General features: G+C 45.1%; 197 protein-coding genes and 9 tRNA genes (2 of these 206 only partly in view). 110 read left to right on the forward strand and 96 right to left on the reverse strand.

Annotated features, from left to right (window positions below; all coding sequences use genetic code 11):
• Nucleotides 1–631, forward strand: partial view of an ATP-dependent helicase gene (locus ONT18_RS02285; RefSeq protein ID WP_264903848.1) — the 3' portion only. The gene continues 1,880 nt to the left of window position 1, outside the view; only the last 631 of its 2,511 coding nucleotides appear in the window; its start codon lies off the left edge, out of view; its stop codon occupies nt 629–631.
• Between the two features lie 183 nt (nt 632–814).
• Nucleotides 815–1,624: a hypothetical protein gene (locus tag ONT18_RS02290; protein WP_264903849.1), complete on the forward strand. Its 810-nt coding sequence runs from the start codon at nt 815–817 to the stop codon at nt 1,622–1,624.
• 567 nt (nt 1,625–2,191) lie between these two features.
• On the opposite strand, the gene ONT18_RS02295 is transcribed toward ONT18_RS02290, so the two are convergent.
• The 3 genes from ONT18_RS02295 to ONT18_RS02305 are packed head-to-tail and all read right to left on the reverse strand — an operon-like array spanning nt 2,192 to nt 4,694.
• Nucleotides 2,192–2,338, reverse strand: a complete 147-nt coding sequence (locus ONT18_RS02295) for a hypothetical protein (protein WP_022120923.1) — start codon at nt 2,336–2,338, stop codon at nt 2,192–2,194.
• A gap of 35 nt (nt 2,339–2,373) precedes the next feature.
• The gene (locus tag ONT18_RS02300) at nt 2,374–3,846 is read right to left on the reverse strand and encodes a DUF4270 domain-containing protein (protein ID WP_264903850.1); all 1,473 of its coding nucleotides are present in this window, start codon (nt 3,844–3,846) and stop codon (nt 2,374–2,376) included.
• A 35-nt stretch (nt 3,847–3,881) separates the two neighbouring features.
• Nucleotides 3,882–4,694 carry a glycogen/starch synthase gene (locus ONT18_RS02305; RefSeq protein ID WP_200757530.1) on the reverse strand — a complete coding sequence of 271 codons (813 nt, stop codon included), beginning with the start codon at nt 4,692–4,694 and terminating at the stop codon, nt 3,882–3,884.
• A 174-nt stretch (nt 4,695–4,868) separates the two neighbouring features.
• On the opposite strand from ONT18_RS02305, the gene panC reads away from it, so the two are divergent.
• Nucleotides 4,869–5,720 (forward strand): pantoate--beta-alanine ligase, encoded by an 852-nt coding sequence (panC, locus tag ONT18_RS02310; protein ID WP_264906771.1) that lies wholly within the window; start codon nt 4,869–4,871, stop codon nt 5,718–5,720.
• Nucleotides 5,721–5,781: 61 nt separating this feature from the next.
• The gene (panD, locus tag ONT18_RS02315; RefSeq protein ID WP_117692769.1) at nt 5,782–6,126 is read left to right on the forward strand and encodes an aspartate 1-decarboxylase; all 345 of its coding nucleotides are present in this window, start codon (nt 5,782–5,784) and stop codon (nt 6,124–6,126) included.
• Between the two features lie 64 nt (nt 6,127–6,190).
• Here panD and ONT18_RS02320 read toward each other — a convergent pair whose 3' ends face one another.
• The 5 genes from ONT18_RS02320 to cysD all read right to left on the reverse strand — a co-directional run bounded on the left by ONT18_RS02320 (nt 6,191) and on the right by cysD (nt 11,212).
• Nucleotides 6,191–7,030: a PstA family ABC transporter permease gene (locus tag ONT18_RS02320; protein ID WP_264903851.1), complete on the reverse strand. Its 840-nt coding sequence runs from the start codon at nt 7,028–7,030 to the stop codon at nt 6,191–6,193.
• A gap of 26 nt (nt 7,031–7,056) precedes the next feature.
• A complete protein-coding gene (pstC, locus tag ONT18_RS02325) occupies nt 7,057–7,938 on the reverse strand; it encodes a phosphate ABC transporter permease subunit PstC (protein ID WP_119230060.1) in 882 nt (293 codons plus the stop codon).
• A 146-nt stretch (nt 7,939–8,084) separates the two neighbouring features.
• Nucleotides 8,085–8,810, reverse strand: a complete 726-nt coding sequence (locus ONT18_RS02330) for a phosphoadenylyl-sulfate reductase (RefSeq protein ID WP_264903852.1) — start codon at nt 8,808–8,810, stop codon at nt 8,085–8,087.
• Between the two features lie 69 nt (nt 8,811–8,879).
• Nucleotides 8,880–10,145 (reverse strand): sulfate adenylyltransferase subunit 1, encoded by a 1,266-nt coding sequence (locus ONT18_RS02335; RefSeq protein WP_264903853.1) that lies wholly within the window; start codon nt 10,143–10,145, stop codon nt 8,880–8,882.
• Between the two features lie 158 nt (nt 10,146–10,303).
• Nucleotides 10,304–11,212: a sulfate adenylyltransferase subunit CysD gene (cysD, locus tag ONT18_RS02340; RefSeq protein WP_371318253.1), complete on the reverse strand. Its 909-nt coding sequence runs from the start codon at nt 11,210–11,212 to the stop codon at nt 10,304–10,306.
• A 303-nt stretch (nt 11,213–11,515) separates the two neighbouring features.
• On the opposite strand from cysD, the gene ONT18_RS02345 reads away from it, so the two are divergent.
• Entirely contained in the window at nt 11,516–13,039 is a 1,524-nt protein-coding gene (locus ONT18_RS02345; RefSeq protein ID WP_264903854.1) for an RNA-binding domain-containing protein, read from the forward strand.
• Between the two features lie 113 nt (nt 13,040–13,152).
• On the opposite strand, the gene ONT18_RS02350 is transcribed toward ONT18_RS02345, so the two are convergent.
• Both ONT18_RS02350 and ONT18_RS02355 read right to left on the reverse strand, forming a co-directional pair.
• A complete protein-coding gene (locus ONT18_RS02350) occupies nt 13,153–16,608 on the reverse strand; it encodes an AAA family ATPase (RefSeq protein WP_264903855.1) in 3,456 nt (1,151 codons plus the stop codon).
• Nucleotides 16,605–17,912 (reverse strand): exonuclease SbcCD subunit D, encoded by a 1,308-nt coding sequence (locus ONT18_RS02355; RefSeq protein WP_264903856.1) that lies wholly within the window; start codon nt 17,910–17,912, stop codon nt 16,605–16,607. Before ONT18_RS02355 ends, ONT18_RS02350 begins: the two co-directional genes overlap by 4 nt.
• Before the next feature lie 460 nt (nt 17,913–18,372).
• Here ONT18_RS02355 and ONT18_RS02360 point away from each other — a divergent pair, with 460 nt between their 5' ends.
• The 5 genes from ONT18_RS02360 (at nt 18,373) to ONT18_RS02380 (ending at nt 24,758) form a co-directional block, all read left to right on the forward strand.
• Entirely contained in the window at nt 18,373–19,011 is a 639-nt protein-coding gene (locus ONT18_RS02360) for an HU family DNA-binding protein (protein WP_264903857.1), read from the forward strand.
• A 112-nt stretch (nt 19,012–19,123) separates the two neighbouring features.
• Entirely contained in the window at nt 19,124–19,336 is a 213-nt protein-coding gene (locus ONT18_RS02365) for a hypothetical protein (protein ID WP_217314058.1), read from the forward strand.
• Nucleotides 19,337–19,338: 2 nt separating this feature from the next.
• On the forward strand, nt 19,339–19,617 hold the full coding sequence (locus ONT18_RS02370) for a type II toxin-antitoxin system YafQ family toxin (RefSeq protein ID WP_217314059.1): 279 nt from the start codon (nt 19,339–19,341) through the stop codon (nt 19,615–19,617).
• Between the two features lie 1,050 nt (nt 19,618–20,667).
• Nucleotides 20,668–24,582 (forward strand): BspA family leucine-rich repeat surface protein, encoded by a 3,915-nt coding sequence (locus ONT18_RS02375; RefSeq protein WP_264903858.1) that lies wholly within the window; start codon nt 20,668–20,670, stop codon nt 24,580–24,582.
• A 14-nt stretch (nt 24,583–24,596) separates the two neighbouring features.
• A complete protein-coding gene (locus ONT18_RS02380; RefSeq protein ID WP_264903859.1) occupies nt 24,597–24,758 on the forward strand; it encodes a hypothetical protein in 162 nt (53 codons plus the stop codon).
• Between the two features lie 76 nt (nt 24,759–24,834).
• Here ONT18_RS02380 and ONT18_RS02385 read toward each other — a convergent pair whose 3' ends face one another.
• The 12 genes from ONT18_RS02385 to ONT18_RS02440 form a co-directional block, all read right to left on the reverse strand.
• Nucleotides 24,835–25,164 (reverse strand): type II toxin-antitoxin system RelE/ParE family toxin, encoded by a 330-nt coding sequence (locus tag ONT18_RS02385; protein ID WP_119236508.1) that lies wholly within the window; start codon nt 25,162–25,164, stop codon nt 24,835–24,837.
• Complete coding sequence (locus tag ONT18_RS02390) at nt 25,152–25,439, reverse strand: hypothetical protein (protein ID WP_153079509.1); 288 nt, start codon at nt 25,437–25,439, stop codon at nt 25,152–25,154. The genes ONT18_RS02385 and ONT18_RS02390 overlap by 13 nt, the downstream gene beginning before the upstream one ends.
• A 197-nt stretch (nt 25,440–25,636) precedes the next feature.
• Nucleotides 25,637–26,911, reverse strand: a complete 1,275-nt coding sequence (gene hemL / locus ONT18_RS02395) for a glutamate-1-semialdehyde 2,1-aminomutase (RefSeq protein WP_153113603.1) — start codon at nt 26,909–26,911, stop codon at nt 25,637–25,639.
• Nucleotides 26,912–27,029: 118 nt separating this feature from the next.
• Nucleotides 27,030–28,025, reverse strand: a complete 996-nt coding sequence (gene hemB, locus ONT18_RS02400) for a porphobilinogen synthase (RefSeq protein WP_264903860.1) — start codon at nt 28,023–28,025, stop codon at nt 27,030–27,032.
• 18 nt (nt 28,026–28,043) lie between these two features.
• A complete protein-coding gene (gene cobA / locus ONT18_RS02405) occupies nt 28,044–30,179 on the reverse strand; it encodes a uroporphyrinogen-III C-methyltransferase (protein WP_264903861.1) in 2,136 nt (711 codons plus the stop codon).
• Between the two features lie 37 nt (nt 30,180–30,216).
• Entirely contained in the window at nt 30,217–31,203 is a 987-nt protein-coding gene (hemA, locus tag ONT18_RS02410; RefSeq protein WP_264903862.1) for a glutamyl-tRNA reductase, read from the reverse strand.
• Nucleotides 31,181–31,636: a precorrin-2 dehydrogenase/sirohydrochlorin ferrochelatase family protein gene (locus tag ONT18_RS02415; protein WP_264903863.1), complete on the reverse strand. Its 456-nt coding sequence runs from the start codon at nt 31,634–31,636 to the stop codon at nt 31,181–31,183. Before ONT18_RS02415 ends, hemA begins: the two co-directional genes overlap by 23 nt.
• Before the next feature lie 18 nt (nt 31,637–31,654).
• Complete coding sequence (locus ONT18_RS02420; RefSeq protein WP_264903864.1) at nt 31,655–34,129, reverse strand: sulfurtransferase TusA family protein; 2,475 nt, start codon at nt 34,127–34,129, stop codon at nt 31,655–31,657.
• A 14-nt stretch (nt 34,130–34,143) separates the two neighbouring features.
• Nucleotides 34,144–34,542, reverse strand: a complete 399-nt coding sequence (locus tag ONT18_RS02425) for a M67 family metallopeptidase (protein WP_264903865.1) — start codon at nt 34,540–34,542, stop codon at nt 34,144–34,146.
• Nucleotides 34,543–34,584: 42 nt separating this feature from the next.
• Complete coding sequence (locus ONT18_RS02430) at nt 34,585–35,394, reverse strand: HesA/MoeB/ThiF family protein (RefSeq protein ID WP_234563743.1); 810 nt, start codon at nt 35,392–35,394, stop codon at nt 34,585–34,587.
• Between the two features lie 142 nt (nt 35,395–35,536).
• Nucleotides 35,537–35,749, reverse strand: coding sequence for a sulfur carrier protein ThiS (gene thiS, locus ONT18_RS02435; RefSeq protein WP_153113610.1), 213 nt, complete (start codon nt 35,747–35,749; stop codon nt 35,537–35,539).
• Between the two features lie 54 nt (nt 35,750–35,803).
• Nucleotides 35,804–36,586: a phosphate ABC transporter ATP-binding protein gene (locus ONT18_RS02440; RefSeq protein ID WP_264903866.1), complete on the reverse strand. Its 783-nt coding sequence runs from the start codon at nt 36,584–36,586 to the stop codon at nt 35,804–35,806.
• 245 nt (nt 36,587–36,831) lie between these two features.
• On the opposite strand from ONT18_RS02440, the gene ONT18_RS02445 reads away from it, so the two are divergent.
• Complete coding sequence (locus tag ONT18_RS02445; RefSeq protein WP_264903867.1) at nt 36,832–37,722, forward strand: PstS family phosphate ABC transporter substrate-binding protein; 891 nt, start codon at nt 36,832–36,834, stop codon at nt 37,720–37,722.
• Nucleotides 37,723–37,822: 100 nt separating this feature from the next.
• Here the strand turns inward: ONT18_RS02445 and ONT18_RS02450 are convergent, their stop codons facing one another.
• From ONT18_RS02450 to pheS, 6 genes are all read right to left on the reverse strand, one after another.
• The gene (locus ONT18_RS02450) at nt 37,823–38,248 is read right to left on the reverse strand and encodes a biotin/lipoyl-containing protein (RefSeq protein ID WP_022120280.1); all 426 of its coding nucleotides are present in this window, start codon (nt 38,246–38,248) and stop codon (nt 37,823–37,825) included.
• Nucleotides 38,249–38,258: 10 nt separating this feature from the next.
• Nucleotides 38,259–38,408 (reverse strand): hypothetical protein, encoded by a 150-nt coding sequence (locus ONT18_RS02455; protein WP_176425588.1) that lies wholly within the window; start codon nt 38,406–38,408, stop codon nt 38,259–38,261.
• Nucleotides 38,409–38,527: 119 nt separating this feature from the next.
• Nucleotides 38,528–40,093, reverse strand: a complete 1,566-nt coding sequence (locus ONT18_RS02460; protein WP_117726979.1) for an acyl-CoA carboxylase subunit beta — start codon at nt 40,091–40,093, stop codon at nt 38,528–38,530.
• Nucleotides 40,094–40,270: 177 nt separating this feature from the next.
• Nucleotides 40,271–42,682 carry a TonB-dependent receptor gene (locus tag ONT18_RS02465; RefSeq protein ID WP_118140723.1) on the reverse strand — a complete coding sequence of 804 codons (2,412 nt, stop codon included), beginning with the start codon at nt 42,680–42,682 and terminating at the stop codon, nt 40,271–40,273.
• Between the two features lie 812 nt (nt 42,683–43,494).
• The gene (locus tag ONT18_RS02470; RefSeq protein WP_040552794.1) at nt 43,495–44,046 is read right to left on the reverse strand and encodes a DUF3332 domain-containing protein; all 552 of its coding nucleotides are present in this window, start codon (nt 44,044–44,046) and stop codon (nt 43,495–43,497) included.
• 32 nt (nt 44,047–44,078) lie between these two features.
• Nucleotides 44,079–45,119 (reverse strand): phenylalanine--tRNA ligase subunit alpha, encoded by a 1,041-nt coding sequence (pheS, locus tag ONT18_RS02475; RefSeq protein WP_118079092.1) that lies wholly within the window; start codon nt 45,117–45,119, stop codon nt 44,079–44,081.
• Nucleotides 45,120–45,233: 114 nt separating this feature from the next.
• Here pheS and ONT18_RS02480 point away from each other — a divergent pair, with 114 nt between their 5' ends.
• Genes ONT18_RS02480 through ONT18_RS02490 form a run of 3 tightly spaced genes read left to right on the forward strand, consistent with a single transcriptional unit; the run spans nt 45,234 to nt 47,996 of the window.
• Nucleotides 45,234–46,091 carry a DUF4348 domain-containing protein gene (locus ONT18_RS02480; protein ID WP_264903868.1) on the forward strand — a complete coding sequence of 286 codons (858 nt, stop codon included), beginning with the start codon at nt 45,234–45,236 and terminating at the stop codon, nt 46,089–46,091.
• 32 nt (nt 46,092–46,123) lie between these two features.
• On the forward strand, nt 46,124–47,179 hold the full coding sequence (gene murB / locus ONT18_RS02485) for a UDP-N-acetylmuramate dehydrogenase (protein WP_264903869.1): 1,056 nt from the start codon (nt 46,124–46,126) through the stop codon (nt 47,177–47,179).
• Between the two features lie 37 nt (nt 47,180–47,216).
• Nucleotides 47,217–47,996 (forward strand): MBL fold metallo-hydrolase, encoded by a 780-nt coding sequence (locus tag ONT18_RS02490; RefSeq protein WP_118065425.1) that lies wholly within the window; start codon nt 47,217–47,219, stop codon nt 47,994–47,996.
• Nucleotides 47,997–48,252: 256 nt separating this feature from the next.
• Here ONT18_RS02490 and ONT18_RS02495 read toward each other — a convergent pair whose 3' ends face one another.
• The 3 genes from ONT18_RS02495 to ONT18_RS02505 are packed head-to-tail and all read right to left on the reverse strand — an operon-like array spanning nt 48,253 to nt 49,113.
• Nucleotides 48,253–48,516: a hypothetical protein gene (locus ONT18_RS02495; RefSeq protein ID WP_022121618.1), complete on the reverse strand. Its 264-nt coding sequence runs from the start codon at nt 48,514–48,516 to the stop codon at nt 48,253–48,255.
• Between the two features lie 15 nt (nt 48,517–48,531).
• Nucleotides 48,532–48,885, reverse strand: a complete 354-nt coding sequence (locus ONT18_RS02500; RefSeq protein ID WP_119229521.1) for a phage holin family protein — start codon at nt 48,883–48,885, stop codon at nt 48,532–48,534.
• Between the two features lie 15 nt (nt 48,886–48,900).
• The gene (locus tag ONT18_RS02505; protein ID WP_006846877.1) at nt 48,901–49,113 is read right to left on the reverse strand and encodes a YtxH domain-containing protein; all 213 of its coding nucleotides are present in this window, start codon (nt 49,111–49,113) and stop codon (nt 48,901–48,903) included.
• A 263-nt stretch (nt 49,114–49,376) separates the two neighbouring features.
• On the opposite strand from ONT18_RS02505, the gene ONT18_RS02510 reads away from it, so the two are divergent.
• From ONT18_RS02510 to ONT18_RS02525, 4 genes are all read left to right on the forward strand, one after another.
• Complete coding sequence (locus tag ONT18_RS02510; protein WP_153113618.1) at nt 49,377–49,862, forward strand: SPOR domain-containing protein; 486 nt, start codon at nt 49,377–49,379, stop codon at nt 49,860–49,862.
• A gap of 36 nt (nt 49,863–49,898) precedes the next feature.
• Nucleotides 49,899–50,312: a Holliday junction resolvase RuvX gene (gene ruvX, locus ONT18_RS02515; RefSeq protein WP_006846875.1), complete on the forward strand. Its 414-nt coding sequence runs from the start codon at nt 49,899–49,901 to the stop codon at nt 50,310–50,312.
• Entirely contained in the window at nt 50,312–50,869 is a 558-nt protein-coding gene (gene def, locus ONT18_RS02520; RefSeq protein ID WP_022121616.1) for a peptide deformylase, read from the forward strand. The genes ruvX and def overlap by 1 nt, the downstream gene beginning before the upstream one ends.
• Before the next feature lie 104 nt (nt 50,870–50,973).
• Nucleotides 50,974–52,938, forward strand: a complete 1,965-nt coding sequence (locus ONT18_RS02525; protein ID WP_264903870.1) for a tetratricopeptide repeat protein — start codon at nt 50,974–50,976, stop codon at nt 52,936–52,938.
• Nucleotides 52,939–52,997: 59 nt separating this feature from the next.
• On the opposite strand, the gene ONT18_RS02530 is transcribed toward ONT18_RS02525, so the two are convergent.
• Both ONT18_RS02530 and ONT18_RS02535 read right to left on the reverse strand, forming a co-directional pair.
• Entirely contained in the window at nt 52,998–55,217 is a 2,220-nt protein-coding gene (locus ONT18_RS02530) for a RelA/SpoT family protein (RefSeq protein WP_153093366.1), read from the reverse strand.
• A 151-nt stretch (nt 55,218–55,368) separates the two neighbouring features.
• Nucleotides 55,369–55,596 (reverse strand): hypothetical protein, encoded by a 228-nt coding sequence (locus tag ONT18_RS02535; RefSeq protein WP_147379999.1) that lies wholly within the window; start codon nt 55,594–55,596, stop codon nt 55,369–55,371.
• Nucleotides 55,597–55,771: 175 nt separating this feature from the next.
• On the opposite strand from ONT18_RS02535, the gene ONT18_RS02540 reads away from it, so the two are divergent.
• The gene (locus tag ONT18_RS02540) at nt 55,772–57,349 is read left to right on the forward strand and encodes a DUF4301 family protein (RefSeq protein WP_264903871.1); all 1,578 of its coding nucleotides are present in this window, start codon (nt 55,772–55,774) and stop codon (nt 57,347–57,349) included.
• A gap of 673 nt (nt 57,350–58,022) precedes the next feature.
• On the opposite strand, the gene ONT18_RS02545 is transcribed toward ONT18_RS02540, so the two are convergent.
• Nucleotides 58,023–59,054, reverse strand: coding sequence for an asparaginase (locus ONT18_RS02545; protein ID WP_233338557.1), 1,032 nt, complete (start codon nt 59,052–59,054; stop codon nt 58,023–58,025).
• A gap of 285 nt (nt 59,055–59,339) precedes the next feature.
• Here ONT18_RS02545 and thrS point away from each other — a divergent pair, with 285 nt between their 5' ends.
• From thrS to rplT, 5 genes are all read left to right on the forward strand, one after another.
• On the forward strand, nt 59,340–61,292 hold the full coding sequence (gene thrS / locus ONT18_RS02550; RefSeq protein ID WP_264903872.1) for a threonine--tRNA ligase: 1,953 nt from the start codon (nt 59,340–59,342) through the stop codon (nt 61,290–61,292).
• Nucleotides 61,293–61,511: 219 nt separating this feature from the next.
• Nucleotides 61,512–61,901, forward strand: a complete 390-nt coding sequence (locus tag ONT18_RS02555) for a GxxExxY protein (RefSeq protein WP_117586280.1) — start codon at nt 61,512–61,514, stop codon at nt 61,899–61,901.
• Between the two features lie 332 nt (nt 61,902–62,233).
• Entirely contained in the window at nt 62,234–62,920 is a 687-nt protein-coding gene (gene infC, locus ONT18_RS02560) for a translation initiation factor IF-3 (RefSeq protein ID WP_117692814.1), read from the forward strand.
• A 77-nt stretch (nt 62,921–62,997) separates the two neighbouring features.
• Complete coding sequence (gene rpmI, locus ONT18_RS02565; protein WP_006846865.1) at nt 62,998–63,195, forward strand: 50S ribosomal protein L35; 198 nt, start codon at nt 62,998–63,000, stop codon at nt 63,193–63,195.
• A gap of 39 nt (nt 63,196–63,234) precedes the next feature.
• Nucleotides 63,235–63,579: a 50S ribosomal protein L20 gene (gene rplT, locus ONT18_RS02570; protein ID WP_006846863.1), complete on the forward strand. Its 345-nt coding sequence runs from the start codon at nt 63,235–63,237 to the stop codon at nt 63,577–63,579.
• A 655-nt stretch (nt 63,580–64,234) separates the two neighbouring features.
• On the opposite strand, the gene ONT18_RS02575 is transcribed toward rplT, so the two are convergent.
• The 4 genes from ONT18_RS02575 to rpsA all read right to left on the reverse strand — a co-directional run bounded on the left by ONT18_RS02575 (nt 64,235) and on the right by rpsA (nt 69,255).
• Nucleotides 64,235–64,990, reverse strand: coding sequence for a hypothetical protein (locus ONT18_RS02575; RefSeq protein ID WP_264903873.1), 756 nt, complete (start codon nt 64,988–64,990; stop codon nt 64,235–64,237).
• Between the two features lie 85 nt (nt 64,991–65,075).
• Nucleotides 65,076–65,912 (reverse strand): porin family protein, encoded by an 837-nt coding sequence (locus ONT18_RS02580; protein ID WP_264903875.1) that lies wholly within the window; start codon nt 65,910–65,912, stop codon nt 65,076–65,078.
• 20 nt (nt 65,913–65,932) lie between these two features.
• Nucleotides 65,933–67,108: a PCMD domain-containing protein gene (locus tag ONT18_RS02585; RefSeq protein WP_264903877.1), complete on the reverse strand. Its 1,176-nt coding sequence runs from the start codon at nt 67,106–67,108 to the stop codon at nt 65,933–65,935.
• A 362-nt stretch (nt 67,109–67,470) separates the two neighbouring features.
• A complete protein-coding gene (gene rpsA, locus ONT18_RS02590) occupies nt 67,471–69,255 on the reverse strand; it encodes a 30S ribosomal protein S1 (RefSeq protein ID WP_264903878.1) in 1,785 nt (594 codons plus the stop codon).
• Nucleotides 69,256–69,706: 451 nt separating this feature from the next.
• Between rpsA and ONT18_RS02595 the strand changes: the two genes are divergently transcribed.
• From ONT18_RS02595 to ONT18_RS02665, 15 genes are all read left to right on the forward strand, one after another.
• Entirely contained in the window at nt 69,707–71,155 is a 1,449-nt protein-coding gene (locus tag ONT18_RS02595) for an SLC13 family permease (RefSeq protein ID WP_218458401.1), read from the forward strand.
• A gap of 138 nt (nt 71,156–71,293) precedes the next feature.
• On the forward strand, nt 71,294–72,271 hold the full coding sequence (gene pfkA, locus ONT18_RS02600) for a 6-phosphofructokinase (RefSeq protein ID WP_117692823.1): 978 nt from the start codon (nt 71,294–71,296) through the stop codon (nt 72,269–72,271).
• A 208-nt stretch (nt 72,272–72,479) separates the two neighbouring features.
• Nucleotides 72,480–74,006 carry a F0F1 ATP synthase subunit beta gene (gene atpD / locus ONT18_RS02605; RefSeq protein ID WP_006846855.1) on the forward strand — a complete coding sequence of 509 codons (1,527 nt, stop codon included), beginning with the start codon at nt 72,480–72,482 and terminating at the stop codon, nt 74,004–74,006.
• Nucleotides 74,007–74,024: 18 nt separating this feature from the next.
• Entirely contained in the window at nt 74,025–74,264 is a 240-nt protein-coding gene (atpC, locus tag ONT18_RS02610; protein ID WP_022121941.1) for an ATP synthase F1 subunit epsilon, read from the forward strand.
• Between the two features lie 36 nt (nt 74,265–74,300).
• A complete protein-coding gene (locus ONT18_RS02615) occupies nt 74,301–74,744 on the forward strand; it encodes a hypothetical protein (protein ID WP_022121942.1) in 444 nt (147 codons plus the stop codon).
• Nucleotides 74,745–74,792: 48 nt separating this feature from the next.
• On the forward strand, nt 74,793–75,902 hold the full coding sequence (locus ONT18_RS02620; RefSeq protein ID WP_118079075.1) for a F0F1 ATP synthase subunit A: 1,110 nt from the start codon (nt 74,793–74,795) through the stop codon (nt 75,900–75,902).
• Nucleotides 75,903–75,982: 80 nt separating this feature from the next.
• Complete coding sequence (gene atpE / locus ONT18_RS02625; protein ID WP_006846851.1) at nt 75,983–76,222, forward strand: ATP synthase F0 subunit C; 240 nt, start codon at nt 75,983–75,985, stop codon at nt 76,220–76,222.
• A gap of 137 nt (nt 76,223–76,359) precedes the next feature.
• The gene (gene atpF, locus ONT18_RS02630) at nt 76,360–76,860 is read left to right on the forward strand and encodes a F0F1 ATP synthase subunit B (RefSeq protein ID WP_006846850.1); all 501 of its coding nucleotides are present in this window, start codon (nt 76,360–76,362) and stop codon (nt 76,858–76,860) included.
• A gap of 8 nt (nt 76,861–76,868) precedes the next feature.
• Nucleotides 76,869–77,405 (forward strand): F0F1 ATP synthase subunit delta, encoded by a 537-nt coding sequence (locus ONT18_RS02635; protein ID WP_022121944.1) that lies wholly within the window; start codon nt 76,869–76,871, stop codon nt 77,403–77,405.
• Between the two features lie 23 nt (nt 77,406–77,428).
• On the forward strand, nt 77,429–79,015 hold the full coding sequence (gene atpA, locus ONT18_RS02640) for a F0F1 ATP synthase subunit alpha (protein WP_022121945.1): 1,587 nt from the start codon (nt 77,429–77,431) through the stop codon (nt 79,013–79,015).
• Nucleotides 79,016–79,021: 6 nt separating this feature from the next.
• A complete protein-coding gene (locus tag ONT18_RS02645) occupies nt 79,022–79,996 on the forward strand; it encodes a F0F1 ATP synthase subunit gamma (protein ID WP_264903884.1) in 975 nt (324 codons plus the stop codon).
• Nucleotides 79,997–80,394: 398 nt separating this feature from the next.
• Nucleotides 80,395–81,054, forward strand: a complete 660-nt coding sequence (locus ONT18_RS02650) for a UpxY family transcription antiterminator (protein ID WP_264903886.1) — start codon at nt 80,395–80,397, stop codon at nt 81,052–81,054.
• Between the two features lie 6 nt (nt 81,055–81,060).
• A complete protein-coding gene (locus ONT18_RS02655) occupies nt 81,061–81,858 on the forward strand; it encodes a polysaccharide biosynthesis/export family protein (RefSeq protein WP_264903888.1) in 798 nt (265 codons plus the stop codon).
• A gap of 55 nt (nt 81,859–81,913) precedes the next feature.
• Nucleotides 81,914–84,406, forward strand: a complete 2,493-nt coding sequence (locus tag ONT18_RS02660) for a GumC family protein (RefSeq protein WP_264903890.1) — start codon at nt 81,914–81,916, stop codon at nt 84,404–84,406.
• A gap of 34 nt (nt 84,407–84,440) precedes the next feature.
• On the forward strand, nt 84,441–85,157 hold the full coding sequence (locus ONT18_RS02665; RefSeq protein WP_264903891.1) for a tyrosine-protein phosphatase: 717 nt from the start codon (nt 84,441–84,443) through the stop codon (nt 85,155–85,157).
• A 37-nt stretch (nt 85,158–85,194) separates the two neighbouring features.
• Here ONT18_RS02665 and ONT18_RS02670 read toward each other — a convergent pair whose 3' ends face one another.
• The 5 genes from ONT18_RS02670 to ONT18_RS02690 all read right to left on the reverse strand — a co-directional run bounded on the left by ONT18_RS02670 (nt 85,195) and on the right by ONT18_RS02690 (nt 89,200).
• A complete protein-coding gene (locus tag ONT18_RS02670; RefSeq protein ID WP_153073356.1) occupies nt 85,195–85,287 on the reverse strand; it encodes a smalltalk protein in 93 nt (30 codons plus the stop codon).
• Between the two features lie 49 nt (nt 85,288–85,336).
• On the reverse strand, nt 85,337–85,849 hold the full coding sequence (locus tag ONT18_RS02675; protein WP_117692836.1) for an N-acetylmuramoyl-L-alanine amidase: 513 nt from the start codon (nt 85,847–85,849) through the stop codon (nt 85,337–85,339).
• Nucleotides 85,850–85,899: 50 nt separating this feature from the next.
• Complete coding sequence (locus tag ONT18_RS02680; RefSeq protein WP_118416149.1) at nt 85,900–86,421, reverse strand: DNA-binding protein; 522 nt, start codon at nt 86,419–86,421, stop codon at nt 85,900–85,902.
• Between the two features lie 161 nt (nt 86,422–86,582).
• Nucleotides 86,583–86,792, reverse strand: coding sequence for a DUF4248 domain-containing protein (locus ONT18_RS02685; protein WP_117692838.1), 210 nt, complete (start codon nt 86,790–86,792; stop codon nt 86,583–86,585).
• 101 nt (nt 86,793–86,893) lie between these two features.
• Entirely contained in the window at nt 86,894–89,200 is a 2,307-nt protein-coding gene (locus tag ONT18_RS02690; protein WP_264903892.1) for a BT4734/BF3469 family protein, read from the reverse strand.
• Nucleotides 89,201–89,445: 245 nt separating this feature from the next.
• Here ONT18_RS02690 and ONT18_RS02695 point away from each other — a divergent pair, with 245 nt between their 5' ends.
• The 18 genes from ONT18_RS02695 to ONT18_RS02780 all read left to right on the forward strand — a co-directional run bounded on the left by ONT18_RS02695 (nt 89,446) and on the right by ONT18_RS02780 (nt 109,105).
• A complete protein-coding gene (locus ONT18_RS02695; protein WP_118079067.1) occupies nt 89,446–89,709 on the forward strand; it encodes a hypothetical protein in 264 nt (87 codons plus the stop codon).
• A gap of 403 nt (nt 89,710–90,112) precedes the next feature.
• Nucleotides 90,113–91,486, forward strand: coding sequence for a UDP binding domain-containing protein (locus ONT18_RS02700; protein WP_264903893.1), 1,374 nt, complete (start codon nt 90,113–90,115; stop codon nt 91,484–91,486).
• 2 nt (nt 91,487–91,488) lie between these two features.
• A complete protein-coding gene (locus ONT18_RS02705) occupies nt 91,489–92,556 on the forward strand; it encodes an NAD-dependent epimerase/dehydratase family protein (RefSeq protein WP_264903894.1) in 1,068 nt (355 codons plus the stop codon).
• Nucleotides 92,557–92,570: 14 nt separating this feature from the next.
• Nucleotides 92,571–92,987: a hypothetical protein gene (locus ONT18_RS02710; RefSeq protein ID WP_264903895.1), complete on the forward strand. Its 417-nt coding sequence runs from the start codon at nt 92,571–92,573 to the stop codon at nt 92,985–92,987.
• Nucleotides 92,987–93,130, forward strand: coding sequence for a hypothetical protein (locus ONT18_RS02715; RefSeq protein WP_264906774.1), 144 nt, complete (start codon nt 92,987–92,989; stop codon nt 93,128–93,130). Before ONT18_RS02710 ends, ONT18_RS02715 begins: the two co-directional genes overlap by 1 nt.
• An 11-nt stretch (nt 93,131–93,141) precedes the next feature.
• Entirely contained in the window at nt 93,142–94,347 is a 1,206-nt protein-coding gene (locus ONT18_RS02720) for an EpsG family protein (RefSeq protein ID WP_264903896.1), read from the forward strand.
• Nucleotides 94,347–95,231 carry a hypothetical protein gene (locus ONT18_RS02725; RefSeq protein ID WP_264903897.1) on the forward strand — a complete coding sequence of 295 codons (885 nt, stop codon included), beginning with the start codon at nt 94,347–94,349 and terminating at the stop codon, nt 95,229–95,231. The genes ONT18_RS02720 and ONT18_RS02725 overlap by 1 nt, the downstream gene beginning before the upstream one ends.
• Nucleotides 95,228–96,649 carry a lipopolysaccharide biosynthesis protein gene (locus tag ONT18_RS02730; protein WP_264903898.1) on the forward strand — a complete coding sequence of 474 codons (1,422 nt, stop codon included), beginning with the start codon at nt 95,228–95,230 and terminating at the stop codon, nt 96,647–96,649. The genes ONT18_RS02725 and ONT18_RS02730 overlap by 4 nt, the downstream gene beginning before the upstream one ends.
• Nucleotides 96,649–97,674 (forward strand): glycosyltransferase family 4 protein, encoded by a 1,026-nt coding sequence (locus ONT18_RS02735; RefSeq protein WP_264906776.1) that lies wholly within the window; start codon nt 96,649–96,651, stop codon nt 97,672–97,674. Before ONT18_RS02730 ends, ONT18_RS02735 begins: the two co-directional genes overlap by 1 nt.
• A 205-nt stretch (nt 97,675–97,879) precedes the next feature.
• Nucleotides 97,880–98,764 (forward strand): alpha-1,2-fucosyltransferase, encoded by an 885-nt coding sequence (locus tag ONT18_RS02740; protein WP_264903899.1) that lies wholly within the window; start codon nt 97,880–97,882, stop codon nt 98,762–98,764.
• An 11-nt stretch (nt 98,765–98,775) separates the two neighbouring features.
• Nucleotides 98,776–100,035 carry a hypothetical protein gene (locus tag ONT18_RS02745; protein ID WP_264903900.1) on the forward strand — a complete coding sequence of 420 codons (1,260 nt, stop codon included), beginning with the start codon at nt 98,776–98,778 and terminating at the stop codon, nt 100,033–100,035.
• Between the two features lie 12 nt (nt 100,036–100,047).
• Nucleotides 100,048–100,872 (forward strand): glycosyltransferase, encoded by an 825-nt coding sequence (locus tag ONT18_RS02750; protein WP_264903901.1) that lies wholly within the window; start codon nt 100,048–100,050, stop codon nt 100,870–100,872.
• A gap of 2 nt (nt 100,873–100,874) precedes the next feature.
• On the forward strand, nt 100,875–102,773 hold the full coding sequence (locus tag ONT18_RS02755) for a hypothetical protein (protein ID WP_264903902.1): 1,899 nt from the start codon (nt 100,875–100,877) through the stop codon (nt 102,771–102,773).
• An 80-nt stretch (nt 102,774–102,853) separates the two neighbouring features.
• Nucleotides 102,854–103,507: a sugar transferase gene (locus tag ONT18_RS02760; RefSeq protein ID WP_264903903.1), complete on the forward strand. Its 654-nt coding sequence runs from the start codon at nt 102,854–102,856 to the stop codon at nt 103,505–103,507.
• An 11-nt stretch (nt 103,508–103,518) separates the two neighbouring features.
• Nucleotides 103,519–104,799, forward strand: a complete 1,281-nt coding sequence (locus tag ONT18_RS02765; RefSeq protein WP_264903904.1) for a DegT/DnrJ/EryC1/StrS family aminotransferase — start codon at nt 103,519–103,521, stop codon at nt 104,797–104,799.
• 26 nt (nt 104,800–104,825) lie between these two features.
• Entirely contained in the window at nt 104,826–106,772 is a 1,947-nt protein-coding gene (locus ONT18_RS02770) for a polysaccharide biosynthesis protein (protein ID WP_264903905.1), read from the forward strand.
• 232 nt (nt 106,773–107,004) lie between these two features.
• The gene (locus ONT18_RS02775; RefSeq protein WP_264903906.1) at nt 107,005–108,336 is read left to right on the forward strand and encodes an ATP-binding protein; all 1,332 of its coding nucleotides are present in this window, start codon (nt 107,005–107,007) and stop codon (nt 108,334–108,336) included.
• Nucleotides 108,317–109,105 (forward strand): hypothetical protein, encoded by a 789-nt coding sequence (locus tag ONT18_RS02780; protein ID WP_264903907.1) that lies wholly within the window; start codon nt 108,317–108,319, stop codon nt 109,103–109,105. The genes ONT18_RS02775 and ONT18_RS02780 overlap by 20 nt, the downstream gene beginning before the upstream one ends.
• A gap of 224 nt (nt 109,106–109,329) precedes the next feature.
• Here the strand turns inward: ONT18_RS02780 and recQ are convergent, their stop codons facing one another.
• Nucleotides 109,330–111,192, reverse strand: coding sequence for a DNA helicase RecQ (gene recQ / locus ONT18_RS02785; protein ID WP_264903908.1), 1,863 nt, complete (start codon nt 111,190–111,192; stop codon nt 109,330–109,332).
• A gap of 207 nt (nt 111,193–111,399) precedes the next feature.
• Between recQ and ONT18_RS02790 the strand changes: the two genes are divergently transcribed.
• Both ONT18_RS02790 and ONT18_RS02795 read left to right on the forward strand, forming a co-directional pair.
• The gene (locus tag ONT18_RS02790; protein ID WP_264903909.1) at nt 111,400–113,406 is read left to right on the forward strand and encodes a dipeptidyl peptidase 3; all 2,007 of its coding nucleotides are present in this window, start codon (nt 111,400–111,402) and stop codon (nt 113,404–113,406) included.
• A gap of 103 nt (nt 113,407–113,509) precedes the next feature.
• A complete protein-coding gene (locus ONT18_RS02795) occupies nt 113,510–114,013 on the forward strand; it encodes an NUDIX hydrolase (protein ID WP_118081131.1) in 504 nt (167 codons plus the stop codon).
• Nucleotides 114,014–114,160: 147 nt separating this feature from the next.
• Here the strand turns inward: ONT18_RS02795 and ONT18_RS02800 are convergent, their stop codons facing one another.
• Both ONT18_RS02800 and ispE read right to left on the reverse strand, forming a co-directional pair.
• A complete protein-coding gene (locus tag ONT18_RS02800) occupies nt 114,161–114,775 on the reverse strand; it encodes a DNA alkylation repair protein (RefSeq protein WP_118191225.1) in 615 nt (204 codons plus the stop codon).
• A 27-nt stretch (nt 114,776–114,802) separates the two neighbouring features.
• The gene (gene ispE, locus ONT18_RS02805; protein ID WP_117692879.1) at nt 114,803–115,663 is read right to left on the reverse strand and encodes a 4-(cytidine 5'-diphospho)-2-C-methyl-D-erythritol kinase; all 861 of its coding nucleotides are present in this window, start codon (nt 115,661–115,663) and stop codon (nt 114,803–114,805) included.
• Nucleotides 115,664–115,840: 177 nt separating this feature from the next.
• On the opposite strand from ispE, the gene ONT18_RS02810 reads away from it, so the two are divergent.
• From ONT18_RS02810 to ONT18_RS02850, 9 genes are all read left to right on the forward strand, one after another.
• Nucleotides 115,841–116,980: a DUF2027 domain-containing protein gene (locus ONT18_RS02810; RefSeq protein ID WP_118416173.1), complete on the forward strand. Its 1,140-nt coding sequence runs from the start codon at nt 115,841–115,843 to the stop codon at nt 116,978–116,980.
• A 6-nt stretch (nt 116,981–116,986) separates the two neighbouring features.
• Nucleotides 116,987–118,981 (forward strand): NAD(+) synthase, encoded by a 1,995-nt coding sequence (locus ONT18_RS02815; protein ID WP_264903910.1) that lies wholly within the window; start codon nt 116,987–116,989, stop codon nt 118,979–118,981.
• A 186-nt stretch (nt 118,982–119,167) separates the two neighbouring features.
• The gene (gene ileS, locus ONT18_RS02820; protein ID WP_264903911.1) at nt 119,168–122,779 is read left to right on the forward strand and encodes an isoleucine--tRNA ligase; all 3,612 of its coding nucleotides are present in this window, start codon (nt 119,168–119,170) and stop codon (nt 122,777–122,779) included.
• A gap of 111 nt (nt 122,780–122,890) precedes the next feature.
• Nucleotides 122,891–123,274: a TraR/DksA family transcriptional regulator gene (locus tag ONT18_RS02825; RefSeq protein WP_022120972.1), complete on the forward strand. Its 384-nt coding sequence runs from the start codon at nt 122,891–122,893 to the stop codon at nt 123,272–123,274.
• Between the two features lie 3 nt (nt 123,275–123,277).
• Nucleotides 123,278–123,994, forward strand: a complete 717-nt coding sequence (locus ONT18_RS02830) for a lipoprotein signal peptidase (RefSeq protein WP_264903912.1) — start codon at nt 123,278–123,280, stop codon at nt 123,992–123,994.
• A gap of 2 nt (nt 123,995–123,996) precedes the next feature.
• Nucleotides 123,997–124,956, forward strand: coding sequence for a DUF4296 domain-containing protein (locus tag ONT18_RS02835; RefSeq protein WP_006846834.1), 960 nt, complete (start codon nt 123,997–123,999; stop codon nt 124,954–124,956).
• Nucleotides 124,957–124,972: 16 nt separating this feature from the next.
• Complete coding sequence (locus tag ONT18_RS02840) at nt 124,973–125,197, forward strand: hypothetical protein (RefSeq protein WP_117726948.1); 225 nt, start codon at nt 124,973–124,975, stop codon at nt 125,195–125,197.
• A 17-nt stretch (nt 125,198–125,214) separates the two neighbouring features.
• Nucleotides 125,215–126,066, forward strand: coding sequence for a carboxylating nicotinate-nucleotide diphosphorylase (nadC, locus tag ONT18_RS02845; RefSeq protein WP_006846832.1), 852 nt, complete (start codon nt 125,215–125,217; stop codon nt 126,064–126,066).
• Nucleotides 126,067–126,183: 117 nt separating this feature from the next.
• Nucleotides 126,184–127,818 carry a dipeptidase gene (locus ONT18_RS02850; protein ID WP_437183735.1) on the forward strand — a complete coding sequence of 545 codons (1,635 nt, stop codon included), beginning with the start codon at nt 126,184–126,186 and terminating at the stop codon, nt 127,816–127,818.
• A gap of 131 nt (nt 127,819–127,949) precedes the next feature.
• Here ONT18_RS02850 and ONT18_RS02855 read toward each other — a convergent pair whose 3' ends face one another.
• The 4 genes from ONT18_RS02855 to ONT18_RS02870 form a co-directional block, all read right to left on the reverse strand.
• Nucleotides 127,950–128,510 (reverse strand): NADH peroxidase, encoded by a 561-nt coding sequence (locus tag ONT18_RS02855; RefSeq protein WP_022120967.1) that lies wholly within the window; start codon nt 128,508–128,510, stop codon nt 127,950–127,952.
• A 45-nt stretch (nt 128,511–128,555) separates the two neighbouring features.
• On the reverse strand, nt 128,556–129,005 hold the full coding sequence (locus tag ONT18_RS02860) for a Fur family transcriptional regulator (protein ID WP_117693059.1): 450 nt from the start codon (nt 129,003–129,005) through the stop codon (nt 128,556–128,558).
• Nucleotides 129,006–129,277: 272 nt separating this feature from the next.
• Nucleotides 129,278–129,877: a LolA-like putative outer membrane lipoprotein chaperone gene (locus tag ONT18_RS02865; protein ID WP_117693060.1), complete on the reverse strand. Its 600-nt coding sequence runs from the start codon at nt 129,875–129,877 to the stop codon at nt 129,278–129,280.
• Nucleotides 129,878–130,055: 178 nt separating this feature from the next.
• Nucleotides 130,056–132,683: an FtsK/SpoIIIE family DNA translocase gene (locus tag ONT18_RS02870; protein WP_264903917.1), complete on the reverse strand. Its 2,628-nt coding sequence runs from the start codon at nt 132,681–132,683 to the stop codon at nt 130,056–130,058.
• Nucleotides 132,684–132,793: 110 nt separating this feature from the next.
• Between ONT18_RS02870 and ONT18_RS02875 the strand changes: the two genes are divergently transcribed.
• The 13 genes from ONT18_RS02875 (at nt 132,794) to ONT18_RS02935 (ending at nt 149,019) form a co-directional block, all read left to right on the forward strand.
• Nucleotides 132,794–133,414 carry a 3'-5' exonuclease gene (locus ONT18_RS02875; protein ID WP_264906778.1) on the forward strand — a complete coding sequence of 207 codons (621 nt, stop codon included), beginning with the start codon at nt 132,794–132,796 and terminating at the stop codon, nt 133,412–133,414.
• 54 nt (nt 133,415–133,468) lie between these two features.
• A complete protein-coding gene (locus ONT18_RS02880) occupies nt 133,469–134,650 on the forward strand; it encodes a class I SAM-dependent rRNA methyltransferase (RefSeq protein WP_022120962.1) in 1,182 nt (393 codons plus the stop codon).
• A 21-nt stretch (nt 134,651–134,671) separates the two neighbouring features.
• Nucleotides 134,672–135,583 carry an ABC transporter substrate-binding protein gene (locus ONT18_RS02885; protein ID WP_264903919.1) on the forward strand — a complete coding sequence of 304 codons (912 nt, stop codon included), beginning with the start codon at nt 134,672–134,674 and terminating at the stop codon, nt 135,581–135,583.
• Nucleotides 135,584–135,590: 7 nt separating this feature from the next.
• Nucleotides 135,591–138,077 carry a hypothetical protein gene (locus ONT18_RS02890; protein WP_264903921.1) on the forward strand — a complete coding sequence of 829 codons (2,487 nt, stop codon included), beginning with the start codon at nt 135,591–135,593 and terminating at the stop codon, nt 138,075–138,077.
• Complete coding sequence (gene dnaB / locus ONT18_RS02895) at nt 138,064–139,563, forward strand: replicative DNA helicase (RefSeq protein ID WP_117693067.1); 1,500 nt, start codon at nt 138,064–138,066, stop codon at nt 139,561–139,563. Before ONT18_RS02890 ends, dnaB begins: the two co-directional genes overlap by 14 nt.
• 456 nt (nt 139,564–140,019) lie before the next feature.
• A complete protein-coding gene (locus tag ONT18_RS02900; RefSeq protein WP_022120958.1) occupies nt 140,020–141,522 on the forward strand; it encodes a 2-isopropylmalate synthase in 1,503 nt (500 codons plus the stop codon).
• A 23-nt stretch (nt 141,523–141,545) separates the two neighbouring features.
• Nucleotides 141,546–142,940 (forward strand): 3-isopropylmalate dehydratase large subunit, encoded by a 1,395-nt coding sequence (leuC, locus tag ONT18_RS02905; RefSeq protein ID WP_264903924.1) that lies wholly within the window; start codon nt 141,546–141,548, stop codon nt 142,938–142,940.
• Between the two features lie 33 nt (nt 142,941–142,973).
• The gene (leuD, locus tag ONT18_RS02910) at nt 142,974–143,564 is read left to right on the forward strand and encodes a 3-isopropylmalate dehydratase small subunit (RefSeq protein WP_006846819.1); all 591 of its coding nucleotides are present in this window, start codon (nt 142,974–142,976) and stop codon (nt 143,562–143,564) included.
• A 2-nt stretch (nt 143,565–143,566) separates the two neighbouring features.
• Nucleotides 143,567–145,165, forward strand: a complete 1,599-nt coding sequence (locus tag ONT18_RS02915) for an alpha-isopropylmalate synthase regulatory domain-containing protein (protein ID WP_118080508.1) — start codon at nt 143,567–143,569, stop codon at nt 145,163–145,165.
• Between the two features lie 110 nt (nt 145,166–145,275).
• The gene (gene leuB / locus ONT18_RS02920; protein ID WP_006846817.1) at nt 145,276–146,337 is read left to right on the forward strand and encodes a 3-isopropylmalate dehydrogenase; all 1,062 of its coding nucleotides are present in this window, start codon (nt 145,276–145,278) and stop codon (nt 146,335–146,337) included.
• A gap of 398 nt (nt 146,338–146,735) precedes the next feature.
• Complete coding sequence (locus ONT18_RS02925) at nt 146,736–147,449, forward strand: tetratricopeptide repeat protein (RefSeq protein ID WP_264903927.1); 714 nt, start codon at nt 146,736–146,738, stop codon at nt 147,447–147,449.
• Nucleotides 147,450–147,497: 48 nt separating this feature from the next.
• A complete protein-coding gene (locus ONT18_RS02930; RefSeq protein ID WP_264903928.1) occupies nt 147,498–148,313 on the forward strand; it encodes a metallophosphoesterase family protein in 816 nt (271 codons plus the stop codon).
• Nucleotides 148,294–149,019 carry a hypothetical protein gene (locus ONT18_RS02935; RefSeq protein ID WP_153081508.1) on the forward strand — a complete coding sequence of 242 codons (726 nt, stop codon included), beginning with the start codon at nt 148,294–148,296 and terminating at the stop codon, nt 149,017–149,019. Before ONT18_RS02930 ends, ONT18_RS02935 begins: the two co-directional genes overlap by 20 nt.
• Here ONT18_RS02935 and ONT18_RS02940 read toward each other — a convergent pair.
• A complete protein-coding gene (locus tag ONT18_RS02940; RefSeq protein WP_264903930.1) occupies nt 149,016–150,179 on the reverse strand; it encodes a DegT/DnrJ/EryC1/StrS family aminotransferase in 1,164 nt (387 codons plus the stop codon). The two genes, ONT18_RS02935 and ONT18_RS02940, sit on opposite strands and share 4 nt — an antisense overlap.
• 1,235 nt (nt 150,180–151,414) lie before the next feature.
• On the opposite strand from ONT18_RS02940, the gene ONT18_RS02945 reads away from it, so the two are divergent.
• Complete coding sequence (locus ONT18_RS02945) at nt 151,415–152,539, forward strand: AAA family ATPase (protein ID WP_264903932.1); 1,125 nt, start codon at nt 151,415–151,417, stop codon at nt 152,537–152,539.
• Between the two features lie 90 nt (nt 152,540–152,629).
• On the opposite strand, the gene ONT18_RS02950 is transcribed toward ONT18_RS02945, so the two are convergent.
• Both ONT18_RS02950 and ONT18_RS02955 read right to left on the reverse strand, forming a co-directional pair.
• A complete protein-coding gene (locus ONT18_RS02950) occupies nt 152,630–153,316 on the reverse strand; it encodes a sugar transferase (protein ID WP_264903934.1) in 687 nt (228 codons plus the stop codon).
• A gap of 18 nt (nt 153,317–153,334) precedes the next feature.
• Nucleotides 153,335–154,144: a glycosyltransferase family 2 protein gene (locus ONT18_RS02955; protein ID WP_264903935.1), complete on the reverse strand. Its 810-nt coding sequence runs from the start codon at nt 154,142–154,144 to the stop codon at nt 153,335–153,337.
• A gap of 269 nt (nt 154,145–154,413) precedes the next feature.
• Here ONT18_RS02955 and darT point away from each other — a divergent pair, with 269 nt between their 5' ends.
• The 4 genes from darT to ONT18_RS02975 all read left to right on the forward strand — a co-directional run bounded on the left by darT (nt 154,414) and on the right by ONT18_RS02975 (nt 158,267).
• Nucleotides 154,414–155,055 (forward strand): type II toxin-antitoxin system toxin DNA ADP-ribosyl transferase DarT, encoded by a 642-nt coding sequence (darT, locus tag ONT18_RS02960; RefSeq protein ID WP_264903937.1) that lies wholly within the window; start codon nt 154,414–154,416, stop codon nt 155,053–155,055.
• Nucleotides 155,056–155,059: 4 nt separating this feature from the next.
• Nucleotides 155,060–156,139 (forward strand): type II toxin-antitoxin system antitoxin DNA ADP-ribosyl glycohydrolase DarG, encoded by a 1,080-nt coding sequence (gene darG, locus ONT18_RS02965; RefSeq protein ID WP_264903938.1) that lies wholly within the window; start codon nt 155,060–155,062, stop codon nt 156,137–156,139.
• 99 nt (nt 156,140–156,238) lie between these two features.
• Entirely contained in the window at nt 156,239–157,639 is a 1,401-nt protein-coding gene (locus tag ONT18_RS02970) for a hypothetical protein (protein ID WP_264903940.1), read from the forward strand.
• Between the two features lie 343 nt (nt 157,640–157,982).
• Nucleotides 157,983–158,267 carry a DUF4372 domain-containing protein gene (locus ONT18_RS02975; protein ID WP_264903942.1) on the forward strand — a complete coding sequence of 95 codons (285 nt, stop codon included), beginning with the start codon at nt 157,983–157,985 and terminating at the stop codon, nt 158,265–158,267.
• A 29-nt stretch (nt 158,268–158,296) separates the two neighbouring features.
• Here the strand turns inward: ONT18_RS02975 and ONT18_RS02980 are convergent, their stop codons facing one another.
• The 11 genes from ONT18_RS02980 to ONT18_RS03030 all read right to left on the reverse strand — a co-directional run bounded on the left by ONT18_RS02980 (nt 158,297) and on the right by ONT18_RS03030 (nt 171,641).
• A complete protein-coding gene (locus ONT18_RS02980) occupies nt 158,297–159,100 on the reverse strand; it encodes a glycosyltransferase family 2 protein (protein WP_264903944.1) in 804 nt (267 codons plus the stop codon).
• Between the two features lie 6 nt (nt 159,101–159,106).
• Entirely contained in the window at nt 159,107–159,745 is a 639-nt protein-coding gene (locus ONT18_RS02985; protein ID WP_264903945.1) for a hypothetical protein, read from the reverse strand.
• A 26-nt stretch (nt 159,746–159,771) separates the two neighbouring features.
• Nucleotides 159,772–160,920, reverse strand: coding sequence for a glycosyltransferase WbsX family protein (locus tag ONT18_RS02990; RefSeq protein WP_264903947.1), 1,149 nt, complete (start codon nt 160,918–160,920; stop codon nt 159,772–159,774).
• Nucleotides 160,917–162,074 carry a glycosyltransferase gene (locus ONT18_RS02995; RefSeq protein WP_264903948.1) on the reverse strand — a complete coding sequence of 386 codons (1,158 nt, stop codon included), beginning with the start codon at nt 162,072–162,074 and terminating at the stop codon, nt 160,917–160,919. The genes ONT18_RS02990 and ONT18_RS02995 overlap by 4 nt, the downstream gene beginning before the upstream one ends.
• Nucleotides 162,075–162,087: 13 nt before the next feature.
• Nucleotides 162,088–163,287 carry a hypothetical protein gene (locus tag ONT18_RS03000; protein WP_264903950.1) on the reverse strand — a complete coding sequence of 400 codons (1,200 nt, stop codon included), beginning with the start codon at nt 163,285–163,287 and terminating at the stop codon, nt 162,088–162,090.
• A gap of 2 nt (nt 163,288–163,289) precedes the next feature.
• Nucleotides 163,290–164,801 carry a lipopolysaccharide biosynthesis protein gene (locus tag ONT18_RS03005; protein ID WP_264903952.1) on the reverse strand — a complete coding sequence of 504 codons (1,512 nt, stop codon included), beginning with the start codon at nt 164,799–164,801 and terminating at the stop codon, nt 163,290–163,292.
• A gap of 11 nt (nt 164,802–164,812) precedes the next feature.
• A complete protein-coding gene (locus ONT18_RS03010; RefSeq protein ID WP_264903953.1) occupies nt 164,813–165,868 on the reverse strand; it encodes a chain-length determining protein in 1,056 nt (351 codons plus the stop codon).
• 21 nt (nt 165,869–165,889) lie between these two features.
• Nucleotides 165,890–168,493, reverse strand: coding sequence for an SLBB domain-containing protein (locus ONT18_RS03015; protein ID WP_264903955.1), 2,604 nt, complete (start codon nt 168,491–168,493; stop codon nt 165,890–165,892).
• Between the two features lie 129 nt (nt 168,494–168,622).
• Nucleotides 168,623–168,693: transfer RNA gene (locus ONT18_RS03020), tRNA-Gly, on the reverse strand.
• 32 nt (nt 168,694–168,725) lie between these two features.
• Nucleotides 168,726–168,798, reverse strand: a tRNA-Thr gene (locus tag ONT18_RS03025).
• Between the two features lie 164 nt (nt 168,799–168,962).
• Nucleotides 168,963–171,641, reverse strand: coding sequence for an ATP-dependent Clp protease ATP-binding subunit (locus tag ONT18_RS03030; RefSeq protein WP_264903957.1), 2,679 nt, complete (start codon nt 171,639–171,641; stop codon nt 168,963–168,965).
• A 284-nt stretch (nt 171,642–171,925) separates the two neighbouring features.
• On the opposite strand from ONT18_RS03030, the gene gyrA reads away from it, so the two are divergent.
• Together gyrA and ONT18_RS03040 are read left to right on the forward strand one after the other, a co-directional pair.
• Nucleotides 171,926–174,562 (forward strand): DNA gyrase subunit A, encoded by a 2,637-nt coding sequence (gene gyrA, locus ONT18_RS03035; protein ID WP_264903959.1) that lies wholly within the window; start codon nt 171,926–171,928, stop codon nt 174,560–174,562.
• Nucleotides 174,563–174,616: 54 nt separating this feature from the next.
• Nucleotides 174,617–175,825 (forward strand): hypothetical protein, encoded by a 1,209-nt coding sequence (locus tag ONT18_RS03040; RefSeq protein WP_217745922.1) that lies wholly within the window; start codon nt 174,617–174,619, stop codon nt 175,823–175,825.
• 489 nt (nt 175,826–176,314) lie between these two features.
• On the opposite strand, the gene rpiB is transcribed toward ONT18_RS03040, so the two are convergent.
• The 16 genes from rpiB to ONT18_RS03120 form a co-directional block, all read right to left on the reverse strand.
• The gene (gene rpiB, locus ONT18_RS03045; RefSeq protein ID WP_006846783.1) at nt 176,315–176,758 is read right to left on the reverse strand and encodes a ribose 5-phosphate isomerase B; all 444 of its coding nucleotides are present in this window, start codon (nt 176,756–176,758) and stop codon (nt 176,315–176,317) included.
• A gap of 156 nt (nt 176,759–176,914) precedes the next feature.
• Entirely contained in the window at nt 176,915–178,936 is a 2,022-nt protein-coding gene (locus ONT18_RS03050; RefSeq protein ID WP_118191356.1) for a transketolase family protein, read from the reverse strand.
• A gap of 106 nt (nt 178,937–179,042) precedes the next feature.
• Nucleotides 179,043–180,617 (reverse strand): alpha-N-arabinofuranosidase, encoded by a 1,575-nt coding sequence (locus tag ONT18_RS03055; protein WP_006846781.1) that lies wholly within the window; start codon nt 180,615–180,617, stop codon nt 179,043–179,045.
• A 79-nt stretch (nt 180,618–180,696) separates the two neighbouring features.
• A complete protein-coding gene (locus ONT18_RS03060) occupies nt 180,697–182,289 on the reverse strand; it encodes a xylulokinase (protein WP_117693120.1) in 1,593 nt (530 codons plus the stop codon).
• A gap of 20 nt (nt 182,290–182,309) precedes the next feature.
• Nucleotides 182,310–183,851 (reverse strand): L-arabinose isomerase, encoded by a 1,542-nt coding sequence (gene araA / locus ONT18_RS03065; protein WP_264903967.1) that lies wholly within the window; start codon nt 183,849–183,851, stop codon nt 182,310–182,312.
• A gap of 66 nt (nt 183,852–183,917) precedes the next feature.
• Nucleotides 183,918–184,616 (reverse strand): L-ribulose-5-phosphate 4-epimerase, encoded by a 699-nt coding sequence (locus tag ONT18_RS03070; RefSeq protein WP_006846778.1) that lies wholly within the window; start codon nt 184,614–184,616, stop codon nt 183,918–183,920.
• 27 nt (nt 184,617–184,643) lie between these two features.
• A complete protein-coding gene (locus ONT18_RS03075; RefSeq protein WP_153093023.1) occupies nt 184,644–185,324 on the reverse strand; it encodes an NUDIX hydrolase in 681 nt (226 codons plus the stop codon).
• Between the two features lie 204 nt (nt 185,325–185,528).
• Nucleotides 185,529–187,253: a sodium:solute symporter gene (locus tag ONT18_RS03080; protein WP_006846776.1), complete on the reverse strand. Its 1,725-nt coding sequence runs from the start codon at nt 187,251–187,253 to the stop codon at nt 185,529–185,531.
• 182 nt (nt 187,254–187,435) lie between these two features.
• Nucleotides 187,436–188,623 (reverse strand): aldose epimerase family protein, encoded by a 1,188-nt coding sequence (locus ONT18_RS03085; RefSeq protein WP_153118462.1) that lies wholly within the window; start codon nt 188,621–188,623, stop codon nt 187,436–187,438.
• Between the two features lie 212 nt (nt 188,624–188,835).
• Nucleotides 188,836–189,996, reverse strand: a complete 1,161-nt coding sequence (gene galK / locus ONT18_RS03090; protein WP_218434589.1) for a galactokinase — start codon at nt 189,994–189,996, stop codon at nt 188,836–188,838.
• A gap of 96 nt (nt 189,997–190,092) precedes the next feature.
• Nucleotides 190,093–191,418, reverse strand: a complete 1,326-nt coding sequence (locus ONT18_RS03095) for an MFS transporter (RefSeq protein ID WP_006846773.1) — start codon at nt 191,416–191,418, stop codon at nt 190,093–190,095.
• Between the two features lie 252 nt (nt 191,419–191,670).
• Nucleotides 191,671–192,756: an aldose epimerase family protein gene (locus tag ONT18_RS03100; RefSeq protein ID WP_006846772.1), complete on the reverse strand. Its 1,086-nt coding sequence runs from the start codon at nt 192,754–192,756 to the stop codon at nt 191,671–191,673.
• 111 nt (nt 192,757–192,867) lie between these two features.
• The gene (locus ONT18_RS03105) at nt 192,868–194,106 is read right to left on the reverse strand and encodes a bifunctional folylpolyglutamate synthase/dihydrofolate synthase (protein WP_264903972.1); all 1,239 of its coding nucleotides are present in this window, start codon (nt 194,104–194,106) and stop codon (nt 192,868–192,870) included.
• A gap of 100 nt (nt 194,107–194,206) precedes the next feature.
• A complete protein-coding gene (gene dnaJ / locus ONT18_RS03110; RefSeq protein WP_118065568.1) occupies nt 194,207–195,370 on the reverse strand; it encodes a molecular chaperone DnaJ in 1,164 nt (387 codons plus the stop codon).
• Nucleotides 195,371–195,454: 84 nt separating this feature from the next.
• Complete coding sequence (locus ONT18_RS03115) at nt 195,455–196,075, reverse strand: nucleotide exchange factor GrpE (RefSeq protein WP_119227425.1); 621 nt, start codon at nt 196,073–196,075, stop codon at nt 195,455–195,457.
• A gap of 140 nt (nt 196,076–196,215) precedes the next feature.
• A complete protein-coding gene (locus ONT18_RS03120; RefSeq protein ID WP_117726910.1) occupies nt 196,216–197,832 on the reverse strand; it encodes an ABC-F family ATP-binding cassette domain-containing protein in 1,617 nt (538 codons plus the stop codon).
• Between the two features lie 317 nt (nt 197,833–198,149).
• Here ONT18_RS03120 and ONT18_RS03125 point away from each other — a divergent pair, with 317 nt between their 5' ends.
• Together ONT18_RS03125 and ONT18_RS03130 are read left to right on the forward strand one after the other, a co-directional pair.
• Nucleotides 198,150–199,010, forward strand: a complete 861-nt coding sequence (locus tag ONT18_RS03125) for an RluA family pseudouridine synthase (RefSeq protein ID WP_264906782.1) — start codon at nt 198,150–198,152, stop codon at nt 199,008–199,010.
• A 49-nt stretch (nt 199,011–199,059) separates the two neighbouring features.
• Nucleotides 199,060–199,209, forward strand: a complete 150-nt coding sequence (locus ONT18_RS03130) for a hypothetical protein (protein ID WP_006846766.1) — start codon at nt 199,060–199,062, stop codon at nt 199,207–199,209.
• A 212-nt stretch (nt 199,210–199,421) separates the two neighbouring features.
• On the opposite strand, the gene ONT18_RS03135 is transcribed toward ONT18_RS03130, so the two are convergent.
• From ONT18_RS03135 to ONT18_RS03155, 5 genes are all read right to left on the reverse strand, one after another.
• Nucleotides 199,422–199,494, reverse strand: a tRNA-Lys gene (locus ONT18_RS03135).
• 10 nt (nt 199,495–199,504) lie between these two features.
• A tRNA-Arg gene (locus tag ONT18_RS03140) sits at nt 199,505–199,581 on the reverse strand.
• A gap of 36 nt (nt 199,582–199,617) precedes the next feature.
• Nucleotides 199,618–199,691 (reverse strand) — tRNA-Arg (locus ONT18_RS03145).
• Nucleotides 199,692–199,706: 15 nt separating this feature from the next.
• Nucleotides 199,707–199,779: transfer RNA gene (locus ONT18_RS03150), tRNA-Lys, on the reverse strand.
• A 93-nt stretch (nt 199,780–199,872) separates the two neighbouring features.
• Entirely contained in the window at nt 199,873–201,573 is a 1,701-nt protein-coding gene (locus tag ONT18_RS03155; protein ID WP_264903973.1) for a glycoside hydrolase family 10 protein, read from the reverse strand.
• 135 nt (nt 201,574–201,708) lie between these two features.
• Between ONT18_RS03155 and ONT18_RS03160 the strand changes: the two genes are divergently transcribed.
• The 11 genes from ONT18_RS03160 to ONT18_RS03210 all read left to right on the forward strand — a co-directional run bounded on the left by ONT18_RS03160 (nt 201,709) and on the right by ONT18_RS03210 (nt 210,471).
• Nucleotides 201,709–203,241, forward strand: a complete 1,533-nt coding sequence (locus ONT18_RS03160; protein WP_264903974.1) for a carbon starvation CstA family protein — start codon at nt 201,709–201,711, stop codon at nt 203,239–203,241.
• Nucleotides 203,242–203,279: 38 nt separating this feature from the next.
• A complete protein-coding gene (locus ONT18_RS03165; protein WP_119229839.1) occupies nt 203,280–203,771 on the forward strand; it encodes an outer membrane beta-barrel protein in 492 nt (163 codons plus the stop codon).
• A gap of 9 nt (nt 203,772–203,780) precedes the next feature.
• The gene (recR, locus tag ONT18_RS03170) at nt 203,781–204,392 is read left to right on the forward strand and encodes a recombination mediator RecR (protein WP_264903975.1); all 612 of its coding nucleotides are present in this window, start codon (nt 203,781–203,783) and stop codon (nt 204,390–204,392) included.
• A gap of 14 nt (nt 204,393–204,406) precedes the next feature.
• Nucleotides 204,407–204,841 carry a hypothetical protein gene (locus ONT18_RS03175; RefSeq protein WP_144155377.1) on the forward strand — a complete coding sequence of 145 codons (435 nt, stop codon included), beginning with the start codon at nt 204,407–204,409 and terminating at the stop codon, nt 204,839–204,841.
• A gap of 30 nt (nt 204,842–204,871) precedes the next feature.
• On the forward strand, nt 204,872–205,984 hold the full coding sequence (locus tag ONT18_RS03180) for a glycosyltransferase family 2 protein (protein ID WP_264903976.1): 1,113 nt from the start codon (nt 204,872–204,874) through the stop codon (nt 205,982–205,984).
• 58 nt (nt 205,985–206,042) lie between these two features.
• Nucleotides 206,043–206,552: a GNAT family N-acetyltransferase gene (locus tag ONT18_RS03185; protein WP_217745917.1), complete on the forward strand. Its 510-nt coding sequence runs from the start codon at nt 206,043–206,045 to the stop codon at nt 206,550–206,552.
• 99 nt (nt 206,553–206,651) lie between these two features.
• A tRNA-Asp gene (locus ONT18_RS03190) sits at nt 206,652–206,725 on the forward strand.
• Between the two features lie 35 nt (nt 206,726–206,760).
• Nucleotides 206,761–206,834: transfer RNA gene (locus tag ONT18_RS03195), tRNA-Asp, on the forward strand.
• A gap of 41 nt (nt 206,835–206,875) precedes the next feature.
• Nucleotides 206,876–206,949, forward strand: a tRNA-Asp gene (locus ONT18_RS03200).
• Nucleotides 206,950–207,007: 58 nt separating this feature from the next.
• Nucleotides 207,008–208,444: a sodium:solute symporter gene (locus ONT18_RS03205; RefSeq protein ID WP_117726904.1), complete on the forward strand. Its 1,437-nt coding sequence runs from the start codon at nt 207,008–207,010 to the stop codon at nt 208,442–208,444.
• A complete protein-coding gene (locus ONT18_RS03210) occupies nt 208,444–210,471 on the forward strand; it encodes a M13 family metallopeptidase (RefSeq protein ID WP_264903977.1) in 2,028 nt (675 codons plus the stop codon). The genes ONT18_RS03205 and ONT18_RS03210 overlap by 1 nt, the downstream gene beginning before the upstream one ends.
• A 231-nt stretch (nt 210,472–210,702) precedes the next feature.
• Here ONT18_RS03210 and ONT18_RS03215 read toward each other — a convergent pair whose 3' ends face one another.
• Together ONT18_RS03215 and truA are read right to left on the reverse strand one after the other, a co-directional pair.
• A complete protein-coding gene (locus ONT18_RS03215) occupies nt 210,703–211,620 on the reverse strand; it encodes a DMT family transporter (protein WP_117726902.1) in 918 nt (305 codons plus the stop codon).
• Between the two features lie 74 nt (nt 211,621–211,694).
• Nucleotides 211,695–212,438 carry a tRNA pseudouridine(38-40) synthase TruA gene (truA, locus tag ONT18_RS03220; protein WP_264903978.1) on the reverse strand — a complete coding sequence of 248 codons (744 nt, stop codon included), beginning with the start codon at nt 212,436–212,438 and terminating at the stop codon, nt 211,695–211,697.
• A gap of 223 nt (nt 212,439–212,661) precedes the next feature.
• Here truA and dapA point away from each other — a divergent pair, with 223 nt between their 5' ends.
• From dapA to ONT18_RS03240, 4 genes are all read left to right on the forward strand, one after another.
• A complete protein-coding gene (gene dapA, locus ONT18_RS03225; RefSeq protein ID WP_264903979.1) occupies nt 212,662–213,549 on the forward strand; it encodes a 4-hydroxy-tetrahydrodipicolinate synthase in 888 nt (295 codons plus the stop codon).
• Nucleotides 213,550–213,580: 31 nt separating this feature from the next.
• Complete coding sequence (locus tag ONT18_RS03230) at nt 213,581–214,468, forward strand: AraC family transcriptional regulator (protein ID WP_118254919.1); 888 nt, start codon at nt 213,581–213,583, stop codon at nt 214,466–214,468.
• Nucleotides 214,469–214,604: 136 nt separating this feature from the next.
• Nucleotides 214,605–216,008 carry a glucuronate isomerase gene (gene uxaC, locus ONT18_RS03235; RefSeq protein WP_119227416.1) on the forward strand — a complete coding sequence of 468 codons (1,404 nt, stop codon included), beginning with the start codon at nt 214,605–214,607 and terminating at the stop codon, nt 216,006–216,008.
• Nucleotides 216,009–216,114: 106 nt separating this feature from the next.
• The gene (locus tag ONT18_RS03240) at nt 216,115–217,431 is read left to right on the forward strand and encodes a YihY/virulence factor BrkB family protein (protein ID WP_264903980.1); all 1,317 of its coding nucleotides are present in this window, start codon (nt 216,115–216,117) and stop codon (nt 217,429–217,431) included.
• Nucleotides 217,432–217,494: 63 nt separating this feature from the next.
• Here ONT18_RS03240 and ONT18_RS03245 read toward each other — a convergent pair whose 3' ends face one another.
• Nucleotides 217,495–218,091 (reverse strand): phosphoribosyltransferase, encoded by a 597-nt coding sequence (locus tag ONT18_RS03245; protein ID WP_006846750.1) that lies wholly within the window; start codon nt 218,089–218,091, stop codon nt 217,495–217,497.
• A 181-nt stretch (nt 218,092–218,272) separates the two neighbouring features.
• Here ONT18_RS03245 and ONT18_RS03250 point away from each other — a divergent pair, with 181 nt between their 5' ends.
• The 3 genes from ONT18_RS03250 (at nt 218,273) to ONT18_RS03260 (ending at nt 220,128) form a co-directional block, all read left to right on the forward strand.
• Entirely contained in the window at nt 218,273–219,172 is a 900-nt protein-coding gene (locus ONT18_RS03250; protein ID WP_006846749.1) for a YitT family protein, read from the forward strand.
• A 243-nt stretch (nt 219,173–219,415) separates the two neighbouring features.
• Nucleotides 219,416–219,670, forward strand: a complete 255-nt coding sequence (locus ONT18_RS03255) for a hypothetical protein (RefSeq protein ID WP_117586890.1) — start codon at nt 219,416–219,418, stop codon at nt 219,668–219,670.
• Nucleotides 219,667–220,128, forward strand: coding sequence for a hypothetical protein (locus tag ONT18_RS03260; protein WP_117586891.1), 462 nt, complete (start codon nt 219,667–219,669; stop codon nt 220,126–220,128). Before ONT18_RS03255 ends, ONT18_RS03260 begins: the two co-directional genes overlap by 4 nt.
• Before the next feature lie 113 nt (nt 220,129–220,241).
• Here ONT18_RS03260 and ONT18_RS03265 read toward each other — a convergent pair whose 3' ends face one another.
• The 3 genes from ONT18_RS03265 to ONT18_RS03275 form a co-directional block, all read right to left on the reverse strand.
• Entirely contained in the window at nt 220,242–220,679 is a 438-nt protein-coding gene (locus ONT18_RS03265) for an N-acetylmuramoyl-L-alanine amidase (protein ID WP_153081464.1), read from the reverse strand.
• Between the two features lie 16 nt (nt 220,680–220,695).
• Nucleotides 220,696–220,785, reverse strand: coding sequence for a smalltalk protein (locus ONT18_RS03270; RefSeq protein ID WP_022120265.1), 90 nt, complete (start codon nt 220,783–220,785; stop codon nt 220,696–220,698).
• 286 nt (nt 220,786–221,071) lie between these two features.
• A complete protein-coding gene (locus ONT18_RS03275; protein WP_264903981.1) occupies nt 221,072–221,608 on the reverse strand; it encodes a DNA-binding protein in 537 nt (178 codons plus the stop codon).
• Between the two features lie 329 nt (nt 221,609–221,937).
• Between ONT18_RS03275 and ONT18_RS03280 the strand changes: the two genes are divergently transcribed.
• Entirely contained in the window at nt 221,938–223,539 is a 1,602-nt protein-coding gene (locus tag ONT18_RS03280) for an ATP-binding protein (protein ID WP_264903982.1), read from the forward strand.
• An 85-nt stretch (nt 223,540–223,624) separates the two neighbouring features.
• Here ONT18_RS03280 and ONT18_RS03285 read toward each other — a convergent pair whose 3' ends face one another.
• The 3 genes from ONT18_RS03285 to ONT18_RS03295 all read right to left on the reverse strand — a co-directional run bounded on the left by ONT18_RS03285 (nt 223,625) and on the right by ONT18_RS03295 (nt 226,719).
• On the reverse strand, nt 223,625–223,837 hold the full coding sequence (locus ONT18_RS03285) for a DUF4248 domain-containing protein (protein ID WP_006846744.1): 213 nt from the start codon (nt 223,835–223,837) through the stop codon (nt 223,625–223,627).
• Between the two features lie 144 nt (nt 223,838–223,981).
• Complete coding sequence (locus ONT18_RS03290) at nt 223,982–226,297, reverse strand: BT4734/BF3469 family protein (RefSeq protein WP_264903983.1); 2,316 nt, start codon at nt 226,295–226,297, stop codon at nt 223,982–223,984.
• A gap of 11 nt (nt 226,298–226,308) precedes the next feature.
• Nucleotides 226,309–226,719, reverse strand: a complete 411-nt coding sequence (locus tag ONT18_RS03295; RefSeq protein WP_264903984.1) for a hypothetical protein — start codon at nt 226,717–226,719, stop codon at nt 226,309–226,311.
• A 540-nt stretch (nt 226,720–227,259) separates the two neighbouring features.
• Between ONT18_RS03295 and ONT18_RS03300 the strand changes: the two genes are divergently transcribed.
• Complete coding sequence (locus ONT18_RS03300) at nt 227,260–228,138, forward strand: Rpn family recombination-promoting nuclease/putative transposase (protein ID WP_264903985.1); 879 nt, start codon at nt 227,260–227,262, stop codon at nt 228,136–228,138.
• A gap of 134 nt (nt 228,139–228,272) precedes the next feature.
• Here ONT18_RS03300 and ONT18_RS03305 read toward each other — a convergent pair whose 3' ends face one another.
• Together ONT18_RS03305 and ONT18_RS03310 are read right to left on the reverse strand one after the other, a co-directional pair.
• Complete coding sequence (locus tag ONT18_RS03305) at nt 228,273–229,976, reverse strand: fimbrillin family protein (protein ID WP_264903986.1); 1,704 nt, start codon at nt 229,974–229,976, stop codon at nt 228,273–228,275.
• A gap of 12 nt (nt 229,977–229,988) precedes the next feature.
• Nucleotides 229,989–230,686, reverse strand: partial view of a fimbrillin family protein gene (locus ONT18_RS03310; protein WP_264903987.1) — the 3' portion only. It continues 868 nt past the right edge of the window; only the last 698 of its 1,566 coding nucleotides appear in the window; the start codon falls outside the window, past its right edge — the gene reads right to left on this strand; it ends in the stop codon at nt 229,989–229,991.

A 230,686-nucleotide genomic window follows, 5' to 3' on the forward strand; every position in this document is an offset into this window, starting at 1 on the left:
CCGCTGGCGATATGGCAAGATGGAGTTTGATAATCCGAGTCGGTTTATCGATGAGATTGACGGCAAGTTGATTGATAGCCAGGATGAGGCTGGTGGAAGCTTGTTTGGCTCTATGTCTGACCAGCCGGAGTGGGCGAGAGCGCAACGTCCTCGCAGACCGTGGGAGGATGCTGAGCAGCCTAGATACAGTAGCAGGTATCAGAATTCCAAACCGGTAGCATCGCAGTTTGTGGCAGATCCTAAGCCTTCTCTCTTTGATGATGAACCAGAGACCTCACGTACTTCCGGACGCTCGTCTGTTTCCGGACGCTCATCTCTCTCTGAAGGTAATTTCAAGTCTGTTAGAGCGCTGAATGCAGCGAAGCGTTACATGGAGACGCATTCTTCTCATCCTGCTTCTCGCGGTACTGGATCTTCTGCAGCATCAGTTTCTTCTTCTACAGCTTCATCTGCTGGCAGTTCATCTTGTGGTTTGCAGGAGGGAATGAAGATAGACCATCAGCGTTTTGGACGGGGAACGGTATTGAAGATTGAAGGTACTGGTGAGAATACAAAGGCTACGGTTGAGTTCGTTCATTCTGGCACCAAACAGCTTCTGCTGAAATATGCCAAGTTTACGGTAGTAGATTAAGTTCAGTAGTCTGATTTTGCGTTTTTAATAATATATTAGGGCTCTTTAGTATGCTAAAGTACTAAAGAGTCTTAATTTCTTGTGTAATTATTTGTTCTTCTTGTAACTTTTGTTTATATTTGTAGCATATTTACGAACGATATGCAAAAAACGTTTAATATTTAACTTATAAACAGAACGATTATGAAGAAATTAATGATGATGGCAGTAATTCTGCTTGCTGGTGTAGGAAGTGTAATGGCACAGAGCGATTACAAGCGCGGTATCTTTAACCATGTAGGTCTTAATGTGGGTGCAGGTACCGAGGGTATTAGTGTTGGTGTGGCTGCTCCTGTTACTAACTTCCTTGAGGTAGAAGCAGGTGTGAACATCATGCCATCTTTCAAACTGTCTGGTGATTTGGATGTAGATGTCAATACCAGTTCTTTGCCTCAAGTACCTAATGTTCACTACCCAACCGGTGCAACCATTCATGCAGAAGGCTCATTCGACCGTACCACCTTTAATGTAAAGGCTAATCTCTATCCATTCGGTGGTGGCAGCAAGTTCTTTATCGCTGCTGGTTTGTCAATTGGTGGTGAGAAGATTGCCGAGGTTACTGGTTCTTGCGATGAACTTCGTGACTTCTCTAATAGATACTTGAAAGATAATCCAAACTTGGAGAGTCAGTTCCGTAAGGCTTTATCAGCTAACCTGGGTGGTTACAACTTGGAACTCGATGAGAACTATAATGTTCAGGGTGATATCCGTTGCAAGAATGTTCGTCCATACCTCGGTTTAGGTTTCGGCCGTCTGGTTCCTAAGAACCGTATCGGTTGCCGCTTTGAGTTGGGTTGCCAGTTCATGGGTAAGCTCAAGGTTTACCAGAATGGTAACGAGATAGATATCAATAAGGCATTGGAAGATGCTGGCGAGGATGATCTCTCTAAGTTCGTAAAAGACTTGAAGGTTTATCCTGTTTTGAAGTTCTCTCTTACAGGTAGAATCTTATAATATAGATAAAGAGTTATAAAAATAGATTGGGCAAGACCATCTCTGGTCTTGCCCTTTTTGTTTCTATATACTATAAATTGAAAAAGCGTCCCCGCAGTAGCCTCACGGTCACTACGGGGACTTATAATTACTAACATCTAACTTTAGCATTTTTGTTTAAACTTAAAAACAAATTCTTTATGAGAGTAATTTCTCCATTATCTATAAACATAAACCAAGTATCTCATATATTGCAAGTAACTTGTATCCTGCAAATATCTTGTATCCTTAAATGCAAGTTCTTAGAAAAGTTAAACCCATAGACCAGTATCTCTACTAATATCTTGATTATTTTTATTTTATTGCTTTTTGTCTGTTTAATATTTAATACTTTAAGTTCACAATGCAAAGATATAAAAAAAATGGGTAAACTCCAAATTAATTTTGCTTTATTTTGTATTAAATGGCTTTTATTGTACTTATGCGGCGGTTTTTAAGGATTAACCGGCAAAGTAAAGAGGGTGTATCATAAACAATCAAATGCTTTATGATACACCCTCTTTCTCAGGATTCTGAATATTGTCGTGTTTATAACGCTTCGTCTTCAGGACGTGGCATCTGTGTCTGGGGCTTCTGTTTCTTGCCTGACTTCATGAATAGTTTCTTCTTCTTGAGCCATGCAGCCTTGCGTATCTCGTATTCTTCGCGATGACGCTCCAAAAAATTATCTGCCATGTTTCGTTTCCTTTTTTACTTTGCGTTATGAATGCTTATTCTTCTTTAAACTTACTGTAAATCACCTTGATTCGGATCGGACCAGATGCCACCTTCTTACCAGTCTTCTTGTCTGTGGTATAATCCTTGTCAGGATCATCCGTACCCACGATGAGTCGGGTAGAAGCGAGTGACATATCGTGATTAATCTTGGAGATGACGGTAGTATAGCCCTGTGTGGTTGTGATGACGTTTACAGGAACCAGTACTACTTTATTCCAGTTTTCCCCCTTGCCCTTGTTCTTATACATGGCAGAAACCAGATTGGCGATATTCTGGAATGTATAGGCATTCTTGTAGGTGCCGGTACTGCTGTAGCTTGCCGTATAAGAAGTACGGTTGTCAGCCAACTTGCTCTTTTCGAAGAACGACTTCAAACTGTCTTTCTGAACCATCAGGATGGTGCTTGGTGTAGCAAAGTTGTATGGGTTGTCTTCGTTTTCATTGTTGAGTCGTGGGAAAGAGATGGTAGCTGTGTTGAGCGTATCCTTCTCATGACCTTTCATGATATCTCCGATAGGGAGGGTAACCTCGGTGAAGATACCTGCCGGTGACTTGAGATAAGTACATTTCTCCTGATCCTTACTTGCCAACTTCTTCAAGTTCTCGGTATCGTTCTCAATCTTGTTGAGCTGCAATACCTCTTCTGTACCATCGAAACGGTTGTATCCGATGCTTACAGCTGTACTGTCTTTATTGATGGTCTTGTGACGGGTCCAGTAGAAGATAAGCTCTGTATTCCAGATCTTAGCCATGTTACCCGTACCACCTACATTCTTGATGTAGAAGCCAGGGCAGACATTGTGCAGGAACTTGAAGTTGGTCTTGAAGTACTCAGGATGTTCAGCGTATGTTTGCATGATGTAAGAACCATAGTTCTTGTATGTCTTACCATCTTTTTTGTACTTCTTATTCAAGTAAATCTTGAAGTTCTTGACATCTGATGTATTGCTCAAGTTGTAATTACTGCTCCAATGCTGGTTGTTTTCGTTTACCCAGCCTTTCTCGAAGGCATCATAATCAGAGTAATACTCCTTATCTTCTGACATCGGCTTTGTCATCTCATAGGCTGTCACCTTCATTGGGGCAATGGTATCGCCGTAGCTGGCATTGTATGAAACCAGGAGGTAGCATGAGTCTGCTTCGATAGAACCGTTGTTTGCCTGCTTGATGTAATCGAGTGTATCTACAGAGAAAGTAGGCAATACGCTCAACTGGGTCATGTAGTCGCCCTTTACATAGTTGCCGGTTTCCGGGTCTTTCATCTTTCCGATGAGCCCCGTGTTGTTGCGGCTCAATACGGCACCTGCTACTATAGACTTTGTGGTAACATTGAACGCTGAGTCGGAAATGTTAATGTTGTCTATCTTATTAGTGATGCTACCACCGATTCCCTCGGTGGTATCATCACATGCAGCGAAAGTAAGCGCTGCTATTACTAATACTGTTAAGAGTCTTAAAATTTTCATTATCCTTGTATGTATGTGTCTCTGTTGTCGGAATTTTATTCTGCGTCAGGACAAACCTTGTTGATGAAGTCTGCGTATGGCTCCTGGATATCTTCTCCCGGATAAGTCAGTACAGGCTTGTTCTTCTCCTTCGCATAATCAAAGAGAATCTGGGTAGCTTCTTCTTCACCTTCTACCACACCGTCGCTATAGTCGATGGCGAGTTTGCCGAGCTCAATGAAGTCGAAGTCGTCCTGATAGCCGTCGAGCAGTTCAGACTTGGCATCGCGGAAGGCAACGCAACGTTTGAAGTTGGTACCCAGTTCACCCTTGAGTTCGTTGGTATAGAGAGCGGTAATCACCTTTGATTCTGCAAATGAAGGCTCTTCGCTGTAGGCTGTCTTTACATAGAATGGCACTACTGCGCTAGCCCAACCCTGGCAGACGATTACATCAGGCTGCCAGCGGAGCTTCTTTACGGTTTCCAATACGCCACGTGCAAAGAAGATAGCTCTTTCTCCGTTGTCGGCATATTCCTTTCCGTTTTCATCGGTGCCCATCTGGCGGCTCTTGAAATAGTCGTCATTATCGATGAAATAAATCTGCTGTCGTGTTGTTGGTATAGATGCAACCTTGATGATTAGCGGATGGTCTGTATCATCTATGATAAGGTTCATACCAGACAGGCGAATGACCTCGTGCAATTGTCCGCGACGCTCGTTGATGGTGCCCCACTTAGGCATGAAGGTGCGGATCTCAAAACCTGCTTCCTGCATCTTCTGAGGCAGTTCGCGTCCCATGATTGACATGTGAGACTCGGCTACGTATGGGTCGATCTCCTGATTGATAAATAATACTTTTTTTGCCATAAAATTTAAATTTTATTCTTACGAATTACGTGCAAAGGTACAAAAAAAACTTCAAATAGGGGCATTTTTTCTCCGAAATTCATTATTTTCGGCAATAATTCGCATATTTTTAGGTTTTTTCTTTCTCATTTGAGAAAAAAGTTGTTATTTTGCACCCGAAAACAGATTATGACGATGAAAGTATTCAATAAGATTGTTGACCTCCAGAACGAACTCTTCATGTGTCGTAAGGAGGGAAAGGAAATCGGCCTTGTGCCAACTATGGGTGCGCTGCATGAGGGTCACGCCTCTCTTGTTAAGCGCAGTGTGAAGGAAAATGGCGTGACTGTGGTTTCTGTGTTCCTGAATCCTACACAGTTTAATGATCAGGGTGACTTGGATCGCTATCCTCGTACCCTCGATGCTGACTGCAAGCTCTTGGAGGCTTGTGGTGCTGACTATGTGTTTGCACCATCGGTGAAGGAGATGTATCCTACACCAGATACACGCCACTTTGAGTTTCCACCTGTTTCTACCGTGATGGAGGGTGCCAAGCGCCCGGGTCATTTCAATGGTGTATGTCAGGTAGTGAGCCGTCTTTTCTATATCGTTCGACCAACCCGTGCTTATTTCGGTGAGAAGGATTGGCAGCAGATTGCTGTCATCAAGCAGCTCGTGAAGTACATCAACAGCAATGTGCAGATTGTGGAGTGTCCTATCATCCGTGATGAGGATGGTTTGGCTAAGAGCAGCCGTAATACTTTGCTGGCTCCTGATGAGCGTGCCATTGCGCCAAACATCTATAAGGCTCTGAAGGAGAGTGTGGAGTATGCCAAGACTCATACCGTACAGGAAACTCACGATAAGGTGGTTGCCGACATCAATGCTGTAGAGGGTCTGGAGGTAGAGTATTTCCAGATTGTGGATGGCGACAGCCTGCAGGATGTTTCTACATGGGAGGATAGTGCATACGTGGTAGGTTGCATCACCGTTTATTGCGGTAAGACTCCTATCCGTCTCATCGACCATATCAAGTATAAGGGATAAATTCCTCTATAGATATTCTTTATTAAGTTTAATCCGTAACAGATCAAGTAATAACAGAACAATGCAGATAGAAGTATTGAAGAGTAAGCTCCATTGTGTGACCGTAACTGAGGCTAACCTGAATTATATGGGTAGCATCACCATCGATGAGGACTTGATGGACGCTGCTAATCTGATAGCAGGCGAGAAGGTTCAGATTGTAGACAACAACAATGGTGAGCGCTTGGAGACCTATATTATCAAGGGTGAGCGTGGCAGCGGTTGTATCTGCCTGAACGGTGCTGCAGCCCGCAAGGTGCAGGTGGGCGATACCGTCATCATCATCGCTTATGCCCTGATGGACTTTGAGGAGGCTAAGACCTTCAAGCCAACCGTGGTTTTCCCTAAAGAGGGAAATAAGGTTTAAAAATCAAAGGAAATATAAAACAGAAGAGGGTGTGTCATAGACAAATGACACACCCTCTTCTGTTTTATATTTTATTCTTCGAGAAATGACTCATGATGTACCTGCCTCCGAAACTCAACACCAATACGATAATGGTGAGTACCACAGCGGCGGCGTAGGCTCTGTTCTGAACATCCTCCTGCGGGGCGCTCAACTGGAAGAACACGCTCAATGGGAGGGTGGCTGCCTGCTGGTTCAGTCCATGAGGAATATGATCGGAGAATCCTGCCGTAAACATCACTCCGGCACAATCGCCGATGGCTCTACCGATACTTAATAAGGTGGCGGTAGCGATGGCTGGGGCTATCTGTCTCAGTACCACGCCGATAGTTTCTATCCTCGTGGCTCCCAGACTGTAGGAGGAATCGAGTATCTCCTGTGGAATCGTCTTCGCCACTTCGTCCATCGAACGGATGAGTATCGGAACGATGAGCAGGGTGGTGACGAGAATACCTCCGCCCAGCGATGCCCTGATGCCCAGCCAAACCATCACCGTAAAGGCAAAGGAGCCATATACGATGCTCGGAATTCCGAAGAGGGTATCATAAGCCAGACGGGCGATGTATCCGAATTTTGAGTTGGGTTTGAGATATACATTCATATAGAACACTACGGGCAGCGAGATAAGCAGACCGAGCAAGGTAGAGCCGCCCACGATATAAAGGCTGCCCACAATGGCATTGAGGAATCCGCCCTTGCCGCCCAGATAGAAGCCACCGCTAGGCAACTGGCTCACCATCTCCCAGGAGAGCACAGGAAAGCCTCGCCTAAAGATGGTCCAGAGAACGCTCAGTACGAAGAAGCCTACAATGCCTATCGACCCGAGCATCAGTAATTTCACGATTCTTTCTTCCAAGTATTTCATAAGCCTTTTTTTACTCTTTTACCCTTTTACTCTTTTACCTTTAATAGCACGATTCTCGAGCCGAGATTCAATATCACTACCACGAAAAACAGCAGGAAGGCGGCAAACATCAGGGCGCTGTCATAAAGCGGAACCGAAAGCATTTCACCATAATTATTGGCGATGAGTGCCGGTATCGGGTAGCAGGCATCGAGCACGCTTCCCGGAACAATGGCGAGGTTTCCGCACACCATCAGTACAGCTATCGTTTCGCCCAGCGTTCGGCTCAGCGCCAAGACTACAGCGGCAATCATTCCCGGTCGTGCCTTTCTCAGCACAACATGCTTGATGGTTTGCCATTGTGTAGCGCCCAGCGAGAGCGAAGCTTCTCTCAAATCTGTTGATATGTTATCGAATATCTCCATAAACAGGCTCACCAGAAGCGGGATGATCATCACGCTCAATACGATGCCGCCCGCCAGAACCGTATATCCCGAAGAAAATTCCACGAAGAGGGGAGCTACGTGTTTCGAAACCCAAGGCACGATGAGTAGGCTCCCCCATACGCCATAGATGACGGAAGGCAATCCGGCTAGAATATCGAGCAGCGGATATACGTATTTCCGGATGCTGCGGTGGGCGTATTCCGTGAGATAGATGGCCATGAGCAGGGAGATGGGGAGAGCGATGAGAATGGCGAGTGCCGTACACCAGAAGGTGCCGGCGAGGAAAGGCAGGAATCCGAACTTGCCTTCCATCGGTCGCCAGTTGCTCTCCGTGAGGAGTTCCCACAGATTATACTGGCTCAATATCGGTTCCGACTTGATAAACAGTCCCACCGCCATGATGATTACCAGGAATATGGAGGCGATGGTCAAGAGAAACATCACCTGTCCTGCTATCTTATCCTTTGCTATTCTATAATCCATACTCGTATTTTATTATCCAAGCAGGCTAACGCCCAATCCCAACAGCAGGAATGCCGCTGCCTCCAAGATATTGATGATTAAATTCTTCATGCTCATTCCCTTCCTAAAACATTTGAATTCTTCACTCTTCGTTCTTCACTTAAAACCTAGCTTCTCTGATGCAATCCGCATTCGCGATGTTCCGGCGATTCCCACCACCATCTTCCGGCTCGGATATCCTCGCCTGGCTTGATGGCTCTTGTACAAGGTTGGCAACCGATGCTCGGATATCCCTTGTCCTGCAGCTTGTTATAAGGCACATGGTGCTTTTTTACATATTGCTCCACATCCTCTTCGCTCCAGTTGATGAGCGGGTTCACCTTAATCAGGTTATGAATGTCGTCCCATTCCACTACCTGCATATCCTTGCGGGTTACGCTCTGCTGCTTTCTCAATCCGCAGATCCATACATCCAGTCCCTGCATTGCCCGCTTCAGCGGTTCCAGTTTTCTTACCTGGCAGCAGCGGTGTCGGCTTTCTATCGAATTATAGAAGAGGTTGATGCCCTCTTCCTTCACCATCTGCTGCACCGCCTCATAGTTTGGGAAGAACACTTCCAGGTTGATGCCATACGTCATGTTGGTCTTGTCGATGAGCTGGTAGGTCTCCGGGAAGAGTCTGCCTGTATCGAGTGTGAAGATGCGGGCAGATTTATCCGTCTTCACGATGATGTCGGTAAGCGTCTGGTCCTCGATGCTGAGGGAAGAAGAAAGAGCGATGCGCCCTTTGAATGCCTGAAGGAAATAACCGACAATATCCTCGGCAGGCGCATCGCTGAATTTCTTATTGAGTTCCGGAACCAAATCCTTTATATTACTTTGAACTTTGATCATTGAACTTTGAACTTTATGATTACTCTATATTACTTTGAACATTCAACATTCAACATTTAACATTCAACATTATTTAATAAGTCCCGCTCCCACGGTCTCGTTTGTATCCGGGTCGATGAAGATGAGGCTGCCTGTTACCTTATTCTCCGTATATTTATCGAATACCAATGGGTTGGCGGTGTGGATGGTGATTTCGGCAATATCGTTCATCTTTAATTCCGATACACCCTCTTCCTTCTCCAGCGTGTTGATATTGCGGCGATAGTTGATGCTGCGAATCAAACCCTGGGTTTCGAAGGTGGCCTGACGAACTACGTATTTGTTTCTTACGGCAGCAGGGCGCTCGTTGAACCAGCAGACATCCAGCGTGATATCCTGTTCGATGCTAGGCTGCTTCTCATCTGCCTTTACGAGGGTGTCGCCACGCGAAATGTCGATGTCATCGTTCAGCGTCAGAGTAATGCTCATAGGGGCATAAGCCTCCTCCAAGTGCTCCTCTACGAAGTCGATGCTCTTCACGGTGCTCTCCGTGCCCGATGGCAATACTCTTATCTTATCGCCCGGACGGATGATGCCGCCACTCACTCTGCCCGCATAACCGCGGTAGTCAGGGAACTGGCTGCTGATAGGACGAATCACATACTGTACAGGGAAACGGAAGAAATCGCTCACCGTCTTATGACCTACCGGAACGGTCTCCAGATAGTTCAGCAGGGTAGGTCCCTCATACCAAGGAGTCTTCTCACTCTTGTTCACCACGTTGTCGCCATCCTTGGCGCTGATAGGGATAAACACCACGTTCTTGATATCCAATGCCTCCGACATTTTCTTGTAGTCGGCAACAATCTTGTCGTATACATCTTTACAGAAATCAACCAGATCCATCTTGTTGATAGCCACCAGGATATGTGGTATACCGAGCAGCGAAGAAATATAGCTGTGGCGCACGGTCTGCTCCAGTACGCCATGACGTGCATCAATCAGAATGATGCTCAGGTCGGCAGTACTTGCACCTGTTACCATGTTGCGGGTATACTGAATATGTCCCGGAGTATCAGCGATGATAAACTTGCGCTTCGGTGTAGCGAAATAGCGGTAAGCCACATCGATGGTGATGCCCTGTTCACGCTCAGCACGGAGACCATCCGTTAGCAAAGCCAGGTTCACTTCTTCATTACCGCGGCTCTTGCTAGCAGCCTCCACCGCCTCCAACTGGTCTTCGAAAATCGACTTGCTGTCATAAAGCAATCTTCCTATCAAAGTACTCTTTCCATCGTCCACGCTGCCCGCAGTAGAGAAGCGGAGCAGCTCCATATCTAAATAACCTCTATCCATGTTTCTTTTAATGTTAAGTGTTAAATGTTAAATGGGCTAGCGCCCTCACCTTCACCTTGATTTAAATGTTAAGTGTTAAATGTTAAGTGTTAAGTTGTTTGCTGTATATGACTGCTATGCTAATTCAACATTCAACATTTAACATTCAACATTGAAAATTAGAAGTATCCCGCCTTCTTGCGGTCTTCCATTGCCGTTTCGCTTCGCTTGTCATCGGCTCTTCCTCCACGTTCAGTAACGCGTGTAGAAGCAATCTCGTCGATGATATCCGCTACGGTTGTCGCCTTCGATTCCGTGAGTCCGGTGCAGGTAATGTCACCGATGGTGCGGCAGCGAACCAGCTTCTTTACCACTTCTTCTGTAGGCTTGCGCTTGATGCAAGGCAGGGCTGCGAGCCACTGTCCGTCGCGGTTGAATACCTCTCTTTCGTGGGTGAAGTAGAGCGAAGGCATCGGAATGTTCTCCAGGAAGATATACTGCCATACATCCATCTCCGTCCAGTTGGAGATAGGGAACACACGGAAGTGTTCGCCCATGTTCTTTCTGCCGTTGAAGATGTTCCAGAGTTCTGGGCGCTGGTTCTTCGGATTCCATTGTCCGAACTCGTCACGATGACTGAAGAAGCGTTCCTTGGCACGCGCCTTCTCCTCATCTCTTCGGGCACCACCGATGGCTGCATCGAATTTATATTCCTCCAGGGTATCGAGCAGGGTAGTGGTCTGCAGTTTGTTGCGGGAAGCATAATAACCCGTTTCTTCCTTCACTCGTCCCTTGTCGATGCTTTCCTGCACGCTGCCCACGATGAGTTCGGCTCCGAGTTTCTTCGCCAGTTCATCACGATACTGGATGGTTTCCTCAAAGTTATGTCCCGTGTCGATGTGCAACAGAGGGAATGGAATCTTCGCCGGATAGAAAGCCTTGTAGGCGAGATATGTTATCACGATAGAATCCTTGCCACCCGAAAAGAGAATGACTGGACGCTCGAACTGGGCAGCTACTTCGCGGAGCACGTAGATAGATTCTGCCTCCAGTTCCTTGAGATGTTTGATAGTCTTATTGTCCATAATCTATGTCTTTTTTTATTATTATTTTCTGGGTGCAAAGGTACTGCGATTTCCCCACTTGGGCAATACCACATGGGGAGTAAAAAGACTACCATACAGGGAGTAAAGAACATACCATACATTTGGTATAAGGCTGCCAAACGTATGGTATGTATGATGGATTAGAATATGTATCCTATATATAATAAGGTGTAATTGGTATAGACCAATTAAAATAGTATCTTCATTTTATTGCTAAATAATTATAAAGAAGTTGTTAGTATCAAATAAAAAGAGTATATTTGTACGATATAAAATTAATAAATCATGGCATTACCGATAAATATAGAAAGCCTTCTTAGTGGAAGTGCAGTAGAAAGCAACCAGCTTGAATACAAGGAAGGTTGGAATCCAGATACAATATATCGTAGCATCTGTGCCTTTGCCAATGATTTTGAAGACACTGGTGGTGGGTATATCATTGTTGGTGTAAAGGAAGAACGCGGTCATGCTGTTCGTCCTGTTTTAGGTGTTAATCCTAATTTGATAGAACAGATAGAGAAGGATATGGTTGGTTACAATAATCTTATCCGTCCATACTATCAACCTCGTCTTTTCATTGAAGAGGTTGATGGCAAGACTATTCTTGTAATCAAAGTGACGGCAGGAGAACGCCGTCCATATAAGGTGCCTGATCGTATTACTGCAAAGCAGAAGGACTTCAACTATTATATCCGCTATAATAGTAGTAGCATTGTGCCGAAAGATGAGTATGAACGTGAGCTGATAAATTTGGCTAATCGTACTCCTTTTGACGACCGTGGCAATGATCAGATAAGTCTTAGGGATATTTCGGCTACTTTGTTGAGAGACTTTCTTGTTGAAGTAGGTAGTGATTTGGCTGATCAAGATCTATCGGGTGAAAACTTGAAAATAGTTCTTGACCAAATGGACTTGTTGGAAACTACACCAGAAGGCTTCAAGGTCAAGAATGTTGCTGCGATGATGTTCTGTGAGCATCCTGAGAAATTCTTCAAAATGACCCAGGTTGAAATCGTGATATTCCCTAAGGGGAGATTACAAGATCCTGATAATATGATAGAGGTTGCACCGATAAGGGGTTGTGTGCCTAAGATGATTCGTGATACGATGAATTATCTCAAGACAAATATTATTCAGAAGACAATTCATAAGCCAGAGAATACAGAACGTTCCGTTGTTACATATAATTATCCTTATCAAGCTTTGGAAGAAGCTGTCGTAAACAGCCTTTATCATCGCAGTTATATTGAAAGAGAACCTGTTGAGATAACTATCGAACCAGATAAGATTAGTATTCTCAATTTTGGAGGACCTAATCACACAATATCTATGCAGGCTATAAAAGAAGCTCGTATGCTTCGTTCTCGTCGATACACAAACCGCCGATTGGGAGAGTTCTTAAAGGAATTGAATTTGACAGAGGGTAGAGCTACGGGGATTCCTACTATTCAGCAGAAGTTGCAGGAAAACGGTTCGCCTCGTGCAATAATTGAGACCGATGAGGAACGTACATATTTCTTAATAGATATACCATGTAATTTAGACTATATCGGTGTGCCTATTGGTAAAGAATGCAAGAAAGAATGCAAGAAAGAATGCAAGAAAGAACTGTCTGAATTACAGATGCTTATCATGGGTGCGTTGTCTGAGAATGCTAAGTTAACAATACCAGAATTAGCAAGAAAGATGGGCATATCTGCAAGAAAGATTTCTCAGGAACTAAAGTCTTTACAGGAAGTATTTCAGGTCTTGAAACGTGAAGGAGGTCGTAAGAATGGTTATTGGGTAGTATTGGATAATGACGTGTAAAACGTATTATAAAATACATATATTTCTGTACGATAGCAAGTGCTTTCTAAAGTAACTCGAATGGTTTGGAGTTATTCAGAGCATAACTTGCTATCGTCAGATATTTCGTTCTGTTACGGATAGATCTCGATATGGCTGCTGCCGGAGTTGCCATTCTTGATAATCCTTATCTGGGTGGTGATGCGCTCGCTCATCGTGTCGGTATGACTGATGACGCCCACCTTCTTGCCTTGCGAACTTTGCAGCATGGCGAGGGAGTCGATGACGGTGGCTAGGGTATCGGGGTCGAGGGTTCCGAAGCCTTCGTCGATGAACAGATTCTCGAAGGAGATGTTGCGGGAGGATAATGCCGACAGGCCCAAGGCGAGACCGAGACTCACGATGAAGGTTTCGCCACCTGATAGGGAGGTGGTGTCTCGGATATCGTCGGCACGGTCGTGGTCGATGACTCGGATGCCCAGCGAATGCTTTACCTGCTGCAGTTCGTAGCGGCTGTTGAACTTTCTGATTTCCTGGTTGGCGTGCGCTATCAGGAAACTGAGTGTGTAGCATTGGGCTATCTTGCGCAGCGTCTTTCCGTCTGCTCCGATGGCATCCGTAATGGCTGTCCAGTCATCCTTTTCCTGTGTTACGAGTTGCAGAGCCTCAGCCTTGTCACCCAACTGCTTCACGGCTTCCTGGTGGTTCTGCATCCTGGCGTTGGCAGCAATCAGTTCGTTGCGCTGGCTTCTCTCCTGATACTCCTGCTGAATGGTCAAGAGAGCATCACGGGTTTGGGCAGGCTGATGTTCCAAGTGCTGCTGATGCGCCTTTTCTGCGCTCTGGTAAAGGGCGGTAGTTGAAGCCACGGCTTTCTCCTTTTCGTCCTTTTCCCGTCGGATAGTGTTCCAGTCTTCGGCAGAGTGAAGCATCTCCCGGATGGTGTTTCGGTCGATAAGGCTTGGTTCGATACTTCTTTCCTCGATGCCTTCCTCTTCGGAGTCTTTTCCTTCGATGCTCTTTTCTTCAAGCTGCTTGTTATATTCCTCAATCCAAAGGTCGAGTTCCTTTTCCTTCGTTTGCAGATTCTCTTTCATCGTTTTGTTCTGAGACAGCATGGTTTGATGCGAACCTTTACTGTTGGCGAGTTCAGCCTTCAGTTTGTTGATGTTCTCGTTCTGAGTATCAGCTGCTTTCGTAGCCTCATCCTTTGCTGCTGTCAGTCTTTGTTCTGCCGCATCGGGCTCTTCTCCATTCAGAATCTGCTTGTATTTCTCCTGCCATTCCTCCATTTCCTTCTTGGTACTATTCCATGCCTGAAGGGCTTTCCCGTAAGCCTCCTCTTTGCTCTTTTTCTGCGAAGCAAGGTTGATGGTAAGTGCTTTTTGCTCAGCTAGTTTTGTGGCGCAGGTTGATGTGTTTTCTTGGGCTTTATTCTGTATAGTAGAAGCCTTGCTTTCATACGCAGCTTCATCCTTCACAGCCTTGTCCTTGAGTTGCGTCAGCCGTTCTATCTCTTTCTGAATCTTGTTAAAGAGGCTCAGTTTGCTGCTCGCATCTTTCGCCTTGTTTTCATAGATAGGCAAGAGCAATTTCAGTTCTGCCTCTGCCTTTGGAATCTTTGGATACTGGGCGATGAGCGCCTTCCATTCCTCTTCGTAAGTTGCGATTTCACCCGACAGCTTTTCCTGTTGTTTCTGGAGCGTCTGTACTTCGCCATCGTTCTGTTTTCTTTCGCCGGAAAGATCCTTCTCCTCTTTCTGCTGCAGTTTCAGTAGATCCTCCTTGGCTTTCAGAAGTTGAGAGAGTTCCGTGGTGGCTTCCACAAACTGTCTGTTGTCGGTATGATAAGGATGGGTCGTGCTGCCACAGAGCGGACAAGGCTTGCCTTCGGTCAGGTTGGCACGATGAATCTCCCATTTCTCACTCACCATGAGGGTATAGGCATTTCTCAGCGTCAGGGTCTCTTGGGTCAGCGCCTCGATGGTCAACTTGCTCAGCGCTTCATCTATCTCTGCGTTTCTCTTGTCCAAGACCAGGATGCGCTCCTCATTCTTCAGCTTTTCTGTTGTGGCAGCATCGAGATGAGCCACAACCTTGATGGCTTGCTGGACATCCTGCAGTTTCCTGTCGGCTACAGTCTTGCTGTTCTGCAGTTCCTCTATATTCTGTCCGGCAGTCTTATTTCTTTCCTTCTCCCAAGCCTGTTCTGCGGCTTGCGTCGCTTCGTGCAGAACCTGTTTCTGCTTGGCAATCTCTTCATTTGTCGTTTTGAGGGCAAGGTTTGCTTTCTCCGTTTCGGCTTCCCATTTTTGGATGTTTCGGGCGTTTTCCTCCACGTCTTTCTGGGCAGTTAGATTCTCTTTCTGCGCCAACTCCAATGCCTCTTTCTTTTCTTTCAGATTCGGCATCGCCGCTTCCATTTTTGTTTTCAGCGCTCTTGCTTCAGCGATGACCGGCAGCGCCTTTTCCAGCTGTTCCTGTGCCTTGCTTACTGCTTCCTTCAGACTGGCGAGAGTTTTCTCGCTTTCGCTGATGGCAGACTCTTGACTTTTGATGTTTGCTTCCGCTTTCAGAATGTTTTCTTCCTGCTCTTGGATGCTTTGCGTCTGTCGCTCTACTTCCTGCAGCAGGTTGACGGCAGGCTGTACTTCATCGTGCAACTGCAGACGGAGAATCTGGGCTTGCATCGCTTTAATGGCATCTGCTGCTTGCTCCATATCTGTCTGGCAGATAGCGATTTGTTTTATTTGCTTATCGTTTTCCTCAAACCATTGCAGGTCTTTCGAAATGGCTTGCAACTGGCTGTCGAGTTCCTTCTCAGCCTTTTCCAACCGGGCGATTTCCTCCTTCAGTTGGGCAAGTTCTTCATCGTTCAGCAGGTTCTGTTTTACGGCTTCCACCGATGCTGCCATCTGGTTGTAGGCATCCGTCGCCTGGTCTTTCGCCTTCTTGATTTCAGTAGCGATGTTCGTATAAGTTTCCTCGCATCCGATGAGTTTTTCCAGAAGTTCGTACCGCTCGTTTTCCTTTGCCGTCAGGAAGTTGGCAAACGAGCCTTGGGCGATGAGTACGGTACGGAGAAACTGGTCGTAGTCGAGTCCGATGATGTTCGGCAGCTCGTTCCAGTCGGCAGTTTCCTCTGTTACCTCTTCTCCGTTTCTCGTGATTTTATAAAGCGCAGTCTTGGCGTTTTCGTAGCGCACTCTCTGGAATCTGACGTGCCATTCTGCGCGGTAGATGCTGCCGTTGTTGGCAAGGAAGGTGAGTTTGCTGTAGCCTTCCTTCTTGCCACGTGTCAGGATGTTTCGGCTGTCGGTAGGAGCCAGACGGTTACTTTCGCTGGCATCGGCAGCTCCGAAAATCTCGATGTTCTGGTTCTTGTCTCCTTTCTTCCTGGGATAGCGAGGGGCGCGGTTGTAGAGGGCAAGGCAGATGGCGTCGAGTAGGGTAGACTTGCCACTTCCCGTCGGACCTACGATGCTGAAGATGGTGCTCTCGCCTAAGGCACCTTCTTCAAAGTTGATGACCTCGCCTCCCTGTTTGTCAAGCGAAGCGAGGTTGAGTATTTCGAGTTGTAGGAATTTCATAATGATGATGTCGTTAATAAATCGGATAACATTTTCTCCTGTCTTTCGTTCATCGGAGCGTTGTGCCTGATGGCGAAGGCTTCTTTCAGCGTGTCGAGCGGAGGACGGTTGATGATGTCTTCTATGCTGGTGATGTGCTGGGAACCCTGGATGGTGGAGAGGTCCAGTTGCGGGATGATGCGCTGGATTTTGCAGAGCACGGCATCCTTTTCGTTGACGAGCTTCTCCAGTTCCTTGATGTCATCGCTGGTCAGTTTCTCCTGTTTCACCTTCAGCATCACGTAGTCGAAGTGGTCGCTCAGTTCGCCGTCTGTTCTCTCCGAGAGTTCAGAATTGATGAGCTTCTGCCATTTCTTGAAGGTCAGTTCTTCCTCATCTTCGGGCAGGATGCGGAGGGCGTGCTGAGGCTTGTATTCCAGGAAATCTACTTTCCATTCCTTACTTTTGCCGGTTTCCTTTCCTTCATCCTCTTCTCCGTGTTCTATGGTGATGAGGTCGATGCCGTGGGTGTAGTCTTTCTCGGCGAACGACATCGGGAGGATACTTCCCGTGTATCTTGCCCAGTCGGTGTTCCAGATATGTTGCCGTTTGTGAATGTGTCCGCAAGTCATATAGTCGGGATGGTCGTTCCATCCTTCCAGGTCCACTTCCTCCTGTCCGCCGATGATGATTTTCTCGCTCGCATCCTTTTTGGCGATATCCGAACCCTTGGCGTACATGTGTGCCATCATGATGCACTTCCTGCCCGGGTGTTTCTTTCGAGCTTCAGCCGTCAGTTCTCTCAGAAAGTCGTTGACTCCCTGCGAGTAACTGGCGTTCTGCACCACATCGCTTCTTAGGAAAGGTACGGCGAGGATGATGACTTCTTCTCCTGCCTCGTTGGTTACGGGGATGATGAGGTCATCGAAGGAATAGATCCAATGTCCGCCGGTTTTATCATCGTCCCCGCTTTCTCCCTGCTTCCAGATTTTCCTTACGTTTCCTCTTATTTCCACGTGGTATCGGGTGAGTAGCGGACGGGGAGCCTCCAGTCGGCTGGCGGAATCGTGGTTGCCGGCGGTAATGATAACCTGCATGTTAGGGCACAGTTGGGTAGCATCGGCAAGAAACTCGTAATAAACGGTCTGTGCCGCTGCCGATGGATTTCCGTTATCAAAGATGTCTCCTGCGATGAGGAGAGCATCGGGCTTTTGTTCAGCGATTTGTTCCAGGAGCCATTTCAGGAAATGCTTGTGTTCCGGCAGACGGTCGTTGCCGTGAAACAGGTTGCCCAGATGCCAGTCGCTGGTTGCTAATATCTTCATACTCATAAGAATGTCTAATCTTAGTCTTTTTCTTTGTCTTTGGCTTACAAACCTTTAACCTTTGGTTTGCAATCCTTTGACCTTTGGCTTGCAATCTGACTACAAAGTTAACACAATTATTTGGGATACGCAAAGAAATAAGCTCAAAAAACGAAGAATTATGGCCGGAAAAGTAAAGATATTCAGGAAAAGTCTTGTTTTATATCTGATAAAGTTGTATCTTTGCAAGGTAGAAATCTTCGTTCATAAACATTGAATGTCCGTTCAGTGTCTTTGAACGGCGGTTCATAGACTTTGAATGTCGGTTCAGTGTCTATGAACGGAGATTTCTCCTAGGATTAAATACTTTTCTTCCTAGGTTTGTGGTCTTTTCTTCTTAAGTATAACAATAAATACTATAGGATGTAAAGGCTGTTGCAATTAGAAATACTAATAAACTAAAGTAGGAAAGGAAACTGATATGGCTAAGTACAAATTGCAGGAAATGGGGGATATGCGCTATGATGGCAAGCGCAGAGTTTATCCCAAGATGGTGACCAACCGTACACTATCCCGAAAAGAGTTCGTCAAGATGATGCAGAACTACCATCGCGGTATTTCGGAAAGTACCACGGAGGCTGTATTGACCGATGTGGTTGATATGCTGACAGACATGCTCTCCATGGGTTACAACGTGAATCTGGAAGGTTTCGGCACCTTCTCCCTCTCCCTCGCTTTCGAGGATGAGAAGCCTAGGGAAATTCTGAATCCAGATGATAAGATGACGTATCGCAAGGTGGGCGTGAAGGACATCAACTTCAAGGCGTCTCCTGAGTTTATCAAGGAGGTGAAGCGTGAAACCGACCGTGACCTGGAGCGTGATATGGGTGGTGTAAAGGTTATCCGCAAGCAGCTCTATTCCAAGGAAGAGCGCATCGCCCGAGCCCTGGAGGTGATAGAGAAGAACGGAGTCCTCACCCTAGGCGATTATGCCTCCATCAACAACCTGAGCCGTACTGCCGCCTCTATGGAACTGAAGGAGCTGACCTGTGATAAATCTTCGCCGATAGATTCACTAGGCCGTGGCAGCCATAAGGTTTGGGTAAAGAGAAAAGAATAAATAAAAATGAGTTTTTATACTATTTTATTGGGATTTGCAAGAAACTTTCCGATTTTCTTGCAAATCCCAATTCTTTTTATTACTTTTGCGGTGTTATTAAAATGATAGTGTTATGGATGCAACATTACAAACAATAAATTTGCAACTTCCTAGTTCCGATATGCAATTTTTGAAAGAATTGGCTAAAAGAATGGGATGGGTTGCTAGCAAAGTGAAGTCTAACTCTAAAATGTCAGAGTTAGATAAGGCAATTCTTGATGTAAAGGAGGGAAATGTCAAAAACTTCGATACTTTGGAGGATATGATGAACTATCTGGAGGCTTAGTTATGTATAAGTTACAGCTTTCTGGGAGGTTTAAAAAATCGTACAGGAAATGTATCAAACGAGGATACGACAAGTCCTTGTTCGAGGAAGTTGTGTCTATTTTGTTGAGAGGAGAACCATTGCCAGCAAAGTATAAGAATCATCCTTTGCATGGAAATTATGAAGGATGGAATGATTGTCATATTCTTCCTGATTGGGTTTTGGTATGGAAGTATGATAATGATGAGTTAATCCTATGTTTACTTGATACAGGAACCCATTCTGATTTGTTTAAGAAGTAAATCATCAACTATTTTATTGTGATTTGCAAGAAACTATTTCTCTTTTAAGTCATTTGCCGATTTTTCGAAATCAGCTTTGATATCATCTAATAGTGGATTTCTGTTTTAGCATAAATGTCAATGCCATCATATTGTTTTGCTCTTTCGAGCATCTCCTCTTTATGTTTTAGGAGTTGTTTAAACTTTCTGATGTTTTCCTCCTTTGTATTGTTCTTTGTTGCTTGCATAATAACCTTCTTTTTAATGTTATTGTTATTAATTTGGTGGCAAAGATAGGAAAAGTAAATGAGATATGCAAGAAAAAAGACCTAAAATTTTGTGAAGCCAATTCTTTTTCGTACTTTTGCAATCGTCTTGCTGTGAATGGCTGGCGATGAGTCGCTGGCTAGATAAAAATCCATGGCTTGGCCTATTTTAAATTGAAGACGTTTGCTTGACGTTTCTTCTGACCTTTCGAAACCTCGGAAATTTCATAAGCGTTCAGATGGAGACTGCGGTGGGCGTCTACCCACTGTGTATATACACATGGCATAGGTGTGCCCCTTCGACTGAGGGGGTACACCCTATGCTATCATATATATACCTGCTTGGCGTAGGCTTCTGTTGCTTCTTATCCTTGACGCTGTGGTCCATTCCGAGGTACCTGAAAGGCAAGGATGAGGCTAAGGGTAATAAGATTCCTACGCCATCATTTTATAATAGCAATCCTGTTTCTAACAATCTTCTCTGCTTAGGGAATCGGTGGAGCATATTTATAGGGCTAAGAGACACCGATATAGCAAAGAAAATAGATTTGGAAACTTTGCACCAGCAGATAAATGAACTTCAGATTGATAAAGATTTGAACAGGGGAAAGCTGCACCCTCTTTCGGAGAAATTCACTATATTTGCAACATGAAGGAAATATAGAAACTATACCAAGGATAGAGTTAGCCTTGATTATCATCGGGGGGTGCATCCATATTTATCTTCTTAATAAACCTCTTGTATTTTCTGGAGTGAACTTAACAATAAGCAGACAAATTTAAATAACAATTATAATATTAATTTATGAAAAAATTTACCAATCAATTCAATGGGTCGCATGCCGACCGTATTAACAATGGTGGAGGTAGGTTCCGAAGGATCGCTCTGTTCCCATTGATGTTGCTCACGTTGTTGCTTCTGCCTACCCGCATGATGGCGCAGACAGATTACGACAACACAGTTACCTTCACAGCCTTAGAGGGTAATCCTTTGGGCATATCTGATGCAGAAAGTTACCATAAACTCTTTGATGGCCAAAAGAAAGAAGGCAATTCCACCAAGTGGTGCTGCAATTTCTATAGCAGTGCCTATGTCATCTTCAAAGCCAGCAAGGCAGGAATTCCTGTGGGCTACACTATCACTACAGGCAACGACAACTCCAATTGGAATGGTCGTAACCCTAAGTCGTGGAAGCTCTATGGTAACAATGAAGGTCAAAATGGCAATTGGACGCTGATCCAGGAGGTGAACAACGATACGAAGCTTCAGGATGTGAACTGTACTTCTTACGACTTCACCTGCGAGAAGGGAAAAACATCTTATCAATATTTCAAATGGGAAATATCGGCTATTCAAAGCGGAGACGTGTTGCAAGTAGGCGAATTCGAACTCAAACTCCAAACTTGTACGCACACAAATACTGATGGTTCGTCTGCACTTGGCGATCCAATAGAAAACGTAGAAGCTACTTGCACCGAGCATGGCTATACCACATACAAATGCTCTATTTGCCACTCAACTGTAAAAGAATATAAGACTGATGAGCTAAAGAAGCATACACTCACTCACCATGAAGCTACAGATGCGATAAAGGAACACTGGCTGTGTAATGTATGCCACAAATACTTTAGCGATGTGGATGCCACTCAAGAGGTAAGTTATGCCAGCCTTTTATATAAGGGTTACGCCGTGTTTGACGGAAGCACAAGAACACTTACATTCAGATACGGCCCTTCCAAGCCTGAAGGAGCTTATGACTTGAATGAAGGCACTAATTCCCCTGCGTGGGAGAAACAACGAGCCAATATCGAAAAGGTAGTCTTTGATGCCTCGTTTGCTAATGCAAGACCAACGAGTTGTTATAAATGGTTCTGGGCTTTTAATAACTTGGCACAAATTGAAGGTATTGAATATCTTAATACCGAAAAAGTAACCAACATGGACTGGATGTTCTCTGGCTACTCTAATCTTCCCTCGCTCGACCTCTCTAACTTCGATACTCGGAACGTGACAAGTATGAGAGGTATGTTCAATGCCTGTAAAGGTATTGGCTCGCTCGACCTCTCTAACTTCAATACTCAGAACGTGACAGATATGTGCTGTATGTTCTGGACGTGCTCTGAGCTTACCTCACTCGACCTCACTAACTTCGATACTCAGAACGTAAAAGATATGAGTGCTATGTTCATAGATTGCTCTAATCTTACAACCATCTATGTTGGCGACAAATTTGTCACAACAAACGTAAGTAATGGATCTAATATGTTCGCTGGCTGCGAAAAACTCAAAAACTATGACAGAAGCAAGACAAACCACAACTATGCCAACTGCGGCACGGATGGTTACTTTACTCCTGGATGTGGGTATGCCGAGTTTGATAATGCCACTGAAACTCTTACATTCCGTTACAAGGGATTCAAGCCCGAAGGAGCTTATGATTTGAATGAAGGCACTAATTCCCCTACGTGGGCGAAACATGCAGCCAATATAAAGAAGGTAGTCTTTGCTGCCTCGTTTGCTAAAGCAAGACCTACGAGTTGCTATAATTGGTTTAGATATTGTGAAAAACTGACTCAAATTGAAGGTATTGAGCATCTTAATACCGAAGAGGTAACCGATATGAGCTGGATGTTCATGGGCTGCAAGGCTCTCGCCTCGCTCGATGTTACTCACTTCAATACCGCGAAGGTGACGGATATGGGAGTTATGTTCAATAGCTGCTCATCTCTTACCTCTCTCGACGTTTCTAACTTCAATACAGCGAAGGTAACAGATATGTACACAATGTTCCATTGTTGCTCATCTCTCAAAACGCTCGACCTTACAAACTTCAATACTGCGAATGTAACGGATTTGGGCTATATGTTCGAAGGTTGCTCATCTCTCAAAACGCTCGACCTTACAAACTTCAATACTGAGAAAGTAACGAGTATTATAGGAATGTTCCATGACTGCTCATCTCTCACTACTATCTATGTTAGTGACAAATTTATTACAACAAATGTAACAAGAGGAAATATCGTGTTCGATGGTTGCACCGCTCTCAAGGGTGCAATAGATTATGATGCCAACAAGACCGACTGCACCTACGCCAACTACACGAATGGCTACTTCACTCCAAAAGGCGGTTTTCAAGCCTATGCTGTATTTGATGCAGATAACAGCACACTTACATTCGGTTATGGCGCAAAGCCTGCGGGGGCTTATGATTTGAATGAAAAGCCATCATATCCAGGATGGGTTGCAATAAGAAACAATATCAAGAAGGTCGTATTCGATGCCTCGTTTGCAAAAGCACGTCCTACGAGTTGCTATTATTGGTTCAGTGGTTGTGATATGCTGACTCAAATTGAAGGTATTGAGCATCTTAATACCGAAGAGGTAACCGATATGAGCTGGATGTTCATGGATTGTCGCGGACTCACTTCTCTTGATGTTTCTCACTTTAATACCCAAAAAGTAACTAATTTGGAACACATGTTCAATAGATGTAGCGGACTCACTTCTCTTGATGTTTCAAGCTTCAATACCGAGAACGTAACAAATATGACATGCATATTTTTGGGTTGTAGCGGACTCACCTCTCTTGATGTTTCTCACTTCAATACCAAGAAAGTAACAGATATGTCATGTATGTTCTATGAATGTGGTAAACTCACCTCTCTTGATGTTTCTCATTTCAATACGGGTAATGTAACCGATATGAGCTTTATGTTCTTTAATTGCTCCGCCCTCACCTTACTCGACCTCACAAACTTCAATACAGCAAAGGTAGTGGATATGGGTGGTATGTTGATACTCTGCTCAGCCCTCACTACTATTTATGTCAGCGATAAATTTGTTACAACAAACGTAACAGAAAGAGGAAGCATGTTCTATGGCTGCACCTCGCTCAAAGGCGCAATAGCTTATGATGAAAACAAGTTTGACGACACTTACGCCAACTATGAGACTGGCTACTTCAGCAAGTTGGTAGGTAAGAATGGCGACGAAAAGATTGGAGCATCAGGAGAAACTCTTACAGCAGCGAGTCTTGCTCTTGACGATGAAAAGGACTTCGTGGCTTACGAACCATTCACAGCTACAACAGCTACTTACAACCGCGAAATGAAGGCTGGCACCGCATGGGCTACGCTCTGTCTGCCTTTCGAGGTGTCGCTTGCAGATAAGAACTTCCGTGCCTTCAAGCTTCTTTCGGCTAACGAGAGTACAAGCACCATTCAGCTCGAAGAGATTACGACAAGCATCACAGCAGGCACTCCTGTTATCATCAAGATGAACAACGGTGAGACCACTCTCAGCATCTCTGAAGCTAACAAGGAGATTGCGCAAAAGGTAGTATCTGCTGCTGATGGTAACTATCAGCTCCAGGGCATCTATACCCAAAAGGTGTTCGACAAGGTTGCTGACAACAATTGCTACATCGTGAAGGGCGACAAGCTGATGAACCCTACCAAGTTGTTGGAGAACACAAGCACAACACAGGTGGGCAGCAAGCCTTTCCGTGCTTACATGGTAGACAACACTTCATCATCTGCTGGAGCCAAGATGTTTAGCATCGCCATCGGTGACAGCACAACAGCCATCGACAGCCTCAACACCATTGCAGACGACAATGCCATATACTACGACCTGCAGGGCAATCGCCTCAACGCTCCTCAGAAGGGCATCAACATCGTAAAGCGTGGCAGCAAGACAATGAAAGTTATCATCAAATAAAAAAAATGAGAATTATGAAAAAGAAAGAATATATAAAGCCAGAACTGAATGTTTACCAAATGGAGACTACATCTATCCTCGCTGGCTCTGAAATAGTGAAAGCAAAGGAAGAGGATTATAGCGAAGGATCGGTTAGTGACTATCGCGATGCAAGTGGCAGCATTTGGGCTGATTAAAAAGCCTCACCCCCAATAATAATGATACCCCATGGCATGAGTGCCATGGGGTATTCTCCTTCATAAGCTCTTTCCTTTATAGTTTTCTTTTGAATTGTCTGATCAAATATCTAGGACTTCTTCTCATATCCCATAAGTCTACGAAAATGACGAGGTCGTTGGCTTCATCGTAGCGGTAGATAATCTTCCAATTCTCCTTGATAATCGCACTATGGTAAGGGCGGTGGAATCGCTTAAGCAATGGCTCTCTGGGTGAAGAAAGAGGATGTTTGCAAAGTCTGTTTATTATTGCTTGCAAGCTTTCGTCAAATCTTTGAACGCAAAGTCGACCAAAGTTTTGATAACTATAGTCGGTTGTTTCTTTATAAATTTGAAGAAAGCTATTGCGTAGTGTTACTTTAGCCATGTTCGTTCTTCGTTTAGTTTATTGAAAAACTCTTCTACACTATAGCTAATGCCTGTCCTTTCATACTCCGCCTCAATAGCTTCAATCCTAGCCACGGCTTCTTCTTCATTAGCCGGATGCCAGCCAACAGGAATCTTGTTCCAGTCAATATCTTCTTCTGCACATTCATCCTCGGGAAGTGCTATGGCGGCATTTCCGTGATAGGCTGGTGCAGGCTCTGCTGCGAAAGCTGCATCTTTCTGCTCTTCTGGCAATGTATATCTTTTCTCTTTCATAAGCTTGCGTATTTTATCTGCTGCAAATTTACGATTATTATCTGAATCATGCAAGAAAAATGGGAGAAATGTTTTATAAAGTATCTTATAATCAAGGTTTTTGTTCTTTGTTGGGCTTGGGGACGGTACTGAAAAAAAAGTCACAATACCTAGCTGATAGAGCTGGGTATTGTGACTTTGCTTTTTGTTATATGTGTTTATTCGATACTCTCTTCTATCGACTTCAATACGTAGTCGAGTATCTCATCGGTGTGGCAGAGGGAGATGAAGTTGCCCTCAAACTGCGATGGACTTACGTAGATGCCACGGTCCAGCATGTTGCGGAAATAGCGGGCGAAACGTTCCTGGTCGCTCTTCTTCGTGTCCTGGAAGTTGCGGACAGGCTGGTCGTTGAAGAACATCGTGAACATCGTGCCCACGTGGTTCACCTGGATGCCCTTGCCTTCTACTATCTTCTCAAGACGGGAGAGGAAGCGGTTGCTGCGCTCTTCCAGGAGTTCGTAAACACCCGGTTCGCCCAACTGCTTCAAGGTTTCATAACCGGCTGCCATTGCTACTGGGTTACCACTCAGGGTGCCTGCCTGATAAACTGGACCTTCTGGAGCCAGAACGCTCATGATGTCGGCTCTACCTCCGAAGGCTGCGGCAGGGAAGCCGCCACCAACTATCTTTCCAACGGTAGTCATATCCGGAGTGATGCCGAATCGCTTCTGGGCACCGCCATAAGAGAGACGGAAACCGGTGATGACTTCATCGAAGATCAGGATGGCGCCATGCTCCCGGGTTACCTTGCGGGTTGCCTCGATAAACTCACGGGTTGGAGGAACCACACCCATGTTGCAGGCTACCGGTTCGATGATGAGCGCAGCTACCTTGTCGCCATTCTCGGCGAAATACTTCTCCAAAGCCTCGGTATCATTGTAGGGCAGTACCACGGTGTATTGGGTGAAACCGGCTGGTACTCCGGCTGATGATGCATTGTTGAGCTTGGCTACGGCAGATCCGGCGCTTACCAGAAGATGGTCGGCATGACCATGATAGCAGCCCTCGAACTTAACGAGGATGTCGCGACCGGTGAAACCGCGAGCCACACGGATGGCTGACATGGTAGCCTCGGTTCCGCTGTTAACGAAGCGCAGGCGCTCCATCGATGGGAAGGATTCTCTTACTTTCTCGGCAAGGGTGGTTTCGGCAAGGGTAGGGATGCCGAAGCTGCTTCCGTGGAAGATGGCATCGGATGCTGCCTTGCTCACCTTGTCGTTGTTGTGACCTAGAATAAAGACGCCCCATGACATGCAGAAATCGATAAACTTGTTGTCATCGATATCGTAGATGTATGGACCCTTGGCGTCACGGACGAAGAGCGGGGTGGTTCCTACGCTCTTCAGAGCTCTTACTGGCGAATTTACTCCGCCAGGTATTATCTGTTTTGCCTGCTCGAAAGCGGCGGCTGAGTTCTTTCTTTCTTTCATGTTCTTGGTTCTTTTTAGGAGGGGGACCAGCGATGGAATCGCTGGGAACGGGGACGAGAGGGGGACTTGGTTCTCCTGCTTTCTTCCTTCTTCTTCCTTTTTCTTTTTCTCTTTCCTTTTATCCTATTTCGAGATGCCATTCTTCTGCTTTTTCAATAATCTCCTTGGCATAATAGGTGATGATGTACTGGGCACCGGCACGCTTGATGGCGATGAGGCTCTCGAATGCTACACGGCTCTCATCCAGATAACCGAGCTTGGCGGCTGCCTTCAGCATCGAATACTCGCCACTTACCTGATAGGCTACCATCGGGATGTTAGGGAACTTCTCTACGCCGCGGGCTATCATGTCGAGATATGGCATCGCTGGCTTCACCATCGTCCAGTCGGCTCCTTCTTCTATATCGGCTGCAATTTCATCAAGACCCTGGTCGTGGGTGCGGAAGTCCATCTGGTAGCTCTTTCTGTCTCCGAAACTTGGAGCTGAATCGGCAGCATCTCTGAAAGGACCATAGAAGGCTGAGGCGTATTTCGCAGAATATGCCAATACCTTGCATTGCTTGTCGAGACCACCTTCGCGAAGACGGTTCTTGATGGCTTCTACCTGTCCGTCCATCATGGCTGATGGAGCTACGAAGTCGGCACCAGCCTTGGCATGAACGTAGGCTTCCTCGGCGAGCAATGGGAGGGTGGAATCGTTATCTACATCGTGATGATGCAGGAGTCCGCAATGACCATGACTGGTGTATTCGCAGAGGCAGACGTCGGTGAAGACGATGATTTCCTTGCCAAACTCAGCCTTGATGGCTTTTACGGCACGGGCGATGAGGGCATCATCGGCATAGGCAGCGCTGCCTCGTTCATCCTTCTGCTCATCAGGAATCACTCCGAAGAGGAGCACCTTGTTGATGCCGAGGTTCTTGATTTCTTCGATGTCCTTCAGAAGGGTATCGATGCTGAAGCGATAGATGCCTGGCATGGTGGAAATCTCTTCCTTCTGGTATTCTCCCTCTACTACGAAGTAAGGGTAGATGAAGTCTGCGGCACTCAATGATACATCGGCATACTTGTCGCGAGTAGCCTGGTCTTTACGTAATTCTCTAAATCTTTTCATATCTATGTCTGTTTTATATTATTTATTCAATACTTCTTCCAGATGCGCCTGGGTGATAGGACCACGGGTGATGAACTCGGTGTTCTCAGGCAACTTGCCATACAGCTTGATGAAGTTGTCGATGGTAGAAGGCGATGTGAAGACAATGCGCTTGTAATGGTTGAGATTCACACGGCGCGGATTCTTCGGGAGTTCATTGTTGTAAACAACGGCGCTTAGCACGTTGAAACCTAATTTCTGCAAAGCCAAAGGAATATCTTCTGGTGATAGGGATGAATGAGGATAGAAAACTAATCTATTTTCATACCGATACACGAAGTCTGCTAACTCGTGATCATAATTATCTAAATCCATCTTTTCAAACAATTCATAAGAATGCTCGTATTGTGGTCTTGCAGCATCAAGTCTTTCTTTCTCTTTTTTGAACCATTCTATCACCCCATAGCGATTGTCTTGCTCTACCTGTATAACATCTTTGACGCCAGCCTTATGTAAAGCCTCTGTTGTAGTGTCACCAATGGAGATAAACACATGCTCTTCTTGCTCTTTGAGTATCAAATCGTAGTAATCAAGTGTTGCTTGAACGCCATATTGGCTTGTAAAGATATAATATAAAGCTTGACTTTCATCCCACTCACAATACTCGGTAAAACTTTTTCCATCGTAATGCTCACAATAATTATCTTCGAGGATTTTCGTAAAATAACTTGGGTGATAACTAATCTCTATCAGCGGCGTATAGGTGTAATCTGCCTTGCGCTTCTCTATGGCAGGAAGTGTACCTGTATAGAGGGTTGGCTTGATGTCTGATGCCTGATGATGCTTCAATCCTGCCACGTAGCCGATGAGGGCGATGAGAGGGGTTGGGAGATTCTGCATCTCGCCGTTTCTCAGATTCCAGAGGGTGGTCTCGAAGGTCTGTTCATCGGGGCGGCTCACGTTGTAGGTGAGGAGCACAGGGGTATTGAATGCCCAGCCTTCCTTGTCGATGAGCTGGGTAGCGATGGTCTGCAGCTGTTTGGCACCCATATAATATACCAGGGTTTCTGCATCGGGAGTTACGGGTTGCGGAGTATGACCGCTGACCAGGGCAACGCTTGATGAGAAGTCGCGATGGGTGAGACTGATTTTCTGGGATGCGGCAAGGGCTGAGGCTGTGGTGATGCCTGGGATGACATTCACTTTTATCAGATTACTCTCCAGGTATTCGATTTCCTCGCTGCCGTGAGCGAAGATCATCGGGTCGCCACCTTTCAGACGAACCACGTTCTTTCCCTCTCGTGCCGCATCGAGCAGAAGACGGTTGATGTCTGCCTGCTCCTTGTGATGATAGCCGGCACGCTTGCCCACGTAGATCTTCTCGGCTTTCTTATCTGCCAGATAGGAATCGTCGATGAGGTCATCGTAGAAGATGATGTCGGCGGCATCAATGGCTTTCGCTGCCTTGATGGTAAGGAGGTCCGGTTCGCCGGGACCAAAGCCGACGAGGGATACGGAACCTTGCTTATCGAGGATGCTCTTAGAAGCGAATGCCTGCTTCAAGTCTTGGCTTCCTTTCTTAGCTGTGACGGCAAGGAATCCTTGAAGAGGATGGGTTGGGAAAGGAAGCACTTCGGCGATTTCATCCTCCATGCCGAGTCGCTTCAGAGCACAGGTGGCAACGATGGCAGCATCGTATTTGCCATCTTTCACCTGCTGAACTCTTTCTTCAATACAACCACGTATTCCTTTGATTGTCAGGTCTGGACGTAATTCGTTTAAACCTTTCTTGCGGAGCGGACTGCTGGTTCCGATGATACTTCCGGCAGGGAGTTCTGCCAGTTTCTTGTGGTCTCTGCTTACGAGCGAATCGGTGGTGTCGAAAGCAGGGAAGAGGGCGATGACTTCGATATCCTCAGGCAGAGGATAGGGCAGGTCTTTCGCCGAATGGATGGCGATGTCGGCATCTCCCTGACGGATGGCATCGTCGAGTTCTCTCGTAAAGATATCAGCAGGAGCTTCACCATTCAGGAGTGAAATCTGCTGGTTCTTGTCGCCGTAAGATTCCAGGTATTTGATCTCGTAGGCGAGTTCCGGGAAGTTCTTGAAAACCTCCTCTACTTGCAGTCGGGAGAGACGACTGCCTCTTGCAATAACTCTAATCTTTTTATTCATCTTTTAAAAATGTCGGTTAAGTTTATGAATAAAATTATTATGAAATATATTTCTTTCTCCTTTCCAAAGCCTCCTGCATCTCCTGAATCTCTTCTTCGATGATGGCTTCTGCTTTCTCCACTTCGGCTCCTCTCACTTCGATGTTCTCACGCACTTTCTTCTCCACGTCTCTGATGTTGTAGAGCTGGACGTTGGGGAGTTCGCTGAGGCGGGAATCGATGTCGCGAGGGAAGGCGAGGTCGATGGCGAGCAGGCGTTTCTGCTCCGGGATGTCTTCCTTGCGGATGATGAGATGAGGGGCTGAGGTGGCGCTGATGAGGATATCCGTTTGTGCCAGGAACTCCTGCTTCTCATCCAGCGTATATACCTTGATACCGAGCGGATCGGCAAGGTAATGTGCCTTGATCTGACTGCGGTTGGCGAGGAACACCATCTTGGCTCCTTTGTTCTGGAGGAACTTCAGAATGTCGGCAGTCAGTTTGTTGACACCGATAATCGTGATTCTCGCGTTCCTTAAATCTACATTCCCGAAAGATTCAATAATCTCGAGGGCTGCAAGACTGTGGGATACGGCACCATGAGAAATCTCGGTTTCATTGCGAACCCGCTTGCCAACCTGCAATGCGCTTTGGAAAAGGCGATGGAGTTCGGCGGTCAACGGGCGCTGCGCCTTGGCGGTATAGTATGCTTCCTTTACCTGTCCCTGAACGGCTCTTTCGCCAACGATGGCTGATTCCAAGCCCGATACCACACGGAAGAGATGGCGGGCTACCTCATCGGGAACTTCGCCTTCGCCGTAGTATATCTCGCTGCGGTTGCACGTCTTCAGGAAGATATAAGGAACTTCCTCATCGGGCTGGTTGCTGATATAAACATGATGGGGAATTCTGTTTGTCTTGTTGATATGACTTCCTTGTATTTCCAAGAGTGTATCTTGTAGAAAATCATCGAAGACTCTTTCCTGCTCCTTGATGTCGGTTCCTTCAGCGAACTGGCTTTGGTCAATCGATTTGTAATGTATCATTTTCTATCAACTCTTTTATTCTGTTTCTTACTCGGATGCTTCGTTTCACATCCCTCGAATCGCTTCCCACGGCAATGGTGAGGTTGTCGTTGCGATAGATGGCGGGCGAGATGAAATCACACTGTGCCGGATCATCGCAGACACTGGTCAGGATATGCCGTTCGGCTGCGAGCTGTTTGATCTGATGGTTCAACTCATGGTCGCCCGTACAGACGAAGAGGAGTTGCACGCCATCCAGGTCGCTCGGCTCGAAAGCCTTCTCTTTTGTTTGGAAGGGTAGTGCCTTGAGCTCATCTGTAATCTCTGGTGCCACCACCATAGCTTGGTCGGTGAAACGGGCGAGAATCTGAGCCTTGTGGGTCGCTACCTTCCCTCCGCCAACGATAAGTATGTTGGCGGAGACGATTTTAATCGTTATTGGAAGATAGTCCATTTAGACATAGATTGAATTTTATTTCTTTTTGATGAGAACCTTCCAGTAGTTTTCTACTTTCTCGGTAGAGAGGATGGTGTGGCCCTCGTTCTTCACACTTCCCGGTACGTTCTCGATAGGAGCACCGTCGTCGAGGAGAATCTCCAGAATCTGTCCGCTCTGCATTGGGGTGAGAGCAATCTTCGTCTTCACGAAGTTCATCGGACACATCACGCCTCGGAAATCCTTCTTTACATCAGGAACAATGGTTTCTGTTTCTTCTGCAGCTGAGGCTTTCTCTGCTGGAGCTTTTTCTTCAGAAACCTGCTCTGCAGGAGCTTTTTCTTCGGCGTTTTTTTCTTCAGCAACCTGCTCTACTGGAGTCTTTTCTGCAGGAAGTTTGAACTGGAGCGAATCGTCCATGTTCTGATAGAGATCGTTGAGCAAATCAGCGAGTTCATCGATCAATGGCTTTTGCTCAATCAATGATTCGTTGTTTCTTGCCTTATCGGTCAATACCTTGAACTTCTGAGGGATGATGCCGGCAGCGATGAATTCTTTCTCAAATCCATTATATACATCTTCATCGGTACGAGGGTCTAGACCACGGGTAACGAGAAGCATTCGGTTCTCGGAGAAAACGATATCGTGGAGAAGTTTCTCTATCTTGCTTGTTGCTTGCTTGCCGTCGGATTGCAAATCTGCCGGAACGCCTTGCGGGATATTTCCCATCAATAGCTCCACTTCCTTCCGCTTCTCTCTGATGGTATCCTGGTCGATTTCGATGATATCGAAGAGTCCGGCTGAACACTCTGCCTTACCGTATTTGATGAGTGAGAACTTCTCGTCATCTCCGAAATCGAAGAAGGTATCAGGCTCTTCTGAATAAGGAGCCACCTCCTTGTATTTTGCAATCAGTTCCTTCACGATGTTCACGCCTCTCTTTGCCACATAGTCGTAATAATCGGCATAGTTGGCTTGTTCGGCTATCACATCACGGAGATAATCTTCAACAAATGCCGGAATCTTCTTGGCGGTGATATAACCCTGCTGCAGGTCAATCTCGTGCTTGCCCTTTACCGGAAGCCAGATGGTGTAGGCAGGATATGGGTCATCGCCCACTCGTCCTACACGTCCGCTGAATCCTAAATCTCCCCAGGTGGCTAGCGCACAGATGTTGGTACAGCCGTTCATGCGGAGTTCGAAGTCAGGAATGGCATCGAGGTTCAGATTGCTATTGAGAAGTTGCTTGGCGATACCGTCGATGGCGCCCTTTGGCAAACAGATGCCGAGGCGGCAGGTATCGGCTCCCGTACAGCAGGTGAGGTTGGTAACCACCACAGGATAATCTATCTGATAGACGCCCAGTTTCTTGAAGAAGGCGTAGATATTGGTGAGATATTCCTCTGGGATATTTCGTACCTGAATCTGCTCTTTCTTGGTAAAGCGGATTACATCGTTGCCATAGTTGCCCAGGTATTCGGCTACTTCTGCGAAGAAATCCGTGGAGTTGTTGCCGTGGCGCAATGGGATGTAGGCATACCAGAGGTTCTCTTTCAAACCCTCGGCATTGGTCTGCTTGTGGGCGTAACGGCGCTTCCAGGTTTCAAAATCGGTTGGAGCTTTAAGTGCAGGGAAGTTGGGCTTGTGATGTTCCAATGGCAAAGCCGGAGCCTCGAAATCTATTGAACCATCTTTCTTAAGTTCCTCAAACTCTTCGAGATACAATCGCTTGGCTTCTTCTGTGCCGTATTTGTAGAACACGTATCTCATGCGTGCCTTGTGGCGGTTTCTTCTGTTTCCGTATTTATGGAACCAGTTTTTCAGAGCCTTGGCTGCACGGTAGAGGTCCTTCTCTGGAAGGAAGTCGAATACCTCCCAACCGGTGTGGGCGTTGCTGGCGGCACTACCGGCGATGAGCACTCTGAATCCTCGCTGTCCGTCCTTGATGCGTGCCTGCAGACCCAGGTCGGCGATGTAGGAGTAGTTGGCCGTAGCCACACTGGTATCTATTGCCACCTTGTATTTTCTAGGCATCGTGAACGAATCTTTCTCGGCGATGAGTCGGGAGGTGAGTTCTTCCACGTATGGATAGACATCGAATTCCTCATCGGCAGTGAGTCCGCTCCGGTCATCCACCATCATGTTTCTTACGGTGTTTCCACCGCCACCTGCGCTGGAGATGCCCACCTTTTCCAGTTTTTTCAGAGCCGGAATGGCATCTTCGATATCAACATTGTGAATCTGAATCTCCTGTCGGGTGGTAACGTGGAGATGCGAAGTGGAGAGCTGGTGACCCACAAAGGCAATCTTGGCAAGCTGCTCTGGGGTGACCAGACCGCCGGCACAACGAAGACGCAACATATAGTGCTGGTTCTTGCGCTGCTCGTAGATGCCCATAGGTACACGGTTCGACTTCAACTGACCTGCCTGAATCTCGCCCGCCTTGAATTGGTCGATGAGTGACTGGGTATAGTCCAAGTCTCCATTTAATGTAGAAGGTATTCTGTACATGTTCTTGTATCGTTTTAGTTTTGTTCGAAGTGAACTTCCTTATCCACCACCTCTCCATTCAGAACCTTGAATGAATTGAGGTGAATCTTTCCGTCGAGCAATGAGAGGATGGCATAACGGATGTTGGGATCGTTAGCCAGCCGAAGGTCTTCCTGCGATGGGCGGGAAGGCGATGCTGGGTGACTGTGCCAGTTGGCGAGAATCTTCAAACCCTTGCTTCGGGCGTATTTCAGAGCCGCAAACTGGTCTTTCGGAGCAAAGGCAAAATGCTCCTCGCTATGGTCGATGTTCTCCATCCAGTAGCTTTCCGTCACCACATCATCCTTGCCTAACAGAAGTCCGCAGCTCTCGATGGGCGCATCCTTCTTAGCTTGCTCGATAATAACCTTGATTACGTCGTCGTTAATCTTCATAAGCTATAGCAAAAATAATCACTAATAAATAATCACTAAATCTTAGTGGTGTTTCAAATCGCAGGCTGCCTGCTCGTAATCGATGAGATGGTCGATGGTAGGGTGGTCGCCGCAGATTTCGCAGGATGCACGCTTCTTCACCTTGATGGTGCGGAAGTTCATCGTCTTGGCATCGAAGGTGAGCAATCGGTCGGTGAGCAAATCGCCTACACCGAGTAAGTACTTCAAAGCCTCTGCTGCCTGAATGGTTCCGAGCATACCGGCGATGGCTCCCAGAACGCCTGCCTGACTACAGGTAGGAACTGCGCCTGCTGGAGGTGGTTCCTTGAAGAAGCAACGGTAACATGCCGTGCCTGGCAAGTGGGTAAAGGTCTGTCCCTGGAATCTCAAGATGCCGCCATGCGAGAAGGCTTTGCCCAGACGTACGCAGGCATCATTGATAAGGAACTTTACCGGGAAGTTGTCTGTTCCGTCGATGACGAAATCCCATGGCTTGATGATTTCCTCGGCATTGTGAGAATCGAGGAAGTCGTGATAAGTGGTCACTTCCACATCCGGATTGATGGCAATCATCTTCTCCTTGGCGCTCTCCACCTTTGGAGTGCCCAGATCCTTGGTCTGATGAATCACCTGGCGCTGCAGGTTACTGAGGTCTACCACGTCAGCATCCACGATACCGATATGTCCCACACCTGCTGCAGCGAGGTAGAGGGCAACTGGAGAGCCCAAGCCACCGGCACCTACGATGAGCACCTTGGCATTGAGAAGTTTCTCCTGACCTTCGAGTCCTACATCCTGAAGGAGGATGTGGCGGCTGTATCTCTCTATCTGTTCTTCTGTTAAATCTATCATCTTGTTTCTGATTTCTTTTATGGATGAATACTGTAACTTATTAAATGCGTCAACGATACAAAAAACGTACATTAACGACCGACGTAATCTTATATATAAGAACTGCCTAATAAGCCTTTTATTGTACTACTTGTTTACTTTTTTAGCAGGCGCCTCCTCCCATGAAGTAGAGAAAATCTACACGGTCACCGTCCTTGAGCTGAATCTTCTCATAGTCTTCTTTCTCAGCAAAGTCCTCGTTCACCTGGATAGTTACCATCTCTGGCTGGAACACCTTGTTGATCTTAATGAGTTCTGCCAATGTCAAAGGAAGAGATACTTCCTGCTTTTCGTCGTTTACAATAATCTGTGCCATATTCTTTCAAATTTTATGTTGTTATTTTCTTTTTAGCTGAATGTGCCGTTTCACTTAACTGAAAGCGCCGTTGAGATATTCCTGTGTCAGCTCGTGCTTAGGATGATGGAATACTTCCTCAGCGCTTCCTTCTTCAATCACCTCACCCAGATACATGAAGATGACGTGGTCGGCGATACGGAGAGCCTGGCGAAGGGTGTGGGTTACCATCACGATGCTGTAATCCTTCTTCAGTTCGGTGAAGAGCTGCTCCACCTTCTTGCTGCTGATAGGGTCGAGGGCGGAAGTACTCTCATCTGCAAGCAGATAACTAGGCTCTACGGCAAGGCTGCGTGCCAGACAGAGGCGCTGCTGCTGACCGCCGCTCAACTTGGAAGCCGGACTCTTCAGTCTATCCTTCACTTCCTCCCAGAGACCTACTGCCTTGAGATAATGCTCTACGATGCTGTCCAGTTTCTTCTTGTTGCGGATACCATGGATGCGGCAACCGTAAGCCACATTGTCGTAGATGCTCATAGGGAGAGGGCATGGACGCTGAGGAACAAGACCGATGTTGCGGCGCACTTCAGAGAGTTTGCTGCTGCTTGCCTCGAGGATGTTATTGTCTCCGAGATTCACCTCTCCATTCATCTTCAAACCTTCCACGCGGTCGTTCAATCGGTTGAAGGTACGGAGAAGCGTAGACTTGCCGCAGCCTGAAGGACCGATGATGCAAGTAATCTTTCCCTTAGGAATACTTACATTTACATCTTTCAAGATTTGTGCACCATTAATATATACATTCAAGTTCTTGGTGTCGAGCTGTGCATGATTGTTGTGAACAAACTTTGTAGTCATATCTAAATCTCCTATATTTTAAGATTCATACTCCCTATATATAATAAGGTGTAATCCTCAGCGTTTATACTTCTTATTTTCGTTTGCAAAGGTACGACGATTTTGCTTATTGGGCAATACCTTATATGGGGTAATTTCATACCCTATATGTGGTATATGGGAATGGTACGATTGTGGTATTGCCCCATCTGCATAATCTTTATACCTTTGCAGCCAGTTAGTATTATATATAATAAGGTATAGATATGAGAAAGAAAATCATAGGAATGATAGTGATAGGAACCTCCTTACTGTTAGCGAGTTGCGGAAGTAGGGGAGAGGTGAGGCGTAGTGCTGACGGCAAGCAGGTGCTGAGTGGTTACATTACGTTGTCGGGTGCTTTCGCCCTTTATCCGCTGGCGATACAGTGGGCAGATGAGTTTCATCGCCTTCACCCCGATGTGGATATTGATATCTCGGCTGGTGGAGCAGGAAAGGGAATTACCGATGTTCTTGCCGACCAGGTAGATATTGCGATGGTGAGCCGAGAACTAAAGCCGCAGGAGAAGGAGAAAGGTGCCCTGGCGTATGCTGTGGCAAAGGATGCGGTAGTGGCAACCATCAACGCCAGCAATCCGGTATATCGGGAATTATTGAAGACGGGATTGAGCCAGAAGCAGGCACTGGCGATATGGGAGGGAAAGACCCGACTGAATGTCTACACCCGAAGCGATGCCTGTGGTGCTGCCGAGACCTGGGCTGCGTTTCTGGGAAAGAAGCAGGAAGACCTGAAGGGAACGGGCGTCTTCGGAGATCCGGGCGTTGCAGAGACCTTGCAGAAGGATGTGAACGGCATCGGATTCAACAACATCGGTTACGCCTACAACGACAAGACGCATAAGCCTACGAAGGGTATCGCCATCGTTCCGATAGATGTAAACGGGAATGGAAAACTGGATGCAGATGAGAAATTCTATGATACGCTGGATAAACTGATGGATGCCATCGCCATAGGAAAATATCCTGCACCGCCAGCCCGGAATCTCTATCTCGTAACTGCCGGTAAACCCAAGAACCCTGTGGTGGTTGAGTTCCTGAAATATGTAAGAACCAAAGGCCAGAGACTGAACGGTCCTGCGGGATTTGTACATATATAGAAAAAGGTCGCAAGCTATGATTGCTTGCGACCTTTGATATTCTTTATAAGAACCCGAATTATAATCCCGAATCTGGAAGTATAATTCTCTAATTCTTGATTTACTCGATAACTACGAGTGCATCCTCTTCGAGCACAGCCTGTCCAGGTTTTACGCAGATAGCAGTAACCTTACCATCCTTCTCAGCCTCGATGTTGTTCTGCATCTTCATAGCCTCGAGAACGACAACAGTATCACCTGCCTTTACCTCCTGACCAACAGCCACCTCGATGCTGGTGATAGTACCAGGGAGAGGAGCCTTTACAGCGTTGGCTGTATTTACGTTGGCAGCTGGAGTAGCCTCAGCATCATCAGATGCAGCAGCTGGCTGACCGAGCACAACCTTCTTCTTCTCTGGCTCAGCCTCCTGTTCCATCTCAACCTTGTAAGCTTCGCCATTCACGTTCACGCTTGCGATGTTACCCTCAACAGCGTCAATCTGAACCTTGTATTCTTTTCCGTCAATTGTATATTTAAACTCTTTCATTTCTATTACATTATGGTTTAGCTGTTAAACTCAAGAACTTGGCGTTCCACATCGTCTGACGTGGCTTGATAGTGATGATGCCAGGCTCCTTGTCGTGTACGTTATTGCCCTGATACTCATAGAGTGCCATGGCAATCGCAGCATAAATATTCTTATCCATTCGTTTTTACTTTAATTTTGAGTGTTGATTGTTGAGTGTTGAATTAGGCTTGCGCCCTTCTGTTATGTTGAGTCTGTATATAACTCAACATTCTACACTCAACATTCAACATTTCTATATTACATTGGCATACAGCCATGCTTCTTAGCTGGCAAGCTCTGACGCTTGGTAGCGAGCTGAGCCAAACCACGGCAGATGCGGAAACGGGTGTTACGTGGCTCGATGACATCATCGATGTAACCATACTGAGCTGCCTGATATGGATTAGCAAACTTGTCAGTATACTCCTGCTCCTTCTCAGCCAGGAATGCCTTTACATCCTCGCCAGCTTCCTTCTTAGCCTTAGCTTCCTTACCACAGAGAACGGCAACGGCACCGCTGGCACCCATTACAGCAATCTCTGAAGATGGCCAAGCGAAGTTCAAGTCAGCACGCAACTGCTTGCAACCCATCACGATGTGGCTACCACCATAGCTCTTACGCAATGTGATAGTAATCTTTGGCACGGTAGCCTCGCCGTAAGCGTAGAGCAGCTGTGCACCGTGGAGGATGACAGCGTTGTACTCCTGACCTGTACCTGGCAAGAATCCTGGTACGTCAACGAGAGATACGATAGGAATATTGAAGGCATCGCAGAAACGGACGAAGCGGGCTGCCTTGCGGCTAGCGTTTACATCGAGTACACCTGCGTAAGCTGCTGGCTGGTTGGCTACGATACCAACGCTCTGACCATTAAAGCGGGCGAAACCTGTAATGATGTTCTTTGCAAACTTAGGCTGAACCTCGAAGAACTCTCCGTTATCGGTTACAGCACCAATCACCTTATACATATCGTATGCCTGGTTAGGATCGTCTGGGATAATCTCGTTCAGAGTATCGTCCATGCGGTCGATAGGGTCTGTGCACTCTACGCGTGGAGCCTCTTCTGTATTGTTGCTAGGGATGTAAGAGAGCAGGCTCTTGATCATCTCGATAGCCTCTTCCTCAGTCTTAGCAGCGAAGTGGGTAACACCACTCTTGGTTGCGTGAACAGATGCACCACCGAGGTGCTCTGCATCGATGTCCTCACCGGTTACGGTCTTGACAACCTTAGGACCAGTCAGGAACATGTAAGAAGTCTGCTCCTTCATGATGATGAAGTCGGTCAAACCTGGAGAGTAAACGGCACCACCGGCGCAAGGGCCCATGATAGCAGAAATCTGTGGGATGACACCAGAAGCGAGGATGTTGCGCTCGAAAATCTCACCATAACCAGCGAGGGCGCAGATACCTTCCTGAATACGAGCACCACCTGAGTCGTTCATACAGATAACAGGTGCACCCATAGTCATAGCCATATCCATTACCTTGCAGATCTTCTGTGCCATAGTCTCAGAGAGTGAACCACCATTTACGGTGAAGTCCTGAGCATATACGTAAACCAGACGGCCGGCTATAGTAGCGCTACCAGCTACAACACCATCACCGAGGTACTGCTTCTTCTCCATGCCAAAGTTAGTGCAACGATGCAACTTGAACATATCATACTCCTCGAAACTGCCGGCATCTACCAACATTTCGATACGCTCACGAGCGGTATATTTGCCACGTGCATGCTGCTTCTCGATGGCCTTCTCGCCACCGCCAAGACGAGCCTGTTCGCGCTTAGCGATCAGCTCCTTAATCTTTTCTACTTGTTTGCTCATAATTGATTATTATGTATTATTTCTTTATTCTTTATAGAATGGTTTCCTGAATCCATGGAATGAGCGGACGAACCGTCATCGCATAATTCGGGCGCAAAGATACGAAAAAAAACGCAGATAGCGAACTATCTACGGTTAAATATTTAGAATAATGTGAAAAATCACTATTATTTGGTCCTAAAATTCCAAAAGAATGCGGGCATTGAGCTGTCTGCCGGTAAGATAATTAGGTACGGCGTATTGCTGGCTGGTTACATCTGTCACCCAGTAATAGCTGTTTACGTTGTCTATGCCGAAGAGGTTGAGACAATCTACCCCCAACATCACATTCTTCAGGAAGGTCTTCTTCTCCCGGCGGCTGTTGTCGAGCAGCTGATAGCTCATACCGATATCTGCACGGCGATAGGCGGTGGCACGGAAACTGTTGGTCTCCAGCTCTCTGTGGGGTGCTGCAAAAGGAAGACCATCGGCAAAGGCGAGTTTCAAAGACATGCGCCACTTTTTGCTGCCCGGGAAATAATCGGTGAAGAAGAGGTTTACCGCATAACGCTGGTCGGTAGGCAAAGGGATGCTCTTGCCACCCAGTTTCATCTTGGTATCCATGAGCGAAAGACTGAGCCAGGAATCGGTACCCGGAACAAATTCTCCGTAGAGCTTGAAGTCGAGTCCTGCCGCATGACCGCTGCATTCGTTCTGTCCGTAATAAACTACCTTCACGTTACTAACCGAATAAGGAACCAGATTACTCAAAGCCTTGTAATAGGCTTCGGCAGAGAATTTATAGCGTTGGTCTCCTAGCTTGAACCTATAGTCGTAGCCTGCGATGAAGTGGATGCTTCGCTGGCTCTTGATTTTCTCGTTCAGCGATGCGATGGTTATGCCGTTCACCGTAGATGTATCTCTCAATTCCTTGAAGAATGGAGCCTGATAATACAGACCTGCCGCAAAACGGAGAGTTGTATTCTCATGGTTGGCTGGTATGATGGCGAGCGACAGACGAGGACTCACGATGGTTTCTCTGTTGAAGTTCCAATGACTCATTCTGATACCATAGTTCAGAGTGTAATGTGTCTGTCCGTTCCCGGTACTGTCGGCTGTTCCTCCCGAAAAACGGTAGGTGTCTTGGATATAAGCTTCCATTCGGTTGGCATTCAGTTCGTTGCGAGCCTTCAGTGAATAAACCATATAGAGGTCTTTGCCATTGTGCGGAATACTGTATCCTGCAGAATCGCGCATCTCATATTCTACTGAATTCTCCTCGATATGTTCACGCTTCAGACTTACTGCGGCTTCCATCTGATGTTTCTTCACCTTGTGCTTGAGCATCAGTTTGGCACTCATCACGCGAGCCGTAAGATAGTTTCGGGCATGTTCGAAATAGGTACCTACACCCAGGTTTTCTGAGGTTTCGGTTTCGTCAAGCCAGTATTGCCCCTGAATGTCATATTTCTCCTGTTCCTTGGTATAGAAAGCACTGCCCAGAAGCGAGAGACTGGTGTTGGCTGTAAACTGTCGGGTAATGCCGAGTGTACCGAAGTAGGTGAGGAAACGGTCTTTCTCCTGACCGTCAAAATATACTCTGAAGCTCTTTACGTTTTCCATTGTTCCGAACTTCGTTTCTCGGTCTTCCGGTTCGAAGTTGTAGTGATTATCAGAGATGTAGCCTATGAAGTCAAGCTTCCAGCGTTTGTTGGGCTGGTAACTCAGATAGGTCTGATAGTCCAGATAGTTTGGCTTGTATTCGCCTTTGGTTTCCATCGAACCGAGCAGGTAAGAGGTAGTTTTGTAGCGCACGCTGTTGAGCCATGAAAGTTTCTGGGTTCCCAGACCGATGTATGCGTCAGCACCCAGCAGACTGGCAGCCAGACTGCCTTCAACCACCGGCTTCTTGCTTTTTGCTTTCAGGGTTTTGTAGGTGATGTCGAGAGCCGAACTCATCTTGTCTCCGTATTTGGCAGCATATCCTCCGGTTGAGAAACCGATTTTATCTACCATATAAGGGTTGATGACGGAGAGGCCTTCCTGCTGTCCGCTGCGAACCAGGAATGGGCGGAATACTTCTACGTTGTTGATGTATACTGAGTTCTCATCGAAGGCACCGCCACGTACATTATATTGCGAAGAGAGTTCGTTGTGGGTACTTACGCCAGCCTGTTGCTGAACCAGACTTTCCACCCCATTCCCGTTGGCAGATGGCGTCATCTTCATGTCCTTAGTCTTCAGTTCCTGTATCTGGTCCGACTGTATTTTTTCTCCCTTGATATTCACCTCATCGAGGGTGGTGGATGCTTCGCGAAGTACCACCTGCAGGGTTTGTTTTCCTCGCGGTCTTCTCAGTACTTTTGTTTTTGTCTTGAAGCCGATATATGAGAATTTGACTACCACGCTGTCTGCAGAATGCAGTTTGAGGCTATAGTCTCCCTTGAGCGAAGTAACGGCAGTCTTTCCCTGGCTAGCCACCGAAACGATGGCAAACTCCAGTGGCTGGTTGTTCTCGTCTACCACTTTGCCGTGAAGGGTAAACTCCTGCGCCATCATCTTAATGGTTGCGATGAGGCATATTGTGAGTATCAATAATCTATTTTTCATACTTTTATTAACGAGAAAAACTGAAAAATATTGTAGATGGTTGCAAGTTTTGATGAATGTCACTGGTTGTAATGCATTTGCGTCAGCCCGATTTGGCAGTCATGACGAGACCATATCTACATCAACCTTTATGATTGATGCTGCAAAGATACATTCTTTTCTGTTTTACAGCTATGCGATTTGTGACAATTGTGTGGATTCGGGAAATAAAGTTGGCGAAAATTATATTTTTATGCCTTATCTTGAAATTCGAAGAAATATTTCCGAAGAATAGAAAATTATCTCCGAAGGATAAAATAATATCTCCGATAAATAGGAAAATATCTCCGAAGGATAAAATGATATCTCCGAAAGAGAATTGTCTCCAGATTATATATCCCGGCACAGATTGCTGCAGATGATTTTCTGTTGCATGCAGAACAGGATTTTGGATGTGATTTTTGGGAGGTGAAGGTGAAGGGTGTATTTTTAATCTTTATATTATATTCTTTATTTTAGGGTTTTTCCGATTTTTGACCCTAGGGTCTTTTTTCCGGTTTTTACCCTAACCCTTCACGCGTATATATAAAAAAGAGTTTTCAAACCTTCACCCTTCACCTTTTTGGCGATTCTTTTGATGGTCAGAGAGTTACGGGTGAAGGGTGGTGAAGGCACTTTCTTGTTTTGTATTAAACACTTTTTTGCATTTGGACATTTTAAGGAGAGTTTGGTTGGGAACGGAGAACTATGAACTTGCTTAGGAAAAGAGAAAGGAGATTATAAAAAAGCCCGATAAAAGTCGACTTTTATCGGGCTGGAATTGTTATGATTATTTACTTGTTGAATGCATAGAACAAACCATCATTCATAGCCATGCGAACCTGGTATAAACCATTGGCATCTGCTGGGACGTTGATCTTCTCGCCACTTGGCAAGCAAGCCTGGATGCTGCCATCCTCATTGAAGCTGAAAAGCTCACGGATATCGCCATCCTTGCTGTATGACCAACTCTTGTGCTTCTTGTCGAACACAAAGTATGATTTCTCACCATCTGGGTCGGTAATCTCGTAGCCATTCTTCAATGTCTTGATGGCATACATGCGACCATCCTTACCCATTACGTCCTTAGTGGTTCCTACCTGACCAATCACCTTGTCGCCTGTCCAGAACTCAATAGAGTTGATAACGAGAAGGTCTGCAAATGAACATACTGCGTAAGCTGGAGAGATAAGCACGAAGATAATCTCGTTTACAAACTTGTTGTCTGTTGCTCTCTTGTTCCAGTCTAGTACGGAATTTGTCAGGCCAAATGAGCCGATGCAAGAACTGAATGTCAAGGCGCCCAACAGGACTGCGATGACAGGTTTAGTTAAATTTTTCTTCATAGTCATTAATTAATTTATATGTTGAGTATCTTTTACTTAGCAGACTCAAACTCGCGCAAGAAACGAGTATCGTTCTCAGAGAAGAGGCGAAGGTCGCTCACGCGATATTTCAAGTTGGTGATACGCTCAACACCCATACCGAAGGCATAACCCGTATAGACATTGCTGTCGATACCGCAAGCCTCAAGATCATGAGGGTCAACCATACCGCAACCTAAAATCTCAACCCATCCGGTATGCTTGCAGAAGTTGCAACCCTTACCGCCACAGATGTTGCAGGAGATATCCATCTCGGCACTAGGCTCTGTGAATGGGAAGTAGCTAGGACGGAGACGAATCTTGGTATCTGCACCAAACATCTCACGGGCAAATGTAAGGAGCACCTGCTTGAGGTCGGTGAAACTTACGTTCTTATCTACATAGAGACCTTCTACCTGATGGAAGAAACAGTGAGCGCGGGCGCTGATAGCCTCGTTACGGTAAACGCGGCCTGGGCAGAGCACACGGATAGGTGGCTCATGAGTTTCCATATAGTGAGCCTCGTCGCCAGAAGTATGGCTGCGGAGGAGCACATTCTTGGTAACGTCGTCGCTGTTGGTCTTCTCTATAAAGAAGGTGTCCTGCATATCGCGGGCCGGGTGGTCGGCAGCAAAGTTGAGCATCGTAAATACGTGCTTGTCGTCATCTACCTCAGGACCCTGGAAAAGGGTAAAGCCCATGCGAGCGAAAATGTCGATAATCTGATTCTTCACTACGGTGAGTGGATGGCGGGTACCGAGTGCTACAGGGTAGGCGGTACGGGTCAAGTCGATATCATCGCTTGATGCCTCGGCTTCTTCCATCTGCTCCTTCAGTCCGTTGATCTTTTCAAGGGCTGCGTTCTTCAGCTCGTTGATTTTTACACCAACCTCTTTCTTCTGGTCGGCTGGCACTGTGCGGAAGTCGGCCATAAGGGCATTAATCTCGCCCTTTTTGCTCAGATACTTGATTCGAAGCTGCTCTACTTCTTCTGCGTTTTGGGCAGTCAAAGTGCTCACTTCTTTCAAGAGTTCGTCTATTTTTTCTAATAACATATCTATATTTTTATCTTTTTTGACTGCAAAGATAACATTTTTTGCTTAAAAGATGAAATAATTCAAAAGAAAGTTGTACTTTTGCATGGAAAATTTGAGAAATTTAATAGGTTTATGAAAAAACTCTGTTTATTAACGGTGTTAATGGCGGTGCTTACCATCGTTTGTTTCACGTCTGTGGGATGCACAGACAAGAAGCCTGCGCCTGCCATTGATTCGGCTTCATCTGATACGGTGATTGCCGACACCCAAGCGATGGACTCTACAGAACAGCTGATAGAGGAGACTCCGATGCCAAAGGCGGCTGACGAGCTTTTTGATGATTTCGTGTTTAATTTTGCAGCTAACAGAAAGTTGCAGAAAAGTCGTATTGTCTTCCCGCTGCCGGTATATCACGGTAAGAAACTGACCAAGAAGATAGAAAAAAAACATTGGAAGATGGAACATTTCTTCATGCGCCAGGATTATTACACGCTGATCTTTGATAATCAGAAACAGATGAAACTGATGAAGGATACCACTATCGATCATGTAATAATAGAGAAGGTGTTCTATAGTAGAAAAACGGTTCAGCAGTTCGTGTTTAATCGCATCAATGGTCAGTGGATGATGACTAGCATCTGCTACAAGCCTATGTATCAGAATAATAATGGCAGTTTTCTGAAGTTTTACGGCCATTTTGCTACAGATACCGCTTTCCAGGCTCGCCACCTCCATAATCCGGTGAAGTTTACCGGTCCTGATCCTGATGATGATTTCAGTACGATGACAGGCGATATAGAACCGGAAACATGGCCTGCCTTTGCGCCTCAACTGCCTCACGGCATGATTTACAATATAATCTATGGTCAGAAATATACCGAGAGCAACCAGAAAATCTTCGTGATTCGTGGTATTGCCAATGGTATGGAAACCTCTCTTACTTTCAAAAAGATTGGAGGAAAATGGGAACTGATCAAGCTGAATATGTAGCTTTTTAGTTAGTAGTAATAGTTTTACCAGATATGAAAGATATTCGTAACTACAGCCTTTTGGCTCACAATACGTTTGGCATCGATGCCAAATGCAGCAGATTTCTAGAGTATGAATCGGTTGAGGAAGCCCGACAGATAGTGGGCTTGTTGACAGAGGCAGATCAGCCGCTGCTCATTCTGGGTGGCGGCAGCAATCTCTTGCTGACTGGTGATTATGCAGGTACTGTGCTCCATTCGGCTATTATGGGTATTGAGGTTCTTGACAACAAGACTTTGGCAGCTGCAGAGGGGGATGATGCTTTGTGCAATCCGGATTGGGTATTCCTTTCCTGTGGTAGTGGCGAGGTGTTTGATGATGTGGTAGCTTATGCCGTAGAGCATGGTTATCATGGAGCGGAGAATCTGAGTATTATTCCGGGTGAAGTAGGTGCCAGCGCGGTTCAGAATATCGGTGCCTATGGTGTGGAAGCTAAGGATATTATATATAAGGTGGAAGCGGTTGAGATAGCTACGGGCAGGGTAGTGGTGTTTGATAATGCTGACTGCGAGTATAGTTACCGTCAGAGTAAATTTAAGCATGAGTGGAAGGATAAGTATCTGGTGACGCATGTGATTTACCGTTTGCAGAAGACCTTCCGTCCGGATCTGGATTATGGTAATATCCGTTCTGCGCTCGAGGCTAAGCGTATTGCTGAGCCTACAGCCCAGCAGCTTCGCGATGTCATCATAGAAATTAGAGAGGCAAAATTGCCTGATCCTAAAGTGCTGGGTAATGCAGGCAGTTTCTTTATGAATCCTATTGTAGAGAAGGCTAAGTACGAAGAACTGGCTGCTCGTTATCCGGGTATGCCTCATTATACCATCGATGAATCTCATGAAAAGATTCCGGCTGGCTGGATGATTGATCAGTGTGGCTGGAAGGGAAAGAGTCTGGGACGGGCCGGTGTGCATGATAAGCAGGCACTGGTGCTAGTGAATCGTGGCGGTGCTACGGGCGAGGAAATCGTAAAACTCTGTGAGACCATCCAGGAGGATGTGAAGCAGAAGTTTGGTATAGAGATTCATCCGGAAGTGAATGTGAAGTGAAGAATTCGGTTGTTTTCGGAAAAATATTTGATAATTAATGAAGGTAACTTTATTAGGTACAGGCACATCGGGCGGTGTTCCTTCGTTGGGGTGTAACTGTGAAGTGTGCCGAAGTACGGATCCGCATGATAAAAGATTGCGCAGTGCGGCAATGATAGAAACGGAGAATACCCGTATTCTGATAGATGCCGGACCTGATATCCGACAACAGTTGTTACGTGTGCCTTTCAGAAAGATAGATGGCGTCCTGGTTACGCATATCCATTACGACCATGTTGGTGGTATTGATGATTTGCGCCCTTTCTGTATCTTTGGTGATATCAATATCTATGGCGATGAAATCGTTACTGCGGGGCTGCCTCATACGATGCCTTACTGCTTTCCGAAGAATGCAGAAAAACTCTATCCGGGAGCTCCTAAACTCAAATTGCATACCATTCATCCGCATGAGCATTATCAGATAGGTGACATTGAGTTTGTTCCTATCCGTGTGATGCACGATAAGATGCCTATTCTCGGCTATCGGTTTGGTAAGTTTGCCTATATTACTGATATGAAATCTATGGGTGATGAAGAATATGCTTATTTGGATGGTGTGGAAACACTCGTAATTAACGCACTCAGATTTGAGAAAACACATCACAGCCATCAGCTTGTATCTGATGCTATTGAGGTGTCGCGCAGGATAGGAGCAAAACATACTTATTTTATCCATGTGACTCATCAGATAGGTTTTCACGATGAGGCGAATAAAAGGCTGCCCGAAGGCTTTGAATTTGGCTTCGATGGAATGGAGATATATGTAGAAAATAGATGAACTTTTATTGAAAAAGGTTTAAAAACTGGTTGATAAAAGTTAATTAAATCAAAATAATAGGTCTTTTGCTAAGAAAAATTTGCGAGTATCATAGATTATTTCTATATTTGCATGTGTGTTTTTCATAGTATTAGATTTAAGGTTAACAAGGTATTGGGGTCGCAGCGGCGACCCTTTTTTGTTTTTATGCCCTTTTTGGTGACTAAAAAATACCTTTTTCCAAGGCATCTTTCCTTTCCCCAAAATGGTATATGATTCATCTCTTCCGAGGTTTGAATCTCCGGTAAAGTTTCCAAGCCAACAGTGCACCGTCGAATGCTCCTGCTCCCACCTGCAGCAAACTCTGCAGTCGCTTGCTAGGACTCGCATTGCGTGACAGGATTTCAGGTTTTGTGAAAAGCGAGTTCCATAAAGTCTGAATCTTGGCATCATCGGCATCAATTTCCTTGCGTATCGCCTCTTTTTTGAGTCGGATATCGTTTAAGGAATTATATTCTGTGATTTCTGAATGATTTGTCATGTTGCGAAAAGGAGGTTATTTTTCCATCAAGAGGCTTGCCAGAAATCTGACCAATGGTCTCTCGATCCACTTATGGCGGAAAATTACAAATAATATTAATATAAATAGGTATACTGCAGCAACAATGCAGAATCCGAAAGTCAGACTACCTATTAAGTCTGCCAATGCAAAAGCAGCGCCAAAGGATAGGTAAATGAGGGTAAGCGTAAGTAAGCCCAGGAGTACCACCGTCATGGTGATGACTGTAAGCAGGCGTACCACCTTATCCACAACATCGAGCTTCAGAAATTCGCTCTGAAGCCCGATGTAATGTTTAAGCACCTCAATGAGCTGCCCGATAGTTTCTACATTTTTATCGTTAGAGAACATCATGATAGGTGATGATTAAACCTCAGGAGCTGCGTCCTTGATATCGTCAACCAGATCATCAACGTCCTTACGGCTCAACTTGATGTCGTGCTTCTTGCAGAAATCGTCTACTGCACCTGCAATCTTACTACGTGTATCCTCACCCTTCTCAGGAGCGAAAATCAAACCGAGTGCTGTACCAGCGATAGCACCGCCGAGGAAAGCACCAATGTAACCTAATGTTTTCATATGCTATAAATTTTAAACGTTAAACGATTATCTTCTTGTCATTTTCATTTGACAATGCAAATATACTAAATTCTCTTTAAAAAACAAGCCTTTTAGCCTTAATTTTTCATTAAAAATGTTTTAATAGCCTTATTTAACAAACTTTAGGCGGCATATTCTTCGTTTTTCGGGCATTTTTTTGTATTTTCGCAGAGTAAAAAACGCATAACGCGAAATTTATATTGAATGAACAACAATAATAAACAATAAAACGAATAAGAATTATGAAGAAAATTACAGTATTAAGCATGGGAATGTGCGCAGTTTTGGCGCTCGCAAGTTGTGGTACATCTAAGGAAAGTGCATATAAGAAGGCATATGAGAAGGCTCAGCAGCAGGAACAGCAGGCTGCTCAGGCTCCTGTTGCTCAGGAACCAGTTGTAGCTCCTCTCGAGACTCAGGCTCCTTCTGATGAGCAGACAGAGGTTGATAATGCCACTGTTCGTTCTGAGGATGTTTCTCTCATCTCTGGTTCTGGCTTGTCAAGCTATAGCGTAGTAGTTGGTTCTTTCTCTCTCAAGGCTAACGCTGAGGGATTGGCTAGTACATTGAAGAGCGCTGGCTACGATGCTCAGATTGCCCTGAACAAAGAGCGTAACATGTATCGCGTGGTAGCTTCTACATTTGCTGATAAGGCTGCTGCTGTCAAGAGCCGCAATCAGCTTCGCGCTGGTAAGTATCCTGATGCTTGGTTACTCCTTAAGAAGTAATCTGATATTATATAAGGATAAGATATCCGTAGATTAATGCGAATTTTATCAATAGATTACGGTAAAAAACGTACCGGACTGGCTGTGACCGACCCATTGCAGATTATTGCCAATGGGTTGGCCACAGTTTCTACACATGAACTTTTCACTTATATCGAAACTTATATTCAGAAAGAACAGGTGGAGCGCATTGTTATCGGAAAACCGATGCAACCTAACGGGCAGCCAAGTGAAAACCTGGCAAGAGTAGAAAACTTCTACAACCGTTGGCGAAAGGCTCATCCTGAAATTCCAATTGAATATTATGACGAAAGATTTACATCAGTCCTGGCACATAGAGCCATGATTGATGGAGGTGTAAAGAAGAAAGTGAGAAAAGAAAATAAAGGATTGGTAGACGAGATAAGTGCTACCATCATATTACAGGATTATTTGCAATCAAGAAGATAATGATTTTACCGATTTATATTTATGGTCAGCCAGTGCTGAGAAAAGTGGCTGAAGATATTACACCTGATTATCCAGATCTCAAGGTGTTGATTAATAATATGTATGAAACCCTTGATTCCAGCAACGGCATCGGACTGGCTGCACCTCAGATTGGCTTGCCTATCCGCCTCGTTGTTATCGACCTGGATGTGCTCAGCGAGGATTTCCCTGAGTATAAAGGATTCCGTCATGCTTTCATCAATGCCCATATCCTAGAGCGTGATGAGGAAAATACCGACTCTTCTGAAGAGGGATGTCTTTCTATTCCTGGTATCAATGAGAAGGTGGTTCGTCCTACACGCATCCATGTAAAGTATATGGATGAGGATTTTAATGAACATGATGAGTGGATAGGGGGATATCTGGCTCGCGTGATGCAGCATGAATTCGACCATTTGGAGGGTACAATGTTTGTTGACCGTGTGTCTCCTCTTCGCAAGAACATGATAGCAGGAAAGCTCAAGAGTATCATCAAGGGCAATTTCCGTGCTGCCTATCGTACTAAGATACGTCGATAGTTCTTCCGAAAATATAGTAAGCTTCATGGTAATCGTGACGATTGGGCTTACTATATTTTTTTATTCTACATTCAATAGGTTTTATTTCAGAGAGTTACGAACAGATGAAGAAGATTCTCTTAGTTCTTTTTATGGTAATGGGCGCCATGTCGACTTCTGCCCAATATCGTGTAGACCGACTTGTTACGGCCGGTCGGAGTGCATTGTATTATGAGGATTTCGTCCTTTCAATCAAGTATTTTAATCTGGCTATAGGTGCCAAGCCTTATCTGTATGAGCCTTGGTATTACCGCAGTGTGGCAAAATTTAATCTGGATGACTTTACGGGTGCCGAAAGTGATGCCAGCGAGGCGTTGCATCTCAATCCCTATATCAATGATATTTATGACTTGAGAGCCATCTGTCGCATCAGACAAAACAGGTTTGATGATGCGATAGCTGACTATAATGAGGCTATCAGACTGGAACCGCGCAACCGAAATTACTGGTTCAACCGGGCTATCTGCCAGATGGAAAACAAAAGGTATGAGGCGGCGCAGCAGGAACTGGATACCATTGTGGGAAAATGGAAAGACTGGTCGAATGCTTATTCGCTCAAGGCTGAAGTGTATCTGCATCAGAAAGATACCGTGCAGGCTGAGAAATGGCTAGACAAGAGCCTGCAGCTCAATCCGTATGATGGGGATGCCTGGACTACGCGTGCCTATATGGCGCTGGCTAGAAAGGAATGGAAAACGGCTGATGAGGCGCTGACCAAGAGTCTGCATTTCAAACCTAACAATGTGAACAGTTACATTAACCGTGCTTTGGCGCGTATTAATCTGAATAATCTCAGGGGGGCGATGAGCGATTATGACAATGCCCTTGAGCTGGATCCGAACAATTTCCTGGCTCATTATAATAGAGGACTGATGCGTGTACAGTTGGGTGATGATAACCGTGCTATCACCGATTTTGACTTCATTATCAAGATGGAACCCCAGAACTTCATGGCTATCTTCAACCGAGCTCTATTGCATGACAAGACCGGTAATCTGAGAGCAGCCATCAGGGATTATACTAAGGTTATCAACCAGTTCCCTAACTTCTGGACCGGTTTGTCTAACCGTGCCAGCTGTTACCGACGCTTGGGCATGACAGCCAAGGCAGAGATGGATGAATTCCGTATCTTCAAGGCGCAGATGAACAAGCATATCGGAATCCAGCCGAGATGGAGCGCAAAGACCAAGAAGGAGATGCGTAAGCGCTCTGAGGTTGACCCGAATAAGTTTGCTTCGCTGGTAGTAGATGACGAACCGAAGTATGAACACAACTATAAGAGCGAGTATCGTGGTAAGGTTCAGAACCGTCAGGTAGAAACCGCCTTCCTGCCGATGTATCAGCTCTCTTATTTCCCAAACAATCAGAATGTAAATGGAGTTCAGGCTTATGACAAGGAGGTTGATGCGCTCAATCAGCATACCAAGGCAGACAAGGTTTATATCGTTTGCAGTAAGGAGCAGCTCGATGAGAATGGTTCTATGAAGATATTCTCGATGATTGATAAACTTTCGGCAGAGTTGAGTGTGGCGAGCGATAATGAAACCAGAAAACGTCTCCTGATGCGCAGGGCCATCGCTCATAGTGTACTTCGTGATTTTGAGGCTGCCATCAGTGATTTCACCTATTATATCTCGCTCGATGACAAGAACTCTTTGGCTTACTGGCAGCGTGCTGTCTGCCAGGCTGAGATGGATGAATTTAATAAGGCTGAGGGCAAGGGTGTTCTGAACATCCATTCTGCCGAGGCTGATTTCAGTGATGCCATCCGCCAGAACAGCAACAATGCTTACATCTATTATAATAGAGGTAATCTTCATGCAGGCAGAAACGAACTTTCAAAGGCAATAGATGATTATACCATTGCCTTGAGATTTGATAACCGCCTTGCAGAGGCTTATTATAATAGAGGTATAGCACGAGCCAAGAGTGGCAATAAGCAGACTGCCATCCAGGATCTTTCAAAGGCAGGAGAACTTGGTTTGTATGATGCTTATTCTGTGATCAAGCGCTTGAATAAGTCGAAATAAAAAAAAATCCCGCAGATTTTCTCTGCGGGATTTTTTTTATGTATTTCTGTATTCCGGTTTTATATTCTCGTTACCTGCTTAACGCCCTTCACGGCGCTCAGTTTCTTGATGAGTGCATCGGTCTTTCCGGCATCATCAATCATTACGGTAACATTGCCAGAGAAGAGACCATCCTTGGAAGAGATGTTGATGCCTCGCATGATGAGTTTGTCTTCTTTGGAAATGATGTTGGTGATGTTGCTCACGATACCGATATCGTCGTTTCCGATGATGCGGAGCGTGATGGCATACTTGGATGTTCCCTTGCCGCTCCATTTCGCCTTCACGATGCGGTAACCGAAACGGCGGCGCAGTTCCTTGGCGTTAGGACAATCCATGCGATGTACCTTGATACCCTTGCTGATGGTAACGAATCCGAAGATTGGGTCGCCGTAGATAGGGTGGCAGCAATGAGCCAGTTCGAAATCGATGCCCTTGAGGTGCTCATCGATAACCAGCACGTCATCGCTCTGCTTCATCAGTTCCTCGGTAGGATTCTCAAACTCGAAATTCTCTGCACTTTCTGCAGGCTTGTTGGTATTGGCGAGGTTCAGGTCGTGGTCGCGCTCCTCGATGTATCTCTCGATGATGCTGTTCACATCGATTTTCTCCTCGGCTACATCCTTATAGAAGTCTGAGTTCTCCTTATATCCCATTTTCTTGATGATGCGCGCCATGATGCTCTCATCAATATCCAGTTTTCTGTTCTTGAATCGGCGTTCCAGAAGTTCCTTGGCATAGAGGCCGTCCTTCTTCTGGGTTTCCTTCAGCGCTAGACGAATCTTGGCCTTAGCCTTGGATGTCTGCACGATGTTGAGCCATTCGCGGCGTGGCTTCTGGTTGCTCTGTGTGAGGATTTCTACCTGATCTCCCGAATGGAGTTCCTGTCGGAAGGTGACGGCTCTTCCGTTAATCTTTCCGCCCACACAGGTATTGCCGATGCGGGAGTGGATATAGTAGGCAAAGTCGAGTACCGTAGCTCCCTTCTGGAAGTTCAGCAGGTCGCCTTTTGGAGTGAACACGTATACTTCGTCTTCCTTCAGGTCGGTGGTAAACTGGTCCATCAGCTGCAGATCATCGTTGCTTTCCAGGGCAGCACGGATATTGGCAAGCCATTCGTCGATACCGCCTTCTCCCTGCTTGATGCCCTTGTAGCGCCAGTGGGCAGCGAGTCCGTGCTCTGCAATATCGTCCATGCGCTCGGTCCTGATCTGTACCTCTACCCATTTGTTTTCAGGACCCAGTACGGTGGTATGCAGACTTTCATAACCGTTGCTCTTAGGCACGCTGAGCCAGTCGCGCATACGCTTTGGGTTTGGCTGATACATGTCGGTGATGAGGGCAAAGGTCTGCCAGCACTGCATATACTCTTTCTCTCTTGGTGCATCGAGGATAATACGGATGGCAAAGAGATCGTATACACCCTCGAAGGCGCACTTCTGCTTCTTCATCTTCTGCCAGATGGAGTGGATACTCTTGGTGCGGCCTTTCATGTGATATTTCAGGCCGGCAGCATCGAGCTTCTCCTGGATTGGCTGGATGAAGCGGGCGATATAGGCATCGCGCGAAGCCTTGGTGGCGTTCAGCTTGTCCTTTATCATATAGTAGGCGTCGTGCTCGAGATACTTCAGACTGAGGTCTTCCAGTTCGCTCTTCAGCTTGTAGAGTCCCAGTTTGTGGGCGAGTGGGGCATAGAGGTAGCTTGCCTCTTCGCTTACTTCATGTTTTGCCTCTTCCTGTTTGGTATCGCGTATCTGTCTCATCACGTTCACGCGGTCGGCAATCATGATGAGGATGACGCGCATATCCTCAGAGAATGAGATAAGCAGATTTCTGAAGTTTTCGCTCTCTATGATAGGGTTGCGCTTATATAAATCGTGGATGCGAAGCAGACCACTGATAATGTGGGCTACGCTATCTCCGTATTTCTTCTGTATCTCTTCGATGGTCTGATAACCATCGATGACGCTGGTCTGCATCAGGATGGCGATGATGCCATCTCGTTTCAGACCTATCTCGTTTACTGCGATTTCTGCGGTTTGCAGGGCAGCGAGTATTGGATTCATTCCGAAGACATTGCGCTTAATCTGATGGTTGATGAAGGCATGCTGTATGTCTTCACGCAGATGCTGCTCGTCGCCTGGCTTGAATGTGTCGCCCACGGCGGTTCTCAGGCGCTCCAGTATCTGGAGTGTCTGTTCCTTTTCTTCGGATGTGAATTTAAAAGGTGTTTCGTTCATTGTCGTTCCCTCCTGCTGATGATATATTTATTGAGTCATTATAACTCGTCTATCCACTTCTGACCAGACTTAGTGTTAAGCCAGATGGCAAAGCTGGCACCTATCAAGGCTCCTAGCCCCATAAATATAGTATATAGTTCCATATTGTTTCTTATTTATCGTTATACTTCATAACTCTGTTTGCACTATACGCAAATACAAAAGCTGCTATTGCTCCAAGTACAAGGCAGAGTATATTATTTACCCCCATCTCGTCACCGGTAATCATTGGAGATAATCCGCCTATACCGGTTCCGCTGATGAACAAGTTAGATACCCCATAGAGGTAATGTGATAGCCCCGACCTTCTGTCGTGCTCTTTTGATAATTTACTAACCATGTCGCAATATTCCATTTTAAATTTGACAAACAATGGCGTTTCGGCGTTAAAAACCGCGTACTTCGTTAAATTTTCAATGCAAAGGTACAAAAAAAAGCGGAAATATTTCTGATTATCAGAAAAAACTAGTATCTTTGTAGCACATATAGTGTAAATTTAACATAAATATGGTATTATGAATCAGCAAGATCTAAACCAAATCGCTGCTCGCGGTATCTCCGAGCAGCAGATTGAACACCAGTTGGAACAAATCAAGAATGGCTTCCCATTCCTCAAGCTCGAGGGTGCGGCTGCCATCGGTAAGGGTATCATGGCTCCTACAGCTCAGGAAGTAGAGAACTACGAGAAGGCGTGGATCGACTACAAGGCTGAGGGTCACAAGATTGTGAAGTTCGTACCTGCTTCAGGTGCGGCAAGCCGCATGTTCAAGAACATGTTTGCATTCCTCGATGCTCCATACGATGTTCCTACTACTGACTTCGAAAAACAATTCTTCGAGAATATCAAGAAGTTTGCTTTCCGCAAGGCACTCTGCGACAAGTGCCATGTAAACAACGAGAAGGGTATCATGTGCCTTATCAAGAAGGGCGATTACAAGGCTGTTGTGGCTAATCTCCTCAAGCCAGAGGGATTGAACTACGGACAGTTGCCTAAGGGATTACTCCAGTTCCACGAGTATGAGGACGAGGTTCGCACCCCAATGGAGGAGCACCTGGTTGAGGCTGCGCTCTATGCTAGCAGCAACGGCGAGGCAAATGTTCACTTCACCGTTTCTCACGACCACCTGGAACTCTTCAAGCAGATGGTAGCCGAGAAGGTAGATAAGTATGCACAGCGCTACGGCATCAAGTATAACATCTCATTCTCAGAGCAGAAGCCTAGCACCGATACCATCGCTGCCAATCCAGACAATACTCCTTTCCGTAACGAGGATGGCTCTTTGCTGTTCCGTCCGGGCGGTCATGGTGCACTCATCGAGAACCTAAACGAGATTGATGCTGATGTGGTATTCATCAAGAATATAGACAATGTGGTTCCTGATCGCCTGAAGGCTGAGACTGTTACCTGGAAGCAGGTGATTGCAGGTGTATTGGTTACTCTGCAGAAGCAGGCTTTCGATTATCTGGAGGTTTTGGATTCTGGTCAGTACAACCATAAGAAGCTGGAGGAGATTATCCGCTTCGTTCAGCGCGACCTCTGCTGCCGCAAGGCTGATATCAAGGAGCTGGAGGATGCCGAACTGGTTATCTATCTGCGTAAGAAGTTGAACCGCCCTATGCGTGTCTGCGGTGTCGTTAAGAACGTAGGCGAGCCTGGTGGTGGTCCATTCCTTACCTATAATCAGGATGGCACTGTAAGCCTTCAGATTCTGGAGAGCTCTCAGATTGACAAGAATAACGAGGAGTATATGAAGATGTTTACCGAGGGAACACACTTCAACCCGGTAGACCTCGTCTGTGCTACCAAGGATTACCAGGGCAATGCCTTCGATCTTCCTAAGTTCGTTGATCCATCTACCGGTTTCATCTCCAGCAAGAGTAAGAATGGTAAGGATTTGAAGGCACTCGAGTTGCCAGGTCTCTGGAATGGTGCGATGAGTGACTGGAATACAGTATTCGTAGAGGTTCCTCTCGGTACATTCAACCCAGTGAAGACCGTGAATGATCTGCTCCGCGATCAGCATCAGGCTGTAGAGGGCGGCATCAAGCACGAGCATCATCACGGAGAGGGCGGTTGCTGTGGTAAGCACTAATTTCCGATTCCGTATATCTCGATGGTAAGATATAAACACAATAAAGGCTCAGTTCCCGATTTTATTCGAGGATTGAGCCTTTATCATTGAGCTAATAATGTGTCTGCTAAAAATTATAAGATGTTCTGAATCAAATAAAAATAGCCTCTTGTTTCAAGTCTGCTAAAGGAAAACTATCTGATACAAAGGATAGGAATCCTTAGCAGGAAGTTCTTAGTTGTACCAAATTTCTCCGCCTAATACTGTTGGATACTCTTCAGCTGTTGCTCTTTCTACAGGAGCCGTAATTTCTACGAACTCACCATACTCCTTTACCTTGTTAATGTTCATAATTTGTAGGGTTTGTTGATTTATTAATTTATATTACGGATTGGTATCTATTAAGGATACTGATCTTTTACTTTTTTTCTACGCTGCAAAGTTACACAAAAAAATGATATGCAACAAGTTTTTTGGCTAAAAATCTGTCGATATTTAACCTTCTTTAAAAGTTTTCTGCATATTTCCTGCAATACTATTCTGTTTTAGTAGAATATTTTTGTTTGTATTCGCTAAATACCTCATAATGAGCGGGTAAATGACAGTCTTCTAATTGTAGTTTAATCGTATACACTATCAGGAGACTGTCATTTACTTCATTGCTTCATTATATGGATGAAAATTTCACCTTATATTATAAAGAGATTTCGCCCGCCAGGGATTCGGTCAGTTTTTCTCTTACCTTTTTGTTATCTGCATATCTTCCCTGCAGATACATCATCTTGGTGACCATAGCCTCTACCGTAGAATCGTATCCGCTTATCACATGAGCAGCTTTCAACTGGAAGCCGGCTCCGTAGCGTTCCATCTCTACACTGCCCGTAAGACATTGGCTGATATTCACGATGTTTACTCCGCGATGGGCAGCCTGATCCAGAAGACGTATGATCCATGGCGTGTGAGGAGCATTGCCTGAACCGAAAGTACGCATCACGATGCCGCGGAGGTCTGGTGATTCCATCACGTGGCGCACAATGTTATCTTGGATACCCGGGAAGAGACTGAACACGATGACGTTCGGATCGAGCTTCAGGTGTGGAACCATTGGCTTTCTGTAATCCGGCGTAAGAATGTGATGGTCGTGATATTGAAAATTGATTCCTACATCGCAGAGGTGAGGGTAGTTGAATGATTCGAAAGCATGAAATCCCTCGGCATTGATCTTGATGGCACGGTTACCGCGAATCAGCTTGCCGTTGAAAAAGATGCATACCTCGGGCACCATAGGGCGTCCTTCAGCATTCTTGGCAGAAGCAATCTCGATGGCTGTCATCAGATTCTCCTTGCCGTCGGTTCGCAATTCACCGATAGGCAACTGGCTACCCGTCAATATTACAGGCTTGGTCAGATTCTCAAGCATGAAAGATAGGGCAGACGAAGTGTAAGCCATTGTATCGGTGCCATGAAGGATTACGAATCCGTCATAGTCGTTGTAGTTGTTGGATATCATGCTTACGATTTCTGCCCAGCGCATAGGATCCATGTCGCTGGAATCGATAGGTGGGTCGAATTTTCGCACATCGATTTCTGCCTGAATGAGCTTGAATTCGGGCATGGAAGAAACGAGGTGATTGAAATCAAGAGGTTCCAGTACACCTGTCATCGGGTCCTTTCCCATACCGATGGTACCACCGGTATAGATGATGAGAATCTTTGGTTTTGCCATTTTCTATGTTTCTTTACATTTTGTCACGTTATCGGATGCAAAGATAATGAAAATATTTGTTTCTCCAAAACATATTGGCTAAAAATGTATCTGGATTTTACAAAGTGTTACGAAATATTGGTAGAAAAGCAGATGAAAACTTCAATATGTCAGCATTTCCGGTCTTAAAAGCCCTTAATATAAAGAGGTATTAGCAAAGTTTAGCAAAATAAATGCATTTTTATTCGCTTGTTACAAAAAGAAATCGTACTTTTGCAGGCGATTTAATAAAAATACTAAGTTGTTATGGTAAAAATCACATTCCCAGACGGATCTGTTCGTGAGTATGAACAGGGCGTAACTGGCTTACAAATCGCCGAGAGCATCTCACCGGCTCTCGCTCGCAACGTTGTATCTTGCGGTGTTAATGGTGAGACAGTAGAGTTGAACCGTCCTATCAATGAGGATGCAAATGTAGAACTCTACAAGTTTGAGGATGAGCAGGGTAAGCACACATTCTGGCATACATCTGCCCACTTGTTGGCTGAGGCTCTTCAGGAGCTTTACCCAGGCATCCAGTTCGGTTTCGGTCCAGCCGTAGAGAGTGGTTTCTTCTACGACGTGATGCCAGCCGAGGGTCAGGTGATCTCAGAGAATGACTTCGCCAAGATTGAGGCTAAGATGATGGAACTTGCCAAGAAGAACGAACCTGTGGTTCGCAAGGAGGTGGCTAAGGCTGATGCTCTCGCTGAGTTCAAGGCTGACGGTCAGACTTACAAGTGCGAGCATATTGAGCAGGACTTGGAGGATGGTACCATCACCACATATACCCAGGGCAATTTCACCGATCTTTGCCGTGGTCCTCACTTGATGAACACTGGCCTTATCAAGGCTGTGAAGATTACAAGTGTGGCTGGTGCTTTCTGGCGCGGTGATGCCAAGCGCGAGCAGATGACCCGTATCTACGGTATCAGCTTCCCTAAGAAGAAGATGCTCGACGAGTACTTGGTAATTCTCGAAGAGGCTAAGAAGCGTGACCACCGTAAGATTGGTAAGGAGATGGAACTCTTCATGTTCTCAGAGCGTGTAGGTAAGGGTCTTCCTATCTGGTTGCCAAAGGGTACTCAGCTCCGCCTGCGTCTGCAGGAGTTGCTTCGTTCTCTCCTGAAGCCTTACAACTATCAGGAGGTTATCTGCCCAGGTATCGGTGGCAAGAGTCTTTATGTTACATCTGGTCACTATGCTCACTATGGCAAGGATGCATTCCAGCCTATCCAGACTCCTGAGGAGGATGAGGAGTATATGCTCAAGCCAATGAACTGTCCTCACCACTGCGAGGTCTACGCTCGTAAGCCTCGTTCTTACAAGGATCTTCCTTTGCGTATCGCAGAGTTCGGTACCGTATTCCGCTATGAGAAGAGCGGTGAGCTCCACGGTTTGACTCGTGTTCGTACCTTTACACAGGATGATGCTCACATCTTCGTTCGTTCAGATCAGGTGAAGTCTGAGTTCGAGAATGTAATCGACGTAATCTTGAAGGTATTCAAGATCTTCGGTTTCGAGAACTACGAGGCACAGATTTCTCTCCGCGATCCTAAGGATACAGAGAAGTATATCGGTTCTGATGAGATTTGGGAAGAGAGCGAGAATGCTATCCGCGAGGCTTGCAAGGAGAAGGGCCTTGAGACTCATGAGGAGGTTGGCGAGGCTGCCTTCTATGGTCCTAAGCTCGACTTCATGGTAAAGGATGCCATCGGTCGTCGCTGGCAGTTGGGTACCATCCAGGTGGATTACAACTTGCCTGAGCGTTTCAAGCTGGAATATACAGCTGAGGATAACTCTAAGAAGACTCCTGTGATGATTCACCGTGCACCATTCGGTTCACTGGAGCGATTCACAGCCGTTCTCATCGAGCATACAGCCGGTCACTTCCCATTGTGGTTGACTCCAGACCAGGTTGCAATTCTTCCTATCTCTGAGAAGTTCAACGATTATGCTCAGAAGGTACGTCAGTACTTTGACAAGCAGGGTGTACGTGCTCTCGTTGATGACCGTAACGAGAAGATTGGCCGCAAGATTCGCGACAACGAGTTGAAGCGTGTTCCTTACATGGTCATCGTAGGTGAGAAGGAGAGTGCCGAGGGCTTGGTATCTATGCGTAAGCAGGGTGGTGGCGAACAGGCTACCATGAGCATGGAAGAGTTCGCTCAGCGCATCAATGCCGAGGTTGCAGAGCAGCTGAAGGCAGCTGAGGAGTAATCCCGCAGATTGATATTTTCTAATCTCCCGCAGATTTCACAGATTTACACAGATTTTTTCTGTTGAGGGCTCTGTCCCACAGATTTTTTGTGTTGAGGGTTTATTCCCACAGATTTCACAGATTTACACAGATTTTTGTGTGTTCTGTTGAATATCTGTAACAACTGTGACGTCTGTGGGAGATTTTTTTGTTAAGGAGGATTTTAAAATCGTTTGGTTATGACAGAAAATGAGATATCTTATAAGATCATTGGAGCTATTTATAAGGTTTATAATGAATTGGGACCAGGTTTACTTGAGTCGGTTTATGAAGCAGCTCTGTGCTATCAGTTGCGCAAAGATGGACTTAGGGTAGAGAATCAGGTAAAGTTGGATGTCATGTATGATGGTAAGGTTTTGCCTGTAGATTTCCGTCTGGATATTCTTGTAGAAGATAAAGTCATAGTCGAACTGAAGTCTGTGGCAGAAATGAAAGATGTCTTTCATAAGCAATTGCTTACGTATTTGCGTGTGGCGAAGAAGCATCTTGGAATATTGGTCAATTTTTCCACCACAGATATACGAAAATCAATCTTCCGTAAAGTCAATGGATATACTCCCATGGATTGAAAGCTTTTCTTAGTCCCCACTGATTTATTGTTTTCTTAAGTCCCTCTGATTTATTGTTTTTTAAGTCCCACAGATTTCACAGATTTTTACAGATTTAGTTTCTTTATCATAAAGATCTGTGTTAATCTGTGAAATCTGTGGGACTAAAATATATCAATTTGCGGGATTAAATATATCAATCTGTGGGGTTAAAACCTTAAATCTATTAGAAAAACAAAGAATCTGCGGGCAAAAATGAAAATAACCCACTGAAAATTTGGTGGTTTCACAAAATAATCGTAACTTTGCAGCCGTTTAATCAAAAAGACAAAAAAGAATATATCGAATAGTTAATGAAAAATGACAAAATGAAAAATCAGTACCGCGTAAACGAACAGATTCGTGCACGCGACGTGAGAGTAGTGAGTGATGGTGGAGCAGAAGTGATGCCAGCACGTAAGGCGTTGGAGTTGGCTCGTCAGCAAGAGCTTGACTTAGTCGAGATATCTCCTAATGCGCAACCACCAGTTTGCCGTATAGTTGACTATTCTAAATTCCTTTACCAGCAGAAGAAGCATGCAAAGGAAATGAAGCAGAAGCAGGTAAAGGTGGAGACCAAGGAAATCCGTTTCGGACCTCAGACCGATGAGCACGACTATCAGTTCAAGCTCAAGCACGCTATGGAGTTCCTCAACGAGGGTAACAAGGTTCGTGCATACGTTTTCTTCCGTGGTCGCTCAATTCTCTTCAAGGAGCAGGGTGAGGTTCTTCTTCTCCGTTTCGCCAATGATTTGGAAGAGTACGGAAAGGTGGAGCAGATGCCAAAGCTCGAAGGTAAGAAGATGTTCCTCTACATGAGTCCTAAGAAGGCTGGTACTGCTAAGAAGAGCCAGCAGAAGATGGACCGTGAGAAGCGAGAGGCTGAAGCTAAGGCTGCTGCAGATGCAGAGCGCGCTGCTAATGCAGAGAAGAATGGCTTGCTAGCCAATGCTAAAGGCGGCGATGCCCTGAAGAAACTCGCAGAAGGAACAGAGGATTAAGAGAAAAAGATGCGTAACGCCCTGGTATATGCGTTGCCATCGCTATAATAAATAACAATTTAAAATTAAAAGTAAAAATGCCAAAAGTAAAGACTAATTCCGGCGCAAAGAAGAGATTCCGTTTCACCGGTACAGGTAAGATTAAGCGTCATCACGCTTTCCACAGTCACATCTTGACTAAGAAGACAAAGAAGCAGAAGAGAAATCTCCTTGGTGAGACTCTCGTAGACCGTTCAAACTTGAAGCAGGTTCGCGACTTGCTCTGCCTCCGTTAATTATTAACTTTTTAGTCGAACTTTTAAAGAAAAAAAATTATGCCAAGATCAGTAAATCACGTTGCATCAAAAGCAAAAAGAACAAGAATCTTGAAGCTCACTAAGGGTTACTATGGAGCTCGCAAGAATGTATGGACAGTAGCTAAGAACACTTGGGAGAAGGGTCTTACCTACGCTTATCGCGATCGTCGTAACAAGAAGCGCACATTCCGCGCATTGTGGATCCAGCGTATCAACGCTGCTGCTCGCCTCGATGGTATGAGCTACAGCCAGTTGATGGGTGCTCTTCACAAGGCTGGTATCGAGATTAACCGTAAGGTTCTCGCTGACCTCGCTGTAAACAACCCTGAGGCTTTCAAGGCTATCGTTGCAAAGGTGAAGTAAATCCGACGCTAGGCTCTTTTCTTCCGTGATTTTTTCTCGTAAGAAAGTGTTTAGCCTCTAGATTAAAGAAAACTGAAGATTGCATTGGTTGGAAGTATTTCCGCTGATGCAATCTTTTTTTGTGCCATAAAATCCAGACGTTCTCGCTTGTAAGAACGTCTAAAGCGCTACCTAATCAGACTTGAGTAGGCGAAGTAATATGGTTGAGCAAGCGAAATGAGATTGCTGGATAAGCGAAATAAGACTGCTGGGTAAGCAGAACGAGATTACTGAGTAAGCGAAGTGAGACGTTTAGTCAGGTTCAAAGATATAGAATATGAGGTGAAAGGAGATGGATTCTAAAGTATGAGAAGACTGCTTCTAGAAGATTCCCACTAGGCTCGGCAGACCTGCTGAGCCTAGTCAGCAGCTCTGCTGACTGCAGTCGGCAGCTCTGCCGAGCCTAGTGACAACTCCTTTTAGTTGTACGACATTTCACCTTTTAGTTGTACGACTATACCCCTTTTAGTTGTACAACTATATGCCTTTTGGTTGTACGACTATACATCCTTTATTTGTACAACAATAAGCCGATTAATAAAATAAGGGTGTGTCATGTTCCATTATCATGGACTTATGAAACACCCTCAGCTTGATGATTTATAGTTCTTTCTCTTTACTTGATCAACTCAAGACCTGCCTCAAACTTGGTAGTCTTATCCATAATGGCAGTAAGCTGATTGACAACATTCTTCAAAATCAGGAATTTTGCCTGATCTTCCTTGTCCATACCTGTAGTAGGAATCTTGTTAACCTGAGCATAAAGCATTGCGATGATAGGAGCTACGAAATCCTTGTCAACATAGAAATATACCTTGTTGGCTGCTGGATAAGATACGTGTACTGGAATACCGGTCTTAAACTGATCCAACATGCCGGCTACCATAGCCTTCTCCTGAGCATCGTCGATGTCTTCTGTAATCTTGGCAGTGTTCAGGAACAAGGTAATCATATTCTCGTTAACTACCTGGTATGTAGCGTAATCGTTAGCTACCTTCCAGTCCTTGTCATCAGCCTCTTCCTTATAGGTTGCAGAAATCTGACCCTTCTCATTGAAGGTTACATCCTGCAGAACGCTTCTGAGCTGGCTGTTAAGCAGCATTGGAGCCATTTTGATGGCATCCTTTACAGGATATGGTTCATCCATCAAGCCTGGGATAGTAATGGTTGCATCATTAGAACCTTCCCAGTTTAATACAACTGAACCTGTAGGATTGCCATTTGCATCAAAACCTGCTTCCTGTACCTTCCAGGTTCCTTCAATCTTCTCGTTGCGCACAAATTCCTTCTCATCATTGTCGTCATCGCTGCTACAAGCAGTGAAGAAGCCAAGGGTGCAAACCATGGCCATCAAATAAATAAACTTTTTCATTTTTCTTCTCTTTTTTGTGTATTAATAAATAATTATTGTATTGTTTCTATTTATATAATAATGTACGCGTACATTATATTATATATTACTTCAGCTGATACGTGATACCTACGCTGCCGTAGATAGGATACATCGTCTGCTCAATGGTCTCGAAATCTTTCTTGAAGATACCATTTAAGCCCCAACTCAGATCAGCACAGATGCCCCAACGGTTGTTCAAGCGCCAGTCAATTCCGAAATCTACGCCCACATGCCAGTTGCGCATGTCATCGCTGAAATCGTAATCACCACGCTCGCCTTCGTCATGACCCAATTTTACCTTCTGTCCAGTAGGATCGCCCTTAGGATGACCTTCCTCCTGGCGGCGCAAGTAACCATCGTATGCCCAACCTTCAAACTTCTTTGATGTCACATAGCTAACATACGGACCCAACTTGAAACGGAGGTTGTCGCAAATGTCGTATGTTGCCTGCAATGGTACTGTGATAAGACTCATGTCTACCTTCGTAACCACGTTGCCTGTAAATATACCTTTCAGCTCATCGCCTCCACGAACTATCCTCATATAATAGTTTTTTACGCCTGCATCAATCTTCATGCCCTTGTTTTCGAAGTGAAGTCCTCCAACGAATCCCCATTTGCCTGAAAGTGGGTGATAAGCATCGATACCCAGACTGAAGTTAGGTTGCAGGGTATAACTGTGTAGTGTACGGATGGTGGCTGGAAGACCGATAGGGGCTGTACCTCCCAAATTATATGCCACACGAGCCTGATACTGGTAGCCGTGAAGATATTTGTTCCACGAGGTGCGCTTGCTTTCTTCTACCTGCTTGTGCTCCTCAGTCTTCTGATTCTCATTTTCTCCTGCCCATGAGGCAGTGCCCCATGTCAGCAGGAGAGCTAATATTATTATCTTCTTCATTATATAGTATCCTCCTTAGCTTATTTGCAAATCAACTTGAAACTGTCTATCCAAAGGGTACTACCTTTGGCACCCAGGAAGTTAGCTCCATCTGAACTGGATGAACTGACAATAGTGAGACTGTAGCCACCATTCTTCAACTTGATTGGGTCTATGGCTTTCTTATACTCGAAATCCACGCTGAAGTGATGCCATTCCGGCGTGTTTCCAATGGCAACTTTTCCGTTGTCATCATGGGTTTCACCTACCAGAGCAAGTGCTACTATCTGTTTGCTGGTCTGTACATTATCTCCGTAGAGCAATACGGCATTTCCCTTTTCATCGATGTTCTCATAGAGTACAGCATATATGGTTCCGTAGTCATGGCGGTCAAGTTCTTTCATATTCTTGTCGGTGAATTTTTCGCCAGCCTGATACTTATACCATCCTTCTAACTTAGCAGGCTTGGCACTGAAGCTGAATGGATGACCGAACTTTGTTGCCTTCATTGCATCGCGCAGGGCATCGGTGGCATCAAACTGTCCGATGAAGAGGTTGCCGGCAGCGATAGGCTTGTGTACCATATAAGCGATCTTGCTTGTGCGCTGAGTAGTGAGCTTCACGCCCTTTCCCTTGTGCCCATCTTCTATCATCACGGTAGGATATTCTTCCGGTTTAGATGAACTGTTACTCATTTGGAATCCTGAGTTTCCGGTAGCCCAGATGTCGAGTTTATTGCCGTTCCAGTTCTCTTGCCAGTTGTAGTATCCCTTGCTGAGGTATGCGTTTTCAAATTCGAATTCAATCTCGTTTGGCATGGTGGTCTGTCCCTTCTTGATGCTTACCTGATAGGTGCGGCTCCATTGCTTGTCTTCAGAAGTAACTGTATATGTTACAGGTCCTTTTGAGAAATCCTGAAGGCTTCCACTTTCAGGTGAGATGGTCGCTCCAGGTGTGAGGCGGAATATTGGCGCCTGTTTGGTAAGGGCGGCAAATGGTCTCATTGTGAACTCGATGTTTGTCTGATCACTCTGCACATTGACCAATGTATCAGATGGATTAGTAAACAATAAGTTCAATAAATTCTTGTTGTCTGCATGTATGTATGCCTGCTCGATGTCGCATTCGGCATTGAGTGGTTCTTCCTTGAAGCAGGAGGAGAGGGTAGTGATGCAACTCATTGATAGAGCGGCTACTATAAATCTAGACTGTTTCATATCTTGAACTTTTATTCCTTTTGTAATCTGGAGAATCGCTTCTCTTTCTTTTCAGATAATTCTTGAGAGAATGATTTCTCTAGTTCATATAATTTATTGCTTTATCGGTTGCAAAGATAAGCAGAAAACCTGAAACTACCAAATGTTTTTGTGTTTTTCGACATGTTTTGCTAGAAAAATGCCATGAATTAGCGGTTTTAGAACATGAATTAATGGAGTAGAGTTACTGGAGTTGGTAGGTATCACTTGATAGTTTTTTTTTTAACACATAATAAAAAAGGGAACTGAAATCTCATTACTGAAATTTCAGTCCCCTGAATGTTATTTAGCTAATGAATAGCAAAAGCCTGATCTGTTTAAGATTAAGCCTTGCCCTCCATCTGAGCCTTCAACTTAGCGAGTGCATCGATATCACCGAGTGATGTGCTAGCAGCAACGTTGTTGATCATAGCTGTCTCGTTGTTGTTCTTGCGACCGCCGTTTGCACGCTTGTGAGTTGGCTTAGCAACTGGCTCGTTACCCTCCTCGAATGTACGAGAGTGAGAGAGGATGATGCGCTTTGTCTCCTTAACGAACTCGATAACCTTGAAGTCGAGAGTCTCGCCCTTCTTAGCCATTGTGCCGTCCTCCTTAGTGAGGTGCTTAGGAGTAGCGAAACCTTCACCACCCTCAGCGAGAGCTACAACAGCACCCTTGTCCATCAACTCAGTGATAGTACCCTGGTGAACAGAACCTGGAGTGTAGATTGCCTCATACTCATCCCATGGGTTCTTCTCCAACTGCTTGTGGCCGAGGCTCAAGCGACGGTTCTCCTTATCGATTTCGAGAACTACTACATCGATAGAAGCGCCTACAGAAGTGAACTCAGATGGGTGCTTAACCTTCTTAGTCCAAGAGAGGTCAGAGATGTGGATCAAACCATCAACACCTTCCTCGAGCTCTACGAAGATACCGAAGTTAGTGAAGTTGCGAACCTTAGCTGTGTGCTTGCTGCCAACAGGATACTTAGTCTCGATAGCCTCCCATGGATCTTCCTTGAGCTGCTTGATACCAAGGCTCATCTTGCGCTCAGCGCGGTCGAGAGTCAGGATAACTGCCTCTACCTCGTCACCTACCTTCATGAAGTCCTGAGCAGAACGCAAGTGCTGGCTCCAAGACATCTCAGATACGTGGATCAAGCCCTCTACACCTGGAGCAATCTCAACGAATGCACCGTAGTCAGCCATAACCACTACCTTACCCTTCACGTGATCACCTACCTTGAGGTTTGGATCAAGTGCATCCCATGGATGTGGAGTGAGCTGCTTCAAACCGAGAGCGATACGCTTCTTCTCCTCATCGAAGTCGAGGATAACAACGTTGATCTTCTGGTCGAGAGATACAACCTCGTGTGGATCGCTTACGCGGCCCCAAGAGAGGTCTGTGATGTGGATCAAACCGTCAACACCGCCGAGGTCAACGAATACACCGTAAGTAGTGATGTTCTTAACGGTACCCTCGAGGATCTGACCCTTCTCGAGCTTGCCGATGATCTCCTTACGCTGCTGCTCGAGCTCCTGCTCGATGAGAGCCTTGTGAGATACAACGACATTGCGGAACTCCTGGTTGATCTTTACAACCTTGAACTCCATTGTCTTGCCTACGAATACGTCGTAGTCGCGTATAGGGTGAACGTCGATCTGGCTTCCTGGCAAGAAAGCTTCGATACCGAAAACGTCAACGATCATACCGCCCTTAGTGCGGCACTTGATGTAACCCTGGATAACTTCCTCGTTCTCGAGAGCTGCATTAACACGCTCCCAAGACTTGCTGAGGCGAGCCTTCTTGTGAGAGAGTACCAACTGGCCCTTTACGTCCTCCTGGTTCTCTACATAAACCTCAACCTTGTCGCCTACCTTGAGGTCTGGGTTGTAACGGAATTCAGAAGCAGGGATAATACCATCGCTCTTGTAACCGATGTTTACGATAACCTCTTTCTTGTCTACAGAGATTACTGTACCCTCTACAACCTGGTGTTCTGTTACCTTGTTAAGAGTTTCGTCATAGGCCTTCTCGAGGTCTGTTTTGCTGACGTTTGCGCTTGTGCCATTCTCAAACTCATCCCAATTGAAGTCGTCCAATGGCTTTACGTTCTTTAAATCTGACATAAAAAATAATTAAAAAATTAAAATTAATAAAGTTTGACTTTATGTGAATTGTATAAATCGGGCGCAAAATTACTCATTTTCTTTGAGTTACAGGCATTTACTCTTGACTTTCTTCTTTTTGTTAGTAATATTTAACTAAAATCACTGTTTTTGGTGGGTTCCTTCGGGGAAATACATAATATATATATACGCATAACCTTTTAAATGTTCTAGTAACTTCCTCCTCGATATTTCTTCCTGTGATGTTCTTCTCTGTTATCCGAGTTTTCATCTGATTCTATGATGAAAATGAAGAGGGAAGAAAAATAATGGCGAAAGAAAAAACTGGACGAAATTTTCATTTGTATGAAAATGAGTTAAATTCATTAAAAAAAGACACCGAAATGTTGGCGATAACAAAATAATTGTTACCTTTGCGCCCAAAATGTAATGAATATAATAAAATAATAATATGACACTAGTCATCCTTGCCATACTGATATTGGCATATATTCTCATTGCAACCGAGAATATTACCAAGGTGAACCGTGCTGCCGTAGCCATCTTTGCTGGAACGGTAGGATGGGTTCTCTATATCTGTTTCGGTATGGACTTTGTGACCAGTGAACACTCTTCTGATTATTCACGCTATCTGAATCTCGGAATGTGGAACGAGATAGAATCCACCAGTACAACGGTGAAGTATTTTATTGCCCGTAACATCTTCCTTCCTTATGTGGGTAGAGCAGCAGAAATCGTACTCTTCCTGCTAGCCACTATGACGATAGTTGAAATTCTCAATAACAACGGATGCTTCGATTTCATACGCCAGTTGTTACGTACCCGAAGCGCCAAGAAAATGCTATGGATTCTCGCTGCCGTAACCTTTGTTATCTCGGCAAATCTCGATAATCTTACTACAACAGTGATGATGCTTACGATGATGCATGGGGTGATTCCAAACCGTCGTCAGCGCATGGTGTATGGAGGTGCCATTCTTCTTTCTGCCAACTGTGGCGGAGCTCTTACCGTTATCGGAAATCCGGAAGGACTGGTGATGTGGAATATGGGTGCTGTAACGGCTACTCATTATTTCCTGTCGCTTCTGCTGCCATGTCTTGCAGCCTGGCTCATTCCGTTGTTGATGATGCAGCGCATGCTGCCTGAAAGAGTAGAGACAGAATGGATTGCTATGCCATACCGCGGGGATGATACCCGTCTCAATGTATGGCAGCGCTTGCTGATGCTCTTTGTGGGCATCGGTGGATTGTGGTTTATCCCTACCTTCCATAATATTACGAAATTAAGTCCTTTCCTCGGTGCGCTCTGCGTATTGGGCGTACTTTGGATTGTGAACGAGATATTCAACCGTAAACTCATGAATATGGATGCGATGGCTGACCGTCGTACTCCTAGAGTGTTCCAATACGGAGTTGTCCAGATGATTCTCTTCGTGATGGGTATCATGCTTGCCATCGGAGTGGTGAAGGAGACCGGAGCTTTTGACGATTTTTCTACTCTTCTTAACTCTGTCGGTATGGATGATAAGCGTCCTGGCGTGCTGTTGCATGGCGTCTTGGCGGGTATCATCAGTACTGTACTTGACAACTTTGCTACAGCCATGAACTTTTTCTCCCTTCATGATCTGGCAAATGTGAATGATCCTTCATTCAGTATGCTTACTGATTATCATACCAATGGTATCTACTGGCAGATGATTGCATATTGCGTAATGGCTGGTGGTAACGTTCTTGGTATCGGTACAATCAGCGGTCTTGCCCTGATGAAGATGGAACGTATGCACATGGGATGGTATTTCCGCAATATTGGCTGGAAAGCTTTGATGGGTGGCGTCATCGGACTTGCTATCCTTTGGCTCTCCCATATCCTGGTGGCTGGTGCCGCAAACCTAATTATTTAAATCGATAAGCCCAAACAAAGCAAGGGGTATACCCTTGGATACCTACTGTATATGTAGGGGTAATGGATGAAAAACATCATCCTGAGAGGATAATAAACTAACATTAAAAAAATATATATAATATAATAAGGTATAGTTATGGCAAAGATTAAGACTATTGGAATTTTAACATCTGGAGGAGATGCTCCAGGTATGAATGCTGCTATCCGTGCGGTTACCCGTTCGGCTATCTACAACGGTTTCACTGTGAAAGGTATCTATCGTGGTTACGATGGTCTCATCAATGATGAAATTAAAACCTTTTCTACAGAGAATGTAAGCGGTATCATCGGCACAGGTGGTACGATGCTGAAGACAGCCCGTTCTAAGGAATTCATGACCGAGGAAGGTCGTCAGAAAGCATTTGAAACGATTCAGAAAGAGGAAATAGATGCGCTTGTCGTGATTGGCGGTAACGGTTCGCTGACCGGTGCGATGAATTTCGCACGTGAGTTTGATGTATGCTGCATCGGATTGCCAGGAACAATTGATAATGACCTTTATGGTACAGACAATACAATCGGTTATGATACTACGATGAATACCATCGTAGAATGTGTAGACCGCATCCGTGATACTGCGCAGAGCCACGAGCGTATCTTCTTTATCGAGGTGATGGGCCGTGATGCCGGTTTCCTGGCGCAGAATTCAGCTATCGCCAGTGGAGCTGAGGCAGCTATCATTCCAGAGGATTCTACCGATGTAGACCAGTTGGCTCAGTTCATGGAGCGTGGTATCCGTAAGTCTAAGAAGAGTTGTATCGTCATCGTGTCAGAGAGTCCTAAGTGCGGTGCTCTTTATTATGCCGACCGTGTGCGCAAGGAGTTCCCTGAGTTTGATGTACGTGTATCTATCCTGGGTCACTTGCAGCGTGGCGGCCGTCCATCAGCCCGTGACCGTATTCTTGCGAGCCGTACCGGTTGTGGTGCCATCGAGGCTATCATGCAGGGACAGCGCAATGTGATGATTGGTGTACGCAATAACGAGGTGGTATACGTTCCGCTTTCTGAAGCCATCCGCTCAGATAAGCCATTCGACCGTAAACTCATCAAGGTTTTGGACGAGTTGAGTATCTAATTTATAGAGATTGGAGTAAGAAGAAGGGAGTTTGGACTCCTGACTTCTTGCTTTTGCATAGGAAAATGGTTTAAAGGGAACTAAAAATGGTTTAATTAGGTATAAAAGCCGAATAAAACTTTTAATTAATTTGTGGTTTCCATAAATTGTTGTTACTTTTGCAGTCAAGAATAATATAAATATATATAACTTTTAAACTAATAAGCTTATGTCACAAATTAACGGACGTATCTCTCAGATTATCGGTCCTGTTATCGACGTTTACTTCGATACAAAGGGCGAGAATCCAGAGAAGGTGCTTCCTAAAATTTATGAAGCTCTGAAGGTAAAACGTCCAGACGGCCGCGAGCTTGTCATCGAGGTGCAGCAGCACATCGGTGAGGATACAGTTCGCTGTGTCGCTATGGATAATACTGACGGTTTGCAGCGCGGCTTGGAGGTTATCCCTACAGGTAACCCAATCCAGATGCCAGCCGGAGAGCAGATCAAGGGCCGTATGATGAATGTCATCGGACAGCCTATTGATGGTATGAATGAATTGGACATGAAGGGCGCTTATCCTATCCACCGTGAGGCTCCGAAGTTTGACGAACTTTCTACTCACAAGGAGATGCTTGCTACCGGTATTAAGGTGATTGACCTGCTTGAGCCTTACATGAAGGGTGGTAAGATTGGTCTTTTCGGTGGTGCCGGTGTAGGTAAGACAGTGCTTATCATGGAGTTGATCAACAACATTGCCAAGGGACACAACGGTTACTCTGTATTTGCCGGAGTAGGTGAGCGTACCCGTGAGGGTAACGACTTGATTCGAGACATGCTCGAGTCTGGTGTTATCAAGTATGGCGAGAAGTTCCGTAAAGCGATGGAAGAAGGTAAGTGGGATCTCTCACTTGTCGATCCTGAGGAACTTGCCAAGAGTCAGGCTACCCTGGTATATGGTCAGATGAATGAGCCACCTGGGGCACGTGCTTCTGTAGCTCTCTCTGGTTTGACCGTAGCTGAGGAGTTCCGTGATCACGGAGGTAAGAATGGTGAGGCAGCGGATATCATGTTCTTCATCGATAACATCTTCCGTTTCACCCAGGCTGGTTCTGAGGTATCTGCGCTGTTGGGTCGTATGCCATCAGCCGTAGGTTATCAGCCAACGCTGGCTTCTGAGATGGGTGCCATGCAGGAGCGAATCACTTCTACCAAGAATGGTTCCATCACCTCTGTACAGGCCGTTTATGTGCCTGCCGATGACTTGACCGACCCTGCTCCAGCTACCACATTTACTCACCTGGATGCTACCACTGAGCTTTCCCGTAAGATTGCATCTCTCGGTATCTATCCTGCCGTAGACCCGCTGGGTTCTACCTCTCGTATCCTCGACCCGCTGATTGTGGGCAAGGCACACTACGATTGTGCACAGCGAGTAAAGCAGTTGTTGCAGCGTTACAACGAGTTGCAGGATATCATCGCCATCCTCGGTATGGATGAGCTCTCTGATGAGGATAAGTTGACCGTGAACCGTGCACGCCGTGTACAGCGTTTCCTGAGCCAGCCATTCACCGTAGCAGAGCAGTTCACCGGTTTGAAGGGTGTGATGGTTCCTATCGAAGAGACTATCAAGGGCTTCAACGCCATCCTCGACGGTGAGGTAGATGACCTGCCTGAGCAGGCATTCCTCAACGTAGGTACTATCGAGGATGCCAAGGAGAAGGCTAAGCAGTTGCTCGCAGCAGCACAGGCGTAATCTTTAAATCCACGGCTTATGTTACAGCTAAAGATAGTATCTCCTGAGAAAGTAGTCTTCCAGGGTGAGGTAGAGAGCGTACTGGTTCCGGGAACCCTCGGCTCGTTCGAGATTCTCAAGGATCACGCGCCTATCATCTCTTCGCTCGAAGTGGGCAAGGTGGAATACACTACCAAGGAAGGCAAGCAGGTAATGAACATCAAGGGCGGATTCGTGGAATGTAAGAAAAACGAAGTAAGCCTTTGCGTAGAAGTTTAGATAAGTGATTAATTTTTAGTGATTAATTATTAGATAATGGAAAAAGACGAAAAGTTGCGCTTGCAGACTATCAGACAGGCGAGTATCAGGTATAAGCAGATTTCTTTGTGGCTTACAGCAGCAGTGGCTCTTGCCGTGCTCTTTGCCTGCAGATTATCTGCTCAATGCGATGATATGATAGCCCAGGTTGTTAACCCGCTGGTAGTGAGTGCGATATTCTCACTCGTTGCAAGTACTGCTTATGGTGAAGCATGGAAGGCTGTTGCAAAGTCATCGCCTGCTAATCTCGCCAAGTTCTACCTGGCAGCATTGGTGCTGAAGCTGATGGCAGGCACGCTGGTGTTCCTCATCTACGTGCTGGTATGCGACAAGCAGAACATTCTGGGCTTTACCGCCATCTTTGCCCTTTTCTATGTCGTACTTCTCGTGTTCGACTGCATCTACTTCGCTCGGGTAGAGAAAAAGAACCGTCTTTCATAAGCGGTTCTGAAACAAATAATTAATAAACAAAAGTAAGAATTAAAGAATATGAAACATCTCAAGCAATTCCTCTTGATGGCGATGCTGCTCTTCACGCTGGCACCTCTGCAGGTATCGGCTAAGGAGAACATCGATGTGAAAGAGATATTGTGGGGTCATATCAAGGATTCTTATGAATGGCATATCACCAAGGTGGGAGATCATCCCGTAGTGATTCATCTGCCAATCATCGTTAACACCACTTCGGGCTGGCACGTGTTCTGCAGCAGCGAATTCTCGGAAGAGAAAGATGCCAATGGAGACCGTCCAGGACCTTTCAACCTGGTGATTAAGAACGCTGATGCGCAGGCGAATCCCAACAAGATAGTAGAGAAGGTGGGAGGCCAGGAGGTTCGTCCGCTTGACATCTCCATCACGAAGACCGTTTGCGTGCTCTTCATCGATGCTATCATCCTGTTGCTCTGTGTCCTGATACCAGCCCGCTGGTGCAGGAAGCACAAGGTGGATGACCCTGCACCAAAGGGATTTGTGGGACTGATGCACATGTTCATCATGTCGGTATATACCGATGTAATTGAGGCCACCCTGGGTAAGGAGGCGCCAAAGTACGCACCATGGTTGCTTACTTGCTTCTTCTTTATCTTCGTGGCGAACATCATGGGTATCGTACCATTCCCTCCAGGTGGTGGTAACCTGACGGGTAATATCGCCTGCACCGTATTCTTCGGTGTAACGACATTCCTGATCACCAACTTCACCGGTACCAAGGAATACTGGAAGGATATCTTCTGGCCGGAGGTACCAACCTGGTTGAAGGTCCCTGTGCCACTGATGCCATTCATCGAGCTCTTCGGAATCTTTACGAAACCGCTGGCTCTGATTATCCGACTCTTCGCCAACATGATGGCGGGTCACGCCATCGCACTTTCGTTTGCGGCTATCATTTTCATTATGTTCAACATCAGTGAGAATGCTATCGCCAACTATGTGGCAGGTACGGGTATGACAATAGTAAGTGTTGCGATGAGCGCCTTTATGATGCTCCTCGAAGTATTGGTAAGCTACATTCAGGCATTGGTATTCACCATGCTGAGTGCAGTATTCATCTCGCTGGCTCATGTAAAGTCTCATGAGGCTGAGCCAGAGGTAGTGAAGTAGTTTATAGATTATAGATTACGGATCTAATTTCATTCAGATAATAAACAAAGAAAATATAAACAACTTAAATTATTAAGATTATGTTATCACTTTTATTAGCAGCAGAGATTGCAAAGTTGGGTGCCGCAGTAGGTGCAGGTTTGGCCGCTATTGGCGCAGGTATTGGTATCGGTCGCATTGGTGGCCAGGCTATGGACGCTATGGCTCGTCAGCCAGAGAAGATGGGCGACCTCCGTTCTTCTATGATTATCGCAGCTGCGTTGGTTGAGGGTGTTGCGTTCTTCGCTGTCATCATCGCCATCCTGGCAATCGTTATGTAATCATCTCATCTGTCACTATCATCTGTCCCGATAAATGGAAGTCTCAGGCATCAGCCTGATGTCTTTCCGGGGCATGATAGAGATGATTCTAGAGTTAGTTAAAATAAAACGTTTAAGTAAAACTTTAACCAGTATATATGGATTTATTAATTCCTGATAGCGGTTTGCTCTTCTGGATGACGCTGGTCTTCATCATCGTCTTCATCATTCTTTGGAAGGCTGGATTCCCAGCCATCATTAAGATGGTGAACGAGCGCAAGGCTTTCATTGATGATAGTCTGAAGAAGGCTCACGAAGCCAACGAGAAGCTTGCCAATATCCAAAAAGAAGGTGAATCCATCTTGCAGGAAGCTCGCGAGAAGCAGGCTGCCCTCCTCAAGGAGGCTGCCGAAACCCGCGATGCCATTGTAGAGAAAGCACAGGATAAAGCACGCGAAGAAGGCGCGCGTCTCCTCTCTGATGCCAAGAAGCAGATTGAGACCGAGAAGCAGAATGCCATTCGTGAAATCCGCGGCCAGGTAGCAGAACTCTCTGTTCAGATTGCAGAGAAGGTGCTCAAGGCTAAGCTCTCTGACGACAAGGCACAGATGGATATGATAAATCGACTGCTGGACGAGGTTTCTTCTGACAACAAATAGTAAAGCTTATGGATATAGGTGTAATATCGGTGCGTTATGCCCGTGCCCTCATCAAGGCTGCACTCGGCATGAAGCTCGAAGATCAGGTCTACCAGGAGATGCAGACGCTCTTTAAGAGCTACATCGACGTGCCTGAACTGAGATTTACGATAGACAACCCTATGCTTTCCAAAGACAAGAAAGAGGCACTTCTCATCACAGCCCTGGGCAAAGAGCCTACGGAACTGAGCAAGAAGTTTATCGCTCTCGTCTTGAAAGAGGATAGGGAGAGCACCCTGCAATTCATGGCTGCTTCGTATATCACTCTTTACAGGAAACAGAAGAACATCATCCGCGGTAAGCTGATCACCGCCACTGCCGTTGACGCCTCTACAGAGGACAAGATGCGCAAGATGGTGGAGCAGAGAACGAAAGGTACTGTGGAGTTCAAGACCGAGGTGAACCCTGAACTGATTGGCGGTTTCATCCTTGAGTATGATACTTACAGAATGGATGCGAGCGTAAAGACTAAGCTCAACAACATTCTGACACAGCTCAAAAAGTAAAATTAATTAAAGTAAATAACAAAATGTCAGATAAAATTAAACCAAGTGAGGTGTCTGAGGTTCTTCAGCAGCAGCTCCAGGAGGTTAATGGCTCTCAGCAGTTTGACGAGGTGGGTACCGTGCTTACCGTCAGCGATGGCGTGGCTCGTATCTATGGTCTGCGTAATGCCGAGGCTAATGAACTTCTTGAGTTTGAGAATGGAACCATGGCTATCGTCATGAACTTGGAGGAAGACAATGTAGGTTGTGTCCTCTTAGGTCCTACAGCTGGCATCAAGGAGGGACAGAGCGTGAAGCGTACACACCGTATTGCTTCTATCCGCGTAAACGACAACTTCCTCGGACGTGTCGTAAACCCTCTGGGTCAGGCTATTGATGGTCTGGGTGACATCGACCTCACCGATTCTTTCGAGATGCCTTTGGATCGTAAGGCACCTGGTGTAATCTATCGTCAGCCAGTAAAGGAACCTCTTCAGACTGGTTTGAAGGCGGTAGACTCTATGATTCCTATCGGTCGTGGACAGCGTGAGTTGATCATCGGTGACCGTCAGACCGGTAAGACTGCCATCGCAGTGGATACCATCATCAACCAGAAGAGTTTCTATGAGGCTGGCAAGCCAGTATATTGTATCTATGTAGCTATCGGTCAGAAAGCATCTACCGTTGCTGCATTGGTACAGAACCTCAAGGAGCATGGAGCCCTGCCATATACCATCATCGTAAGTGCTACCGCTGCCGATCCTGCAGCCATGCAATATTACGCACCATTTGCCGGTGCAGCTATCGGTGAGTACTTCCGCGACCGTGGTTACTCAGCTCTCGTCGTATACGATGACTTGAGTAAGCAGGCTGTGGCTTACCGTGAGGTATCTCTGATCCTCCGCCGTCCATCCGGACGTGAGGCTTACCCTGGTGATGTCTTCTATCTCCACTCTCGTCTGTTGGAGCGTGCCGCTCGTATCAACGACCAGCAGGAGGTAGCCGAGCAGATGAACGACCTTCCAGAGTGCATGAAGGGTCACGTTAAGGGTGGTGGTTCTTTGACAGCCCTCCCTATCATCGAAACACAGGCAGGTGACGTATCAGCATACATCCCAACCAACGTGATTTCCATCACCGACGGTCAGATCTTCCTTGAGACCGACCTCTTCAACCAGGGCTTCCGTCCAGCTATCAACGTAGGTATCTCCGTATCTCGTGTAGGTGGTTCTGCCCAGATCAAGAGTATGAAGAAGGTAGCTGGTACACTGAAGATTGATATGGCTCAGTATCGTGAGCTGGAGGCTTTCTCAAAGTTCTCTAGCGATATGGATGCCGTAACAGCGATGACTCTGGACCGTGGCCGTAAGAACGACCAGTTGCTGGTTCAGCCTCAGTACCGCCCAATGCCGGTAGGCGAGCAGGTAGCTATTCTCTACTGTGGTGTTCACGGATTGATGCACGACGTGCCAATGAATAAGGTTCGCGACTGTCAGGATCTGTTCCTCGATGCAATGCGCAGCCAGCACGCTGATGTGATTGAGACTTTGGGCGATGGTAAACTCACCGACGATGCCATTAAGGCAGTCGAGGAGACCATGGCTAATGTTGCAGGACAATATAAAGCGTAATAGCCTATGCCGTCATTAAAAGAGATTAAAACTCGCATAGCCAGCGTTAACAGTACCCGTAAGATTACGAGTGCGATGAAGATGGTGGCTTCCAGTAAGTTGCATCATGCTCAGGTAGCTATCCAAAATATGCTGCCTTATGGAAATATGCTGGAACATATCCTCAAGAGTTTCCTGGTAAGTACTCCGAATGTCGACCATCCGTTGCAGTTGGAGCACAAGGAAATCAAGCGTGTAGCTCTTGTGGTATACAGTTCTAACAGCAGCTTGTGTGGTGGATTCAATTCCAACGTTATCAAGATGATGATGCATGCGGTGGACGAGTATAAGGCTCAAGGCATTGACGACATCACGGTATATCCTATCGGACGAAAAGTGGCAGAGAAGGCACAGAAACTGGGTTTGAAGATTGGCGGTAACTTTAATGATCTTGCCGATCATCCTCATGCCAGCGCCTGTGCAGATATCGCCCATTCACTTGCCAAGCAGTATGCTGCTGGTGAGCTCGATAAGGTGGAGATGATTTATCATCACTTTAAGAGTGCCGGTTCACAGATTCTGACCCGCAAGACTTTCTTGCCTATTGACCTCAGCACTGAGTCGATAGGAGTGGACAACGATCGTGACCTTACCTCTAATGTGGCTACGGCAAAGGCTCAGGAATATCTGCGCCAAAAGCAGGCTGAAGCTGACGGACGCCAGAGTTCTGAGGCAAAACCTCTGAATGATGACTTCATTGTAGAGCCAGACTTGGAGACTGTTTTGGAAGTCTTGATTCCTAAGCAGCTTCGTCTGATGATTTATACAGCGTTGCTGGATAGCCAGGCGAGTGAGCATGCTGCCAGAATGGTGGCCATGCAGACCGCTACGGATAATGCCGATGAACTCTTGCGCGAACTCAACTTGCAGTACAACAAGAGTCGTCAACAGGCCATTACCAATGAATTGCTTGATATTGTGGGAGGTAGCGTAAACAACTAAGTTTCCTTCCATCTGTATAATGTTTAATCGGGGTAAATCACTTATTGAAAGAGATTTACCCCGATTTTATGTTTTGTATGCAAATAAAATAGTAAAATTAACACATATTAGGAAAACGGTTAAAAAAACTAATTTTAGCTAAAGTTGCGCTAACATTCTTTCGTTTTTTTTTTTTTTTTGTTAACTTTGCGGCGCGTTTGAGAACTAAACCAGGAAATATGAGGCTTAGTTACCCAAATGGGATTGCGGGTACAGCATCGCCTGGATCAGGGTTGCTCCGAACGACAGAAGCTTTACGAGAAGTATACTGTCTCAATCTCCTTGCTGCTTGTGACGACTCGTTTCGACATAAGGGGGAAGAGAAAATGTGTCTGTATAAGAATACTTAAAATGAAAGAATGGACAATTCAATAAAAGATATCAATCATTCTCTAAGCATACAAGCCGAGACTCTTGGCGAACCAGCCAAGACAGAGGCATCATGGTATGCCATGCGCGTGTTCATGAACAAAGAGGCGCTTTGCCGGGACTTGTTCAACCTGTTCAACAACGTGCTTAAGGATCCTGACCAGATGAAAAACACATTCCCCGAAGATATGATGGGCGATGTGATGGAATATTACGCCCCCTTCGTAAAAGAGAGACATGTAAACAGCCAAGGCAAGAAGATTGTGGTGGAGCGCCCACTCATACCCTCGCTTTTCTTCATGCGCAGCAACAAGCGACAGGCGCTATGCCTGGAGCGGGAACTGTGTGGCAAGGCAAGGCTATATCGCCAGCTGGTGGACTTCGACCCACAGCCCATCGCCATTCCCAACCGACAGATGCAGATGTTCATGATGGTATCGTCGGGCGATCAGGAGGGGCTGGAATATTTCGAGGATGGAGCCTTCAACTGGAAGAAAGGTGAACGAGTCAGGGTCATCGACGGCAGGTTCAAAGGTCTGGAGGGCGAAATCAAGCGCATCAATGGCGACCATCGGCTCATCGTTATGATAGAGGGAATCTGTGCCGTCGCCACCACCTATATACCAAGATGTTTTCTAGAAAAAATATAAAATCATATGAAATATTGTAATTCATTGCTTTCTGGAGCTTTTTGTACGGGACTTCTTGTCCTGTCAGCTTGTGGAACCCCACGACAAATAGCTTATTTCCAGGATTTTAACCAAAATCCTGACACGCTAATCAATCTGAAAAGTGCGGTGATTACCGCCAAGCCAACAGATAAACTCTACATCGGCGTGAAGAGCAAGGATCCACAGATCACACAGCTCTTCAACCTTACGGGAACCGCCACCAGCTACTCTACGTCGTCCATCGCCAAGGATGCCTATTATTATACGGTAGACAGCAAGGGCAACATCGACTTTCCTGTGCTGGGCACCCTGCATGTGGCAAGTCGTACCCGAGAGCAGATTGCCGAGGAAATCAAGAAAGTTCTCGTGGAGCGCAACTTGGTGAAGGATCCCGTGGTGACCGTCAGCCTGACAAATCTCCACTATTCGGTGATTGGTGAGGTGGCACGCCCTGGACAGTATGAAATCGAGGACGAGAAAGTGACTATTCTCGATGCCCTTAGCAAGGCGGGCGACCTGACCATCTATGGCACCCGCGAAGACGTGATGGTGTTGCGCCAGGAAAACGGCCACCAGAAGATATACAAGATCAATCTCTGCTCGGGAAACAGCGTGTTCAACAGTCCGGTATATTACCTGCAGCAGAACGACGTGGTTTACATCAGCCCCAACGAGACCAAGGCTCGCCAGAGCACGGTCAATGGCAACAATGTCAGGAGCACGGGCTTCTGGATTAGCCTTGCCTCACTTGCCACCAGCGTGGCAGTACTTATCAAGAAATAATGTAAGAGTAGAGTGAACACTCACCACTCAACATTCAACACTCAACATTCAAACAATGATTCAGAATAATCAAGCGACGATGCAGAATGCTTCGGGTCGTCGCCCCCAGCAGGCAGAAGACTTCATTCGTCTGCAAGACTTAATGTATCTGTGCCTTGTGCGCTGGCGATGGTTTGTTATCTCGCTCGTCGTCACCCTGGGCATAGCCACTTATTACCTCCTCTCCACGCCGGGTGTCTATCAGCGCACGGCATCCATCCTCATCAAGGAAGACGGCAAGAGCCAGAGCATCAACAGCGATGTGGCCAGTATGTTCTCCGACATGGGACTCTCGGGAGGCAAGTCGAACGTCAACAACGAGTTGATTGCCATTCAGTCGCCAGCCGTCTTGCTGGAGGCAGGCAAGCAGCTTAAACTCGACGTAAACTACAGTGAAGACGGTACCTTCCATCCTGTGGCTCTCTATGGCAGAACGCTGCCTGTAACCGTTCGTTTCTATAGCTTGAACGATATGCAGAGCGCTAATTTGGATGTAGAGGTAAAGCATGGCAACCTGTTTTCCATCGTACATGTGAGTGGCACCGACAAGGCTGGAAACGAAGTGGAATCGGACGAGGAGGTACAGGGCAAGCTGGGCCAGACCGTCCGCACGGCGATGGGCTATGTATGCGTAGACCAGGCACCGGGCTATTCAGCCTTCGTCAATGGACATGAGAGCAGGAAACTGCATGTGACCCGCACCAACCTCTATGCCATGACCGACCATATCAAGGCGTCGCTCTCGGCAAGCATCAGCGAGGAGAAGGCAACAGTCATCGACCTGACCTATAAGGACCAGCTCACCCAGCGCGCCGAGGACGTGCTGAACACTATCATCTCCGTATACCGCAAGAACTGGATAGAGGACAAGAACCAGATGACCGTCTCCACCTCCCATTTCATCACCGAGCGCCTGGGCGTCATCGAGCGAGAACTGGGCGACGTAGACAATGACATCTCCTCGTTCAAGAGCCGCAATCTGCTGCCCGACGTAGAGACCGCCGCACAGCAATACATGCAGAAGAGCGGCGACGTAGACAAGCAGATACTCGAGCTGAACTCACGCCTCTCCATGGCACGCTACCTGCGCGACTTCCTGACGGGCAAGGTGGGCAAGAACCAGCTCCTGCCAGCCAATATCGGCATCAACAGCCCGGGCATCGAGCAGCAGATTACCGAATACAACAAGCAGCAGCTGGAGCGCAACAACCTGGTGGCTAACTCCAGCGAGCAGAACCCATTGGTGGCTGACTATGACCAGAGCCTCGCCTCCATGCGCCATAGCATCGTAACCAGTATCGACAACTTCGTGGTGACACTCAACTCGCAGCTTGGCAACCTGCAGGCAAACGAGGCGCAGACCACCAGCCAGATAGCCAGCAACCCTAGCCAGGCAAAGTACCTGCAAACGGTGGGTCGCCAGCAGAAGGTGAAGGAGGCGCTCTACCTCTTCCTCTTGCAGAAGAGAGAGGAAAACGAGCTTTCCAAGGCTTTCACCGCCTACAACACGCGCATCATCACCCCTCCTACGGGCGACATCAAGCCCGTGCAGCCTGTGCGCCGCAACATCATCCTCGTGGCTTTCGTTCTCGGATTCCTGATACCTGTGGTAGTCATCTTTATCCGTGAGAACATGAACACGACGGTGAGGGGCAGAAACGACCTCAAGAACATCACCATACCATTCCTCGGTGAGATACCATACTGCATCAGTCGCAAGAACAGACCAACTCTTCTGCAGCGCATCCAGTTCTGGAAGAAGCCGAAGGAGACGCGACAGATTGTGGTGAAGGCAGGCAAGCGCGACATCGTGAACGAGGCGTTCCGCGTGCTGCGCACCAACATGGAGTTTATGATAGGCACCCATCCCGAGCAGAACGTCATCATCCTTACGTCTTTCAACCCAGGCTCGGGCAAGAGTCACCTGGCAGGCAACATCGCCATGTCGCTCGCCATCAAGAAGAAGAAGGTGCTCGTCATCGATGGTGACCTCCGCCATGGTTCCACATCCATGCTCGTGGGCAGCCCTGGCGAGGGACTCAGCGACTATCTCAACGGCAGGACCGATGACCTGGAGGGCATCATCTGCCATGGCGAGGAGTATGGACTGGTGAAGGATTTCGACGTGCTGCCTATCGGTACCATGCCGCCTAACCCTACGGAGCTCCTCTTCACCGACCGTCTGGAGAAGATGATCAGGCAGATGAGGGGTGAGTACGATTATGTGTTCATCGACTGTCCACCAGTGGAAATCGTGGCAGATACCCAGATTATAGAGAAACTTGCCGACCGCACCATCTTCGTGGTACGCTCGGGCTTGATGCAGCGCAGTATGCTGGGCGACATCGAGCAGTTCTACAAGGACAAGAAATTTAAGAATATGTCGCTCATTCTGAACGGAACCAAGGCTCAGGGCGGCCGCTACGGCCACTACTATCGCTATGGCTACCACTATGGCTATGGCTACGGCTACCACTACGGCTCCGACAAGAATGGGGGGCAAAAATAGGAAAGTAGAAAATTGGATAAAAGAATAGAAAAATATGAATATATTCCGTGAGGCGTTCCGTTGGATTTGCAATCCGACGGCAAGCAAGAAAGCATCATCAGAGAGACTCCCCGGCGGCATCGACTGGCACTGCCACATCCTGCCCGGCGTGGATGACGGATTTCAAGAGGTAAAGAAGTCGTTGGAAATGTTGTGCCTTTACGAAGGCGCAGGCATGAGGGATGTCTGGTTTACGCCTCATATTATGGAAGACGTACCCAACGAGACCACCCATTTGCGCCAAGTATTTGCCGACTTCCAGAAACAATATCAGCAGGACTTCGCCGAGCGAAACCCTGCTGACAGAAAAATGCTCCGGCTGCATCTCGCAGCCGAAAATATGCTAGATGCGCTCTTCGAAAAGCGCCTGAAGGCAAACGACCTGTTGCCGCTGGGCGAGGATGGCAAGCTTCTGTTGGTGGAGACGAGCATCTTCTCTGCCCCGATGAATTTTCATGCCCTCCTGGAGCGCATCAAGAACAAGGGCTACACGCCCGTGCTTGCCCATCCTGAGCGCTACCTCTATATGGAGAAGCGCGATTACGAGAAGCTCAAGTTGATGGGCATAAAGTTCCAGCGAAATGCGTTCTCGATAGATGGGCAGTATGGCAAGAAGGTGCAGAAACGATGCAAGTGGCTTATGAAGCACGATATGTACGACATGGTGGGCTCCGACATGCACCGCCTCGGCATCTTCTGGCAATACTGGTAGAATTAGAACTTAAGGTTAAGGTTTGATTACTGGGAATTTACTGGCAGCTCTGTACGCAGAATGCGCTAGCTACGGCGGTAAGTACGGTGATGATGAAATTGATCACCTTCTTGATGGTTTCTTTCTTCATAGTTCAAATTAAAATTAAAAATTCAACACTCAACATTCAACATTAAGCATTAAAGTGGAAATTTTTTCGCTGCATCGAAGCAAGGGCATGCCTTCGGGGTGGTGCCCGGCAAGTCACGATGACCCACTATCTTAGCCTGTGGGAACGTGATCTTGAGCTTGCGCAGCAGATTCCACATTGCGTCATACTGGGCCCGGGTAAGGGTGTCGGCAGGACGCCCCTCGTCATCCAGCCCGCCCTCGTAGCAGATGCCGATGGAGCAGCGGTTGTATGGGCGGGCATGTGAGCCCACCTCCAGCAGCTTTCTGAACTGCGTGATGCTTCCGTCCTTGTGGACATAGAAGTGGTAGCCCACGGTGCGGAATCCACGCTTCTTGTGGTCGCGCATCAGTTGCTTGTCGGTGTAGTTACGGTCGGCACGTGTTGCCGAGCAATGAATTACGAGAAAACGGACGCTCAGAGGTGAGTCCATCATCTCGCCGTTCTCTGTGTAGGCGAGCAGGAGATGCTCATTGAGCACCTCCTCGCCGCCAATCGTCATCGGAAATCGATCTTGTGTCATTTTCGGTCAATTGATTTTAAAAACTTGTTAAGGGGATTTTCAATCCCCGGTTACTCAAGTCCATCGCCTTCCGAACTGCTGCCTGGGTTAGTGGTAGAGCCAGAGTCGCTCTTGCCTGTATCTCCCGATGGTGTAGTTGTTTCGGTGTCGGTGGTGGTCGAAGACTTCTTTTTCTTAGCACCATACTTCTTCAAGTTGGCGTCGAGGTTGAGATTCACAGAGCGGAAGTCGCCCGTGGCGCGGGCTTTCATTCTTACTCCTTCGATGTTCTTAGATACGTTGAAGTCGTCGGCGTTCTCTGCACCCATCTTGTTCTTGATGCTGATGTAGAAGATGGCGAGGTTGTCGAGCTTTACATTCTTGCCCATGAGCAGGAGCTCCTTGATGTGGGTCACGGCATCGATGAGGATGCCCTTGATGGTCCCGGCTGAGAATGGAGAGTTGTGACCATGCATGTGGTCGGCGAGCTCATCGAGATCTACAGTTTCACTAATGTGGGGCTTGGCGTAGTACTTGCCATAAGCCTTCACGTTCTTCTTGTTGTTGTTCTTCTTTAAATCGTACTCAATCATAAGGCTAATAAATTGTTTTATGGTTCGTGTTTCGTGTATTAAAGCGCTGCGCAGTGCTTGTTTCTTGTTTACGGTTGCAAAGATACGACTTTCAGAAGAGGCTTCTGTACGATAGGGGTGAGATAGGGATACGATGGGGCATAAAACTGGAAAACTCAGTATTATGGCTCGCCCAGATACTCATAGATGAGCAGCGTCTGGCGCATGGTGAAGGTCTTCGCCAACCGTTCGTAGCCCTCTCTTCGCAAGGCTTCAAGCAGAGGCGGACAGTGGTTTACCATTCGCATCAGGTGGTTTAGTGCCACGTGTTTCGACTGCTCCGGAAAGTAGAGCTTGGCAAGCTCGAATTTTTTGTATATCTTGATTTTCATATAGATTTGACTTTTATGAATCGCGGTAATAATACTTAGCGTTTCTCTTGATGATACTTAGCGTTGCTGGCAATGCTGGTTAGCACTTGCCAGAATGCTGCTTATTGTTGGTCAGAACCATTCTGGCTATCCGTAGCTATGGTTCTGTACGGTTTCAGGTACGTTTCTGCGCATTCGTTTGGACTGCAGATCGCCTCGGTGTTGATTTCTCCCGGATTTTTCTCTATTACGAGCCATCCGTTGCCTTTGGCGCGGTGTACCTTCTTGAATCCCAGTCTCTGCATCACGGCGCTCAGATTCTGGTGACTCATGTTGCGGCTCAGGGCGGGACTTCCGCCTATGCGCTCCATGATTTCCGATGAATAGCGGAACTTTACATATTGAGGGGCGGTGTCTGATTTCGGCACCTTGTAGAAGCGCAGTATCTGGTCTTCCATGAAGTTGGAAACCATGAACATGCCGTTGTGCTCCCTCATCACGTCGATGTCGACGGTGGTGAGCCAGTATACCCAACCCTCTTCCTGGTTCTTCACCCGATTGGTTACCTCTTGTCCCAGAGCTACAGCCTGGGCATAGACGTGCTGGTAGTCGATGGGTGTCTCCCTAGGGCTCTCGATATTGTCTACGAACCATGGTGAGTAGCGGCGGTTCTCCTCGTCGGTGATGATCTGTATGCTGTTGCTGGTGCCACAGAGGGCACCACGGTGCAGCAGTTCCGAACGATACTTGTCGTAGGGGCGGCGGATGGAGAACACCAGCTTGGTGACGTTGCTCTTGAGGGCGCTCAGCCCCTTGCCGAAGGTAGACTCCAGCTCGTCGAGGCATATGAGTGCCTTGCTTGAGAAAGCCTCCATGAAGTCCTTGTCGGTATAGTTGGCGGTTGACTCGTTGATGAAGTACTGGCGCAGGCATGGTGGCAGGATATAATAGAAGAATGTGGTTTTGTTGATGCCACCCCTCCCGATGAATATCAGGATGGTCTGGCTCACCACTCTCGGCGATACCCATGCCACCACCATCGATACGAGCCATTTCTTGAAGAAGTATCTGAACTCTTCCTGCGAGTGGTGGTAGCCAGGGCAATAGTTGATGGTTACCCGATTGGCAAGCTCGTCGATGTAGTCGGTCTTTCCGTCCCATTTGGGCAGACTCCTGAGATATTCGTCAAAGGGATTCCAAGGCTCGCTGAAGTCGCTGTTGATGATGGCGTGCAGCTTGATGGCGGTCACTTCGAGTCCCATTTCGTCCATCTGGGTCCAGATGGTGTTCTCTATGTTGTCGTCGATGCGGGTCCACTTATGGTATTTGCCTTTGATTATATCGCGACTCAGCACCTCGTGAAATCCCGTCACCTCATTGTGGTGAAACTCGTATCTCATCGAGAGCCACTGCTTGATTACCTTGACTGTCGGCTTACCCGAGAAGCCCTCGCCTTTGCGGTAGAAGTGCCAGGTGCCTAGTTTCTCGGTGTGCTTGTAGCATGATTTCATCACGCTGTCAGCATCGGGATAGTCGGAGCTGAAGTTGCTTTTGGCGTAGGTCATTGCCTCTTCCTTGTCTATGCCATAGCGCACGCACACCTTGCCGAAGTGGAGCACATACTCGTTGTGGGCACCGCTCTCAAACTTGTAGCCCCACGTGTCGAGTAGGTTCAGTATGTGCTGCGCTGCCTCGTCCATAGAGGGTACCCCTTTGCCCAGTGCCACCATCTTCTGGCTGTTTCGCTTGCGCTTGCTGGCACGTTTGGCATATTTCGCCTCGTTGGCCTTCTTGGTGTAGAGCGCCTTCAGGTCGTGGGTGTCCAGGCCGAAAGGCTCTGCGTCCCAATGGAAGTAGGCGGTAGGGTCGTGGGCGAGTCCGCACATCCGGGTGATGTCTACGCATTGCTCGTCGGCAGGCACGCCTAGCAACTTACTGTAATAGCTCATCGCCTTGCGTATGATCACATCGAAAAGTTCCAGTGCGGTCACCTCGTCGTCATCTATGGGCAGGTATCTGGAGATGATGCGCAGGCCTCGTTGGCTCACGGTGATGAACCTCATCATGGTGTGAGGGTCGGCGTCCGCCTTCTGTACGACCTCCTTCATCTTTTCTGCAGGAATCTTGTCGATATCCACGGCGATCATCTGGGTGGTCTTCACCACGTTGCGCAGTTCCTTGCCCCGTCCGTCCATGAGCACGGAGGTAGTGATGCCTGGCATCATCACCTTGGTTTGATGAGCGAGCTCGCTGCTGATGCGCATGTTCTTGCGGTAGTCTTCGGTACGAGCCTGGGTCATGGCGTCGAGGGTGATAATTCGCTGCAGTTCATCAAGACTGATGAGTTGTCTGCTTTCGCTGGAGGCGATAGCATAGAAGAAAGATGGTAATACCATTTCTTGTCTTTGTTGTTGTTCTTTTGTTGTCATTTTTAAGCCAATGATTAGAAGTTGATGTAAAATTGAATCATACAGATTCCGCCGCAAAGCTAAGCATAAAATTTGGCATTGAAAACAAAAAGTTCCGATTTTGGAACATAACATAAAATTTTCAGTATGTTTTTCAAAAAAATCAAAAGTGAAGTCATGGGAATCAAGGATTCCTACGACTACAGACGGACATGATTTCTGTCCACAAGTGTTTTAATCTTTTAGTCCACAACGTGTTCTGGGCTATGCGTGAAGAACTGAAGGAAGACCGTTTTGAGGGTGGTCTTACTGAGGAGGAGAAGCATTGGGCTTCCACCAAGTCAGCCATCCGCAAGGAGTTCCGGCTGTCTGATGCGTACACCAAGAGTCTGGAGGCGATGGACCGTGATGTTTCCATCGACGACTACTGGGGCGCGATACGTTGGATGGAGTCGTTGGTTGGCGAGGCTCACAGGGACGAGCTGCTTCGTCTGATTGACGGGTTGCTGGAACCATTGTCGCCGAAATGAGCGATTTTTAGATTAGCAAACAAAGCGTGAAGTGTGAAGGGGGTATATGAACTTTAGCGTGAAAAGAGTGTTAAAAAGAAGGCATAACTATCTGATACCCTTTCTCTTTATCTTTTGCGCACGTTGTATATACAAAAGTTCTTATACACCCCCTTCACACCCACCCAAAAATACTTTGAGAGGGGAAAAGGCATTCCCTCCTCACTATGGCATCCTGATTTCTACGAGAGAAAAAGCTATCCTCCCCAAGATTCAGGATGCTTTATAACAAAAGATTATACAGCGAAAAGTAGCTTAGTAGTGTGGGCGCTACATAATCACCCACAACGCATCCTGTAGTTCTCATTCGGGAAGTAAGTCCCGAAAGAGGCTCAGGATGCTTATTATTCAAGAACTTAAAACAATGCGTAATTTTAATCAATTAAAAATTGCCGTAGCCGGAACCGGTTACGTAGGACTCAGTATTGCTACGCTTTTATCCCAACATCATGAGGTAACAGCAGTAGATGTAATTCCCGAGAAAGTAGATAAACTGAATCATCATATATCACCGATACAAGATGAGTATATCGAAAAATATCTGGCAGAGAAACCTCTGCATCTCACAGCAACCTTGGACGGCAAGTCAGCTTATAAAGATGCAGACTTCGTAGTCATTGCAGCACCAACGAACTACGACCCAGTGAAGAACTTCTTCGACACCACTCATGTAGAAGAAGTTATCGACTTGGTCCTGGAGGTGAATCCCGATGCAGTGATGGTAATCAAGAGTACCATCCCAGTAGGTTACACTCGAAGCCTATATCAGAAGTATGCTAAGAAGGGAGTGAAGCAATTCAATCTCCTTTTCTCCCCGGAGTTCCTCCGAGAGAGTAAGGCACTCTATGATAATCTTTATCCAAGCCGCATTATCGTTGGTTATCCAAAGATTATCGAGCGCCCTGAGTTCGCAGAAGAAAACGAGGCAATCAAGACTGTAACCAATGTCGAGATGATGAAGGAAGCTGCCAAGACCTTCTCTCAACTTCTTGTTGAAGGCGCTATCGCATCACAGTCCGTAGGCAATTCAACACTTAACACTCAACATTCAACATTAGAAAACAAGGGCATCCCTTGTTTGTTTATGGGCATGAAGGAAGCAGAAGCCGTCAAGCTCTTCGCCAATACCTATCTTGCCCTAAGAGTAAGTTACTTCAATGAGTTGGATACATACGCAGAGGTCAAGGGCTTGGATACCAAGGCAATCATTGATGGCATAGGTCTTGACCCACGTATTGGAACCCATTACAATAACCCAAGTTTCGGATATGGTGGTTATTGCCTACCAAAGGATACCAAGCAGCTTCTGGCAAACTATGCCGATGTTCCGGAGAACTTGATTGAGGCAATTGTTGAGAGTAATCGTACTCGCAAGGATTATATCGCAGATGCTGTGCTCAGAAAGGCTGGTTATTATAATGAGAATAGTAGCTATGATGCAAGCAAGGAGCACAATTGTGTGATAGGAGTTTATCGCCTGACGATGAAGAGTAACAGCGATAATTTCCGCCAGTCTGCCATCCAAGGCATTATGAAGCGTATCAAGGCAAAGGGTGCAGAGGTAATCGTCTTTGAGCCAACATTGGAAGATGGCAGCACCTTCTTCGGTAGTAAGGTGGTGAACGATATGGCAGCATTCAAGGCTCAGAGCCAAGCCATCATTGCCAACCGCTATGATGCTTGTTTGGATGATGTAAAAGATAAGGTATATACACGAGATATATTTAGAAGAGACTAGTTATGGTAGATTATAATATTAGTCTAGATGGTAAGACCATCTTGGTGACAGGTGCGGCAGGATTCATCGGAAGCAATCTTGTAAAGCGCCTTTTTAATGATGCTAAGAACATCAAGGTAATCGGTATCGATAGCATTACCGATTATTATGATGTGAACATCAAGTATGAGCGATTGAAGGAGATTGAAGCTTTAGATAAGGATTGGACATTCGTTCATGACTCCATTGCCAACAAGGAAGCTGTAGAGAAGATTTTCTCTGAAAATAAAATCTCTTTAGTAGTCAACTTAGCAGCTCAGGCAGGTGTGCGCTATAGCATCACCAATCCAGATGCTTATATCCAGAGCAATCTGATAGGATTCTATAACATTCTGGAGGCTTGCCGTCATCATGAGGTAGAGCATTTGGTTTATGCTTCTTCTTCATCTGTTTATGGTAGTAACAAAAAAGTTCCTTATTCTACTGATGATAAGGTGGATAATCCTGTAAGTCTGTATGCAGCTACCAAGAAGAGCAACGAGCTGATGGCTCATGCTTACTCTAAGCTTTATAATATCCCAAGCACTGGTTTGCGTTTCTTCACCGTTTATGGTCCTGCTGGTCGTCCAGATATGGCATACTTTGGTTTTACCAATAAACTGGTGAATGGTGAAACCATCAAGATTTTCAATTATGGAAACTGCAAGCGTGATTTCACTTATATAGATGATATTGTAGAGGGCATCGTAAGAGTGATGCAGCATGCGCCGGAGAAACAGAATGGTGAGGATGGTCTGCCTATCCCTCCATACAAGGTATATAATATAGGTAACAGTCACCCAGAGAATCTTTTAGATTTCGTTACGATTTTACAGAAAGAGTTGATTCGTGCTGGTGTGCTTCCTAAGGATTATGACTTCGAGGCGCATAAGGAACTTGTACCAATGCAGCCTGGTGATGTGCCTGTAACCTACGCTGATACTACACCATTGGATCAAGACTTTGGGTATAAGCCAGATACGTCGCTTAGAGAGGGACTTAGGGCGTTTGCACAGTGGTACAAGAGATATTATGTGAGAAAATTTAGTTAAAATAAATATATTCATTGAACACTAATTATGTGATTTTTATGATTGCTTCAAAACAAGATTTAAAAATATATTTAGATGCGGATAGAAGGGCAAACCATATTTCCGGTTTGTCTTTGTTTTTTAATAAGACATGGCGTTACTTAAAGTATATGAGAAAGATAGAATATCTTACCAATTGTAGACAAGGAAAATTGTCCAAAATATTACTCTTATGGTATCGTTACAAGTTTAGGAATCTTAGTGTTTTAACTGGAATCTCTATACCTCCTAACACCTTTGGCAAAGGTTTATATATTCCTCATTATGGTGCTATTGTAGTGAATGGTACCGTTCGTTTTGGAGATAATTGTGTCATTCAGAATGGTGTTAATGTCTCCGATAAGGTCTGGGGGGGCAACATTGTTACCTTGGAGCTGGCGCAAAAATCTTAATAGGAGTTCATCTTGGAAACCATACTATAGTTGGTGCTAATGCTGTAGTTACTAAGTCTTTTGATGAAGAGAATGTCGTATTGGCAGGTGTTCCTGCTCGAATTATTTCCCACAAAGGATTTAAGGATAGGAAAACCGTTTGATAAAGTAGCAAATGATTTATTTAATTCTTATATTATTGTTTCTATTTCCCGTATATGCTTGTGATTATAAATTGTGGAATTACGGGAACAGTTATGAGAGAGGGAATACATATAAAGGATATTACTTTTTTCTTTATATTGTGGTCGTGTTGTTCTTGGGACTGAGAAATTATGTTGGTGGCGATACAATCGGTTATATGGATATGTGGAAAAAGATTCCTTTTCTGGAAGGACTTTCTAAATTTGACTTTTTGCACGCCAAGTATGCTCCTATGTGGTATATAACCAACAGTTTTTGTAAAACCATCAATTCTAATTTCTATTCATTCCAAATATTTCATGCAATATTAGTTAATGGAGTTATATTCTACATAGTTAGCAAGTATTGTCAGTATCGTTTTACTGTAATATTCTTCTATGTAGTTGCGACAATGCTTTATTTCAACTGCGAGATTTTAAGAGAGTCACTCAGTCTGAGCTGTGGTTTACTGGCAATGAATCATTATAAAGAAAAAAAATGGGTACAATATTTTTCTTGGAGTTTACTTGCTCTGTCTTTTCACAAGTCTGGTATAGTGTTATTGGTAATTCCTTTTTTGTATAGGTATTCTGCATCAACTATTAATTATAAACAACTTCTAATTCTGTTGATTATTGGTTTTATTTTTAGTAGTTTTTTGCTTAAACATATTGTAGGAAGTTTCTTGCCATTTTTTTCAGATTCTTTTGAGGAATATTCTCAAATGAAAAGAGCAACGATTTTTGGTAGTGTTAGATCTTGTTTAATAGTTTTATTAGTAGCTTATTTAGTGAAACAGTATGAGACTGCTAATAACTGTATGTCTGCGACAGTTATTGTAGGAGCGAAGTTTTATTTGCTGACACAGATCTTAGGACTTTTTCTACCTATTTTTTCCACTCGTTTTGTAAATTACTTTCAGATATATTATTTAATATTATTGGGTGATTTTATCTGGAACCACTATGGAGCGAAGAAAATATTAATTTTTGCCTTATATGCTAATTTTATATTTGGTGTGGTAAAACATCAGGCTAGAGATGTTTCTGATTGGGTAAGTTCCACTTCTCATGGTTATTATTTTTATCAAATATATTACCCATATTACTCAATTTTTGATGATATTCCTTATGATGAGTTAAACCATAGAAAGAATATTTATTATCAAGAGCGTTTAAATCGATTAAAGCACGAATAATGAAACAGCATGTATTGTTAGTAGATTTTAGCTTTGCTAAATATACACAAATCAGTCAGGTGAGTTGCGTTTCGAGTTTCTTGTCTCCACCTATATGGAAGAGACTTCTTAGCTTGTTTACACATAAATTATATTTGGAAGATAATCCTAATTTGGAAAATGTGATCCAACAAATGGATGTTATCATTCTATTTGACACAAGAAAGAATTATGACGAGGTAGCGAGACGTATAGAAAGAGTTTGTAGTCCAACTGCAAGATTAATATTTTATTCTTGGAATCCACTCTGCGAGTCTAAAGCTCATTCTAGATTAAGTGAAAGGTGGATTAAAGCGACTTTTTCAAAAAAAGATGCTGCTTGCGCTGGATTCATTTATGTAGGTTCATTTTATTTCAAAAACGTATTAACAGAAGACGTATTAACAACTAAATGGGATGGGCTTTTCATAGGGCAAGATAAGGGGAGAAGAGAAATGCTTTATAAAGTTGCAAGTTTATATAGGAAGAACCGATTACAGTCGAGAATTATTTTAGTTAATAACCGTAAGGCTTTGTTTAGCAGAAGATATTCTTGGCATATTGATTATAATGTAGTATGCAAAAATGTTCAAGCAAGCAATTCTGTTATTGAGATTCTTCAGGAAGGACAAGAAGGAATTTCTTTGAGAGCTTTTGAATCTATGTTTTATGAGAAGAAATTAGTCACCAACAACCAACATATTGTCAATTACGATTTTTACAATTCTCATAATATATTTATTCTAGGTAAGGATGATGAATCTGGTTTTAAGGCTTTTATTCAATCTCCTTATGTAAAATTAAGTGACGCTATCGTTGAGAAGTATAAAATGGCAAGTTGGTTGAATAGAATGTTAAGTTTATGAATTCAAATAAAAAGAGTTTCCTTAAGACTTCTTCTTATGCCGTGTTTTCACAAGTTGTATCCTTGTGTTGTGGGCTAGTTACATCTTTATTGCTTCCAAAAATTTTAGGAATCGAACAATTTGGTTATTGGCAATATTTCTTCTTGTGTAGTAGTTATGTAGGGCTTCTTCATTTCGGCTTTAGCGATGGTATATATTTGGCTTTGGGCGGTAAGAAGTTTTCCGAAATCAACAGGAAACAGTATTATCCCCAATTGCTGTTGGTGTCGTTTCTTCAAATGGTCATAGCCTTATTGGTTGCTCTATATTCGTACCTGTTTCTGAAAGGCGCTTATCAGGTTGTTTTTTATTTCCTCGGTGTTTATATCATTATTGAGAATGTATATAAGTTGTTGTCGTTTGTCTTGATGGCAACCGATAAAATGCGTTATTATTCCAAGACTGTTGTAATAGACAAGGTGACCTTCTTGGGGCTTTTGTTTGTGTTTCTGGTTCTCTTTAACAAAGATTCATTTGTCAATGTTATTTTCTCTTATCTTTGTGCCCGTTTCATAGCCTTAGCATTTGTTTCCACTTGCTTTGGGAGATTCTTCGATTTCACAGTCACATCCAATTTGTTTGTCAGAAATAATCTACGTGCTACATGTGGAAATATGATAGTGGGAATATCGTTGACAATTTCCAATTTGTTGAGTACCTTCATCATAGGCTCTGGTCGTTTCTTTGTAGAGCATAATTGGGGTATTTCTGTTTTTGCCAAGATATCGTTTGCAGTATCTTTGTCTATGTTCGTTTTGACATTCATTTCACAGATAGGGTTAGTTTTGTTTCCGTACCTTTGTAGGATGGAAAAGGATAAACAAAGGCAGATGTTGGATATGCTAACTTTTGTTATAGGACTCTTTGCGATGGTTTGCTTTATCGGCTTCGTTCCTCTGTCATTGATAATAAAGACTTGGATACCAAAGTATGTGGACAGCCTGAGCTATTTGATGATTTTATGTCCTATAGCTCTTTTTGAGACGCGGATGGTATTGGTTTTCGGTACCTATTTCAAGACGTTCAGAAAGCAAATTGTATTGTTGAAAATCAATTTGGCTTCAGTGCTGTTTGCTGTATTCTTTTATTATCTGTCTTCGAATGTGGTGAATTGTATTAATATGCTTGTTATGGGTATGTTGGTTAGTATCATGTTGAGAAGTTATTTGTGTCAGTTTTATCTATATCGTTATTTGAACGTTAAATTGGATAGGTTTGTAATTTGCATGGAAATACTGACCTCTGTTTTTATGATTCTTGCTTATAATCTGTTTGCAAGTATGTTACTGTTTTCTTTGGTCTATGTCGTTTCTTTGACTATTCTGGCATTAGTTCGTAAAGAGAAAATCAAATATAGTTATTTATTAATCAAATCTTGATGGAAAAGTTGCTTTTTATTGCTTCCATTCAATATGGAGAACCTCCCACTGGTGGTGGGGCGCAAGCCAAAAATCAATTGTTGTTGGCACATCTTAAAAAGTATTATGACGTGAGGTTCTTTGATACTTGGAACAAGAGTTCTATTGTCTGTTTGTTGTCTGCTCTCGTTTATGTAATTCTTTATAAGTGTAAATGCGTGTTGTCTATCTCTGGGCGTGGTGCTTTGTGGTTAGGCAAGATCTTGAAAATCTTGCATGTTCATAGACAAGTCATTTACTTTGTTATAGGAGGAGACTTGGGAAAAAAAGTAGAGGGGCATTTGAATAATGTCTCTGTATTAAAATCATTTCATAAGATTTTAGTACAGGGACATTACATGAAGGTTCAGCTTAACAATGTGGGGCTGAGCAATGTAGAAGTCTTGCCTAACTTTAAGCCGATAGGAGAGTTGCCTGCGAAAAGAAATCGCCCAACTGGGGGCATTAAGTTCGTATTTTTAGGACGTTTGATAGAGGAGAAAGGTGTTGGCTTGCTCATAGATGCATCCAGAAAATTGTATGAAGAATATGGCAAGAAATTTTTAGTGACTTTTTACGGTTCGCAAACAAATACATATTCACAGGGATATTTTGACACCTTGGATTGTGATTACATGTCGTATGGTGGCTTTTTAAACTTGAAGTCGAAAGAGGGATTGAGACAACTTTCTGAATATGACGTGATGGTATTCCCTACATATTTTGAGGGCGAGGGATTTCCAGGTGTGTTGATTGATGCTTTCAAGGCTGGTCTTCCCGTGATAGCTTCAGATTTCCATGCAAATCCAGATGTTATTTCAAACTCTTCATTAGGTGTGCTCATAAAGCCAAAAGATGTCGATAGTTTGAAATCAACAATGCTTGAATTTATAGAAAACCCTTCAAGAATACCGATTATGTCTATGGCTGTTCAAAAGGAGGTATGCAAATATGACATAGACAAGGTGTTAAATAAGGAAAAATTGAACAGAATCTTTGAAAAATGATACAAAGCAAACGTTTACTTTGGGCCGATTCACTCAAGGGATGGGTCGTAAGTGGAGTGAGAATACTATTGCCTTCAGGTAGCGATGCTGTTATTGTTGGTCTTAGTTTTGTGTTATGCTTGTTTCTGACGTTCTGCATCGTAGAAGGTTTGAAGAAAAATAAAATCACAGCCAAGGTTCTTCTTGGCAAATTATAAGCAAAAAAATGAAAATTGTAAATATAATAGGGGGATTAGGTAACCAAATGTTCCAGTATGCATTTGCTTTAGGTCTAAAATCCAAATTTCCTCATGAGGCTATTAAAATTGATTTGTCTCATTTTAAAGGTTACCCATTACACAATGGATATGAATTAGAACGAGTTTTTGGCTTGAAACTCTTGGATGTTGCTTCATCTGTTGACTTAATGAAGGTATCATATTTTGTTCCAAATTATAAACTCTCACGGCTTGTGAGAAGAGTTTTCCCACATCGGAAGTCTGAGTACATCGAGCCAAGATTGTTTACTGATTGGAGTCACGATATAAATGCAATAAAGGGTAATTGCTATTTTGAGGGAAGCTGGCAAAATTTCAACTACTTCGAAGACATAGAGGTTGATATTCGTAATGCTTTTTCCTTTAAAGACAAGCTTCAAGGCGAAAATTTACAAATCGCTAATTTGGTGGAATCAACCAATAGTGTTTCTATACATATAAGAAGAGGAGATTATTTGTTGGAGGATGAATATGCTGGTATATGTGATGTGCCTTATTATAGCAATGCAATATCATATATAAAAAATAATGTTGCTAATCCTCATTTCTTTATATTTTCTAATGATATTGATTGGTGTAATGAGCATATTGTACCATTATGTGATACTGTAACGTTGGTCTCAGGAAATTCAGCTGAAAAGGCTTATGTTGACATGCAATTAATGTCAATGTGTAAACATAATATAATAGCTCATAGCTCTTTTAGTTGGTGGGCAGCGTGGCTAAATGGGCATGCTGGTAAAATTGTTATTGCTCCTTTTGAATGGATGCATCGACAAGGTTTGACGGATAAACCGCAAATGCCAGATTGGAAATTAATGAAGAATATATAGAATTAAACGGTATGAGTTTAGAGCAAAAAATTAATTATCAGTTGAACAAAGTTCCTGGTGTGAAGAAATACATCAAACGTGCATATCAGTTAGGATGTTATACTGTGAGTAAGAAGATAAAATCAGAGGGGAACATCGAAAAGGTTTCGCCAAATGACGATAAAGAGTACTTTTTTGGTTATTACGATAAGTCGCCATGGGATGCAAGTATGCGCTATTTGATTTGTATGAGGGCGATTAATACTTGGAGCGAACCTGACCCGAAAGGGACTGCAGATATATTGCTGATCGATACTGACGTCAATAATGGGGTGAGAAAAATCGCAACTACTCATACGTGGAATGTTCAGCAAGGTTGTATGGCGCAATGGCTTGGTCCAGATTTTAAATCTCGTATTTTGTATAATGATATGCGTAATGGTAAGTATTGCTCTGTAATCTTGGATATCGTTACAGGTGAAGAACGAATATTGCCTTTGCCATGTTATACGGTGTCATCGGATGGTAAAACTGCGTTATCCTTGGATTTTTCTCGTTTGCATAACTTGCGATTGGGATATGGATATGCTGCTCTTCCTGAAAAAACTAAAGGCATTGCTCTTCCAGATACTGCTGCTATTTGGAGGATGAACTTGGAAACTGGTGAAGTTGTTGATTTGCTAAAATATACAGATTTCTCTGGATTTCAACCACGCCATGAAATGCAAGAAAAAGGCTCTGTTCATAAAGTGAACCATTTGATGATTTCGCCTAATGGAAAACGCTTTATGGTATTGTATCGTTGGTTTTGTGGACAAAGAAAATATACTCGTTTGATTACTTGCAATATAGATGGAACAGATATGTATCTATTGAGTGATGATGATATGGTTAGCCATTGTTTCTGGAAAAATGACCAGGAGATAATTGCATTTGAACGTAAAAAGTCAGATGGCCCAGGCTATTATTTGATGAAGGACAAAACACAAGAATATACGCATTTATGGCCACAATTAAGTAATGATGGTCATCCTAGTTATTGTCCTACAGATAATAATCTAGTTATATTTGACACTTATCCAAGTAGATGTCGAGTCCAAGAATTAAAATTGGGCTATGATACAGATACGACAGGGGAAAGTGTGAAAACTATAGTAAAAGTTTTTTCTCCTTTTAAATATGACAATGATACTCGTTGTGATTTACATCCGCGTTGGAGACAAGACGGAAAGGCGATATGTTTTGATAGCGTATTTGAAGGACATCGAGGGTTATATGTGGTATCAATTTAATAAGCCGTTTGTATGAAAAAATGTGTGGCGGTTCTTCTGCCGATATATAAAAACGATAGTTTGGAATATTTTAAGCTCTCACTTAATAGTGTCTTTTCTCAAACTTTTCATAACTATAAGATTTTTGTAGGTGTTGATGGGGAGGTTCCTTATGCTACAAAAACTTATCTCCAAGAAATGGATAAGCGAGGCGATGTAGAGGTGTGTTGGTTCCCCAAAAATCGAGGGTTAGCTTGTGTCCTGAATGACTTGATAGCTATCGCTCATGTACAAGGCTTTGACTATTTAGCACGTATGGATGCTGATGATGTTATGTTGTCTAGTCGTTTGCAAAAACAAATGTCTTATATGGAGTCTCATAAAGATATTGATGTTGTGGGAGGTGCTATTGAAGAAATGGATAAACAATCTATTTCTCGTGGAAAAACGATAATTTATCCCTTAACTCATCAAGAATGTGTGAACTTCTTCGAGAAGCGTAATCCGCTGGCACATCCTGCGGTTTTGTTCAGATATAGTTTCTTTGAAAAGTTAAAAGGTGCATATCGTGCAGATCATCCAAAGAATCAAGATACGATGCTTTGGTTGGATGGACTGATGGCAGGGTGCAAAATGGCTAACGTCCCTGATGTAGTTTTGCAATTCCGAGTGACTAATGATTTGTTTCGTAAACGTCGCAATGGATGGAATCTTGCAATGAGACAACTTGCTGATAGGTTGGAAGTGAATCGAGGATTAAAATATGGGGTAATGTCATATCTTTATGCCTATGCTACTTTCTTAATGCAGATTTCTCCAGCATGGGTGAAAAAACTTTGTTATCGTTATTTAAGGTGATTATGGCAACGTTAAGACTCTACATATATTCTCGGAACGCAAGACTTAATCCTTTCTTTTCTGATAAGGATGAGCAGGAGTCATTTATTGATGACATCAGGAGAACTCTAACTCATGATTGCGAGATTGAACGCTTTGTCAATTCTTGTGGCGTGGTACTCCTCAATACTCAGAAGACAAGGGATGCACTGCATGTGTTGCAAAGCAAATATGATGCAAACCATCGTGAGATACGTAAGCTAACGATGTTCATCAGTGCTAATGGTCTGGCAGAAAATGAACGATTTTTTGTCTTCGATGCAGGCACGGCAAAATGGAGCGATAGGAGATTGGCTATAGATGAACTCAGAATCTCGTCGACTTCATACGTTGAGTTAGCTATGTATCACAATCAACATTATCATAATTACTTTGAAGTTGAACGTTTTTTTGATGTATATGGCTATGGCTTTGACGGAATAAAGGTCGCTGTGGGTGAGCCAGATAAGAGTAAGAGAAAGTGTAGATTTTGCGGTTGTACAGATCCTGGTAAATACAAGGATGTAGCTCATGCTATCCAAGACTCATTGGGTAATAAATTGCTCGTATGTTACGAAGAGTGCGATGCCTGCAATCATAAGTTGAATGCTGTAGAGGATCATTTCTTGCATCTGATGGATGTGAGAAGATGTATCTTCCATATAGCTCGAAAGAATTCGACAAAATCTCCTCATGTGATTGGAGATAACTTTGCGTTGCATCCTGATGAGAATGGGGATGCTGTGCTCTATCTGAAAAAAGAACCTATTGAAGCCCTCCATATAAATATCGACAAGCCTTTTGGGTATCGTTTGCATCATAAGGCTAACGTCACGAACGAGGGGATATATAAGGCTTTGGCTAAAATGGTGATAGATTTAATGCCATCAGACAGGCTATGCCATTTTACAAATACCATCAAGTGGTTGCGTTCAGAGGAAATCTGGTCTTCTGATGTCTTACCTAGCATTATTTTTGGCAGTTCAAAAGAAAAACTATTTTATAAACAACCTGCACTGGATGTTTGTTTCAACAAAGAAGAGGATGGACCTTATTGTACAGGTATCCTTTGGATTTATGATGTTGTCTATCTGTTTGTGATGCCATTCGTGGATGTTGATAGGGGAAAGTTTAAATGGGATGGAAGTCTTGTAGAACATTGGAAATTCCTCTTGGATAGATTCATGATACAGTCACTGAATTTGCAAGATGGATGGGACTGGCATCGGGCTGCTCCATGGATTGATATGACAATAGAGTTTCCCAATCCCCGAATCATACTGAAAGATGGAAATGACGATGTGTTCGTGGAAGCTCAAGTAAAGAAAGATGATGAAGAAGCGGTGTCTTTCCCTGCTTTTACTTCCGAAGGTATTATTGTCAACAGGGTGAAAGTAGATTTTTATTGCCAATATCATGGCGAAGCAATTCCAATAGAAGAACTTCACGATTTAACCTTTCATTTTGATATTCCAATATACGAGATAGAACCACGTACTAATCAAATTGTTGTAAAGACAAGCATTCAAGTGAATGACACGACTGACAAAGTAGCTTATTTCGCAGAGAGTTTCAAGGTAGTTTTCTCTTTGAAGTATTTTCGCCGTTTTGTCAGACTAGAGTATGCGAAGAAAGGTGAACTAAATAATTTAGCAATTGATATAGCTCTTAGAGATTATCTTTTTGAGCAAGCCTTGAAAGCTGCTGAAAATAAGGCAAAACCTAAAAGGGAAAACACATCTTTCGAGGTGTGCTCTTTGGTGAAATTGCTACAGTATAAAGAACGGTTGCTGTCCTTGGCTTATTGGAAAGTGAGGATAAAAAAGCGATTCTTTGTTTTTTCAGACTGCATTATTCATGGAGTGGACTATCTCCCACAATAGTTACAAGCAAGGAAATGCTCGGTGGTTTCGGATAAATGCCGGTTATGTCTTTGCCCTAGAAAATATTTAAAAAGGAAAATATGATTATGAAATGGATATTTGACCGACTGATGGCATTGGTTGGTCTGATGGTGCTATGGCCGGTTTTGCTGGTCGTGGCTATATTGATTCGTGTGAAAATGCCAGGTGGTCCTGCTTTCTTCTGTCAGAAGAGGGTGGGGAAGAATGGCAAGCTGTTCACCTGCCATAAGTTTCGCTCCATGACAGTGAAGCACAATGGCTCGTCGGTTTCGGTGGCAGGCGACAATCGCATCACGCCTTTGGGGGCTAAGTTGAGACACTATAAGTTGGATGAACTGCCCGAGTTATGGGATGTACTTGTTGGTAACATGAGTTTCGTGGGACCTCGCCCAGACGTGCCAGGCTACGCAGACCAGTTGAAGGGCGATGACAGGGTGGTGCTTAAACTCCGTCCTGGTATCACGGGACCCGCTACCTTGAAATACCGACTGGAGGACGAGATGATCTCAGATTATGTAGCCAAGAGGCAACTGGAGGGAGACCATCGTGCGGCGCAAGATATTGCCGTGGAGTATAACGACCAGGTGATTTACCCCGACAAGGTACGTATCAATAGGTATTATTATGAGCATTATTCTTTCTGCAAGGACATACAGATGATTTTTTGTACGGTGCTGGGAAAGAAAATGAAATATGCTGGAGAAACAATATAAAAGATATTACTATGGATAAGGAAAGAAAAACGATTTACTTGTGCCTCGCCCACATGAGCGAGGAGGGTATGGAACAGAAATACGTGAAGGAGGCTTTCGATACCAACTGGGTGGTGCCGCTGGGACCTAACGTGAACGGATTCGAGGACGACTTGAAAACTTTCGTTTCTAAGAACAGCGATGGCTCTGAGTTGTCTCGTGAGGTGGTGGCGCTGAGCGCTGGTACTGCTGCTGTTCACTTGGGTTTGCTGGCTTGCGGTGTAGGTCCTGGTGATGAGGTTTGCGTACAGAGTTTTACTTTCTGTGCTTCTTCTCATCCTATTACTTATCTTGGTGCTACGCCTATATTCATCGACTCGGAACCAAACACATGGAACATGGATCCTGATCTGCTGGAAAAAGCCATCATCGACCGCAAGGAGAAGACGGGTAAGTATCCGAAGGCTATCGTGCCAGTGGCTCTCTATGGCATGCCTTACGACTGCGACCGCATCATGGCGATAGCCGACAAGTATGGTATTCCTGTGGTGGAGGATGCCGCTGAGGGATTCGGATCACGCTACAAAGGACAGGTGCTGGGCACTTTCGGTAAGTTTGGCGTGCTGAGTTTCAACGGCAACAAGATGATTACCACCTCGGGAGGCGGTGCCTTGATATGCCGCAATGCGGAGGACAAGAACCAAATCATGTGGTATGCCACGCAGGCTCGCGACTCCTATCCTTACTACCAACATACCGCCATCGGCTACAACTACCGAATGAGCAACGTGTGCGCTGGCATAGGAAGGGGGCAGATGACGGTGCTCGAAGACCATATTGCTCACCACAAGCACGTGCAGCAACTCTACAAGGAACTGTTGAAAGGTGTGGAGGGCATCACGCTGCATGAGGCGCCTAATGCTGACTATGATTCTAACTTCTGGCTCTGCACCATCGTGCTGGATGATAAACTGAAAGTCAAGGGGCAGGAGAATGCTTACAAGGAGGTGGTGAAGACTGCCGTGGGTGGTGCCGCTGGCGTGATTCATGTGGTGGATTCGCCTACTACCGACTGCCAGCCTAACGAGAACGTGGAGGCGATGCGTGTGTTCATGCTTTCGAAGAAGATTGAGGCTCGCCCTGTGTGGAAACCGATGCACAAGCAGCCTGTATATCAGGATGCTCCTGCTTATGTGAATGGCGTGAGCGAGGCTATCTTCAAGATTGGTATGTGTTTGCCTGCCGGTCCTATGGTGAGCGATGATGATGTGCGCTATATTGTGGAGTGCATCAAGGAAGCTATTGAGTACTAAAACAACGAGACTTAGAGAAACTCTTTATGAAATTTATTTCAAAACTTAGAGAATGGTATTTTACTAAAAATGCCCTTCCTTACTGGTGTGTGCTTATCCTCGACTGTCTGATCCTTTTGTTTTCAGGTGTATTATGCTATTATTTGGATCATGGGGGCAGCGAACTGACAAATAACTTCTGGCCGCTGCTGGGTACGCTATGCGTCTATCTCATTGCCTATCTGATAGGCATCCGGCTGATGCACACTTACCAGGCTATCATCCGCTACTCTTCGTTTGTGGATTTGAGTCGTATCGCATCTGCCAATGCCATCGGCTTCGTTATCATTGCCATAGCCCGATATTACGTTCATGTGGATAGATGGTTGGAGCCAGTGCGTATACGTGAACTGTTCTTTACCTTCCTCATCGCTACTCTGATGATGACGGCTTTGCGTGTGGTTGTAAAAATGTTATACGACTCGATGCATACGGGCAAGGCGACACGTGTGTTTATCTATGGTACGCACAGTGGAGGCGTTGGGTTGGCGAAGATGATTCGCAGCACCAAACCTTCTCGATTTGTCCTGAAGGGATTCGTGAGTGATACCGTGAATGGAAAGGGCAAGTATATGATGGGCGTGGAGATATTCCGCAACGATGCGCATCTGGTGGATGAAATGAAGAAGGAGAATGCTGATGCTTTGCTGGTTTCTCCTTTGAAGAGTGAGGAACTGCGCAAGAATACGGAGATGATTAACAGCCTGGTAGATAACGACATCAAACTCTTCGTGTTGGCGGGTGCGCAGGAATGGGATGGCAAGACCAACTTCTCGCATTCGCAAATTAAGGAAGTGGACATCGAGGATCTTCTGCCTCGTGAGAAGATTGAGGTTGATATGAAGGCTGTGGGTAATCTGCTGTCTGGTAAGCGTATCCTGATAACGGGTGCAGCTGGTAGCATTGGTAGTGAGATGGTGAGACAGATTGCCATCTATCAGCCGAATGAACTCATCTTGGTGGATCAGGCTGAGACTCCATTGCATGACGTGCGTCTGATGATGGCGAAGAATTTTCCGCAAATCGAGGCGTTCACCTTGATGGCGAGCATACAGAACAAGCCTAGGATGGAGAAAATCTTCCGTGAACACAGGCCTGACTACGTATTCCACGCCGCAGCCTACAAGCATGTGCCGATGATGGAGGACAATCCGAGCGAGAGCATCCAAAACAATGTGGATGGCACGAGGGTGATAGCCGACTTGAGCGTGAAGTATGGCGTGAGGAAGTTTGTGATGATTTCCACCGATAAGGCGGTGAACCCTACCAACGTGATGGGCTGTTCGAAGCGTATCTGCGAAATCTATGTGCAGAGTCTGGACAAGGCTATCAAGGAGGGAAAGATTTATGCTGATGCTTGTCTGGATGACGCTGGTATGCCTGTGAAGGCTGTGACGCAGTTTGTTACTACTCGTTTTGGTAACGTGTTGGGTAGTAATGGTTCGGTGATTCCACTCTTCAAGGAGCAGATTAAAAACGGCGGTCCTGTGACGGTGACGCATCCCGACATCATCCGCTTCTTCATGTTGATACCTGAGGCTTGCAAACTGGTTTTGGAGGCTGGTACAATGGGAAATGGCGGTGAGATTTTCGTGTTCGACATGGGACAGCCTGTGAAGATTGTGGATTTGGCTAAGCGCATGATTAAGTTGAGCGGTGCTAAGAATATTGAAATCAAGTTTACCGGTCTTCGTGATGGTGAGAAACTGTACGAGGAGGTGCTCAACGACAAGGAAGTGACGCTCCCTACCTTCCACAAGAAAATCAAGATTGCGAAGGTGCGTGAGTATGACTATGCCGATGTATGCAAGGAACTGGACGAACTGTCATGCATAGCCCAGACCTTTGATGATATGAAAATCGTGGGTATGATGAAGCGAATCGTTCCTGAGTACAAGAGTCAGCATTCTAAATATCAGGCATTGGATAAATAACGGAATACCAAGCTTCGGAAAGATAAGCTGGTAGATAGGAATAAGAGATCCCGGCTCTGAGATTCAAAAAGGAATCTCTGGGTCGGGATTTTTGCGTTTGTGAAGGTGGTGGATGGGGGCGTGGCTGCATGGGGGAAAGTGTGATGGCTTTTCGTGTTAAAAACTATGAAATCTTAGGTGTTTTCATATAATAGTTGTACCTTTGCGAAAATAATTATAAATGATTGAATAAATGAGCAAGTATCGTTTTTCTATATGTAGCTATCATGCTATCAAGGAGGCTGATATCCTGATAGATGGTATCACCGTGTTGGCAGGGCCAAATGGATGTGGTAAGAGTACTATATCTAAATGGTTGTATTATATGATAGATATTGCTACGGACTTTGACTCCTATCTGGTTAAAGGATATAAAACAGAAATAAATTCATTGCTGCAAAATGTCAGTCGTGCCATCAGGGAAATGTGGGAACTACATAGAGGCATTAACAATGGACAGAATATTTTGCAATCTGTTGACGATTTAAAACTCGATGATAATTTCTCATTAGACTCAATAGGCGAATACTCTGGTAAGCTACATTTGTTTATAGGTGAATTTGCCTTACAACTGGATAAATTCTTGAATGCCGAGAATGTTCAAGAACAACGAAAAGACAGAGTTCTTAATTTCTTGAATCAGAATTTGGATGGTGAGGAAAAGGCTAGGAATGCTCAAACTTTTGCTGAGTTGATAAGCCTACAGGTAGATAAAATGCAGCAAGAGGTATTGTATAAAAGCGAGGATCGCTCCTTGACAGATGTCTTGTCTTTTCTTCATACATATCTATATGAAGATGAGATGGTTCCTTTTAAAATCTCCTTGCAAGAGGAAGGGGTCAACATTATATCTGATGGGAGATTAGGCTCTCTCTTTAATCTGGACAAAGCGATTTACATAGACACTCCAATGGCTTTCGGCTTGGATGACTTCCTAAAGAATGTGTTTTGGCAAAGATTAAGAAAATTAATGCTAGAGGAAAATGGTTGCCATAATAAGCAAAACATACGGTTGCTATATCGCATATCAGAAATTCTAAATGGAAAAATTAATGTTTCTGACAGTTTGTTGGGCAATAAAGAAATGTATTATGAGCGCAAGGATGGCAAGCTGTTGCTTCCTTTGGATAAAATCGCTACTGGTATGAAGTCGTTTGCCTATCTTTTCCAGTTGATAAAGAATGGTCATTTGGATGACAAGACGGTTCTTATGATAGATGAGCCGGAAGTTCATTTGCACCCTCAGTGGATTGTTGTCTTTGCTAGATTATTGATTCTTATCCGTAAGTCATTGGGAGTGAAAATAGTCTTGGCGAGTCATAATCCTGACTTTGTCGCTGCCATCAAGGCAATAGCCAAAAAGGAACAAATCTTGGATGAAACAAACTTCTATTTAGCTCAGAGTGTGGATGATGATGGGTTTCAATATGCTTTTAAGCCTCTCGGCAGTGACATCGAGCCTATCTTCAATTCGTTCAATATAGCATTGGAAAGGATTCAGCAATATGGCGATACAGATCTTTGATAATGGGTGTGTAGAGTCGCACCCCATTTATGAAAAAGCTGGGGCGCTACTAAGTGACGTTTGTAAAAGGGATTATAAAGATAATTTTTTTGACGAGCGAATAGAATGTTTGGACATGGATACCTATGAGACAATGATTTGTGGCGGGCAAAAGCAAGCTACAATGGATGCGGTAATAGGCATCGCTGATTACGAAAATAACCGTAAGACTACCGGTAAGTTGCTAATGGTTGAGTTGAGGTTGGGGTATAAATCGACTGATGGACTAGAGACTGCTAGCTTGAATCGTAAAGTATCGCATACTCTTGAACTGTTGAATCCTGCTGTTTGTCTAGTTTCTGACAAGGCAATATTTGTTTTTAATGAATTGCTGTATCAACAAGCGATTCGTTGGATGTTCTCTAAAAGGTATTCCAATGTCTCAAAAAAGGAGTGGGTGGTAATGAGTCCCAAGATGTTTTGCAAGGCCTATCTCGCTCCAGAAGATTTGCCTTATCAGTCAATCAACGATTTTGTAAAAGGCAAGGCTGACTTTGCAAAGATGTTGGAGAATAAATCTTGGCAACAGATTTATAAAAGTCTTCAATGGTGGGCAAAAGCTTATTATAAGTATTCTTACATCGCAGAAGAGGCAACTCTGATAGCTAGTCTCATCTCAGAAGTATGGGAGAAACTGAAGTCTCATAAGCAGGAAATGACAGATGATGATCTCTTAAGTTTTAGTATTTACGCAGAGGATTATCCAGTTTTTAATTTAGATGAAATTTAATTCTCTATATTTTAATATATGCTATTCCCGGCTCGGAGATTCAAAAAGGAATCTCTGGGCCGGGATTGTTTTTTTTGTTAAAATCGTAGAAATGCTTGGTTGTTTCGGGGATTTTGAAGTTCAACAAGAGTGCCGAGGAGGCTCTCGCCCAGATAGACGCAAAGCACTATGCCGACGCCTTCAAGATGAGTGGCAAGACAAGCTGAAAATGCAGAAAATTTCTGTTATAGTCCTGTATATTTCCTGATAGCCTTGATGAAGGTATCGCCATATTTATTGAGCTTGAATTCTCCGATACCACTGATCAGACTCATGGCATTCTTGGTGGTAGGTTTCATTCTTGCGAGTTCATGAAGGCTCTTGTCGCTGAGTACGATATATGGAGGATAACCCTGTTCGTCGGCAAGGTTCTTGCGTATCTTTCTGAGGTGTTCAAAGAGCCCTTTGTCTTCCACGCCTTTCGAGTCTTCCTGGAAGATGACACGTTCGGCATGCACCTCAGGAATGAGATTTCCCGGCTGGGCGATGGCGCCCTTCCTGTTGCGTACCGTTCTCTTTGGGCGGGTGGCTTTATCATCTTCTTCGATATAAGCCAGCGAAACATGATGTTCTCCCTTCAGTACCTTCCAGCCTAAATCGGTAACCTTCATGTAGTTGTGGTTGTTGTAGGCAATCTCGAAGAATCCCATCTGCAGCATCTGCAGCAGATAAGCATTCCAGTCCTTAGATGTTGTATCCCTGCCCACACCGAAGGTTTTCATCTCGTTGTATTTGTTTTTCACAACTGCAGAAGAATGCATGCCTCTCAGAATCTCGATGCAGGTACCTACTGCAATATGCTCACCCGAACGGACCACGGCACTCAGGGCTTTCTGGGCTCTGATGGTGCCGTCGAAGGTGCGTGGAGGATTCTTGCAAACATCACAGTTGCCGCAGTTGCAGGATGATGTCTCGCCAAAATAATTCAGCAGAATGCGTCGTCGGCATACTCTCGATTCGGCATATTCCTCCATGCGGCGCAGTTTCTCCATATTTACATCACGCTGTCCGCTTTCTTCACAGAAAGAACGGAGGGTGATGATGTCGGCCATCGAATAGAACAGTACGGTATCTGATGGTGCTCCATCTCTTCCGGCTCTACCTATTTCCTGATAGAAACTCTCGATGCTTTTAGGCATATTATAGTGGATTACCCAGCGCACATTACTCTTGTCGATGCCCATTCCGAAAGCGATGGTAGCACATACCACCTGAATCTGGTCCATCTTGAACCGCTCCTGTACTGATGCTCTGGTCTGGGCAGTCATTCCGGCGTGATAGGCTGCGGCATTGATACCCAGATCGATAAGTTCCTGAGCTACCATTTCGGTGTTCTTGCGGGAGAGACAGTAGATGATGCCTGCTTCTTCTGGATGATTACTGATGAAGCGGGTGATGTATTGGAGCTTTGCCTTTTTGGTGCTCTCCTGTCTTACGGTGAGGGAGAGGTTGGGGCGGTCGAAACTGCTTACGAACGTCTGCCCATTGAGATGAAGCTGGCGTATGATATCTTCGCGCGTTATCTTGTCGGCTGTGGCTGTGAGCGCCATCACCGGGACATTGCGGAAATTCTCGTGCAGCATACCGAGTTGCGAATACTCCGGACGGAAATCGTGTCCCCACTGGCTGATGCAGTGGGCCTCGTCAACGGCAAAGAGCGAAATCTTGATGTTGCTGAATAAATAAGGTATCTCGCTGATGAGTTTTTCGGGCGAAACATAAAGGAGTTTCAGTTCTCCCTTCTCGCATCGGCGTCGGATGATAAGTTCATCGGTCGTGTCGTTTCCGCTGTTCAGTGCCTCAGCCGGGATACCGTTTGCCTTGAGCGCCTCCACCTGGTCGTGCATCAGACTGATGAGCGGTGAAATGACCACAGCTGTACCTTCCATTGCTAATGCGGGAACCTGGTAGCACAGACTCTTTCCACCACCAGTCGGCATGAGAACCAGACAGTCGTGTCCCTGCATTACCTCTCTGATAATCGCTTCCTGGTTGGGGCGGAAGGAATCGTATCCAAAATAGCTTTTTAATATCTCGTTTATCTGCATGATTGCCGTTTTATGATTTCTGCCTTTACCGGCATGTTTTTGTCTTGATTTTCATGCAAAGGTAATGAATAATCTGCATAAATAAAAGTTTTCTCCAAGAAAAAGTGCATATTTCAAGTAAAAAACTTTGCAAAGAGCGAAAAACAGGAGGAAAAGTTTGGTATGTGGAAAAAATGTATTACTTTTGCATGGTAAATACAGATAAAAATGGCAAAATGTAATGTAAACACTCAAGAGCGATTTGCCGATATCCAGATGCTCCGTTATGAGCTGAAGGGTTTCGAAAACCTGTCGCTCACACAGAAAATTTATATTTATTGCTTGTCGAAGGCAACCCTCTTGGGACGTGATATCACCTTCGACCAGCAGGGCAAATACAACCTGCGCATCCGTAAAACCCTGGAGGCTGTATACCTTCATTACGAGGGTAATCGCGAAAGCGAAGATTTCAAGGCTTTCGAAGTTTACCTGAAGCGTGTCTGGTTTGCCAGCGGCATCCATCATCACTATGGATGTGAAAAGTTTGTGCCAGGATTTTCAGAGGAATCTTTCTATGAGATGGTTGGGGCTGTAGCCGATGAATACCTGCCTCTTTCCAAGGGACAGAGCAAGGAAGACCTGTTGGGCATTCTGGTGCCTATCATCTTCAATCCGGAAGTCATGCCTAAGCGCGTGAATCAGACGGATGGCGAGGATCTGGTGCAGACTTCAGCCTGCAATTTCTATGAGAATGTTTCTCAGGCAGAAGTAGAACGTTTCTATGCCAGGATGAAGGAAGAGGGCAACGAACAGGCACCTTCGTATGGACTGAACTCTAAACTGACCAAGCGTAATGGTGAACTGGTGGAGCTGAAATGGACAGAAGACGGCCTCTATGGTGCAGCTATCAAGGAGATTGTTTCCTGGTTGCTCCGTGCTCAGAAATATGCAGAAAATGAGGAACAGAAACATCTCATCGATCTCCTGGTGAAGTATTACCGTACAGGCGATCTCAAGGATTTCGACCGTTACAGCATTGCTTGGGTGCAGCAGCACGAGGGAATGATTGATTTCATCAACGGATTTATCGAAGTGTATGGCGATCCGCTCGGACTGAAAGGTACATGGGAAGGCATCGTAGAATATAAGGATCTTGAAGCTACGAAGCGCACCCAGACCATCAGTCAGAATGCCCAGTGGTTTGAGGATCATTCACCTGTAGACCCACGTTTCCGCAAGCCGGAGGTGAAGGGTGTTACGGCCAATGTCATCTGTGCTGCGATGTTGGGTGGCGAAGAGTATCCAGCTTCTGCCATCGGCATCAATCTTCCGAATGCCAACTGGATCCGTCAGGAATATGGTTCTAAGAGTGTGACTATCGGTAACCTGACCGAGGCATATAACAAGGCAGCTCAAGGCAATGGCTTCCGCGATGAATTCGTTATCGACGAGGATACCATCAGTCTGATGAATCAGTACGAGGATATTACAGATGATCTGCATACCGACCTGCATGAGTGTCTGGGACATGGTAGCGGACAGCTCTTGCCTGGTACCGACCCTGATGCACTGAAGGCGTATGGCAGTACGATAGAAGAGGCGAGAGCCGATCTTTTCGGACTCTATTATGTAGCCGACCATAAATTGGTAGAACTGGGTCTGACTCCGAATGATGAGGCATACAAGGCTCAGTATTACGGTTATCTGATGAACGGTCTGCTCACCCAGACTATCCGCATCAAGGAAGGCGACAAGATAGAGGAAGCCCACATGCGCAACCGTGCGCTGATAGCCTGGTGGGTGATGGAACATGTCGAGGGTGCTGTGGAACTGGTGAAGATGGATATGAACTATGCTTCTGCCGAGGATGCTTTGAAGGACAGTGAGGGCAATATCATTACGACGAAGACTTATGTGAAGATTAATGATTATGCCAAGCTCCGCCATCTCTTCGGTGAGTTGCTTGCTGAAATTCAGCGCATCAAGAGTGAGGGTGATTTCGAGGCTGCCCGCCTGTTGGTAGAGAAGTATGCCGTGAATATTGATCCGGAATTGCACCGCGAGATACTGGCAAGATACAAGAAACTGAATCTCGCTCCATACAAGGGATTCATCAATCCGAAGATGACGCTGGAGATGGATGAAGAAGGCGAAATTACAGACGTAGTATTGGATTACGAGGAGAGCTATGTCGACCAGATGTTGCGCTACTCTGATGAATACGGAACGCTTTAGAAAGTTAATAGTTAAGAGTTGATAGTTTATAGGGCATTCTTGCTATACGGCAACCATGCTATACGGCGAAGCCGCTATAAACTGTTAACTATAAACTTTTAAAATGATGATAGATAATAAGAACGAGGAATTTCCGATAGTAGATGAAATGGGCAACATCCTGGGCGCTGTTACCCGCGGTCATGCCCATGACGGAAGCAAGATATTGCATCCGGTTGTTCATCTGCATGTATTCAACAGCCGGGGTGATCTGTATCTGCAGCATCGTCCAGCCTGGAAGGATATCCAGCCGGATAAATGGGATACAGCCTGCGGCGGTCATGTTGATTTAGGCGAAAGTGTGAGTCAGGCATTGCATCGCGAGGTAAGGGAAGAATTGGGTATCACCGATTTTGAACCGGAATCTCTTGGGCATTATGTCTTTGAGAGTCAGCGGGAAAAGGAACTGGTTTATGTACATCGCTGTGTATATGATGGCGAGGTGAAACCGAGCCAGGAAGAATTGGCCGGTGGCAGATTCTGGACCAAGGATGAAATCAGCGAAAACATCGGCAAGGGTGTTTTCACTCCGAACTTCGAAAACGAATACCAGAAGTATTTCATGTAATGACGAAAATAGCCATAAAAATACGTCCCGACGTAGCGTTTGCTGCATCGGGACGTATTTTTTTGTATGTCGGGACGCAGCAAATGCTACGTCGGGACGTATTTTCAGCAGGGTTGTGGCCTGTTTCTGACCGCATCTGCAGAACCGTTAAATCTCGTAGATACCCTTGAGTGCGCCTCTTGCAATTTTCTCGAAATCTTCACCGAAGTCGCAGAAACGGAGAACCGCATTAGAGACAGCATGTTTTATTCCCATGTTGTCACCCTGCAATGCAGTGGCAGCCTGATCCAGGAATTCGTTGATGCCACGCTCGTTAGGCTCTTTCCCATTGGCAAAGAGACGGGCAAGGAGTTGGAAACCGGCAATCTCATAGAGCGGCTTGTCACTCGCGATCCACTGGTAGGCGATGACAGGCGCATAATCTACGTGCTGCAAAAGGTTGAAGGCAAGCATCTCTGCCATCTCCTGACTCTGTACCTGTTCCATCCATAAATCTGTGATTTCCGGAAGCATCTTATCGGCAGGCATGATGAGTGTAGCCAGAATCTTGCACTCCCGGATATCTTCCTTCCACAGTTCGATGGCGAGGTCATAGTCTTTACCATATTCCTCAGCCATCTTTTTCAGTTCATAGAATGGTACGCCCCAATTCAGTTTATATCCCAGTCCCTTATCGCGCATAGATTGCGATCCCGGACCATTCATCAGCAAGCGGAAGCTTCGCTTGATAGTCATCAGTTTCTGATGTGTTTCTTCGTTCATTATAATTTGAGTAAACTATTAACTAAATTAAAGTTTCATTATTTTACAGAACATTCCTTCGAACTGTTCCTCTATATTTGCAGGTTTATGCTTGAAGATACCGAAGATGGCACTTCCGCTACCACTCATCGCTGCATATACGGCACCCAGGTTGTACAGCTTCTGTTTGATTTCTGCCAGTTCCGGGTGCATCTTGAAGATAGGTGCCTCAAAATCGTTGACAAGTTCCTCTTTCCAAGTCTCGATAGGCTGGCGTACAATGTCGCGGCAACATTTGGCTGGTGCCTGTGGGGTGATGGCTGCATAAGCCTCTTTGGTGCTGACGGCAATGTCATCGCGCTTCACCACAACCAGATGATAGCCCCTCAGATTATCGCCAGGACCACTTACCGGCATCAGTTCTTCGCCGATGCCTTCTGCATAGCAAGCAGTATCGCCATCCTCGGGATCGGCTGAAATGAAGTAGGCACAGTCTGCGCCCAGCTTGGCAGCGTATCTTTCCATCTCCGGATTACCGATATTGAGACGGAAACGCTCGTCAAGCAAACGAATCATGAAGGCTGCATCGGCAGAACCGCCACCCAAACCAGCCTGCGAAGGAATACGCTTTACCAGATGAGCATGGATGCGTGGAATCCTGAAGTCGGCAGCCAGGAGATTATAAGCTTTTACAACGAGATTGTTCTGTTCATCGCAATCCACTGCGTTACCTGTAATCTTCAGATCACAAGGAACATCGCTAGGGAATTCATCGCCCATGAGCTTGATTTCAAGTGCATCGGTCAGCGGAATAGGGTAGAACACCGTTTCAAGATTGTGGTATCCATCTTTCCGCTTGCTAACTATATTTAAACCAAGATTGATCTTGGCGCAAGGAAATGTAATCATAACTTTTCAGTTTAAAGGGTTCGTTACTATTTCTTTTTCTTTGCAAAGATACGGAAAAATATCTAACATGGTGCATCTTTTGCAGGATTATTTTTATCTGTAGCATTAAAAATATTAAAATAAGCCCTGTTTTGCAATATCTTTTGTATCTTTGCAATTACAAATTATTAATAGATTATGAAAAAAGGAGATAAAGTCAGATTCTTGAGCGAAGTGGGTGGCGGAAAGGTTGCCGGCTTCCAAGGTAAAAATATTGTGCTCGTTGAGGATGAGGATGGTTTTGAGATTCCGATGCCTATCAACGAGGTGGTTGTGGTGGAGCAGGATGAATACTCCATGGGCAAGATGATTTCGGCTAAGATGGATGCGCAGCAGAAGGCTGAGGAGCATGCCAATACCGAACTGCATCAGGACAGCCGGAGTATCAAGGCCATCTTGAATGATCACGATGACGTGGATATGGATGTAGAGGAATATGATGCTGCCGACCGTGAGATAACCTTTGTGAAACCGGTTGAGGAACGTACGGGTGGCAACAAACTCAGTGCTTATCTCGCCTTTGTACCTATCAACATCAAGGACGTAACCAATACCCGTTTCGAGACCTATATGGTGAATGACAGCAACTACTATCTCCGCTATACCTATCTCGTGGCTGAGGGAAATGCATGGACTCTGAAAGCAGAGGGAGAAATAGAACCGAACACCAAACTCTTCATCGAGGAATTCGGTCGTGAGGCTCTAAACGAGATGGAGCATATCGCCATCCAGATGATAGCTTACAAGAAGGACAAGCCATTTCTCCTGAAGCCGGCAACAGATGTTCAGTTCCGTCTCGATCCCGTGAAATTCTACAAACTTCATCTTTTCGAGGAGAATGATTTCTTCGAGACTCCAGCCTATCTCTTTACGATTGTAGAGAACGATGAAATAGCCCGTCCGCTGGTTATCGATTCCAAGCGTCTGAAAGAGCAGATGTATAAGGATGAGAAGGTTGTTGCCAACACCAGCAAGAAGAAGAGCAAGAAGGATGATGGTACCCTTGTGATAGATCTTCATGCGGATGAAGTGCTTGAAACAACTGCTGGAATGAATTCTGCCGATATTCTTCATTATCAGATGGATATCTTCAAGAAGACCATGGAGGAATATAAGAAAAAGAAGGGACAGAAAATTATCTTTATTCATGGAAAGGGTGAAGGCGTGTTGCGCCAGACTCTCATTCATGAGTTGAACTATCGCTATAAGAGTTGCACCTATCAGGATGCTTCTTTCCAGGAGTATGGCTATGGTGCTACACAGGTAACAATAAAGTAATTTATTATGAAGTACGGATTTATTAAGGTAGCCAGTGCCATCCCTGCCGTAAAGGTGGGTGATGTCATTTTCAATACCCAGCAGATAGAGGAACAGATAGCGCTGGCTGAGGGAAAGGGTGTAGAGATCATTACATTTCCGGAACTCTCTGTTACGGGCTATTCCTGTCAGGATCTCTTCCGTCAGCAGATGCTTCTCGAATCATCTGAGCAGGCGGTGATGATGTTGCTCGATTTCACACGCAAACTCGATGTCATCTCTATCGTGGGGGCGCCGGTGATAGCGGGCGACTTGTTGCTCAATTGTGGTATCGTTATCCAGCATGGACAGATTCTCGGTATTGTACCGAAAACATATCTTCCAAACTACAGCGAGTTTTATGAGAAACGCTGGTTTGCCTCGGCTCAGGACCTGAGAGATTGCGAAGTCCGTTATGCCGGACATAAGGTGAAACTGACGCCTGATGTTCAGATTTTTCAAACTTTCGATGGCGTACAGTTTGGTGTGGAAATCTGCGAAGATGTATGGGCTCCGGCTCCTCCTAGCAACAAACTGGCGCTAGCAGGAGCAGACCTGATTTTCAATCTTTCTGCAAGCGACGAACTCATCGGAAAACATCATTATCTGAAGAGTCTGCTCAGCCAGCAGAGTGCCCGTACCATGACCGGATATATCTACAGTTCCTGCGGATTCGGTGAGAGTACGCAGGATGTGGTTTATGGTGGAAATGCCCTGATTTATGAGAATGGAGTTTTACTTTCACAGAGTGAACGTTTCTCTATTGAACCGCAGATGGTTATCTCACAGATAGATGTAGAGAAACTCCGCTCTGAGCGTCGTACGAATTCTACTTATGTAAATGCCCAGCGCAATATTAAGTATTCTGTTCTCGGCGGTCAGTTCAATATCCGTAATATTGAAGCCGAACCTACCGAAAATGAACGCGATTTTGTGTTGGAACGTGAGGTGAATCCGCATCCGTTTATTCCTACCAGCAGCGATATGAATGCCTCTTGCGAGGAAATTTTCAATATCCAACTCATGGGACTAGCCAAGCGTATCGTTCATACCCATGCCAAGACCGTAGTAATCGGTATTAGCGGTGGTTTGGATTCTACGCTGGCCTTACTCGTTTGTGTAAAAGCTTTTGATAAACTCAAAATGAACCGAAAGGGTATCGTAGGTGTCACTATGCCGGGATTCGGAACCACAGACAGAACCTACAATAATGCTATCTCGCTGATGCAGAGTCTTGGTATTACCATTAAGGAAATCAGCATCGCCAAGGCTGTAACCCAGCACTTTGAGGACATCGGTCAGGATGCCAGTGTGCATGATGTGACTTACGAGAATTCCCAGGCTCGTGAACGTACCCAGATCCTGATGGATTTAGCCAATAAGATGGGTGGTATGGTTATCGGTACCGGCGACCTTTCAGAGTTGGCATTAGGATGGGCTACCTATAATGGTGACCACATGAGTATGTATGGCGTGAATGCCAGCATTCCTAAGACCCTGATCCGCCATCTCGTAAATCATGTAGCAGAGAGTGGGGTAGACGAACAGAGCCGCATCACTCTTCGTGATATCATCGATACTCCTATCAGTCCAGAGTTGATTCCGGCAGATGAGAATGGAAATATCAAGCAGAAGACGGAAGATTTGGTGGGACCATACGAACTGCATGATTTCTTCCTCTACTATTTCCTGCGTTTCGGTTTCCGTCCTTCCAAGATTTACATGTTGGCAAAGAAGGCATTTATTGATTCCGAACTGGAGCGTGTAAAGATCAGTGATAATGATCCTGACAGCTATGATGAGGAGACTATCAAAAAGTGGCTGAAGACCTTCGTGCGCCGTTTCTTCAATCAGCAGTTCAAGCGCAGCTGTCTGCCTGACGGTCCGAAAGTAGGTAGCGTAAGCCTCAGTCCTCGTGGCGACTGGCGTATGCCTAGTGATGCAGCTTCAGCCATCTGGCTGCAAGAGGCTGAAAATTTATAATACATGGTAGCGAAGTTTTAATAAAACGGAAAATAAAAAGTTAGGAGTCGGGGCGCTGTTCCAACTCCTAACTTTTTCGTTTATAATAAAATAATTATATAAAAAGTCTTTCTATTTTTGGGTAAAACATATTTTTTTTGTAACTTTGCGCCCAAAAGTAAAAACATTATAAAAATATAAGATAATATGGCTAAGAAATTTGCCGAGCACAACGGTCTGAATTTGACTCAGACAAACAATGACGTACTAGCAGCGTGGGAGAAAAATGATATCTTCCACAAGTCTATCGACGAGCGTGAAGGCTGCCCTCAGTTTATCTTCTTCGAGGGACCTCCATCAGCTAATGGCCACCCGGGTATTCACCACGTGTTGGCACGTAGTATCAAGGATACATTCAACAGATACAAGACCATGAAGGGTTTCCAGGTTCACCGCAAGGCGGGATGGGATACCCACGGACTCCCTGTTGAACTCGGTGTCGAGAAGGAACTCGGCATCACCAAGAAGGATATCGACAACAAGGCTTCAGAGAAGTATATCTCTACAGAGGATTACAACCACAAGTGCCGCGAGAACGTGATGAAGTTCACCGCTGAGTGGCGCGAGTTGACCGAGAAGATGGGTTACTTCGTAGATCTCGATCATCCTTATATCACCTACGATAACAAGTATATCGAGACTCTCTGGTGGCTCCTCAAGCAGCTCTACAACAAGGGCCTGCTCTACAAGGGTTACACCATCCAGCCATACTCTCCAGGTGCAGGTACAGGTTTGAGCTCTCACGAGTTGAACCAGCCTGGATGCTACCGCGATGTAAAGGACCTCACCACCACAGCCCAGTTCCTCATCAAGGATCCTAAGGCTGAGTGGACCAAGTGGGGCAAGCCATACTTCATCGCATGGACCACTACACCTTGGACTCTGCCATCAAACGTGGCTCTCTGTGTGGGTCCTAAGATTGACTATGTAGCCATCGAGACCTACAACCTCTACAATGGCGAGCCTATGACACTCGTGATGGCTGAGGCGCTGGTAGGTTCATATCTGAAGGCAGACCAGGAGTGCAAGGAAGGCGATCTTCTGCCATTCGACAAGGAGAAGAAGCAGTGCCCTTGGCGCATTATCGACCACATGAAGGGTACCGACCTCGAAGGCATGCACTACGAGCAGCTCCTGCCATGGGTAAAGCCATGCGAGAAGGTTGATCTCTTCGCACCGGCTTTCGTAACAGAGTATGCTGCTGCTCATCCTGAGAAGGTGTTCGCTTCTGAGGATGGTCGCGATCAGTTCGTCGAGATGGAGAGTGAGGCTTTCCGCGTAATCCTCGGCGACTACGTTACTACCGATGATGGTACAGGTATCGTTCACATCGCTCCTACATTCGGTGCCGATGATGCCAAGGTGGCTAAGGATGCCAACATCCCTGCCCTCTACCTTATTAATAAGAAGGGTGAGACCCGCCCAATGGTTGACCTCCAGGGTAAGTTCTATCTCATCGAAGATCTCGATGCCAACTTCGTGAACGCTTGTGTCAACAAGGAGGCATACGTTCATCACGCAGGCGACTACGTGAAGAATGCCTACGACCCACAGTTTAATGTGGATGGCGTCTGGGACAAGAAGGCTTCTGAGAAGGCTGAAGACCTGAACATCGTACTCTGCTACGAGTTGAAGCAGGAGGGCAAGGCTTTCAAGAGCGAGAAGCACGTGCACAACTATCCTCACTGCTGGCGTACCGACAAGCCTATCCTCTATTATCCATTGGATAGCTGGTTTATCAAGGATACAGCCCGCAAGGAGCGCATGGTAGAACTCAACAAGACCATCAACTGGCAGCCTGAGAGCACCGGTACAGGCCGTTTCGGCAACTGGCTCGAGAACCTGAACGACTGGAACCTTTCACGTTCCCGCTTCTGGGGTACTCCATTGCCAATCTGGCGTGATGAGAACCGTGGCGAGAAGTGTATCGGCAGTCTTGAGGAACTCTATGCTGAAATCGAGAAGTCTGTGGCTGCCGGCATCATGCAGAGCAACCCATTGAAGGAGAATGGTTTCGTTCCTGGCGACTACAGTCAGGAGAACTATGATAAGATTGACCTCCACCGTCCATACGTTGACAAGATTGTATTGGTTAACGAGGAGGGCAAGCCAATGTATCGTGAGAGCGACCTCATCGACGTTTGGTTCGATTCAGGTTCAATGCCTTACGCCCAGCTCCACTACCCATTCGAGGGTGAGATGGCCCGTGGCACAGAGGCAGACCGCGATGCACTCATCCACAGCACCTATGAGGGATATGCTATTCCTCCTAAGTTCTATCCAGCCGACTTCATCAACGAGGGCGTGGATCAGACCCGTGGATGGTTCTTCACCCTGCACGCCATCGCTACCATGGTATTCGATAGCGTAGCCTTCAAGAACGTAATCTCTTCTGGTCTCGTTCTCGATGCCAAGGGCAACAAGATGAGTAAGCACGTGGGTAACGTGACTAACCCATTCGAGATGATTGACAAGTATGGTGCCGATCCTGTTCGTTTCTATATGATGACCAACAGCGAGCCTTGGGACAACCTCAAGTTCGACCCTAATGGTGTGGATGAGACCCGTCGCAAGTTCTTCGGTACCTTATATAATACCTACAGCTTCTTCGCCCTCTATGCTAATGTAGATGGTTTCGATGCTGAGGCTGCTCAGGTACCATTCGAGAAGCGCCCAGAGATTGACCGCTGGATTCTCTCTTCACTCAATACCCTCATCAAGGGCGTTGACAGAGAGTTGGCTGGCTATGATCCAACCCGCGCAGGCCGTCTCATCGATGCTTTCGTCAACGATGACCTCTCTAACTGGTACGTTCGTCTGAACCGTAAACGTTTCTGGGGTAAGGAGATGAGCGAGGATAAGCTGAGTGCTTACCAGACTCTCTATACCTGCCTGATGACAGTGGCTAAGCTGCTGGCACCATTCGCTCCATTCTATGCAGACGAGTTGTATCACGACTTGGGCGGCGAGTTGGAGAGCGTACATCTCGACAAGTTCCCTGTAGCAGATGAAGCTGCTATCGATGCCGACCTGGAGGAACGTATGGCCATCGCCCAGAAGATTACTTCTATGGTATTGGCATTGCGCCGCAAGGTGAACATCAAGGTGCGTCAGCCACTCCAGCAGATCATGATTCCTGCAGTAGATGATGTACAGAAGGCACACATCGAGGCAGTAGCCGGACTGTTGAAGAACGAGGTGAACGTGAAGGAGGTTAACTTCATTGAGGGTCAGGGCATTCTCGTAAAGAAGGTGAAGTGTAACTTTAGAGTGATGGGTAAGAAGTTCGGCAAGCTGATGAAGGGTGTTGCTGCCCAGATGTCAGCGCTCGAACAGGACCAGATTGCAGCCTTCGAGAAGGCAGGCAACATCACATTGAATATTGACGGACAGGAAGCCGTGGTAGAGGTAGCCGACGTGGAGATTATCTCTGAGGATATTCCAGGATGGCTCGTTTCTAACGAGGGCAATCTGACCGTAGCGCTTGAGGTAGAGTTGACCCCAGAATTGAAGAAGGAGGGTATGGCTCGTGAGTTGATCAACCGTATTCAGAACCTCCGCAAGGAGACAGGTTTGGAGATTACCGACCGCATCAACGTAACTGTGGCTCCTAATGAGGAGACTGACGCAGCCATCGAGGCATTCGCCGACTACATCAAGGGTCAGGTATTGGCAGACAGCATCGAAATCGGCGACAACGCAGGTGTTGAGACCGAGTTTGATGACTTTAAGTTGAACATTCTCGTAGAGAAGAATTAAATAGTTAGGAGTTAGGAGTTAGAAGTTAGGAGCATTTCCAAACTGCTTGCTTCTAACTTTCTAGCCCTTATTCCCTAAAAACATTAACAAATAACATAATAGATAACATCTATGGCTAACGAAAAACTACGTTATAGCGATCAGGAGCTCGAGGAGTTCCGCGCTATCATTGATGAGAAATTGAAGGTGGCAAAGCAGACTTATCATGATTGTATGGCTCAGCTGAACCACTCAGACAGTAATGATGTGGTAGATACATCACCAACCTACAAGGCTCTTGAGGAGGGTAGTGAAGCACAAAGCAAGGAAGAAATCATCCAGATGGCTCAGCGTCAGCAGAAGTTCATTAAGGGATTGGAAGCAGCTTTGGTTCGTATCCAGAACAAGACCTATGGTATTGACCGCGAAACAGGTGAGTTGATTCCTAAGGAGCGTTTGCGTGCTGTACCTCATGCCACTTTGAGTGTAGCTTCTAAGGAGGCTAGAAAGAAGTAATAAATGGAGAAAACAAGTAAAATTAAATACGGATGGCTCGTCACGGCAATGGTGGTTGTGCTTCTTGTTATCGATCAGATTATCAAGGTGTACATCAAGACCCATTTTTGCCTTGGCGAGTCTGTTCGTGTTACTGATTGGTTTTATATCGAATTTGTTGAGAACAACGGAATGGCTTGGGGTATGTCGTTTATCGGCAAGTTCTGGCTAAGTCTGTTGCGCCTGGTGGCCATCTGTGCGTTGAGCATTTATCTGCATCGCATCATTAAGCGTGGTACCTATCGCATGTTATACATCATTTTGGTGGCGTTGGTTCTGACGGGTGCAATCGGCAATATGATTGATTCCATCTTCTACGGACTTATCTTCACCGGTGCTTCACCTTATTATGTATCTTATCTTGTGCCTTTCGGCGAGGGGTATGCACCCGTGCTCATGGGCAAGGTGGTTGATATGTTCCGCTTTCCGTTCTTCACCTATACATGGCCTGAATGGTTCCCTTTCTGGGGTGGACAGCATGGTACATTCTTCGATCCTGTATTCAATTTTGCAGATTCCTGTGTATCAGTCGGCATCATTTCCCTCTTGCTTTTCTGTAGAAAAGAACTGGAAACTCTCGGAGGTGGTGATAAGAAGAAGAAGGTTAAAGATTCTTCTTTTATTGAAACTGCTGAAGAAAAGATAAAGTCTCAATCTCAAGAAAATAAGGAGGACAAGTAATCATGAAGAAAGCTTTTCTTTATCTCTGTTGGATAGTAACCTTTTGTGCAGCCTTCGCTTCTTGCAAGCCTTCGCTGCCAAGAGATGTGCTCTCTAAAGGAAAGATGACGGATATTCTCTTCGATTATCACATAGCTCTTGCTATGGCGCAGAGCGAAGACGGTGGTAGTGAGAAGAATAGTCTGGCTTATCGCGAGGCTGTACTGAAGAAACATGATGTCACCTCGGCAGACTTCGACAGTTCGATGGTTTATTATATGCGCCATACAGAATTGCTGCATGATGTGTATAAGGATTTGGCTGAAAGATTGGATAAAGAGGTGGTTGCATTGGGTGGAAACAGTGCAGGAAATAGTGATTTTGACAATCTTACTGCTGTTGGCGATACTGCCAATATCTGGAAGGATGCTACTTCGATGGTATTCTCGCCTGATGAGGGCTTCAACAGTCGCAGTTTTAAAATTGAAGCTGATACTGCTTTCCATAAGGGTGACCGGTTCCGTCTTGATTTCGAATCGCAGTTTATCTTCCAGGATGGTATGCGTGATGGTATCGCTTTGCTGGCTGTTCAGTTCAAGAACGATAGTGTGGCACAGACTGTAATTCATATTCAGAGTGCTCAGCACTATAGTGTAGAACTCGCTGATAATGATAGCCTTGGAGTCAAATGTATAAAGGGGTACTTTATGTTGAATGAGGGTGGCTTCAGTTCTGATGCCGGTTCTTTGACGACTCTTAAACTGATGTTTGTCAATAAGATTCGTCTCATCCGTATGCATCCTAAAAAGGTGGCACCGGTTTCTTCTTCTGCAGCATCTTCTGATTCGGCAAAAGTAGATACTGCTCGTAAGACCCGTATACCAGGTCCGAGTGTTCCAGCACGTCCGGATGGAGCTTTGGCGCCTCCGACCAGTGCACCGGTTCCTATGCCTGATAAACCTATTCAGATGACGAGTAATTAGTCTGGATGTTTAAGATATGGCTGAAATGAGAAGATGCGGAGCCCATCAGGTGATATTGCCGGATGGCTCGATATTGCAGCAGGCTGTGGTAGAAATACTAGAGGGCAGGGTGGTGAACTACTTCGAGTTTCGCGAGGAGTTGCCGATGACCGAATGGTTAGGCGGCGAAATCCGGGTGGAACGCGATGAGGAAGGCATCCTCCGTGCCCTGTGGAACGGAAAAGTAATCAATAAACATTAAACATAAACATTAATAATATGTTAAGCGTAGATCAATTAGAAGACAAGTTGATAGACTTGGCATTTGCTGAGGATATCGGTGATGGCGACCACACAACCTTGTGTTGTATCCCAGAAGACGCCATGGGTAAGAGCCACTTGCTTATCAAGGAAGATGGCGTGTTGGCAGGTGTTGAAATGGCAAAGAAGGTATTTGCCCGTTTCGATCCTACCATGAAGGTAGAAGTGTTGCTTCAGGATGGGACCCATGTTAAGAAGGGTGACATTGCAATGATTGTAGAGGGTAAGACCCGTTCTTTGCTCCAGACAGAGCGTTTGATGCTCAATATCATGCAGCGTATGAGTGGCATTGCTACCATGACTGCTAAGTATGTTAAGCGTCTTGAGGGTACAAAGACTCATATCCTTGATACCCGTAAGACAACTCCAGGTCTTCGCATGTTGGAGAAGCAGGCTGTGAAGATCGGTGGTGGTATGAACCATCGCATCGGTCTTTTTGATATGATTCTCTTGAAAGATAACCATATCGATTTCGCCGGTGGCATCGACAATGCTATCGACCGTTGCCATGCTTATCTCAAGGAGAAGGGTCTCGATCTGAAGATTGAAATCGAGGTTCGCAGCTTCGATGAGCTCGACCAGGTATTGAAGCATGGTGGTGTAAATCGTATCATGCTCGATAACTTCTCTGTGCCTGATACTAAGAAGGCAGTAGACATCATCGCAGGTAAGTATGAGACTGAGTCTTCTGGCGGTATCACTTACGATACCATCCGCGATTATGCAGAGCAGGGAGTTGATTTCATCTCAGTTGGTGCCTTGACACATAGTGTGAAGGGCTTGGATATGAGTTTCAAGGCTTGCGAATAAGTAAAGAATGAAGAGGGAAGAGTGAAGAATTCAAATGCTCTTCTCTTTTTGTATATATAAACTTTGTATATATAAATTAAGGTATATTTTATGAATAAGATTTTTGCTTCAGCCTTGATGGCTGTGGCTATGTTGGGCAGTGTCTCAGAGGCTGAGGCATGTACCAACTTTATAGTAGGAAAAAAAGCATCGGTTGATGGATCTGTGATGTGTTCATATAGTGCCGATGACTATGGTATGTTCCAAAATCTCTGTCATTTTCCTGCCGGTAAGCATGCTAAGGGCGAGATGCGTAAGATTTACGATTGGGATACCAATAAATATCATGGTGAGATTCCGGAGGCTGCCGAGACTTATAATGTGATTGGCAATATCAATGAATGGCAGGTCACCATCGGTGAAACTACTTATGGTGGACGTGAGGAAATGGCTGATTCTACGGGTATTATGGACTATGGTTCACTCATCTATGTAGCTCTGCAGCGTAGTAAGACTGCCCGTGAGGCTATCAAGGTGATGACAACCATTGCCAATACTTACGGCTATAATTCAGAAGGCGAAACCTTTACCATCTGTGATCCGAACGAAGCTTGGATTATGGAGATGATGGGCAAGGGACCAGGCTCTAAGGGCGTGGTTTGGGTAGCTCTCCGTATTCCTGATAATGCAGTTTGTGCACATGCTAACCAGAGTCGTATCGGCAAGTTCAATATGAAGGATAAGAAAAACGTGATGTATGCCAAGGATGTCGTTTCTTTTGCTCGCAGTAAGGGATGGTATCAGGGCAAGGATGCTGATTTCTCATGGAAAATGGCATATGCTAAGCCTGATTTCTCAGGACGTCGTTTCTGCGATGCTCGTGCTTGGGCTCTCTTGAATCATTTCTATGATATGAGTCCTTATCTTGATTGGGCTTTGGGCAAGGATCCTAATGCGAAGGATATGCCTCTCTGGGTGGTTCCAAACAAGAAGGTGAGTGTTGCTGATGTTGAGGCTTGCATGCGTGACCATTATGAGGGTACACCTCTTTCTGTTGCTGATGGCACTGATATCGGAGGTGGTATCTGGCAGATGCCTTACAGGCCAACTCCATTGATGTTTAAGGTGGATGGAAAGCAGTGCTTCAACGAACGTCCGGTCAGCACCCAGCAGACTGGTTTTGTTTTTGTTAGCCAGATGCGTTCATGGATGCCTAGAGAGATTGGCGGTGTTCTTTGGTTTGGTAATGATGATGCCAATATGGTAGCGTTCACACCAATCTACTGTTCTTCTACAGTTCGTCCTGAGTGTTATAATACACCGGGAGCAGATGCAGTGAATTTCAGTTTCAAGAATGCTTACTGGGTTTGCAATATGACCAGCAATATGGTTTATCCTCGTTACAGCCAGATGTTCCCAACCTTGAAGGAGGTTCGTGATAGTCTGGATAACAGCTATTTTGCTGCACAGCCAGGTGTTGAGGCTAAGGCTCAGGAACTGTATGCGCAGAATCCACAGGCTGCTGTCAAGTATCTCAATGATTATGGTATTGAGAAGGCACAGCAGATGTTGGCGCGTTGGCAACAGCTCTTCCAGTTTATGGTAGTGAAGTATAATGACATGATTATCAAGCCAACCCAAAAAGATGGCAGTTTCGAGAAGACTCCTTATGGGTTAGGTGCAACCCCAGTTCGTCCTGGGTATCCTGAGAAATATGCCAAGGAACTTATTAAGCAAACAGGAGACAAGTTCCTGGTTCCTGAAACAAAGTAACAATATTTATCATCCCATAAAGAAAGCCGATTCAAGTATATTACTATACAAGAATCGGCTTTCCTGTTTTCTAGACTAACAATACTAAATAATCGTATTATAATTTTTAAAGTTACGTCTTTTAAAATCTATTACTTGAAGTATCTCTTGTAGAGACCTGCAAAACCTGCACAGTGGCGGGCTTCATCCTTAGCCATTTCATGAACGGTATCGTGGATAGCATCTGAACCCTGCTCCTTAGCAAGCTTGGCAATGCGGAACTTATCCTCACAAGCACCCTTCTCTGCTGCAATACGAGCCTCGAGATTGCTCTTGGTATCACCCAAAACCTCACCGAGAAGTTCTGCAAAACGAGAAGCGTGATCAGCCTCCTCATAGGCATAACGTTTGTAAGCCTCTGCAATTTCAGGATAGCCTTCACGATCTGCCTGGCGTGCCATAGCAAGATACATACCTACCTCGCCACACTCACCATTGAAATGGTCCTTCAAACCCTTGATAACGTCTTCATTAACGCCATCCTTATATGCCTGACCGAGAACGTGAACGGTAGCAAATGTCATATCGTCATCTACTGCATCTTCCATCTCTTTGAACTTGCTGGCTGGAGCCTTGCAGATAGGGCACTTCTCTGGTGCTTCTGTACCTTCGTAAATGTAACCGCAAACGGTGCAAATAAACTTTTTCTTCATAATGTTTTTGTTTTAAATGTTGTTGTATAATTATTGTCTTTTGAATTAGTGAACAGTCTCTGTGAGAGGTGACTTTACGCCTTTTTTAGCGCATTCTGCACAGATTCCTCTGTAGTAGAGCTGTTCTTCCAATACGATGTTTCCTTCAATTTCCTTTCCTGGTTCCACTTTTGGAGCTGGTTCGCCGAAAAAGTCAATTACCTTGCCACAATTTCTGCAATAGAAATGAACGTGGCTTTTAATATTTCCATCATAACATACGCGATGTTCATCGATTGTGATCATCTGAGCCGCATTGTGCTCACTCAACATTCTGAGTGTGTTGTAAACGGTTGTCTTGCTCAATGTTGGGATACTCTCGGCTAATCCTTTGTACACATCCTCGATAGTTGGATGAGTGGGATGCTTGATGAGCCAATCCATAATGGCAATACGCTGGAGTGATGGTCGGATACCTTTCTCCACGAGTCTTTGATAGGCTTCTGTCTGCTTCATAATTACTTGTTTTTATAATTTGTTGATGCAAAGATAAGCAATTCTTTTGTATCTGCCAAATATTTTTGCAAAAATTCCAATGTATTTTTGAATATTTTACAATTGCATAGTTGTTTTAAGATTTGTTGTGCAAAAAGGGAGAGTCTATGATTCGCTTTTGGAAATTATTGATACTAAAACCCTTTTGGAAAAAGTAATTCCCCGTCACGCTACCGGAGTGTTGTGGCGGGGAATCTTATTTGAAAATAAACTTTATACGATATTTCAGGCGATTATCTCAGGTCGATGACTTCAGCTCCTGGACATTCCTTGCTGTTGAAATTGAATGTGCTGTTAGAAACGCTCTTGGCTCTGAAGTTACTTACCGTGATGGTACTCCAGGTATTGCCCTGTCGCATCTTGACAACTGATGGAACATGTGTCTTTTTGTTGATGGTGATATACATTTCGGCTACAGAACGTTTCTGGTTATTGGCTACGAGATGTACTACATAGTTACTGCCTGCTGTCTTGAGCGTTGACTTATAACCAGTCTTATATATATTAATAAATGTATAAGGGTTCATGGACATCTGCTGAGCCTGTGTAGGGTTGCTGACATTCACCTCGTTGGTTTTCTTTAGATAAGTCCACTGGGTCTTGCCGTTGAACCAGACGATGGCTTGCGGGGTACGGGCGTTAAACTTGTTGCCTTTGATGGCAATACTGCCGCTTGCTGACCCATACTTAGAACTGCTCATCTTGAAGTTGGCGCTAGCTCCACCTTTGTTGCCAATAACGGCAGCGGTCTTATCAAGTACCTGTTGCGCAGTCTGCGCCATGGCTCCGATGCTCATCATTGCAACGAAAGCCAATGCTAAAATCTTTTTCATTTTTATCTTTTCCTTTCTTTTAAAATTCTATGTTATATTATATCTTCTAAAATTTCATACTCTATCATAAAGCCGTAAAAACGTCTTTTCTCTCTTAGACGTTTTCACGGCTTCAAGGTTTAATAATTTAACCTTTTCCAATATTATCTTCTTTCATACCCTTAGTTCTTTACTAAAATTAAGAGTTTCGAAGTGCCATTAACAGATTATTAAGCTGGTTTTCATCCTGTATAAGTACCTCACGAGGCTTGCTGCCCTGTGCTGCACCTACGATGCCTGCAGCTTCCATCTGGTCCATCAGTCGTCCTGCACGGTTATAGCCGATACTGAACCGGCGCTGGATCATGCTGGTAGAACCCTGCTGCGAAAGAACAATCGCATGGGCTGCCTCTTCGAAGAACGGATCCAGTTCGCGGGCACTGATGCTGCCGCTTCCACCTGCGCTTCCTTCATCATTAGCTGGTTCTGGCAACTCCATAGGTTCGATAGGGCCAGGCTGTTCGCAGATATACTCGTTGATGCGCTCGATTTCAGGTGTATCAACAAAGGCGCACTGTACACGGACAGGTTCGTTGCCGCAGAGATAGAGCATATCACCACGACCAATCAGCTGGTTGGCTCCTGTACGGTCAAGAATGGTCTTTGAGTCGATGGCAGATGTAACCTTAAAGGCGATACGGCCAGGGAAGTTAGCCTTGATATTACCCGTGATGATGCTGGTTGTAGGACGCTGGGTGGCAATAATCATGTGGATACCCACGGCACGTGCCAGCTGGGCGATACGGGCAATAGGAAGTTCTACTTCCTTGCCGGCTGTCATGATCAGATCACCGAACTCATCTATAATCACCACGATGTATGGCATATACTCATGTCCATCTGTCAACTTCAACTTGTGGTTGATATACTTCTGGTTGTATTCTTTGATGTTACGGGCTCCTGCCTTTTTGAGCAAGTCGTAACGGCTATCCATCAGTACACACAGACTGTTAAGGGTTCTAACTACCTTGGTTACGTCGGTTATGATAGGTTCTTCCTCATCAGGAACCGCAGCCATAAACTTATTGGCAATACGGGAGTAGACGCTAAACTCCACCTTCTTAGGGTCGATGAGAACCAGTTTGAGTTCGTTTGGATGTTTCTTGTATAATAAAGAGGTGATGATGGCATTCAAACCTACAGATTTACCCTGTCCGGTAGCACCCGCAACAAGCAGGTGAGGAATCTTTGCCAAATCAACCATAAACACTTCGTTGGTAATGGTCTTACCCAAAGCGATAGGTAACTCCATCTTGGTTTCCTGGAATTTCTTTGAGTTTAAAGTACTTTCCATACTAACGATGTTCGCCTTTGCGTTAGGTACCTCAATACCGATGGTTCCCTTACCTGGGATAGGAGCGATGATACGGATGCCGAGAGCTGCCAGACTCAAGGCGATGTCATCTTCCAGATTCTTGATCTTAGAGATACGTACGCCTTCTGCAGGCTGGATTTCGTAGAGTGTGATGGTAGGACCAACCGTAGCACGGATGGTTTTGATCTGTACGCCAAAGTTGCCCAGCACCTCGATGATGCGGTTTTTGTTGGCGCGCTGCTCTTCCTCATCGATGGATACGCCGTCATCCTCATACTTCTTCAGAAGGTTGAGTACCGGATATTTATATCTGGTGAATGGCTCCTTCGGATTGATCGGAGTATTCAGTACTTCTGCATTGCTCAAGGTGTTGCCTGTAGCCTTCTCGTCGGCTGTGGCTACAGAGATGTCCATACCTATATGCTCAGAAGCTGCAGCAGCCTCGGCAGCTTGCTTTTCCAATGCTTCCTTTTCAGCCCGTTTTGTACGGAGTTCGCGCTGACGTGCAATGAGTGACATATTATCGTTCTGCGTGCCGTTGGCTATAGCGATGGTTTCATCTTTTTCTGTATCACCTTCTGTTCCTGTAGCTTCCTGTCCGTCTGCCTCTGGCTCAACAGGCGTAGAAGGTGTGTCTGGGTTTGCGAAAGTCTGGTCCGGATCCAGATTCAGGTCGATGACTTTGGCAGGTTCTTCTTCCTTATATTCTTCTTTCTCATCCTCTGTGTCAGGCCCATATGCTGCGCTGGCGTATACCTCGTCGATAGCTTCCGTATCTTTCCTGTTCTTTCCATGGTTAGTAATCTCAAATTTCACCTTATTTGATATATAACCGATAGGGTTGAGTGCTTTTCTGATTACCGTAATGGTTTCAGTGGTGAGATAGGTGAGGAATGCTACCGCCACGAAGAAAAGAATGGCAGTAAGTCCTGGAGGACCCATGATGTTCTCCAGATTCTGCACGACAAAGAGTCCGTGCTTTCCGCCCGGATTGAATGTGAGGCTTGGCATGATAGGTGCGATGAACTTGGCAAAGGTTACCGACATCCATAGCATGACCACAATCATGCAGAAGAACCATTTCCACAGGTTCAACTTGTAGGCATGCATCATCTGCAATCCCACCATAATGACAAAGAATGGGAGCATGAAGGCTGGAAATCCGAAATTGATGGCAATGAGCCAATAGGATACAATGGCTCCCCAGGATCCGCAGTAGTTCTGAAACTGTTTTTCCGTGTTGGTCCATTCGCCCGGCTTCAGATTTTCGAGCAAACTCTGGTCATTGGCTCCTGTGTTGAGAAAGGAGATCATAGCGATGATGATAACCACAGCAATGACTACCAAGGCTAATCCAATGAAAAAGTCGGTGATAGTATTGTTGAAAATATACTGTAAACCAATAGCTTCGCTAAAGGTTTTGGTCTTTTTTTCAGTTCTTTTTTTAGCCATTTTATATATTTTTGAATAATTTATCTGCAAAATTAGCGAAAATAATTGAGAAAACAATTCTTTTTCTCATCTTTTTTTTCTAATTTTGCAACTTGTAAAGAATAAAAAGCATAATGAAGATTATTTTCACTAGTTTCGACAAGGCGGCAATCACGAATTTGCCAAGAGCTTTGTTTCCTGGCAAAATCGTAGTCGTTGACAAGTCTGAAGATACAGAAGCGGCTGTTAATGACCTACTTAGCCATTATATACTGGGTGTGGATACAGAAACGCGCCCATCATTCAAGCGTGGTCAGGCTTACCATGTTTCGTTGTTGCAGGTGAGTACACATGATACTTGTTATCTCTTCCGCCTGCATCATACGGGCATGACTCCTGCCATCATTCGCTTGCTCGAAGATACCACCGTGCCAAAAGTAGGACTTTCCTGGCACGATGACTTGCTGCAGCTCCATAAGCGAGCTGCTTTTAAGGCTGGCTACTTTATCGAGTTGCAGGAAGTTGCAAAGAACTTTGGTATCGCAGACATGAGTCTGCAGAAACTGTATGCTAACCTGTTTCACCAGAAAATCAGCAAGGCGCAACGGTTGAGCAATTGGGAGGCTAGCGATTTGAAGGAATCGCAGGCTCTCTATGCAGCTACAGATGCCTGGTGCTGTATTAATCTGTATGAGGAATTCAAGCGTTTGTCTGCTACAGGCGATTACGAGCTCGATGAACTCAGGGTATGATATAAGGTGGTAAGGAATAGAAATTGATAATCGTAAGAAACTTCATATATAAATATGTATAAAAGCGTATATTTAAAGAAAGGTAAGGAAGAATCGCTCAAGCGTTTTCATCCATGGATCTTCTCGGGTGCTATCCAGGCAATGGATGAGGGCATAGAGGAGGGCGACATTGTGAGAGTGTTTACCCGTAGTGGTGAATTCATTGCTATAGGTCATTATCAGATCGGTTCTATCGCTGTACGTGTTCTTTCTTTTAGAGATATTGAGATTGATGAGGAGTACTGGTGTGCCAGATTGGATTCGGCATATAAAATGAGACTCGCTTTGGGTATTGCCGGTAATTCATCCAATACTACTTATCGCTTGGTTCATGGTGAGGGTGATAACTTGCCGGGACTTGTTATCGACTGCTATGGTCCTACTGCTGTCATGCAGGCTCACAGTGTGGGTATGCATGTTTGCCGCATGGAGATAGCCAAAGCCTTGAAGAAGGTGATGGGCGAAGCTCTAGAGAATATCTACTATAAGAGTGAGACAACCTTACCATATAAGGCTGACCTCAGACAGGAAAATGGCTTTATACTGGGAGGTGATGCTGACGATGTTGCTGTAGAGAATGGACTGAAATTCCATATCGACTGGTTGCGTGGTCAGAAAACGGGTTTCTTCGTAGATCAGCGTGAGAACCGTTCGCTGCTCGAGCATTATGCCAAGGGTAAGAGTGTGCTCAACATGTTCTGCTATACCGGCGGTTTTTCTGTTTATGCGATGAGAGGCGAGGCTAAGGCTGTTCACTCCGTAGACAGCAGTGCCAAGGCGATAGAATTGACCAATGAGAATATTGCGCTCAATTTCCCTGGAGATGCACGCCATGAGGCTATTTGCGAAGATGCCTTCAAGTATCTTGATGAACATGACCAGCAGTATGATCTGATTGTTCTTGATCCTCCTGCTTTTGCCAAGCACCGTGCGGCTTTGCGCAATGCGTTGAAGGGCTATACCCGCCTGAACGTAAAGGGCTTGCAGCGTATTAAGAAGGGCGGCATCCTTTTTACCTTCAGTTGCTCTCAGGTGGTTACGAAGGATCAGTTCCGCAATGCTGTGTTTACTGCTGCAGCGCAGGCTGGAAGAAAGGTTCGCATCTTGCACCAGTTGCACCAGCCTGCCGACCATCCTATCAATATTTATCATCCGGAAGGTGAATATTTGAAGGGATTGGTTCTCTATGTAGAATAACAAATGATTAAAGGATAGATAATGAATAAGTTCAAAACGTTTACAGCCTTGATGCTCTTGCTGGCTATAGGATTTGCAGGATGTGGCAAGTCGGAAGCAGAACGTCATCGTTTGAGCAAGAAGGAAAAGGCTAGATTGGATAGCCTAGACCGTGCTGCGCTGAAGATAGCGGTGATGCCAACAATGGACTGCCTGCCAATCTTTCTGGCATGTGATGACAGTATCTTCCAGCAGCAAGGTGTAGACGTACATTTGCGTAGATATACTGCACAAATGGATTGTGATACAGCTATCGAGCGCAAGCGCGTAGAGGGAGCCGTGACCGATCTGATTCGTGCACATCATATAGAGAAACGGGGTACTGCTTTGACGTACCCTATTTCTACCAATCTTTATTGGCAGTTTATCACCAATAAGCGTTCGCGTATATCCGAACTGAAACAACTGTCAGATAAGATGGTGGCAATGACCCGCTACTCTGCAACTGATTATCTGGCTACTTTAGCAATCGATAGCGGTAAGCCTAAATATGATGCTTATAAGGTTCAAATCAACGATTTGAACATCCGTCTGCGTATGTTGCTTAACAACGAGATGGATGCCATGTTGCTGCCAGAACCTCAAGCTACCAAAGCCCGACTTGAACAGCATGTAAAACTCTTTGACAGCAGAGATAAGAACTTGCAGTTGGGTGTTGTTGCTTTCCGCAAGAAAATACTTTCAGAACCGCGCCGTAAAGACCAAGTTGCCAAGTTTATCAAGGCGTATAATATTGCTGTTGATAGCATAAACAGTCGTGGGGTACAGCATTATGCAAGTATCATCACAAAATATACGGGTGCCGATGTTAAAACCATCAGTAATCTTCCAAAACTTAAATATGAACATGCTATGGAACCAAGACGTCGTGACCTGGCTGTAGCACAAAAATAAGCGGCTTATGAAAAGAGAAGATTTTAGCTGGACAAAGTTTTCGCATGAAAATGTCACTACTATATCCAGAATTGAGGCTATTCGCAAGATAATTGACCAGGAAGTGGGGCTCGAATCGTGTCAGCCTGGAATTGCTGAAATTGAAAAAAGATATGATGATTTGTATCATGATTATATAGACGGCAAACTTAAACACCGAGAACTTTATAATCTTGCTCAAACTTTAGATCTTGATACTGATATGTTCTTTGGTAAAGTGCGTCACGAATGGATTTTGGCTAATGAGTCTACATTTGTTGCACTTCGCAAAAGAGCTCAGAATCTGACAAGTTTTGATGAGGTACAGGAAACCTTTGAGAAATTTGCTACAGATGAAGCTATGCTAAATTTGAGGGTAGACTTGTCTGAAGAACAGATAGACGAGGAGAGACAAAAGATACAAGAGCAGCTTAATGCCTATCGCAATATGGTGTTTTCTTATATTTTGACAACTGATGAATGGAATGATGATTTTGTCAAGAATATACTTGATATCATCGCTTCCGATTTGGTAGATCCATACACCATCAATATGATAGTTTCGGCTGTTTCATTGTCATGCTCTGTATTCTTTGATGCCCCTAGACTTGCAGTCTTGATGCGCTTAATCAAGTCTGACGACAGTACTTGCAGTGTTCGCCAGCGAGCTTTGGTGGGTTTCGTTTTCTCTGCAATAACCAATTCGGGTGAAAAACAGAAATATTGGGATTCTGCTGCTGGCTTGATCATGGATGATGAATTTTTGGCAGCCTGTGTTGATCTCCAACGCCAGATGCGTCTATGTCTTACAAGTAAAAAGGATAGCAAGGAGATGATGCATTCCGTGGTGAAGACCATGTTCACTTCTTTTACTCAGGATTTGGCCGAAAAGATAGACCAAACGGGTGAATTGGGACTTAATTGCTTCTCAGCAGATGGGGAGAATCCTGATGATGCCCTTAAGGGAGCCTTCGACTATATGTTGAATTCAGAAGATATAGGAGTTGATGTCTATTATCATCAGTTTGCCAACCAGAAGAGCTTCGGTCATTTCCATTCACTCTATAATTGGTTTGTTCCTTTCTATGTCCGTAATTCTACGCTCAAGAATGTTCGGGCTACGATGAAACAGCATCGCAATTTCATCAACAATCTCTTGAGAGGCGCCTCTATGTGTGATACCGATCTGTATAGCATCATTCTTTCATTGAATAATACATCTAAGGAATTTATTGAATCATTGGATGTTACCCCGGAAAATATGGTGTCTGGTCCTGTTTTTTATGACGAAGAAGATGAGGTGGAAAAAGAGCAGAATACCGAAGAGCCAGTAGAGGATGAGACTGATTCTACAGAAGCAAAGGATTCTGAAAATGTCACACTGCTTGATTCGGTAATGGAACATGAAGAGAATCTCTCTGAAGAGGAAAAGAAGAAACGTGCAATCAGGGTTCGTCATCGCTATGTGCAGGACCTCTACCGATTTTATACTCTCTCTCCAATGAGGAAGGCATTTGATAATCCTTTCGAAGTGCAGAAGGAAATTCCTTTCTTTACTACGGGACTGTTTGCTAAACCGGAATATGACAAGTATCGCCTGTCGCTGGCCCGTTTCTCTGCTAAAAGAGGTGACTATGCCTTTGTTAGCAAGATTTTGCGTAATCTGGAAAAATATACCGACGAAGAGCATATGATGCTTGCATTGGCATACAAATCGGAGGAAAAATATGATGAAGCGCTTGAACATCTCTATGTGATTAAGAATACAAGCCCAACTTATAAGGCTGCCACGGAGTTGAAATTAGAAATAGAAGAAGAGATAAAAGACCCGGCGGCTTTAATAACATTGAATTGCTTGATAAAAGAAGAATCAGATGAGAGTAAGCAATTTAAGCTCAAGCTGAAAAAGACCGATCTCTTATTGAAACTCCATCATTATAAAGAGGCTTTGGAATGGGCTTTCCAGATGGATGAACAGTATCCTAAGGAAGAACAGGTTGAATGCAGACTGGCTTTCTCTTTGCTCTTTTCAGAATCGGAAGGCGATAAAAACATTGACCATGCAATGGCTTTAATAGAACCTTATCTGCAAAATAGTGATGATAATGAGATCAGGGAAATATTGAATTCTGACATGACAGATATGGATAAGGATGATAAGGAACGCATGTTCATGAAAATGTTATCTGCGATGGTGAGCAAAGTTTCCAAGCCACAAGACCACAGATGGGAGTCTATGAAATTTTTCTATTATGGACTCTGCGTTCTCGTGAAAAAGGGAGGAACTGCAGCTATCAGATTTTTGAATGAAGCATCTGGTCATGCAGCTTTTTCCCCTAAGGCAGATATAGATGCATTCGGCCTGCTCGATATGGGAAATTGGCTTGATGATCGTGGTATTGCGCCTATAGAATTGGAATTTATAACAAAAAAAGTTTTCGAGGAAAGGAAAAACAATAAAGATGGCGGAGAATAATAAAAATAAGAATAAGGTACAGATAGATCCAACCTACGCCCATTTGCAGCCGCAGGCTGTGAATGTGGAGCAGGCGGTATTGGGTGCCTTGATGATAGATTCTGATGCCTTTTCGGTGGTGTCGGAGTTGCTCAAGCCGGATACTTTTTATGACCCGCGTCATAAGAGAATATATCAGGCTATCCAGGTGATGAACATGGAGGAACGGCCTGTGGATATCATGACTCTTGCCGATCAGTTAGCCAAGACTGGCGAACTGGATAAGGTGGGAGGAGCACAATATCTCATGGATATTTCTGCAGGCATGGCTTCGGCTGCCCATGTAGAGTCGCATGCCCGTATCCTGGCGCAGAAATATATGCAGCGCCAGCTGATTCATTATGCCGGCGACATCGAGACGATGGCGTATGAAGAAGGTGTGGATGTGGATGAACTGATGCAGAAAGCTGAAGGTGAACTCTTCCAGCTTTCGCAGAACAATATGAAGCAGGATTATACACAGATTGATCCGGTTGTAAAGGAGGCTGTTGCCATCTTGCAGCGCGCTGCTCAGAACTCGGGTGGTCTTACCGGTATTCCTACGGGTTATCGTGGGTTGGATGATATAACATCAGGTTGGCAACCATCCGACCTTGTGATTATCGCCGGTCGTCCTGCCATGGGTAAGACTTCCTTTGCATTGAGTATTGCCAAGAATGTGGCGGTAGATTATGATGTGCCTATCGGATTCTTCTCTCTGGAAATGAATAACGTTCAGTTGGTGAACCGACTCATCTCGAATGTTTGCGAGATTTCGGGTAAAAAAATACTGAATGGACAATTGGAACAGCCAGAATGGGAACGGTTGGATAAAAAACTGAGAAAACTGACAGGTGCACCTATTTATATTGATGATACGCCTGGTCTTTCTGTTTTCGAACTCCGTACCAAGGCGCGCCGACTGGTAAGGGAAAAGGGTGTTAAACTGTTGATGATCGACTATCTCCAGCTGATGAATGCCAATGGTATGAAGTTTGGTAGCCGTCAGGAGGAGGTATCTACCATCTCCCGTTCGCTCAAAGGTATTGCCAAAGAGCTGAACATTCCTGTGCTTGCTCTTTCGCAGCTCTCCCGTAATGTAGAGAATCGTGAGGGGTTGGAAGGAAAGCGACCTCAGTTGAGTGACCTCCGTGAATCCGGTGCCATCGAGCAGGATGCCGATATGGTGCTTTTCGTTCACCGCCCGGAATATTATCACATCTATCAGGATGAAAAGGGTAATGACCTTCATGGTATGGCACAGATTATCATTGCCAAGCACCGTAAGGGCTCTGTTGGAGATGTTCTCCTGAACTTCCGTGGAGAATTTACCCGATTCCAGGATCCGCAGGATGCTGCAGCAGCACCTGTCGAGGAAGGTGGTGAGATTGTAGGCTCTAGGATGAATGGCGGAGGGCAGGATGGTAGTCCGCTACCACCGCCGCCTGCAGAGAATCTGCCTTTCTAAGGTTAGAGTTTGTCAATTTTTTCACTCAAAAACTGGCTTTTTCGCCAAATTCTTGCACAGGATTAACGTTTTTGGGTAAAAAATCCATAAGATTATAGGAATTTGTTATCATTTCTATTAAAAAAGTTATAAATTGTTTGCTAGTATCAAATAAAAGTGTTACCTTTGCATGCGAATTTAAGAATATAACATAATAAGATAGATATGAGAACAACATTGTTGAACATTACAAGCATTATTATTCGACTTCGACTGCAGTTTGTGGGCGGAAGTGATAAGGTGTGCGTATAGTTCATCGCTTAAGATATTAAAAGCCTTTCTACACTTCCGTCTATGGAGTGGGGGAAGGCTTTTTACTTTATCTGATGCTTCTGCACGGATTGCTATATAAACGTAGTGCGTTCTGAATGTGTAGCTCTTATATATAATAAGGTGTAAATTTAAAATTTTAAAGATATGAGTGACAGATTATACATTTTCGACACGACCCTCCGCGATGGCGAACAGGTTCCGGGATGTCAGTTGAACACAGTTGAGAAGATTCAGGTGGCAAAGCAACTGGAGCAGTTGGGCGTGGATGTAATTGAGGCTGGATTTCCTATATCAAGTCCGGGCGACTTCAATTCAGTGGTAGAAATCTCTAAGGCTGTAACCTGGCCTACTATTTGTGCACTTACCCGTGCCGTAGAAAAAGATATTGATTGTGCTGCTGAGGCTTTGCAGTATGCCAAGCATAAGAGAATCCATACCGGTATCGGTACCAGCGACAGTCATATCAAGTATAAGTTCAATTCTACCCGCGAGGAAATCATCGAACGTGCTGTAGCTGCTGTCAAGTATGCTAAAAAGTATGTTGAGGACGTTGAGTTCTATGCTGAGGATGCAGGCCGTACCGATAATGAGTATCTGGCTCGTGTCGTAGAGGCTGTTGTCAAGGCGGGTGCTACTGTAGTGAACATTCCTGATACTACAGGTTATTGTCTGCCTGATGAATATGGTGACAAAATCAAGTATCTCATGGAGCATGTTGATGGCATTGACAAGGCACGCCTTTCTACCCACTGTCATAACGACCTCGGTATGGCTACTGCCAATACCCTGCAGGGTGTTTTAAATGGTGCACGCCAGGTTGAGGTTACCATCAATGGTATCGGTGAGCGTGCAGGTAATACTTCGCTCGAAGAGATTGCCATGATTCTTAAGTGTCACAAGCATATCGATATTGATACCAACATCAATACCACCAAGATTATTCCTACCTCACGCATGGTGAGCAGCCTGATGAATATGCCTGTCCAGCCAAACAAGGCTATCGTGGGTCGCAATGCATTTGCTCATTCTTCCGGTATCCATCAGGATGGTGTCTTGAAGAATGTTCAGACTTACGAAATCATTGATCCTAAGGATGTGGGATTGGATGACAATGCTATCGTATTGACAGCCCGTTCTGGTCGTGCTGCATTGAAGTACCGTCTCCATGTCAATGGTGTAGAGATTAATGATGAGGAGAAGCTCGACAAGATTTACAAGAAGTTCCTCCAGCTGGCTGATAAGAAGAAGGAAGTTACCGATGAGGATGTTTTGATGCTTGCCGGTGCTGATTCTGCTGATAAGCATGGTGTTCAGCTCGACTGGTTGCAGGTTACTACAGGTAAGGGCGTGAAGAGCGTGGCAAGTATCGGTCTTGATATTGCAGGTCAGAAGTTTGAGGCTGCATCATCTGGTAACGGTCCGGTAGATGCTGCTATCAATGCTCTCAAGAAGGTCATCACCAAGGAGATGAACCTCAAGGAGTTCACTATCCAGGCTATCGACAAGGGCTCTGATGATGTGGGCAAGGTTCACATGCAGGTAGAATACGATGGTCATGTATATTATGGTTTCGGTGCAGATACCGACATCGTTACGGCTTCTGTTGAGGCTTACATTGATTGTATTAACAAGTTTAAGATTAGATAAACATATATATAACAAGAGATATTATGAATACATTATTCGACAAGATTTGGGACAAGCACGTTGTCCAGATTGTTCCGGACGGTCCTACACAGCTTTACATCGACCGTCTCTACTGTCACGAAGTAACATCACCTCAGGCATTCGCTGGTATGCGAGCACGCGGACTCAAGATGTTCCGTCCAGACCAGATTTTCTGTATGCCTGACCACAATACTCCAACCCACGATCAGGATAAACCAATTGAGGATCCTATCTCAAAGAAGCAGGTAGATACCTTGGCAAAGAATACCGCTGATTTCGGTGTTACTCACTTTGCCATGAACACAAAGGATAATGGTATCATCCACGTAGTAGGTCCTGAGAAGGGTCTTTCTCTTCCTGGTATGACCATCGTCTGCGGCGACTCTCATACTTCTACTCATGGTGCAATGGGTGCTGTAGCTTTCGGTATCGGTACTTCTGAGGTCGAGATGGTGATGGCTTCACAATGTATTCTCCAGAGCAAGCCAAAGTCTATGCGTATCAGCATCAACGGTAAGCTCAGCAAGGGCGTTACTGCCAAGGACGTTGCTCTCTATCTGATGAGCCAGCTCACTACTTCAGGTGCTACCGGTTACTTCGTTGAGTACAGTGGCGATGTAGTGAAGGATATGTCTATGGAAGGTCGTCTTACCCTCTGTAACCTCTCTATCGAGATGGGTGCCCGTGGTGGTTTCGTTGCTCCTGATGAGACAACATTCGAGTACATCAAGGGTCGTGAATATGCACCTAAGGGTGAAGAGTGGGACAAGGCTGTGGCTTACTGGAAGACCTTGAAGAGTGGCGATGATGCGGTCTTCGACAAAGAGTTGACTTTCGAGGCAAAGGATATCGAACCACGTATCACCTATGGTACCAACCCAGGTATGGGTATCGGCATTACCGAGAATATCCCAACTCTCGATGAGATTCCTGAGGAAGAGCAGGCTGGTTTCAAGAAGAGCCTCAACTACATGGGCTTCCAGTCAGGCGAGAAACTCGAGGGTCATCCTATCGATTATGTATTCTTGGGCGCATGTACCAATGGTCGTATTGAAGACTTCCGTGCTTTCGCTTCTCTTGTTAAAGGAAAGAAAAAGGCAGATGGCGTAACTGCTTGGCTTGTACCAGGTTCATGGCTGGTTGATAAACAAATACGTGAAGAGGGAATTGATAAGATTGTTGAGGCTGCCGGCTTCGAAATCCGTCAGCCTGGATGCTCTGCCTGCCTGGCAATGAACGATGATAAGATTCCTGCAGGCAAGTACTCTGTAAGTACATCCAACCGTAACTTCGAGGGTCGTCAGGGACCAGGTTCCCGCACCATCCTTGCCAGTCCATACGTAGCAGCTGCTGCCGCTATTACAGGTAAGATTACCGACCCAAGAGAGTTTATGTAATGTTAAGTGTTCAATGTTAAATGAAAAATTGAAATGAAACAGAAATTCAATGTAATTACATCAAGCTGCATTCCTCTTCCTTTGGAGAATGTAGATACAGACCAGATCATCCCAGCCCGTTTCCTCAAGGCCATCGATAAAGAGGGCATGGGCGACAACCTCTTCCGCGATTGGCGCTACAATGCCGACGGAACTCCAAAGCCAGACTTCGTGATGAACGACCCATCTTACAGTGGTGTCATCCTCGTAGCTGGCAAGAACTTCGGTTCAGGTTCTTCCCGTGAGCACGCTGCCTGGGCTATCGCAGGTGCAGGCTTCCGTGTAGTCATCAGCTCTTTCTTTGCTGATATCCACAAGAACAACGAGTTGAATAACCTCGTATTGCCAGTAGTAGTAAGCGAGGAATTCCTGAAGGAACTCTTCGAGAGCATCGACAAGGATCACAAGACAGAGGTGAAGGTAGATCTTCCTAACCAGACCGTGACCAATCTTGCTACTGGCAAGAGCGAGCACTTTGAAATCAACGGCTACAAGAAACACTGTTTGGAGAATGGTTTGGACGATGTAGACTTCCTCGTTCAGAACCGCGACAAGGTTGAGGCTTGGGAAGCTAAAAACAAGTAATTATGAACGTTAACGCAAAGAGAGATAATTCCCGCATCAAGGAGATTGAGATCATGGACTGCACGCTGCGCGACGGCGAGCAGACCAATGGTGTCAGTTTCCTTCCTCACGAGAAGTTGATGATAGCAAGAATGCTGTTGCACGATATCAATGTAGATCGCATTGAGGTGGCTTCAGCGCGTGTGTCAGAAGGTGAAAAGGATGCTGTCGCTCGAATTTGCCGTTATGCCAAGACTATAGGTAAACTGGATTCCGTTGAGGTATTGGGATTCGTGGATAACAACAAGAGTGTGGATTGGATTGCTGAATGCGGCGGTCATGTCATCAACCTCTTGGCTAAGGGTAGCTACAAGCATTGCACCCAGCAACTCAAGATGTCGCCTGAGGAGCATCTCGCTCATATCAAGCAGACCATCGACTATGCTTTGAGCAAGGGATTCACCGTGAATCTCTACTTGGAGGACTGGTCGAGCGGTATGCGTGACAGTCGTGACTATCTCTTCATGATGATGGATGAGTTGGTAAAACTGCCTATCAAGCGCTTCCTGCTTCCTGATACGTTGGGTATTCTGAACCCATTGCAGTGTGTAGAGTATATGCGCCAGATGGTGCGCCGTTATCCGAATTCTCACTTCGACTTCCATGCCCATAACGACTACGATCTGGCTGTGAGCAACTCGCTGGCTGCCGTATTGAGCGGCGCCAAGGGTCTCCACGTTACCGTGAATGGTCTGGGTGAGCGTTGTGGCAATGCACCATTGGCAAGTGTTCAGGTGATTCTGAAAGACATGTTCGAGGCAAAGACCAATATTAAGGAAGACCGTCTGAACGATATTTCCCGATTGGTTGAAGGATATAGTGGCATTGCCGTGGCTCCGAATACTCCGGTAGTAGGCGATAACGTCTTTACCCAGGTAGCTGGTGTGCATGCCGATGGTGACAACAAGGACAAGCTTTATTGCAACGACCTGGTACCTGAGCGTTTCGGCAGACATCGTGAGTATGCGTTGGGTAAGAACTCTGGTAAGGCGAATATCGTGCAGAACCTCAATGAACTGGGATTGGAACTGACGCCTGAGCAGACCAAGGCGGTGACCAAGCGAATCACCGAACTCGGCGACCGCAAGGAACTGGTAACCCAGGACGACCTGCCATACATCGTGAGTGATGTATTGAAGCATGGAGCTCCAGAGGATAAGGTGAAACTGGTAAGTTACATGGTATCAACCTCATACGGCTTGAAGCCTATAGCCAGTGTAAAGGTAGAAATAGAGGGTAAGGAGTATGAAGACCGTAGCTCCGGTGATGGTCAGTATGATGCTTTCGTGAAAGCCCTCCGCAACATCTACAAGGTGAAGCTCGGCAAAACCTTCCCTAAGCTCGACAATTATCAGGTAACCATCCCACCTGGTGGCCGTACCGATGCCCTCGTTCAGACCGTCATTACCTGGCGTGAAGGTGATCGTATCTGGCGTACCCGAGGCTTGGATGCTGACCAGACAGAAGCAGCTATCAAGGCAACGCTGAAGATGATTAATATGTACGAGGCAGATAAGAGCGACGAACAGGCTGTATCGCCTCGAAATCTGGATATGGAATAATATCTCCGAAGGTTACGAAAATATCTCCGAAGATTATGAAAATATCTCCGAAGATTACAGAATTATCTCCGAAGGTTATAAACAATAAAATAATTAAAAAATCAAATAAGATGAAATTAAACATTGCAGTTCTCGCCGGTGATGGTATCGGACCAGAGATTATGAAGCAGGGCGTAGCAGTTATGCAGGCCATTGCAGAGAAGTTCAACCACGAGTTTACTTATAACGAGGCTATCTGCGGCGCTCACGCTATCGACGAGGTAGGTGATCCATTCCCAGAGGAGACCTTCAAAACTTGTATGGATGCTGATGCTGTGCTCTTCGCAGCCGTTGGCGACCCACGTTTCGACAACAACCCTACAGCCAAGGTTCGTCCTGAGCAGGGCTTGCTCGCTATGCGTAAGAAGTTGGGCCTCTTCGCCAATGTTCGCCCAGTAGCCACATTCGATTGTCTGCTCCACAAGTCACCATTGAAGGATGAACTCCTGAAGGGTGCTGACTTCGTTGTTATCCGCGAGTTGACTGGCGGTATGTACTTCGGTGAGAAGTATCAGGATAACGATAAGGCATACGATACTGATATCTATACCCGTCCTGAGATTGAGCGCATCCTGAAGGTAGCTTTCGAGTTTGCCATGAAGCGTAACAAGCACTTGACAGTAGTAGATAAGGCAAACGTATTGGCATCTTCTCGTCTCTGGCGTCAGATTGCCAAGGAGATGGAGCCACAGTATCCTGAGGTAAATACCGATTATATGTTCATCGACAACGCTTCTATGCGCGTATTGACTGAGCCTACATTCTTCGATGTTATCGTTACAGAGAATACCTTCGGTGATATCCTGACCGATGAGACTTCTTGCATCACCGGTTCTATGGGCTTGCAGCCATCCAGCTCTCTCGGTGAGCACACACCATTGTTCGAGCCTGTTCATGGTTCATGGCCACAGGCTGCTGGCAAGAACCTGGCTAACCCTGTAGCTCAGATTCTTTCTGCAGCCATGTTGTTGGAGCACTTCGGCTTGAACGAGGAGGGTGCCTTGATCCGCAAGGCTGTAGATGCTTCTCTCGATGCCAATGTCCGCACACCTGAAATTCAGGTTGAGGGTGGTGCTCAGTATGGCACAACTGAGGTTGGCGCATGGATCGTTAACTGGATTAAGAATGCTTAATCTGTAAATGGATTTTTCGGCGCTTGATGATAAAAGAGGGTGTGTCATAAGTTTAAACAATGGCAGCCGAAGACGGGCTGAAAGCCCAAAAGCTCTTAGCCCAGGGCAGCGCCCTGGGTAATGTTGCACAAAACAGGGTCGCCCTGAAAGGGCAAAAGCTTTGAAATAGAAAGCTTTTGCCCTTTCAGGGCGACTTTGTTGTATCTATTCTAAAACCCAGGGCGCTGCCCTGGGCTAAGAGCTTCTGCCCTTTCAGGGCGTATGGGATGTGGCTTATGACACACCTTCTTTTCTTGTTGATTGTCCTGTCTTTCTGAAATTTAGTTCTTTTTGTAAACTCAAATAAGTTTTATAGTTTTTTATTTGGCAGTTTGCAAAAGTCTTCTTAACTTTGCACCATGAAAAGTTTTTATACATTATTATTGGCATCGATGGTTTCTTTGTCTGTATCTGCGCAGAACGTAGATGCCGACAAGGCACGTGCTGCTCAGAATAAAGCCTTGCGCGATTCACTCTCCAAGGCTACAGAAATGCTTGCATATCATCCCGACAGTATCGATCTGCGACTGAAAAAGGCTGCTTGGAATATCCAGTTGGAGCAATGGCAATATGCCAAGGATGATCTTGATAAGGTACTCTTTCTGAACAATACCAATATCGCCGGTTTATTCTATCGTGCCTTTGTCAATGAGAAGTTGCTCCGTTATAACTTTGCGCGTCTAGATTATCAGAATCTTCTGGTACTTGTTCCTGGCAACTTCCAGGCGCAACTCGGTCTGGCTTTGCTCAATGAGAAAGATAAGCATTATACCGAGGCTTACGATGGCATTAACAGTCTGATAGAGCAGTACCCTGACAGTGCGATGGCTTATGCTGCAAGAGGTGGCATGGAGAAGGAGAGGGGTATGCTTGAGCTGGCAGAGTTTGATTACGCCAAGGCGATGGAGTTGGATGCCGGTAATGAGGATTTTGCTTTCAATCATGTAGACATCCTGATTCTGCTTGGAAGAAAAGATGAAGCCTATCGTGATTTGAAGAAACTGCTCGATGCCGGTTGCCAGCCTGGCAGATTGCAAGGTTTCTATGCAAGGTTGAAAAAGAAGAAAAAGTAGTATTTAAGAGTTATAAAAAAAGAGTTTTTAAAGATAAATAAGACAAGAATGCATAAAATTATTCCCTATATCCTGGCTGTCTGTTGTCTCTGTATGGTGGCATCCTGCGATACTGTCTTCGATGTTCATCCGTATGATGTGCAAATCGATGGGGCAAGAAATCTGAATGTTACCAATATTCAGAAGATTGAGGCTGCAGTAAAGTCGAAAGATACAATCCGTTTTGCTATGATCAGCGATTCACACCAGTGGTTGGATGATTTGAAGAGTGAGGTTAATGATATCAATCGCCGCAGTGATTCCCTCGATTTCGTGATTCATTGTGGAGACCTTACCGACTTTGGTGCTACCCGTGAGTTTCAGTGGACCCGTGACCATCTTCAGAAGTTGAAGATACCTTTCGTGGCTCTGCTGGGTAATCATGACTGTTTGGGAACAGGTAACCAGTCTTATCAGAAAATCTTTGGTAATCCGGATTTCAGTTTCATCGCCGGTAAGGTAAAGTTTGTCTGCCTTAATACCAATGCCATAGAGTTTGACTATTCTCGCCCTGTACCTAATTTCGATTTCATGGAAGAGCAGGTTAAGGCAGATGCAGATGACTTTTCGCGTACCATTGTCTGCATGCATGCAGGACCTTATTCAGAACAGTTTAATAATAATGTGGCTAAGGTCTTTAATTTTTATACCCATCAGTTTCCCGGTTTGATGTGCTGTCTTTACGGTCATGGTCATCATACCGAGCAAAATGACATTTATGGCGATGGCATCATCTATTATCAGGTGGCTAATGCCGCTAAGCATCAATACTATATATTCACTATTACTCCAACAGATTATCGTTATGAAATTATTGAGTTTTAAGCATATATTCATTCTGGGAGCTTTGCTTGCTGCAGGTTCAGTACAGGTTCATGCTGCCGATGAGGTTACCGGGAAAAGTGAGGAGTTGGAACTGACGGATAGTATCGTTCATGATACGCTGGTGTTGGCGGATGGCAAACTGACCCGATATGACCGCCGCGTCATGCGCTACCGTAAGCATTGGAATTTGCTGATACCTACTAGTGGTATCATTCAGACCTGTGGTAATATGGGTATCATTTCGCTGGGTATCGGATGGGAATATGGTAAGCGCCGCCAGTGGGAAACGCAGCTCTTGTTTGGCTACATCCCGAAGTTCAGTTCTGACGATGAGAAGTTAACCATGACGCTCAAGGAGAATTTCATTCCTTGGCGTCGCAATATCGGTAAGGGTTGGTGGTTTGAACCGCTGGAGTGCAGCCTGTATTTCAATACGGTGTTCGGACATGATTTTTGGACAAAGCAGCCTACCAAGTATGAAAGCGGCTACTATCCATTCTCTACCAGAGTCCGTCCTAATATCGCCTTGGGTGAACGTTTCAAGTATGATATTCCGCACAATAAACGTAAGCGTATCAAGAGTATTACGTTCTTCTATGAGTTGGGTACAACGGATATCTACTTTATGCGTTTCTACCGTAACGGCAATGCCGGTTTCTGGGATGTCTTCGGTCTCTCTATCGGTGCCAAAGTGCAGTACCTTTAAACCAAGAACTGGTTGATGAGTTTGCTTACTCTGATGATATCTTCATCGTTGAGCGATGAGTTGCAAGGCAGACTCAGTTCTTCGTCAGCTATTCTCTTGGCTACCGGAAATTCCAGATGATTCATTTCCGGATAGCATGGCTGCAGATAGGGTGGGCGGAAGTAATGAATCTTTGTGCCGACCCCATTCTCAGCCAGAAATGCTTTCAGTTGGTCTCGTTTCGGGGTAAGGAAAGGGAAGACGTGGAAAACATTTTCATGAGCAGGAGAGATGAGTTTCGCAGCGATGCATCTGTCCTTGATGCTGTCATCCAGATGCTCCAGATATAGCTGTACCTGTCTGTATCTCGCTTTCTGTTCGTTCTCAGGATATTGCAGTTTCACATTCAGTACCGCAGCCTGAATCTCATCCATGCGCGAGTTGACGCCCTGGTATCTGAAGATGCCGTCTTCTATCTTTCCATATTCGTGTAGTGACATGATGGCTTCCGCCAATTCCCTGTTATTGGTAGTTACAGCTCCCGCATCTCCCAATGCTCCCAGATTCTTGCTAGGATAAAAACTGTGGGCGGCAGCATCCGAAAGATTTCCGGTATATCTTCTTTTCGATGGTTTTTCAGAAGAATCAGATAGAGTAGTGGAGCATCCGAATCCCTGCGCATTGTCTTCGAAAAGCAAGAGATGATGCTTCTTGCAGATTTCAGCAATCTTCGGAGTCCATGCCAGCTTGCCATAGAGATGAACAATCATGATGGCTTTGGTCTTCGGTGTAATTCGGGCTTCTATCAGTTGGTCATCTATCTGTAATGTACCGATGTTGGCATCCACCAATACAGGTGTCAGTCCTACGCTGCTGATGGCAAGTACGGTAGCGAAATAAGTGTTGGCAGGCACGATCACCTCATCACCTTTCTGCAACTTTCCGATAGCCAGTTCGCCCATCAGCATCAGTTTGAGCGCATCCGTCCCATTAGCGCAGCTGATGCAGTATTCTGTACCGATAAACTGTGCATACGATTTCTCAAACTTCTTTACGGCTTCGCCTTGCAGATACCATCCGCTGTTGACCACCTTGTTGATAGCATCCTTTATCTCCTTCTCGTAAGGCTCATTGATAGCCTTCAGGTCGAGATAAGGAATCTTCTTAACTTCTGTTTCCATTGTTTCTTCTGTGATGATTTATACAAGTGATAAGACTTGTTTCTATAAATAAAAACGGATGTTTTGCGGTATTTATTATATGGGGAGCTATAAAAAAGACAAGAGCAGCTATCTTCTCAGACAACTGCTCTACATTCAATAGGTATTAGTTTTCTTTAAGGTAAAAAGATTGTATTCAGGATAACGTTTGCAAAGGTACTAAAAAAAACTGAAATAAAAAAATAAAATGGCAACAAATTTACCATCAACTTAAAAAAAAGTTTTAAAAACCCTTTGCGGAGTCTTTTCTATTTGTACAAGGAACCAGATTTTTATATAAATAATGCCAAATTAAAAGCTGTGAAATGGAAAAACTGTCACGAAACCGTCTTTTTCCCTTTCACAGCGTTCGATGTCTAAAATATTTTGCCAAACAGGATGTTTATCATTGTTTTGATTCGATATGCGCTCTCTAAAAATGGTTACCATCAATATATAGTCAATATGCTATGTTGGGTATGATTCTTCCCAACAGTTAGATAAGGTGTCTTCCAACTCCAAATTCTTCTGCAACTTGCGAGAATCGGATATATTTTTTAGCCTTTATCGTTTAAAAGATTCTAAAAACCAATAATTATCGTTTACGAGTTCCCACTATGGGAACTCTCCTTTATTTTATTTTTTGTATCTTTGCACCATGTGACACAGATTAGAACCTTATTACCTACTTTAGAGGCGTCGCGACAAAAACAGTAATGTACGGATCTCTACTTCCGAAAGCCAACGGAGGCGGAGACAGGAGAGTTTATGCCCATAGCAAGAGAGCTATACAGCGCATTCTCTGCTCAGTGTTCACGGTGACAGGGTGACAGGGTGACACGAGTTTTTCAACATTTCGCCTCGCACGCGGGCAGGCAGGAAAAATCAGGCCGAAAGTTCCTGCCTGCCCGCGCGAGAGTAAATCTTCAGAAATCACTGTCACCAGTGTCACCCTGTCACCCAGAAGTCGGTTGCTTCCGAGACGGAAATCAAAGACTTACGATGCAAAAGTCAGTTACTTACGATGCAAAAGTCAGGGACTTACGCCTCGTAATCCACTGGCTTACGAAGTGAATAACAGCGATACCTGTAACCACGCTAACATGGTGGTATCATTTGAGTGCTCTAATCACTATATGGCTGCGGTAATTAAGAAAAGTTGAAAATGTTTGGCTGTTTCATATAAAAGGCGTATATTTGCAGAAAAAAGAGACAAGATGACGCAACAGAATATTAAATTGCCTTTAGGCATACAGGATTTTGAAGAGATGCGTAGAGATCATTATATCTATGCTGATAAGACCGATATGGTTTGGAAACTGGCTAATGGTACTAAATACAATTACCTGAGCCGTCCACGCCGTTTCGGTAAGTCTCTTTTGTGTTCTACACTTAAGTGTTATTTTGAGGGTAGAAAGGAACTCTTTGAAGGTCTCAAAATGATGGAAATTGAATCGGAGTGGGTAAAACGTCCTGTAATCTATTTCAGTATGAGTTTGGGTGGTTCTTCTGCTCAAACGCTTACAGAATATTTGAACAATGTATTGTCTTCATACGAGAAGATATATGGCAGGAATCCGGATGAGCAGTCTTTAGGTAATCGTTTAAATGGTATCATTCAGAGAGCATACGAACAGGCGGGAGTACAGATAGCCATTATAGTTGATGAGTATGATGCTCCTTTGCTGCATACTTATGAGACCGGTCATCATGATGCGTGTCGTGAGATATATCGTAACTTCTTTACAGGTTTAAAGGATTATGGTTACTGCATCAAGTGTGTCTTTATTACTGGCATTACCAAGTTTACCCAAATCAGTATGTTTGGTATGCTTAATACGTTAGTCAATATCAGTTTTCGTAATGAGTACGCTGCGATATGCGGTTTAACCAAAGATGAAGTTATTTGTAATTTCTCAGAACCGCTGTTAAGAATGGCAGATTGTTTTGCTGTCATGCCGAATGAACTTATGGATACAATGAGCTCTATCTATGGTGGCTATCATTTCTCACGTGGTCTTATTGGTGTTTGCAATCCTTTTAGTGTATGTAACGCATTGGCCAATCTGCGTCTAAATTCTTATTGGATAGCTTCAGGTTCCAACGAAATGTTGTTCAAGGTTTTGCGTAAATTCATCAACGAGATTCCTGAACTGGATAATTGTTTGATAGATTCTGACTATTTGGAAATGAGTGATGTCAATATGAATGATCCTAAGCTCTTTCTTTATCAGTCCGGTTACCTTACCATCAAGAAGGTGGTTGGTAGCAGCTATATGTTAGGCTATCCTAACCGAGAAGTGCGGAATGCGATGTTTGGTATGAACCTTTCCAACAGTTAAATAAGGATTTGGTAAAGAAGTAGGTACAATAAAGGGGTGAATACACTATATAAAAAGTATTCACCCCTTTATTGCATCAGCAGTTAATCATTAGAATATTTTGCCAAACATAATGTTCACCATTGTTTTGAACAGAATCTTGGCATCAAACCACCAGGATCTGTGCTCCAGGTAGAAGAGGTCAAGACTCAGTCTTCTCAGCATCTTCGGCATCGTATCCGTATATCCATTATATAAGGTAGCGTAAGAAGTCACTCCTGGACGAATTTGGTAAAGAAAACGATACCGAGGATCATGTACCATAATCTGGTCGATATAAAATTTGCGTTCTGGACGTGGACCAATAAACGCCATGTCGCCCTTGGCTACGTTCCACAATTGTGGCAGTTCATCTAGATGATGTCTTCTTAGAAAAGCTCCAATGCGGGTCATGCGAGTTTCTCGTTCATGTTGGAAGAGTTGAGGACCATCTTTTTCTGCATCCACTTTCATACTTCTGAATTTATATATGTAGAAAGGTTTGCCGAATCGGCCGATTCTCTCTTGTTTAAAGATAGCAGGTCCATTATCTTCTCTTTTTACGAGAAAATAGCACACAACAAATAGAGGTGAGAAAACTATTAAGCCAAAGATAGCTAATAGAAAGTCTCCCGCCCGTTTTACATTTCTTTCAAATTCTGTTATGCCATCAGCAATGAAACGTTCGTCAGCTACGTTATCATTTAATTCTATTTCGAATGGAATGTTCGTAGACTTATTTAGTTGCGCTCTATTCATTTGTTCTATTATGTTTTATTATAAAACGTTTAGAGTGCTCATATATTGTATAGAGTCTAGTTTTCTTTTTAGAATTTTGCAACTATAGCTTGGTAGGAACAGCAGAAAGAAGTATAGGTATGCTTTCAGTGTGCTGAATTTCAGTATGGTTTCGTATACAGCTACGTTGTAGTGAATGAGTTGTATTTTTTTCCTGGAAACTGAATTCTTTCTTACACAATAGTAGGCTAGAGGCTTTTTGGTATAAGCGTAGCATATTTTGCATTGTTGAAGAATCTGAATAAACATAGCCCAATCCTGTCTTTTGCGGATAGTAGGCATATAGTATTTCTTCCCCAAAGCTTTTGTATCATAGATAGCTGTGAGACATCCGATTTTATTGTCACGTTTTATCATTTTATACGTGATGCGGCGTGGCGGAATATTGATACCTATGGTCTCATAGTTAGAATTGCATATAAGATAAGTTGCACAGCAGAGAGCGCACTTCTTTTCTGACATGTAATTGATTTGGATTTCCAGTTTCTCAGGAATCCATCTGTCGTCGCAATCACAGAATGCGATGTATCTTCCTTTAGCTCTTTTGATACATGCGTTTCGGGCATATCCCGGTCCATGGTTTTCTGAGAGTAGTTCTATTTTTACTCTCTTGTCTGCTTGGGCAAATTCCTTCAGAATCTTAATGGTATCTTCATCAGTAGATGCATCGTCAGTTATAATAAGCTCCAAATTATCGTATGTTTGTCTCAGTATACATTGAATGCTGTCAGCAAGAAATTTGCCGGCATTATAAGTAGGCATGATGACTGATACTAAGTCTTCTTTCATTTTATATTTACCTATTATGTTCATATTCTAACTTTCTTAGATAACGTTCTTCTTTGCTTTTTATTGTGTTTTGCATGCCCGATATCTGTTCTGAATTTAAATGGTATAGAAATAAGTGCTTAATAGGAACGTATATAATAGTTGCTTTTCAATTTTATAGGATTTAAAACAATATCAAAAAATACTAATTTTTATTGAATAGACCAACTATATTTGTATGTTTCAAATAAAAATCGTATATTTGCATTAATTTAGAATCAAATTTGATCTTGGAAGATAAAGTAAGTTTTAAAAAGCATATTAGGTTTGCTTTTAGAATTGTCCATATAGACAACATACCTCATGTTGTGAAATATGGTTTGGTACATAATGATTCACCTTTTGCAAGTGATAGTTTTGTGCCAATAGGGGATATGTCTGTTATGGATGCCCGTTCAACGAAGCAACTGCCAGATGGTTCTTTTCTTTCAGAATATATTCCTTTTTATTTTGGTCCTAGATCCCCCATGTTGTATAATATTCAGAATGGTAATGGAATATTGACAAAGAAAGAACCAGATGAGATTGTCTATTGCGTAATACGGATAGAGGATGTAATTAATAGTGATTTGCATTGCGTTTTTACAGATGGACATGCATTGAATAATATGAGTAAATTCTATTCCAAGTCTGATTTGCAACGATTGGATAGTTTGGTCAAGATGGAAGATGTTTATGCAACCTATTGGTTCAATCAATCTCCATGGGACGATAGAAAACGAAAAAAAGAGGCAGAATTATTGTTTAAGGATGAAATTCCACCTCAATTTATTGTAGGATTCCTTGTCTATAACAAGAAAGCATTAGAAAAAATGATTTCTTTTGGGATTCCTAAAGAAAAGATTATTGTAAAACCGGAATATTATTATTAGAGATATGATTAGATTTGTAAAAGGCAATTTATTGGAAAGTACAGCTCAGGCACTTGTCAATACCGTAAATACGGTGGGAGTGATGGGTAAAGGTATAGCCTTGCAATTTAAAGAGGCTTACCCTAATAATTATATTCTCTACAGAAAGGCATGTAAAGATAAACTTGTTCGCGTTGGTTCAATGTTCATAACCCAAGAACAGAATGTATATGGAATTAATAAAATCATAGTAAACTTTCCAACAAAAACGACCTGGAGAAAGCCCTCTGAATATTCTTATATAGAGATGGGGCTCAAAGATTTGAAAGATAAGATTCTTGAATATCATATTGAGTCTATAGCTATTCCACCATTGGGTAGTCATAATGGTGGCTTGGATTGGAATATCGTAAAACAGATGATTATCAGTCAATTGTCTGATTTGGATTGTGAGATTATTCTTTATGAACCAAACGAAGCAATTATAGAGTTGATGAAATCTGAACGAGTAAAATTGACTCCGGCAAGAGCCATGTTGTTATATATGCTCTGTTCTTTGGTTTCTGAAGGTGAGTTTGCATCGGAATTTGCTGCAGAAAAGTTGGCATATTTCCTGCAAAAATTTGGAGCTGCGGATAGCTTGAAGTTACAATTTAGACAATATTATTATGGTCCTTATTCTGGCAAGGTAAGATTTGTTCTTCATTACCTGAACGGAAGTTATCTAAAAGGTGTAGGACAGATGGAACAAAAGCCATTTGATCCTATCTGGTTGTCACCTGATACATTCAGAGATGTTCAGAAATTCTTGGCAAACGAAGAGAATAAACCTTATGAGGATATTTGTAAGAAGACGACAAATTTCCTCTCTGGTTATTATTCCAACTACCTTCTGGAGTTATTGTCAACTGTTGATTATATCTTGCATAACAATGAAGATCTTAAGGAGTGGCTGATAATGAAACCTCAAGAAGTATATGAACTGGTGGTTCTGCATATTAATCAATGGAGTGAACGCAAAAAATATTTGTTCAATAATGAAGAGTATGTCCGTCTTGTGTTAAATCATCTGTATAAGACTGAAAAACAATATTTGATTGGATAAGAGTTTATCAAAAAGATAGATCTTTCCTATTCGAAGCTTTAATTACGTATTCATGTATAACAGTGTGATTTTATATAACTGTATAATGTTAAAATAATTATGGAAAAGAATATTAAGTTTATTTTTTTGCTGGGTTTCATTCTGGCATTAGGCGCATTCTTTATTTTGCCTAATAATGATGATTTCTATTGCTTACTTGCTCCTCACAAGTTTGAAGGCATTGATGTCTTTTTGCCAAATGGAGCATTTTGGCGACCATTTGATGCTGCATGGGGACTATTAATGGGAAAGTGTGTATCAGCATTTCCTTTTTTAAATCACTTATTTGTACTTTTGCTGTTTGCTTTCTGCGCATATGGATTAAATAAAATTCTAGATGATTGTCATGTAATTGGTTTTACTAAACATTTATCTATTGGTCTTTTCATGTTGTCGCCTGCATTAGTTGCTACAGTGTATTCTATAGATTCTATTAATCAGGTTTTATGCATGTCTTTTGGAATTGCTTCTGTATTGCTATATCCTAAATTTAAGTACTTTGCTTTTATAATGATGTTGTTGGCTCTTTTTAGTAAGGAGAGCGGCATTGCCTGGTTTGTAGTTACTCCATTCTTGTGCTTGATAATTGATAATATACGTAAGGGAGTAAAAAGTGAAAATTTAAGAAGTTACAAACAGCTAATCAAGCCTTATGTGATTTCTCTAATCATTATAGGTGTATATTTTATCCTTCGTATTGTGTTGCGTGTTCCTGGTACTGAGGTTTCTGGTAATTATGCTGCAGGATTAGGACTTAATTCTTTAGCAGGATTAGGATTATTGCTTGGTATATCTTTAACAACTATTGATAGCGTAGCTTTGTTTTTGGAGTACAACTGGGTAGTGGTAATAACAACAATTGTAATAAGTATTGTATTCCTTTGGGTTCTGGTAAAGAAAACTCAGAAATATAATTTAGTTAGATTGTTGCAATGTTTTTTGGTAACGTTAGCACTGACAGCTCCTCATTTGGTGATGGGACATCCTGGAGAGATGCATGCTTTTCCAACTCTATGGGGAATAGCGTTGTCTGTGGGTCTAGCTTTTAGAACTGCCGAATGGAATAAATGGGAAAAGAAGATAGTTCTCGTATTTTTTATATGCTGTATTTCTGTGTTTATACATAAAGGCTATTACATGTATAAAGCAGGACTTTTTGCAAAGCAGAGGGTAGAGTCTGTAGTAAAAAATACTAATGTAATACCTCATGTAGTATGTATTTTAGATTGTGATCTTCCTATTCCTGAGTACTCTGTTTTTCAGGCCTCAGGTGAGTTTTGTTGGTACAAGGGTTGGGCTTCACGAGTTTATTTTGATTTGGTAAATCCTGAAAAAACAGATTATTTTGTAATCCAGCCAAATGAATTGGAAAAATATTTATTGAGAGCTAAAACTGCTCAAAAATATGATGCGATATGGGTCGTAAAGGATAATAATGTTAGTGTCTATCCTTTGAAATGAAAAACGATGGTGAATTTACTTTGGTGACACGATAGTCCTGTCAAGAAGGATGTCGTCTTCTAGAAGTTGTGTTGTGTCATTTTATGCCACGTAACGTTTACCCTTTTAACAGGTAGCGCCAACCACGTGAAAAGCGATACCTGTAACCACGCTAACAAAGTGGTATCATTTGAGCGCTATGATCAATATATAAAAGAAACGATTCTTTATATCTTTTCACTAGTGTCCCGTTTAGTCTGGACGATTATTATATAAGTTATTAATATCCAATATTTTATGTTCTAGAAATTGTTTATTCGATTTGATTTTATACCTTTGCACTCATAATTAATTTATGCGTGTAATGAACAAAGGCAAGACTATATTTTCTCAGATTATGTCACTTATACCAAAACGAGATTTCAAAGCTTGTGTTGACCGTTATAAGGGTAACATTGATGGAGTTCAGACAGGATGTTATCCCAAAAGTTCTGATAAAGTAAAACTTGCAGAAGGACAATGGTCGTTTGACAGACCTTTCTATCTTATCCTTAACCAAAGTCTGGGTTACGGGAATTGGCATGCCCCTAATACAGATGATACTTATGAAACGTATTTTGATTGGGTTAGAGTATATCAGAAAGAGTAAGGGAACGCTTCATAGGCGTTCCCTTATATCTATTCAGTAAGTAGTTTCTTGAGTGTAGCTGCAATTCTTGTCAGATATAAAATACCATTATATGCCAACGGATGCGAGATGTATGTTTTTGTGTATAAGACGAGAAGACGCAGTTCCATTTTCTTTTTCTTTCTTCTCATTTTCGCATTTCTTGATGCCGAGGTATTTCTAACTCTTACATAATATATCGCATCTGATGCTGCTATGTTTACTGTTTTAATCTTGCAGGAGAGTTGAAACATGAAAAAAGAATCTTCTCCATGGGTGATGTTCTCCTTGAAGCGATGAGACCCAATGATGCTACGTGGAATCAACTTGCAGCATGAACTTGAAAGAAAGCTTCGATTCTTTACAATATGATGTCTTTCCTCAGGTTTGTATGACTTGTAAGCTGTAGACAGATAATGATATGTTTCAGCCTTGGAGGAATCATTAAATGCGATAACATTTGCTTCCGTTATCCCTTCTGGAGTGACATCCTTTAATAAGGCTTGCAGATAGCATGGGCTTATGAAGTCATCATCGTCAATGAAACTGACATATTTTCCTTGGGCCTTTTCTATTCCGATGTTTCTTGCCCGTGACACCCCATTAACGTTAGAGTATAATAATTCTATAGAGTATGAATAATCCTTTATTCTTTCTTTTATTAGAGAAAAATAAGGCTCTTTTGTGCCATTGAGAACTATCAGCACTTCATAACTGTCTTTATTTAGTGTCTGTTGTTCCAAACAATCAAGACACTCCCAAAGGTATTCTTTGGGAGTGTATGTTGGGATGATAACGCTGATATCTGGATTCATTGTATTTTATTTTGCGTATTCAATTTCTATTCCACCAATCTCTGCTGCTATTTGTGAGTAGGATGAAGCAACACTGCCTATGATTTTTCTTGTCTTGCTGAGACAAAACTGATCTACCATTGCAAATTTCATTCCTTCCAATGAATTGCGGTCTGTATCATCCATCAGGGTAATGATGCGGTTCGGATACTTTGATTCCAGACTTTCCTTTACTTCATCTATTCTGCGCTGGATATCATCTTGTGGAACGAACATCCCCTGGATGGTATATTTCGTACACATAGGATAACACGAGATGAGGAGGAGCGAGCGTGAATAGCTCATTTTCAATTTGCTGTATATCTCGCCATCGCGATAGATGCTGAAGTTGAACACGGTTTGCTCGAACATCGTTTTCAGCAGGGCCCATCTTACCAGGTAGTCCTTGTTACCATAAATGTTGTATAGCCATTGTATGTTCTCAACCAGTTTCACATCATCTTGTGGAATTGGGTTGAAAAGTTCGCAATAATCTGCTTTTAAGCCTAGGCGGTTGTTCCAGTAAATGACAGAAGGACAATGATATTTCTTTGCCACCGCCACTCCTGTGGCTATGGCACGTAATCGGTTGCAATGTCCTCCTGTTGCTATGATTTTAACTTCCATGTTTCGTTATCGATGTACTTATTCTTTTATTTCTTAATTGTATTTCTGATGGCATCCAGAAAACCATGACCATACTTGGTGTCTGGTTCCACATAGTTGCCTTCACCCCATTCGTTCCATGAGCGGAGAAAGAGAATCTTTCTCTGCTCTGGCTTGTTCTTGATGAGCTGCAATGCATCTTCTATATGATGCTTGAAGTTTTCTGGGGTAGCATTCACGTAAATACCTTCATGCTTGCCGGCTCTAGGGGTGCGGTCCCACTGTGGGAAAAGAGTAGGGAACACGTTGTCCCAATTGTCTTCTGGTGAAAAGAAATGCTTCATCACCTTAGGATAATCATACTTCAGTGCCGGCATGAAAGGGAATGCCTTCTGCATGGCTTTTCTTGCTATACGCCAATACTTTCCCTGATACATCATCTCGGCTCTACCTTTTCCCATCGGGTTGATGCCATCAAAACCTAATTCCAGGAATGAGTTGTAGATGTCGGCACTGCTTTCGAGGTTTGGCATCACACGTCTGATGGTGCCATCTTCGTTTCTCTTGACCGTTGTTGTAGAAGCACACATAGCAACGAAGAAGATGCCTTTCAGACCATTCTCCTTTGCCATTTTTCTCCAGAGTTCCATGAAGTGGCGCACATCCTTGAAGTGATATGGGTCGAAAATCAGGAACAGTGGCTTGCCATCTACCGTGATGTAACGATGATCTTTGAATGCCTTAAGCACATAGTTGAAATGGGCGATGTAATCCTCATCTCCAGGATACAGTTGCTCACAAATCATCTGGTTGCCACCTTTGTTCTTCCATGTATTTGTTTTCCAGTCATGATTTGCCCATGCAAGGCAGAATGGAAAATCTGGTTTGCCGGAATTGAGAACCTCATCGAATGGGCGCTGTAACAGGCGTTTGCCGTTACCCATCCAGTAATGCCAATAACAAAAGCCTTCAATTCCAGCTTCTTTTGCTAACTGAGCTTGTTGTATGCGAGTTTCTTCTAATCGTAAATCATAGAAACCCAAATCGGCTGGTATTCTTGGTTGATAGTGTCCATGGAATACAGGACGGGCTTTGGCTACATTAGTCCATTCTGTAAATCCTTTGCCCCACCATTTGTCGTTCTCTGGGATTGGGTGGAACTGTGGTAAATATAATGCAATTATTCTTGGCTTCATTTTAAAATTTCTTTTATGAGTTTATGTAAATCTTGTTCTTGCCGGGTTGTTATTTCTTTTGCTCTTTCTTGCAGTTCCTGATCTTTTATTGATGGATTGTCAAGAACGAGTTTCATTGCTCGATATAAATCGGCTGGATAGAAAGGCGAAAAGTAGATTCCCGCATTACCAAGTACTTCTGGAATACTAGTTACATTTGATGCTATGGCTGGAGTCCCGTTTACGATAGCTTCAATAGGTGGGTAGCCAAAGCCTTCGAAGAAAGATGGAAATAGCACAGCCAATGCATGTTTATAAGCATAATCCATATCAGCATCGGAGAGATAGTTGATATCTATATGTGAATTGTTGATGCTCTTTCCGTATTTCAGTGTTATTAATTTAACATCATATTCTTTACTTATTCTCTTGAATGCCTTCATGACAATACCTGGATTCTTGTATATTCTATTTGCCGCTATCATAAAGAAATATTTCTTTCCACTTTCAATCAGTTTTTTGAGAATTGGGTTTTCTATTTCACCTGTAAATTCAGCTTTCCTAAGAGGGGAGTAGCATACTTTTATTTCTTTCTTGATTTCAGGGAAATAATACTTTAATGCATTTGCCGAATAGTTTGAAACAGTATATGACATTGTATTCTCTGCAGCATACAATTTCATAATGTCATGATATCTGTTATGAGCTTGTTTGGCATATCTGCCAGAAGCAAGATTCGCCACTCTTTTGAATCTCCTCCATAGAGTTAATTTGTATGGGTCTGTGATAGCATAGTCTATTTTATTATCGCAACGCTCTATGTCGAATATATCGTGAATGAACATGATAACCTTCGTTTTAATTCCAGTAAGGTCAATACCTTCATAGAATTGTCCGAAGGCTATATAGAAACAATTAATGGAATTCTCAGAAATGAAATCCCTAAGTGTTTTTTTTGAAACATCATAGAGTTCTATACCATAAGACTTAGCATATTCGAATAAGTTGTATTGTTGCGCTATTCCTCGGTGTGAATCGTATATACCATAAATAAAGACGTCATCCGTTTTATGTTCAAACAGACAATCGTATACTGCCTTAGTGAAACTCAATGCGCCACCAACTCCATCAGGATGTTGGAATGGTAGCATATCTATCAATATTCTTTTTGCCATAATTTTATATCTCCTATTTTTTAGTGCTTTTACTCATTGCGACGATATATAATGGTATGAAACGTCCAAACCATATAACAAATGCGTCAACACCGAAAATTAATGTCATAACTAACAAAGCTCCTATAAAGCATCTATAATCATCGAATTTTGCAAATGATAATATGTAAAAAGCATATAATAATAATACACCAATAATTCCAAAATCATAGAAAAAAACTTTGTATCCAGAGTCACCAAAATTTGAGTAGTCGTAATCACGCCCTAAGATAATGTCTGATGTTTGTAGATAAGATTCATATTCAGCATCAAAACTTTTGGTTACTCTATTGTTTCCAGCCATTTCTCCATCATTTATTTCGAGGCGTAATATAATTAGATTGTGGAGCATATTGTCTCCATTTTTATATATAAATGAGCCTCCTACTATTGCGCTTAATAGAATGATGATAGAAAGACATTTTATGAAAATCTTTTTCCGCTCAATCCATAAGTTTAAAAATACTATTGCAGTGAGATATACATATCCGGCAAGTGAAAACGAAATGACAAGACCTATGAGTAGGGAAATGTTGTACCAGCGTTTCCATTTGCCTCGTTGTGTCATTAGTAGAAGTGCTGTTATAGACCCAAGATAAGTAGGCTCTAGAAATATGGATTGAAAACGGGGAATGATGGTAAAGAGTGTACGGTCATCAATCAGGAAAAGAAAGTAATTGGAGAATGAATAGAAACCATCATTGAAAACCATATTGACATTCGGTAATGGAAAGCCAATGATGTACAATAGAAAATACGGATATGATATTATCAAAAGACCTCCGAGCATTTTTGATAATATTGTGGAAATATATTTAAGTAGCTTTCTGTCATACTGAAAGATAAAAAGCATCATTAAAGCATTAAATATAGTACCAATATATGCATTGATGTTTAGAGAATTTACCATGTTTTGATAAAATCCTAATAGTGCAAATGCTATTGTTGGTAGCAAAAAATACGATTCTGTAAAAATTGGGTGACAGGATGTCTTTGACAAGAGATAACTGGCTGTTCCTAAAAGAAATGCAATAATTGGATAATATGAGTGCATTGGCACCATGAACCAAACATTCATAGAGCCAAAGAATGCTACGAAAATAGAAGAAACAAAAAGCATATTGGCTATCTGTCGTCTTTCGTATTTATATAATTTTCCAATATTAATCTCCATTGTTATTTTCTCTTTATAAGTTTAATGAAATAGTTTCTTTCCGACTTAGTAAAAGTGAAAAACCATATTGCAACACTGCTTGCCATCAATGATACCATTCCTGTGATAAGAAATCTGAATGGAAATTGCTGTATACTTGTCATCAAATGACATACGACACATTCTATGACGCATAGAGGTACAAGTGGTATAATCACTTTGGATATGTAGTTCCTAATATTCAGATTTGCTGAATGATGCATATATGGTAGTCGGAATAATGCTACCAGTAATTCTATTGCAATATAGCATGCCATAGCAACTTCTATAGAGCCTCCCAACTTGAGTGCTCCCCACATGATAGGAATAAGCAGTATTTTGGGCAATGTCGTGGCTATGGTATAGATCTTGATTTTGCCCATTGCTTGATTGGCAGCATGAAGTCCTAAAGTTGTCTGGTCACAGATGAAAGCTATCATGAGTGCTCGACAGAAAACCTCTGTATTTGGTGGTACAGTCTTTAGCCAAAAAGCCAATATGCTTGGCATCTCATACATTAGAGGTATCGATATGATTATCATTAGCGCTGAAGAAAATTTACTCTCTTTACCTGCTAAAGAAAGCATCTCATGTCGGTCACCTTGTCCTTCGGCCTTCATAATTTGTGGATTCATGGCATTAAGGATCGAGGTTGACACAAATCTGATGGCTCCGTTCACTTGTGAAGCTATGCCGAATGATGCATTCATGATGGTACCGAATACTTTGTTCAGGATAATGGCCGTACCTTGAGTCTGGGATAATCCCGCCAACATGCCGAAGGTTGTCCAACCTGCAAAACCTACTATCTGACCCATGCATTGATTGTCTATGATATTTCGTTTGAAGGTAATTCTGCTTTCCTCATATTTTATTTTGCAATAGCCGAAATACGCCATAAAGTTGAGCGATAAGATGACCAGCATCATTATGGAATAGAAAATCAGTTTGTCTACATCTAAGTTCATCAATACGATAGCCAGTGCCAATTTCAAGACACCATCTATAACTTCCACAACAGATATATAAACAATGTTTTCATGTGCAATAAGCAAAGCCTTGAATGGTGTAGAGCCAATGGTCATGACCAGCATCAGTATTGTAACATAATATACAGCCAATGCAGCGTTTACTCTGTCTGCTGCTATATTCAGAAAAGAACCTACCACATAATTTCCTATAGGAATGAGGATAGCGCAGAAAATTGCACAGATGATTATGTGTACTAATAAGCTATTGGCAAATACCTTTTTGACATATTCCTTGTCGCCAGCACCATAATAATAGGATATGTATCGTTGGGTTGTAACTACAAGCGAATTGGCAAGATACCCAAACATTCCTACTACACCTGCCACAACAGAATAGACTCCATAATCGCTGATATTCAATGCCTCAAGAATAAGACGGGTAGAATATAGCGAGAGGCAGATATTGATGATGGATTTTGTATATTGAGCTATCGTGTTAGTGATAATTCTTTTGTTTGCATCCATACTAGTCTTTCCTACGAATTGACTTTTCCTAATAAGTCATCTTTTATAATGTATAAACTTGATAGAATAATTCCTAATACTAGCATTCCCAGTACAAATAGCATACGCTTTGGCTTGGCTGCTTTTATTGGCACTGCAGCTCCTTTTACTACCGTAAAGGCTGGCGTGCGTTCTTGTACTTTTGCTTTGGCTGCCTGATATTGTGTTACCATTGCACTATAAGCATTATACTTTAGCTGCATATCGTTTTCCATATCATCTTGCTTTGATTGCAAACTAGCCAACTGCACATCAGTATTGGCATCAGCGTATGAACCATATCTTTGGCGAGCTTTTTCGTACTCATGCTTTGCTTCAGTCATGAGGGTCTTATAGTATTGTTCGTCTACACGAGCTTTGCGGGTTCGGTAGTTTGTGATATATACCTGAAGACGCTCTTTTACGGAATCTGCAATAGTCTTGCAAATCAGTGGGTCTTGAGCCTCTGTAGAAATGGTGATAACAGCAGTTTTCTTGTCAATATTGATTGTGATGTTCTTACGGATGGCTGATGCTACATCATCTTGTTTCTTTGAAAGCATGTAAGGATTGATCTTTTTAGAAACTCTTGTTGCTTTCTTCTCTTGAAAGAGTTTTTTGATGTAACCAAATCCCTTTGCCCAGAAAGTATACTCTTGATGTTTAGTCAGATAATCGTAATAACTGCATTTTACGTTTCCGTCTTTTGTTTTTACCTTGATATCAAATAATCCAACTACGAAACCATTGTCTTCCATCAAGTCAGGGTAGAGCATCGGGTTTATAGCGTCGGTTGTCTCCATATTTCCAAGGTCAATACCAAAAGAAGAGGCCAACGAACCTAGTGTACCACCAATATTTGAATTGTTGTTCACCTCAGGTGCTAAACTCAGACTTGATGTATATGTACGAGGTATACAAAGAATATATGCGCAAGAGAGAACAAATACTATAGGTAATACGATATAGTATAGTTTTCTCTTAGACCATATCTTCTTTATAATGATTCTGAGATCAATTACCTCAAGGTTATTATTATTTTTTTCCATTTTTGCTTTGTAATCAATTTCTTACTTACTCATATTAGCAATCGTAGCAATCATGGCGGCGATGCTGCTCATGCTGCTTCCCATACTCATCATTTCGGCGGTACTCATCTTCCGCTTCAACTTAGCTGGGATGACAATCTCGCTGCCTGGCTGCACTTTGGCACCATGAGAGAGCTTGGCTACCTTGCCATTCATATAGATGATGTATGCCTTGCTCTTTAATGCATCTGAGGCAAAACCACCTGCCTGATCGATATAGTAGCTTGCCTTCTTGCCCTTTTCGTAGGCTACCGTATTGGCAAACATTACGGCACCATTGATCTTTACCGTACCATTGTACTGAGGAATGACCAGACGGTCGCCCTCTCGTAAGATGATGTCGGCATCACTGCCTGGGTTCGCCAGTGCTTCTGGAAGGTCGATACCTACAGGATATTCGCTAGGTACATTGAACTTCTCTATGTTGGTACGCTCTACATCCTTAGAGGTCTGCGAGATGGCACTGGCATTGTTGCTGCTGGAGGCTAGCTGCAGAAGATTTTTCTGTATCTCTTCGCGCTGCATCTTCAATACTGCCTCCATGCGCTGCTTCTCTTGTTCGTTGGCTTTGCGGATGATGCGGGCGCCCTTGAGATATGCCTGGTCGGTAGCCCCACCTGCCTTCTTGAAGAGTTCGCTCAGGCGGGCGTTGCGACGGTCTAATGTATAGAGACCGGCAAACATCACTTCACCGGTAATCGATACGTTCTGCTGCTCTACATAAGCCGGACTCTGACGGATCATTACTTCATCAAATGGCATCAGCTTGAAACCTGGGGTGCCGTCGATAACGAAGCCGTCTTTGAGAGATAGGGTGTAGGTCTTGGCGATAACGCTATCTGGACGTAAAGCCTTGGCATCCATCACTCTACGGCTTACCATTACATTAACGGTTGAAGCCTTGTCGGTTAACCCGCCTGCCTGAAGAACGAAGTCTTCGAGGGTCTCATTGTCGGCATATTGATAGACGCCTGGATACTGCACTTCGCCACGGATGGTGAGGGTGCGCTCTACAATCTTTTCCTGTCGGGTAGGGATGAAGAGAACATCGTTTTCCTTCAATGGGATATCTGGAGTCTTGCCGTTCATAATGCCGGCAATGTCTACACTTACTACTTCGAGTGAGCGGTCTGACTTCATGCGGTGCATTACGGCACGGTTGGTGAAGGCTTCCTCTGTTAATCCTTCGGCATGCTCTACCAGGGTGCGTACGCTGTTGATCTGCTCGCCCAGGTTGTACATGCCCGGACGGAATACGGCTCCTTTCACCTCTACGGTGTTGGCGTAGCGTGGCAGGATGCTGTCTACGCTGATTGAGTCGCCGTCATCGATACGGAAACTGGAGAAGTCGAATTCTTCTATATTATATACGGCACGTTCTCTGCCGGTCTTGCGGTTCAGTCTTACTGATTTCTTGTAAGCATCGCCTGTAAAACCGCCGGAATACTTCAGAAGGGAATTGACACTCTCGTTCTTCTTCATTTCGTAAATCATCGGGCGCTTGACCTTTCCGGCGATGGTTACGAGACAATCGTATGGACCTACTACGATAACATCGTTGTCGGCAAGGCGGACATTACCCGTCAGTTTGCCGTTCAGAATATAGTCGTAGATATCAACAACCGTTACCAGTTTGTTGTGTCTGTATACCTTGATGTTTCGCAATGTACCCAGATCGTTGGTTCCGCCAGCCATGTAGAGTGCATGGAATACGGTAGCGAAGGCTGAGAGGGTATAGGTGCCCGGAATCTTAACCTCGCCCATTACGTTTACCATGATGGTCTTGGTCTGTCCTACGGTAAGCTTGATGCGGCTTGAACGGTATCTGCTGCCCACGGTATTGCGCAGGCGGGCATTAGCCTGAGCTACGGTCAAGCCTGAAACGCTGACCGGTCCATAACCCTCGATGGTTACTTCACCATCTGGCGAAACGGTGCTCTCGATGGTTTTCTGAGAGGCGCCATAGATATCTATGATGACGGCATCGCCAGGCCCCAGACGATAGTTCTGTGGGGTAGCGATGTTCATATTTGGCTCGAAACTGAGGTCTTTGTTATTGAAGATGTCACGGCCGAAAACCTTACTGCGCTTCTGGTTGAGCTCAGCCTGCAGCTGTTTTACCATGGTAGCTGTATCGGGTACCAGGGCATTCATCTCCTTGCTGAAATCATCATAATCTGGGTTGGTTTCATCATAAGATGAGTAGTAGCTGTCGTTCTGCTTGCTCTGGATGCGATAATTGCTATAGGTTGAAGCCTGCTTCTCTTTGTCCTTGTCCTGGTAATCTTCTCTTTGCTTACCATTGTTGGTCCGCATTCTCTTGTTGCCTGCATTTCCTGCAGCGGTTGTGCTGTAGAGCTCGTTCTGCTGCGACATCTTCTGATACTTATTGCGTACACGTCGAATCTGGGAGATGTCTACGCCCTTCTGCATCAGTTTGGTAACAATCTGCGAATTGGCTGTGCCACGCTCATGTTCTTTCACCACAAAGCTCATGACCTGATCATCGGTCATGTGAGAACTCTGTGCGAAAAGTGGTCCTGAAGACAGGACGAGCGCCAGTACAAGTATGATATGTTTCTTCATTATTGTTCTATTATCTTAGTTATATTTATGTAATAACTCGAAAAAAGTGATTTTGTTGCTATAGAAGGCTGAAAAGATGTTAATAAAAACAAGAAACCCAGGGTTCAACCCTGGGTTACTGATGTTCTGAGCGAGATACGGGAGTCGAACCCGCCTCACAGGCTTGGGAAGCCCGTGCACTACCGATGTGCTAATCTCGCGAAGGAAAATACTAACTCCTTTCACAAGAAAGAGCCACGAGCGGGACTCGAACCCGCGACCCACGCATTACGAATGCGTTGCTCTACCAACTGAGCCATCATGGCTTTTTGCCCGAAAGCAGATGCAAAGGTAATGAATATTTTTTGAAATAAGAAATTATTGCTTAAACTTTTCTCGTGGTTAACTCTTATTAACTAAAGTTCGTCGGTTGCTATACCGGGTTCATAATAAAAGAGGGACTATCGCCAGTGGATAGTCCCTCTTCAGATTATAGTTTCTTGAATGTCAATTCTTCTTTTTTCGAATTTTTGCCTACCGAGATGGTGTCGCCTGGCTTCATTGTGCCATCGAGTAACATCTCGCAAACGGAATCTTCGATGTAGGTCTGGATGGCGCGGCGGAGTGGGCGGGCACCAAACTGCACATCGTATCCCTTCTTGGCTACCATCTCCTTTGCCTTTTCGGTAATCTGGAAATGGAATCCCAAGTCTTCTATTCTCTTGACCAGTCCTTCCAGGTCGAGGTCGATGATGCGCTTGATGGCATTTAGATCCAGCTGGTCGAAGGTGATGATGTCATCAAGACGGTTCAGGAACTCTGGAGCAAACTGCTTGCTCAGACTCTTCTGGACGATGCTGCGGGCATACTCCTTGTCTTTCTCATCCATCGCAAATCCGCCTTTTATACCTGCAGAAGTAAAGCCGACGCCTCTGCCGAAATCTTTCAGCTGGCGGGTTCCTGCATTAGAGGTCATGATGATGATGGTGTTGCGGAAGTCGATAAGTCGGCCGTTGCCATCGGTAAGTCTGCCTTCGTCGAGTACCTGTAAGAGCAGGTTGAATACCTTGCTGTTGGCTTTCTCTATTTCGTCGAGCAATACGATGCTGTATGGTTTGCGGCGTACCTTTTCGGTCAGCTGTCCACCTTCGTTATAGCCTACGTATCCTGGAGGTGCACCTACCAGACGTGAAGCGTTGAAACTCTCGGAGAATTCGCTCATGTCTATTCTGATGAGTGAATCTTTCGAACCAAACATTTCCTCGGCAAGTTTCTGGGCAAGATAGGTCTTACCTACACCTGTAGGACCCAGGAACATGAATACGCCAATAGGATGGTTAGGGTCGCGCAAGCCTACACGGTTCCTCAGAATGGTCTTTACCATCTTGTTGATGGCATTATCCTGAGCAATCACCTTGTGCTTCAGGTTGTGTTCCAGATCTTTCAGACGTTTGCTTTCACCCTCTGCCATGCGTTGGGCCGGTACACCGGTCATCATGCTGATAACGTTGGCAATGTCTTCGGCTGTCACCTCAACATATTCGCCAATCTCTCCCTGCTGCCATTGCGCCTTCATGTCCTCAATCTCTTTCTCGATCTTGGTCTGGGCATCTCTGCATGAGGCTGCCATCTCGAAGTTCTGGTTTGCTACAGCCTGCTGCTTCTTGCTGATTATCTTTTTCAGTTCTTTTTCCAGCTTGATATATGGAGCAGGAACACTTGCATTATTAATATGTACGCGCGAGCCGGCTTCATCTATCACGTCGATAGCCTTGTCTGGGAAGTGGCGGTCGGTGATATAGCGCTCTGTCAGTTTGACACATGTCTCGAGAGCCTCGTCTGTATATCTCACACAGTGATGCTTCTCGTAATGTTCCTTGATGTTGTGCAGTATCAGCAGGGTCTCTTCGCGTGTAGTAGGTTCAACGATAACCTTCTGGAAACGGCGCTCCAAGGCACCGTCCTTCTCAATGCTCTTGCGATACTCATCGAGCGTGGTGGCACCGATACACTGGATGATACCTCTTGCCAGGGCTGGTTTCAGAATGTTGGCGGCATCCATGCTTCCTTCGCCGGAACCGGCGCCTATCATGGTGTGAATCTCATCTATGAAGATGATGATCTCCGGATGGTCCTCCAGTTCCTTGATGACATTCTTGATGCGCTCTTCAAACTGTCCGCGGAATTTGGTTCCTGCAACGATGGCTGTCAGATCAAGACTTACCAGACGCTTGTTGAAGAACATAGGTGATGTTTCCTGGTTGTTGATGAGCTGTGCCAGTCCTTCTACGATGGCACTCTTTCCTACGCCCGGTTCACCTATTAATACTGGGTTGTTCTTCTTTCTGCGACCCAGAATCTCGAGCACGCGCTGAATCTCCTTCTCTCTGCCCACGACAGGGTCCAGCTTTCCATCGGCTGCAGCCTTGGTCAGGTCGAAACTGAATTTGTCGATGGTAGGGGTGCTGCTCTTTTTGCGCGGAGTTCCATTTGAACGGGTAGACAGTCTCATCGGATTCTGGTCCTTTTCCATATCGAATGGCTCTTCGTCAGTTTCCATCATGTCGTTCTGCTCGTTGTAGTCATCTTCTGCTTCTATTCCACCAGCCATCTCCAGGTTCTCTGTTTCCTCCTGCCTGTCAGCATCAGGGGTTTCTGAATCTGGTGTTTGTGGTTCCATTTTGAATTCCTTCGGCTCTTCTGTCTTCTGCTCATCATCCTTGTCAGTAGGATAGAGCATTTCGATGGCACGGTCGTAGCTTAAGCCCAGTTGACTCAGCCAGTTGGCTACAGGGTTCTTGTCATTTCTCAAGATGGCAAGCAGCAGATGTCTTGGCTCTACAATCTTGGAGTGCTCGTAGTTGTTTGCCTCGCGGATAGAGTCTCTGATAATGCTGTCTGTTATCTGGCTGAATGGGATGTGGCTGTTCCCCTTCACGTTATCGGCAGGAGTTTCTTCCACACGCTTTTCCAGTTTGCTGTTAAGGACTCCGCTGAAAGCCATCGGACTGATGTCTGCGCCCTTCAGAAGCTTGTTGACATCGCTGTCGTTCTGGCTGATCAGACTCAGCATCAGATGCTCCACGCTGATTTCTCTTCCCAAGGTGCGTGCTGCTTCTTTGCTACTTCTGTTCAGTATGTCCTGTATATGTGAAAACGGATTTATCATATTTGCTTATATTTTTAAATATCTCAGTGCAAAAGTACACATTATTTTCAAAAATAGCAAATGATATGCCAACTTTTTTGCATTGTTAAAATACAAATAATGCTAAAATAATGCGATTTTTCGCCTCTAAAGCGTTTTAGTATCATTTTTTTTTGTATCTTTGTCGGGAATTTCAAAAGGGTAAAACGGCTTAGAACGCAAGGAAATGCCCTTAAACGCGATTTCCGGACGGAAAACAGGCGTTTTGAAAGTAACGAATAAACAATAATACATTAATATAAGAAATGGACGAAAATCAGACAATGGATCATGATAGAATCATGAAGATCAACATTGAGGAGGAGATGAAGTCGAGCTACATCGATTATTCGATGTCAGTTATCGTGGCTCGTGCCCTCCCTGATGTACGCGATGGTTTCAAGCCTGTGCACCGCCGTATTCTTTACGGTATGCTCGGCATTGGAAACACCAGTGACAAACCTTATAAGAAATGTGCGCGTGTTGTTGGTGAGGTGCTCGGTAAGTATCACCCTCACGGTGACTTTTCTGTTTACGGCGCTCTGGTGCGTATGGGACAGGAGTGGAACATGCGTTATACCTTGATTGACGGACAGGGTAACTTCGGTTCTGTTGATGGTGACTCTCCTGCTGCCATGCGTTATACAGAGTGCCGCCTCTCCAAGATGGGTGAGCATATCATGGATGACCTTGACAAGGAAACGGTTGATATGACCAACAACTTCGATGATACCCTGCAGGAACCTACCGTGATGCCTACCAAGATTCCTAATCTTCTGGTAAATGGTGGTAATGGTATTGCAGTAGGTATGGCTACCAATATACCTACCCACAACCTGGGTGAGGTAATTGACGGTTGCTGTGCATATATCGATAATCCTGACATCGACACCGATGGATTGATGCAGTATATCCCTGCTCCTGACTTCCCAACCGGTGCTACCATCTATGGTATACAGGGTGTGAAGGATGCATACGAAACGGGTCGAGGCAGAATCGTGGTTCGTGCTACTGCCGAGATTGAAAGTAGTGAAAACCATGATAAGATTGTTATCACCGAGATTCCTTATGGTGTTAACAAGGAGCAACTCGTGATGGCTATTGCTGACCTTGCCAAGGAAGGCAGGGTAGATGGCATCGCTAACGTAAACGATGAATCTGGCCGTCAGGGTATGCGTATCGTTGTTGATGTGAAGCGTGATGCCAATGCAAATGTTCTTCTGAACAAACTCTTTAAGCTGACAGCTCTTCAGAGTTCATTCTCAGTGAATTGCATCGCTCTTGTTAATGGCCGTCCACGTCTTTTGAGCTTGAAGGAGTGTGTGAAGTATTTCGTAGAGCATCGTCATGATGTTACAATCCGCCGCACCCAGTTCGAACTGAAGAAGGCTCAGGAGCGTGCTCATATTCTCGAGGGCTTGATCATTGCCTGCGACAACATCGACGAGGTGGTACATATAATCAGAGCCAGCAAGACTCCATCTGATGCTCAGCGCAACTTGGAGAAGCGTTTCGAACTCGATGAACTTCAGAGTAAGGCCATCGTGGATATGCGCCTCAGCCAGTTGACAGGCTTGCGTCTGGAGCAGTTGCACAATGAATTCAATGAGTTGATGAAGACTATCGACTACTTGAACCAGATTCTGAACGATCCTGAGCTCTGCAAGAAGGTAATGAAGGACGAACTCAACGAGGTGAAGGAGAAGTATGGTGACGCACGTCGTACCATGATTAAGCCAGATGACCATGAGTTCAACCCAGAAGACTTCTATCCAAACGACCCAGTGGTTATCACCGTGAGTCATCTCGGATATATCAAGCGCACCCCTTTGTCAGAGTTCCGTGAGCAGGCTCGTGGTGGAGTAGGTTCTAAGGGAGCCCGTACCCGTGATAAGGACTTCACCGAGTATATCTATCCTGCTACCATGCACCAGACCATGCTGTTCTTCACCAAGAAGGGCCGCTGCTACTGGTTGAAGTGTTACGAGATTCCTGAGGGTGACCGCAACTCCAAGGGTCGTGCTATCCAGAACCTCCTCAACATCGAGAGCGATGACCAGGTGAATGCATTCCTCCGCTTGAAGGGATTGAATGATGCAGAGTTCATCAACAACCATTACGTAGTATTCGCTACCAAGAATGGTACCGTGAAGAAGACCTGTCTGGAGGCATATTCCCGTCCACGTGCCAACGGTGTGATTGCTATCAACATTGTAGAGGGCGATGAGGTGGTAGATGTTCGTCTGACAAATGGTCATAACGAGCTGATTATTGCCAACCGCAATGGTCGTGCTGTCCGTTTCGACGAGAACGAGATCCGTACAATGGGCCGTACGTCTACCGGTGTTCGTGGTATGCGCCTCGATGAGGGTAATGATGCTGTAGTAGGTATGATTGTTGTCAACGATCCTGAGAAGGAAACCGTGATGGTAGTGAGCGAGCAGGGTTATGGTAAGCGTTCTGACGTACTCGATTACCGCGTTACCAAGCGTGGCGGTAAGGGTGTGAAGACACTGAATATTACCGACAAGACCGGTCGACTGGTAGCTATCAAGAACGTAACCGATGATAACGACCTCATGATTATCAACCAGAGTGGTATCGTAATTCGTCTTGCCGTAGCCGATTGCCGTGTCATGGGCCGTGCTACCCAGGGTGTCCGCCTCATCAATCTTACCAAGAAGAATGATGTCATTGCCAGCGTATGCAAGGTGATGAGTTCAGAGCTCGAGGCTTCTGTAGAAGAGGAGAGCCGTTCTGCCTGGGCTAAGAAGAGCGAGGAGATAGAGAATGATACCGTAGGTGCCAAGACTGCTGAAGAGGCTGCTGAGGCTGAGGCTCATCTCGCTGACGAAGCATCTGAAGCTGAGGATACCGATTCGGGCAACGTAGATTTCGAATAAAAGAAAAGACGCGTAAAAAATAAATAACAACAACTTTTAAACTCATTAAGAAAAATGAAAAAGTTTTTAGTAGCTGCAATGATGGTACTAGGTGCCACATCAGCATTCGCAGGCGACAGTGACGCTCTCAAGGCTGTCATGAAGGCTAAGTCTTATGCCGAGGCTGAGGCTTTGGTTAAGCAGAATTTGGGTCAGATGGCTAACGATGCAGAGAAGGCCAAGGCTTACAACAAGCTCGTTGATCTCGCTATGAAGCAGTTCAATGACCAGCAGAGCATCCAGCAGACCAATCAGATCATGAAGAAGAACGACCCGGTAGATGAGGCTGCTATGTCTGAGGGCGCTTACAATGCATTGATTAATGCTATTGAGTGCTACAAGTACGACCAGCTTCCTAATGCTAAGGGTAAGGTTGCTCCTAAGTTTAACAACAACGCTAGCCGTGTATGGGGTGCTCGTGTTCAGCTCGTTAATGCGGGTCAGACTGCAGCTCAGAACAGTAAGGCTGATGAGGTATTGAAGTATTGGGGTGCATTCCTTGATACAGACAATGAGCCTCTCTTCGCTTCTGTAGACCAGAAGCAGAAGGATGGCGAGAAGGAGTATATCGGTCAGGTTGCTCTCTTTGCAGCCCGTTATGCATACCAGGCTAAGGATGCTGCCCGTTGCGAGAAGTATTGCGACATCGCCATGAAGAGTGAGAAGGAGGCTAAGGATGCCCTCAACCTCAAGCTCTATGTAATGAAGGACGGCTTGAAGACTCACGAGGATTCTCTTGCCTATGTTAACAAGCTCAAGGATATCTTTGCAAAGGACGAGACCAATGAGGTTGTTCTCGATGGTTTGAACTCTATGTACTCTTCATTGAAGATGGAGAAGGAGCAGACTGAACTTTTGGACGCAGCTATTGCAAAGAACCCTAACAACTTTGTAGCTCTTGCCAACAAGGGTATGATGTATATCCAGAAGAACGATGCAGACAACGCTATCAAGTGTTTGAAGCAGGCTCTTGCTGCAAAGGAGGATAACGTAGTTGTTCTTACTTATCTGGGTGCTTGCTATAACAGCAAGGCTGGTAACTTGCAGGATCCTAACGGCCGCAAGGTTGTTTACCAGGAGGCTATCAAGGTTCTCGACAAGGCTAAGCAGCTCGATCCAGAGAAGGCTCAGGCTAACTGGGGTTACACCCGTTACCAGGCTTACTATGGCTACTATGGTCCTAACGCAGCAGAGACCAAGCAGGCTGAGGCTGAGAGCAAGTAAAGATTGAACTTCAAATAAGTATTTGATTCTCATAGGGGGATGTCACCTAGTGTGGCATCCCTTTTTTTTATTTCTTTGACATAGGGTTGTTCCGGTAAAATAACAAATAGGACTGTGTTTTTTGTGGCAAAATGATTGATAAAAACATCAACGAGTAATGTTGGTTTGCTATAGGCGCCCATCAGCTGGTCTGCGCATGCACAACAGGTGTTGTGCGAGCGCATATCAGCTGTTATGCAAGCGCACAACAGCTGTTGTGCGGCCTACGGAGCTAACTTCTCCGAAAACCTCTACTATCTTTTCCGCCAACTTCATCTGTCTTTTCCGACAACTTCTTCCGTATTCTGCGATTGTATCTTACGCTTGTGTGCATTTATTGAAGTTGTTCATGTGTCGTAAAAATCTTCTTGGTATGTCCGTATTCCATAAAAATAGGCTGAGCCATCATGCGATGACTCAGCCTTAATTCTTTTTAATCCTTTCAGAACTTTACTGCTGAACAGGAATCTTCTTGACGCGACGCTCGTGACGACCACCCTCGAATGTTGTGGCAAAGAACTCGTCGAGAATAGCCTCGGCGGTCTTGTTGTCTACGAAACGACCTGGAAGTACCAATACGTTGGCATCGTTGTGCTGACGAACCAAATGAGCAATCTCCTTGCACCATGCCAATCCGGCACGTACACCCTGATGCTTATTCAATGTCATGGCGATACCTTCGCCGCTGCCGCAAATGCCGATACCTGGATATACTTCGCCGCTCTCAATGCCTTTAGCAAGAGCATGACCGAAGTCAGGATAGTCTACACTCGCATCGCTGTATGTACCATAATCCTTTACAGGATAACCCTTCTTTTCCAAATATTCCAATACAAATTGCTTCAATGGAAAACCTGCGTGATCGCATGCAATACCAACTGTCTTTACTTCCATAATACTTAAGTTTTTAAGTGAAGAAACCGGTGTAAACCCTTATCCTTCACAAGGTTAATATTAAAAGAGTGAAAGGAGTCGGATGCCGGAAATGGAAATCTGCCATCCGGCAAAATCTCCAACTCCAGCTTCCAACTCCTGTTTAGTTTATGCTAATTAAGCCTCTGCCAAGAAAGCCTTTACCTGCTTGTAAACGTTCTCGCCTGTGTAACCGAGCTTCTCATCAAGTACCTTGTAAGGAGCTGAGAAACCGAAGCTCTCCATACCCCAAACCTTACCATTAGCGCCTACGAGACCCTGGAGTGTTACAGGAAGACCGGCAGTCATACCGAAGATCTTAGCGTTCTTTGGCAATACGCTCTCCTGATATTCCTTGCTCTGACCACGGAACAAGCCCTCTGATGGAGCACTTACCACGCGAACCTTGATGCCGTCGGCACGCAAAGCATCGCAACCAGCCTCCAATGTAGAAACCTCAGAACCGCTAGCTACCAAGATAACGTCTGGATTCTCGTCGCTGCCTGCTACGATGTAAGCACCCTTGGCTGCCTGCTCATAGTCTGTTCCCTCTGGCAATTTAGCAATGCCCTGGCGAGAGAAGATCAAAGCTGTAGGAGTCTCAACATTCTCCATAGCGAGTTTCCAGCAAACTGTAGTCTCGTCAGCATCAGCTGGACGGAATACGCGAACGCTGTCCTTACCTGCGTGGTTCTTCAACTTCTCCATCAAGCGAATCTGTGCCTCCTGCTCAACTGGCTCGTGAGTAGGTCCGTCCTCACCAACGCGGAATGCATCGTGAGTCCAGATGAACTTCACTGGAACCTGCATCAGGGCTGCGAGACGTACAGCTGGCTTCATATAATCAGAGAATACGAAGAATGTACCCATTGCAGCAACCACACCACCGTGGAGCATCATACCGATACACATATCAGCCATTGTCAACTCAGCAACACCTGCCTGGAAGAATGCACCTGAGAAGTCACCGCGAACGATGCTCTTGGTCTTCTTCAAGAAGCCATCAGTCTTATCAGAGTTAGAAAGGTCAGCAGAAGCACAGATCATGTTAGGAACCTGCTCTGCTAAAACACCGAGACAAGCAGCAGATGCTGCACGTGTAGCTGAACCAGCCTTCTGCTCAACCTTGCTCCAGTCTACCTTAGGAGCCTTGCCGCTGAACCACTCATCCATCTGGGCAGCCTTCTCTGGGTTAGCCTTGCGCCACTCAGCCTCTGCAGCCTTGCGCTCAGCTACGATCTTCTTCAACTCCTCAGCACGCTTAGCGTAGATTTCCTTTACATCGTCGAAGATAACGAATGCATTCTCAGGATCACCACCGAGGTGCTTGATGGTATTAACGTAAGCGTCGCCACCGAGAGGAGCACCGTGAGTATTGATGCAAGCCTCGTAGCTTGTGCCGTCTGCGCGGAGAGCACCCTTACCCATTACGGTCTTACCGATGATGAGGGTAGGGCGATCCTGCTCCTTCTGGGCAGCATCGAGCGCCTCACGAATCTGAGCTACGTCGTTACCGTTGATCTTGATGACATTCCAGCCCCAAGCCTTGTACTTCATCTCTGTATCCTCGTTCATTACAACGCCACACTCTGTAGAGAGCTGGATGTCGTTAGAATCGTAGAACATGATGAGGTTGTTCAGACCGAGGTTACCGGCGATACGACCAACACCCTGAGAAATCTCTTCCTCTACAGCACCATCAGAAATGTATGCGTAGATCTTGTGCTGCATCATGGTTGAACCCAGACGAGCCTCGAGGAACTTCTCTGCAACAGCTGCACCAGCTGCGAGGGCATGACCCTGACCGAGAGGACCAGATGAGTTCTCGATACCACGCTGAAGGTCGAGCTCTGGGTGACCAGGAGTTACAGAACCCCACTGGCGGAACTGCTTGAGGTCTTCCATAGAGAAGAAACCACGCAAAGCCAAACCAGCATAGAGCATTGGGCTCATGTGACCTGGGTCGAGGAAGAAGCGGTCGCGGCCAGTCCATGTTGGATCTGCTGGATCATAAACAAGGTACTCAGAGAAGAGCACGTTGATGAAGTCAGAACCACCCATAGCACCACCTGGGTGACCTGAGTTTGCCTTTTCTACCATTGAAGCAGCCAAGATACGGATGTTATCAGCTGCATGATTCATTACTTTAATGTCGTTCATAATTTTATATTTATTATTGTTGTTATTTCTGCTGAAATATTCTTGTTTTTCTAGCTCTGAAGGCTGCTCAAAAGAAGGATACTTCCTTTTTTCGCCTTCAAAGATACTATTTTATTTTCAAAACTACGATAGATTTTGCAGGAATTTTTACCTTAAGGGTGTTTTTCTTTACTTTTGCATCCTTAAAAACTGCAGGCTTCACTACATCCGGGTGTGCGAAGTCGTTGTAATCGCTCACCTTGTTGCAGGAAAGAATCTGTCCTGTTACAGTTTTTGGAGCAGCTGCACCATCCAGATTAAACTCTACCTGCTGAGCCTTGTCAAGACTGACATTGGCAAGAGCAACCACAATGGTTCCATCTGCCTTCTTGGCTGCTGAAGTAGATACCAATGGAATCTTTCTTCCATCTCTTGCGTGATCATCGCCGCGAACATCCATAGAGTCGCACTTTACATCCATTGGGAGATAGGTTGCCTCCTGGAAGTCCTTGTACATGTTGAATACATGATAGGTTGGAGTCAGAACCATGTGACCTGTTCCCTTTGTATCTGTCAGGATCATTGACTGGAGTACGTTGACAATCTGTGCGATATTGGTCATCTTCACACGCTCTGTATGGCGGTGGAATACATTCAGCGAAAGTGCAGCAACGAAGGCATCGCGCATACAATTCTGCTGATAGAGGTGCCCCTTGATAGTGCCAGGCTCCTCATCCCACCAGGTTCCCCATTCGTCAACGAGGAGGGCTACCTGCTTCTTTGGATCAGCCTTGTCCATGATAGCCTCGTGCTTCTTGATGACATCTTCTATGCCGAGCGCCTTGCCCATGGTCCAGTAGTAATCCTCATTATTGAACTTGGTGGCAGAACCCTTGCTGCCTGTCCAGCCTGTTACTGTATAATAATGTAGAGAGATGGCGTTGGCACGGTTGCCGATACGGTCCATCAATACCTTAGTCCAGTTATAATCGTAATCGCTCGCTCCAGATGCAATCTTATAGAGCTGGTTTCCGTCATAGTTGCGGCAATAAACAGAGTAGCGGCGGAAGAGATCTGAATAATACTCAGGACGCATGTTGCCACCGCAGCCCCAACTTTCGTTACCAACACCGAGGTATTTTACTTTCCAAGCCTTGTCGCGGCCGTTCTGTCGGCGGAGTTTTGCCATAGGAGTATCTCCATCGCTGGTCATATATTCCACCCACTTTGCCAATTCCTCAACAGTGCCGGAACCCACGTTGCCGCTGATGTAAGGCTCGCAACCCAACATCTCGCAGAGATTCAGAAACTCGTGTGTACCGAAAGAGTTGTCCTCAATGGTTCCACCCCAGTTGTTGTTCTGCATCTTTGGTCGCTTCTCACGTGGACCGATACCATCCATCCAGTGATACTCGTCAGCGAAGCATCCTCCAGGCCATCTTAATACAGGCACTTTCAGGTCCTTGAGGGCTTGGAGCACGTCGTTGCGGTAACCCTGAGTGTTAGGAATCTTAGAATCAGGACCTACCCAAAGACCACCATAGATGCAACTTCCGAGATGCTCGGCAAACTGGCCGTAAATCTCTTTATTGATTTTCTGTGTTCCCTGGTTGGCATGGATTGTTCCTGTTACATCCTGAGCTTGTGCGGAGAATGCAACTGCTGTTGAAAGCAATGTGGTAGCGAATAGTTTCTTCATCATTGTTCTTATTAATTGTTGTCGATTTTAAATATAATACGTTTGTGGAGGAGGAATCCCCACAAACGTATTTATCGTTTATTTACTTTTTGTTCTCAACTGCTGCCTTTTCGATAGCAAGACCAGCCTTGTAGGTTTCAATATATTTATCAAAACCGGCTACATCTTCGGCAGTAGGTGCAATCTCTACACCAGTATTGCCTGCAAATACCTTCTTGTCGAGATAATCTGCCAGGCTCAACTTCTCTTCGTTGTTAACGAGATAACCTGCGAGCAGGGCAATACCCCATGCACCACCTTCGCCTGCTGTCTCCATGACAGAGATAGGGGAGTTAATGGCTGCAGCGAGGATGCGCTGACCTACACCCTTGGTCTTGAACAAACCGCCATGACCTGTGATGCGATCTACCTGTACCTTCTCGTCCTTGAACAATACATCGTTACCAATCTTCAATACAGCTACTGAAGCATAGAGGTTGGCACGCATGAAGTTGGCAAGGTTGAAGTGGTCGTTGGCAGAACGTACGAACATAGGGCGACCTTCTGCAAGACCTGTTACAGGCTCACCAGAGATATAGTTGTAAGCAATCAATCCTCCGCAATCTGCATCGCCTTCAAGAGCGTGGTTGTAGAGCTTGCCGAATACCTCGTTCATATCTACAGGAACACCGAGCAACTCCTGATATTGCTTGAACAAACCTACCCATGCATTGAGGTCTGAAGTACAGTTGTTGCAGTGAACCATTGCTACAGGGCTGCCGTCTGGAGTAGTCACCATATCAATGACTTCGTAAGGTTGGCTCAAGGCTTTCTCCAATACAATCATAGAGAAAGAAGATGTACCTGCACTGACGTTACCTGTGCGCTGACGGACAGCGTTGGTAGCTACCATACCAGTACCTGCATCACCTTCTGGAGGACAGAGTGGGGTGCCTGCCTGGAGTGTGCCTGATGGGTCGAGCTTCTTTGCACCTTCCTCGGTCAATACGCCAGCATCTTCGCCTGCGTTCAGTACCTCAGGGAGAATGTCGAGAATCTTCCAGCCCAGGTTCTTAGGCTCGATGAGCTTATCGAACTTAGCTACCATCTCTGCATCGTAGTTGTTGGTGTTAGAGTCGATAGGGAGCATACCTGATGCATCGCCTACGCCCAAAACCTTCTTGCCTGTGAGCTGCCAGTGGATATAACCGGCGAGAGTGGTAAGGAAGTCAATCTTGTTGATGTGGTCCTCACCATTCAGGATAGCCTGATATACGTGAGAGATACTCCAACGCAATGGGATGTTGAAGTGGAAGAGCTCTGAAAGTTCAGCTGCAGCCTTGGCTGTATTGGTGTTACGCCATGTGCGGAAAGGAACGAGAATGTTCTCATCCTTACCGAAAGCCATGTAGCCGTGCATCATCGCAGAAATACCGATGGCAGCCAACTGCTTGATTTCGCAGTCGTACTCAGCCTTCACGTTCTTGCGGAGGTCGGCATAACAATCCTGCAAACCTTTCCAGATTGTGTCGATGCTGTAAGTCCAGAGACCATCAACCAACTGGTTTTCCCACTCAAAGCTACCCTGTGCGATAGGGTTGTTGTCGGTGTCGATCAAGACAGCCTTGATTCGGGTAGAGCCAAACTCGATACCGAGAATGGCCTTACCTGATTCTATAATAGTTTTTGCGCTCATTTCTTATAATACATTAAAAATTATCTCAATGCCTTGTTGAGCATGTAGTAAATCTCGTTGTTGCGGAGCTGCTGCTTGAAGCTGCTGATAGTTGTGTTCTTGTCGATGTTGACGAACTCAATACCCAGGATCTCGCAGAAGTCTTCCCAGTACTCAGCAGTGATATCGTAAGAGAATGCACTGTGGTGTGTACCACCAGCGAGGATCCAAGCACCTGCACCAATCTCGAAGGTTGGCTGTGGAACCCAGAGAGCTGAAGCTACAGGGAGCTTAGGCATTGCCTTTGGCTCGATGCACTCAACCTCACTTGCGATGAGACGGAAACGGTTGCCGAGGTCAACTACAGTTGCCTTAACACCCTTACCTGTCTTAGATGTGAATACGAGACGAGCTGTCTGCTGCTTGCGGATACCGATGCCGAGGAAGTGAACCTCGAGCTTTGGCTTGTCTGTTGCGATCAATGGGCATACCTCGAGCATGTGGCTCTGGAGGCTAGATGTGCGGTCGGCAGCGAAGTTGAGTGTGTAGTCCTCGAGGAATGAGCAACCCTTCTCCAAGCCCTGGTTCATTACCCAGAGTGTGCGGTAGAGGCAAGCTGTCTTCCAGTCACCCTCAGCACCGAAACCATAACCTTCTGCCATCAGGCGCTGTGAAGCCAAACCAGGAATCTGGTCGAAACCGCAGAAGTTTGGATCGTCGATGTCAGCATCGCCGAGGTCATCGAAGTTGGTTGTGAATGCTACTGCGTTCTCATCCTTCAATACGCGACGGAGAGCTATCTCAGCCTTAGCTGCGTTCTTCACCTTCTCCCAATAAACTTCCTCGCCAGACTCATCAATCTTGATGGTGTACTCCTTCTTGTACTCCTCAACGAGAGCATCAGCTTCTGCATCAGTTACCTTCTTGTAGTACTCCATGAGTGAAGATACTGGGTAGTAATCTACATGGTAACCCAAGCGCTGCTCGAACTCTACACGGTCGCCATCTGTTACGGCAACGTTGTTCATGTTCATACCGAACATCAAGCAGCGTACGTTGTGAGCATCAGCAACACCAGCAGCTACGCGAGCCCATGTTGCAATCTGCTTCTGAGCCTCTTCGCTCTTCCAGTAACCTACAACTACCTTTCTAGGGATGCGCATACGGGTGCAGATGTGACCGAACTCGATGTCGCCGTGAGCAGACTGGTTGAGGTTCATGAAATCCATATCGATAGAATTCCAAGGGAGTTCTGCATTATACTGAGTGTGGAAGTGGAGGAGAGGCTTCTCGAGAGCCTGCAAGCCCTTGATCCACATCTTAGCTGGAGAGAAGGTGTGCATCCATGTGATGATACCTACGCACTTCTCATCGTTGTTGGCAGCCTTCATGACAGCCTCTACTTCTGCAGAAGAGTTAGCTGTGCCCTTGTAAACTACCTTGATTGGGATGATGCCACTGTTGTTCAGACCATCTACCATGTCCTTAGAGTGACCATCAACTATCTTAACTGTTTCGCCTCCGTAAAGAAGCTGTGCACCAGTTACAAACCATACCTCTAAATTTTCAAATGCTTTAATCATGATTGTTTGTTGTATTAATTGTTATTGTTAATGTGATTCAATATCTTTATTTGAAACACCCTTTAATTAGTGCTTTTTCTGTCCGTAGTAAGCGTTAGGACCGTGCTTGCGGTTGAAGTGCTTCTCTACGAGCAATGGGTTCATGGTGGTGTTTGGATTCACAGAGAATGAGATGAAAGCCATCTTTGCTACCTGTTCAGCTACTACTGCGTGATAAACAGCCTGGTCAGCATCCTTGCCCCATGTAAAAGGACCATGGTTCTTAACCAATACGCCAGGAGTATGAACTGGGTTGATGTTATCTTTCTTGAAACGGTCAACGATGACAACACCTGTGTTGTGCTCATATTCTGCCATCATATCTTCTGTCATTGCATCAGTGCAAGGGATGCAATCGTGGAAGTAATCAGCATGAGTTGTACCAATATTAGGGATGTCCAAGCCAGCCTGTGCCCAAGCGGTAGCATAAGTAGAGTGAGTATGAACTACGCCACCCAACTCTGGGAATGCGCGGTAGAGAACCAGGTGGGTTGGTGTATCAGATGATGGATTCAGATCGCCTTCTACTACCTTACCTGTTTCCAAGTCTACCACTACCATATCGCTAGCCTTCATGGTGTCATAATCGACGCCTGATGGTTTGATAACAACCAGACCTTTCTCGCGGTCGATGCCACTCACATTACCCCATGTAAAGAGCACGAGGTTGTGCTTAACGAGATCAAGGTTTGCCTTGAACACTTTTTCTTTTAATTCTTCTAACATAATATCTTTTGTTTTAAGTTGTTTATTCTATTTCAAGTTGAACGATGGGTCTTCCTCGTATGCTTTCTTGTTGAAGCGGTAGAGGGCGGCGCCTCGTTTCGAGTTGACTTTATCGATGAGTTCTGTTTTCTCGATGAAGTCGATATCCTTCACGCGTTTGCGGAAGTTGCGCTTATCAATCTCTTCGCCTATTACTGCCTCGAATACGTGCTGAAGCTGTGTCAGCGTAAAGAGGTCTGGGAGGAGTTTGAAGCTTAATGGCTCATGATTGATGCGGCGGCGTATCTGTGCGATAGCGTTGCGGATCATGAGTTTGTGGTCTGAGTAAAGTTCTGGAAGTTCGTTCAGACTAACCCATTCCAATCCGTGTTCTACACGGAGGCTGTCATCATAGTCTTTCACATTGATGAGAGTGCAATAGGCGATAGAGATAACTCGCTCACCTGGGTCACGGTCGATACGGCCGAAAGCTCCTACTTGTCTTATATAGAGGTTTTTCATTCCAGTAAGTTCCAGGATGACTCTGTTGGCTGCATCTTCGAGATTTTCTGTTGAACCAACGAAACCACCATAGAGTGACCATTCGCCTCTTCCCGGGTCCATCTTGCGTTTGCCTATCAGTACCTGGAGGTTACTACCGTCGAAACCGAAAATGATACAATCGACGGATACAAATACTTTGGAGTATTCATTATAAAACTGGGTCATGGCCTTTCTGCTGTTTTGATGTAATGATTCAATGTATGTATTGTTGTGTTCTTTTGCTTGCTCTTCATAGAGCAGCTTCGAGAGGAAAATCAAGGAGTAAGAAGGAGAAGAAAGGATCGCGGATTTTTTCAACAGAAACAGTTTTATCTGTTCTTTGAGAAAATTCCAGACTCCTCACTTCTTACTCCTGACGTGAATAATATTTTACCAGAAGTATGCGTAGAATGCTGCGCAGAGGCCGATTACTACGAGGGTACCGATAATATCGAAGGCACTCCAACTCTCACGGATAGACTTCTTGAAGTCTGATGTGAAGGTGATTGCCTCTACCTGCTCCTTGCTTGGAGCTGGAGTGAAGCAGCTTACTACTACCATGAAGATGATGAGGAATACGAGCAACCAGCACTCGAATACGAGCCAGTTGGTCTGCCAGAACCATGCGGTGTAATCCCAGAATGCACCATCCATTGTAGCCTTACCTGTATCAGTGATGACGTTGGTAACGAGGCGGAGCATACCGATGAGGAAACCGGTAATCATGGTGTATTCACCTGCCTTTGGAGTAATCTTCTTGAAGAAGATACCCATTGCAAATACGGCTACCATGGCTGGAGCCAGGAGTGACTGGATACCCTGGAGATAGTTGTACAAAGTATCCATCTTCATCATGATTGGCAACCATGCGAAACCAAGAACTACAACTACAACGGTAGCGATACGGCCAACGAGTACGTAGTGAGCCTCAGACATGCCCTTCTTCAATGGCTTGTAGAAGTCCTCGGTGAAGAGGGTAGCACAGCTATTGAAGAATGCTGCCAATGAAGCAACGAGTGCGCAGATGAAACCGATGGTTACAATACCCTTGATACCTGCAGGAAGAACGGTCTTTACCATGATGGCGAAGGCTGCATCAGTCTCGTTCATCTGGATGGCACCCTTCTGAGCCAAGGCTGCTGCAATCATACCTGGAATGAGGAACATGAAGCAAGGGAGTACTTTGAAGAAACCGGCTGCGATAGTACCGCGGCGGGCACGCTTCATAACCTCTACGTTGCTCTCGCCAGGAACCTGACCGAGTACACGCTGAACGATGTGCTGGTCAGTACACCAGTACCAGAAACCGATGATGGTTGCACCGATGAATACTACGAAACCAGGATAATCCTGATACATAGAGTCACCTGCCTCCCAGTGGAACATGTGAGTTGTACCGTAGCCGTTGTTCAACTTGCCGCAGTAATCCATCATGTCGGCCCAACCGGCAGAGATGCTGCCACCGCCGAGGGTAGAGAGACCGAGGAAGAGTACGAGGAAAGAACCGATGACGAGGATAGGAGTCTGGATAGTTGACAATGTCATCACACCCTTCATACCACCGAATACGGTGAAGATGGTAGTGAGGATAATCAAGCCGATGGCACCAACCCAGAAGTTCAAGCCCCAAAGATATTCAAAGAAGATACCACCTGTAAGGGCTGTAACGCTCACCTTAGTAAGAATGTAAGCTACGAGGGTGATGATAGAGAGCCATGAACCTGTGCGCTGGGTATAGCGGAACTTCAGGAAGTCTGGCATGGTGATGATCTTACCCATCTTGTTGATGAGCAACTGGTAGAAAGGTACGAACAGCCAACCCAAGATGAGGATCATCCAGCCCTGCATCTCCCAGTGTGCCATACCGACACCACTCTTGGCACCTGTACCAGCCAAACCAACGAGGTGCTCAGAACCAATGTTGGCAGCAAAGATAGCCATACCGATTACATACCATGGCTCACCCTTACCGAAGAGGTAGGCAGAAGAGTCTTCACCTTTCTGAGCCTTTCTGTCTTTCATGATTGCGTGCCAGACAGCCCAAATTACGCCGATAACACCAATGGCGAGTATAGCCCAATCAAGCCATACGAATTCTGTTGAATTCCAATTCATAATTACTATAAGATTGTTTGTTTATTATTATTTGTTTACTCTTTTCTTTTATTGGATGCTTATTATGTTAGTTTCTTATCCAACACATTTCGTTTTTTGTCATTGCAAAAACTTCTTGTTGGATGTTAGCTGTTCCGGCGGACTTTATCCGCCGGTTCGCTAACTTTTAAACTAACTTACGCTTACTTTTTAACGCTGAATTTGTAAGCGAGGTGAGAATAGTATTTCTCTCCTGGCTTCAATGTGGCATCTGTCCAATCCTTTACACCCTGAGCAATCTTGGTTGGAGAATCAGGATATTTCTGGCTCTCGAAGCAAACGCTTACGTGTTTAGGATACTTGATGCCATGCTTGCAGGCAATACCTGTGCCTTGGAAGTTACCGGTGTAAACCTGAATTCCTGGCTCGTTGGTAAATACTTCAAGAAGGATACCGCTCTTTGGTGAGTAGAGGCTTGCGCAAACTGTTTTGTCATCGCCCTTACCATTCTTATATGTGTTCAAACACCAGTTGTGGTCGTAACCTGTGGCATTCTTAATCTGATCAAAGTTATAATCAACCTTCTTGCCGATTTCTGCAGGTTTACGGAAATCCATAGGGGTTCCCTCGACACTCTTGATTTCACCAGTTGGTATGTAAAGTGAATCTGCAGGAGTGAACTTATCTGCATTGATGTACATTACCTGATCGAAACCTTCCTTAGATGGATCGCCATTCAAGTTGAAGTAACTGTGGTTGGTCATATTGACAACGGTCTCTTTGTCTGTTGTAGCGCCAAACTCGATGTCGAGTGTGTTGTCACTCTTGACTGTATATTTAGCTGTTGCTGTTACGTTGCCAGGGAAACCATTCTCGCCATCCTTCGCATTGATAGTGAAGGTAACGGATGAGTCGTTCTTCTCTGTAATGTCGTAAACCTGATTCAACCATCCTGTAGCACCACCACCATGCAGGCAGTTGCCATTATCATTTGCCTTCAACTGGTATGTTGAACCAGCAAGTGAAAGTTTAGCATCCTTGATACGGTTGGCATAACGTCCTACAGAAGAACCATAATCTGAAGGAGAGTTAAGGGTGTCAGCATACTGATGGATATTATCGTAACCAAGAACCACATCTGTTGGCTTTCCGTCCTTGTTTGGAACGGAAATGGAAACGACACGTCCACCATAATTGGTGAGGCAAACTTCCATGCCGTTTGCATTCTTGAGAGTTACTAACTCAGTCTTCTTGCCCAATACTGTTGAATCGAAATCTGCTGGATTCAAACCAGATTGTGTGAGACTTGCATTGCTGCTTGATGAACAAGCTGAGAGGGTAGCGATAGCCGCAAAACCAACTCCCATAAATAGGGTCTTAAATGTACTCATTTTTAGGCTGTTTTTTATTGTCTATTCATTTTGGGTGTAAAATTACAATTTTATTTCGAATCTGCAAGCGTTTTCCTTAACTTTTTTTCTTCTAAAGTGTCTTTTTAACACTATTTGTATGAAAACGCCTGTTTTTGTCTTATTTGGGACAAAAAAAAACTGCAGTTAGCAAATACTAACTGCAGTTCTTTATATTATATATAATGTATATATTAGCAAACCTTGTGAGAACCCTCAGAGATGATTACAGGGTAAATCTCTGGAGCATGACCATATTTGGCTGTGAACTTAGCTGTAACGTCCTCAACGAACTTGTCGTAGATATCGTCCTTTACCAGGTTGATGGTGCAGCCACCGAAGCCACCGCCCATGATACGGCTACCAGTAACACCGTTCTCCTTAGCAACATCGTTTAAGAAGTCGAGTTCCTCGCAGCTTACCTCGTATTCCTTGCTCAAGCCGTAGTGAGTCTCGTACATCTTCTGACCTACTGTCTCGTAGTCGCCCTTCTCAAGAGCATCGCAGACAGCCAAAACGCGGTCCTTCTCGCCCAATACGAAGTGAGCGCGGCTGTAATCCTCTTCGCCTACCTCAGCGCGAACCTCTTCCAACTGTTCCCATGTGCAATCACGGAGAGTTTCGAACTTAGCTTCTGGGTGCTTTGCTGCAATGTGCTTAACAACATTTTCGCAAGAGTTGCGACGGTCGTTGTATGGAGAACCTGCCAGCTCGTGCTTTACCTTAGAGTTTACCAGGCAGAGTTTATAGCCTTTAGGCTCGAATGGGAAGTATTCAAATTCGCGGCTGTTGCAATCGAGGCGCATCAACTTACCTTCCTTGCCGAAAACAGAAGCAAACTGGTCCATGATACCGCAGTTAACACCTACATACTTGTGCTCAGTAGCCTGGCCTGCGAGAACGAGATCCCATTTAGAAACCTTGTTGTCACCAAAGAGGTCGTTCAAAGCAAAAGCAAAACAGCTTTCAAGAGCAGCAGATGAAGACATACCAGCACCGAGAGGCACATCACCATAGAATGCTGCATTGAAACCCTTTACGTCAACGCCCAATGCCTTCATCTCCTGGCAAACACCATAGATGTAACGTGCCCATGAAGCGCGAGGACCTTCAGGATCATTAACCTTGAATTCTACACGGTCCTTCAAGTCGATAGAGTAGAGCATGACGGTATCTGTTCCGTTAGGACGGATTTCTGCCATGATACCCTTATCTACTGCACCTGGGAAAACAAATCCACCATTATAATCGGTATGCTCACCAATCAAGTTAATACGACCTGGTGACATGTAGATGTTACCTGTTTTACCATCGAAATGCTTGATGAAGCGGCTTCTTACTTTTTCAATATCCATAATTAGTTAAGTTTTTGTTGTGTTGTTACTAAAGATTTGATTATATGATTTAGCCCTAAGACTATATATGCCTTAGGGCTAATTTATTTCGTGTTATTAATCAACAGGAATATCCTTGTTGATGTTCTTGCAACCAGCTACAGCATAGAAGAACATGTATGCCATACAGATGAGAGGCACAATGTAACTGGCCATATAGCCAGCGTTGTCTGCGATGAAGTTCTGTACCAATGGCATCAATCCGCCACCTACTACCATCATCATGAAGATACCTGAAGCCTGGGCTGTATACTTGCCAAGACCCTCAGTAGCAAGGTTGAAGATAGAAGACCACATGATAGAAGTGCAGAGACCGCAGAGTACCAGGAACATGGCAGCGATAGGCACTGTTACCATCTGGAATGATGTACCTGTAAATACAGGCATTTCTACTGTTGTTGACTTGCCGAGAAGTACGGCGAGGACGATAAAGATCATACCTGCACCATTGGCAATCATCATCATCATGCGGCTAGATACCTTGTCAGCAATAAAACTGGAGCAAAGACGACCAACCAGCATCAGAAGCCAGTATGTACCTGCAACGAAACCACCGATAGCTGCTGCATTTGCCAAGGCTGTACCATTGATGAAACCACCACCATTTGCTGTTGTATCAGAAATGTAGAAGTTCAATGTTCCAGGAATACCTACCTCAACACCTACATAAACGAAGATTGCGATAACGCCGAGGTTGAAGTGGCGGAAAGCCCATGGTGAATGCTCGAATACAGTCTTGTCTGTAGTCTTACCCATCTCTGGATCCTGGATAGGGATGAAGTTCAAGATAACGAATGCTGCTGCGAATACGGCAAGGGCAATGTAAAGCACGAGGTTCACATCTACCATTTTGGTGTTAGCAGTAACTGTACCGATAAGGGCACCTACGAGCATTGGAGTTAAAGTTCCGGATAAACTGTTCAATGTACCACCGATGAGGTTCAACTGGTTACCGCGGTTACCACCACCACCGATGAGGTTCAACATTGGGTTTACAACAGTATTCAAAATACAAACAGCAAAACCTGAGATGAACGCACCGAAGAGGTAAACGGCGAAGCCTGAGATGTCGGCACCGAACTTACCTGAAAGGAACTGGATGAGCACGCCTACGAATCCGGTAGCGATACCGGTGAGGGCTGTCTTCTTGTAACCGATCTTGGTGAGCAACTTACCTGCAGGGATACCCATGAAGAGGTAAGCCAAGAAGTTCATGGCGTTACCCAACATACCGATCATGTTAGCACTTCCGCTGTCAGCGAATACATTTTTCCAAATAACTCCGATAGGAGCAGCCAAATTCGTTACGAACGAAATCATGGCGTAGAGGAACATCATCGTGATAATGGCGATGATATTGCCATTTTTACTTTGGTTTTCCATTTTTTTTGATAGTTGATATTGTTATTTGTTATTATTATTTGCGAAAAGCTTGTTTATACTCTTTTTGAAGAGGTTATTGATTCTCTTTTATGGTAAAGAGGTTGCTACTCTTTTCTTCTAAGAGGTTGTTTCTTCTTTAAAGACGTTAAGACTTCTCTTTAAGATTGTTGTCGCGCTGGATGAGTTTTGTCATTCAAGCGCGAAAATGGAGCAAGTGCTGTTTAGAGTACCTGCTCCATGATTTATTCTGATTTATTTGTCAATTCCAAACTTATAGATTGTCTTCTGGGTGTATGTTTCACCCGGATTTAATCTGCAACTTGGGAAATAGGTGTGATTTGGTGTGTCTGGGAACTTCTGTGCCTCGAAGCAGACTGCACTGCGACGTGGGAATGTTGCACCAAACTGTCCTGAGATACCTGCAAGGAAATTACCTGTGTACATCTGCAAACCTGGTTCTGTGGTATAAACCTCCATGGTACGGCAGCTTACAGGGTCTTTTATACGGGCAGCAAAACTCAACTCACCTTCTTCTGTCTTGTTCAATACATAGTTGTGGTCATAGCCTTGACCATTCTTGATCTGCTCGTTGTCTGCATTGATGTCCTGACCAATTGGCTTTGGTGTACGGAAATCGAATGGTGTGCCCTCAACCTTCAAAATCTCACCTGTAGGGATAGAATACTTATCAATAGGGAGATAGTAGTTTGCGTTTACCTCACAGATGATATTGTCAACTGTTGGGGTAGGATTAGCAATACCCTGGATTGAGAAGAAAGCGTGATGTGTCAGGTTGCAGATGGTTGTCTTGTTGGTTGTAGCCTGATACTTGATAACGAACTCATTGTCGTCGGTCAATGTGTAAGCTACCCAAACTGTCAACTCACCTGTGAAGCCTTCTTCACCATAAGGGCTCGTGTATTTCAACACGACAGCGCTATCACTCATGCGGGTTGCATCCCAAACTTTGGTGTGGAAACCTGTAGGTCCACCATGCAGGTGGTTGGGACCATCGTTGCATGCCAAGTGATACTCCTTGCCGTGAAGTATGAACTTGCCTTCTTTAATACGGTTGCCATAACGACCGATGAGCACACTCAAGAATGGCTCTGGTGAGTTGATGACGTCCTGTATGTTGTCATGACCCTGGATGAGGTTGGCATAGTTGCCATCCTTGTCAGGCATCATGATGGCTACGACTGCTCCACCATAGTTAGTCACTGCAACTTCGTTGCCTTGCTTGTTTCTTAACACGAAGAGATCAGTCTTCTTGCCATTCACTGTGGTCTGAAAATCTTCTCTTTTCAAACCACACTTATTTGCTGGTTCTGTATTCATAATATCTCACTTTTTTTAGTTACCTTACTTTGGTTTAAGTAATGTACTGCAAAGTAACTAAAAAAAAATGAGTATTACAAATATTTTATGAACTTTTTGATTTAAAAAATCCTAAAATGATTCTGATAGCAAATCGGCAACGACGTAACTTGATCCGCCAATAAAGATAAAATCATCTTTTTTTGCGTTTGCTCTTGCTTTGTTAAATGCCTGTGCAATAGTTTGATAGCATGTTCCGTTTAAGCCGTGCTTTTGTGCGTATCCGTATAATTTGTCTACAGGAATCGCTCTTTTGGTTGATGGCTGTGTCCAATAGAAAATCGTGCTTTCTTTTGGCAACTTTTCTAATAGTCCCATTACATGCTCTACATCTTTGTCATCAACCATTCCGAAGACAATATGTTTCGTATCAGCTTTGACGGATGCAATCTGAGGTTCCAGATACTCCCATCCGGCAAGGTTATGTCCCGTATCACAGATGGTGAGAGGGTGCTCGTTGAGTTTTTCCCATCTGCCACGTAAGCCTGTCAGCTCGCATACATGTTCGAAGCCGTTCTTTATGCTTTCATCTTTGATTTCTATTCCTTCTTCCTTCAGGCATTCTACGGCTGTGGATATGGTGCAGTAGTTCTTTTTCTGATAGTTGCCTTTCAGTTCGAAGTTCATGTCTGCGTCAGTTGTATGTGCAAAATGGATAGGAGAATTCTGCTCATGGGCTTTCTTGATGAATACAGGTTGGGTCTCTTCGTTCCATTCGCCAATAACGACAGGAATCTGTGGCTTGATGATACCCGCCTTTTCGCCTGCAATCTCGCTGAGTGTATTCCCGAGGAATTGGGTGTGGTCAAAACTGATGTTCGTGATAACGGATAGGATAGGAGTGATGATGTTGGTACTATCCAGTCTTCCTCCCAATCCAACTTCGATGACGGCAAAGTCTACCTTTTGTTCTGCAAAATACTGAAATGCCATCATGGTGGTCAGTTCAAAGAACGAAGGATGTAGCGGTTCGAAGAATTTCCGGTTGTTTTCTACAAAGTCGATTACATACTCTTCGCTTACCATTTCACCATTTACGCGAATGCGTTCTCTGAAATCTACAAGATGTGGAGATGTGAACAGGCCGACCTTATAGCCCTGGCTCTGCAGGATTGCAGCAAGGGTATGGGATGATGAACCTTTTCCGTTGGTTCCTGCAATGTGGATACATTTATATTGGTTATGAGGATGTCCGAAGTGTTCATCCATTTTATACATCGTATCAAGCCCAGGTTTGTATGCCTTGGCTCCAATCTTTTCAAAAACCGGCGTGCTGGTGAAAAGATATTCAACAGTTTCTTGATAATTCATGTTATATGTTATACCTTATTATATATACAGATTATCCCCGAAAAGAGCGAACCGTTCTTTCGAAGATAGTTCGCCCTCTTCGGGGATTGCTCTTTACTGTTTATTTTTTAAAGAGATTCTTGAAACTTTCAAAGAGAGATTTCTTCTCTGCATTATCTGCTTTGAAATTATCGCATTCCTTGAATTTCACAACAAGATCCTTTTCTTCCTTGGTCAGAGAGGTAGGGATGAAAACGGTAATATTGACGATAATATCACCACGGCCATAACCATATCCCTTAATAGCCGGCATACCTTTGCCACGCAAACGAATCTGTTTGCCAGGTTGTGTGCCAGGTTCTATTTTGATCTTCGTCTTACCATCCAAGGTAGGGACTTCTACCTCGCCACCCAAAGTGGCAGTTGCAAAATCAAGGACTAGATTATGGTATAAGTCCTGACCAACACGCTCGAAATCATCGTTCTTTTCTACGCTTACCATTACCTGTAGGTTTCCGTAGAGACCATTGTGCTTGCCTTGGTTACCCTTTCCTTCAACGGTAACAACCATATCGTTGTCGACACCTGCAGGAATATTGATTTCTACGAGTTCCTCGCCCTTCACGATTCCGTCGCCACCGCATTCCTTACATTTGTTCTTGATGATAGTTCCCTCACCGCCACACTTTGTACATGCAGCCTGAGTTTGCATCATGCCGAACATGCTGCGCACCGTTTTTAAGACATAGCCGCTTCCATGACATTCCGGACATGTTTCTGGCTGGGCACCACCTTCGCAACCAGTTCCGTGACATGCAGAGCAAGTTACATCCTTGCGGATCTTGAAGCGCTTGGTAACACCTGTTGCTGCCTCTTGGAGAGTCAGTTTTACTCTTACGCGAAGGTCGCCACCCTGGTAAACCCGCTTCTGTGAGCCGCCACCGAATCCGCCGCCACCAAAGCCGCTGAAACCGCCGTGTCCGCCAAAGATATCTCCAAACATAGAGAAGATGTCGTTCATGTCCATGCTGGCACCACCGCCAAATCCGCCGAATCCACCTTGTGGACCGTCGAAACCAAACTGGTCATACTGCTGGCGCTTCTGGGCATCATGGAGAACTTCGTAAGCTTCGGCAGCTTCCTTGAATTTCTCTTCCGCCTCTTTGTTGCCAGGGTTGCGGTCTGGATGATACTTGATGGCTATCTTTCGATACGCCTTCTTTATTTCGTCTTCTGATGCCGACTTGTCTACGCCCAGCACCTCATAATAGTCTCTCTTAGCCATTTGCTTATTTCAAATATTGAATTTTCTTACAGAATTCTAATAGAATGTTCTGGATTTTGAAAAATAATTCTTGATATTTCTTTCTTACTGACCTACAGCTACCTTGGCATGGCGAATCACCTTGTCGTTCATCGTATAACCTGTCTGGACGCAGTCAATGATCTTTCCCTTCTTGTCATCGCCCATTCCCGGAACCATAGCAATAGCCTCGTGGAAATCTACATCGAAATCCTTGTCGTTGGTTTCAATCTTCTTTACGCCAAGACCTTCGAGTGTCTTTACGAACTTGTTGAAAATCATCTGAACACCTTCCTTGATAGCCTTAGGGTCTTCGCTCTTGTCAGCGATGGCACGCTCAAAGTCGTCGAGAACAGGCAGAATAGCAGCTACGGTCTTCTCGCCGCCATTCAAAATCAGTTCTGCTTTCTCTTTGAGGGTACGCTTGCGGTAATTCTCAAACTCAGCAGTCTTATAGAGCAACTGTTTCTTGAGTTCCTCTACCTCTTGCTGTGCTTTTGTTAAAGGATCAATCTCTTCTGCCTTCTTGTCAGCAGCGTCTGTATTGTTGTCACCTTCTTCTGCCTTGTTGTCAGTATTCTGATTTTCCTCAGTATTTTCATTTTGAGTTGTCTGCTCATTATTTTCATTCTGAACAGTCTCCTGAACGTTTCCGTCCTCTATATTGATTTCTTTTTCTTTTGACATAGTCTTAAATTTTTTAAACATGATAATTCTTGTTATTGGTTGCTTGACAAAAAGTGTGCCAACCCGATTCTCATCGAATTGGCACTATTAAATTATAAGATAATTTGTGGTTGCTGTTAAACAGCAGAATAACTTTCTGTTTAGAAGCCGTACATCTTAGCCTTCTGCTCCTTGATTGCTTCATCGTAGATATACTCATCATAAGACATGAGCTTGTCGATGGTGCCTGATGGAGTGAGCTCGATGATGCGGTTTGCCACGGTGTTGATGAATTCGTGGTCGTGGCTAGAGAAGAGGATATTGCCCTTGAAACCTACCAGGTTGTTGTTGAATGCCTGAATACTCTCCAGGTCCAAGTGGTTGGTTGGTGTATCAAGAATCAGGCAGTTGGCGTTCTGCAACTGCATGCGTGCAATCATACATCTCATCTTCTCACCTCCGGAGAGGACATTTACCTTCTTCAGTACTTCTTCGCCGCTGAAGAGCATTCTTCCGAGGTAGCCCTTCATGGCAACTTCGTTACCTGGACCATACTGGCTCAACCAGTCTACCAGGTTCTTGTCGCTCTGGAAGAATTCTGTATTATCGAGTGGGAGATAAGCTGTTGTGATAGTAACACCCCACTTGTAGTCACCTGCGTCAGCCTTTCGGTTGCCGTTGATGATTTCGAAGAGTGCGGTCATCGCCTTAGGGTTGTGAGAAAGGAATACTACCTTCTCGCCCTTTTCTATGTTGAAGTTTACTTTGTCGAAGAGCACTGTTCCGTCTTCGTCGCATGCTTTCAGTCCCTCTACCTCCAGAATCTGGTTACCTGGCTCACGGTCCATCTGGAAGATGATGCCTGGGTATTTACGGCTTGATGGACGGATTTCTTCAACGTTCAGTTTCTCCAGCATCTTCTTGCGGGATGTAGTCTGCTTACTCTTGGCAACGTTAGCTGAGAATCGGCGGATGAATTCTTCCAACTGCTTCTTCTTCTCTTCTGCCTTCATCTTCTGGTTCTGAGCCTGGCGGAGAGCCAACTGAGAACTCTCGTACCAGAAAGAGTAGTTACCTGCAAACATCGTAATCTTACCGAAGTCGATATCTACGGTCTGGGTACTTACAGCATCGAGGAAGTGACGGTCGTGAGATACTACGAGTACGGTCTGTTCAATGTTGCTGAGATAGTCTTCCAACCACTCAACTGTGTCGAGGTCGAGGTCGTTGGTAGGCTCATCGAGAAGGAGGTTGTCTGGGTTGCCGAAGAGTGCCTTTGCCAGCATTACGCGCACCTTCTCTGTGTTTGAAAGTTCACCTACGAGTTTGTCGTGGCGGTCTTCCTTTACGCCGAGGTTCTGCAGAAGTTGTGCGGCATTGCTTTCTGCCTCCCAACCATTCATTTCTGCAAACTTGAGCTCCAGCTCAGCAGCGAGGTTACCATCTTCTTCTGTCATTTCTGGCTTAGCATAGAGGCGCTCGCGCTCCTTCATGTTTTCCCATAATGGCTGATGACCCATCAGAACGGTATCCATCACGCGGAAATCGTCATATTTGAAGTGGTCCTGTTCCAAGACAGAAAGTCGCTCGCCTGGCCCCATTTCTACTGTACCCTTGTTTGGTTCAAGGTCGCCGCTGATAGCGCGGAGGAAAGTAGATTTTCCAGCGCCGTTAGCACCGATGATACCATAAATATTACCATGAGTGAACTTGAGGTTTACATCCTTGTAAAGCACTCTCTTTCCGAATTGGATCGCAAGATTTTGTACTGTAATCATTATTTGTTCCTAAATATCTTTTATTCTGATTATATCTTTAATTCAGCTGCAAAATTACAAAAAAATATTTGAAACACAATGATTTATTGGCAAAAGTTACTAATTTTTAGTTAAAAACATGGTGGCTTTTTGTTATTTTGCAGAAAAGTCTTACTTTTGTAGGCTGAAACGGAGAAAATGCAGCATTGATTCTGTGTTTTTCATGTTAAGAAAATGATATCGATAACAATATGAGACAACAAAATAGAAAAGGAAATTTTAATAAGCATACCAATAATGCTTATGGCTACGGAAACCCAAATGAATATGAGCATTACATGGTAGAAAAACCTGCTCCGTTGCTCGAATGGCTGATGGAGAATGTGAAGGGACCTAGCAAGACCAAGGTGAAGCAGACTCTGCAGGGTAGGGGAATCAAGGTAAATGGCAAAACCATTACCCAGTTTGATTATGCCCTGAAGCCGGGGATGAAGGTGAGTGTGAGCAAGACAAAGAAGAATCAGGAGGTATTTAAAAGCAGGTACCTTAAGATTGTTTATGAAGACAGATATCTGATTGTTGTCGAGAAAAACATTGGTATATTGAGTATGGCTGCCGGTCATTCTACTCTGAATGTGAAAACGGTGCTTGATGATTATTTTCATAAGACTCGCCAGAACTGCCAGGCGCATGTAGTACACCGACTTGACCGTGATACTTCGGGCTTGATGATTTATGCCAAGGATAAGCAGACGGAACTGGCTTTGGAGGATGATTGGCATCATAATGTGTACGACCGCAGATATGTGGCTCTGGTTTCCGGAGAGATGGAAGAAAATGAAGGTACTGTTGCTAACTGGCTGAAAGATAACAAGGCTTATATTACTTACAGTAGTGATACGGATAATGGCGGCAAGTATGCTGTTACCCATTTCCATACATTAGAGCGTACAACGGCTCATTCTCTGGTGGAGTTCAAACTCGAAACGGGCCGTAAGAATCAGATTCGTGTTCATACGGCCGATATGGGGCATCCGGTATGTGGTGACATCAAGTATGGTAATGGTGATGATCCATGCCAGCGCTTGTGCCTGCATGCCTATGTGCTGTGTTTCTATCATCCCGTAACGCATCAGCCTATGGAATTTGAAACTCCGATACCGGCTGAATTCCGCAGGGCATTAAAGAATGATCGTTAATAGGGTGATGAATACTGATTGGTAGTTATATACTATATAATAATGTGATATGAATGATTTTGGATATTATGCGCTGGTATTGGTAGTCCTTGTTGTAGGACTGTTTGTCTTAAAAAAGGTGGCTACCTGCATGATTAAAGCAATGGTAGCTGTTGTTATGGTAGCCGTGCTGGCAGTTCTTTACTGGCTCTTCTGTTGATAGTAGAGTTGTGTAATGATGGCGGGATAAGATTTTAGATATTTTTTGATTGGTAAATTGGTTGCGGTTGTCTGGGTGTAAACTTTGGATGGCTGCAACTTTTTTATAGTGATATTTAAAGAGATATAAAGTAAAATTTAAAGGTGATATGAAATGGTATGGAGAAATTTAAAAACAAAAAAGAGCATTTCTGTTAAGAAATGCTCTTTTTGTACACCCTTAGGGATTCGAACCCTAGACCCACTGATTAAGAGTCAGTTGCTCTACCAACTGAGCTAAGGGTGCAACTATTTGTTGGTGACTCCGCAAGGATTCAAACCTTGAACCTCTTGATCCGTAGTCAAGTGCTCTATTCAGTTGAGCTACGGAGCCAAAACCATTTGTTTCAGTGAAGCTTTGATAGGAGAGTGACTCCGCAAGGATTCAAACCTTGAACCTCTTGATCCGTAGTCAAGTGCTCTATTCAGTTGAGCTACGGAGCCAATTCTTATCTTTTGTACACCCTTAGGGATTCGAACCCTAGACCCACTGATTAAGAGTCAGTTGCTCTACCAACTGAGCTAAGGGTGCAACATTTAAAAGCCTCATTTCTGAATTGCGAGTGCAAAGGTACTACTATTTTTTGATTCCACCAAATTTTTTCGCAACTTTTTTCGAAAAAAATCAATTTTTCTTCATCTTGAAGGTTCCTAACGTATGTCTATACCCCTTCTTGTTGATGCTTACCACGCGGTAGATACCCTCTTTTAAGTTTCTAACATCTAGCGTATTATCTTTTGCATGGAGGTACAGAATATCGCATCCTTGCAGGGTTTCGACCATCAGAACGTCAAAAACGAGATTTTTTGTGGTTTCTGCTAGATATACCTTCTTTCCGTCACATTCGAGTAATTTCGCAGCTCCTGTGTTTTTGGCAAAAAGTGGATTCTCTTCCTCTTTTTCTTGGGTTGGCTGGCTTTCTATGCTATATCCGTCCATTGAAGTTACGGCAACAAACAGATGTTTTGCATCAGGATTTTCTATTTTGAACGAATTTCCTATGATTCGTGCGGCAACCAGGTTGCGTGCATCGGTGATGTCAACCGGATATTTTTTGCTCGCGTATACATTATTATATATATAAGGGGTTGCTATTTTGGTGCCATCCGTATAGTTTGAAGGATTGCTCCAGGAAACTGATACCTTGTTGTCGGTGGTGATTACCGTTAATTGTTGTGGCTGTTCCGGTTGGTTCTTGCTTGCCCAAGTCATCGGCGGAACCAATGAAGGGTATGGATTGAAACGTTGGGTAAAGTCGAGGATACCCTGTTTGTTGTCCAGGAGGAACTTGTTTCTGAAGAATGCATATCCCATTCCGAGGTTTCGGATGTGATACATTTCTGCCGTCACGTCATTGATGTTCCACTTTCCTTCTTTCGGATCGAGAAAGTAGATGCCCAGTCCTGGAACCACAATCTTGCCATGGCTCTGTTCCTGCCAGTCGATGGCAAACGGATAGAAGTGTTCGTTCTTGAAATACATCATAGGGAAGAGCTCGTCCATCAGACCGCTCTTGAGCCAGCCCTGTGCATCCTGGCAGACCTTCGTGTATGCATTCCAGCCAAAGCTCCGGTATCTGCTCAGATCATCATACTTTCCTACAGGTGAGCAGCTCATTTTTACCCAAGGTTTTTCAGCCTTCACTGCATCGTGAATCTTTCTTACGATGTTGGTGATATACCGGCGTCCCTGTTCCCGGCTCACTTTGATGTTCCAGGTTTCAGGGTAACGGATGTAGTCGAGGTGAATACCGTCTACATTATATTTATGTGTAATTTCCCTGCAGATGTTTGCCAGATAATCACCTGTCCGACTGTTTTCCGGATCCATGTATCCGTCGGCTCCAATCTTTTTGATGAGTTTCGGCATCTTCTGTCGGAGAGTTTTGCAGCCGAGTGCGTTCCATTTTCCTACAGGGATGGTTACCACCCAGGCATGCAGTTCCATACCGCGCTTATGGCATTCGTCGATGGCAAACTGTAGGGCATCATAGCCCGGACTTCTGCCCGGAAATCCTGACAGACATCCATCCCAAGGTTCGTATGCCGACGGATAAATCATGGTACCTCTTACGCGGGTCTGTATCAGTACGGTGTTGATTTTAGCCTGCTGTAACCGGTCCAGTATATCCGTCAGTTCCTTTTTCTGCTTTTCGGCAGAATAAGAAGACTGGGCATAAGAGTGTGGCCAGTCGATGCCTCCTATGGTTGTCAGCCATACAGCTCTTACTTCATGTTTCGGCACCTGGTTATTGAACACAATACTCTGGGCTTTAGCGGCCAAAACAGAGCATAAAACGATAAAAAATATCTTAAATCTCTTCATAATCTTACAATTTGGCAACAAAGATACCAATATTTTTTTTTATTTCAAATAAAAATATTACTTTTGCGGTTGAAATATTAAAATAAAGTGCATTTTGCACCGAAAAGAGAGAAAATTTAAAGCAATAAAAGAAAAATGGTCAGTTTCGTTATTAGTTTGGTCGCCCTTGTATTGGGTTACCTTCTTTATGGAAAGTTTGTGGCGCATGTGTTCGGTCCTGATGACCGCCCTACGCCTGCAGTGACCAAAGCCGATGGGGTCGACTTTATGGTACTGCCTAGTTGGAAGATCTTCATGATTCAGTTCCTCAACATTGCAGGAACGGGTCCTATCTTCGGTGCCATTATGGGTGCCTGGTACGGACCGGTGGCTTATCTGTGGATTATCTTCGGGTGTATCTTCGCAGGAGCCATGCATGATTACATGAGCGGTATGCTCAGTATCCGTAACGGTGGAGCTGGTTTGCCGGAATTGGTAGGTAAGTATTTGGGTGGACGCACCAAGAAAGTGATGTTGGTCTTTTCGGTACTTTTGCTGATGATGGTGGGAGCTGTGTTTGTATACAGTCCGGCTATCATTATGAGTGGCATTTGTAATACGGATGCATTCTGGGGCAGCCAGATGTTTTGGATTGTGGTGATTTTCGTTTATTACGTCATTGCTACATTACTGCCTATCGATAAGATTATCGGTAAGATTTATCCGCTCTTTGCCTTCTCGCTTCTCTTTATGGCGGGTGCTCTGATGATAGGTCTCTTTGTGAAGTGGCCTTCATTGCCTGAACTTTGGAGCAATTTGCAGAGTTGCAATCTCAATGAGAATCCGGCTTGGTTGGGAACGGAGTCTTTTGTACAGAAGAGTCCGATTTTCCCTTGCCTCTTTATCACGATAGCCTGTGGTGCCATCAGTGGTTTCCATGCTACGCAGAGTCCGCTCATGGCCCGATGCATGAAGAATGAGAAGATGGGTCGCCCTATTTTCTATGGAGCCATGATAACAGAAGGTGTTGTTGCCTTGATATGGGCTACGGTTTCCATGTATTTCTTCTACTATGGTGGATGGCGTGAATGCGTAAGTCCTGAGGCCGCTCAGCAGTTTATCGCTCAGTTTGATGGCGGCAAGTCGCTTATACAGAATTTCGATGCGCCTACCGTTGTGAAAATTGTATGTTCCAGCTGGTTGGGTGTGGCTGGTGGAATCCTGGCTCTGTTGGGTGTTGTCGCAGCGCCTATTACCAGTGGCGATACGGCTTTGAGAAGTGCCCGTCTGATTATCGCCGAGTTTATCGGTTTGGAGCAGCGCTCTATGCGCAAGCGTCTTTATATCTGCGTTCCGTTGTTTGCTCTTACGGTGGGCATTCTGGTTTGGCAGATGGAGAATCCTGATGGTTTCAATATCATCTGGCAGTATTTCGGCTGGGCTAACCAGACGCTTTCTGTGTTCACTCTCTGGACATTGACGGTTTATCTGGTACAGCAGAAGAAGCCTTTTGTGATGACGCTGGTTCCTGCCTTGTTTATGACCGTGATATGTTCAACCTTCCTGCTCATTTCGCCAACAGCTTTGGCTTTGGGTGAGAGCCTGGCTTATACGGGCAGTGTCATCATTCTGGTGATAGCCTTGGTATGGTTCCTGGGTTGGTATCGCAGTTATCAGAAGAAACAATAGATTTATATATAAGTATTAATCAATATACGTAAATTTATATGATACGAATGAAAAAATTAGCTATTGCAGCATTGGCACTTGTCGTTTCGACAGCTGCCCATGCTCAGTTTGAAAGTGGAAAACAGTATATAGGTGCGTCGATGACGGGCTTAAACTTGAGTTATAATGGCTCTCAGGACCTCAATCTCGGTATTCAGGCTAAGGCTGGATACTTCGTAGAAGACGATTGGATGCTGTTGGGGCAGGTAGAATATAATCATTCTGGTCTTGAAGGCGTGAAGGATTATTTCTCTGTCGGTGCCCAGGCTCGTTATTATATCGAGCAGAATGGTCTGTATCTGGGTGGCGGCGTAAAGTTGGCTCATTCCGGAGGTTATAATGATTTCATGCCAGGGGTAGAGGTAGGTTATGCTTTCTTCCTCGGCAAGTCGGTTACCCTCGAGCCAGCTATCTACTACGATCAGAGTTTCAAGAAGCATGTAGATTATTCTACTGTAGGTTTGAAACTGGGTATTGGTATTTATCTCTAAACTGCTAAGATGCAACAACAGTTTTCTTCGACTTTGTTGGAAAAGGCAGTGGCGGAGTTTTCTAAATTGCCAGGTATAGGGCGCAAAACAGCTTTGCGCCTTGTACTTTTTATGCTCAAGCGTAAGAGTGAGGATGTGGAACTCTTTGCTGATACCATTTCCAGGATGCGGCGTGAAGTGAAATACTGCAGGGTTTGTCATAATATCAGTGATACTGATGTCTGTCCGATCTGTTCTGATTCCCGGCGCGATGCTTCTACCATCTGTGTCGTCGAGAATGTGCAGGATGTACTGGCGATAGAAAACACGCAGCAGTTTCACGGACTCTATCATGTCTTGGGCGGCATCATTTCGCCGATGGATGGTATCGGTCCTTCGGATATAGAGATAGAATCGCTGGTTCAGCGTGTGGTTGAAGGTGGGGTGAAGGAGGTGATTTTTGCTCTCAGCAGTACGATGGAGGGTGATACTACCAACTTCTATATCTCCCGTAAACTTGCTGATTATCCTGTTAAACTCTCTGTTATCGCCCGTGGTATCTCGGTGGGTGATGAATTGGAGTATACAGATGAGGTGACTCTCGGAAGGAGTATTCTGAACAGAACTCCATTTGGACAATAACAAAAGACAACAAAATGAAAATCAAACAAGTACAACGAATATTGATGACCAATTTCCTCTTTGTCCTGTTGGTAGGATTCCTGCTGGTCTTGCTCTATGAGACAGAAATTCTGGAACCTACTAATCTGGCAGGGGATGTCACGTTGGTCTATGTGATTACCGTAGCGATGGAGTTTCTTACCATTGCCGTTATTCCTTTGGCGCTCAAACTCTTCAGTTTCAAGGCTATTCACCGTCAGTTGGTAACCCGTAAGGGAGATGCACTTCTTCCTCTGGGCACTGCCCGTTTGAATATGCTCTGCTTGCCAATGCTGATCAATACGTTTATGTATTATCAGACGATGGCGCCTGCTTTTGGATATATGGCTATCATCCTTTTTCTCTGTCTCTTCTTTGTTTATCCTTCTGTCGGAAGATGTGAGGACGAAACAACAGAGGCGGAAGGTTAAACTCTCAGTATCTAATATTTGCTATTCGATATGAAACTCAGTGTTGTCATAGTAAGCTATAATGTAAAGTACTATCTTGCCCAGTGTCTGCGTTCGGTAGAGAAAGCTATCGGCGTGTTGGAGTGTGGGCAGCAGGGTGATGCAAGTGGCGATACGGCAGAGATTATCGTGGTTGATAATCATTCTCAGGATGGGACGGTGGAATATCTCGAACAGTGTTTCCCGGCTTCCCGATATCCTAATCTCCATGTTGTAGCCTGTACGCATAATAACGGATTTGCCCGTGCCAACAATCTTGCTATCCGCAAGAGCGAGAGTGATCTGGTTCTTTTGCTGAATCCTGATACCATTATCGGCGAGCATGTTCTCAAGGATGCTGTCAGTTTTATGCGTTCTCATCCTGATGCCGGTGCACTGGGTGTAAGGATGTTGGGAGCCAATGGCAAACCAGCTCCTGAGAGTAGGAGAGGATTGCCTTCTCCGATGGTGGCTTTCTATAAGATGATGGGGTTGTGCAGCCGGTTTCCTCAGCATCGCAGTTTCGGTCATTATTACATGGGTTATCTTCCGTGGGATAAGCCGGCAAAGATAGAGGTTGTGAGCGGTGCTTTCTGTATGATTCGTCGTGAAGCCTTGCAGAAGGTGGGGTTGCTGGATGAGGATTTCTTCATGTATGGCGAGGATATTGATCTTTCTTACCGTATCTTGAAGGGAGGTTATCAGAACTATTATCTGCCTGTAGATATCCTTCATTACAAAGGTGAAAGTACTCAGAAGTCGAGCTTCCGCTATGTTCATGTGTTTTACGAGGCGATGCTTATCTTCTTCCGTAAACATTATTCGGGTATGTCGCATCTCTTGAGTATTCCTATCAAATTTGCCATCTATGCCCGTGCCTCTGTAGCCTTTACGCAGATGATGACTGCGAGAATCAGAAAAAGTCTGGGATTCTTTTCTCCTTCTCATGTCGACCTGTCAAACCAGGTGTTGTTTGATGCTGACGAGATGAGCTATGAAGAGATGCTGCATCAGCTTGCGCAGCGGTCTGACGAGAATATCAAACTGGCTACCTATACGAAGGACATCGGTAAGGTGATTACGGATAGGGAGGTGATGGATAAGGATGAATTTGGTTATTTATAAGGATAGATTTATTTCTATATTATAAGGTACGCGCGTACATTATTAATAAGTGTAGTTTATGAAAGAACCGAATATTCGATTACGTGCTTTAGAGTTGGAAGATCTTGATTTTCTCTACCAGATAGAGAATGATGATCGGCTTTGGGAACTGGGTGTTTCCAATGTTCCATATTCGCGCCGGGTGCTGCTCGACTATATCTCCAGTGCTTCGGCAGATATTTATGTAGACAATCAGGTGCGCCTGATAGTAGAGAATGAGCAGAATGAGCAGGTGGGCATCCTGGATCTTACAGATTTTGATCCCCGTCATCACCGTGCCGAACTCGGAATTGTCATCAAAAAGGAGTTTCAGGGGCAGGGTTACGCGAAGGCTTCTGTGTCACGCTTGTTGCAATATGCTCGGAATGTACTTCATCTTCAGCAGATTTATGCTATTGTAGGTATCAGAAACCAAAAAGCGGCTAAAATGCTGCAATCTGTTGGATTTGAGGGGAATAATGTCCTGAAACAATGGCTTTGTGGCCCAGTTGGATATGAGGATGCGATGTTTTTTCAATATTTTCTGTAAAAAAGTTGCATAAAAATTTGGTAGAACCAAAAAAAAGTAGTACCTTTGCACTCGCAAATGAAAAATGAGCGCTAAGCCATTCAATTTGATTTCATGATTGGTGCGTTAGTTCAGTTGGTTAGAATGCCTGCCTGTCACGCAGGAGGTCACGAGTTCGAGTCTCGTACGCACCGCTCAAAATCATCTTGCAGGTTTGCCAAAATAGTTTGGTGCGTTAGTTCAGTTGGTTAGAATGCCTGCCTGTCACGCAGGAGGTCACGAGTTCGAGTCTCGTACGCACCGCTAATTTCATTTGAACATTTCGACTCCTCCATAATAATAATGGTGCGTTAGTTCAGTTGGTTAGAATGCCTGCCTGTCACGCAGGAGGTCACGAGTTCGAGTCTCGTACGCACCGCAGAAACCTTCGAGAGTGATCTCGGAGGTTTTTTGTTTTTATATAATTCTAAGAGAATATGGCTATCGTTATCACAGTTCTGGCATACTTCTGTGTGCTGCTGCTCTTCAGTCATCTTACTGCCCGTAAAATGGCAAGTAATGAAACTTTCTATCGTGCCAACCGCCGTTCGCCTTGGTATATGGTTGCTTTCGGTATGGTGGGTGCTTCCATTTCGGGCATCACCTTTGTCAGTGTGCCTGGCATGGTGATGAGAACGGATATGACCTACCTTCAGATGTGCATCGGTTTCATCCTGGGTTATTTCCTGGTTGCCTTTCTTTTGCTTCCTATCTATTACCGCTATAATCTCACTACGATTTACGGTTATCTGCAGCAGCGGTTGGGGGAACGTTCGTATAAGACTGGAGCTTCGTTCTTCCTCTTGTCCAAGATGACGGGTGCGGCGGTCCGTTTCTTTGTCGTCTGTATCCTCTTGCAGCGTTTCGTGCTCGATGGGATTGGTGTTCCGTTCTGGGTCACGGTTCCTGTCATGGTACTGCTTATCTGGCTTTATACGCGCAAGGGTGGCATCAAGACGCTGGTGTGGACGGATACCTTTCAGACGCTCTGTATGTTTGCTGCGCTCATCCTCATTATCTGTCAGGTGATGTCGGCGTTGGGCATGACTCCTTCCGAAGCGATCACTGCGATTGCTCACGACAGTCATTCCCGTATTTTTGTCTTTGATGACTGGATGTCGAAACAGAATTTCTGGAAACAGTTCCTCAGCGGTGTCTTTGTAGTGATTGTGATGACTGGTCTTGATCAGGACATGATGCAGAAGAATCTTACCTGCAAGTCGCTCCGTGAGGCCCAGAAGGATGTTTGCAGCTATGGTTTTGCCTTTGTGCCTGCCAATCTGCTTTTCCTGAGTCTGGGTGTGTTGCTGGTGATGCTGGCTCAGAAACAGGGAGTGGCTTTGCCTGATGCTCCTGATGATCTGTTGCCGATGTTTGCGGCTTCGGGGGCGATGGGAAACCTGGTGGTGGTCTTGTTCACCATCGGTATCGTGGCGGCGAGCTTTTCGAGTGCCGATTCAGCTTTGACCGCTATTACTACGAGTCTCTGTGTGGATATATTGGGCAGGAAAGAGGATATGAAGCTCCGCAAGCGCATGCATCTGCTGGTAGCTTTCGTCTTCATGCTCTTCATCATTGCTTTCAAGGCGATTAATTCTACGAGCGTGATAGATGCCATCTACATCCTCTGCTCTTATACTTACGGTCCGCTGTTGGGTTTGTTTGCCTTCAGTCTGCTCACCAAGCGTCAGGTAAACGACCGCTGGTCGCCATGGGTCTGCATCGCCAGTCCGCTCATCTGCTTCGCCATCGATACCCTTACCTCGCAGTATGTGGGCTATAAGTTCGGCTATGAGCTTCTGATGCTGAATGGCGCCCTGACCTTTGCAGGTCTCGCCCTTATAAAAAAAGAAACAGTTAAATACAAACAATAATGAGAACAAAAGTATTATTCGCAGCATTGTTGCTCAGTGCAACAACTGCTTTTGCCCAGCAGGAGAAGTTGGGCTCCGGTATTGACAAGACCAACATGGACTTGACCATCAAGCCGGGTAATGATTTCTATCGCTATGCCGCAGGCAACTGGATGAAGAATCATCCACTCGATGCCGAGCATACCGACAATGGTGCTTTCACCGACCTCTTTGAGCAGAACCAGAAGCGCATCCAGGACATCATCCTTGAATATGCTTCCAAGCCACAGCAGAAGGGGTCACTCGGACAGAAGATCGGTTCGCTCTACAACCTCCGTATGGACAGCGTTCGCCTGAACAAGGAGGGATGGGCACCTATCAAGCCAACTCTCGACCGCATTGCAGCCATCAAGGACCGCAGAGAGTATCAGCTCGTTACCGCTCAGCTCGATTTCCGTGGCGAGGGTACCATGATGTATGGCATCGGTGTGGGCGCCGACCTTCGTGATGCCGCCAACAACCTCGTTGAGGTAGACCAGAGCGGTCTTGGTCTTGGTGTACGCGATTACTATGTAAACGATGACGAGCAGACCAAGAAGATTCGTGATGCATACAAGGCTTATATGAAGAAGCTCTTCCAGATGGTAGGCAACGACGAGGTTACCGCCCAGAAGAAGATGGAGGCTGTGATGGCTATCGAGACCCGCATCGCTAAGGCAAGCTATAGCCAGGTACAGCTCCGCGACATCGACAAGAACTATCACAAGATGACCTACAACCAGCTCGTGCTCGATTATCCTGGCATCGACTGGGGCAATGTGTTCCTGGCATCCGGTTTCCCTGCTTTCAAGGAAATTTGCGTGGGTCAGCCTGAACCAATCCACGAGGTTGAGAAGATTCTCGCAGAGACCTCTCTGGATGATCTGAAGACATACGCAGAGATCAAGGTGATTTCTGGTGCAACCAGCGTATTGAGCGATGATTTCCGTGCCGTATCCTTTGAGTTGAGCAAGGTAATGAGCGGTGTTCAGCAGGACCGTCCTCGCTGGAAGCGTGCCGTAAGTACCGTGAGCGGTGTGTTGGGCGAGGCTATCGGAAAGATTTACGTAGAGAAGTACTTCCCGGAGAGCAGCAAGAAGCGTATGCTCGAACTGGTTCACAATCTCCAGACTGCGCTTTCACAGCGCATCGACGAGGCTACATGGATGAGTGCTGCTACTAAGGCACAGGCTAAGGATAAGCTGGAGAACTTTATCATCAAGATTGGCTATCCTGACAAGTGGAAGGACTATAGCGGATTGCAGGTAGATGACAGCCTTTCTCTCTACGAGAATATGGCAAATATCTCTGAGTTCTTTACCAAGGATGAAATCGCCCGCAAGGTGAACAAGCCGGTAGATAAAACAGAGTGGGGAATGACTCCTCAGACTATCAATGCTTATTATAACCCAACTACCAACGAGATCTGCTTCCCTGCAGCTATTCTCCAGCCTCCATTCTTCGACCCAACAGCCGATGATGCGATGAACTATGGTGGTATCGGTGCTGTAATCGGTCATGAGATGAGTCATGGCTTTGACGATCAGGGCAGCCAGTTTGACAAGACCGGAAACCAGAACAACTGGTGGACTGCTGCTGACAAGAAGAACTTCGAGTCTCGCACCAAGATTCTGGTTGACCATTTCAACCAGATTGAGTTGGCTGGCAAGAAGGTAAACGGCCAGATGACCCTGGGTGAGAACATCGGTGACAATGGTGGTTTGAACATCGCTTTCCGTGCACTTCAGAATGTGATGAAGACAGAGAAGTTGGGTGTGAAGGATGAATTTACTCCAGAACAGCGCTTCTTCCTGGCATGGGCACGTGTATGGGCAGGCAATGCCCGTCCTGAATACCTGCAGTACTTGATGACCGTGGATGTTCACTCACCAAACGAGGCTCGTGTAAACGGTGCCCTCCCAATGGTGGATTCATGGTATAAGGCATTCGACATCAAGAAGGGCGACAAGCTCTTTGTTCCTAAGAACAAGCGTGCACATATCTGGTAAAAACATGTGGGGTAAGGCATCCCCACACGCCCTGAAAGGGCAAAAGCTCCTAGCCCAGGGCAGCGCCCTGGGTTAGATCCAGCAACAACAAAGTCGCCCTGAAAGGGCAAAAGCTTTCTATTTCAAAGCTTTTGCCCTTTCAGGGCGACTTTCTATATATATACCTTATACCCAGGGTGTTGCCCTGGGCTAGGAGCTTCTGCCCTTTCAGGGCGTGCTGGCATAGAATTTTTACTTCGTTCCGAAATAGAGGAAGAGCATTCCGAGTAATACCAGGAGCAGATCAATGAACTTCGCCTTGAGATTCTTCTCATGGAAGATGGCTGCACCGAAGAGGAAGCTGACGATAACCGAACCGCGGCGAATCATGCTCACGATACTGATCATGGCGCCAGGCAGACTCAGAGCGTAGAAATAAACGAAGTCGGCTGCCGAAAGGAAGATACTGATGAAGATGATACTCCAGTGCCAGTGGAATGGGGTAGAATTCTTCTTGGTAGGCCACCATATCATCAGCAGCATGGCTCCCATGAGGAAACACTGGTAGATGTTGTACCAGCTCTGCACAATCATTCTGTCTAATCCTACACCACCATTCTCTGGCGGAGCCATCAGATACTTGTCGTAGAGACCGCTTATTGCACCGAGAACGGCAGCCAGCACGATGAAGTAAATCCATTTGTTGTGCTTGAAGTCGATACCCTCTTTCTTGCCGCTGCGCGAAAGCATGGCGAAGGAGATGATGGCAAGGATGACACCAATCCACTGATACAGATTCAGTACCTCGCCATAAACCAGCAGGGCACCTACGAGTGTCATTACCGGTCGGGTGGCGTTGATAGGTCCCACGATGGTAAGCGGCAGGTGTTTCATGCCGAAATAACCGAAGATCCAGCTGCTCAATACGATGAAACTCTTGAGCACGATGTACTTGTGAACTTCCCATCCGCCTTCTGCTACATGAAACATCGTTCCATCCAGCGAATTTCCTGTATAGCTCATCACGATGAACGGCAGGAAGATGAGCGATGAGAAGAGCGTGTTCAGAAAGAGCACGGGAATCACTGCGTTACCTGAAAGCGCCTTCTTCTTGAAGGCATCATAAAATCCCAGCAGCGCTGCTGAGAGAAATGCTAATACTAACCACATTTTTATGAATGTTAAATGTTGAATGTTGAATGTTGAATGTTGAATGAGGCTCGCGCCCTTGTGTTTCTAATCATTTAATCTTTGAAATCATACCCCACGTCTTCCAGGAACAATGCGTTACCCGGCATGCTTTCGCCTGCATCGCTGCGGCTTCCGTTGTGCAGGATATCGAGAAACTGTTCCATCGTAATCTTTTCTCTGCCTACATCGATGAGTGTACCCACTACGGCTCTCACCATGTTTCTCAGGAAACGGTTGGCGGTAATCTCAAAATACCAGGTGGTAGGAGAGGTCTGTATCCATCGGGCGGCTGTCACGTGGCAGATGGTGGTCTTGTTGTCGCCACCAGCCTTGCAGAACGCCGCATAGTCTTCGTGATGCAGAAAATGCTGAGCCGCCTCGTTCATCTTCTCGAAATTCAGGGTATAGTTCATCTGCAGTGAATAATGGCGCTCAAACGGATCCTTCCGCGTATGTATATAATAATGGTATGTGCGCGAGATGGCAGAGAAACGGGCATGCATCTCTGGGGCTACCTCCCTTACTTCGTATACGGCGATGTCGCGGGGCAGGATGCGGTTCAGACGGTATACCAGCTGGTCGGGTTCCATCGGAATCCTGTCGGTATCGAAGTGGGCTGCCATGTGTCGGGCATGTACGCCGGTATCGGTCCTTCCTGCTCCCACCACCTCCATTTCCTTTCTCAGAAGTATGGAGAGGGCGCGCTGCAACTCCTGCTGCACCGAATTGGCATTGGGCTGAATCTGCCAGCCGTGGTAGTTGGTGCCGTCGTAACCGAAGAATATGAAATATCTCATGATGATTTTTGAACTTTTTTGTTTTTTGCTATGAACTTTGAGCTTTGATTTGTTCTACGTTCTTTGCTTAATTCGGGTGCAAAGTTACTAAAAAAACGTGAAATATGGTATAATAATACAGATTTTTTTCAAAAATGGTACAATCTTGAAAGAAAAGTTCAATTTTATTTTGCAAATTGACAATAATTGTGTACTTTTGCCAACGTTTTTGATATTATAGATTATGGCACAGAACATATTCAAGGGTTTAGGTGTTGCCCTTATTACTCCTTTCAACACCGATGGCTCGGTTGATTATCAGTCGCTCAAGCGATTGGTAGAGTTTCAAATTGACAATGGTGCAGACTTCCTTTGCATCCTTGCCACAACTGGTGAGGCTCCATGTCTTACACAGGAAGAGAAAGATAAAATCACAGAATTGGTGAAAGACGTGAACAAGGGTCGCATCAAGATATTGAAATATTGTGGCGGTAATAATACTGCTGCTGTCGTTGAAGAAATCAAGAACTCAGACTGGAGTGGCATTGATGGCATCCTCAGTATCTGTCCTTACTACAACAAACCTTCTCAGGAAGGTCTCTATCAGCACTTCAAGGCCATCGCCCAGGTTAGTCCGCTGCCTATCGTGCTCTACAATGTTCCTGGCAGAACCGGTATCAACATGAAGCCTGAAACAACCTGCCGTATCGCCCGCGACTTCCCTAATGTGGTAGCCGTGAAGGAGGCTAGTGGCAGCCTGGAGCAGGTAGATGAGATTATCAAGAACAAGCCTGATAATTTTGATGTTATCAGCGGTGATGATGCGCTTACCTTCTCAATGATTGCCAGTGGTGCTGCCGGCGTTATTTCTGTTATCGGCAATGCCCTGCCTAAGGCTTTCAGCCGTATGATCCGTCTCGAGTTCCGTGGCGAATATGAGCCAGCCCGTAAGATTCATCATTCTTTTACCGAGCTCTACAGTCTGCTCTTTGTTGACGGTAACCCTGCCGGTGTAAAGGCGCTCCTCAATGATATGGGCTTCATCGAGAACGAGCTCCGTCTGCCTCTGGTTCCTACCCGTATTGCAACCAAGCAGAAGATGAGCGACATTCTGAAGACTTTGAATATCTAAAATAGTGATTAGTTATTAATCATTTAGTACCATGGTAGATGATAGAAGAATCATACACGAGATAACACCGCTGATGGGTAAGGATGTGCTCTATATTGCAGACCGACACAAGAAGGAGTTTACTTATCCTATCCATAACCATTCGGTGTACGAGTTGAACTTTGTTGAGAATGCAAAGGGAGTAAGAAGAATCGTTGGAGATTCGCAGGAGGTGATAGGCGACTATGATCTTTGTCTCATCACATCGCCCGATCTGGAGCATGTATGGGAGCAGAACGAATGCCACAGCGATGACATCCGTGAGATTACCGTCCAGTTTGATTTCTCCATGAGTGATGAAACGCTCTTCGGAAGAAATCCCTACGCCAGCATTACCCGTATGATGCAGGAAGCGAAGAAGGGACTCTCATTCCCGTTGCAGGCAATCATGAAGGTATACGGAATGCTCGATACTTTAAGTTCCGTAAAAGACGGTTTCTATGCCGTACAGCAGTTCCTGACCATTCTCTACGAACTGTCACGCTGCGAAAATGCCCGCACCCTGGCTTCCAGCAGTTATGCCAAGGTAACGGTAGAAGACGATAGCCGGCGCATCCTGAAGGTGAAGAATTTCATCTCCAAGAACTATATGGATGAACTCCGTCTGCCGGAGCTTGCCTCGCTGGCAGGCATGAGCAGCAGTGCGTTCAGCCGTTTCTTCAAGCTTCATACCGGCAGAAATATCTCTGAGTATATCATCGACCTGCGGCTGGGTTATGCTGCCCGCATGCTGGTAGATACCGCCAAGAGTATCAGCGAGATAGGTTTTGATTGCGGATTCAACAATCTCAGCAACTTCAACCGCATCTTCAAGAAAAAGAAAGGATGCTCGCCAAGCGAGTTCCGTGAAAGCTATCATAAGACAAGAATCATTGTATAATACAGCCAACGTAATCGTTTAAGTGAAATTATCAAAAATATTTCGCTTAAACGATTCTTTTTTCCGATATTTGTTGTACCTTTGCGCTACAATTCATAGTGAATAAATAAACATTTAAAAACTACGATAACGAATTATGAAGCAATTTATGGATGAAAACTTCCTGCTCGACACTAAGACTGCACAGGATCTTTTCCACAATCATGCGGCTAAAATGCCAATTATCGATTATCACTGCCACCTCATCCCTGAGATGGTAGCCAATGATCACAAGTTTAAGAGTATTACAGAACTTTGGCTCGGCGGCGACCACTACAAGTGGCGTGCTATGCGTACCAATGGTGTAGATGAGCGCTTCTGCACAGGTACTGATACTAGCGACTGGGAGAAGTTCGAGAAGTGGGCTGAAACAGTGCCTTATACTTTCCGTAACCCTCTCTATCACTGGACTCACCTGGAGCTCAAGACTGCTTTCGGTATCAATAAGCAGCTCAGCCCTAAAACAGCCCGTGAAATCTACGATGAGTGTAACGAGAAGTTGCAGTTGCCTGAATTCAGTGCTCGTGGCTTGATGCGTCATTACAATGTAGAGTGCGTTTGTACTACAGACGACCCAATCGATGACCTGCGTTACCACAAGCAGACACGTGAGAGCGGTTTCGAAATCAAGATGATTCCTGCTTGGCGTCCTGACAAGGCTATGAACATCGAGAAGCCAGATTTCGCTGACTATATGAACAAGCTCGGTGAGGTAGCAGGTGTTAACCTCGTTACATTCCAGGATATGGTTGATGCTTTGCAGAAGCGTCACGACTTCTTTACTGAGAACGGCTGTAAGTTGAGCGACCACGGTATCGAGGAGTTCTACGATGAGCCATACACAGATTCTCAGATTGAGACTATCTTTGCCAAGGCTATGCGTGGCCAGCAGCTTTCTGCTCTCGAAATCCGTCAGTACAAGCATGCATTCCTCAAGGTTTGCGCTGAGATGGATCATGCTGCCGACTGGACACAGCAGTACCACTATGGTGCTATCCGCGACAACAATACACTGATGTACAACAAGCTTGGTGCTGATACCGGTTTCGATTCTATCGGTGAGTTCACTACAGCCAAGGCTATGAGCAGCTTCCTCAATGAGCTCAACATGGAGGGTAAGCTTACACGTACTATCCTCTATACATTGAACCCATGTGCCAATGAGGTAATCGCTACCATGCTCGGTAACTTCCAGGATGGTTCTTGCCCAGGTAAGATTCAGTTTGGTTCTGGCTGGTGGTTCAACGATCAGCTCGATGGTATGACCCGCCAGATGAACGCACTCTCTGTATTGGGTCTCCTGAGCCGTTTCGTAGGTATGTTGACTGACTCTCGTTCATTCCTCAGCTACCCACGTCACGAGTACTTCCGTCGTTTGCTCTGCAACCTCCTCGGCAATGATGTAGAGAAGGGCTTGCTTCCTAACGACATGGAGAGCCTCTCTCGTATGGTAGAGGATATCTCTTACAACAATGCTCGCAACTACTTCAAGTTCTATTAATCCATAGAACTGTAGCAATTTATACTAAGACAAATCCCTTCACGGCATCCCGGTGGTGTTGTGGAGGGATTTGATGTTTTTATCGTGAAACCAATACTTTAAACTTATGGGGGTAATAAACAGAATACTAGGTTTTTACGAAGATATCAGAGAGTTCAATTCTTCTAATATCAAAGACTTCCGGGGCAGACTCAAGTCTTGGATCAAGATGGGTATGCTTGCCGGTCGCATCTTCTATCTCAAGGATATGTGGGCCAGGGATGTGGCTGCCTTGACTTTTGCCTCCTTCATGGCTCTGATACCTTTCATGGCTATGATGTTTGTCATAGCCCGTGGTTTCGGCTATGCCTCTCTGCTCGAATCCTGGCTCTCTACCACCTTCGAGGCACAGCCTGTTGTGGCGCAGACCATCGTTAACTTCGTTCACAATTATATTGAGAATACACAGAGCAACTACATCATCGGTACGGGTATCGTGATGTTTCTCTATACCATCGTTTCGCTGATGCAGAAGATAGAGCTTACCTTCGATGACATCTGGCATACGGGCGAGCGTTCGTGGAAGCAGATTGTTACCGAATATCCTACCATTCTGTTTGGTCTGGGACTGCTGATTCTCTTTGCTTCGAGCATCAATGTATGGACGGTGAATATGGTGGATAATGTAGACAGGATAGCGGATATCGGGGATACCATTCCTTCGTTCATCCTCCATCTGGCAGCTTTCGTACCGATGTTCCTGTTCTTCGTGTTCTGCTATTATGTCATCCCGAATACCTATATCCGGGTTCGCAGTACCCTGGTTCCATCGTTCCTGGCGGGTGTCTGCATGACGGCACTTCAGTATGGATATATCTATCTGCAGGTTTTTCTGTCCAGCTACAATGTCATCTATGGTTCGCTGGCAGCCATTCCGCTCTTCCTGTTATGGCTTCAGATTTCGTGGGCTATCGTAGTGTTTGGCGCCTTGCTCTGCCATACCAACCAGAACATCCATTATTATGATGGTGATTTGCAGTACGATCACCTGAAACTGGTGCAGCGCATCAAGGTTTGTGGGGTGGTGATGCATCTGGTATGTCGTCGGTTCAATCAGGGCGAACAGGCGTATACTCCGAAAGAAATTCATGATTTAACGAAGGTGCCTCAACAGATTGTCAACCAGTCGGTTAAGGAACTGTTACGTGCCCGTTTGCTGGTAGAAATCCGGAATGGTAAGAAAAGCAGTTTTGAGGAATCGGTGGTTCTTCATCCGATAGAGAAGATAGAGCATCTTACCTATGGTGTGATGATAGAGCGCCTCTTCAGTTATGGCGAGGATATCTCAAGCCTGGCCGCATTGGAGTCGGATATGGCGATGTGGAAGGATATCGATATCGTGAATGCAGAGTTCATAGAAAAGGGAAAGCAAATCGCTTTCTGATGAAAAACGGTGTTTTTTAGGCACGTGTAATCCGTGCCTAAAAAACTATCAATTTATAGTTTCTTATTTCTGGTCATATCCGTCAGAAATCTTTTTTCCCAGTGCTAGCGCCAGTTCTACCTTGGCACCATATCCTTCCAGCTGGTCGGCAAACTTGGCTACCGAATTGCCGGATGCGATGATGTCATCAAAGAGAATGATCTTTTTGCCCTGGAAGAAAGCCTCGTCGATATGGAGTTCATCTACAGGATCGCCATCTTCATCTACATCATGCGTGTAGCTGAAGGCAGGGTAGGCGTTGGTCATGCCCGTAGCCTTGCATATCTCCTCGCTGAACTCCTTGAAACGGCGCTTGGTATGCGCCTCAAGAGCTGCAGGAATACAGACCAGGGTAAACTGTGCTGCCTCTTCGCCCAAAAGACTCTTCAGCTTGTCTGATACCATTTCGATAGCCTTCTTCAGGGCTTCCTGATGGTCCATCTCCGTAGTGAGCTCAGAGTTACCTTTAAAGTTGACGATAAGGTCGCGTTTTTCCCATTCCTCTGCTGTGAGCTCAAAAGTACCGAAGGCGCTGAATGCAGCGTAGTCGACAAGCCATTTGTAGTGCAGTCCGTTTTTCAGGACTGGCCACGAGTTGATTTCATTTTCGTAATTAGCCATAGACTAGAATTTTTTGATAATTAATAATGCATAGTTTCTGCAAAAATAGGAAATCTTTTCGAATTAAGGTGCCGGTTTCATAAAAAAGATTTGTTTTTTAAGTAATATTTCACGTAGCTGCCCTTTTTTTACTTATTTTTTAGTACCTTTGCACCGCATTTTAAGAAATACGTATATTTATATGACGAGAAAAACAAAACTTCATGAAATCCGCGACTACGTTATCATTGCCCTGGCGATGATAGAAGGTAGTATCGGTTTGAACATCTTCCTGCTTCCCAATCATATCACGATGGGTGGTGTAGGAGGTATCGCTTCTATCCTTTACTGGGGATTTGGCATCCCGGCATCTGTATCTTATCTGGCGCTCAATGTGTTCCTGCTTCTCATCGCATTCCGCATTCTGGGCTATAAGTTCTGTCTGAAGACCATCTATGGTGTTGGTATCTTTGCCTTAACTACCCGTCTGATAGAGACGCATACGGTAGGCATGACGCCGCTGCTTCACGACCAGCCGTTCATGGCAACGGTCATCGGTGCGTTCTTCATGGGCAGCAGTGCCGGTCTGGGTCTTTCCTGCAATGGTTCTACGGGTGGTTCTGATACCGTAGCGGCGATGATCAACAAGTATTGGAACATTTCCCTGGGTCATGCCATCATGATTTGCGACCTGTGTATCATCACCAGTTCTTATCTGGTATTGCGCGATTGGGAGATGGTGATTTACGGTTATGTCTGCCTCTTTGTGCAGTCGCTCTGTGTAGATCATGTGGTGAATGCGTTGCGCCGTTCGGTTCAGTTCTTCATCATCAGCGACAAATATCTGGAGCTCAGTGCAGCCATCAATACCGCTGCCGACCGAGGTTGTACGGTGATGGATGGTCATGGCTGTTACAGTGGCAAGGATGTCCACATGCTGTTTGTATTGGCGCGTCAGCGTGAGTCTCAGAAGATATTCCGTCTTATCGACGAGATAGATCCTACCGCCTTTGTCAGCCAGAGTGCCGTCATCGGTGTTTATGGCGAAGGTTTCGACCGTTTCAAGGTAGGCAAGAAGATAGGTTTGCCGAAGAAGAAATAGATAAACAGAAAAAGGGTGTGTCATAACTGCATGACACACCCTTTTTTAGTAATTTTCTATGAATAACACTTATTTTTCTTCTGTCGTTGCGCATATTTGAGAGATTTGTACGATTAGCAGAGATTCGGGAAAAATTCCGTTATATGAGGAAAAAAAGTAAAATAATGCATTTTTTTTCAAATTCATTTGGCACTTTCAATAAAAAAATGTAGTTTTGCAATTGCTAAATAGAAAAAGATTATTATGGCAACAATTACATTAAGACCAGATGTATATGACAAAGCGGCAATCTTTGCAAGAAAAGATAAACTTAATATTGAGGATTGGGTAAATAAAATCCTGCAAAAAATTGTTGTTGATATATCTGAAAAGGAAGATATGAAAGCTCCTGCTGAGTCAAAAATGTTCAGTTGGGAAGAAATGGGCGGCATGTTCGCTTCAGATAAAAGTGATAAAGAACTGCGTGATGAGTATCTGGAAGAAAAATATGGGATATGAAAATCTTTTGTGATACCAATATTATAACGGAATTTTTAGAAAAAAGACTTCTGTTTGATGCTGTGGCTAAAATTCTTACCTTGGCATCTACTAGTCATACTTTGTTCTTGTCTGAAGGAGGATTCTACACCATCACTTTTCTCGTGGATAAACAATTACGAAGAATGAGTATCTACAATCCTGAACGTTTAGTACAGGAAAGGAAAATTCTGCTCCGCATTCTTGACACTTTCCAAATTTCGTCTGCTTCAAGATTTGGACTGAAACAAGGAGTTGAGGATGAAAACTTTAGAGATTTAGAAGATAGTTATCAATATCAGGCGGCTATTAATTGTGGTGCTGACATTTTGTTGACTATCAATGTTAAAGACTTCGTTGGTGTCTCAGATAATAAACGAATTAAAATAATGACTCCCCAGTCTTTTGTTGATGAGTTTCTTTCTAATACGCCTAGCTGACTTACGAGTCTGCGTTTATGTTCTTAAAACAGAAAATGGGTGTGTCATAACTGCATGACACACCCTTTTTTAGTAATTTTCTGAGTTTAGACATCTATATCCTCTGGCTTCGTCTAGATGTGGAAATCTACCAACTTCAGCCATCGCTTGACATCAAACGACGGACAGTCTTTGTGAACGTTCGGCAAATCGCGGTGGCCCAGTATCTCTGCATCAGGATAGGAGAGGCAGAGGCTCTCCAGAAGCGAATACAGAGACTGATTCTGGGCTGGAGTGCGCGTATCGGCAGGCTTGCCGTTCTTGTCGAGACCTCCCTCATAACAGATGCCGATGCTGTGGGCATTGTAATGACGGGCATGGGCTCCTACCTCCGACTCCGGACGACCCGGATATACCACACCATCCTTCGTGATGTAATAATGATAGCCGATACTCTTGAAACCGCGGGCAAGATGGCAGGCCTCCAACTGCTCGAATGTGAAATCCTGAGTCACTCTCGTGGCAGAACAGTGGATCACGATGAGTGAAATGCTACGATGTTTCTGTGTCATGGCAACCTCCCTTCTTTTAGCAGTTCTGTACACAGAATGAGCTGGCTACAGCTGTTAATACCGTGATGAGGAAGTTGATGATGGTTTTCCAATTTACTTTTTTCATTTTGCTTTGTTTTTTAATGATTAATACTAAGTGGATAATGATAGTCACATGCTTGTTTTAGTGGTTGAAATTTAGTTTCAGTAAGCGTTTCTGGAAAAAGAAGGGCGGGGGAGTAACTGCCTGCCCGGATACCCGTAAAAGGCAGGTTCTTGGGTCATTATGATTTGCTGTTTATCCGTAATCGTCAGGATGAAAACCAGCCGCTTTGTGCCTTCGGAATATCCCTGTCGCCGGTCAGTTCACTCCTTCCTTCTTCTGTCGTTTCGCATATTTGAGAGACGGTTCACTACTCCAGGCCGTCTCCGTTGTCGCCTGTTCCGTCGGTACTGCCGCCTTGTGATGTACCGCCGCCCCCAGTGGTTCCGCTGCCCTGTGTGGTATCGCCAGTGGTGGTATCGCCTGCAGCGCTCTCGCTAGAGTTGAGGAGATCCATGGCGTTCTTGGCGTTGGCATCGAGAGAGAGCTGGGTGTTGCTGAGCTTGCCGGTAGCACGTGCTCTGAGGCGGTAGCCTTCTACAAACTTGGCGAGGCTCCACTCCTTGATGCTGGCGGCTCCCATCTTGTTGATGATGCCGATGGAGAAGATGGCAAGGTTGTCTATCTTCACTGCCTTGTTCTGGAGCACGAGCTCCTTCACACAGCTCACCATATCGGTGAGAAGGCCCTTGATGGCACCCTTCGAGAACGGGGTGTTGTGGCTCGCCATGTGTTCGGCGAGTTCATCGATACCGATGGTTTCTGTTACTACTGGTCGCGCATAATACTTGCCATACGCTTCCTTGATTGTCTTGTTCTTGTTCTTCGCTAACTTGATGAGAATCATACTTTTAAAAATTTAGTTTTAGTAAAAAGCAGTCTGTGTCTCCGCCGAGACCGTTGCTGCATCAACCTCTCTGATTGACGATACAAAGATACAACATTCCCGAACCCCCAACTATGCGATTTGTGCGATTTGCAGGGATTCGGGAAAAAAAGGTTGAAAAAAGTGGTATTTTTTTATGTTACTGAACTTTCAACGATGTAGAGCGGAGCGCAGGGATATATAGCATAAGAATTGCTTTTATTTGAAAATAAAGACATTTTATTCCGCATTATTTTGCAGATACCAACTTTTTTCGTAACTTTGCCAAAAATTCAATAAAAAGCAACAATATGAAATATCCTATAGGTATACAAAACTTTAGTGAAATTATAGATGGCGGTTATGTTTATCTCGACAAGACCAAGCTCCTCTATGATTTAGTGCATAATGGGAAAATATATTTTCTGAGTCGTCCAAGACGATTCGGAAAGTCGTTGTTGATTTCTACCCTGGAATGCTACTTCCAAGGAAAAAAAGAATTGTTTAAAGGACTTGCCATCGAACAGTTAGAAAAAGAATGGAAGCAATATCCTGTTTTTCATATTGATTTCAACGGCAAGGACTTCACACAGGCAGGCGAATTGGAAAAAACCTTGCAGACTTTTGTTGAAACCCAAGAACTGAATTATGGCAGAAACCCATTGGCCAACACCTTGGGAGACCGATTCATGGCTGTTTTGAAAGCTGCCCACGAAAGGACAGGACTTGGCGCCGTAGTCCTGATAGATGAATATGACAAACCTTTATTGGATGTTTTAGACTCAGGGTTAAAGACCTTCGATTCTGAAGGCAACGAACGTTTGTTGGAAGACCGACATCGTGAAATCATGAAAGGTTTCTACAGTGTCTTCAAGGCTGCTGACAGAGATTTGAAATTCGTGCTGTTGACAGGTGTTACCAAGTTCTCGCAAGTAAGCGTATTCAGTGGTTTCAACCAACCAGATGACATCAGCATGGACGACCGCTACGAGGCTCTTTGCGGCATCACGGAAGAGGAACTGTATTCTGTCTTTGATGAGCAAATCAAGGCAATGGCTGCAAGATATAAAGTGTCTGAGGATGAGATGAAATATCGGCTCAAGCGCAAATATGACGGTTACCATTTCAGCCCAAGCATGCTCGACATCTACAATCCTTTCAGTATCTTGAACTCACTGAGCAAGAAAATCCTGAGTGATTTCTGGTTCCGTACAGGTTCACCTACTTATCTGGTCCGCTTATTAGCTCACTTCGACGAAAACCTCAATGAACTGACAGGGAAATTTTATCCTACCAGCAGTTTTATAGATTACAAGGCGGATACAGAGGCTCCATTGCCAATGATTTACCAGAGTGGTTATCTCACCATTAAGGATTGGAACATGGATACCGATTCTTATCTCTTGGATTTTCCAAACGATGAAGTAAAAGCTGGTTTCGTAACCATGGTGGCTGCCAACTATCTGAAGCCCAAGGAATCGCCTGACGCTTGGGTCGTAGAAGTTGTTAATACGATGAAGATGGGAGATTGTGACAAATTGGAGAAACTACTTACTTCCTTCTTCGCCAGTATACCCTATAGCCAACGTCGTAAAGATGACGAGCGGGAAAAAGAGCGATACTTTCAATATACCTTCTATCTGGTGATTCGCATGATAAGCAGTTTTACCGTTCTAATAGAAAAGGAGCAAAGTGAAGGACGGGTTGATTGCATTATTGAGACCCCAATGTTTGTATATATCTTCGAATTTAAGCGTGATGGGTCAGCGACTGAAGCCTTGAAACAAATCGAGGAAAAAGGATATGCCCGTGAGTATGCTACAGACAACAGAACGATTTACCTGATAGGCTGCAATTTCTCGTCTAAGACGGGGACGATTGACGACTGGAAGTCTAAGGGCAAAAGCGTTTAAAAACCGGGTATTTTTTCCTATAATAAACTCACCCTGAAAGGGATATGCATAGTGTGTTGTATGCATTCCCTTCCAGGGTGTTTTTTTATGGTTCATCCAGAAATTCGATGATTTCTGCTACTTGTTGCCGGGTGTAGAAGTGGGAAAACTTGCCGGCGTAGCCCGAACAGAGGCTCTGCTTGAGCTCGGGGCACCGGTTGATCCATCTCACCAGCCGGTTGAGCGCTACCCTGGGGGTAGCGGTGGGAAAGTAGAGCATGGCGAGCTCTGCCTTCCCGTAACTTCTGTCTTCTATCATAATTTGTTCTTTTTAGTCTGTTTTTGTCTGTTGCTTCTTTCTTCTGCCTGTTAGAATAAAATCTCTCCGAATCATAAGAAAATCCCTCCGAAAGATACGGAAATATCTCCGAAAGATAAAAAAATATCTCCGAAGCAGAATTTCCTAGAATGGGAGATCTTCGGGCGGAATATCCTCGCTGCCATCCATCTTCTGGTTGTTCTCTATCTCGTCAGGACGCATTTCTATCACCTTCCAGCCGTTGCCCGTCTTGCGGTGAATCTTCTTGAATCCCAGCACCTCCATGTACTTCGAGATGTCCTTGTTCGACATCGACTGGCGGAAGGCGGGATTCGTACAGATGCGATCCATCACATCACTCGCCGTAACAAACTTGCAGAACTCGGACGGCGTATCGGCATCAGGAACACGATAGAACTTGTTGATGCGCTCGGCTATATAGTTGTTCACACGGAAATAAAGATTGTGGCGCTGTATCTCCTCATTCTCCTCCTTCGTAAACCAGTAAACCCAGTCGCAGGACTCACCCTTGCGGCGCTTCTCTATCACCTCCTGAGCCAGTGCCACAGCCTGGGAGTAGATGCCATCGTAATTGAAGGGGAAGTCGATGGGACTCTTGATCTTCTCGATGCGCCAGATGAGGAAACGGCGGTTCTCGTCATCATCGATGATATGAACCTCATTGCTCGTGGCACAGAACCCCGCATTGTTCTGCAGAATGCAGTCCCACTCGGCATAAGGGATTCGCATGCTGATGTTGCGCTTCGTGATGTTGCTCTTGAAGGAATCCAGGTTCTTGCCGCGCAGACAGCTGAACTCATCGAGACACACTATCGCCTTGCTGGCACACATCTGCAGGAAATCCTTGTTCTTGTAGTCGCCCGTAGAATCGTTGGCGAAATACTTGCGCAGATGGGGCGGCAGAAGATGGTCGAAAAACGTGGTCTTGAAGATGCCGCCCTTGCCTACGAAAACCATGATAGACTGGTTGGTGACATCGGGCCGAACCCAGCAAACCACCATGTTGACCAGCCATTTCCTGAAGGCATAGGCAAAATCCTCCTCCGTATGGCGGTACCCGCCGGTCTGCATCACGGTTACCCGATGGGCTAATTCTGCGATATAGTCAGTCTTTCGGTCCCATTTCGGCAGACTCTTCAGATATTCCTCCATGGGGTTGAATTCGGGACTGAAGTTACTTCTGATTACCGTATCCAGCTTTTTCTGGGTGGTGCAGATGTTATCCAGTTCCATCTTCACGAACAGGGAATTGCTCACCCGGGTATCTACTTCGGTCCAGTCGAGATAGAGCTTCTCTCCGGTGTTGATGGCGCGCACTTCATACTGGTTGCTCAGCGTGTTGTGGTGCATTTCATATCGGGCTCCCAGCCATCCCAGCAGTGCTCTCATGCTGGTATAGCGTTTCTGCTCATCCTCTCCCTGCTGTCTTATCTTCCAGGTTCCCAGCCGCTCGGTATGCTTGTAAATCTCTCGTGCCACCCGCTCGGTATCGGCATATTCGCCGCCAAACTTATCTGCCATGTGTTTCACAGCCTCCTCCTTTTCGGCTCCGAAACAGAGGCAGAATGTGGCGTATCTCACTACGTAGCTGTTGTGATGATGCTCCTCAAACCGCTCTTCCCAGCTCTCAGCCAGTTTGTCTACATACTGCAGAATCTCTTCGGTGGTGAGCGTTTTGGGTGGCGCCTCGTCTTCCTGTTTGCGAGGGCTTTTCTTTCTGGATTTTTCAGCCTCCGTCTGTCTTTTCCTGTTCTGTTCCTCCTGTTGCTTTGTGGCTTTTTCGAAGTTCTCCACCTCCTCCCGGGTGATGGGGAGAACTTCGGCATTCCAGTTGAAGTAAGCCTCGGGGTCGTAAGCCAGTCCGCAGCTTCTCACCATGTCCTGGCATTGCTTGTCGCTGCTGATACCCAGCAGTTTGTCGTACATGCTCATGGCTTTCCTGATGGCGAGCAGGTGGAGCTCGGTGGCAGTGAGATTGCATCCTTCAGGCCGCATATATCTGAGCAGGATGCGGAATCCCTTGCCCGAGACGGTGATGTAGAAGACCATGGTGAAGGGCTGTTTCAGGGCTTTTTTCTTAAGAGCCGCGATGTCTTCGGGGGGCACGTCATCATAATCGAGCATCAGCCAGTAGGTTTCCTTTCTGAAGTCGGTCAGCTTCTTGGCATTACCTTTGAGCTGCACGCTGGGTGTGATGCAGGGCAGCCGGTGCTTGATGTCCTCTGCCGTTCTCTTGTCCACCTTCATCATCGCCCTGTAGCCTTCGGTATTGGCTTTTACCGGTGCTGAATGCATGATGTTGTACTCCAGCACCGCTCTGTTAGGGAGCGGGTTGCTGGCAGAGGAAAACAGGTTAGTGAAAAATGAGGGCAAGGCCTCTTTCTCCTCCATGGCTTCCTGTTCACTGTTGATTGCTTCTGTTGTTTTCTTTTTTGCCATATTTTTAAAATTTAAAGGGTTGTCAGTTTGATGAATTTCTCATAAATTTTAGCGGATTTCCTGGAAACCTTGTTGTATGGAAGTTTTTCTCTGAGCAGTGCCCATTTTCTTTTTCTTTCTTCCCAATACTCTTCTCCTTTCTCTTCCTCCCACCTGTCTACTTTTTCCTTGTAGATTTTCAGTTTGGATTGGTATCCTTCCTGATGTCTGTTCATTTTGTCTTCCAGTCTCAGATAGCTTTTGATAGCCTCTTCCATGGCAAGGAGTTTTTCGGGAGTGAAGGTTCCCTTTTTGGTATCCATGCTGATGGTATTCCTGCCGCCCCTGTTATTTCTCACTTTGGGTTGGTTCATACCTAACTCTTTGGCGAAGCCGAGTTTTGTGTCAGCTTCTTCTGCCAGTTCTTTTAAAAAACTGCCCATGTCTAATGTTTCTTTGATCTTTTGATTCATGCTGCGAAATTACTACAAATTTGTGAATAGAGTGGGTGAGCGTCATAACGCTCACTTTTTACAAACTATAACCTAGGTTAAAGTTTTTAACGCAGCAAATCGGTGCCCCTTTCTGGGGGTATTTTGAAGATGAAGATGATGTTTGGTTTTGTATTGCCTGTCGGAAGAAAAAGTTGAAAAATGACGAGGTGAAGGGTGAAGGGTATATTTTAAACTCTATATTATATTCTTTATTTTATGGATTTTGCGATTTTTGACCCTAGGGTCTTTTTTTCGGTTTTTACCCTTACCCTTCACGCGTATATATATAAAAGAGTTTTCAACCCTTCACCCTTCACCTTTTTGTTTAATATTTTGTGGGTCAGATAGTTAAGGGTGAAGGGTGGTGAAGGGAGGTGAAGGGAGAAGTAAAAAGACTTTCCACTCCTCAATGAAAAAAACAGCCCTAAAAATTTGGAAGTTACAAATATTCAGCGTATCTTTGCAGAAGAAAATAAAAACATAAAGCGTATGAAACAGGTAGAAGAAAGATACATCAGCTTGCTGACCGACTTCGGTTTCAAGCGAATTTTTGGAACAGCAATGAACAAGGATTTGCTCATTTGCTTCCTCAACAGCTTGTTTAATGGCAGACAGGTTGTGAAGGACGTGTCGTATCTGAACCCGGAGCACGTGGGAGATGTATATACCGACCGAAGAGCCATCTTTGATGTATATTGCGAGGGCGAAAACGGCGAGAAGTTCATCGTAGAAATGCAGAATGCCTACCAGACGTATTTCAAGGATCGCGCCCTTTTCTACTCAACCTTTCCTATCCGTGAGCAGGCACCTAAGGGGAATGACTGGGATTTCAGACTCAATCATGTCTATACCGTAGCCCTGCTCAACTTCAGCATGAACGAGGACGCCTTCGACAAGGAGAAAATCCGCCATCATGTGCAGTTGTGCGACACAGCTACCCACAAAGTATTTTACGACAAGCTCGAATATATTTATGTAGAGATTTCCAAGTTCAACAAACCCCTGGAAGAACTGGATACGCTCTACGAGAAGTGGCTCTATGCACTGAAGAACCTCTATAAGCTTACCCAGCGCCCTAAAGAACTGTGCGACAAGGTTTTCGACCGCCTCTTCGAGGAAGCCGAAATAGCCAAGTTTACTCCGCAGGAAATGAGGGAGTACGAGACCAGCAAGATGGCATATCGCGACATCAAGAATTCCGTAGACACTGCCAAGCGTGAAGGTCTTGCGGAGGGTATTGAAATCGGTATGAATCAGAAAGCCCTGGAAATAGCTAAGAATATGCTGGCAATGGGACTTTCTGCCGAACAGGTTGCCAAGGCTACCCAGCTGCCTTTAGATATCATTAAGAATCTGAGCAATTCTTAAAAAACAGAAAGCGGAGATGTAGATTACGAATATCACCATATAACCAAGGGTCTATACGCCACCTTTTCATCGTGGCATATAGACCCTTGTCGTTTAATGTTCGTTGCGGGCGGAACTTTTCCGCCCGCAACAGCTTACTGCTTCCTCAAGGTAGGCAATGCTCCTTTAAGTTCGTAACGCCACTTTGAGCCTGCGTTCTGCAAGGCGGTGTTCATGGCATCGACGGCTTTCTGCCAAGTAACGACAGAGCCGTCCACCTTCGTGGCTTTGGTGCTTTTCGTATTGTAGCCGATACCTTGTTCATGATTGTTCTTCCAATAGCAGGCGGTCACGGTGGTATTATAGTTATCTCCCAAAAAGCCGCCGATATGTACATAGCCAGTGCTACTACCCGTACTGGTTACGTTGCCCGTGGCATAGCAGGCAAGGAGGCTGATTCCTGCGTTCATTCCCACCAGACTGCCGCCAGCGATATTCTTTTTGGGGTTTATTTCTATGATCACGTTGCCTGTGGCATAGCAAGCGGTCAGGGTGGCACTCGAATTCGTCTGACCTGTCACGCCGCCGACATCGACCGTTCCCTTCACTGTGGCAGAGGAGCTGCATCCGGTGATGGAACCGCCTATTTGAACACCCACCACACCGCCGACATACACCGTGCCGCTGATGCTGCCCGACACCGAGCAGTTTTCAATGGTGCCATAGCTAGATCCTACCACGCCGCCAATACTGCCGCCATATATTTGATTGCTTGTTATCTGTACGCCCTCCATCACCACGTTCTTCACCGTACCAGCTCTATTGAGATAGCCGAACAGACCCGCAAATTCGTCATTTGTCGTAAAGGTCAGCCCCGTAATGGTATGGCCGCCACCATCGAAGGTGCCTTTGTATGAGTTGTCGTAGTCTGTGCCTATCGGCGTCCAGGCTTTGCCGGTGAGGTCAATGTTTTTGTCGAGGGTAATGTTTATGTCGGTCTTACCTCCGTTCACTAATTCGGCTATATTCATCAGACCGTCGGCGTTATAGACCGTGTAGCTGCCGTCGTCCTCTATGATATAGCCTCTTGCCGTAGCGAGGGAGACGGTGTAGGTATATTCACCGCCCGCCTGCCAGTCGGTAGCATTCTTCATCTTATAAACGAAGGTCTTGCCGTTAGTGAAGGTGCAGGTAATGAAGGCCGTGCCAGCTGCCACACTTTGCGGGGCTACGATGGCGGTGTAGGTGTTGCTGCCCTTGTCATACGGGACGATTATATCCGGGTTGCCGCCTTCGGTGGAGAGACCCGTCAGCTGCACGGATGCCAGCCCCTCGGTGTTGTCCGTCAGAACGATGGTCACCAGCGCCGTGCGGTGGGTGAAGCGGAGCGTGGGGCTACCGTAGGTCACCGTCTGTCCGTCGGCTACGATGAGGTCGCTGGTCTCAAAGTCCTTCTGGGTACTTTGGTTGGCTTTTACTTTTACCGCAGGTGGGGTTGTCTCGCCAGCGGTGTAGGGCCACCACGCCGTAACGGTGATGTCGTTGTGGTTGGTCCAGTAGTACGGGTCGGTGGAGGTCAGCGTGGCGCTGGTGGGGTCGGCGGTGGAGGGCGTTACGTCGTATGCCTTCACCGTGCCGTCCATCAGAACTGCTACGCTCTGCACACCCTCCCAATTGCCGTCCACCGGGGCACGGGTGCCGGCGGTGGCTGTCGCAGCGGGGTTCAGCCCCGTGGCGGTGAAGACGATGGATCTGCCTTCCGCCCCTTCAGGCAGGAAGCCCGCTTCGTCCTGCGTGCAGGCGGCAAGGGCGAACAGCAGGGCGATGGCTGCGAATATATGGATGTTTGTTCGTTTCATGATGCGTGTTGTTTAGGGGTTGTTATTGTTTCTTTTCAGTACGGGCAGGCCGTCGGTGCCGAGTGCCCACTGGTAGTCGTTGCCGGTGAGGGCGGGGTTCATGCCGTCGACGGCTGTCTGCCATTTCACGGTCGCGCCGTCCACCTTCGTGGCAACTACCGTTCCTCCTTCATTACGGAGTACTCCTTGCCCGGTATTGCCTCCCCAATAGCAGGAAGTTATATTCTTGTAGTTGAAACGCACTAGAGTTCCACAGCCAGACTCATCTATCAATGTGCCGTCGAACCAGCAAGCGATGATATCGCCATAATTTGCATTGGTTATACCACCACTATGTACAGTAAGTTTTCCCGTCACAGAGCAGGCAATGATTTGGCCATGATTTCGGTCCACCATTCCAGCAGCTCCTCCACTACTGCCATCCAGATTCACATCTATGAGTTGTAGGTTCTTTATCACTCCACTTACATTTAAAAAATAAAAAAGTCCAAAACTCGCTGCTGAAAAGTTTAATCCCGTAATGCGGTGTCCCTGCCCATTAAAGACGCCGGAGTAGCCTGGCCATGTGTCTAAACGTGTCCATTTCTTACCCGTCAGGTCGATGTCGGCGGTGAGGGTGCAATTTATCGATTCATCTTCTTGTATGGCTTTGTTCCATGCCAGCAGGCCGTCGGCGTTATAGACCGTGTAGGTATTGGTGTTGCTGTCGT

The organism is Segatella copri (assembly GCF_026015295.1).
Classification (GTDB): Bacteria; Bacteroidota; Bacteroidia; order Bacteroidales; family Bacteroidaceae; genus Prevotella; species Prevotella copri_C.

What these genes read in the sequence shown, in the direction of transcription:
- ONT18_RS02755 (WP_264903902.1), top strand. Translation starts at nt 100,875, where the DNA reads ATGGCAACGTTAAGACTCTACATATATTCTCGGAACGCAAGACTTAAT.
- ONT18_RS02580 (WP_264903875.1), bottom strand. Translation starts at nt 65,912, where the DNA reads ATGAAGAAGATAATAATATTAGCTCTCCTGCTGACATGGGGCACTGCC.
- ONT18_RS03030 (WP_264903957.1), bottom strand. Translation starts at nt 171,641, where the DNA reads ATGATAAATCCGTTTTCACATATACAGGACATACTGAACAGAAGTAGC.
- ONT18_RS02730 (WP_264903898.1), top strand. Translation starts at nt 95,228, where the DNA reads ATGAATTCAAATAAAAAGAGTTTCCTTAAGACTTCTTCTTATGCCGTG.
- leuC (WP_264903924.1), top strand. Translation starts at nt 141,546, where the DNA reads ATGAATACATTATTCGACAAGATTTGGGACAAGCACGTTGTCCAGATT.
- leuB (WP_006846817.1), top strand. Translation starts at nt 145,276, where the DNA reads ATGAAATTAAACATTGCAGTTCTCGCCGGTGATGGTATCGGACCAGAG.
- ONT18_RS03040 (WP_217745922.1), top strand. Translation starts at nt 174,617, where the DNA reads ATGAAAAAGTTTTTAGTAGCTGCAATGATGGTACTAGGTGCCACATCA.
- ONT18_RS02665 (WP_264903891.1), top strand. Translation starts at nt 84,441, where the DNA reads ATGAATATATTCCGTGAGGCGTTCCGTTGGATTTGCAATCCGACGGCA.
- ONT18_RS03100 (WP_006846772.1), bottom strand. Translation starts at nt 192,756, where the DNA reads ATGAATACAGAACCAGCAAATAAGTGTGGTTTGAAAAGAGAAGATTTT.
- ONT18_RS02480 (WP_264903868.1), top strand. Translation starts at nt 45,234, where the DNA reads ATGAAAAAACTCTGTTTATTAACGGTGTTAATGGCGGTGCTTACCATC.
- rplT (WP_006846863.1), top strand. Translation starts at nt 63,235, where the DNA reads ATGCCAAGATCAGTAAATCACGTTGCATCAAAAGCAAAAAGAACAAGA.
- ONT18_RS03270 (WP_022120265.1), bottom strand. Translation starts at nt 220,785, where the DNA reads ATGAAAAAAGTAAATTGGAAAACCATCATCAACTTCCTCATCACGGTA.
- ONT18_RS02655 (WP_264903888.1), top strand. Translation starts at nt 81,061, where the DNA reads ATGAAATATTGTAATTCATTGCTTTCTGGAGCTTTTTGTACGGGACTT.
- thrS (WP_264903872.1), top strand. Translation starts at nt 59,340, where the DNA reads ATGGTAAAAATCACATTCCCAGACGGATCTGTTCGTGAGTATGAACAG.
- ONT18_RS02890 (WP_264903921.1), top strand. Translation starts at nt 135,591, where the DNA reads ATGAAAAGAGAAGATTTTAGCTGGACAAAGTTTTCGCATGAAAATGTC.
- ONT18_RS02585 (WP_264903877.1), bottom strand. Translation starts at nt 67,108, where the DNA reads ATGAAACAGTCTAGATTTATAGTAGCCGCTCTATCAATGAGTTGCATC.
- ONT18_RS02545 (WP_233338557.1), bottom strand. Translation starts at nt 59,054, where the DNA reads ATGGCAAAACCAAAGATTCTCATCATCTATACCGGTGGTACCATCGGT.
- ONT18_RS03005 (WP_264903952.1), bottom strand. Translation starts at nt 164,801, where the DNA reads ATGGATGCAAACAAAAGAATTATCACTAACACGATAGCTCAATATACA.
- ONT18_RS02320 (WP_264903851.1), bottom strand. Translation starts at nt 7,030, where the DNA reads ATGAAATACTTGGAAGAAAGAATCGTGAAATTACTGATGCTCGGGTCG.
- rpiB (WP_006846783.1), bottom strand. Translation starts at nt 176,758, where the DNA reads ATGGAAGTAAAGACAGTTGGTATTGCATGCGATCACGCAGGTTTTCCA.
- ONT18_RS02430 (WP_234563743.1), bottom strand. Translation starts at nt 35,394, where the DNA reads ATGATAGATTTAACAGAAGAACAGATAGAGAGATACAGCCGCCACATC.
- ONT18_RS02345 (WP_264903854.1), top strand. Translation starts at nt 11,516, where the DNA reads ATGGCATTACCGATAAATATAGAAAGCCTTCTTAGTGGAAGTGCAGTA.
- ONT18_RS03210 (WP_264903977.1), top strand. Translation starts at nt 208,444, where the DNA reads ATGAGAACAAAAGTATTATTCGCAGCATTGTTGCTCAGTGCAACAACT.
- hemA (WP_264903862.1), bottom strand. Translation starts at nt 31,203, where the DNA reads ATGATACATTACAAATCGATTGACCAAAGCCAGTTCGCTGAAGGAACC.
- ONT18_RS02760 (WP_264903903.1), top strand. Translation starts at nt 102,854, where the DNA reads ATGATTATGAAATGGATATTTGACCGACTGATGGCATTGGTTGGTCTG.
- ONT18_RS02620 (WP_118079075.1), top strand. Translation starts at nt 74,793, where the DNA reads ATGAAACATCTCAAGCAATTCCTCTTGATGGCGATGCTGCTCTTCACG.
- ONT18_RS02750 (WP_264903901.1), top strand. Translation starts at nt 100,048, where the DNA reads ATGAAAAAATGTGTGGCGGTTCTTCTGCCGATATATAAAAACGATAGT.
- ispE (WP_117692879.1), bottom strand. Translation starts at nt 115,663, where the DNA reads ATGATTACATTTCCTTGCGCCAAGATCAATCTTGGTTTAAATATAGTT.
- ONT18_RS02645 (WP_264903884.1), top strand. Translation starts at nt 79,022, where the DNA reads ATGCCGTCATTAAAAGAGATTAAAACTCGCATAGCCAGCGTTAACAGT.
- ONT18_RS02685 (WP_117692838.1), bottom strand. Translation starts at nt 86,792, where the DNA reads ATGAAAATCAAGATATACAAAAAATTCGAGCTTGCCAAGCTCTACTTT.
- ONT18_RS03125 (WP_264906782.1), top strand. Translation starts at nt 198,150, where the DNA reads ATGGTAGAAAAACCTGCTCCGTTGCTCGAATGGCTGATGGAGAATGTG.
- pfkA (WP_117692823.1), top strand. Translation starts at nt 71,294, where the DNA reads ATGGCAAAGATTAAGACTATTGGAATTTTAACATCTGGAGGAGATGCT.
- ONT18_RS02305 (WP_200757530.1), bottom strand. Translation starts at nt 4,694, where the DNA reads ATGGCAAAAAAAGTATTATTTATCAATCAGGAGATCGACCCATACGTA.
- ONT18_RS03240 (WP_264903980.1), top strand. Translation starts at nt 216,115, where the DNA reads ATGGGGGTAATAAACAGAATACTAGGTTTTTACGAAGATATCAGAGAG.
- recR (WP_264903975.1), top strand. Translation starts at nt 203,781, where the DNA reads ATGCAACAACAGTTTTCTTCGACTTTGTTGGAAAAGGCAGTGGCGGAG.
- ONT18_RS02835 (WP_006846834.1), top strand. Translation starts at nt 123,997, where the DNA reads ATGAAGAAAGCTTTTCTTTATCTCTGTTGGATAGTAACCTTTTGTGCA.
- ONT18_RS02955 (WP_264903935.1), bottom strand. Translation starts at nt 154,144, where the DNA reads ATGAAAGAAGACTTAGTATCAGTCATCATGCCTACTTATAATGCCGGC.
- ONT18_RS02290 (WP_264903849.1), top strand. Translation starts at nt 815, where the DNA reads ATGAAGAAATTAATGATGATGGCAGTAATTCTGCTTGCTGGTGTAGGA.
- hemB (WP_264903860.1), bottom strand. Translation starts at nt 28,025, where the DNA reads ATGAAAAGATTTAGAGAATTACGTAAAGACCAGGCTACTCGCGACAAG.
- ONT18_RS02915 (WP_118080508.1), top strand. Translation starts at nt 143,567, where the DNA reads ATGAACGTTAACGCAAAGAGAGATAATTCCCGCATCAAGGAGATTGAG.
- ONT18_RS02780 (WP_264903907.1), top strand. Translation starts at nt 108,317, where the DNA reads ATGGCGATACAGATCTTTGATAATGGGTGTGTAGAGTCGCACCCCATT.
- ONT18_RS02810 (WP_118416173.1), top strand. Translation starts at nt 115,841, where the DNA reads ATGAAAAAAGGAGATAAAGTCAGATTCTTGAGCGAAGTGGGTGGCGGA.
- ONT18_RS02885 (WP_264903919.1), top strand. Translation starts at nt 134,672, where the DNA reads ATGAATAAGTTCAAAACGTTTACAGCCTTGATGCTCTTGCTGGCTATA.
- ONT18_RS02735 (WP_264906776.1), top strand. Translation starts at nt 96,649, where the DNA reads ATGGAAAAGTTGCTTTTTATTGCTTCCATTCAATATGGAGAACCTCCC.
- rpmI (WP_006846865.1), top strand. Translation starts at nt 62,998, where the DNA reads ATGCCAAAAGTAAAGACTAATTCCGGCGCAAAGAAGAGATTCCGTTTC.
- cobA (WP_264903861.1), bottom strand. Translation starts at nt 30,179, where the DNA reads ATGAATAAAAAGATTAGAGTTATTGCAAGAGGCAGTCGTCTCTCCCGA.
- ONT18_RS02770 (WP_264903905.1), top strand. Translation starts at nt 104,826, where the DNA reads ATGAAATTTATTTCAAAACTTAGAGAATGGTATTTTACTAAAAATGCC.
- ONT18_RS02370 (WP_217314059.1), top strand. Translation starts at nt 19,339, where the DNA reads ATGTATAAGTTACAGCTTTCTGGGAGGTTTAAAAAATCGTACAGGAAA.
- ONT18_RS03300 (WP_264903985.1), top strand. Translation starts at nt 227,260, where the DNA reads ATGAAACAGGTAGAAGAAAGATACATCAGCTTGCTGACCGACTTCGGT.
- ONT18_RS02775 (WP_264903906.1), top strand. Translation starts at nt 107,005, where the DNA reads ATGAGCAAGTATCGTTTTTCTATATGTAGCTATCATGCTATCAAGGAG.
- ONT18_RS03105 (WP_264903972.1), bottom strand. Translation starts at nt 194,106, where the DNA reads ATGAATTATCAAGAAACTGTTGAATATCTTTTCACCAGCACGCCGGTT.
- ONT18_RS02850 (WP_437183735.1), top strand. Translation starts at nt 126,184, where the DNA reads ATGGCTGTGGCTATGTTGGGCAGTGTCTCAGAGGCTGAGGCATGTACC.
- ONT18_RS02985 (WP_264903945.1), bottom strand. Translation starts at nt 159,745, where the DNA reads ATGGAAGTTAAAATCATAGCAACAGGAGGACATTGCAACCGATTACGT.
- ileS (WP_264903911.1), top strand. Translation starts at nt 119,168, where the DNA reads ATGGCTAAGAAATTTGCCGAGCACAACGGTCTGAATTTGACTCAGACA.
- ONT18_RS02300 (WP_264903850.1), bottom strand. Translation starts at nt 3,846, where the DNA reads ATGAAAATTTTAAGACTCTTAACAGTATTAGTAATAGCAGCGCTTACT.
- ONT18_RS02365 (WP_217314058.1), top strand. Translation starts at nt 19,124, where the DNA reads ATGGATGCAACATTACAAACAATAAATTTGCAACTTCCTAGTTCCGAT.
- atpF (WP_006846850.1), top strand. Translation starts at nt 76,360, where the DNA reads ATGGATTTATTAATTCCTGATAGCGGTTTGCTCTTCTGGATGACGCTG.
- ONT18_RS02865 (WP_117693060.1), bottom strand. Translation starts at nt 129,877, where the DNA reads ATGAAAAAGATTTTAGCATTGGCTTTCGTTGCAATGATGAGCATCGGA.
- ONT18_RS03085 (WP_153118462.1), bottom strand. Translation starts at nt 188,623, where the DNA reads ATGAGTACATTTAAGACCCTATTTATGGGAGTTGGTTTTGCGGCTATC.
- ONT18_RS02700 (WP_264903893.1), top strand. Translation starts at nt 90,113, where the DNA reads ATGCGTAATTTTAATCAATTAAAAATTGCCGTAGCCGGAACCGGTTAC.
- ONT18_RS02970 (WP_264903940.1), top strand. Translation starts at nt 156,239, where the DNA reads ATGGAAAAGAATATTAAGTTTATTTTTTTGCTGGGTTTCATTCTGGCA.
- ONT18_RS02595 (WP_218458401.1), top strand. Translation starts at nt 69,707, where the DNA reads ATGACACTAGTCATCCTTGCCATACTGATATTGGCATATATTCTCATT.
- ONT18_RS02390 (WP_153079509.1), bottom strand. Translation starts at nt 25,439, where the DNA reads ATGAAAGAGAAAAGATATACATTGCCAGAAGAGCAGAAAGATGCAGCT.
- ONT18_RS03290 (WP_264903983.1), bottom strand. Translation starts at nt 226,297, where the DNA reads ATGGCAAAAAAGAAAACAACAGAAGCAATCAACAGTGAACAGGAAGCC.
- ONT18_RS02795 (WP_118081131.1), top strand. Translation starts at nt 113,510, where the DNA reads ATGATGATAGATAATAAGAACGAGGAATTTCCGATAGTAGATGAAATG.
- ONT18_RS02425 (WP_264903865.1), bottom strand. Translation starts at nt 34,542, where the DNA reads ATGAAGATTAACGACGACGTAATCAAGGTTATTATCGAGCAAGCTAAG.
- ONT18_RS02660 (WP_264903890.1), top strand. Translation starts at nt 81,914, where the DNA reads ATGATTCAGAATAATCAAGCGACGATGCAGAATGCTTCGGGTCGTCGC.
- ONT18_RS03060 (WP_117693120.1), bottom strand. Translation starts at nt 182,289, where the DNA reads ATGAGCGCAAAAACTATTATAGAATCAGGTAAGGCCATTCTCGGTATC.
- ONT18_RS02650 (WP_264903886.1), top strand. Translation starts at nt 80,395, where the DNA reads ATGGACAATTCAATAAAAGATATCAATCATTCTCTAAGCATACAAGCC.
- ONT18_RS02860 (WP_117693059.1), bottom strand. Translation starts at nt 129,005, where the DNA reads ATGAAGCAGACAGAAGCCTATCAAAGACTCGTGGAGAAAGGTATCCGA.
- ONT18_RS02615 (WP_022121942.1), top strand. Translation starts at nt 74,301, where the DNA reads ATGGAAAAAGACGAAAAGTTGCGCTTGCAGACTATCAGACAGGCGAGT.
- atpE (WP_006846851.1), top strand. Translation starts at nt 75,983, where the DNA reads ATGTTATCACTTTTATTAGCAGCAGAGATTGCAAAGTTGGGTGCCGCA.
- ONT18_RS02725 (WP_264903897.1), top strand. Translation starts at nt 94,347, where the DNA reads ATGAAACAGCATGTATTGTTAGTAGATTTTAGCTTTGCTAAATATACA.
- ONT18_RS02675 (WP_117692836.1), bottom strand. Translation starts at nt 85,849, where the DNA reads ATGACACAAGATCGATTTCCGATGACGATTGGCGGCGAGGAGGTGCTC.
- ONT18_RS02825 (WP_022120972.1), top strand. Translation starts at nt 122,891, where the DNA reads ATGGCTAACGAAAAACTACGTTATAGCGATCAGGAGCTCGAGGAGTTC.
- ONT18_RS03050 (WP_118191356.1), bottom strand. Translation starts at nt 178,936, where the DNA reads ATGAACGACATTAAAGTAATGAATCATGCAGCTGATAACATCCGTATC.
- panD (WP_117692769.1), top strand. Translation starts at nt 5,782, where the DNA reads ATGCAGATAGAAGTATTGAAGAGTAAGCTCCATTGTGTGACCGTAACT.
- ONT18_RS03275 (WP_264903981.1), bottom strand. Translation starts at nt 221,608, where the DNA reads ATGATTCTCATCAAGTTAGCGAAGAACAAGAACAAGACAATCAAGGAA.
- ONT18_RS02385 (WP_119236508.1), bottom strand. Translation starts at nt 25,164, where the DNA reads ATGGCTAAAGTAACACTACGCAATAGCTTTCTTCAAATTTATAAAGAA.
- ONT18_RS02900 (WP_022120958.1), top strand. Translation starts at nt 140,020, where the DNA reads ATGAGTGACAGATTATACATTTTCGACACGACCCTCCGCGATGGCGAA.
- ONT18_RS02740 (WP_264903899.1), top strand. Translation starts at nt 97,880, where the DNA reads ATGAAAATTGTAAATATAATAGGGGGATTAGGTAACCAAATGTTCCAG.
- ONT18_RS02930 (WP_264903928.1), top strand. Translation starts at nt 147,498, where the DNA reads ATGCATAAAATTATTCCCTATATCCTGGCTGTCTGTTGTCTCTGTATG.
- ONT18_RS02500 (WP_119229521.1), bottom strand. Translation starts at nt 48,885, where the DNA reads ATGTTCTCTAACGATAAAAATGTAGAAACTATCGGGCAGCTCATTGAG.
- ONT18_RS02720 (WP_264903896.1), top strand. Translation starts at nt 93,142, where the DNA reads ATGATTTATTTAATTCTTATATTATTGTTTCTATTTCCCGTATATGCT.
- ONT18_RS02445 (WP_264903867.1), top strand. Translation starts at nt 36,832, where the DNA reads ATGAGAAAGAAAATCATAGGAATGATAGTGATAGGAACCTCCTTACTG.
- ONT18_RS02350 (WP_264903855.1), bottom strand. Translation starts at nt 16,608, where the DNA reads ATGAAATTCCTACAACTCGAAATACTCAACCTCGCTTCGCTTGACAAA.
- darG (WP_264903938.1), top strand. Translation starts at nt 155,060, where the DNA reads ATGATTAGATTTGTAAAAGGCAATTTATTGGAAAGTACAGCTCAGGCA.
- ONT18_RS03180 (WP_264903976.1), top strand. Translation starts at nt 204,872, where the DNA reads ATGAAACTCAGTGTTGTCATAGTAAGCTATAATGTAAAGTACTATCTT.
- truA (WP_264903978.1), bottom strand. Translation starts at nt 212,438, where the DNA reads ATGAGATATTTCATATTCTTCGGTTACGACGGCACCAACTACCACGGC.
- ONT18_RS02950 (WP_264903934.1), bottom strand. Translation starts at nt 153,316, where the DNA reads ATGAATAGAGCGCAACTAAATAAGTCTACGAACATTCCATTCGAAATA.
- ONT18_RS02935 (WP_153081508.1), top strand. Translation starts at nt 148,294, where the DNA reads ATGAAATTATTGAGTTTTAAGCATATATTCATTCTGGGAGCTTTGCTT.
- ONT18_RS02455 (WP_176425588.1), bottom strand. Translation starts at nt 38,408, where the DNA reads ATGGATAAGAATATTTATGCTGCGATTGCCATGGCACTCTATGAGTAT.
- ONT18_RS02975 (WP_264903942.1), top strand. Translation starts at nt 157,983, where the DNA reads ATGAACAAAGGCAAGACTATATTTTCTCAGATTATGTCACTTATACCA.
- ONT18_RS03205 (WP_117726904.1), top strand. Translation starts at nt 207,008, where the DNA reads ATGGCTATCGTTATCACAGTTCTGGCATACTTCTGTGTGCTGCTGCTC.
- ONT18_RS02415 (WP_264903863.1), bottom strand. Translation starts at nt 31,636, where the DNA reads ATGGACTATCTTCCAATAACGATTAAAATCGTCTCCGCCAACATACTT.
- galK (WP_218434589.1), bottom strand. Translation starts at nt 189,996, where the DNA reads ATGGATATTGAAAAAGTAAGAAGCCGCTTCATCAAGCATTTCGATGGT.
- dapA (WP_264903979.1), top strand. Translation starts at nt 212,662, where the DNA reads ATGGCACAGAACATATTCAAGGGTTTAGGTGTTGCCCTTATTACTCCT.
- ONT18_RS02510 (WP_153113618.1), top strand. Translation starts at nt 49,377, where the DNA reads ATGAAGAAAATTACAGTATTAAGCATGGGAATGTGCGCAGTTTTGGCG.
- ONT18_RS02840 (WP_117726948.1), top strand. Translation starts at nt 124,973, where the DNA reads ATGGCTGAAATGAGAAGATGCGGAGCCCATCAGGTGATATTGCCGGAT.
- def (WP_022121616.1), top strand. Translation starts at nt 50,312, where the DNA reads ATGATTTTACCGATTTATATTTATGGTCAGCCAGTGCTGAGAAAAGTG.
- ONT18_RS02335 (WP_264903853.1), bottom strand. Translation starts at nt 10,145, where the DNA reads ATGGATAGAGGTTATTTAGATATGGAGCTGCTCCGCTTCTCTACTGCG.
- ONT18_RS02705 (WP_264903894.1), top strand. Translation starts at nt 91,489, where the DNA reads ATGGTAGATTATAATATTAGTCTAGATGGTAAGACCATCTTGGTGACA.
- ONT18_RS02330 (WP_264903852.1), bottom strand. Translation starts at nt 8,810, where the DNA reads ATGATCAAAGTTCAAAGTAATATAAAGGATTTGGTTCCGGAACTCAAT.
- recQ (WP_264903908.1), bottom strand. Translation starts at nt 111,192, where the DNA reads ATGCAGATAAACGAGATATTAAAAAGCTATTTTGGATACGATTCCTTC.
- ONT18_RS03255 (WP_117586890.1), top strand. Translation starts at nt 219,416, where the DNA reads ATGGCAACAATTACATTAAGACCAGATGTATATGACAAAGCGGCAATC.
- ONT18_RS02680 (WP_118416149.1), bottom strand. Translation starts at nt 86,421, where the DNA reads ATGATTGAGTACGATTTAAAGAAGAACAACAACAAGAAGAACGTGAAG.
- ONT18_RS03155 (WP_264903973.1), bottom strand. Translation starts at nt 201,573, where the DNA reads ATGAAGAGATTTAAGATATTTTTTATCGTTTTATGCTCTGTTTTGGCC.
- ONT18_RS03095 (WP_006846773.1), bottom strand. Translation starts at nt 191,418, where the DNA reads ATGGAAAACCAAAGTAAAAATGGCAATATCATCGCCATTATCACGATG.
- dnaJ (WP_118065568.1), bottom strand. Translation starts at nt 195,370, where the DNA reads ATGGCTAAGAGAGACTATTATGAGGTGCTGGGCGTAGACAAGTCGGCA.
- dnaB (WP_117693067.1), top strand. Translation starts at nt 138,064, where the DNA reads ATGGCGGAGAATAATAAAAATAAGAATAAGGTACAGATAGATCCAACC.
- ONT18_RS02555 (WP_117586280.1), top strand. Translation starts at nt 61,512, where the DNA reads ATGACAGAAAATGAGATATCTTATAAGATCATTGGAGCTATTTATAAG.
- infC (WP_117692814.1), top strand. Translation starts at nt 62,234, where the DNA reads ATGAAAAATGACAAAATGAAAAATCAGTACCGCGTAAACGAACAGATT.
- ONT18_RS03250 (WP_006846749.1), top strand. Translation starts at nt 218,273, where the DNA reads ATGACGAGAAAAACAAAACTTCATGAAATCCGCGACTACGTTATCATT.
- ONT18_RS03305 (WP_264903986.1), bottom strand. Translation starts at nt 229,976, where the DNA reads ATGAAACGAACAAACATCCATATATTCGCAGCCATCGCCCTGCTGTTC.
- ONT18_RS02690 (WP_264903892.1), bottom strand. Translation starts at nt 89,200, where the DNA reads ATGACAACAAAAGAACAACAACAAAGACAAGAAATGGTATTACCATCT.
- ONT18_RS03015 (WP_264903955.1), bottom strand. Translation starts at nt 168,493, where the DNA reads ATGAAGAAACATATCATACTTGTACTGGCGCTCGTCCTGTCTTCAGGA.
- ONT18_RS02530 (WP_153093366.1), bottom strand. Translation starts at nt 55,217, where the DNA reads ATGAACGAAACACCTTTTAAATTCACATCCGAAGAAAAGGAACAGACA.
- nadC (WP_006846832.1), top strand. Translation starts at nt 125,215, where the DNA reads ATGTTAAGCGTAGATCAATTAGAAGACAAGTTGATAGACTTGGCATTT.
- ONT18_RS03070 (WP_006846778.1), bottom strand. Translation starts at nt 184,616, where the DNA reads ATGTTAGAAGAATTAAAAGAAAAAGTGTTCAAGGCAAACCTTGATCTC.
- ONT18_RS02940 (WP_264903930.1), bottom strand. Translation starts at nt 150,179, where the DNA reads ATGGAAACAGAAGTTAAGAAGATTCCTTATCTCGACCTGAAGGCTATC.
- panC (WP_264906771.1), top strand. Translation starts at nt 4,869, where the DNA reads ATGAAAGTATTCAATAAGATTGTTGACCTCCAGAACGAACTCTTCATG.
- ONT18_RS02830 (WP_264903912.1), top strand. Translation starts at nt 123,278, where the DNA reads ATGGAGAAAACAAGTAAAATTAAATACGGATGGCTCGTCACGGCAATG.
- pheS (WP_118079092.1), bottom strand. Translation starts at nt 45,119, where the DNA reads ATGTTATTAGAAAAAATAGACGAACTCTTGAAAGAAGTGAGCACTTTG.
- ONT18_RS02695 (WP_118079067.1), top strand. Translation starts at nt 89,446, where the DNA reads ATGCGTGAAGAACTGAAGGAAGACCGTTTTGAGGGTGGTCTTACTGAG.
- ONT18_RS03260 (WP_117586891.1), top strand. Translation starts at nt 219,667, where the DNA reads ATGAAAATCTTTTGTGATACCAATATTATAACGGAATTTTTAGAAAAA.
- ONT18_RS02355 (WP_264903856.1), bottom strand. Translation starts at nt 17,912, where the DNA reads ATGAAGATATTAGCAACCAGCGACTGGCATCTGGGCAACCTGTTTCAC.
- ONT18_RS02540 (WP_264903871.1), top strand. Translation starts at nt 55,772, where the DNA reads ATGAATCAGCAAGATCTAAACCAAATCGCTGCTCGCGGTATCTCCGAG.
- murB (WP_264903869.1), top strand. Translation starts at nt 46,124, where the DNA reads ATGAAAGATATTCGTAACTACAGCCTTTTGGCTCACAATACGTTTGGC.
- ONT18_RS03000 (WP_264903950.1), bottom strand. Translation starts at nt 163,287, where the DNA reads ATGGAGATTAATATTGGAAAATTATATAAATACGAAAGACGACAGATA.
- ONT18_RS02420 (WP_264903864.1), bottom strand. Translation starts at nt 34,129, where the DNA reads ATGTACAGAATACCTTCTACATTAAATGGAGACTTGGACTATACCCAG.
- ONT18_RS03010 (WP_264903953.1), bottom strand. Translation starts at nt 165,868, where the DNA reads ATGGAAAAAAATAATAATAACCTTGAGGTAATTGATCTCAGAATCATT.
- ONT18_RS03120 (WP_117726910.1), bottom strand. Translation starts at nt 197,832, where the DNA reads ATGATTACAGTACAAAATCTTGCGATCCAATTCGGAAAGAGAGTGCTT.
- atpC (WP_022121941.1), top strand. Translation starts at nt 74,025, where the DNA reads ATGTTACAGCTAAAGATAGTATCTCCTGAGAAAGTAGTCTTCCAGGGT.
- ONT18_RS02815 (WP_264903910.1), top strand. Translation starts at nt 116,987, where the DNA reads ATGAAGTACGGATTTATTAAGGTAGCCAGTGCCATCCCTGCCGTAAAG.
- atpD (WP_006846855.1), top strand. Translation starts at nt 72,480, where the DNA reads ATGTCACAAATTAACGGACGTATCTCTCAGATTATCGGTCCTGTTATC.
- ONT18_RS02450 (WP_022120280.1), bottom strand. Translation starts at nt 38,248, where the DNA reads ATGAAAGAGTTTAAATATACAATTGACGGAAAAGAATACAAGGTTCAG.
- ONT18_RS02380 (WP_264903859.1), top strand. Translation starts at nt 24,597, where the DNA reads ATGAAAAAGAAAGAATATATAAAGCCAGAACTGAATGTTTACCAAATG.
- ONT18_RS02765 (WP_264903904.1), top strand. Translation starts at nt 103,519, where the DNA reads ATGGATAAGGAAAGAAAAACGATTTACTTGTGCCTCGCCCACATGAGC.
- leuD (WP_006846819.1), top strand. Translation starts at nt 142,974, where the DNA reads ATGAAACAGAAATTCAATGTAATTACATCAAGCTGCATTCCTCTTCCT.
- ONT18_RS03245 (WP_006846750.1), bottom strand. Translation starts at nt 218,091, where the DNA reads ATGGCTAATTACGAAAATGAAATCAACTCGTGGCCAGTCCTGAAAAAC.
- araA (WP_264903967.1), bottom strand. Translation starts at nt 183,851, where the DNA reads ATGATTAAAGCATTTGAAAATTTAGAGGTATGGTTTGTAACTGGTGCA.
- ONT18_RS03230 (WP_118254919.1), top strand. Translation starts at nt 213,581, where the DNA reads ATGGTAGATGATAGAAGAATCATACACGAGATAACACCGCTGATGGGT.
- gyrA (WP_264903959.1), top strand. Translation starts at nt 171,926, where the DNA reads ATGGACGAAAATCAGACAATGGATCATGATAGAATCATGAAGATCAAC.
- ONT18_RS02460 (WP_117726979.1), bottom strand. Translation starts at nt 40,093, where the DNA reads ATGAGCAAACAAGTAGAAAAGATTAAGGAGCTGATCGCTAAGCGCGAA.
- ONT18_RS02575 (WP_264903873.1), bottom strand. Translation starts at nt 64,990, where the DNA reads ATGAAAAAGTTTATTTATTTGATGGCCATGGTTTGCACCCTTGGCTTC.
- ONT18_RS02990 (WP_264903947.1), bottom strand. Translation starts at nt 160,920, where the DNA reads ATGAAGCCAAGAATAATTGCATTATATTTACCACAGTTCCACCCAATC.
- ONT18_RS02505 (WP_006846877.1), bottom strand. Translation starts at nt 49,113, where the DNA reads ATGAAAACATTAGGTTACATTGGTGCTTTCCTCGGCGGTGCTATCGCT.
- ONT18_RS03165 (WP_119229839.1), top strand. Translation starts at nt 203,280, where the DNA reads ATGATACGAATGAAAAAATTAGCTATTGCAGCATTGGCACTTGTCGTT.
- ONT18_RS02535 (WP_147379999.1), bottom strand. Translation starts at nt 55,596, where the DNA reads ATGGTTAGTAAATTATCAAAAGAGCACGACAGAAGGTCGGGGCTATCA.
- ONT18_RS03130 (WP_006846766.1), top strand. Translation starts at nt 199,060, where the DNA reads ATGAATGATTTTGGATATTATGCGCTGGTATTGGTAGTCCTTGTTGTA.
- ONT18_RS03185 (WP_217745917.1), top strand. Translation starts at nt 206,043, where the DNA reads ATGAAAGAACCGAATATTCGATTACGTGCTTTAGAGTTGGAAGATCTT.
- atpA (WP_022121945.1), top strand. Translation starts at nt 77,429, where the DNA reads ATGTCAGATAAAATTAAACCAAGTGAGGTGTCTGAGGTTCTTCAGCAG.
- hemL (WP_153113603.1), bottom strand. Translation starts at nt 26,911, where the DNA reads ATGAAAGAAAGAAAGAACTCAGCCGCCGCTTTCGAGCAGGCAAAACAG.
- ONT18_RS03055 (WP_006846781.1), bottom strand. Translation starts at nt 180,617, where the DNA reads ATGATGAAGAAACTATTCGCTACCACATTGCTTTCAACAGCAGTTGCA.
- ONT18_RS03160 (WP_264903974.1), top strand. Translation starts at nt 201,709, where the DNA reads ATGGTCAGTTTCGTTATTAGTTTGGTCGCCCTTGTATTGGGTTACCTT.
- ONT18_RS02925 (WP_264903927.1), top strand. Translation starts at nt 146,736, where the DNA reads ATGAAAAGTTTTTATACATTATTATTGGCATCGATGGTTTCTTTGTCT.
- ONT18_RS03265 (WP_153081464.1), bottom strand. Translation starts at nt 220,679, where the DNA reads ATGACACAGAAACATCGTAGCATTTCACTCATCGTGATCCACTGTTCT.
- ONT18_RS03280 (WP_264903982.1), top strand. Translation starts at nt 221,938, where the DNA reads ATGAAATATCCTATAGGTATACAAAACTTTAGTGAAATTATAGATGGC.
- ONT18_RS03075 (WP_153093023.1), bottom strand. Translation starts at nt 185,324, where the DNA reads ATGACCCAGTTTTATAATGAATACTCCAAAGTATTTGTATCCGTCGAT.
- ONT18_RS02375 (WP_264903858.1), top strand. Translation starts at nt 20,668, where the DNA reads ATGAAAAAATTTACCAATCAATTCAATGGGTCGCATGCCGACCGTATT.
- ONT18_RS02995 (WP_264903948.1), bottom strand. Translation starts at nt 162,074, where the DNA reads ATGGCAAAAAGAATATTGATAGATATGCTACCATTCCAACATCCTGAT.
- ONT18_RS03080 (WP_006846776.1), bottom strand. Translation starts at nt 187,253, where the DNA reads ATGAATTGGAATTCAACAGAATTCGTATGGCTTGATTGGGCTATACTC.
- ONT18_RS03115 (WP_119227425.1), bottom strand. Translation starts at nt 196,075, where the DNA reads ATGTCAAAAGAAAAAGAAATCAATATAGAGGACGGAAACGTTCAGGAG.
- ONT18_RS02790 (WP_264903909.1), top strand. Translation starts at nt 111,400, where the DNA reads ATGGCAAAATGTAATGTAAACACTCAAGAGCGATTTGCCGATATCCAG.
- ONT18_RS02490 (WP_118065425.1), top strand. Translation starts at nt 47,217, where the DNA reads ATGAAGGTAACTTTATTAGGTACAGGCACATCGGGCGGTGTTCCTTCG.
- ONT18_RS02670 (WP_153073356.1), bottom strand. Translation starts at nt 85,287, where the DNA reads ATGAAGAAAGAAACCATCAAGAAGGTGATCAATTTCATCATCACCGTA.
- ONT18_RS02495 (WP_022121618.1), bottom strand. Translation starts at nt 48,516, where the DNA reads ATGACAAATCATTCAGAAATCACAGAATATAATTCCTTAAACGATATC.
- ONT18_RS02980 (WP_264903944.1), bottom strand. Translation starts at nt 159,100, where the DNA reads ATGAATCCAGATATCAGCGTTATCATCCCAACATACACTCCCAAAGAA.
- pstC (WP_119230060.1), bottom strand. Translation starts at nt 7,938, where the DNA reads ATGGATTATAGAATAGCAAAGGATAAGATAGCAGGACAGGTGATGTTT.
- ONT18_RS02360 (WP_264903857.1), top strand. Translation starts at nt 18,373, where the DNA reads ATGGCTAAGTACAAATTGCAGGAAATGGGGGATATGCGCTATGATGGC.
- ONT18_RS02945 (WP_264903932.1), top strand. Translation starts at nt 151,415, where the DNA reads ATGACGCAACAGAATATTAAATTGCCTTTAGGCATACAGGATTTTGAA.
- ONT18_RS02800 (WP_118191225.1), bottom strand. Translation starts at nt 114,775, where the DNA reads ATGAACGAAGAAACACATCAGAAACTGATGACTATCAAGCGAAGCTTC.
- ONT18_RS02465 (WP_118140723.1), bottom strand. Translation starts at nt 42,682, where the DNA reads ATGAAAAATAGATTATTGATACTCACAATATGCCTCATCGCAACCATT.
- uxaC (WP_119227416.1), top strand. Translation starts at nt 214,605, where the DNA reads ATGAAGCAATTTATGGATGAAAACTTCCTGCTCGACACTAAGACTGCA.
- ONT18_RS02295 (WP_022120923.1), bottom strand. Translation starts at nt 2,338, where the DNA reads ATGGCAGATAATTTTTTGGAGCGTCATCGCGAAGAATACGAGATACGC.
- ONT18_RS02635 (WP_022121944.1), top strand. Translation starts at nt 76,869, where the DNA reads ATGGATATAGGTGTAATATCGGTGCGTTATGCCCGTGCCCTCATCAAG.
- ONT18_RS02880 (WP_022120962.1), top strand. Translation starts at nt 133,469, where the DNA reads ATGTATAAAAGCGTATATTTAAAGAAAGGTAAGGAAGAATCGCTCAAG.
- ONT18_RS03215 (WP_117726902.1), bottom strand. Translation starts at nt 211,620, where the DNA reads ATGTGGTTAGTATTAGCATTTCTCTCAGCAGCGCTGCTGGGATTTTAT.
- ONT18_RS03285 (WP_006846744.1), bottom strand. Translation starts at nt 223,837, where the DNA reads ATGATAGAAGACAGAAGTTACGGGAAGGCAGAGCTCGCCATGCTCTAC.
- ONT18_RS02870 (WP_264903917.1), bottom strand. Translation starts at nt 132,683, where the DNA reads ATGGCTAAAAAAAGAACTGAAAAAAAGACCAAAACCTTTAGCGAAGCT.
- thiS (WP_153113610.1), bottom strand. Translation starts at nt 35,749, where the DNA reads ATGGCACAGATTATTGTAAACGACGAAAAGCAGGAAGTATCTCTTCCT.
- rpsA (WP_264903878.1), bottom strand. Translation starts at nt 69,255, where the DNA reads ATGTCAGATTTAAAGAACGTAAAGCCATTGGACGACTTCAATTGGGAT.
- ruvX (WP_006846875.1), top strand. Translation starts at nt 49,899, where the DNA reads ATGCGAATTTTATCAATAGATTACGGTAAAAAACGTACCGGACTGGCT.
- ONT18_RS02745 (WP_264903900.1), top strand. Translation starts at nt 98,776, where the DNA reads ATGAGTTTAGAGCAAAAAATTAATTATCAGTTGAACAAAGTTCCTGGT.
- ONT18_RS02470 (WP_040552794.1), bottom strand. Translation starts at nt 44,046, where the DNA reads ATGAAGAAAAATTTAACTAAACCTGTCATCGCAGTCCTGTTGGGCGCC.
- ONT18_RS02855 (WP_022120967.1), bottom strand. Translation starts at nt 128,510, where the DNA reads ATGAAGAAAAAGTTTATTTGCACCGTTTGCGGTTACATTTACGAAGGT.
- ONT18_RS02525 (WP_264903870.1), top strand. Translation starts at nt 50,974, where the DNA reads ATGAAGAAGATTCTCTTAGTTCTTTTTATGGTAATGGGCGCCATGTCG.
- ONT18_RS03175 (WP_144155377.1), top strand. Translation starts at nt 204,407, where the DNA reads ATGAAAATCAAACAAGTACAACGAATATTGATGACCAATTTCCTCTTT.
- ONT18_RS03295 (WP_264903984.1), bottom strand. Translation starts at nt 226,719, where the DNA reads ATGGGCAGTTTTTTAAAAGAACTGGCAGAAGAAGCTGACACAAAACTC.
- ONT18_RS02440 (WP_264903866.1), bottom strand. Translation starts at nt 36,586, where the DNA reads ATGACTACAAAGTTTGTTCACAACAATCATGCACAGCTCGACACCAAG.